Source organism: Brevibacterium sp. LAARM3_SD1, assembly GCF_057364765.1.
Genome location: NZ_JBNFOL010000007.1, coordinates 1 through 164,542, shown reverse-complemented (window position 1 = coordinate 164,542; position 164,542 = coordinate 1). Strand labels below are relative to the sequence as shown.

The following is a 164,542-nucleotide window of genomic DNA, read 5'->3' as shown; positions in this document are numbered from 1 at the left end:
GGACCCCAACGGCACACCTGCTCGCACGTGTGTGCGTCGTCACGTAGTAATAAAGGGCGAGTAGAGTGACAGACACCGACGAGAGAAGACAGCGCATGACTACGCAGACCATGGCAGGCAAGACCACCTCGACCGAGACATCAGCAGCCACCGGAACTGCGGTCTCCGGCGCCGACCACACCGAACACGTCGACCTCCTCGTCATCGGCTGGGGCAAAGGCGGCAAGACTCTGGCCGGGACCATGGCCCGCGCCGGCAAGAAGGTCGCCGTCGTCGAACAGTCGGAGATGATGATCGGCGGCTCCTGCATCAACATCGCCTGCATCCCCACGAAGATCCTCGTCCACGACGCCGAGAACAAACGCGCCGATGACGACGTCGACGAATACTTCGCGAAAGCCGTCAAACGTCGCGACACCCTGACCGGGGCGATGCGGAAGAAGAACCACTCGATGCTCGCCGACCTCGATTCAGTGCTGCTGGTGAGCGGCCGCGCCGAGTTCACCGGCGAACGCGAGGTCCGCGTCACCGGCGGCGCCGACACCATGACGATCACCGCCGACACCGTCATCGTCAACACCGGATCCGTCGCGAACATCCCACCCATCGACGGTGCCCAGCTCGGCGGCCGCATCCACGACTCCGAATCGCTGCAGCACGTCGACCCGTTCCCGAAACGCCTCGTCATCGTCGGCGGCGGGTACATCGGACTCGAGTTCGGATCGATGTTCGCCCACTTCGGCTCGCAGGTCACCGTCCTCGACCGCGGACCCCGCCCGCTAGCGAACGAAGACGACGACGTCGCTGAGGTGGTCGCCCAAGCCCTCGCCGACGACGGAGTCACCATCGTCAACGACGCCTCCGTCACTGCAGTCAACGACGGCGCCGACGCCGCGACCGTGACCTATGAGGTCGGCGGAGAAACGAAGGCCATCGACGCCGAGGCGGTCCTCCTGGCCGTCGGACGCAAACCCGCGACCGCGGACCTCGGCCTCGAGAAGGCCGGCATCGACACCGACGACCGCGGGTTCATCGTCACCGACGAGCACCTGCGCACCTCCGCCGAAGGCGTCTACGCGTTCGGTGATGTCAACGGCGGACCGATGTTCACCTACATCTCGCTCGACGACAATCGGATCCTCGCCGACCAGCTGCTTGGTGAGGGCAAACGGTCGACGAAGGACCGCGGATCCGTGCCGTACACGATGTTCCTCACCCCGCCCGTCGCCCGCGTCGGCTTGACCGAGAAAGCCGCTCACGACGAAGGCTATGAGATCAAGGTCGAGCGAAGCTCCAGGCCGATATCGCCGCGGCACCGCGGGCGAAGATCGAAGGCGACCCGCGAGGAATCGTCAAGTTCGTCGTCGACGCGAAGACCGATCTCATCCTCGGCGCGGCCCTCGTCCACGTGCACTCGCAGGAGGTCATCAACACCGTGGCGCTCGCGATGCGTCACGACGTCACCGCAACCGAGCTGCGCGACACGATATACACCCACCCCTCCGCCACCGAGGCGCTCAACGAGGTGCTCGGCGCACTCAAGTGAAGCCCGCGATAGGCTCGCCATCATGAGCCGTCGCATCGTCATCACCACCGATTACCTGGGTCCCGGCGACAGTGAGTGAACCGATCACCCGTGACATGCTCTCTGAGGCGGCCCTCGTCGACGCCCTCGACCACGAACAAATCGCCGGCGCCGCTCTCGACGTCCTCGAAGCCGAACCGATGACCGCAGACGACCCGCTGCGCAGCTTCGACAACGTCTGGATCACCTCCCACCTGGCCGGTCAGACCGTCGAGGTGCGCGAACGCGCCGGGTTGGGCGCGGCCCAAGCCGTCATCGATGTTCTCGCGGGGAAGGATCCCGTGGGGCTCATCGTCTGAAGCAGTGTCTCATCGGTTCGACGGGTCAGGCTGGAATCGACAACCCGCTCCAAACCCATCCCATCCCCACCCGCCGGGGCGTACCGTTGACTCATGGCGCATTCGCAGATGTTCGACGACGACGATCCGATGCTCGAGCGAGTCCGCGCGATCGCGCTCAGCCTGCCGGAAGCGCAGGAAAAGATCTCGCACGGCAGACCGGCCTTCTTCACGAAGAAGATCTTCGCCCACTACGGCGGCACAGAGAAGCTCGCATCGGGGGAGATGGTGCAGCACCCGCGGGCACTGCTCGTCCTGCTCGACCCCATGGACGCCGAGGTGGTGCTCGAACGTTCGGATTCCTTCGTCCCGATGTACCTGGGCCCCTCGGGCTGGGTCGGTCTCGAGATTGCCGATCTCGATGACAAGGAGATGCGAGAACTGATCATCGATTCGTACCGCGGCACCGCCTCGGCGAGGTTGATCAAAACGCTCGGGATCGAGGAGTGACCACCCTGGCCAGCGCCGCCTCGGTGGTCATAGGCTGAGCTCATGACGACCTCTGCGAATACCCCGGCACAGAATTCACCGATCCCCACCCTCGACCTCAACGACGGACGTGCGATCCCGCAGCTCGGGCTCGGCATCTACGCGATGAAGGGCGACGAGGGGGTCGACGCCATCGTGGGTGCCGTCGACAATGTCGGCTACCGCCTGCTCGACACCGCGGTGAATTACGAGAACGAACGCGAGGTCGGTCAGGCCATCGCCAACGTCTCCGTACCGCGCGAGGAACTGTTCGTCACCTCGAAGATCCCCGGCCGTCACCACGGCTTCGACGAGGCGATCGCGAGCACCGAGGATCCCTGGCCCGGCTCGGGCTCGACTATCTCGACCTCCACCTCATCCACTGGCCCAATCCCAGCGTCGGCAAGTACGTCGACACCTGGCGCGGGCTCATCGAACTGCGCGAACGCGGGCTCGTGAAGTCCATCGGCGTCTCGAACTTCACCGAGGAGATGCTCACGGAGCTCGTCGAGAAGACCGGGGTCACCCCGGCCGTCAACCAGGTCGAGCTTCATCCGTATTTCCCGCAGACCGAGCTTGTGGCCTTCCACCGCTCCATCGGTGTGCAGACCGAGAGCTGGTCCCCGCTCTACCGTGACCAGGGACTGTTCGACGAAGCCCCCATCGCCGAGGCGGCCGCCGCCCATGGCGTGACCCCGGCCCAGGTCGTTCTGCGCTGGCATATCGAGATCGGCAGCATCCCGATCCCGAAATCCGCGAACCCGGAGCGTCAGCGCCTCAACGCCGATGTCTTCGAGCTCGAACTCACCCCCGCCGAGGTGGCGGCGATCTCCGGACTCGAGCGCGGTCGCATGAAGGACCGGGATCCGCTCACTCACGAAGAGATGTGAGGCAGCACGGCGGTTGTTGACGCCGACCGCGAGGACACGTGGAATTCCGACGGACTACCAGGGCTGACTTTCCGCTGCTCGCGCGATGGCTAGGCTCGCCCCACGTTGCCCGCTTTTGGAATCACGAGACGACTCCGGAAGCGATCGAACGGGACTTCGGTGGCAGCGTCGATGGGACGGAAGCTTCGGATGACTTCATCGTCGAGGACGCGGGGGTGCCGGTCGGCTTCATCCATCGGAGCGCAATCTGGGACTACGCGGACGAGCAACGCGAACTCATGGCTGACGCCCCTCGGGATGCGTTGACGATCGACTATTTCATCGGCGAGGTCGCTGCGACAGGCAAGGGCTTCGGCACACGGATGATCCGGGAGTTCACCGAGCTCTGCTTCGCTGACTGCCCGGCCGCCTCGGCGATCATTGTGCCGGTGATCGCTGGGAATCCGGCGTCGTGGAGGGCGCTGTTCGCTGCAGGATATGAGCGCATCGCAGAGGGCCACATCCCGCCTGACAACTCGATCGACGACGGGTGGCACGTCGTTTATCGTCGGGACCGTCTCTAAAGGCTTGGTCGGTCAGGGCCCCGGTGCCGTCGTTGCCACCCGGTGGCGGCGGTGACCGCCTCGGTGACTGTCGAGATCTCGGCGGTGGTTGTCCGCGCTGCTATTGCGTTCAGTGTTCCATTGCCGTTGGTGGCCACCAGTCTCGTTATCTTTGTCGACTTTGAAATGGCGTGTAGGTGGCTTCCGAAGATGCGCCGTTGGGTTCACGTCTGAATATAGGACGGCGAGCCTGTGGAACCGTCGCATGGGCCGACGATTCCACAGATATTGAAGAGCTGATGTGACTACTGCGCGACCTTCTCCTTGCTCGCAGCGTCTGCCTTTCGCGTCTTGAGATTGCGCACAACGGCGCCGACCAGCGGATATGCCAATGCGATGAGTGCTGCAACGGTAAGGACGAGCGATAGCGGTCGTTGGAACATGATCAGTAGATTGCCGTCTCCCATCGCCGAGGTCTGGACTAAGTACTTTTCGAGCAGAGGGCCTAGGACCAGGCCGAGGACGAACGGAGCGGCTGGGAAATCGAACCGCTTCATGAAGTACCCAAGTAATCCAGCGAAAAACACGACCCACAGTGTGAATGTGTTATTTCCCAAGGCGAACGCACCGACGAAGCTCATCATCAGCACGATCGGGTAGAGGAAGACGTATGGGATCCGCAGGATCTGAGCGAAGACAGGAGCCATCGGGAGATTGAGTACGAGCAGAATGAGATTGCCGAAGAAGAAGCTGACAAGCAGCCCCCACACGAGGTCGGGTTCCTGCTGGAACAGCAGTGGGCCGGGCTGGAGCCCGAAGATGACAAAAGCGCCCAGGAGGACCGCGGTTGTCCCGCTTCCGGGAATACCGAGAGCCAGGGTAGGAATGAAGCTCGCGTTGGTAGCGGAGTTATTCGCGGCTTCCGGGGACGCGACTGCCTCAGGCGCACCTTTTCCGATGAGATGTCGGAACCGGCTCACCTGCTTCTCAACTCCGTAGGCCAGGAACGTAGCCAAGGTGGCACCTGCACCGGGGAGAACCCCGACGGAGAAGCCGAGAGCTGTCCCGCGTGCTGTTGCGGGAGCGGCTCGAGCGAGTTCGTCCTTGGTGACCAGCAGGTCCTTGAAACCTGCACGAATGGGTTTCTCACCGCCTCGGCGGATCTGGTGAAGAACTTCACCAACGGCGAAGATTCCGATCATCACGGCAACGAAATCAAGTCCCGAAAGGAGGTTGACGCTGCCGAAGGTGAACCGCGCTGTGGAGAACCCGGAAGCCACCCCGACCATTGATACGAGTAGGCCGGCAGCGGCCATAGTGATGCCCCGCAGTATGTTCTCTCCGGCGAAGGACACGATTGTCGCCATTCCCAGCAGGATGATCGCCAGATTCTCTGCTGGCCCGAAGTTGAGCGCGAATTTCGCGATCGGCTGTGCCAAGGCGATGAGTCCGATAAGAGAGACTATTGCGGCGAAGAACGAAGCCAGAGCGGAGATTGCCAACGCGGCACCCGCTCGTCCTTTTCTCGCCATCTGATACCCATCGAGGGTGAGAACGACGCTGGATGAGTCGCCCGGGGTAGAGATGAGAATCGAACTGATTGAGGAACCGTACTGTGATCCGTAGTAGATTCCGGCCAACATGATGAGGGCTGTGACAGGTTCGAACGCCAGCGTCACCGGCAACAGAATCGCCACGCCAGTAGTCGAACCGAGCCCTGGGAGCAACCCGATGACGGTGCCGAGGAGGACTCCGACAAAACACCACAGGAGGTTTTCGGGGCTGACTGCGGTTTCCAGCCCGAGCATGAGATTGTCGATCATGGGAATTCCTCAGATCAGTCCGAGCATTCCTGTCGGCAGTGGAACCGACAGCACGAGCCCGAAAACGACATCGACGAATACAGCTGCGCCGATCGTTGTGGCAGCAGAGGTCCACCATTCTGCTTCTCGACGACGAGGAGGAGAAAGAGGATCGCTGCAGCCAGAGAGATGATGAGACCGGCGACAGGGATGAGCGCTAGCGCGACTCCGAACGTGATGAATATGTAGAAAGGGGCGCGATTGCGCTGCTTCTCAGTTCGGCCGAAGGTATCGAGGTCGTCACCGTCGCTTTGAACGGAACGGGAGTCGCTGACGGCATCAATTGACTCCGCGGCTTGAGCCTCAATGTCCTCGACCGCAGACATTATGCGACCGCCGGAAGTTCCCACCCGGGCAAAGAAGAGGCGGAAGATCTCGGCAGTTGATGCGAGGAAGATGAACACTCCGGTGAGGAACGGCAACATCCCTGGTCCGACTTGGCCACCTTCGGCTGTGAGGCCGTACCCGAAGCCCATTATGGCGGCACCGGCGCCGACAAGGCCGAGAATCGACGTTCCAACAACGTCAGCGACGTCGGGGGAGTTCCGAGGAGGGTTCTTAACTGTGCCTATTGTCGCGCTCATCCGATTCCCACCCCTGCAGTGGTGGCCGAATCTGCTGCGCCGCTGCCGCTTTCGGAGCTCGGCACATTCCGACCGTTCGCGGCCATCAGCACTGCGAGATCAAAAGCGTGGGAGCTGGGCCCGAGCTCCACTCTGCCTGTGCCGACGATGTTGTGAGCGGTGCCGTGGGCGGGAGTGGCGATAGGAATCGGTATTCCGCCGTGGACAGTGACTCCCTGGTCGAAGCCGAGCAGCTTCATCGCGATCTGCCCCTGGTCGTGGTACATAGTCACCACGCCGTCGTAATCACCGCCGACTGCCCGGGCGAACAGCGTATCGCAGGGGAAGGGTCCTTCGACGTCGATTCCGCGGGAGCGAGCTAACTCGATCGCCGGGGCGATGTCGTCGATCTCCTCTCTGCCGAACTTTCCACCCTCTCCGGCGTGTGGATTGAGTGCGCAGACTGCCAGTCGCGGTTTGGGCGTGCGAGTTTGAGACAGAACGCGATTGAGCAGCTCGATCGTCTCGAGCACCTTGCCAGCACTGATGCCGTCTGCGATCTCCGCTACGGGAACATGAGAGGTGACTCGTGCCGTGACAAGCGATTCGATGAAGTTGAGTTCGGAGGTGAACCCGCCGTAGTTGAGCCGCTTGGCGAACCAGCGCAGTTCGTCTTCCTCAGTCATTCCGGCTTGGCCCATCGCCCCTTTGTTCAGCGGTAGGAAGAGCACCCCGTCCGCGTCGCCGCCGGCACACAGGTCGACCGCGGTGGAGAGGTCGGCAAGAGCGCGTTGCCCGGCGGCCACGCTGACCTCACCGACAGGGATGGCCGGTCCCTGGTAGGTGGTGCCGAGAAATTCTATGCCGTCGCGGTCCGGAACCGTCGTTCCCGCCATGTGAGCGAAAGATTCCAACTCGGCCTCCGTCGCTGTGACGAGCAGGCGCGCACGGTCACGATTGGCAGGGGAGGCGAGAAGTCGGGCCATGAGTTCGGGCCCGACACCGGAGAGATCACCAGGGACGAGAACGATTCGTGGCTGAGCTGAGATCATTGTCATTTTCCGATCGCTTCTCGCAGCTCTTTGTCGTTCTCAGAAAGGTATGTAGCGAAGTCGTCGCCGTAGGCGGCATTTGGCTGCATCATGTTGTCTTCGATGTAGGTCTTATACGCGTCGGACTTCTCGAACTCCTTCGCTTTCTTGATCCAGTACTCCTTTGCCTCCTCGGGGATGTCTCCTGGAGCGATAACGCCGCGGAACTGAGCGAATGCAACGTCGATTCCCTGTTCTTTTGCAGTCGGAATGTCTTTCAGCTCGGGATACTCGTAGCGCTTGTCAGCCGCAGCACATAGTGGTTTGAGATCGCCAGACTCCAGTTGGCCTGAGACTTCACCGGGATTCACCGAGATTGCTTCGACCTGACCGCCGAGAGCGGCAGTGATTGCCTCAGCTCCGGATTCGAAGGGCACGCGATCGAACTTCGCCTTAGTTGCCTTCTCCATAAGGGTGAACGTGATGTTGTCGAGCCCCGTTGCGCCAGATATCGCGACAACGGTCCGCTCCTTTTCTCCCTTGTCTGTGAGGTCAGAACAGGTTTTGAGCTTCGAGTCTGCCTTCGTGACGATGAGAGTGTAGTCATCGCCGAGTTTCATGATCGGGGTGAAGCTCTCATATGTGAACTCCACGTCCTGGACCGCGGGAAGGGCGAGCATCGCCGTCTCTGTGGCGAGTAGGTAGTTCGGGTCACCGGAACGACCAAGGAACTCCGAATAACCGACGGCACCCGAACCGCCGTCGATGTTCTGCACCGTAATGGTTTTGCCTGTAACCTCTTCCAACCCCGAGGCTGTGGCGCGGCCAGCGATGTCACTTCCACCACCTGCTGCGAACGGCACGATCATCGTGACGTTGCCCTTAGGCTCAAAGCTCCCGCCGGCGGCTGTCCCCGACGCTTGCCCACATGCGCTGAGTGACAATGTCAGCGCCCCGGTGACGGCTGCGGCAGTGAGCAGTTTCTTCGAATACATTTCTATCTCCCTTGACAGAATCTTGCGTGGTGTTCGAACTATTTGATTGGTGCACAATTTGGACATGCCCGAATCGGCAGGACTCGAAAACAGGTACTAAGCGGTCGCAGACAGTGCTGCGCGCACCTCCTCTAGCCACCGATCGGATTCAGGCGACGCTCCCTCGAGCTGATCAACAGTGTCGACGAGGAACGACAGGTTGCCGTGATCGTCGAATTCGTTCTCGATCTCTTCAGGGTCACGCCGGAGGATGACATCGAGCATGCGTGCATGTCTGGCTACATTGCCGTCGAGGTCCTCTATTTCACGGCGTGCCTGGTTATTCAGCGCCATGCACATCTGAAGCTGCATTGCCATCGCGCGATATGTGGTTTCAATCCGTGCATGGCCTGCCAAACCGACGACGGCGAAGTGAAATTCGAAGCCGGCAGCGACCATCTCTCCTTCTGTTCCGGAATCAGCAATCCGCTCCATCGTGCGGAGAGCTTCGCGGCAGCGCTCCACCCTGTTGGGGTCGAGCTCCGGCAACGTCAGCGCCATAGCCATTCGTTCGAGCTCGCGTCGAAGAGTGGCGATCTCAAAGACGTCGTGTTGTGAGATCGACATGATCCGTACGCCTTTGCGGGGGACGTGTTCAACAAGTCCAGTGTGTGCGAGTTCCTTAAGCGCCTCACGCAGCGGAGGTCGAGAAATCCCGAGCTCTGCGCACAGATGTTCTTCGACGAGGCGTTCCCCTGGCATGTAGTTCCCTGCCAGGATCGTCTGCTCGAGTGCTCGCCGGGCCAGAGTCGACAGACTTGGTTGCGATGGAATCGGAGATGCCACTTTCGGATCTATCCTCTTTTGTATACAGTAGTGTGAAGACTGTAACGTGGATCACACGACAAAATCAATGGCTTATCCCGAATCGGGACTAGTGATTCCTAGAGGATCGACGAAGATCAGAGGAGAGAATCATGAGTGGAAGCGGAAACCATTCGACTGTTGACGGGGCAGGACCTCTTGCGGGAGTGACGGTCCTTGAACTTGGAGTTTTTATGGCGGGCCCGTTCGCCACTATGCAGTTGGCCGACCTCGGCGCGCGGGTGATCAAGATAGAGAACCCAGTGGGCGGCGATCAGACTCGGAGCACTGGGCCCTTCGTAAACGGGGAGAGCGCCCCTTACATGCTCATCAACCGAAATAAGGAATCGATCACCCTTGACTTGAAGACTGAAGTCGGGAGAGAAGCATTCATGAGGCTGGCTGAGACAGCCGATGTCGTCGTGGAGAACATGCGACCGGGTGTTATGGGGCGACTCGGCGTCGACTATGAAAATGTGCGAGAACGAAACCCCGGAATCATCTACGCCTCAGCCTCCGGTTGGGGGCAGGATGGGCCGTTGGCGAAATTGGCCGGCCTGGACATCATGGCGCAAGCGCGCAGCGGTCTGATGAGTATCACTGGGCAACCCGATTCGCCGCCGGCCAAAGTTGGGGTGCCGATTTGTGACCTCACTTCTGCTATGTACGTGGCGCTTGCACTCACCTCGGCGCTCTACGAACGGAACCGATCGGGGAAAGGGCAATACATCGATGTCTCCCTTTTCGAAAGCGGGGTCTCTTACGCGGTTTGGGAGGCAGCAGGGTATTTCGTCGAGGGGAAGGTAGGCCGTCCGAACGGCTCGGCCCACCAAAATCAGGCACCTTACCAGGCGGTCCACTCGTCAGATGGATTCGTGACGATTGGCGCGAACACCGCGCGCAATTGGGAGAGGTTCTGTCAAGCTCTCGGTCTCGAAGAACTGCTCGCCGATGATCGGTTCCAGGAATCTTATGACAGGCTCACTCACAGAGAATCGCTGATCACGCTCATCGAAGAGAAGACCGTAATGATGACGACGGATGAGGTGGTGGAAGTTCTCAACGAAGCGGGCGTGCCCTGTGCTCCGATCAGCGACTATGCACAGGTGTTCACAGACGAGCATCTTGCCAGTCGTGATTTCTTCTGGGACTCCGAGCATCCGGTTGCCGGAACAGTGCGGCAGATCGGCTCGCCCATGCGCTTGTCGCGGACACCAGCAAGACGGGGACCGGCAGGTCCCTCGCTCGGTGCGGACAATGCGCTGCTGGACGAACTCGGGTTCACTGCGGATGAACTCGCCGAACTCAAGTCGCACTGAAGCGCCCGAACTTTTTATCAAGGTCACGCCACATCACACTGAGAGCCGCATTGGGAAGGCAATTAGATGACGCACACACCAGACCGTGAGAAGACGACTGATGCTCTTCTCGTCGACAGAGCCGACGGTGTCCTCACAGTCACGTTCAACCGTCCTGAGGCGCGCAATGCCATGACGTGGGACATGTACATGGGACTTGCCGAGGCATGTGAGAGAGCAGATGCCGACGATGCCATCCGCGTGATGGTCATGCAGGGTGCGGGAGATAAGGCGTTCGTTGCGGGAACTGACATTGCACAGTTCATTGAATTCGACGGTGCTGCAGGTGTCGCATATGAGGAGCGGATTTCTGAGGTGCTTACCCGGCTCCGTGCCGTCAATGTCCCGGTTATCGCCGCAATCGACGGCTACTGCGTTGGAGGAGGGCTCGGAATCGCGGCCTGTGCTGACGTGCGCATCGCCTCACCACGAGCACGCTTCGGAGTGCCTATTGCGCGGACGCTTGGCAACTGTTTGTCCGCGGACACGCTTGGCCTGCTCATCGAGTTGCTCGGACGTGCCCGCGTAGTCGACATGCTGCTTCGCGCTCGCTTCATCGACGCCGACGAAGCTCTGGGCGCCGGTTTCGTCGGCCTCGTTACCGATGACATCGCCGAGGCGACAGCTGAATGGGCGAACTCACTCAAGGGGCATGCGCCGTTGACGATGTGGTCAGTCAAGGAAGTTGTGCGCAGACTTTCCGAATCCGGCGGTTCCGTTGATGACGAGGACATCGTCCAGCGGATCTACGGTTCCGAGGACTTCCATAATGCGGTGCATGCCTTCGTCAGCAAAACCCCCTATGAGTGGCGCGGTCGCTGACTCTGGTATCCGACACGAGGGCGGCCCGAAGGCATCGCATGACTGAATTCGCGGGCTTCCGAGGCTCCTCAACGGACGTGACCGGGCGAAGTCAGGGATCGTAGGTTCGGATCACTTGTGAGTCGTCGCGGCGGAGAAGACCGAGCTCGGCGGCCTCGGCGAACTTCTGAGCCGCCACAGGGAGCATCACCAGGTCGATGTCGAGGCCGTCGGCTACCTCGGCGACGAGGGCGGTGTCCTTGACGAAGATGCTCACCGCGCTTGCCACTTGGGCATCGATGCCATCCAGCATTCGTGGTCCCCGATCGCCGAGCATCCACGAATCGGCGGCCCCTGCCGTCATCGCGCCGAGAACGTTCTCCTGGTCAAGGCCTAATCTCTTCGCCAACGACAGCGCCTCCGCTGCGGCGACGATGTGGACGGAGCACAGAAGCTGATTCACCGCCTTGAAAGATTGTCCGTCGCCGATGCGATCACCGCACCCGATGACCGTTCCGAGAGACTCGAGCACGTCCCTCCGTGACTCGAGGACATGGCTGGGGCCGGATGCGAGCATCCGCAGGGTTCCGGCCAATACTCCGGCGATGCCTCCAGTGACAGGAACATCGAGGACGTCGATGCCGAACTCCGCTGCCCGCACGGAGGCGCGGCGGACAGCATCGGGCCCCACCGTTGACATGATGACGAGCACAGCATCTGGTGACATGAGGGCGAGCAGCCCCGGCGATCCAGTCCGTGTGTCGCCCTCGAGAGCCTGTTCGAGCTGAGTGCTGTCGGCGACCATGACGATCACCGTTGCCGCCGTCTTTGCCGACAGCGGAGACTCCGCATTCGACAGACCCTCTGCACTAGCGCGATCCCTGGGTTCGGGAAACGGATCGACACCGGTGACGTGGAATCCAGCACGTTGCAACCGCAATGCCATGGGCAGGCCGATGGCTCCGAGACCGAGAAATGTGACGTGGTCCGCGATGACTGACATGGATCCTCCATTGGATCGGTTAGTTGGTGCATTCGGCTGAGCGGAGTCGGACAAGCGACACGTACTGTTGAAGATCTCAGTGGAAGTAGAGGCCGCCGTTGATGCTCAAGGTCTGCCCTGTGATGTGCCCAGCACCTTCGCTGAAAAGGAACTCAACAGTGGCGGAGACGTCGTCTGGCACTGAGATGCGACCCAACGCGGTCACCGCTCCCATCGCCTCACGGCGTTCGTCGTCGAGTGGTCCGCCCATAATGTCGGTGTCGACCGGACCGGGAGATACGGAATTCGCCGTCACCCCGTGCGGACCGAGCTCTAGGGCGACGCCGCGCATGAGTCCGACAATCCCCGCTTTGGCTGCGGCATAAGCCGTCTTGGAAAATGTTCCTCCACCCTTCTGCGCTGTGACAGAAGACAGCCCGACGATCCGACCCAGACCGTTCTTTGCCATGATGCGTCCGAATGTCTGTGTGACCAAGTGAGTCGATGTGAGATTGTTCGTCATCACCCGTGCCCACTCCTCCTCTGTGATCTCGAAGTAGGTCACCGACGACGAGACGCCGGCGAAGTTCGCCAAGGCTACGATTTGGGGCAGATTCGATTCGAAGGCGGCGGCCGCCTCGGCGATGTCCTCGGATTTGGTGACATCGGCACCCATGCCGACTGCTGCGACGCCGTACGTTTTCGCTATCTCACCGGCAAGGTCACGAGCTTGATCGTCGCGGCGGGCGATGAGTCCGAGGTTCCAACCGGATTGGGCAAGGCGGTGAGCGGTGTGTCGGCCGATTCCGTTGGTACTGCCAACGCCGGTGAGGACTGCCGTGCGCTCAGTGGGGAAGGGCGCGCCCAGTGAGAGCGGAGATCGTGATTCAGGAGATGTGGATGTCATGAAGTGGTCAGGCCTTTCGTCGGTTGGGCGCGGGTGAGTAGTCCGCTGAGATAGGTTCTGTTCTCGGCGCAGACGCCGAGGCTGTCGCCTCCGTACTGTTCCATGAGGAAAGGGCCGCCGAAGCCGAGCTCCAGGGCCCGGGCGACCATTGCCCGGTAGTCGATGAGTCCGTTCTGCAGAGTGGTCGGGTGAGACGTGAACCAGGAGGCGTCAGCCGCTTCATCGCGCTGATAGTTCTTCATGTGCCAGTAGTTCGCATAGGGCAGAGCGATTTCGTGCATCTCTCGCCAGTCGTCGATGGGACGGTGCAGGCGGATGAGATTGCCGATGTCGGGGTTGAGGCCGACATTGTCGAGTCCGATCTCCTCGATGAGACGGACCGCGGATTCAGCTGTTCCCAGGTAGGTGTCTTCGTACATCTCCAATGACATCGGCAATCCCACCTCGGCGGCGTGCCTGCCCAGCTCCCGCAGGCGGTGCACAGCAAGTGCCCGGACGTCAGGGTCGGCGGGGTCTTCCCAGCCTCTTGCCGTCCAGAACCACAAAGCCTTGCGTTGGGCCGAGGAGAAGGGCTGGTGGAGTCCAGTGGAGAAGACCTGACACCCGAGCTCCGCTGCGGCATCGATCGTACGGTGGGCGTATTCGAGGTTCGCCTCTCCGCGGTCGGGTTCGATGATCGACTGGCGTTGGACATGGACGGCGGTGAGTTCGACTCCCGCCGATGCGGCGAGATGCTTGAGGACGTCGCGCCTCTCGGGAGTGAGGTCGGCCGGACGGATATGGCTGTCGGCGATTTCAAGCGCTGTGAATTCGAGACTGGCCAGTGTGGAGAAGATTGTGGCCCAGGCCTCGGGCTCGGCTGCAGTCAGTGACCGTCCGTTGCGGTCAGTTGGGGAGAAGCCGTGCATGCAGCAGGCAATAGTGTGCTCGGTTGGAGTCATGGGTCCTCATGGTTGTCGGGAGAGGGCAGCGGAGGGTCTTCGACGAGCGCTCGGTGGGCGACCATTCTGACGTGGTGGCGCATAGCCGCTTCCGGCGCTGTGGGGTCCGGCGACGCGAAGGCCTCGATGATCGCTCGATGTTCGGACAGGGCTTCGTCGACATCGGTGATACCGTGTGGCAAAGCCTGTCGGAGGCGATGCACCTGAGCACCGAGGTCCTGCGACATCTTGACCAGGTAGCGGTTACCGCAGCGTTCGAGGATTCTGTCGTGAAAGTCTCGGTCCCGGGCGAAGTATTCCTGTGCCGCACCCACCCGGATCCGCTGCGCCTCTTCGGGACTTTCGGAGGACTGGGGGCCGTGCTCTGCGGTCTCGCGTACTTTCGCCCCTGCCGCTTCGTGAGCGGTGTGGGCTTCTTCTAGAGAGCGGAGCAGCTCGTCGTCGGCTGGTGTCGCCAATTTCGTTGCGGCGGTCTCCACTGTCTCGCGGGCGATGAAGAGCTCCTCCAGCTGTTCGCGATCCAACGGAGGTGAGACGCGGTATCCGCGCAGGGCTTCGCGAACGACGAGGCCGGTTCGTTCGAGGTCGACCAGGGCTTCTCTCACGGGGGTTGGAGAGACGTTGAGTTGCCTGGCCAACCCGTCGATGGACACCCTTTCGCCCGGTGAGATCTCACCCGTGAGGAGGATCTCGAGGATGCGCTCGTAGACGAGGTCGCGGAGCCCTCGACGTTCGATGTCAGCGTGCGGGGTTGAAGGCTGTGCATTCATGATTTCAGCATAATGACATCGGCGAGTTCATCGAGGATTCTCGACAGTGAATCGGGATCGTGAGCGAAGCGGCCTAGGAAGAGTCCGTCGACTGCCGAGCCGAGTTCGCTGAGGATGCCCGGTCCTGCACTGCCGCCATAGATAATACGGAAGTCGAGAGCCGGGAAGTCGGTGTGGATGTGGGAGCGGACGGCTCTGCATACTGCGGTGATGTGATCAGGGGAGGCGGGTTGCCGTGCACCGATCGCCCATATCGGCTCATAGGCGATGACGGCGGCGGCATGAGGCGGGGAGTCGCTGGAGGAGGTCAGCGCCGAGCGGATCTGGGCGACTACCTCCGTGGCGGCAGATTCAGGGGAACCTTCGGACTCCTCTCCTACACACAGGATCGGAAACAATCCGTGCCGCAATGCCGCGGCGGTCTTCGCTCGGACGATGTCCTCGGTCTCGTGGAAGTGGCGGCGGCGTTCTGCATGGCCGACCTCGACGTATCGGCAGCCCAATTCGGCGAGTACGGCCCCGGAGACCTCTCCCGTCCATGCGCCGGCGTCTTCGGCTGAGAGGTTCTGGGCGCCGATCTGGAGGGGCCCGACAAGGTCGAGACAGGCTGGAATCGATGGAAACTGAGGGAGGAGGACGAGCCCTGCTGCCCCCGAGGCAACCGCCGGGTGGGCGTGAGTGAGCTTGTTGACCGTGGTGGCCCAGCCCATTGTCTGGGCGTGCGTCATGTACATCTTGAGGCTGGTTCCGATGAGCCAGTCGGGGAGGGGAGACAGTGGCGGAGTCTCAGTCGTGTCGACCATGGGTCAGCGGGACTCGTAGGCGCTGATCTGTGCCACTTTGTCGTTCGATGCGCTCGCCGGATCAAACGTGTAACCGATCCACTCCCGAGCTAGTCGACGGGCGAGTTCGAGACCTATGACGCGTTGGCCCATGCAGAGGATCTGCGCATCATTGGACAGGACGGAGCGTTCGGCGCTGAACGAATCGTGTGCCGTGGCCGCTCGAATGCCTTTGACTTTGTTAGCTGCGATCGCCACGCCGAGCCCAGTCCCGCAGATGAGGATTGCGCGATCGGCGTCTCCCCGGGCGACCATCTCTGCTGCGGTCGTCGCGATGGACGGATAGAAGGTATGCGACTGAGAGTCCACCCCGACGTCAATCACAGATGTGACGCGTTGGTCATCTCCCAGGTCGGATTTGATGACTTCCTTGTAATCGAATCCAGCATCGTCGGATCCGACGACTACTCGCAGAGTCATGATCGGGCCGCCTTTCGGTCAGTGCTATCGGAAGTGGTGAAGTTGTCAGTGGTGGGCGTTGAATTGGAAGTCGTGTGAGAGGTCAGTTGGTCCGCAACGCACTCGGCGATCATCGCCAAGGAGATCGCCCCAGGGTCCGGTGTGCCGACGCTTCGATCTCCATGTGCGCGGGCCCGACCGCGTTTGGGGACGAGTTCCGCGGTGGCCTGGGCCGCTCGAGTGGCAGCATGTGCGGCGCTAGAGGTTGCTTGAATGAACGCCGAACTCGGAGGCTCGTTATTGCCGGATCCGATGATTCGTGAGAACTCAGTCGCCAATGGCGCGAGGGCATCCAGCAGCGTTTTGTCTCCGACATCGACTCCTCCGAATGAGCGGACTTCACTGACCGCTGACGTGAGAGCGGCAGAGATCTCTGTGGGGTCAGGGCAACCGTTTCCTGCGAACCCCTCGGCGAGTGCGGAGATGATCCGTCCCCAAATGGCTCCGGAAGTGCCGCCGCCGACATCGGCCCAGGCATCGCCGGCTGCGCGGATCACTCCAACTGAGCCGGAGCCGCTGTTCGCGGCCTCGGTTGCGGCGCGTGCTGCGGCTTTCGACCCGCGTTGCATGCCGATCCCGTGGTCACCATCGCCGGCGACGCTATCGAGGCGGCCGAGTTCGCCAGCCGCACGGTCGAGGACAGCCGCGATCTGAGCGATCATGGCGGAGATCTCTCTGCCGAGCCGCTTAGATGCCGTCGACGCAGGTGTCGGTGCAGACATCGATGTGAAATTTGAATCGCTGTCGCTTGGAATCTCTTGCTTTGCGAATTCCGGTGGGTGATGGAGACCTCCGAGTTCGCCGCGAGTGAAGGCGGCCGAAGAACAGGGTGCCTCCCACAACTGTTCGAGTTCATCATCGAGCCAGAGGAGAGTCAGCGAAAGTCCCGCCATGTCGAAGCTAGTACAGAACTCACCGACTTCTGGATCGACGAGTTCGTAGCCGGCGTCCCTCAGCAAGGGGTCGATGAGGCCGTAGAGAAGGTAGAGCTCCTCGTACTTGACGGTGCCCAAACCGTTGAGGATGGGGACGACCCTTCGAGATGAGTCGGGTGCCTCGTCGAGGAGGCGTGACACGAGGAGCTCGGCTAGCTGTATCGCTGAGGGGAGTGGAACTTCGTCGATGCCGGGTTCTCCGTGGATGCCGAGTCCGACGGCCATGCTTCCTTCGGGAACGGTGAAGAGCGGCTCATCGGCGCCGGGGAGAGTGCACCCGGAGAATGCGACTCCGATCGACCGAGTACGGTCATTGGCGGCTCGGGCAAGTCGTTCGACCTCGCTCAGCTCGAGACCGGCTTCCGCAGAGGCGCCAGCAATTTTGAATACGACGAGATCTCCGGCGATGCCTCGGCGTTTGTCGATCTCGTCTCGGGACGCGCTGAAGATGTCATCGGTGACCACAACCGTGCGAGTGTCGATGCCTTCGGCGCGCAATTGCTGCTGAGCCTGGTCGAAGTTGAGGACGTCGCCCGCATAATTGCCGTAACTGAAAAGGACGCCGCGTCCCTGGTCGCAACTCCGGGCCACCGACATGATCTGTTTCGTTGACGGGGACGCAAATACGTTGCCCATGGCGGTCCCGTGCGCCAATCCAGGGCCGACGAGGCCCGAGAAGGCAGGGAAGTGGCCACTTCCGCCGCCGATGACGAGAGAGACCGTCGGGTTACGGCTCTTCGTTGAACGTACGACGCCGCCGTTGACTGCACGCACCCACCGGGATGAGGCGAGTGCGAAGCCGCGCGACATATCAGAGACGAAGTCATCCGGGTCATTGAATAATCGGGTCACGAGTTCCCCCTCGAACTGATTCCTCTTTCATAGATCCTATAGGATTTGAAATCAAACGCAAAGGGACATTCAGAGGGCAAAGTAGGTCGGCGCGCGAAAGAGCGCCCCGCGATTCTATATCGAATCGCGGGGCGCTCTTTCAGTAGGGGGCATCAGCTCCAGAACGAAGCGGACCGAGCCCGCATGCTGTCGCGGAACTGTCCCGTTGACTTCTCGAGCAGTTCACCGGTGCCCCAGTCGAGGACGACACCGTACTGGCGGATGACGTCGTGGACGGTGATCTCGCCGTCGCGGTAACGGCGGGCCACCTCGGCGGGGTCGGCCTCAAGCCAGGACTTACGTTCGGCGCGGATCCGTTCCCGTTCCTTCGCTGTCGCGGCCTCGTCGATCTCGTATTCATCGAGTTCGGCATCGATCTCACGGACGACCACGCCATAGTCCTTGGTCGCACGGTCGATGGAGACATAACCGTCGATGACGTCCTCGAGCACCTCGGCGGTGGTCCGCTCGAGCGGGTCCCCGAAGCCGCCGCCTCCGGCGCTGGGGCGTTCGAACGTGTCACCGGGGCTGATGGCTACATTTGAGAACGTGGCACCCAAGTAGCGCGGGTTCTCTGACGAAGGATTGAGCCAGACTCCATGGGGGATCGACGGCAGTCCGCCATTGATGCCCCACGTCGTCGACCGCCCGCGGTCGCAGCAGTAGCTCATCACTGCACCGGTCGCATCGGTGAGGATGCCGCCCTTATTCACGCCGCAACCACCGCGGAACCTGCCGGGACCTCCGGAATCGATGTTGATCGAGTGCTGAGTGGTGACAACGGGAGTCAGTCGCTCTTGACCTTCAACTGGTTGGACCGCAAGCCCAGTACCGAAGACCGGAGACGTCGCGGAGGAGCCGTCCTTCGTCGACCGGCCGCCCCAGCCGCCTGCCATCCAGTCGTACCACATGAAGTACGGGCTCGATTCGGTCCTGGCATCATGCCCACCGACGAGCAGATACTCGAGGTTGAATGCACACGCCATCGCGCGTTCGGGCATGATGTGGGACCACAATTCGAAGATCGCGTTCATGACCTTCTCGTACGGCCCCGAGCAGAACCCAGTCACCGCATGGGGCCAGCCCGCATTGACGACAGTTCCCTCTTCCCCGATTTCCGCGGTCACCGCCTGATAGAAGCCAGAGTTGAGAGGTACCTCCGGGAAGAACGTCTTCGTCCCTGCGTAGATCGCCGAGAACGTCGTCCCATAGCCGGAGTTGAGGAAGGTTGAGACCGCCTCGGCGGAGCCGGTCAGGTCGTAGTGGATGCCTGTTCCGTCGAGGGTGAGCTTCACCCGGATCGGAGCCAGACCCTCACCCTTGGCGGGGTCGCCGTCGAGGAAGTCGACGGTCTCCCACTCGCCCTTCGGCAGGTCGCCGAGGCCGGCGAGGACCGTGCGGCAGACATAGTCCTGCGTCTCCTGCATCGCGTCGAGGACCGTGTCCTTCGAATATTTGTCGACGAGGCGGAGCACTTCACGTTCGCATACGGCAGTGGCTTCGGCCTGGGCGTTGAGATCACCGAGCGCCTGGTCCGGAGCGCGAGTGTTCGATACGAGCAGCTGCGCGACATCGTGGAGGAACCGGCCCTTGTGCCACACTCGCAACGGGGTGATGCGCAGTCCCTCACCGAAGTGCTCACTGGCCGAGACATCGAACGAGCCGGGTACGGATCCACCGATATCGGCCCAATGCCCCTTGTTCTGCGCGAAGCCGATGATCTCGTCGTCCGCGAAGATCGGACGGATGAAGCTGACATCGTTGAAGTGCGTGCCGCCGCGGTAGGGGTCGTTGATGAGGAAGACGTCGCCGGGGTTGATGTCGTCACCGAACTCCTTCATGACGGCCTTGCACTGGAAATGCAGGGTGCCGACGTGAACGGCGATGTCAGCACTGCCCTGCATGACGGTGTTTCCGTAGCGGTCGCAGAGAGCTGACGAGAAGTCGCGGGAATAGATGACAAACGAATAGCAGGTCCGCAGGATCTGCTCGCTCATGAGGTCGACGCTGGTGGCGAAGGCGTTCTTCAGCACTTCGAAGGTCACCGGGTCGAGAGTGGACGTCGACTGTTCCGTAGTTGTGGTCATGGGTTTCTCCTCACAGGCCGTTCTGTGTCGTTTTCTCGGAGGCGGAAGCCAGCGCCGGCTCGCCTGCCTCGGAGTTCAGTGCGATGCGGATGTTGAACCATTCGTCGATCACAGCCGAGGAATTCGGCGGGATGACAGTCGTCGAATCGATCTGGTTGAGAATCGCCGGTCCGATGAACGCCGCGCCCGACGGCAGGTTCTCGCGCTGGTAGACCGGCGTCGCATGCCACTGACCGTCGAAGTAGACATCGCGGACCTCGATCGGCTCTCCGGGCTCCTTGCTGCTGACCGGAGTCGGTTTGAAGGTCGGTTTCGGCGTTCTGCCGAGCGCTTTGAGATGCAGCTGATAGATCTCGACGGGGGTGTCGTCCTGCCGGAAGGCGTACTGTTTCTCGTGTTCCTCGTGGAAGAGCTGGACGGCCTCGCGCAGAGCGTTCGGTCCCGATCCCATCTTCACCTGCAAAGACCTCCACTGGCCGTGATAGCGCATCGAGATCCCGCGTTCGAAGACCGCGTCTTCGTCAGGGACCTTCTCATGTCGCAGCCGATCTCGACCTTCGAGCTCGAGCTCACGGAAGTGCTGTTCGACGGATTCGGCATCAGCGGAGTCCGCGACGCCGGTGAACATCTGCGACAGGTCGTGCTGAATGTCGACGAGGAGGCATCCCAGCGCCGAGGTGACTCCCGGGCTGGGCGGGACGATGACCGAGGGGATGTTGAGTTCGCGAGCCACATCCGCTCCGTGCAGGGCGCCCGCTCCGCCGAAGGCGATGAGCGCGAAATCTCGCGGATCGAGGCCTCGGCGGATGGACACGAGACGGACCGCATCGGCCATGTTTGCATTAGCGACCTTGACGATGGATTCGGCTGCGGTGTCGATGTCGAGCCCGAGCGGGTCGGCGATCTTCTCCTTGATTGCCGCCTGAGAGCTGTCGCGGTCCAGAGTCATCTCGCCGTCAGCGAGATCGGTGCCCAGCCGGTTGAGCCAGAGGTTCGCATCTGTGTTCGTCGGTTCCTCCCCGCCTCGTCGATAGCAGACAGGACCCGGGTCGGCACCCGCTGACTGAGGGCCGTTTCGCAGTGAGCCGGCAATGTCGATGTGTGCCAGCGATCCTCCGCCTGCTCCGATTGTGAGCACCTCGATGCTGGGGAAGACGATGGGGTGACCGTATTCGACTTCCCACTCGTTCGTCTCCCGCAGCTCACCATCTGCGATGAGCGAGATGTCTGTCGAGGTGCCGCCCATGTCCAGTCCGACAGCATTGTCGTACCCACACTGCTCGGCGACGTGCTGGGCGGCTATGGCTCCTGCGGCGATCCCCGAAGCCGCCAGTCTGACAGGAAATTTCTTGACCATTTCCGATGTCATCGAACCGCCTCCGGAGTGGAGCAGCAGCAGTTCTCCGGCATAGCCGTCGTCGGTCAGGCTGCTGTCGAGCTGCTCGACGTAGCCGGACACCAGCGGTCCGAGCACGGCATTGGCAACCGTCGTGTTGAATCGGTTGTGCTCAAAGATCTCCGGCAGCACTTCCGCCGACGTCGAGATGCTGGCCTCGGGCAGCTCCTCGGCGAGGATCTCTCGCATCCGGATCTCATTTGCGGAGTTCGCATAAGAATTGACGAAGCAGACGGCGATGGTCGTCGCTCCGCGCTTCTTCAGCAGCCGCCCGAGCTTCCGGGCCTCATCTTCATCGAGTTCGGTGACGATATTGCCGGCGTAGTCGACGCGTTCTGTGACTTCGAATCGATCGCGGCGACGAATGTATGGACCGGAGACGTCTGAGTACGCGTCCCACAGGTCGTCCTTCGTGCCATCACGGATCTCGATGACATCGCGGAATCCTTTGGTCGTCACCATCGCCGATTTGGGAAATCTACGAGTGATGAGCGCGTTGGTCGCCACGGTCGTTCCGTGCGAGAAGAGTTCAACCTGACTGAGGTCGATGTTCGCTCGCTTCACTCCGTTGAGAACGGCCTCCATCGGGTTGTCCGGAGTCGAAGGTACTTTCGTCACCCTCATCTTCTGGGTGGATTCGTCGAAAACGCAGATGTCGGTGAACGTTCCGCCGACGTCGACTGCGACGCGTAGATCTGCCACGGTCATCTCCTTTGATTGAGGTGTTCTCCATAGACTGGCTTTCGGCGCACTGGCAGGTCAATGGAGCAGACGAAGGAAGAATCAGTAGGATTTGTGAAAATCACAAAAGCTCATCATCGTTGCTGGAAGCCGGCCCGCCGGTGTGTCGGCAATGGCGACGCCAAGGAGAGACGCAGATGTGTTCGAACCGAAATTCGCTGACCCGAGAGCAGATCTTCGACGAGCTGATGAGCGGTCTCAACTCCGCAGATCCCCTCGAGTCGACCCTTCTGCGTGCCGCGAGAATCTGCAGAGGTGCGGGACTCGTCGTCAACGAGCTCGGAGAGGTCGTCCGATCGGTCGGTTCGGCGCCGACTCATCTCATCTCTCAGTGGATACACGATGAAGTCGTCACGGACGCTGACAGTGCACGGTGGGGCGAACCGAAGGCAGCAACAATCGGACGCTGGCACGTTCACGCTCAGGCCGTTCGTCTTCGCAGTCGTAACCACATCATTGTCGTCGCAGTGCACGATGATGAGTTGGTGGAAAGAGAGGACGGCGCAGCCGGTGGGCGGATCCTCGACGTCTTGTCCAAGTTATTGCGGGCTTTCGAGGGCTTCGAATCGTTCTCGATCAGCAATCGGCGGGAGGAATCGGTCCGAGTTCTGCGGGATCTGGAAGCTGGAGTCTCACCGGGACGTGAACCGGCGCTGTGGCGGCTCCTCGAGAGCTTCGGATTCGTCGCCTACGAGCCGATTCGAGCCGTGCGGATTCGTCTCGACACTGCGGACTCCGAGTCAGCGCGACCGGCTCTGCCTCCTGGAGGCGGACTCGTCATCAGGGAATCTGGGTATGGAGCATCGGCGATCGACCAGACCGTGGTGTGCTCGGGGGACTTCGATATCGAGGGCCGCCTGGATACTCCAGGTCTTCTCGGCGTCGGAGTATCTGGTCTCTTCACTGCACTGAGCCAGGTGCCGGAGATGCTGCAGACGGCGAATGTGGCACTCGGCTCAGTGCGAGGTACGAAGTTCGCGTTCGTCGACCGAATGCGCCCGATCGAATGGGCCGCGGCGCGCATGAGCTCGCGTTTCGACCGTCGGCTCGTCGCTGCTTTCCTCAACCCGATAGTGACCAAGCCCGAAACTTCCACCACACTGCGCACATACGTGGACAGCGGCGGAAACATTTCTGAGGCTGCCGCTCGGCTGCATGTGCACGAGAACACTGTGCGTTATCGAATCGGGCAGATCGAGAAGGTATTGGGCGCACGCCTCACCGATCCACGGGCCGCGGCGGAGATCGTCCTCGCTCTGCAATGCCTCGATACGGCCGAACACGCGTAACCTGAGACCATGCCCCGTCACCTTCTGACCTCGACGCCGCCGAACCCCGACCCTCGCCGAGGGGGTCCCGCCGGTGACGACGTAAACGGCGCCGACACAGCTGCCGCGCCCAAACCGCACCCCACAGGTCCCGTCCGCGGACGTGGGGCACTGCTGGCTCTCTGTGCCGTCCTCCTCATCGCGTGGGTCGGCATCTCCGGTGTCGGGGGCCCGTATTTCGGCAAGATCTCCGAGGTCGCCACGAACGACCGCTCGTCCTTCCTTCCCGAATCCGCGGAGTCCACGCGCGCTCAGGAGCAGATCGAGAAGTTCAGCGACCTCGACTACGTTCCGGCCATCGTCGTTCTCGAGAACACGGACGGCCTCACCGACGACGACTCCGTGGCCCTCGACGATATGGCGAAGGAACTCGACGACGACGGTCTGCTTGCCGCCGACGCCTCACCGGTCATCCCCTCGGACGACGGCGACGCCCTCCAACTCATCCTCCCCGTCTCCTCCGACACCACCGCCGATGACGTCGAGAAGATCAGAGACGTCATCGCCAACACCTTCCCGACCGCGAATGCCGCCGATGCGACGCCGGATGAGTCCGGCAACGTCGCCACCCCCACCACGGTCGCGGACGTCTATGTCACCGGACCGGCCGGGTTCGCCGCCGACCTCACCGAAGCCTTCGCCGGCATCGACGGGATCCTGCTGCTCGTCGCGCTCATCGCCGTCTTCGTCATCCTCGTCATCGTCTACCGCTCGCCGCTGCTGCCGATCATCGTCCTCTTCACCTCCCTGGCCGCTCTGTCCGCCTCGATCTTCGTCATCTGGCACCTCGCCGATGCCGGCATCCTCCTCATCAACGGGCAGGTCCAGGGGATCCTCTTCATCCTCGTCGTCGGTGCCACCACCGACTACTCCCTCCTCGTCGTCGCGCGCTTCCGCGACGCCCTGCGTACCGAACCCGACCGTGTCCGTGCGGGACTGAGCGCCCTCAAGGGTGTGCTCGAACCGATCGCGGCCTCCGGAGGCACCGTCATCGCCGGCCTCCTGGTCCTCCTGCTCACCGACCTCGCGTCGACGCGCGCACTCGGCCCGGTCGCGGCGATCGGCATCGTTGTGGCGATGCTCGCGGCACTGACGTTCCTGCCCGCCGCACTCATGACCATCGGCCGCGCCGTCTTCTGGCCCTTCCCGCCGCGTCCGTCGAATCCGACCAAACGCGGGCTGTGGGCGAGAATCGCCGAGGCGGTCGCGAAGCGTCCGCGCACGATCTGGATCGGACTCGTCATCGTCCTCGCGCTGCCGCTGCTCGCCGCCCCGCAGTTCAAGGCCTCCGGAGTCGCCCAGTCCGAATTCGTCCTCGGCCAGTCCGAGGCCCGCGACGGTCAGGACGTGCTCGCCGAGCACTTCCCCGGAGGCTCCGGCTCACCGACGCAGATCGTCGTCGCCGCCGACGACCTCGAAGACGCCGCACGGGCCATCGGCGACCTCGACGGGGTCGAATCCCTGTCGGTCACCGCCGTGGACTCCCCGAGCGGAACCCTGGCCATCAACGCCGACGGCGAACTCGAAGCCCCCCGCGGCGGCCAGCCGCAGGCCTCCTCGGGGTCTCAGGCCACCCCCGCACCCACCGAGGTCGACGGTGCCGTCCTCCTCGAGGCCACGCTCACCGACGCTGCCGACTCCCTGGCCGCCGAGACCACCGTGACCGACATCCGCGAGGCCGTCCACGACATCGACGCCGGGGCCCTCGTCGGCGGCGAGACCGCCGTCGACCTCGACACGAACACCACCGCCGAGGCGGACCGGACCCTGGCGATCCCGCTCATCCTCCTCGTCATCACCGTCATCCTCATCCTCCTGCTGCGCTCGCTGCTGGCCCCGCTCCTGCTCGTGGCGCTGACGGTGCTGTCCTTCGGTACGGCGCTCGGGGTCTCGGCGCTGGTCTTCAACCACCTCATCGGCTTCGACGGCGCCGACCCCTCGGTGCCGCTGTACGCGTTCGTCTTCCTCGTGGCGCTGGGCATCGACTACAACATCTTCCTCATGTCCCGGGTGCGCGAGGAGTCTCTGCACCTGGGCACCCGGCGGGGAGTGCTCTCCGGGCTCGTCGCCACGGGCGGGGTGATCACCTCGGCGGGGATCGTGCTCGCGGCGACCTTCGCCGCTCTCGCCGTCATCCCGGTGATGTTCCTCGTCCAGCTCGCCTTCATCGTCACCTTCGGCGTCCTCCTCGACGCGATCCTCGTGCGTTCTCTCGTCGTCCCGGCCCTCGTCCACGACATCGGACGAGCCGTGTGGTGGCCGTGGCGGAAACGGATCCCGCGGGACTGAGCGTCGGACCGCCTCGGCGGGGGACGGCATCCGTCGCGGCCGGCGGGATCCCTGCGGTCTGGCAGCGAACGTCGGACCGCCTCGGCGGTGGAAAACGGATTGATCACAATCCGTCCTGCGCAGTGGTCGGCTGTGGCGATGGTCACGGTGTTCCTCTAGGGTGCAGTACGTAGGTATTGCTCACGCAACACTCACCTGATCATCAGGTTTCGAAGGAGAACACAATGACGCGCACTCTTCGCCGACCCCGCACCCTCGCCGCAGCCGCCGGAATCGCGGCCCTGACACTGCTCGCCACCGCCTGCGGAGGCGGCGGAGGTGGAGGCGGTGAGGAAGGCGAACAGAGCGCCGACTTCATCACGATCGCCACCGGCGGCTCCTCGGGCGTGTACTACCAGGTCGGAGCCACGATGTCGGAGATCCTCGCCGACGAACTCGGCGCCGACACCTCCGTGCAGTCGACGGGCGCCTCGGTGGAGAACCTCACCCTCATCCAGGACGGTGGAGCGGAACTCGCCTTCACCCAGGGCGACGCGGTCGACCAGGCCCTGGCAGGGGAAGGTGCGTTCGAGGGCAAACAGATCGACTCCCTGCCCGTCGTCGCCAACCTCTACGACCAGTACGTCCAGCTTGTGACCATCGAAGGCTCGGGCATCGACTCGATCGAGGACATCAAGGGCAAGTCGGTCTCCGTCGGCGATCAGAACTCCGGCGTCGAACTCAACGCCCGCACCGTCGTCGACGCCTACGGGCTCAGCTACGACGACTTCAGCGCCGACTACCTGCCCTACGCCGAGGCGATCGACCAGATGCGCAACGGTCAGCTCGACGCCGCATTCGTCACCAGCGGTCTGCCGAACTCTGCGGTCACCGACCTCGCGACCAGCGACGACGTCAAGGTTGTCCCATTCACCGGCGACGGACGGGAGAAGCTGCTGTCCGAATACGACTACTTCGGCGAAGGCGAGGTCCCAGCCGGGACCTACGGCGACAGCGAAGCCGCGCAGACCCTGACGATCCCCAACCTCCTTGTGGTCAGCCCCTCGCTCAGCGAGGACGCCGTCTATGACATCACGAAGACCCTGTTCGACAACATCGACAAGGTCCAGAGCTCGCACAGCGCGGCGAAGGACATCACCGTGGACAACGCGCAGGACGTGCCCGTGAGCGAACTCGCCCCCGGCGCGAAGAAGTACTTCGACGAACAGGGCTGAGCCATTTCGAGCCTGACCCGCCGGGCGGCTCTTACGCTCGCCACCACGGTGGGGCTGGGCATCGCCGTTCCGACGTCGATGTCCGGTCCCGCACCGAGGCGGCTGGTCATCCGACAGCAGGAACCGGGTGACCAGGTGTATCGGTCGGTGCCCATCGACGGCGACGACGAGGTGGCGATGACGTGGATGCACTCGGTCGACAAGACCCCCTGGTGGGAGTACTACCGGGCCGACGGCGACGAGCTCGTCCTCGACTGCACCGAACTGTCGCTGATGGGTGCGGGTACCCCGTTCGAGGCCCCGCAGACCGAGCTCGACGGCGACATGGTCCGGCTCTGCGGCCTCGATGAGCGCTTCCCCGCAGTGCGCTGGATCCACTCACACCGCGTCCACCACCGGATCTACTTCAACGGCGAACTCCTGCTGCCGACTCGGGAGATCGGCCACCATGTCCGCGCCGAGATGATCCTGATCGGAGACTGAATACTATGACGAACTCATTGCCCACCGATGCTCCGCCCCCGGAGTCGATCGAAACGGTGGAGAAGTACGATCGCGAATCGCGCACACGCGACATCTGGTCAACGAAGTGGGCGCTGCCGCTGACCGTATTCGCTGTCGGCCTCTCCCTCTACCAGATCTACTACGCCCTCTTCGGAGGGCCGCCGACCCTGGTTCATCGCGGCATCCACGTCGGCGCGATCCTCGTCCTCTGCTTTGCCGTTCAGCGCTTCCGCCTCCGCGAGACGCGATCGACCCCGCCGTGGTTCGATTGGCTGTGCATCGCCGGCTCCATCGCCATCGCCGTCTACCTCGCCGTGGTCTTCGATCGCCTGACCGTCAGCGGCGGCCGATTCGAGACCATCGACGTCGTCTTCTCCGTCATCTGTCTCGTCCTCGTCCTCGAGGCCGCTCGACGGGTCACCGGTCTGATCCTGCCGATCCTCGCCGTGCTCTTCATCGTCTACGACTATTACGGCCGGTCGATGCCCGGACTCTTCCGACACCGCGGCTATGACCTCGACCGGATCGTGACCTTCATGTACGAGTCCACCGAAGGCATCTTCTCCACGGCCATCGGCGTGTCCTCGACCTACATCTTCCTGTTCATCCTCTTCGGCGCCATCCTGCAGAAGTCGGGGATGGGGCAGTTCTTCAATGACATCGCCATGGCCCTGGCCGGACAGGCGCGCGGCGGTCCGGCGAAGGTCGCGGTGCTTGCCTCCGGATTCCTCGGGTCGATCAACGGCTCGGCGATCGCCAATGTCGTCACCACCGGCGCCTTCACGATCCCGATGATGAAACGGGTGGGGTACCAGCGCAACTTCGCCGGTGCTGTCGAATCGGCCGCCTCGGTGGGTGGTCAGATCATGCCGCCGATCATGGGCGCTGCGGCTTTCATCATGGCCGAGACTCTCGGAATTCCGTACACGCAGATCGTCCTCGTCGCCATCATCCCGGCCGTGCTCTACTACCTCGGCATCCTCATCCAGGTCCACCTGCGTGCCACGAGTCAGGGGCTGCGCGGCATCAGCAGAGAGAACCTGCCGGCAGTGATGGACGTGATCAAGGAACGGGGGCACCTGCTGCTGCCGCTGCTGTTCCTGCTCTACATGCTCTTCTTCTCCGGGACGACGATCCTCTTCGCCGCAGTGACGACGATCTTCGTCACGATCGCGGCGGCGATGGTGCGCAAGAGCACCCGGATGTCGCTGCTCGACATCGTCCACGCCCTGCGCGACGGGGCGCTGACCGCGGTGTCCGTGGCGGTGGCCTGTGCCTGTGTGGGCATCATTGTCGGCGTCGCCACGCAGACCGGCTTCGGCGTCAAGCTGGCCGGGACCATCGTCACCATCGGCGGTGGTCTCCTCCTGCCGACCCTCCTGATGACCGCCGTCGCCTGCATCATCCTCGGAATGGGCTTGCCGTCGATTCCGGCATACATCATCGTCGCCACGATGGCAGCACCCGCACTTGTCCAGCTCGACGTTGCGCCCCTGGCTGCGCATCTCTTCGTCTTCTACTTCGGGCTCTTCGCCAATATCACCCCGCCAGTGGCACTGGCAGCCTTCGCGGCGGCCGGCCTCTCGGGCGGCAGTCCGATGCGGACAGGTTTCCTCGCGATGCGTCTGGCGCTCGGCGGGATCATCGTGCCCTTCGTCTTCGTCTATCAACCCGAGCTGCTCATGCTTGACGGCACCGCGGCGGACACGGTGAGGGCCGCAGTCATTCTGCTCATCGGGGTCGCGCTGCTCGCGGTCGCTGCCGAAGGGCACCTGTTCGTTCCGCTGCCGATCTGGCTGCGCATCGTACTGGCGCTCGGAGCGATCGGTCTGGTCACTCCCGACTATGTGCTCGACCTCATCGGCGCAGTCGCGGCACTCGCCGCAATCGGCGTGGCGATGTTCATGGCCAGACGTCAGGGGAGGCTGCATCTGCGGGAGATCTGAACCGACCGCTGGGCCGAGCGCCGCTTCGCCGTTCGGTGCAGGCGTTTCGCCTGCGAGGTCAGCTTCAGGCGCAGGTGGCAATACGATACCCCCGGCGCGTGATGAAGGGTCGTGGGGAGACCGTTTTCATCCGTGCTCACCGGGGGTTCGTGGGGGATGCTCCGGTACTTCGACGAGGGGATCGTCGACGTGGCCTGTTAACTCAAGGCCAGGTACAACATTGAACTACGATTTTGTTGACGGTGCAACAAAAGTGCCGGCCGACACATCGGATGGCAGTTCGTGAGGGAGAGACAGGCAGATGGAAGAGACGACTCCCGTCAGCAGCATGATCAGGCAGAACGGCCCGATCAAGATCGCGGCCTGGCGCCTGATGATGGAGAAGTATCAGGACTTCATGACGCGGTTCGAATACGAGTTCCGGACCCGACATGGGCTCAGCGCCAACGAATTCGATGTGCTCATCAACGCGTCGACTTCGGCGCAGGTCAGGCAGCGCGACCTGCTGCGCAGTCTGGTGATCAGCCGCAGTGCGCTCAGCCGCCTGCTCGGCAAACTCGAGGGGCGCGGGCTCGTGACCCAGGAGCCCGACCCGGAAGACCACCGCGGGGTACTCGTCGCCCTCACCGAGGCGGGGCAGAAGCTCTGCGCCGAGGCGGCCGAGACGAATGCGGAGATCATCTTCTCCGGATTCTCCGATGTCACCGACGCCGAGGCGGATGACATCTTCGAGCTCGTGTCCAGGATCTGCCCGGTGGGGTAGCTGACTCACAAAGCTCAGCCAGCGGTCGAGGGGGCCTGCCGCCGCCCCTCCCCGCACCTGTCGAAGAAGGCTAGGCTGAGGCCATGAGCAACGTTGAGACCCGTCCCGAACAGGTCGTCTGCAAGGCCGGGGGACTGCCCGGGTCCGCCTGCGACCAGCAGGGACGTTCCCCAGTCGAGATCATCACCTCCCGCGACGTGCCGCTGGGTGGACCCCGAGCGATGACCGTGCGGCGGACCCTGCCGCAGCGTCAACGTTCCCTCATCGGCCCGTGGTGCTTCGTCGACCACTACGGCCCGGCGGACGTTTCCGTCACCGGCGGAATGGACGTCGCACCTCACCCGCACACGGGTCTGCAGACCGTGAGTTGGCTGTTCGAAGGCGCCATCCAGCACATCGATTCCGGCGGCAATGCGGGCCTCGTCCTGCCCGGCGAGGTCAACCTTATGACCGCAGGCCGAGGCATCTGCCATTCCGAAGTCTCGACCGAGGGCACGACGACCCTGCACGGCGTCCAACTGTGGCTGGCTCTGCCCGATGCCACCCGACACCAGCCCGAACGCGAATTCGAGCATTTCGAACCCGAGCCGGTGTCGCTAGACGGCGGGGAGATGCTCGTCTTCCTCGGCCGCCTCGGCGAAGTATCCTCACCGGTGCACACGCACACCCCGCTGCTCGGCGCCGAGATCCGCCTCGATCCGGGCGCAACCATCGACCTGCCCGTCGATCCGCGGTTCGAGCACGGCGTCCTCGTCGATTCGGGGGATATCGTGCTGGAGAACGTCGATCTGCCGGTCGCGTCGATCGGCTACACGGGCATCGGCGTCGACGAACTGCGCATCGCTAATCGCGGCGACGAACCCGGCCGGCTCATCCTCATCGGCGGTGAACCGTTCACCGAAGAGATCGTCATGTGGTGGAATTTCCTCGGCCGCACCCACGAGGAGGTCGCCAGGTACCGTGAGGAATGGCAGGCCGAAGGCGATCGCTTCGGCGCCGTCGAGGGATACGTCGGCAAGGGCGGGCCCGGTCAGAACGCCGATGGCATGGGCAGGCTCCCCGCACCGAGGATGCCCGACGTCACGATCAAAGCGCGGAGGAATCCGCCCCCGCAGGTCCAGGGCGGACCCAAAGGGTGAGGTCCGGCGAGCCCTACCGGTGAGGTGTGGGGAATAACTCCGCGTCAGTTTTCGTCCTACCAGATGACCGGACCATCCGTCCTGAGCGAAAGGGCAATACCCATGTCGAAGACATTCGAAGACAAAACCGGCGCCGAGGTGACCGTGACCTTCAACGAGGACGGTCAGTCCTATGACATCGCCGTTGCCGACGGGACAGTCGCCGGGCACGCGTTCTTCCTGCCCGGTCCCGACCCGGAGACCGAACGCATCTTCCATCACACGGTCGTCGACGAGCAGTTCGGCGGCCGCGGGCTGTCGAAGTTCCTCGTCGCCGAGGCGCTCGATGACTCCCGTGAGCGTGGTGTGACCGTCGTGCCCGTCTGCCCGCTCTTCGTCAAGAAGCTGCAGGAGTCCGGCGGTGATTATGCGGCTCAAGGTGGTAAGTTCCGCAATGCGACGGGCGCCGATTTCGACATCGTCAAGCGACGGGCGTGAGTGCGGGTATGAGCAACGCAAGTCGACCATTCATCGACAAGATCCACCCCGAGAACTACAAGGCGATGGCCCAGGCGGCCGCGGCCTCGCGGAAGGCGTCACGCGCTGCGGGCCTGGATGACGGGCTCATCGAGCTCGTGAATACGCGGGTCTCGCAGATCAACGGCTGCCGCACCTGCCTGAGCATCCATGCCCCGGCGGCAAGGAAGGCCGGTGTCTCCCAGCTCAAGCTCGATGTGCTGCCGAGCTGGCACGAGGCCGAGATCTTCACTGATCAGGAGTTCGCGGCGCTGACCCTGGCCGAGTCGTTGACCGTGCTGGACAAAACGGAGGATCGGGACGCGATCGCCGCTGAGGTGGCGCAGTACCTGACGACCGAACAGATCTCTGCGATCGAATGGTCGACGATCCTCATCAACGCGTTCAACCGCATCTCGATCGCCAGCGACCACCCCGTGTTCGCAGCGAAGCAGGACTGAGTTTTTGCGGGCTCTCAGAAGGAAGCATCATGTCGTTGCAGCCGGACGCTTTGTGTTTTTGGCAGCCGCGACTCAGTTGATGATCTCGGCGCTGTCGTCGTCGAGAAGGGCCGCGAGTTTGTCCCGCCATGTCTGCAGCTCCTCAGGGGTCATACGCGGCCAGCCGTCGACCTCGCGAATCACCCTGAGCGGTTCGGTGCTTCTGTAGGACCGGGTGGGATTGCCCGGGAACTTCTTGTCGGTGACGTTGGGATCGTCCTCGAAGTCACCGGTGGGCTCGACCTCGTAGACATGCGGCGTTCCGTCGAGGGCGGCGACCTGGGCGGCGAGCCCTGCCCCGTCGATGATCGCCGTGAAATAGATGTGGTTCATGACCACCTCGGGGCGGTAATTCGATGCATACCCCGCGGTGAGCAGATCGCCCGGACTCAGTTTCGCTTTGGTGCCGTGGAAGAACGGCCCGTCATCAAGCAGCTCAGACATGCCTCGAATATACGCGCGCAAGCTGCGGATCGGTCCCAGAACTGGCGACTAGAATGGACTACAACGAGCACAGAAGCGTGGACCAACAGTATTCCACGAGCTGAGACTTCCGTCCCGGAATGTGACGACCTCGGCGATACTCTCCTGAGCGAACGATGCCCCGAGACAACGGTTCCGGCGGCGCCGTCGACGTACCCACGTGAAGGAGCCCATCCCGCCTATGTCCGCCGAAACGACGACGCAGACGAAGAACGCCGCCTCGGCGCCGACCTCACTGACCGGACGGCTCCGCCTCATCGGTCCGGGGATCGTTCTGGCGTTGGCCAGCGTCGGGGCCTCGGACATGATCACGACGATGAACTCCGGTGCCGAGTACGGGCTCGCGCTCATCTGGGTGTTCACGGTCGGCATCATCCTCAAATTCGTTCTCTCCGAAGCGGTTTCCCGGCTGCAGATGAGTGGTGACCGGTCTTTGATCTCCCACCTCACCCGGTTCGGCGGACGGACGTTCCCGGTGCTGTTCCTCATCGCAGAGCTGCTTGTCGGACTGTTCTTCGGGGCCGGTGTCATCGCGGTGACGACGACGATTCTGCAGGCGATCTTCCCTGTCCTGCCGTTCTGGCCGACCGCGATCGTCGTGCTCCTCTCCGCCGCGGCGCTTGTCGGCATCGGCCGGTACGGAATCGTGGAAAAGGCCATGATGGGCTTCGGAATCATCATGTTCTTCGGCATCCTCGCCTTGGCGATCTCCGTGTTCCAGGGTCAGGACGCGCAGGAGGTCGCCGCGGTGACGATCGTGCCGACGTTCCCGAACACCTCGATCATCACGGTGATGTCGCTCATCGGCGGAGTCGGGGGAGCGACCGGCATCCTCGCTTACTCGTTCTGGATCCGCGAGAAGGCGTGGCGCACACCTGATTGGAAGCCGGTCGTCCGACTCGACCTGTTCATCAGCTACGGACTCGTCTTCGTCTTCGCCGTGGCGATGAGTGCCGTGGGTGCCTTCATCCTCTACGGGCAGGGCTTCACGATTTCGGACAATGATGCGCTGTTCGCCATCGCCGATGACCTCGTGGGGCGGATCGGACAGACCGGCAGGTTGGTGTTCCTCATCAGCTTCCTCGCCGTGGTGTATACGAGCGTGCTCGGCGGGTTCTCCGGCATCGCCTACGTCACCGCCGACTGCCTGCGCGTGCTGCGCCGCTACCCGCATCAGGACGAGCCAGCCAATGAGATGTCGGCGAAGTCGATCGAGTTCCGCGGCGTCCTCGTCTACCTCTCGATCGCAACGTTGGTCATCATGAGCCTCGGCAAACCCGTCACCCTCGTGCTCGTCTACGCAGCGATCAGCGCGTTCATTCTGCCGGTGCTCGCCCTGGCGCTGCTCGTCATCCTCAATCGCTCATCCGTGCCGGCTCAGCTGCGCAACACGAAGTGGTCGAACGTGCTGCTCGCCGTGTGCCTGGCACTGTTCGGATTCTTGGCGATCCTCCAGGTCAAGGAGTCGGTGATGGGGTTCATCGGGTGAAGTGAGGTGCACCCGACAACTGTCGGGTGTGTGCGCGAAAAGCACGATGGTCTGGCGGTAGTGCCACGGTGCCGGGGTCGGCATACTTGGTGATATGACACAACGACGGTCACGATTCGACGCGGAGCTCGCCGCGAGTCTGTCCGTCATCGGCGGAGTATTCCCGCCGACCATCACTCCTTCGCTCATCGACTTCATGCGAGTCTCGTACGCCTCGGAGCCGCTCGCGGAGACCCTCAGCGGCCGAAGGGTCGAACATTCCGAATATCAGGTGCCGGGCCACCTCGGCGAGGACATCACCGTCTCCGTCTTCAGACGATCCGGGGACACCGGACGACGACCGACGATCGTCTACGCCCACTCCGGCGGATTGATGTTCGGCGATCGCTTCAGCGCGCTCGGACTCAACCTCGACTGGGTCGAGAGAATCGGTGCGATCCTCATCTGCCCCGAATACCGCCTGGCGCCCGAGTTCCAAGACCCTTATGCGCGTGAGGACATGTACGCCGCGCTCCTGTGGGCGGCAGAGAACGCCGACACCCTCGGCGTCGACCGCGCCCGACTCATCGTCGCCGGAGCCAGCTCCGGAGGGGGACTGGCCGCCGGAATGGCGCTGGCGGCCCGGGACCGGCGCGGACCGAAGCTCAAGGGCCAACTGCTCATCTACCCGATGCTCGACGACCGAGGCATCACACCGTCGACCCATCAGTTCGACGGCATCGGCGTCTGGGATCGGGTGAGCAACGAAACCGGATGGCAGGCGATGCTCGGCGATGACTACCGCACCGAGGCGGTCTCGCCCTACATCGCACCATCGCGTGCCAACGACCTCACCGATCTGCCGCCCGCGTACATCGACGTGGGCTCGGCCGAGATCTTCCGGGACGAAGCCGTCGCCTACGCCTCGGCCCTCTGGAACGACGGCAGCGAAGCGGAGCTGCACGTGTGGCCCGGAGGCTTCCACGCCTTCGACATCTTCGCCGCCCATACACACCTTGCGCAAGGAATGATCAGCACCCGAATGGCCTGGATCGAGAAGCTCCTGGCCGACTGAAAGGAACATCATGTCTGAGAACACAGCTGTCAACGACGCAGTTGTCCGCGTGGCCACGAAGACTGTCGACAGCGGCGGCGTCCCAGGCGTCGTCGCCGGAGTGACCACCGACAAGGAGACCATCAGTCTCACTGCTGCAGGAGTCCGCTCCCTCGACGATCCGCAGCCGATGACCACGGACTCCGTGTTCATGATCTTCTCCACGACGAAGGCCCTGACCGGCACCGTGGCACTGCAGCTGGTGGAGTCGGGAGAGCTCGACCTCGACGCCCCGGCGAAGGACTATGCCCCAGGATTGGCCGACGTACAGGTCATCGACGGCTTCGTCGACAGTGGAGAACCGATCCTTCGGGCACCCGCCAGCGAACCCACCACCAAACAGCTGCTGCTGCACACCGCCGGCTTCGGCTACGACTTCTTCAACGAGAAGTACGAACGACTCGCCCGCGAACACGGCCAGCCGAGCATCGTCACCGCGACCAGGAAGGCGTTGGAGACTCCGCTGCTGTTCGATCCCGGCACCCAGTGGGAGTACGGGTCGAACATGGATTGGGTCGGCCAGGTCATCGAAGGCATCACCGGAAAGACTCTGGGTGAGGCGATGCGCACCCGAGTCCTCGAACCGCTGGGCATGGACGACAGCACCTTCCGTCCGACCGCGTCGATGCAGGAGCGGCAGGCCACGATGCACCAGCGCACCGACGGCGAACTCGCGGCGACCGACTTCATGCTGCCCGAACCGGAGGTGGAGATGGGCGGCCACGGACTCTTCTCAACCGTCGATGACTACCTGAAGTTCATCAGGATGTGGCTCAACGACGGAGCAGCCGACGACGGAACCGTCGTCCTCCGCCCCGAAACGGTGGACATGGCCACGCAGAACCACCTCGGCGATCTTCGGGTGAAACTGCTGCCCGGAGTCATCCCGAGCTTGTCCAACGATGCGGAATTCTTCCCCGGCATGCCGAAAACCTGGGGATACACGTTTATGATCAACGAGGAGGACGCCCCGACCGGACGCCCGGCCGGCGCCGCCGCATGGGCGGGTCTTGCCAACCTCTACTACTGGTTCGACCGACAGAACAAGATCGGCGGGTACTGGGCCACACAGATCTTCCCCTTCGCAGACCCCGAATCCGTCGGGGGGTATCTCGAGATGGAGACGGCAGTCTACGATGCTCTGAAAGGCTGATTCGCGACTGAGGCGAATCGCGACCGTCGGTCGACAGTCGTGGACTACCAATCGTCGACCGACGGACGAACGAGGAGGTGGTGACGTGCAGGAGCTGCTCGGCAGGATTGCCAAGCTCGATCCCGAGGCGAGCCTGGGTCTGCGCGTCATCGCCTGCTTCGACGAACTCATGGCCGGCGAGGTCAATTCCCATGCCCTCGCCTCCGCGGCCGCGGCTCTGGCCGGTTGCCCGGCCGGCTTTCGCAGTGGGGACGGGAGCAGGCAACTGAGGGTCGACTCGGGCGGAGTCTCGATTCCGGGAGACCGACCCGCCGAGGTGGCCGCCCTGTCCCTGCCGAACGATTCCGAGGTCTGGCTCGAGCGGGAGGACGGTGCCTTGCCCAACGATGAACTCATCCTTGAGAGATTCGGCCTGGCCATCGGCGTGAGATTCGGTCTCGAACGGCAGCAGCTGGAGACCCCGCGGGACGTGGCGCTCGCCCTCGATCCTGCCGCGACGCCCGAAGACCGGAGTGCTGCCGCGGTTCGCCTCGGGTTGACGCCTGGTTCGCGATATCGAGTCCTCGCGGCCCCGCTGTTCGCCGTCTTCGAGAAACGACCCGCCGGTCCCACCGATGTCATCACCAGCGAACATGGCACTCTGCAGGTGGTCATCGTGACCGACGACACCGAGGACATCGCCGTGACACCGGCCGGACTGGGGCCGTCCGGGTCGATCGGAGAACTGCCGCGGTCACTGCGGGCAGCCGTGGTGGCACTGCGGCTCAGCCGCCCGCCCGAGGAAGGGCTCGTGCGGGCGGAAAACTTCGGTGGACTCGTCGAACTGCTCGCCGAATCATCTGACACAACCGATCCGGACGCTCCGCTGATCGACGAGATCATGGACTCGCCATGGGCGGAGTCCACGGTGCGCGTGCTCCTCGAAGCACCGACGATCAGACAGGCGGCCCGCGACCTCGGTCTGCACCACAGCACGGTGCAGAGCCGGGCCGAGCAGATCGAACGCTGCCTCGGCTACGACCCGCTGTCGGGCTACAACCGCACCAGGTTGGGCATCAGCGTGCTCCGGTGGCGGCTTCGCAATTCCCGAGTGCTTGAACTTCCGGGGCCCGTGGGGTGAGGGGTTCTTGGCCGCCACTTGCCCGCGGTACTCGCATCGTGCTCACTTCTGACCGGAGCTGATCCACTGAAGGTTGTCCACGATGTTCCGAGTCCCCTCGACGAGGATGCGGATCGCATCGAGGCTGCCCATGTCCTCGGCATCCAGTCTCAGATCGAGTGCGCCGAGACGCATCGGCGGTTTCGTGTGGCGAATGTAATAGTGCCTTGACTCTCCACTTGGGGGGTCAAGGCACTATTGCCGAATCCGGCCGTGCGTCTTACACGAAGGCAGTCGCGAGGAAAGGAACGAACGTGACCAGCGCGAGTGCCGCCAGCAGCACCAGCGCACTCGGCAATGCGGCCTTCGCCACTCCGACGACGCTCATACCGGACATGCCAGAGGCGACGAACAGGTTGAGGCCGAGCGGCGGTGTGATCATGCCGATCTCGAGGTTCATCACCACGATGATGCCGAAGTGGATCGGGTCGATGCCCAGCTCCATCGCGATCGGCAGCAGGATCGGGGCGAGGATGAGGATCGCCGAGGATGTCTCCATCACACAGCCGACGAACAGCAGCAGGATGTTGACGAGGATGAGGAACTGCCACGGCTGCAGGTCCCATTCGGTGATCGTCGTCGAGATCTGACCCGGGATCCGCTCGCTGGCGAGTACGAAGGTGAAGAGGATGCCGTTGGCGATGATGAACATGACCATCGCCGAGGTCTTCACCGACGCGAGAGTGACCTCCCACAGCTGCGAGATCTTGATCTCGCGGTAGATGAGAAGTGATACGATCAGCGAATACGCGACGGCGACGGCGGCCGCCTCGGTGGGGGTGAACCATCCGGAGTAGATTCCGCCGAGGACGAGGAACGGCAGGGCGAGGGCGAGGATCGCATCCCGGAACGCCTTGAGCTTGTCCTTGTTCGACATCCGGAAGCCGACCCCGGCGTGACCGTAGCCTTTCTTCCAGGCGACGAAGACGGCCATGCCCAGCAGCATCACCCCGGCGACGATGCCTGGCAGGACCCCAGCGATGAAGAGGTCGCCGATGTTCTGCTCGGTGGCGATGCCGAAGACGATGAGCGGAATCGACGGCGGGATGAGGATGCCCAACGACCCCGAGGTGGCCACGAGTCCCGTGGAGAATTCCTTCGGGTACCCGTTCTTCACCATCGCCGGAATCATCAGCGCACCGACCGCGACGACCGTGGCCGGTGAGGAGCCGGAGACCGCAGCGAAGAATACGCAGGCAAGAACGGTGGTGATGGCCATGCCACCGCGCAGGTGCCCGACCATGGCCGCACCGAAGTCGGTCAGTCGCCGGGAGATCCCACCACGAGACATGATGTTCGCCGCCAGGATGAAGAACGGGATCGCCATAAGCGGGAACGAGTTCAAGGCGTTGAACAGCCGTTCTGAGACCTGGGTCATCGGAATGAGCGTGAAATAGTAGAAGTAGACGAGGCTCGTCAGGCCCAAAGCGACCGCGATCGGCGCCGAGGTGACGAGCAGCGCAATGAGGACGACGACGAGGACGATCGTGGCTTCGAACATCAGCGATCGCCTCCCTTCTCGTCGGTCTCACCATCGCCGAGGCGGTCGCCTCCGTTGTCCCCGTGCGCGCGGTCAGCGCGGTCGCTTCCGTCATCGACGATCGCGATGTCTTCGACGTCGATGCCGACGGCGGCGGCCTCCTCGGCGAGGACATCCTTGTCGAGTTCCGTCGCAGGAGTGCGCAGGGCGCGGATGGTCATCTCCACCGCCCGGATGAAGAACAGAGTCATGCCCACGGCCAGCGAGAGTTCGACGACCCACAGCGGCAGCTTGAGCGCCGGGGTGATAGTCGTCCGCGAGAACGGTTCGGTGATGAGCGCCCACGACAGGTAGGCGATGAAGCCGGCGTAGACCAGAGTGGCCAGTCCGCCGAGGACGACGAAGAACTTCTTCGCCTTGCCCTTGAGCAGAGCCGGCATGATGTCGACGGCCACGTGATCGTTGTGGCGCAGGGTGACCACCGCACCGAAGAACGTCGAGAAGATGATGAGGTAGATGACGGCTTCTTCGGACCAGAAGAGTACGTCACCGGTGATATTGCGCAGAAGTACGGCGAAGACTGCCAGGGCGGTGGCCGCGATGAGACAGCCGCCGGCGAGGACGTTTTCGACCTTGCTGAGGTACTTGTCGATGATGTTCATCCTCAGCCCTTCTTCTCGTTGCGTTCGAGGAGTTCGTCGACGACCTCAGGGCCGATGACATCGCGGTACTTCTCGTATTCGGACGGCACGACCATGTCCTTGAAGGCTTGGCGCTCTTCCTTGCTCGGGATGACGATCTCTGTGCCGCCGGATTCCTCGATGGCCTTCTTCGCCTCGGCGTTGACCTTCTGTGCCTCTTTGCGATTGAACTTGCTGGCCTCATCTGCGGCTTCGTCGACTGCGGCCTGCAGATCGTCGGGCAGTTCGTCGTACCAGCGCTTGTTCACTGTGAGGATGTAGCCGATGTAACCGTGGTTGAGTTCGGTCACGTATTTCTGGACGGTGTGCATGTTCTGCGACTCGATGTTCGAGTAGGTGTTCTCACCTCCGTCGATGAGTCCCTGCTGCAGTCCGCTGTAGACCTCGGCGAATGCGAGCGGAGTCGGAACCCCACCCCAGGTCTCGAATTGAGTGCGCAGTACGTCGGAGGGCTGGATACGGTACTTCTTGCCCTTCATATCCTCAGGCTTCAGCGTCTTGTTGTTCGAGTGGATCTGCTTCATTCCCGAGTCCCACAGACCGAGGACTTTGAGCCCGTTGGCCTCGAGGTCGGGGTTCGCGTAGATGGCTTTGCCGATCTCCGTGTCGGGACTGGCGACCTCGGGGATCTCGTCCGGGTCGTCGAAGATGAAGGGGAGATCGAGGACCTGCAGGCTCGGCGCGATCGTTGTGAACTTCGCGCTTGCCGGGGCCAGCATCTGGACGGCATTGGACTGGATGGCCTGCATCTCGTCCTTGTCGCCGTAGAGTTCCGAGTTCGGGAATACCTCGACCTCGATGCGGCCACCGGACTTCTCCTCGACCTGTTCGGCGAAGAAGTCAGCGGCCAGTCCCTTCGGTGTGCCCACCGAAGTGACATGGGCGAAGCGCAGTTCGAACTTCTGTTGATCTCCGCTGCGCGCAGGATTGCATCCGCTCAGCAGCAGGAGGCTTATCGAGAGGCCCGCGATGAGCGGCTTCCACCTCGGTCGTCTCATTGACGTCATCGTCAGCTCCAGTCAGGTTGGCCAGGGGCGATGCCGATCGGGAGCCTGTGTGCGGACGAGTCTGCCCTCAACGACGGCTGGTCATTGCCGGGTGGAGAGTTCGTGCCGAGTCAGGTTCTCGATCGACCGTTTACGAGCCTAGAGGACTTTTCGCTGATTTCCAATATGATCTGTCAAATAATGCATTATTTGTCGGGAGGGGCTTCCCGGGCGTGGATCCCGGAGGAGTGGCGCCCACGGTCCGTGCTGAGGCAGTCAGTCCGTGTCGAAGTCGAAGGGGTCGGAGACTGCCTGACCGGTCGTCGACTCGGCCAGGCGGAGGAAGCCGTTCGTGATGTGGTCGCCGAGGTGGCGCGCCGCCGCGTCCGGATCGACGTCGCGCACGGCGTCGACGATCGACTGATGTTCGGCGTGCACCTGGTCGAGTCGCTCGGGGCTGTCGAGGGTGAGGTCCCACGGGAACGCTCGCCAGCGCGCAGCGATGTCGTCGCGGAGCGCGGGCATTCCACAGCGGTCGTAGAAGAAGAAGTGGAACTCCTCGTTGCGAGTGTTGCGTCCCAGAGAATCACCGTCGGCGCTCGCCTCGTCAAGAGCTTGGAGTAGGCGCTCGGCCTGGCGCAGCTCGTGTCGAGAGATCCGTGTGGTCGCGCGGGCGATGGCGAAGGTCTCGGTGAGCTTTCGGGTGACGAAGAGAGACTTGAGGCGGTCGACGTCGACGCCGGCGACGCGGACGCCGCGGTGAGCTTCGGAGGTGACGAGACCCTCGGCTTCGAGGATTCGCAGGGCCTCGCGGACAGGGGTGATGGAGGCATTGAACCATTCGGCGACCTGATCCTGTCGCAGTCGCTCGCCGCGATCGAGCTTGCGGGAGAGGATCTTGCGTCGCAGGCCGAGGACGATGACGTCCCGCTTGGTCGATGCCGACTCCTGATCCACCCGATGCCTTTCGTTCATACGTCACCCGCTGTCGGGGTGTCGGTTCATGTCTCGATGGTCTCAGTCTACAGGCTCAGGCATCAGCTGGGACTAAAGAATGCATTATCTGTGAAGATATGTATGATGTGGGTGTCAACGATTCACACCTCGTCGTGGAGGGCCGATGGCCACTGCTGCACCGACGTCCGTACCGAGCCCCGCGGGCCAGGACGACGCAACCGCCTCACATTTGCCGCTGACCGGCATCACTGTCATCAGCTGCGAGCAGGCAGTCGCCGCCCCGTTCGCCTCACGCCAGCTGGCGGACCTCGGAGCCCGGGTCATCAAGATCGAACGCCCAGGCGTCGGCGACTTCGCCCGCGGATACGACACGACGGTCAATGGACTCTCGAGCCATTTCGTGTGGATCAACCGGAATAAGGAGAGCCTGGCGCTCGACCTCAAGAGCCCCGACGGACTTAAGATCCTCCACGATCTCATCGCCTCGGCGGATGTCTTCATCCAGAATTTCGCCCCCGGCGCGGCAGAGAGACTCGGCCTTGGCGCCGACGAGCTCCGGTCGATCAACCCTCGGCTGATCCACGCGTCGATCACCGGATACGGCACGGACGGGCCATACAAAGATGCCAAGGCCTACGATGCACTTGTGCAGGCCGAGGCAGGACTGGTCTCCGTGACCGGAACAGAGGAGTTCCCCGCGAAGACGGGAATCTCGACGGCAGATATCGCCGCGGGAATGTACACCTATTCCGGCATCCTCACCGCTCTGTACAACCGCGAGCGCACCGGTGTTGGAGCCACCCTGTCGACGAGCCTCTTCGACTCCCTCGTCGAATGGATGGGCTACCCCCTCTACTTCACCCGCTACGGCGGCACCCGCCCCACCCGCGCCGGCACCTCCCATGCCGCCATCGCCCCCTACGGTGCGTTCACCTGCGGCGACGGTACTCAGATCATGCTCGCGATCCAGAACGAACGCGAATGGGAACGCTTCGCCACCCAGGTCCTCGACCGCCCCGACATGGTCACCGACGAACGCTTCGACCGCGCCGCCCACCGCTACGCCCACCGACACGAACTCCAAGAGATCATTGAGCGGGCTTTCTCCGCGCTCACCGGCGAAGCCTGCGACGAACTGCTCGAGACAGCCGGCGTCGCCCACTCGAGGCAGCGCGATATGAGCGAGATCGCCGACCATCCGCAGCTGACCGAACGCCATCGCTGGCACGAGGTCGAGACCCCCGCCGGGCCGATCTCCATGCTCGCACCCCCGGTCGAGATGTCCGGGGTGGGCAATCGCATGGACCCGATCCCAGCGGTGGGGCAGAATTCGGAGTCCATCCTCGGCGAGCTGGGGATGAATGCCGAGACGATCGGCGAACTGCGCAACAACGGGGTGATCTGACGATGAATGACGAACCCGCACACACGACCGACGGCGGGGCCGCCTCGGCGAGGGCCGACGACTTCGCCTACTCGCCTCTGCTGCCCACCGAGGGCGAAGGCCCGCGGATGCGCAGGCTCGACATCGGGGGAGTGGAGACGACCACCGCCGAGGTGGCCGGGACGTCGCGCACGTTCCTCACGGTGGCACCAGAGACCCTGTCCGACCTCGCCGAGGTGGCTTTCAAGGAGATCTCGCACTATCTGCGCACCGACCACCTGGCCAGCCTGCGCGCGATCATCGAGGATCCGGAAGCCAGTGACAACGACGTCTTCGTCGCTCTTGACCTGCTGCAGAACGCGGCGGTCTCGGCCGGGGAGATCCTGCCGATGTGTCAGGACACGGGCACCGCAATCGTCTCCGCCAAGCGAGGCCCGAACGTGCTCACCGATGGCGATGATGCGCGGCATCTGTCGCGCGGAATCGGGCGTGCCTACGAAGAACTCAACCTTCGGTACTCGCAGTTGGCACCGACGAGCCTGTTCGAAGAGACGAACACCGGCACCAACCTGCCCGCCCAGATCGAGGTGGCACTGAGCCCCGCCGACGACTATGAGCTCCTGTTCATGGCCAAAGGCGGAGGCAGTGCGAACAAGTCCTTCCTCTATCAGGAGACGAAGGCCGTGCTCAACGAATCGGCAATGCTCGACTTCCTCGCCGAGAAGATCTCCACCCTCGGCACCGCAGCCTGCCCTCCCTATCATCTGGCCGTCGTCATCGGCGGGCCGTCGGCCGAATTCACGCTCAAGACCGCGAAGCTCGCCAGTGCCCACTACCTCGATGATCTGCCGGAGACCGGCGACGCCGAGTTGGGCCACGGATTCCGGGACCGGGAATTCGAGCAGACCGTCTTCGAACTCACCCAGAACCTCGGATTCGGTGCCCAGTTCGGCGGCAAGTACTTCTGCCACGACGTCCGCGTCGTCCGGCTGCCCCGACACAACGGATCCCTGCCGATCGCGATCGCCGTAAGCTGTTCGGCCGACCGGCAGATCATCGCCCGCATCAACGCAGACGGCGTGTTCATCGAAGAGCTCGAACACGATCCGGCGAGGTTCCTGCCCGCGATGGGCCGGGTCGAGGAGATCGAATCCGGCAATGTCACCGCCATCGACCTCGACCGACCGATGCCGAGCCTGCAGGCACAGCTGTCCGGGCTCTCCGTCGGTGACCGTGTGTCGCTGACGGGAACGGTCATCGTCGCCCGCGACATCGTGCACGCGAACCTGCGCGACCGCCTCAATGCCGGTGGGGAACTTCCCGAGTATTTCAAAGACCATCCGATCTACTATGCGGGGCCGGCGAAGACACCCGAGGGGATGCCCTCGGGATCGTTCGGTCCGACCACCTCGTCGCGGATGGACACCTATGTGCGGCAGTTCCAGGAGGCCGGCGGGTCGATGATCATGCTCGGCAAAGGCAATCGGTCAACACAGGTGAAGAGCTCCTGCGCCGAATTCGGCGGCTTCTACCTCGGATCGATCGGCGGCCCTGCCGCCCGGCTGGCGCAGGACTGCATCACCTCGGTCGAGGTCCTCGATATGGAGGAGCTCGGGATGGAGGCAGTGTGGAAGATCCACGTCGAAGACTTCCCGGCGTTCATCATCACCGACGACAAGGGCAATGACTTCTTCGACAGCACCGGCCCACCGACGCTCGGCCTCGGCCGGACCCGCACGGTCCGCGACGGCACCCGACTGGACTGAACTTTCCAAATGACGACCACAGCGCATCAAGGAATTGAGGATTTCACCATGGCAGTGAGCAATGAAGAGCAGATGATGATCGACCTGGTCGCCGAATTCATCGACGAGCAGGTCAAACCCAGCGTCAACAAGGTCGAGCACGCCAATGAGTACCCCGAAGCGTGGATCCAGACGATGAAGGACATGGGCATCTACGGGCTCGCCATCGACGAGCCGTGGGGGATGGGCAAGGTCTCGACCGAGGCGTATGCGCTCATCACTCAGGAGCTCGCGCGCGGGTGGATGTCCCTGGCGGGTGCCATGGGCGGGCACACCGTCGTCGCGAAGCTCCTCCAGGAATATGGCACTGCCGAGCAGAAGGATACGTACCTGCCGCGGATGGCCACCGGTGAGCTGCGCGCGACGATGGCGCTGACCGAACCCGGCGGCGGGTCCGATCTGCAGGCGATGCGCACGACGGCGACGAAGGATGGTGACGATTACGTCATCAATGGGTCGAAGACGTGGATCACGAATGCCCGGAAGTCCGATCTCATTGCGCTGCTGTGCAAGACCGACCCCGAGGCGGAACCCCGTCACAAGGGCATCTCGATCATCCTTGTGGAGAAGGGGGAGGGCTTCACGGTCTCCCAGGATCTCTCGAAGCTCGGGTACAAGGGCGTCGAGACCTGCGAATTGTCCTTCGATGGGCTCCGGCAGCCGCAGTCGCAGCTGCTCGGTGAGGTTGAGGGTGTCGGGTTCAAGCAGATGATGAAGGGCCTCGAGATCGGCCGCATCCAGGTCGCGTCCCGGTCGCTTGGTGTCGCGCAGGCGGCGCTTGATGATGCGGTGAAATATTCGCAGGAGCGTGAGTCGATGGGCAAGCCGATCTGGAAGCATCAGTCGGTGGGCAACAAGCTCGCCACGATGGCGACGAAGCTCGAAGCTGCTCGGCAGCTCGTCCTCCACGCCGCTCGTACCTATGATTCGGGGGCGCGTGTGGACATGGAGGCGGGAATGGCGAAGCTCTACGCCTCGGAGATGGCCGCCGAGGTGGCTCTCGACGCCATCCGCGTCCATGGCGGTTACGGATACTCCACCGAATACGACGTCGAACGCTATTACCGGGATGCTCCGCTGATGATCGTCGGCGAGGGTACGAACGAGATCCAGATGAACGTCATCGCCAAGCAGCTCATCGGTCGGAACAGGGCCTGAGCAGCGTGGGCAGGCCCCCACAGTTGCGCAACCAGCCCACCCGCGTCTGACGAATCCGCACGATTAGCCTCTGGCCATCTGGCCAGGCACTCCACCCGAGGGAAGAACATGACTCATAAGCCGCGTCCGCGTCCGGATACTCCGCACATGATGACCGAGGAGCGCCTCGAAATTCAGGCGCTCGCCCGCGAGTTCGCCCGTGATGTCGTCCTGCCGATCGCCAATGAGCTTGATCCGGTTGAGGGGCAGTTCCCGGATTCGATGGTCAAGCAGATGGCGGAGATGGGGTTCTTCGGCATCCTCATCCCCGAGGAATACGGCGGGCTGGGGCTCGGTGTGTTCGAGTACTGCCTCGTGGCTGAGGAACTCTCCCGTGCCTGGATGTCCGTGGCCGGCCTGTTGGCTCGTGGCAACGGCATGGGTGGCGGATTCTCGCCCGAGCAGGAAGCGAGGCTGTTGCCGAAGGTTGCCAGTGGTGAGTACCTCGGCGCCTTCGCCCTGTCTGAGGCCGAGGCCGGGTCGGATGTGGCGAACCTGCGGTGCAAGGCCGAGCGCAATGCCGATGGTGATTGGGTCATCAACGGCACGAAGATGTGGTGTACGTATGCCGATCAGGCCGACTACATCGTCCTCTTCGCCCGCACTTCGGCGGAGGAGAAGCGGCATCGGGGGATCTCGGTGTTCCTCGTCGAGAAGGAACGCGGCACCTTCCCCGAAGGGCTCTCCGGGGCACCGGCGAAGAAGATCGGGTACCACGGGTGGAAGACATGGGAGCTGTCGTTCGATAACTTCGTTCTGCCTGCCGATTCCCTCCTCGGAGAGGAAGGCCGTGGGTTCTACCAGGCAGTGTCCGGGCTTGAGGTTGGGCGTGCGCACACTGCGGCGCGGTCGATCGGTCTGGCACAGGCGGCTCTCGAGGATTCGGTGAAGTACCTCAAGGAACGTGAGCAGTTCGGTCATCCTTTGGCTGATTTCCAGCATCTGCGGTTCAAAGTCGCGGATATGGCCGCTCAGATCGAGGCGTGCCGGCAGCTGATGTACCACGTGTGCACGGAGATCGATTCGGGTCGCCGGTGTGACAAGGAAGCGGCGATGGTGAAGTACCTGGCCGGAGAGATGAGCGAGAAGGTCACGTCCGAGGCGCTGCAGATCCATGGCGGTGCCGGGTACACGAAGGACTTCGCCGTCGAGCGCCACTGGAGGGATGCGCGGTTGACGAAGATCTTCGAGGGCTCGTCGGAGATTCAGATGCGCATCATCTCGACGAACTCCTCGGCCGCTGAATTACTACCTGACGGCGGCCCAGCAACCTGGCGCCAGGTATCTGCGCCGCGTCGGGTAGCAATTAGCAGGTTGTGGGTGCACTTTTCGAACTAACGAATGGAAGATGACTGCGATGAGTGAGACGAATCTCCAGGACTGGGTCGGCCGAACCGCCACTGCCACTGAGATCGCCGATGGGGAACGGGCCGCACGCCTGGCGACACTGCTCGGCCATGACGGTGACCCGGCGTCGCCGCTGTTCCCAATGGGGCACTGGCTGCACTTCTCTGAAGATGATGTGCCGATGAGTGACCTCGGGACTGATGGGCATGCCGCGCTCGGTGGGTTCATGCCCCCGGTGCCCCTGCCCAGGCGGATGTGGGCCGGCAGCGACCTGACCTTCCACGCTTCGATTCTGCCCGGGCAGACGATTGAGCGGACGACGACGATCGACTCGATTACGGAGAAGACCGGCAGCACCGGCCCGTTGTGTTTCGTCGTGCTTCGTCACGAGCTCACTGCTGACGGGAAGCCTGCCACGACGGATCGGCACACGATTGTCTACCGGGAAGCCACAGAGGTGCCCGAGGGATCGGCGGCAAAACCACCCCGTGAAGACTCGCCGGCACCAGACGGTTGGGACTGGGTGAAGAGCGTGCGTCCGAACGAGGTCATGCTTTTCCGCTACTCGGCGTTGACGTTCAACTCCCATCGCATCCACTACGACCACCCGTACGTCACCGAGGTCGAAGGCTACCCCGGCCTGGTCACGCACGGCCCCTTGACCGCGACGTTGTTGTTGGATGCGTTCATGTCCACCCACACCGAGGCGGTCGTGTCTGAATATCGTTTTACTGCGAAGTCCCCGTTGTTCGCGAACGAGCAGATCCACCTCGTCGGCCGAGAGACCGAACCCGGTATCCACGAACTCCAGGCCATCGCCCCGGGTGGGAAGACCGCGATTGCCGCCACTGTGACGACGAAGAACTGAGGAGCACCAGCATGACCGACACCCGTCCCGCACCACTGACTGGTCTTAAGATCGTTGAGATCTCTGCCTTCGTCGCAGCCCCGCTAGGGTCGATGACGCTCGCGCAGCTTGGCGCCGATGTGATCCGTATCGATCCGATCGGCGGGAACATCGATGCGAATCGGTGGCCGATCAGCGATGACGGTACGAGCATCTACTGGGCGTCTCTGAATAAGGGGAAGCGGTCGGTCACGCTGGATCTGAAGTCCGAGGAGGGGCAGAAGATCGCCACCCAGCTGATTGCTGAGGCGGGGACGCTCATTACGAATCTGCCGGCCCGAGGGTGGTTGAGCTATGAGAATCTCAAGCAGCATCGCGAGGATCTCGTCATGTTGCGCCTGGGCGGGTGGCACGACGGTTCCCCGGCAGTGGATTACACGGTGAATGCGGCCAGTGGTTTCCCGATCATCACCGGTGACGACGAGCGTCCGGTGAACAATGCCGTGCCAGCGTGGGATGTCGCGGCGGGGCTCTATATTTCCAACGGGATCATCGCTGCTGAGCTGGATCGTCGCTCGTCGGGCAAGGGCCAAGAGATCACCCTGGCTTTGTCGGATGTCATGCTCGCGACCGTCGGCAACCTCGGCTACATCGCCGAAGTGCAGGCAACGGGGAAGACCCGTGGTGCCTTGGGCAACGGGTTGTATGGAGCGTATGGTCAGTCGTTCGAGTGCGCGGATGGCCGTCAGGTGATGGTCGTGGTCATTTCGAACAAGCACTGGCGTGGTTTGGGCAAGGCGACGGGGTTGAGCGAGAAGCTCGAGATGATCGGTCCACTGCTCGAGGTGGACCTGAATACCGAAGGCGGCAGGTTCGAGGCGAGGGAGGCCATCGACGCGGTGGTGCATCCGTGGTTCGCTTCGCACAGTTCCGAGGACGCGACGAGACTGCTCGCCGAGGCGGGGGTGCTCGTCGGCGGGTTCCAGACGTTCGAGGAACTCGTGAACTCCGACCCGCGGTGTTCGACGGAGAATCCGATGCTCACCGAAATCGACCAACAGGGTGTCGGACGGGTGTTGGCTCCTCGGGTGCCGTTGCAGTTCGGAGGGACTCCGGTAGCGGATGCTGTCCCTGCGCCCCAGCTTGGTGGGGACACTGAGGCTGTCATTGCGAGTCTGGTAGGTCGGTAAATTCGCGAAGCGCCGGAACTGAGAATTCGGAATTTGGAAACGTGGTCGGTTTGGTAATCAAAGAGATCAACTGATTCTGCGAAGCAGAGGGCCATAGGGGCCCCGGTAGCGACCTCTTAGATGTGGCGTAGAGATTCTCATCGAACCGTGACGCAGAACTGCCCGACCGAGCGTACCTTTCTGGATACGTCGACCAGGTACCCCAGAAAAACGTGGCTGCCCATGTCAGTGCCGAGTCATATGCTCGCAGTTATAAGAAGCTGAGCTGCACGCAAGACGCGACACAGCTAAGATGAGCCTGTGTTGAGAAGCGCAGTGCGGGGTGCAGGAATACTTCGTGAAGTGCAGTCCGCGGTAGCGCGACGACATGGTCTAAGGCAGGAAGAGGGGCGTTCGAGATGACAATGCAGATGGAAGAAGAGAGGGCGGCACATCCGCACGACGCCTCTGTGAAGACCTTCAGAATGGGTGAGCTGTTTTCAGGCCCTGGAGGACTTGGTGTAGGCGCGCATCTGGCCTCGAACCAGCACGGCAAGATCGTTCATCAATGGGCCACCGATTATGACGAAGATACCTGCCGAACCTACGCATCGAACATCGTCGGAGACGAAGAATCGAGGTCGGTCGTTCACGCGGATATTCGCAAGCTGGATTACGAAGAGCTAGCGGAGCTCGGAGATATTGACGGTCTATCCTTCGGCTTTCCCTGCAACGATTTCAGCCTCGTTGGAGAGCGGAAAGGGTTCGAGGGTGAATTCGGGCCGCTTTACACATACGGAGTCAAGGCGCTTGAACGATTCCAACCGGACTGGTTCTTGGCTGAAAACGTGGGTGGAATTCGTGCTGATGGTGGAGCCACGCTTCGCAAGATCTTCCGAGACATGATCGACGCTGGTTACCGGATCTACCCGCATTACTATAAGTTCGAAAAGTACGGGGTTCCTCAGGCTCGGCACCGTATGATCGTTGTCGGAATCCGCAATGACATCGACGTTGAGTACAAAGTACCCAGCCCTGAGGTATTTGCCGATTCAGATGTATCAGCGAGCACAGCACTCGCAGGTATCCCGGAGTGGGCTGCCAATCAGGAACCGACTCGCCAGTCGGACAGAGTGATTGAACGGCTCAACCACATCCCGGCCGGAGGCAACGCCTGGGTTGCTGACATGCCCGAACACCTGAGGATCAATACACGGACCAAGCTTTCATCGATCTATCGTCGATTGAGCTCGGATAAGCCTTCCTACACTGTTACAGGTTCAGGCGGCGGCGGCACCCACATTTACCACTGGTCAGAGCCCCGAGCTCTCACGAATCGTGAGCGCGCGCGACTCCAAACGTTCCCCGATTCCTTTGTGTTCAAGGGAAATAAGGAGTCGGTACGCAAGCAGATCGGAATGGCCGTGCCGCCTAAGGGTGCGAAGGTGATCTTCGAAGCCATCCTCAACAGCTTTGCTGGAATCGAGTACCCCCATGTTGAGCCGTCTTTGACGAAGTACATTCCGAACTGAGCGGGGGCAGTAGGCCGCGATAGGCTTCGAGTATGGTGACCAAAGACTATTGGATGCTCTCGCGGCCGCAACGGAAGCTCTATCGTCTGCCTCTGACGGTTGCCGCGTTGCATGAAGCTGCCGGTGGGTCGGGATGGGGCGGAAACCGTGAGAGCCACATCGCTTTCGAAGAGATCCTCGAGCGAGAAGGAATCAAACGGCCGGGCGCGCGAAGGGACCAAACGGGCTCAGGCGGACGGACGCATGCGGCGCTGGTGCGCAGCCTTGGCTTGGCGTTCAACTCTGCCGAAACCGAAAGACTCGAACTGACTCAAGCTGGGATTGCTCTGGCTGAGGGAGGAAACCCGTCCGCGGTCCTCAAACATCAGGTAATGAAGTTCCAGTACCCGTCTGTGTACTCGACCTCGCGCGGTGTTGATATTTCACCAGCCTTCAAACTTCGACCATTTGTGCTGTTGCTCCGTCTTCTTCTTCAGCCTGAACTAGGCGGCTATCTTACGAATGATGAAGTCGCCAGAGTGGTGATCTTGTATGGCACCGGCGACACCGAAGCCGACGCTGATCGAGTAGCGGCGGAGGTTAGGAAGTATCGTTCGACAGAAATCAACGAGATCGAGTTTGTAGAGAGATTCGGTAAACGGGGCGATACCTTCGAAAAGCTTGTGGCTCGGTTCGGTGACATCGCAAACACGGTATTCAATTGGCTTGAGGTCACAGGCGTGATTGACCGTAGGCCGGGCGAGGTCGAGCTAGCCCCGAGTGGTGGGGATGAAGCTGCCAACCTGATTGAAGAATATGGGCGAATCAAACTGATTCCCAACCCCGAGGACGAGGACAGGTTCCAGCGGGCGTATGGACTCCCTCCAGGAAAGTCAAAGGACACAAGAAATCTGAGCGGCGCTAAGGGCGTCACGCGTAACGAGTTTGTGCGCCGACAGGTGACCACGAAATTGACGAGAATGTCAGAGCAGGAACTGCTTGTCGACGGCGCGACTTCGGACATTGTCGCGCGACTTGTCGAAGAAACCGGATTTGATCACTCTGAGGTTGAAAAGGTCGCAGCGAAGGTTCTCGGGACAGATAGGACACTGGACAACTTCCTATACAGCTACCAGTCGTTGCCTCATTCCTCGGCGAAAGATGCCCCCCGGAAGTTCGAACAGGCTACTGCCGATATTTTTCGGCGCGTTTTCAAGCTGGATGCGGAGTGCGTCGGGCAAGCTGGGCGAGAGCCAGATGTCGTAGTGACTAAGAAAAACGTTTGGCGAGGAATCGTCGATACAAAGGCCTATAGCGGCGACTACTCGCTTCCTTCCGGGCATGATCGAGCTATGCATGAGTATGTGGAAACTTACCGTGCAAGGCCGGGCGCTCCGCTGAGGTTCTGGGTCTTCATTGCTGGTTCTGTTTCGAAAGGCGCAAAACACCGGGTTCGGCAGTTGGCCGATCGCGTCGACAGTCCCGGTGCAGTAATTGGAATGTTGGCTTGGACCGAGATGATTCGGCTTGCTCAAAAGGGCAAGATCGACGATGAGCGCATGGCGGAGTTGTTCGCGTCAAACAGTGAACTGACAGTGGAAGATGTGCGCTGATCGCACCGTTCCGTTTCTCGTAGCTTGGATAGCGTTGGGCACGTTGTCGAGATGCTTTGGCCATTGCACCTGGCGGCGGTCTCTATGAATACACCAAACTTAATTGGTGCAAAGCTGGCTGACGGAGTACTTCGCGATCCGTGGTGACGTGAACCCGCGAACTCGACTTTCTTGCATAATTTCGGCGTCGCATATCGAAGGACTCCCCAGCTGCGGAATTTCTGCGGATCTGCGATTTCTTGCTGTCGTGAGGTACTAATGTGCACTTCGCAACAATGTCTGTGGTTCGCGATAGTGTTGGAAGAAGCATGTATTCACCACAGTTGCCGGCCTGAACCGACTTCTGCGGTCGATTGCACCTCATGTTCCGTCGTTCCCCGGGAGTATCGATGAGCCAAGAGCCTTCGCCGATTGAAATCGTATTCAACAAGTATCTTCAGACGATGTCTCGCGATGATGCGAGAAAGAAGACGAAGGTAGCGATGGAAGCGTTTCCCGGGATCGATGAAGAGCTAGAGGCGATTGAGCGAGAACATAAAGAGAAAATCCTGACTCGCACGAAGCTGACAGAGGTCGGCACGGCAAGACGAAAAGATCTTCGTGAGTTGGGCTGGTACTCGGGAGCGCCCGAGGGCGGCGTGTGGGCTAAGCTGCGGAGTCGAATGGCGGCTGGCGGTCTTGCTGACGCGGTTGAATCGATTGACCGGTCTACCGAGGAAATCGTCGCGTCCCTGGCGGAACCACGAGTCGATGAAGACAACAGACTCGGATTGGTGATCGGAAATGTGCAGTCCGGAAAGACTGCGAACTATTCATCGGTCATTGCAAAGGCTCTGGATAGCGGATACAAGTTCGTCCTCGTCTTGTCAGGCGTGCACAACAATCTGCGTAGGCAGACGCAAGTCCGCCTTGACAACGACCTCGGTATTTTCGAAGATCGGCAAGCTTGGTATCGACTCACTGACTCTGAAGGCGATTTTGGTGATGCGCACACTGGCAACGCCAGTTCCATTGTGGCGAACCACGGGCAAATCCTAGCTGTGGTGAAGAAGAACAGCCATCGGCTCAAAAAGGTACTGGAATTTCTTCGCAGCCTTGACTCCGCAACCAAACGCGACACACCGTTCCTCATCATCGACGACGAGTCGGATCAGGCGACCCCTGATGCATCTGCGAAGATCGGTGACGAACCGACCGCCATCAATCTCCTGATGCGGCAGATCTGGGCTGAAGTTCGAAATGGTACCTATGTTGGGTACACGGCCACTCCATTTGCGAACGTATTTATGGACCCCAATGTCCCCGAAGGCGCGTTGCCGGAACTCTATCCGCGGGACTTCATTCACGTTATGCCGACTCCTGCGAATTACTTCGGCGCGGAGAAAATCTTCGGTCTGCACGACGTCGAGGACGAAGCACGTGACGTCGAGCTTCCAGATGTGATTCGGTCGATCACCAAAGAAGAGGTCCGAGAACTTGTGCCCAGCGGCAAGACAGTTGCAAGCTTCCAACCTAATATCACCAAGTCGTTGAGCGAGGCGATTCGGTGGTTCATAGTCGCATGCGCAGTCCGCCGTATCCGAGGACAGCAGAAGAAGCATTCGACGATGCTGATCCACACGACTCCCCGTACGGATCCCCACTTTGCCACCCGCGACGCCGTGGAAGCGTATCTCGAACCACTTCGAAAAGCATCCCTCAACGGCGATGTGGATCGGTTCAAAGATGTGTTTGAGGCCGAGATCAACAGAGCTGCATCACTTTACGACGGTGACGGGCTGGCTCCAACTTGGCCTCGTATTAGTGACGAAATTCCAAATGTGCTGCGGTACCTGCGCACTGTTGTCGACAACGGTCGTGAAGATGACAACGAACGCCTTTCCTATTCGCACGAGCCTCAGACTGTGATCGTCATTGGTGGCAGCACCTTATCGCGGGGATTGACGTTGGAGGGCCTTTTCGTGTCATATTTCACACGGACCTCCAACACCTACGACACATTGCTTCAGATGGGACGCTGGTTCGGCTACCGCGGGGGGTACGAGGACCTACAACGCATCTGGGTCAGTCCGCGTCTCGATGAGGACTACAGATTCTTGGCGACTGTCGAGTCGGATCTGCGCAGTGAAATCGCGCGAATGACGCAGGCAGGAATGACGCCAGCAGAAATCGGCGTGCGTGTGCGGTTGCACCCGGGGCGTCTGCAAGTGACGAGTTCGGCCAAACAGAAGCATGCCTTGGAAGCAGAAGTCGATTTTGAGGGCTACCGATTGCAGACTACGGAGTTCGATTTCTCGAACCCGGAGCAATCACTGAAGAATGCGCAATCGGCGGAAGACCTTCTGCAACGGCTTCAGCCGTTCAGATCCTCGTCGGTGCCGACCTTGTTTGAAGAAGTTCCGATCGAAGAGCTAGAAGCGTTCTTCTCGGAGTTTGAAGTCCATGAGAAGAATCAGGCTGTCTTCTCCAATGCCATCAAATGGTCAAGCGAGAAGCTTCCTGAGAAGCGTTGGAACGTAGTCGTGCCCAGTGAGGGCAAAGGTGCTGATGGGCTGAACGTTGCGGGGACGAAGGTCGGGTCTATCCGGCGTTCCCCAATCAACAAGAAAAGTGATGAGCTGCAGGAATCAGAGTCGATCAATATACGTGCGTTGATGTCCGGCAAAGATGTCATCCTTGATCTGCGCCTTCAGAATAAGTTGCCGCAAAACGCGACGCTTGCGCAACTCAACAACGCGGCCCAGTACAACTGGCGAAAAAACAGAGAGGGCGGCGACGGACGTGGTCTGCTGATTCTGTATCCGATCAGTCGGTTCTCGGCTTCGACCTCGAAAGACAGAATGCCGATGAATTCGGCATTGCAAGCCATAAACCCGTCTCTTGTGGAGGATGGTCTTCCTCCAGTAGTAGGCATGGCTGTCGTGGCACCATTCGATTCTAGGAATAAGCTCGAATCTAAAGGCAGCACGATAGCGGTTCGCCCTATCTTCGATGATGCCGAGGATCTTGACGAACCTCTTGTGGAAGACACCGAACGAGACTTCAAAGGCGATGTATGAACTCGACGAAAGAGATCTTCCACGCAGCGATGCGTGACGGAGCAGCACTGGTAGCCGGTGAGGCGTCGGTCTTGGTCGCAGATTCGGATGGCCCGCGTCGTACCTGGCTCGGCTATCAGGATGGAGAGTTCGCGGCTGCGTATTTCACTACGGACAGTGAACGCGACATCAGCTACTCGGTCAGTCAGGTGATCAGTGTCCAAAGCGTCGAAATTCGCGACGAGGTGACAGGCCGCACCGCCCGAGCACTGAAAGTCGTATGCCATGAGCCGCGTCTGGATGACGTCTTCTTCGTATTCATCGATGAAGTGCGTTCTGCAGTCGGTGGAGAATCTGAAGTGATCGATGTGGTCAACGAGGCCGCTTCAGACTGGCGCCGTCTGTTGCACTTGGCAATGACAGAACTGTCAGAGGCTGCCGCCATGGGCATCTACGGTGAGCTTCGCTTTCTCGAAGGTGCCATTGAGAGTCTCGGTTCACCGGCGATCGAAATGTGGCAACGAAGTGCGCAGGATATCCACGACTTTACCGGCGACTCGGCACGAGTCGAAGTGAAGACATCCGCGTTTCAAGATCGATCTGCGGTAACGGTACACGGACTGCGCCAGCTGGAACCACCTTTGACCGGAACATTGACACTGGCAGTGGCCGAGATCCAAAGGCATGGGACTGACTCGATTGATCTTGTAATCGAACGACTCAGACGCTTAGGCGCAGACCATCAAATTCTGACCGACAAGCTGCATGACGCGGGGTATGTAGAAGGCATGCCCGGCTCAGACAAGTTCACTTTCAGCCTGCTGTCATGGAGGTTCTGGGAGATCGACCACCGTTCTTCGGTGTTGAACCGGTCAGCGTTGCACGAACAGGTCGCCGACGCGGTCTCCTCACTGTCCTATTCGCTGAATCTTGGGTCTTTGGGAGATGCGGATTCCTCTTTCGATTTCACCCGATTTGCCCCGAAAGGATCGGCGTCAAGATGAAGTTCACTGCGTTGAAACGATACTCAAAGCCAAGAGGTGCGGGGGACCAGACGAGCGGCGGGCGTGGCAAGCTGCTTCGGCCTACCAGCGCACTTTCCAGGTTGGAGCTTCTTGTTCGGGAGACCCTTCAGAACTCATGGGACGCGCGAGACGACGACTGGACTCCAGCATACGGAGTGCGAGTCTACCGACTAGATGACAAGGTCAAACAGACTCTCCGAGAGAATATATTCACAGACCTTCCTGATTCGCTCTCTGATCTTTCAGCCTGTCTGCGGTCTCCTGACGTTCATGCGATCGAGATCTTCGACCGGGGGACCGTCGGGCTGAATGGGCCGTATCGTGCTTCCGAAGTTGCTCAAGACGGCGAAAAGAACAACTTCAATTCGTTCGTCTTCGACATCGGTTCGACAAAGTCGTCGGGGCGTTCTGGAGGAACATTCGGATTCGGTAAAACTGCAAGCTTTGAAGTCTCAAGCGCGCACAGCGTCGTCTACTGGTCACGTTGCCTAACGCAAGCGAATGAGGCAGAGCATCGACTCATCGCATGCGCGTTGCACGACGAATATGAAGAAGGCAACGCAAGATACACGGGTGCCCATTGGTGGGGCGATCCAGACGACGACGACATCATCCCGCTCCGTGGAGATGCCGCGGCAGCAATCGGGGAGCGGATATTTCGAACCCACTTCGGCGATACAGACGAAGGCGAACCGGAAACAGGGACATCAATTCTGATTCTTGACCCGGTGATCACTGTCGACATGGATGATGACCTAGATGCTCGGGTGCCCGTTCGCACCGATGAACACTCGGAGGCATTGATCCAGCAAGTGTCTGACGCCGTGGCGCATAGTGCCTGGCCGAAAGTGGTTCCGAACGGCGAAGAATCGCGGCCGATGATCGTTGAACTATTTGAGAATCGTGCCGAGAAGCCTGTTGTTGACTTGGCGTTGTCTCAGTATGGACACTTCGCATCTGCGCTCAATTCGATTCGACAAGTTCAGGGCCAGTTGGAGGAAAACTTCGAGGTCTCCCTCCCGATCGGCACTGTGCGGTCAAAATGCTTTCCAATCACACTGAGCCCGCGAGGGCCGATGCGATCGAAGAGGCAGGAACTGTTCGGCAATCAGACCGACAATACGATCGGTCACTTATTCTTGGTCGAGAGCGCCGAACTGGATACACAAGGCGAGAGCCGAACGCCGAGGAACGTGCTTTGTGTGATGCGATCCGAGGCCGAGCTTGTCGTGAACTATGACCCCATTGTTGAGACCGAGAACGGAGTTCTCCAATGGCATGGGGTGTTCAAACCGACTCCGGAGTGCGACCGCCATTTCCGCGCTGCCGAACCGCCGACTCACGATAGATGGACACCTGACGCCGCAGACAGCGAAGCGTCACGCTATGTAGTTCGACGTGCTCTGGATTTGATTCGCACGAAGACGAAAGGGTTTCTAAGTGAGAACCAAGCCCGGCCCAAGGAGCAAGAGCAGTCCGTTAGGAAGGTTGCCTTGGGTCTTCGTAGTTTCGTTCCGCTAGGTTTGCCGCCGGAAGATGAAACAGTCCGTGATTCGCCGCGCCGGAGAGCTCGACAATCTGGGGGTACCAAGAAGGTTCGGGGAACTGAAGCCTCGATCGTCCGTTCGGTACCGCTGCCGAACGGAGGCGGCCAGATCATTGATGTACTTCCCACGGACAAGCAGGGCCGGTCGGTAGCTCTAAGTGCCGAGATATTCGCGATCACGTCTGATGGACGACTGGGACTCGGCGACGATGATTTGACGATCACCTGGCGCTCCGGCGGCAAGCTTTTGGAGGTTGGAACAGTCTGCGTTGCGCCCCCAGGGGAAGAGGTGCAACTGCGCTTGGACACACGGACACCAGCGGCCCTTGAAATTGCGATCAAGGCTGAGGCGGAAGCATGACCAAACAGCGACTGTTCCCTTATCCTCGGTTGGGTGCGAGTGACCTCGATTGGGGTGCCTGGACTCTGCGACTAAACGGAAGCCAGACAGCGGAGTCGACAATCTCTGACGACTGGGACTCTAACGCGGAGCTCTCCCTGGGTATTTCAGTTCGCGTTAGAACCAGCCAGTTGGGTCACCTCGCAGTACGCAACCCGAAGCTGGTACTGACTGTCAATTGTTCCAGCACGGCATACTCAGCGTCAGTAGACGCTCAACTCCAGTTCGGACAGTCGTCGATGACGGCAGAGGCCGAGTTGCAGATAGACGGAAAGGTCGTTTCCCAAGTTCTCAATGTGAGTACTCAGGTAATCGGAGAAGACCAGACTCACCCTTGGCTCCGCCGGCGAATAATTGCAGAAGGGCCGATCTTGAGGTTGCCGCTCGACACGGAGCTGGATGGGTTCCCAACCTCGAGCTATTCTTTTGACAGAGAAGGAATGCCTGCGGCGCCTTGGCGTTTGGTCGTATCAGCCGATGAGTTGGAAGCCCCATTTGCTCATTCGATTCGGCTCGAGTTGAACGAAGACTTTGCCCCGGTGCGCAAGTTGATCGGAGGAAACCCTGACCCGCATGTGGTCCGTGAACTCGATGCCACGATTGTGCGAGTTCTGATTTCGACGGCCGCGCGTTTGTCTTCGACAATTTCGGATCAGAGAACTCTCGAAGAAGTGGCCGCAGAGTATCCGGAATCCATCGTTGCCGCAGCACAGCGTGCGTCGGAACAATACCTGCAGATGTCGCTGCCCGCCGCAATCAAATCGTATCGGCTGACGCCTGAGAAGCACGATTACGAAGTCATTGCCGGAACCAATCTGCTGAAGGACTGACCATGAAGAGCAACGTGCTCTACCCTCGAATTGAAGCCAAAGAAGCGCACCGTATTCAACGCAAGTTCGTCGAGAACTTCGACAGCGGAGTCGAGTTCAAAGACGCCGATTTTGAATCGGTGCTGAACGGGCCGCGAGCATTTCCACCGACTGGAGGAGTCCGAATTGGTGAGGCAGAACTTCGAGACCTCCGCCAAGCATGCATTGAATCTTTGGACCAGCCCACCAGTAGTTCCGGACTGTCTGCAACTTCATCTTTTGACATTGCCATCGGCAAAGTTCTGTTTCAAGCTGGCAAGGATTCTATAGGAGAGTTCGGGGATCCATACGTATGGGACTTCTTGACGCTGATACTGCTGCCTGATCTCGCAGCTAGAAGAATGTCGATGGGAAGTGCTTCGACAGCCAGAGGGCGATCGTTCTTGGAGAGAGTTACTGGTGGGGCACGACGGCACGTATTTCAACGTCTCTGGAAGCGATGGCTCATATTCGGCCCTGAGATCGTTGAGGGAGGAAATCTCACAGAGGACGACTATGGCGTGACAATTGAGCGCCTAATTACTAATCGCCCTCGGCTGGCTCGTGCGGTTGCTGAGGCGATCATCGGATCGAAGTATGTGGGGACCGAACGTCGAACATATTCCCGCAACTTTATGTTGAAGCTTCAGTTGATATCAGGGTTGGTGCAGATACCAGAAGATGACGAGGCACATCTGCGAGACGTCATCGACGCGATACATCAGCAAACAGTCGAATCTATCGACCGAAGCAGGTGAAGGGATTCTCGACTCGTCTCAGCTAGGAGGCAGACTGCATGGAGGATTCATGGGCCTCGTCCGAGCATGCCCGACTCACGATGCGGGCGAACAAGCGGCGAGATACGGAGCCAGAGCTGAAGTTGCGGTCGATTTTGCACTCACGCGGACTGCGATTCCGAGTGGATTGTTCTCCGCTGAAAGGCGTTCGGTCGCGCGCCGACATTGTCTTTTCCAAGGCGAAGATTGCCGTGTTCGTCGACGGCTGCTTCTGGCACGGATGTCCAGAGCACTTCATCATGCCCAAGACCAATGTCGAATATTGGTCAGCCAAGATCGCAAAGAACAAGGACCGTGACATAAGGGTTGATCGCGTTATGGCGCAAGCGGATTGGACCGTGATCCATGTTTGGGAGCACGACGATCCTGCTGCAGCAGCGGACCTAGTCGAGCGTGCGTGGAGGAGCCGGACCAGCAGGCTATATTCGAGTTGACTGTCACCATGAACAGCAAGGAAGCTAGCGGCGATAATCGGTGCATCTTCCAATTTGGGTCATAGTTTTGTAAGAGTGAACTACGCGACATCAGACTTCGAGGTTTCCTGCGACTTGGTTCGATTTCAAGTAGCGAGTCACCATAGTGGCTCAGCTTCTGGCTACTTGTTGCGGCCAGTTCGGTAGCCTCTTACTGCCACAACATTTCCGTGACGTATTTGGAAATAGCTGCGAGTGTCGTGTGCCTGGCGTGAGCTCATTTTGTGCAGTTCGGATTGAATTTTGACTGCTCGCTTCACTTCGTTGACTGACACTGATTCGGTACATAGGTATGTGACAGACCACCGACTGCTCTTGAACCGCATAGCTGCCACTTCGGCGTCGATTCGAGCTGTGGTTGTCCGCAAGCGATCAGTCCGCACGAACAAGTATCCGAACAATGCGGATGCTGCAGCTTCCCAGGTTTTGGATTCAATCTGCTGAGAATGGCGAAGGGGTATAGACACGTCGGACGCGCCTGGTACTGACTCCACCGTTCGGAAAGAAGTCAACAGGGCATCTTCGCAGACGGTTACTCTTGCACCCAGCACCGTAGCCGTTGAAGTGCCAATCCTGAACTTTACTCCCCAGCCGAGGGCGATGTACCACTCCTCGTGGATCGATAGTCCTGCGGCGAGAAACTTTGCGTCCACAGTAAGTCGACCGTGACCTGATTCGGCGATGAACTTCTGGAGAGCTGATATCCCTGATCGCCGTACGACAACCATTGCAGACGGCCTAGTTGGGGTGAAAATAGCTGGTAGAGCTGGTTCGGTCTTTTCAACGGAAACTTTAGACGGCAGTTGGTTCGGGCTCGGTTTAGATTCCTGCCGCAACTCTTCTGGTTGCCCAGATCTTGGCAGGGCATCTAACTTTTCAACAACATCGACAACGGTTTTTGACCGGACTGGCTGTTCATCTTTGCATTCAGATCGAGAACCGTTAGTTTTCGGAAATGCGGTGCGGCAAACTTGCCCTGGGTGCATTCGTCTGAATGACTCGACGATTTCTGGTGCTAGTTGCCCAGAAGCATTACTCAGAAGACGACTACCTGCGGATACTAGTAAACTGGCCGTGTCGAGAGGCACAACTATCCCCAGCAGATCAAGTACGCGGAGCCTGTGCTGGAATAGCCGAAGCTCGGATTGACTATCGCCAAATGGTTCAGCAATTAAGCATTGGTGGATGATGCGGCGGACGTCGCTTCTTTGCCAGTTATTCTTAGACAATCGGGCCAAGAGAAACTCACCGTCGACTTGCAGCGATGAGAACAGCGTGGGGTACCTAGATTCTTCTGCCAGGCCCCAATAGGTGCTTCGGAGTCTGCGAGTAACTGGAAGCGGGACTCGTGACGCGCTGGATTTCGCGATCGAATTGACCCACTTCCCGACTGACCAATCATGACACGTTGCGGCAAAATGCAGATCAATTGCCTCTTCAACGTTCAGCTCGGGGTATCGGAACCACAAGTAGTTCCATGAGTCTATTTCTCGAGAGCCGGGGGAGGCCTCCATTAAGAAGTTCCGATAGCTTTCGGCCGTGGCATTACTGCTAAGCCAGTACGGAACCGATGTGTTCACGTCGCTCCATTCATCGACTCTCAAGTTGGATGCTGATCTGTTTGGATAATATTTGCACCCGGCACTGACATAACTTGCTTCTTACTTAGAATTCGCAGACTGGTGTAGTCATGTTTATCGAGCATTGCCGGTGAGCAGTGATGGTGTTAATCGTCGTTGCAAATTGCGGCGAGACAGTCGATAGCAATGGCGGTCTGTTTGTGTGGATCTAAGTGGCAAGTGTAGTCGAACGAAAGTGGAGGAGCAGATCCGCAAGGGGGGTGGGCTTCGCTGCCCTGCAACTCTTCTCAGGGGCGCACGACATTGTTTAGGCAGGCTGCTTCCCACGCAAAGGTCGCGATCCAGTGCGAAGAGACGTATTCGTCAGACACCGCAGCTTCGAGACCGGGCGCCATCAGCGAATCGACTCGGGTGAGCATGCCCTTGGCCTGAGCCATGAGTTCTTCATGGCTAGTCTTCTCCGCGATCGCTTCCAGCTTAGGGGCCAATCGCATCACCGATGCCGCGACCGACAAGCCCAGACCAAAGAGGTGGCTCTGGTGTCCGTCGGTCGGGTCGAGGACCTTGACCGGAGTGAGTGCCGGCGACTCGGGGGACAACTCCGAAAGGAAGCTCGGTAACCATGACGCGAACTCATCCTCGGTGAGGATCTCAGCCATGAGGTCGGCCTCGCACAAGCCGGGGGAGAGGAAGTCGTGACCGCTGCGCTCCTGAGTGAAGTTCCACGCGACATCCTCGGCGAAGAACCGTCGTGCCGCTCCCGCAACGACGTCGACAACATCGTGCCTGTCCGCAGCGCGAGCCCCGAGGAGGATTCGGCGCAGTCCGAACGCCGTATTCGAGTGCACCCCATGCCGAACCGGCTCGGCAACTTTTGGCAGCCAAGTAACGGCGAGATCGAAGACCGTATCCGCGAGCACCTGAGTGTTCGCGCCCAGTACCCGCAACTCCGAAACCGCACTGGCATTGAGCAAGCGGTTGAGTTCGACCGCCCAGGCCCAGCCATACGGCCGCTCCCACGAAGGATTCTCACGGAGGAAGGCCGCCTCGGCGAGCATATTCTCCTCGCTCAGGTGTGAAGCCAGAACCTCAATCGCGCGTTCGCGCCAACTAGCTCCTTGAGCTGCCTCCGTCTCTAGCAGTGACGCCAGCAGGTAATGCATGTGCACGCTCGAATGCCAGTCATAGGAATTCGCGAACGCCGGATTCTTCTCGGCCGCGGGAACGACGTCAGCCAGGCTCCGCGCCAGATGATGGGAGGCGAACGGATACTCACGGGTGATGTTGTTCAGCGCCACCTCGGCGAAGGGGTGAACGTAATCGTCAATCTGCGGCATGGATCCTCTTCGGTTCGGGGTCTTCCACTCTACTGGGATGATCACCGGACCAGGTGGCGAACCGCAACGGTTAGGCTGGATCGGACAAGGACTAGCCCCGGTCGTGACCTGCAGGAAGGAAGGGTGAGCAATGACGCGGACCCCCGCAGTATTCGGCCCGACGGTCGATCAGCACACTCGGTGCGTTCACTACGCGACCGAACTCGACATCATCGCCATCCGTTTCGCCTGCTGCGACCGCTACTATCCCTGCCACCTGTGCCATTCCGAGACTGCGGACCATCCCGCTCAGCAATGGCCACGCGAGAAGTTCGACCAGCCCGCGATCCTGTGCGGGAACTGCTGGACCGAACTGACGATCACTGCCTATAAAGCAGCCGACAACTGCCCCGAATGCCACGCACTCTTCAACCCCCGATGTGCCGCCCACTCGGACTACTACTTCGGTTCCTGATCTCACACCGATCACCCCTTCGGTGGGCGGCCGAAATGTGAGACTCTGAAGCCACTATGACTGAGTCGAACGCCTCCGCAGACCCCAACACCGCCTCTCTTCCCCTTACCTCGCCGACTTCGACGAACCAGATCCCCACCAGCCAGAACCTCCCCACCCGCATCGAGACCGACTCGATCGGCAGCCTCGAGATCCCCGACACCGCCTACTGGGGAGTGCACACGGCCCGGGCGAACGAGAATTTCCCCATCGCCCGCCGTCCCATCTCCGTCTACCCCGACTTCGTCCGCGCCTTCGCCTGCGTCAAACAGGCCGCAGCCCGGGCCAACGCCGAGATCGGGGCGCTCGACGACCAGCGCGCGAACCTCATCGACGCAGCCTGCGAAGAGATCAAGGCCGGCAAACTCCACGAACAGTTCGCCGTCGGCGTCGTCCAGGGCGGAGCAGGCACCTCGACGAACATGAACGCCAACGAGGTCATCACAAACCGCGCCCTCGAGATCGCCGGCCGATCCAAGGGCGACTACGCGTTCATCCACCCCAACGACCACACGAACCACAGTCAGTCGACGAACGACACCTACCCGACCGCGATCAAGATCGCGCTGGCGTTCTCACTGCAGAACCTCCTCGGCGAACTCACGCTCCTCGCCGATGCCTTTGCCGCGAAGGGCCGCGAGTTCTCTCATATCGTCAAGGTGGGGCGCACCCAGCTGCAGGATGCCGTTCCGATGACGCTCGGTCAGGAGTTCAACGCCTTCGCCACGACCCTGCGCGAGGACGTCGAACGTCTCGAGGAAGCCGTCGCCCTCCTCGGCGAAGTGAACATGGGTGCCACCGCGATCGGCACCTCGATCAACGCCCCGGCCGGGTACAAGGAAGCGGTCATCAAACACCTGCGGCAGATCACCGGGCTCGATCTGAAGACGGCCGGCGACCTCGTCGAATCGACCTCCGACACGGGTGTCTTCATCACCTTCTCGGGTGCGCTCAAGCGCAGCGCGCTGAAGATGTCGAAGATCGCCAACGACCTGCGTCTGCTGTCCTCGGGGCCGCAGGCCGGCATCGGTGAGATCAACCTGCCCGCCCGCCAGGCGGGATCGTCGATCATGCCCGGCAAGGTCAATCCCGTCATCGCCGAGGCGGTATCCCAGGTCGCGTACTCCGTGGCCGGTGCCGATGTCACCGTGTCGATGGCCGTCGAAGGCGGACAGCTGCAGCTCAACGCTTTCGAACCGATCATCGCCCACTCGCTGTTCCAGTCGATCACGTGGCTCGAACGCGCGGCCCAGACCTTCCGCATCAACTGCGTCAACGGCATCACCGCCAACGAGGCGCACATCGAGGACACCGTCGACCGCTCGGTGACCGTCATCACCGCGCTCGCCCCGGTCATCGGCTACGTTGCCGCGGCGAAGCTCGCGAAGGAAGCACTGGCGAAGAACGAACCCATCGCCGATCTCGTCGTCGAGCACGGGCTGCTCGAACGGGATGAACTCGGCGAGATCCTCCGCCCCGAACGGCTGACCGGCATGTCCGCCGATGATTCCGTGGACAGCACCGCCACCAGCACCGAGGCGGTTCCCCGGGATGAGGTGACCACCGAGCTTCCGATCATCCCCGGTCCGGAGGGGTGACAAGCGGCAAGCGGCTGTGCCAGGTGCCTTAGAGGGGTTCCCGGCACAGGCCATAATTGTTTGTTGTCTCAAGGTGTCCCGTGGCGAAAGACCTCAAGAATTTCATCGACCCCGGCCCCCGTGAGCCCGAGAGAGTCGACGGTACGACCGGTTTCCTTGAAATCGACTCCACACAACACGCTGCTGATGGCGATGAATCCGTCGGTGAGCGGCATTTTCACACCCACCTCGTTCCCAATCGAGCTCCAGACGACCAACCCGAAGGGGATGTCTTCCGTGAAGTAGCGATGGGTGAGCGAATCCGGTTCCGGAAACGCCTGCCGACCATAGCCTTGGACGACGCGGTCGACGAACGATCCTTCGGTCACTCCATAGGCATCGGCGAGGAACTGCCAGAATCCGGTCGTGTCCGTGTGCAGAGTCGAAGACAGTGACAGTCTCTCCTGATCCAGAGCTTCGATGGCCTCTGCGATCCGCGGTGTCACCAGTGTGTGCTGGGGCAGACGATCAGCATCCTCGACCGTTTTGAAGTTGAGGACTGCCGGCGGGACATGATAGATCGGATTCGAATTGCTCAGCCCGACCGCAAGACTGTCGACGGCCGCGGAGTAGTGCTCCCCGAAGAAGGGCGTCAAGCGGTCGATCACCTCCTGCGTCCGACTGTTCGGCAGGCTCGAGATACGTATCGAGTCTTTGATCGCGCCGACGAATACCCGGGCCGGCTCCTTGAGCCGGCATGTGTAGAGGCTCGTCGCACTTTCTGCGATGAGGCTCGGTCGACGATTCTCCAGGGCGAACTGCCGAGACAGTTCGACACCGCTGCCGAGTACGGTGGGCTGGAAGACGACGAGCTGCTCGGGCGTCAGAACCTGTGCCAACGATGCCGAAAGCCCGGGATGCGCGAAGGCGGGTGCCGCCACCACGATGACTTCGGCACCGGTCACGGCGGCCTCGATGTCTGTCGTGAGCAGCCTCGGCATCGCCTTGCCCTCGATATCTCCGAAGAGTTCGATGCCTCCCCGATCGCGGATCGGATCGAACTCTCGGTCCCATACGGAGTACATTCGAACCGAATGTCCTTCCAATGTCATGTGTCCGGCAATTGTTTGTCCGACGTTGCCTGCACCGATGACGGCGATCGTTCCCATTATTTGTTCCTTTCGTTGTTACAGCAGTTGTTCGGTCGGCGCCGCAAGCGATGAAGTCAACGCACAGGTACACCTGGTCCGAGCGGAATCCCGATGAGATACCAGAGGACGAAGAACGTCGTCCAGACGATGAGCACCGCGACGGCCAGCGGAAGGGTGAACGACAACATCGTTCCGACACCGGCCCCTTTGCGGAAATGCTGGACATATCCGAGGGCGAGAACGAAGTAGCCATTGAGTGGTGTCAGGCAGTTGGTCACTGAGTCGCCGATCATGAACGCGACCATTGCCGATTCGGGACGCATGCCGATGTACATGACCAGCGGGACGAGGACGGGTGCGAGAATCGACCACATCGCTGAACCGCTGGTGATGAGCATGTTGAGTATGCAGATGGCGACAACGATGAGCAGCAGCAGCACGAGGTGCGGTGCACTGAGCTGCTTGAATAGCTCAGCACCATTGACGCTGATGACCGACCCGATATTGGTCCACTCGAAGTAGGCGAGGAACTGCGCGACGACGAAGAACAGTACGAGCACCGGTGCCAGCGTTCGGATGCCCTCGGCCATCGCAGGCGGCACATCGCCTAGGGTGGGAATCGACTTCGTGATCCGACCATAGACGATTCCGAGCAGACCGAACACGACGGCGATGAAGATCGCGATGTTCTTGAGGACGGGGGACTGGACGATGCTGCCGCCCTCACCGCGGAACGGTGAGCCGGGCATGAGCATGAGTGCGATGCCGACTGCCGCGATTACGAAGACGACGGCTGACAAGATGAGTCCTCGACGCTCTTCTGCACACAGGGTCACCGAGCCGCCTGCTTGCATCGTCGAATCCGTGTTGAATAGTTTGTCGGAGACAGCGAAGTCGGCGTCCAAGCGATTCGGAGAGAATTCCGGGCGGCGGGCGAGCAACTTGTCGACGACGACGGCGATCGTGATCGAGAGGATCACCGATGAGGCCGCCGTGAAGAAGTAGGTCGCGAAGGGGGTGACGACGTAGTCCTTGTCGACGATGTGCGAGGCGGCCATCGATAGGGACGCGCGGATCGCATCAGAAGGTGTGACGAGCGGGCTGGCGTTGAAGCCGACAGCAGTGGCCGCATAGGCGACCATGAGGCCTAGCAGCGGGCTGCGGCCTGCGGCTCTGAACGCCAGTGCACCGAGCGGAATCATCACGAGGTAGGCGGAATCCGACATCACATGCGCGATCATCGAAGCGAAGGCGATGGAGAAGGTCAGCCATGCTCTCGGCAGGCGTCCGACCGTGACTCGGAGCAGCGCGGTGAGCATTCCGCTGCGCTCGGCGATACTCACCCCGAGTAGGACGACGACGATCATCGCCAGCGGCGGGAACGTCGCATAGTTCGTCAGGGCGTTCTCGATGGCGAAGAGGGCGCCGTCGATCGAGAACAGATTTTTGACCTGCGCTGTCGATCCGTCGGCCGGCAGGACTACGGAGACTCCGAGCCCAGACATGATTGCGCTTGTGATTCCGAGCAGGATGCAGAGGATGGCGAAGAGCCAGAACGGGTGAGGCAGTCGGTTTCCTGCGCGTTCGATCGCACTGAGTGCTCGGTAGAAGCGGTTGTCAGGGTTGATTCCCGGATCAGCGTCGACGGTTCGGGGTGTCATGAAGGCCCTCCTGCGGGTCGTGGACTCGTGGCACGTCGTTGTGGTGAGGTCCTCGTCGAGGACTGGCAGCCAAGTTGTTTAATCCAACTTACGTACATGAAATATATAACAGGAATGCTAGAATTCGAAAGCAGATGAAGTCAACCCGCAGCGAACACTCGGGTTGGGACTCGAGAGCGGAAGTGGGTGTTCGATGGCTTCGAAGGAGTCAATGGCCGATCGGGCCTATGCCCGGTTGAAGAGGGATATCATCGAAGCACGACTGCGCCCGGGGACGGTTCTGTCGGATTCGGCCCTCGCTGAACAGTACGAGATGAGTCGTACGCCGGTGCGAGAGGCGATCAACAACCTCCGCCGAGAAGGGCTCGTCGTCGTACTTCCGAAGCGGGGAACCTTCGTCAAACCACTTGACTTCGGCGAAATCCACGATCTCTACACTCTGCGGACCCTTGTCGAGCCCGAGGCGGCGGTGCTCGCCTCTCAGAGAAGCACAGAGGGGGAGCTCACCGAGCTCGAGGAGCTCAGCGCACTGAGCACGGACCCTGACGTCGAGAAGCTCGTGCTCAATGAGCGCAACAGCAGGCTCCATGTGCGCATTGCCGAACTTTCCGGCATCTCCCTGCTGGCGACGACGGTGCGGGCGATCCATGAAGAGATCGAACGCTGTCTCAACCTCCGCCGAGAACTCGGTCGTCCCTACAAGGCGGTCAACCACGGCCGTCTGGTCGACGCGATCATGACTCGTGATGAGGTCGTCATCCGCAGCACTGCGCTGAGCGGGATCGAGCGGGCGCGCGACCATATGATGAGTGTGCTCACACGGCACTCCGGCGTTGCCGGAGAGAGCGACTCATAGCTCTCCCGGAGACGGCTGCAGTTCTGCACCGGTGGGCCACACGCCGAACGACCCGACACGCACAGGGATGACTGCAATCTAGGTGATGTCCCATCGAGCGACGAGCCGCCCGACGGCTTACTCGCCCTCCCACTCCACCGGGGTCTTGGTGAGGAATCCTTCGACGACGTTCGCGAAGTCCTGGCTGCCGTAGACCTTTGAGACGACATCCGCATCGTCGACGGGTCCGCCGGCGGCCAGCCGGCGGAGGTTCTCCTTGATCGCCCACTGCGTCAGCGGCGCCCCGGAGACGACCCGCTCGATGAGTGCTTCGGCCTCGCCGTCTAGATCTTCGGCGACCGCGGTGAGGGATCAGGAGGCCAGCGCCTCCTGCGCGTCGACCTTCCGAGCGGTGATGAGCATCGACGCGGTCCGCGATTCACCGAACGCCCGGACCAACCTGCGCAGGGTGTTCGCGGACAGGGTGTTTTCCAAGGTGCGGGCTATGGGGACGGAAAAGCCGCGGCGGCCGATCCGATCCGCACATCCGCGCAGCACGCGATCCCCAGACCTCTGCCCACGCAGTGGCCGTCGATGACGGCGATGACCGGATTGTCGACCGCGGCCAGAGTCCCGAGCACTTCGTCGATGCGCTGCTCGTACGCGACTCCGTCCTCACCGGTAACCCCCGGAACTGCGCGATGTCAGTGCCGGCCACGAAGGCTCGGCCTCCGGCTCCACAGCATCGCCGTGATCATCTCGTTCTTCTCTTCCCGCATCAGCAAGGGCGCGGTGAGAAAGATCACGTGGCCGACAGTCCTCCTCATCTGCGGCATCGTCACCTATGTCGAGCTCATGGAGCGTTTGGGCACGATCGATTGGCTCGGCGGTCAGGTCGTCGGCATGGGATCTCCGCTCTTCGCGGCACTGATCATCTGCTTCATCGGCGCAGTCGTCTCTGCATTCGAGCCGACGACGGGCATCCTCGGCGCTCTCATTCCTCTGGCTGTGCCGTTCCTGCTCACGGGCAGCGTCGGCGAGATCGGGCTGATCATTGCTCTGGCGATCTCGTCTTCGGTGGTCGATTCCTCGCCGTTCTTCACCTCAGGGGCGTTTGTCGTCGCGAACTCGCCAGAAGATCAGCGGGACAGGGTGTTCAAGCAGCTCATGGTGTGGGGCATCTCGATGGTCGTCATTGCACCGATCTTCACCTGGTTGATCTTTGTGGTTCCGGGTTGGGGGTAAGTGGAACTCCCCGCTGGAGCTGGCAGCTGATGTCCTCGCGAATCACCTGCGAGTCTCGGCGAGCTCCACATAGGTGAGGTTCTGATCGGCTGAGTAGCAGCCGATTTTGCCTTTGTGATTTTTGGTCTTCCTCAGAATGCGGCCTCGGCGAGTTCCACCAAGGCTCGGTGGGCCGCGGCGTGTGTCACGCAGTGCTCGCTGGCAACCGAATCGATGGTGATGACTGGTTCGCGGGCCAGGAGGTCGAGGATCTTGAGGATGACGGACCCGGATCTGGGCTGCACCGGAGATTTGCCGATGGACCGGCGGTGATCCACGAGGTCGGTGCGGATGGTCTGTTCCAAGGCGCTGATGTCCTCGTCGAGGTGAACTGCGCTGTCTGCGGAACGCTCGGCCGCCTCGGCGAATGAGGTCACCCAGTCGTTCAGATCTGCGGGATCGCGGCGTAATGCGGTCAACCCGCCGAAGTAGGCATTTGTGTCTGCCGCGAAGACCGTGCTGATCGGAACGAGGATGCTGCGGAGAGCGTCGGATCGTTTGAGTACGGCGTGCACGAGTGCTCGTCCGGTGCGACCGTTGCCGTCGATGAACGGGTGAATCGTTTTGAACTGCGCGTGGGCGATCGCAACCCTGACGACGGGGTTGCCACCTGTGCAGGAGATGAAGTCTGCCAGGTTTGCGATGAGTCTCGGCACCTCCGACGGGGGCGGTGGGATGAAGTCGGCACGCAGCGGACTGCTGCCCGGCCCTCCGACCCAGTTCTGCTCGGTTCGCAGGCCCGGCTCCAAGCGTGGCTCGATCGTGTGCTGCAGATTGACGATGTCTGCGACAGTGAGATGCTGAGCAGGATCGGAAAGGGCGTCGATGGCGTGCTCGGTAGCTCGAACATTGGCAATGTCGTCGAGTGCAACGCGATCACAGTGTTGGAGGAATTCAGCGATCGCCAGTTTCTTCGGAGAGAGCCGGTTTCCCTCGAGCCAAGACGACGAGATGCTCTCCGAGCGGATGAGCAGGTGGTTGAGATAGCAGCTGCCCGATGACCTGATCCGTTCGTCGAGTCCGGCGAGAACGAGTGTGGCCTCGTTGGCCGCTGCTGTCGCTTCAGGGGTGAGAGGCGGAAGTTTGAGAAGGCTCATCCGGCACATATGGGTAGTAGGTGCCGGAAGCCCGATCTTTCCTGCTCAATTCGGCGGAGTCCAGTGGAGCTCGACGGCGTAAGGCATGGCGCTGACCGCCTTTCTTGGGCAGTCCTAAGATCAACACGAGCGGATGAATATTTACTTTAGTATACCTAAAGTAAATATTCATCCGCGATTCGTGAGGTTAGGCGGAGTCCCTTACCCCTCGAGCAAGCCTGTGCCGGATCAGGACTCGGGGGACCGCCAGGCATCGTAGGAGCCGGCGAGCTCGGCGACCCGGTATCCGGCACGGCGCAGGGCGCTGGCGGTGATGCTGCTGCGGGTGCCGCTCTGGCAGTAGGTGACGATCCGGCCGTCGCTGGGCAGGCGGTCGAGTTCCCACAGGGCGCGGCCGCCGCTGAGTTGGGTCGCACCGGGGATGTGGCCGCCGGCGTGCTCGTTCTTCGAGCGGACATCGACGAGGCGGATGTCGGCTGCGTCTGCGAGATCCGCCGGGTCGACCAGGTCGACCGGATGCAGCTCCATCCCGGCCAGCGAGGTCACGTAGCCGGTGACCGTGTCGATGCCGACCCTGATGAGATGATTGCGGAACTCTGCCGCCTGCTCGGCGTCGTCGGCGAGGACGATGATCGGCGTTGACTCTGAGGCCGGGTCGAAGACCCAGGCTCCGAAGCTCGCGGCCTTTCCGGACCCCGGGATGTGCAGGGCCCGGCCGGGGTCCCGGCATGGACGTCTGCGGTCGGACGGGTGTCGATGAAAGCCGCCGAGCCGTCCTCGATCCTCTCCTGCACGCGACCGGCGTCGAATTCCTCGAGCTCGCCGAGTGCGCCGAGGAGTGACGGGCCCTCCCGGTTCTCGGTCTTCATCCTGGCGAAGTAGGCGTGGGCGTCGGGCTGCCCGGACAGCAGTTCGTCGACGAAGCCCTGCTCATCGCCGCTCTCGAGGAACGGCGACCACCAGGCGAAGGCGCGCTCGTAGCCGACGGTGGTCGTCGGAATGGCCCCCAGGGCTTTGCCGCAGGCGCTTCCGGCGCCGTGGGCGGGCAGGATCTGCACGTAGTCGGGGAGGGTGAGCAGGCGGTCGCGGAGGCTGGCGAAGAGGTCGCGGGCACCGGCGAAGCGGGTGTCGGAGCCGCCGGCCGCCTCGTCGAGGAGGTCTGGGCGTCCGATGTCTCCGACGAAGACGAAGTCGCCGGTGAGCATGAACCCCGGTGCGTCGGCCTGGGCACCGTCGGTGACGAGGAACGACAGGTGCTCGGGAGTGTGGCCGGGGGTGTGCGAGGCGCGCAGGGTGATGTTGCCGAGGGCGATCTCGTCGCCGTCGTGCAGGCGCACCGCGTCGTCGAAGCCCGCCCCGTATGACCAGTCGGGTCCGCCTTCGTCGGAGACGTACATCGTCGCGCCGGTGGCGGCGGCGAGTGCGCGGGTGCCGGAGAGGTAGTCGGCGTGGATGTGGGTCTCGGTGACGGCGGTGAGCGTCAGTCCGTGGCGGTCGGCGAAGTCGCGGTAGACCGCGATGTCCCGGCGGGGATCGACGACGATCGCCTCCCCGCTGGCCTGGCAGGCGATGACGTAGCTGGCATGGGCGAGGTCGGTGTCGAAGATGCGTTCGAGGAGCATGGGAGTCTTCTTTCCGTGGTCGACGGGTGTTTGGTCTGCCGCCGGGTCAGCGGCCGAAGAGGCGGGAGAAGAAGCCGGGCTTGGCCGCTCGGGCCGCATCCTCTTCGGCCTGGGTGTGCTTGCCGTTGCACCACTGGCCGGCCGGGACCGTGCTCTTCACCGACTGGATGTGTTGCCCGCATCCTGCCCACGTGGTCTTTCCGCACACTCGGCACGTCGCTGCTCGACACATAGCTGTCTCCTTCTTCGGCCATAGCGGGCCGGTTCGTCATCAATTCCATATACCCCAGGGGGTATGCAGTAAATATACCCTTAGGGGTATAGTTGATGTCAACATCGAGAACGTGAAAGGACGACGATGAGCGAACGCGACACGTCCCCGGCTGAGCCGGCGAACGCAGAGGGAGACCCGGGGGAGCGGATGCTCGCCGACCCTGCCGCGCAGAAGAAGATCCTCAATCGACTGCGTCGGGCGCAGGGACAGCTCGGCGCGGTGATCACCGCGGTCGAGGACGGAAGTCACTGCCGCGACGTCATCCATCAGCTCTCAGCGGTGTCGAAGGCCCTCGACCGGGCCGGATTCCTTATCATCTCGACGGCGCTGCGAGAATGCCTCGAGGACGACGAGGACGATGTGCGCACCGACGAGCTCGAGAAGCTCTTCCTTTCGATGGCCTGACGCAATTCCTGACGGGGCATTTGCCTACGGCCCTTACCCCTCGAGCAGCCCCTTGATGTCCGCGGCCGTCACGGTCTGGCTGAAGGCCTGACCGGACGGTCCGCGGCCCTCGAAGGTTCCGGCATCGGACATGAGGTCGTCGAAGAGTTCGGCCTTGCGCTTCTGCAGGGCGAGCACCTTCTCCTCGATCGTGCCCTCGGCGACATAGCGGTAGACCATGACATTCTTCGTCTGCCCGATCCGGTGCGCCCGGTCGATCGCCTGATTCTCCGAGGCGGGATTCCACCACGGATCCATGAGGAAGACATAGTCCGCCTCGGTGAGGTTGAGCCCGAACCCGCCGGCCTTGAGGCTGATGAGGAACACCGGCGCCTCACCGGACCGAAATGCGTCGACGACCGCCCCGCGGTTGCCTGTCGACCCGTCGAGGACGACATAGGGAATCCCGCGAGCGTCGAGGTCCGCGGCGACATTGGCCAGGAACGACGTGAACTGGCTGAACACGATCGACCGGTGGCCCTCGGCGATGACATCGTCGAGCCGTTCCAGGAGCGCCGCCAACTTCGACGACGGCACCTCAGTATGTTCGGCATCGACGATCGACGGATCGAGAGCGAGCATCCGCAGCAGCGTGAGTGACCGGAAGACGATGAACCGCTGTTTGTCGTATTCGCTGTCGATGAAGCCGAGGATCTTCTTCCGCTCCTTCTGCAGAATCCGATCGTAGAGTCTCCGGTGCGCCGAATTGAGCTCGACGGAGATGACCTGCTCCTGCTTCTCCGGCAGATCCGCGGCGACGAGGTCCTTCGTCCGACGCATCATGAATGGGCGGATCCTCCGCTGCAGCCTCTGCATCCGACCCGGGTTCTCACCCGATTCGATCGGTCGGACGTATTCCTCCTCGAACCGATGCGGTGACGGGAACAGTCCGGGTGCCGTGATCGAAAACAGCGACCACACGTCTTTGAGCGAGTTCTCCAACGGAGTCCCGGTCAGCGCGAGCCGGAACGGTGTGCGCACTTCCTTCGCCGCTAGGTGCGTCTGTGCGGTGGAGTTCTTCACGAACTGCGCCTCGTCGAGGATGAGGCCCGCCCACTCCATCCGCGAGATCGGGTCTTCCTCCAACCTCAACATGGCATACGACATGACGATGACATCGGCACCGCGAGCCACCTCGGCGAGGTCGACCCCGCGCGCCCGCGTCGACTCGGCCACGACGCGAACGTCGAGGTCAGGGGTGAACGCGGCGGCCTCCTTCACCCAGTTCGGGACCACTGAGGTGGGAGCGACGATGAGGAAGGGGGTGCTCGCTTTCGCGTGCTTGATGAGTGCGAGCGTCTGCAGGGTCTTACCCAAGCCCATGTCGTCGGCGAGGATCCCGCCGAGGCGGCACCGGTAGAGCAGTGCCAACCACCGGAACCCCTGTACCTGATACGGGCGCAGGGTGGCACCGCCCAGGTCGGGCACCTCGGTGGCGGGCAGGTGCTCGAGGTCGGCCAATGCGCGGACCGATTCCTGCCAGGTTACGGCGGGGTCTGACTCGTCGGCGAGGTCCTCGAAATCCGACCACAGGCCCACGTGCATCCGGGAGATCTTCGGTGCTCCGGGTTCCCATTCGGGAATGAGGTCCGCCTCGGCGAGGAGGGCTTTGAGCTTGTCGAAGATGGGCTTGTTCAGCGACAGGAACGAATCGTCGGAGAGCTTGATCTTCTTCGTCCCGGCCGCCAGCGCCTTGTACAGCTTGACGAAGGGGACGGGGCGGCCGTCGATGCTGATCTGGAAGCCGAGGTCGAACCAGTCGTTCTTCTCCGACTCGACCGAGGTGATCTTCACGTTCGGCTCCCCGCCGAGCTCCCGGTAGGGCTGCTTCTTCCCGCGCGTGATGACCTTGACGTGCTCGATCTCCTCGAGCCCGGGCATCACGTTGACGACGAAGTCGGCGGTGTCCGCGTCGTCGAGTTCGACGTCCTTGATGCCCGGCAGAGCGGAGCCGGTTTCGTGGGTGTCGGCAAGGAGTTTTTCGACCTCGGCGACGACGACATCTTCGAAGTCGAGTTCGCGTTGCTCCGCATATTCCCTCGCCGAGGCGGCGCTGAGCCTCAATCGGTCGATGACGGGGAAGGTGCGGCGGGGTCCCTGGTATTCCCAGTACCAGCGCAAGGAGAGTTTGTCGCCGGCGCCGAAGGCTGCGAAGACGACGAGGCGGGGGCGGCCATACTGCGGGAAGGCGACGGTGGCGTCGCTGCTGATGACCTCGGCGCTGGAGCGCAGCTGCGGGTAGTACTCCTCGAAGAACTCTTCGGCCTCGGCCGCGGGGATCGTGATCGGCCCGGGGGACTGGAGCACGGGCAGCGCGGATTCCTTCGTTGGGGTCTCCGTAGGGGCGAGGGTGACGGTGAAACCGCTGGTGACGTCGATGCCGAAGAAGCCGTGCGTCCAGATGGGTTTGATCAGTCCGGGGGCATATTCGCGTTCGTCGATGGTTGCCCGCGTCTGTACGTGGAGCCGGTTCTGGCTGCGGCGGATGTCGATGGCAGCTTTGGCGTTGTGACCGATGCGGATGGTCATGCCCTGATTGATGCCGACGAATTCGATTCCGAGCTTCGTGCCCTGCGTGAAGTGATCCCACAGCAGGGGAGTGCGGAAATCGCCGAGGTGGTACGGCGCCCCGTCGGGCGTGAAGTCTGTCTTCCCGCGGGTGCGCAGTCCCGCGAGTTGGGTGAACCATTCCTGGTGGGCCGGGTCGATGTCGAACTGCCGGGCCATGCGGTCGATGGTGCGCCAGGTCAGGGACTTCTTCACCCAGTTGCCGGACTCGCTGAGCATGAGCGGACGGATCGCCAGGCTGGGGTTCGCGCCCGGGGTGACGTCGTCCTTGTCGAGGAGGACGGAGTGCTGAGCTTCGAACCAAGTGCGGGGGATGACCTGAACGAGCTCGAATCCCAGCGCCACGGGCGTGTGCGAGTGCGGAGCCGCCTCGGCGAGTGGGGCGAAGGCATCACGCCAATCGGCGGGGAGTGCGGTGGGGGTCGGTCGATTTTCGGGCACGGAGACATCCTCTCACCGCTCACCGTCGTCAGTCGTCGTCCGGTCGTCCTCGTCTTGGGCATCTCCGTCTGGGGCGTCCGCTCGTGAGCTGCGGTCGAAGAGGACGATGAAGGTCGCGATCGCGAGCACGAGTCCGGAGGCGACGACGGCGATCGGTCCGAAGCGGAAGGGCAGCACCTCGTGGAGGAGGCCGCGCGCCGTCGACGTCGGATCCGCCAGCGTCGCAGCGGTGAAGATCGCGACGAGGACGGAGACGCCGAGAGCCGCGAGGCGATTCCACAGGCCGTCGACGTGGTGGGACAGGAGCCGGCCGGCCTTGATGATCCGTCCGGTGCGCAGAATCCGCAGGGCACCGATGAGGCGGATGAGGCGGAAGAGCTGCACGGGACCGAGGGCGAAGAGCACGCCGAGGATGATGAGGACGGTGAGTACGATGAGCCACAGGTGGCGGCGCAGCCACGCGACACGGTCCTCGGAGACGATGAAGAGGATGAGCGTCTCGCCCACGAGCACGAGCCCCGAGAGGAGATTGACGATGCGGCCGGCGGCGCTCCACGGCTCCGAGAGGAAGGAGATGAACACGGCGGGAATCGACACGAGTGCGGCGATGAGCACCGGCATGGCCAAACGGCTGCGCCAGCGGTCTTCGCGGGACGCAGGCGTCGGATGATCAGTCATGGCATTCCCAGGATACGGGCCTCGGTCGGAGTCAGGGGCGCGGAGTAGCCTGTGCCCTATGAATGAGAACAATGAGGTTCACACACAGTTCTTCGACTCCTACACCCGTGCCCTGATCGATCGGGAGGCGGCGGCGATCGCCGAGCACTACGCGATGCCGGCGCTCATCGAGTTCCCGGGACAGCGAATCCTGGTCACCGATGCGGGACAGACCCATGACTTCTTCGCACAAGCCGTCGGGCAGTACGACGGGGGATACCGCTGTCGAGGTGGCTGCATCGACCGCACACAGCATCTGGGCCGACGTCACTTGAACCTACCATGGAGGAGCCCCCGACGAGCGGAATATGTACCAGCTCGTGCGGACCGACGAGGGCTGGAAGATCGCCGTGCTCACCCCGCTGGAGTACTGATGAACCCTGCGAGACGGCCGAGGAGGACGCTGCATGCCTGAGTATCCGCAGCTGCTGCACACCGTCATCGACACGACAGAGCCGAGACGATCAGCCGAGTTCTACCGACTCCTGCTCGGCTACATCTATCGCCCTGGTGACGAGCCGTCGACAAGCGAGGTCGACGAAACAGACTGGTTGGTGCTCACCGACGCCCAGGGGCATCGGAAGCTGGCTTTTCAGCAGGTCGACCACTTCGAACACACCACTTGGCCGCGGCCCGATGTGCCGATGCAGATGCACCTTGACTTCACGGTGTCGGACCGGGATGCCCTCGAGCGCCAGCGTGAGCGTGCGGAGGACGTGGGTGCACGACTGCTGCTCGACCGCACCACCGATGACGACGAGCCGCTGTACGTCTTCGCCGATCCCTCCGGCCATCCGTTCTGCGTCTTCGTCGGATGAGCGTGGACGACTACACCGATGAGGAGAAGTGGCTGATCGTCACAGGGCGGAGGTGGCGACGAACCGATCCGGGCCTGGAACCGCGCGTGGTCGAGGAGCTCAAGAGCCACCTCGGTGCGGCACGAAACGCTGTCGGGAAAGCGAAGAAGGCGGGTGCGGAGGACGATCTGGCCGAAGCCCGGCGGCGGGTGAACGCCGCGAAGATCGGGCTCGGCGAACGTGGCGACTACTGGTGGGAGATGGCGATAGAGGATCGGCGTGCGCGCGCGGAAGCGGCCCTGAGCGAACTGCGGTGAGTTCGCTCAGGGCCGCCGGAAGCGAGCGGGCGCTCCGCAGGGTTGTCCAGCGGATGCCCTGCAACGTTCAGTCCTGCGAGACCGCTGCGGCGAGATTGCCGAGTGAGGACTCGAGGTCCTGTTCGCTGACGACGGGGAAGCTGATCTTCTTGAGCAGCTCCTTGTCGGTCACCGCACTCCAGTCGTAGGTGACAGAGACCTCGGTCGAGTGCCGACCCAGCGGCGTGAGTTCCCAGACCCACTCCCAGCCCGGAGGTTCTTCGCCTGCCGGCGCGGTCTTCCAGGCCAGCAGCTTGTTCTCCTCATAGCCGATGACGTGGTTGTCGGTCTTGTAGTCGCCGCCCATCTGATCCCACTGCATGTTCATGGTGAACTTCTGACCGGTCCTGGTGATGCGATCGCTCGTGTCATCGGAGACCACCATGCCCGAACCGTCGAGCTGCGCGTGACGCTCCGGATTGTTGAGGACGTCGAAGATGTCCTCGGGTGCCGCATCGATCGTTCTCGAAGCGCTGACTTTCGTATCGGTCATTGACTTCGCCTTTCGTTGACGGTCATCAGATCTCAGGGCTCCGGCACGGGAGACCGGTGCCCGGTCGCCACGCTATACCCTCTCCGGTGCGGCGGCTAGAGGGGTCGGCCGTGACGGATGCGCGGCCGGCAGGTCTCAATCCGGTGACGCCGAGGCGGAATTGACGGAGAGCTTCGAGCGCGCTGATAAAGTGCTGGGAAGAACTGCAGTGACGATGCGCAGAAGCATCGTTCGACTCCGAAGGGAGGGTCCTCATGGGCTCCCTGTTGATCATGATCATCGGGCTGGCGATGCTCATCGCCGGCTATCTCCTCTACTCGAAGTTCCTCGGGCGCAAGATCTTCAAGCTCGACGACTCCTTCACCACTCCGTCGCACGAACTCCACGACGGGGTCGACTACGTGCCCACGAACAAATACATCCTGTGGGGCCACCATTTCACCTCGGTGGCCGGAGCCGCGCCCATCGTCGGCCCGGCGATCGCCGTCATCTGGGGCTGGCTGCCCGCCCTGCTGTGGGTGACATTGGGTACCGTCTTCTTCGCAGGCATGCACGACTTCGGGACGCTCTGGGCCTCCGAACGCAATAAGGGACGGTCGATCGGAGCCCTGTCGGCGCGCTATATCGGCAAGCGCGGGGCGAACCTCTTCCTCATCGTCATCTTCCTGCTGCTGCTCATGGTCATCGCGGCCTTCGCCGTGGTCATCAAGGACCTGCTCATCAGCACCCCGTCTGCCGTGATCCCGGCCTGGGGTGCGATCGGCGTGGCGCTCATCGTCGGTGTCTGCGTCTACCGTCTGCGGGTGCCGCTCATCCCCGTCACCATCGTCGGCGTCATCCTGCTCTACGGCCTCATCGTGCTCGGCAACTATGTTCCGGTCGCCCTGCCCGATGACTTCCTCGGCGTGGGACCGGCGACCTTCTGGATCGTCGTGCTCTTCGTCTACGGAGCGATCGCCTCGCTGCTTCCGGTGTGGGTCCTGCTGCAGCCGCGCGACTACATCAACGGCGTGCAGCTGTTCATCGGACTCATCCTCCTCTTCGGCTCCGTGCTCACGGCGACTCTGTTCTCGGCGACGAAGCCCGAGATCGTCGCCCCCGCCATCAACACCGCAGTGCCGGAGGGCACCCCAAGCATGGTGCCGCTGCTGTTCGTCACGATCGCCTGCGGTGCGATCTCGGGGTTCCACGGCATGGTCGCCTCGGGGACGAGTTCGAAGCAGCTGGACAAGGAGACCGACGCCCGTTTCGTCGGCTACTTCGGGGCTGTCGGCGAAGGGCTGCTCGCCCTCGGCACCGTGCTGGCCATCATCGGCGGCATCAAGTCCACCGCAGCGTGGCACGAGATCTACTCGGCCTTCGGCGAAGGCGGAGTCGGGGCCTTCGTCCAGGGCGGCGGCGCCCTCATGGAGCACGGCCTCGGCCTGCCGGCATCGCTGTCGGCGACGGTGCTCGCGACCATGGCGGTGCTTTTCGCCGCGACGACGATGGACACAGGCATGCGTCTGCTGCGCTTCGTCATCCAAGAGGTCGGCGATGCCGTGAAGATCAAGATCACGAACGTCCCGGCCACGCTCCTCGTCGTCGTCATCGGCCTCGGCCTCACCTTCTCCCAGGGGCTCGGCGGAGAAGGCGGACTGCGGATCTGGCCGCTGTTCGGCACGACGAACCAGCTCATGGCATCCCTGTCGCTGTCGATCATCGCCGTCATCCTCATCCGCAAGCGGCGCAACCCGGCACCGGCCCTCGTGCCGCTCGTGTTCGTGTTCGTCATGTCGTTCTGGGCGGCCATCGAGCAGCTCGTCAGCTTCACCACGCCGGGAAATCAGGACTGGCTGCTCTTCGCCATCGACGTCGTCATCATCATCGCCAGCATCTGGGTGGCGATCGAAACGATCCAGGCGATGCGGCGAGCATGGGCGGAACCGCCCGAGGACCCGGACGCCGACGAGCGGCTCGTCGCGACCCGAGAGAACGTCTGAGCCGATGTCCCAGTCGCATTCCGGGAGCTCGGGTGGTCTCGGGCAGTGGTGGTCGTCGTTCCGGGACGGACTCGTCGAGTTCTATGTCGGCCCCTACCGGCAGACCCTCAAGCGCGAACAGCAGGCCGAGGACGACTTCTTCACCGTCGTCGTCCTCGGTGAGGCCCTCGGGGTGCCCGACCCGGCGGCCTACTACACGGCCGAGCTCATGCCCGCCCTGTGGGAGAACTTCCATGCCTGGCATCGCCGCATGGGGCTGCCCCGTTCGCCCCTGGACCACATCGCATGCTGCTAGACATCGCGCGCGACCACCGGTGCCTGTTCGTCGGCGGCAAGGGCGGGACAGGCAAGACGACCGTCTCCTCGGGGCTGGCCATGGCCCGGGCCGACGACGGCGGACGCGTCCTGCTCGTGTCCACGGATCCGGCGCACAACCTCGGCGACATCTGGGGACAGGAGCTCGCGGACGAACCTCGGCGGGTCCATACGGGTGAGCGTGGATTCGTCGATGCCCTCGAGGTCGACCCCGAAGCGACGATCGACGTGCACTTCGCCTCCGTCGAACGGATGATGACGCGGATGCTGCCCGAGAGCACTCACCGCGCGGCTCGGGCGCATCTGGCCTCGGCCAGGTCGGCTCCCGGCAGCCACGAGTCGGCGGTGCTCGAGCGGATCGCGACGATCCTCGCCGAGGCGGCCGACTACGACCTCGTCGTCGTCGACACGGCGCCGACCGGCCATACCCTGCACCTGCTGGCGCTGCCGGAGCGTCTGACCGATTGGGCGGAGACGCTGCTGTCCAACCGCGACCGGTCCGAGCGTTTCGCCGCCGCGGCCCGCCACCTGGTCAGCCCCAAGGAGGAGACGCCGACGCCGGATGCCGAACTCCGGCAGAGGCTGCAGGCTCGTCGCGATCGCTTCGCCGCGCTGAGACGGTCCATCTCCGACTCACGGCAGACCGGGTTCCTCATCGTCACGATCGCCGAACAGCTGCCGGTCGCCGAGACGCTCGGTCTCGTCACCGACCTCGGCGGAATCGGCATCGAACTGTCCGGGATCGTCGTCAATCGACGCTCACCGGCCGACGCCGGAGAGTTCCTCGCGGACCGACGACAGCGAGAAGATGAGCATGTGTCACGGCTGAGGTCCGCGGTGCCGACGGTTCCGATGACACAGTTGCCGCTGACCGCGACCGAACCCACCGGGGTCGGTGGGATCACCGGTCTCGCGGCTCTGCTCGCCGAGCGCTGAGCCCGGCGGGATCTGGACGCGGCGGTGGCCGTTCGCCCGTGTACCGAACGTGGCTGTTCCGATCCGGCTCCACCTGTGCGTCCGTTCCAACTAGACTGGAGCGCATCCGCGATCGACACGGCATCGGCGGAAGGACCTGACCGTGGGATGGAGCACGAGCGAATTGGCGCGTCTGACCGGAACCACGGTCAATACGATTCGGCATTATCACAAGCTCGGGCTGCTCACCGAGCCCGAACGGATGAGCAACGGATACAAACAGTACGGGGCTTCCCACCTGCTGCGACTCCATCAGATCCGGCGGATGCGCGAGCTCGGGATCCCGTTGGCTGATATCGGTGCGGTCGAAGACGATCACGAACAGCAGCAGCTCGCCCTCAAACAGCTCGAGTCCGACCTCGGTGAGCAGATCGCGGCCCTGGAAAAGGCACGCACCGAGGTGTCCCAGCTCCTCGAACACGGAGCGCCGATCGATACTGCTTCAGGCTTCATCGACATCGCCGCCCGGATGTCGAACTCCGACCGCGCACTGATGAACATCTATTCGACCCTGTACGAGGAATCGGCGCTCGCGGAGATGCGGTCCATCATGTCCGAGACCACACCGTACGACCAGGAAGTCGATGAGCTCGCCGAGGATGCCGACGACGCCACCCGCGCACGCTTGGCAGAGCAGATCGCTCCGAGTATGAAGCGACAGCTCGAAGCGAAACCCTGGCTCCTCGCGCCGACCGAGCGGATGACCGGGGACGTGAAGATGGGGCAGGCTGCGATCATCGGCTCGCTCAGAGAGCTCTACAACGACGCGCAGATCGACGTTATCCAGCGTGCCTTCATCTCTGTCTTCCCGACTCTCGAGATTCCGGACGAAGATCGCGAGCGGTTCATCGCTTTCATCAAGCACGTGGCCGCAGAGGAAGAGGGCTGAGAAAGAGGGCTGAAGAAGGCCGACGAGAAGAAGAGCTGAAGACAGTGACTGGGGAAGAGAGCTGAGGATTCGCTGGGTTCGACGATAAGGGCTTGACCCTGTTCTGAGAACACAGTCTGTACTGAACGTATCAACCATCAGACCCGGTTCATCCGAGCCGGGATCTGCCGATCACGTTCAGGAGGACACTATGAACCCCATCATCGAATTCTTCCAAGGTCTCGCCGCTCAGGTTCCGGATCTGCTTCAGCCGTTCATCATCGCCGCGGCAGGGGCGATCCCCTTCATCGAGGGTGAGATCTCCTCGATCATCGGCGTCTGGGCCGGAATGAACCCCGTGCTCGCCGGAATCGCCGGAGCAATCGGCAACTTCATCTGCGTCACCGTCATCGTGCTCCTCGGAGCCCGCGCCCGCCGCGCCGTCGTGAATCGTCAGAGCGAAAAGCGAGAGCTCGCGGCCGTGGGAGTCGGCGCAGGTGTCGGCTCCGGAGCGGTTGATGGTGCTGTGCCCGAGGCCGCTGCCACGCGGAATGGATCCGCCGACGTTCTCTCTCCGGATTCAGCGGCCGACGGCAATGCCGGTGACGCGGCGACGGAGGACCACCTCGGTGAAGGTGGGAAGCCTGAGTCCAAGGGCCGGGTCAAGTTCAAGAAGTTCCTCACTCGCTTCGGTGTTCCCGGTGCGAGCCTGCTCGGACCGCTGGCGATTCCCACCCAGATCACGTCGACGATCCTCGTCGGCGCTGGTGTGAAGACCTCGTGGATCCTGCTGTGGCAGGGCATCGCGATCATCGCCTGGACGACCCTGACCACGCTCATCGCCACCGGATCGCTCGCCCTGTTGGCCGGCTGAAGTCGCTGGATCGCGGCTCACAGGGCTCAGACTCAACATCGCAAGAAGAAAGGACGAATCATGCGCTCGCTGTATCGCCACCGGCTGGTCCTCACCCTCACTGGCCCGATTCTCATCGCTCTGGGACTGCCGCTGATCGTCCCGTTCGCCGCGACCCTGCTGGGCGAGACGATGCATCTGCAGATGCGATTGAGTCTGCCCGAATCGCTGCTCGCGACCTTGGGCATTCTCGTCGCGTGGTTCGTCATCTCACGGACGATCGACGTCGTCCTCAGCGGAAGCGACATCGGCGGCAAGATGACCGGGCGTCTGGTGTCGGCGGGTGCGTCGGTGCTCGTGCTCGGCGGAGGCTACCTGCTGATCACCGGTTCGATCCCATTGGCCGCGATCACTGCGGTCGTGATCAGCGGTCTGTTCTTCGCGTTGAATACGATGCTCGATGTTCGGGCGATGAAACCGACAGGATTCCGACGATCCAGCTGACCCAGCCCCGGTGCTGATCTCCACGGTGGCGGTGATCCTGAGCAGGGAACCATCTGAAACGTACAATGGACTGGATGTCTGATACCGGGAGAACCCACACCTCGTCGCTGGCCGTGCTCGGTGCGTTGCTGTTCATCACCGCCCGCAGCCTCGATTCCACCGGTACGCCGGGGATCCCCGCGAGTGCCGACCCGGCCAAGCTCAGCCCCACCGACCGAGAGACCCTCGCCGAGGTGGAGTCCGCGCTGACCGTCCAACTCGAGAATTCAGGGGCGTCTGTGACGTCCACTCTCGCCGAGGTGGCTGCGGCGGTTGCGTACGTCCGTGGCCGGGCGGAGGTCCCTAGTCTGACCGCGAGCCGGTACGACAAACTGCGCAAGTCGGTGCTCGACAGCCTCGGTGCGACCTCGGTGCAGGGGGCGACGATTTGGCCGCCGACCAGTCAAACCGCGGTGCAGAGGTTCGGGTCCTGGAACGAAGCGCTCAAGGCGGCGGGTCTGGCGACGAACAAGATCGGCCGAGCCAAGGGGCAGCTGCGCTTTGACTCGGATGCCTACGACAAGGCGATCGCCGAATTTCTCGCCGACTGCGAATCACGCGGGACCGCCGCGACCTACAAGGCTTACACCGAATACGCCGCCGAACATAAGGGCGAAGTGCCCTCTGCTGCAGCGGTGCGGAAGTTCTACGGAAGCTGGAATTCAGCGCTCGCCGCGGTGGAGTGAGGTGCGGATCAGCGACCGTGGATCTTCCCGTCGACTGCTCACGCTACGCGATGCGCGTTCGACGGTAACTTGAGCGGTCGGTGGCCCAACACTCCCGGCATCACCGCCCGGCGGCGAATGCCTCCAACCGGTCGCACGCCGTGCTGATGGTCTCGTCCGAGACCGCGAAGGTCAGACGCAGGTAGCCTTCGCCGGCCGGGCCGAAGGCCGAACCGGGGATCGTCGCGAGATTGTGCTGCTCGAGCAGCTGGGTCGCCAGTTCCCAAGAGTCCAATCCCCACTCGGACACATTCACCCAGGCATAGAATGTCGCCGCCGGCCGCAGCAGGCTCAAGCCCGCGATGGCGTTGACGCGCTCGACCATGAGCTCACGCCGCCTGGCATACGAAGCGACCATCTCATCGACCGCGATCTGCGGTCCCTCGATTGCGGCGACCGCTGCCTCCTGGACGAACCCGGGCAGACTCGAGGTCAGCCCCTCCTGCAGCAGTGCCATCGGCGCGATGAAATCTTGCGAGCCGATGACGAAACCGCACCGCCAGCCGGTCATGGCATAGGTCTTCGAGAAGCTGCCGATGGCCAGGAACCGATCGAACTCAGCCCCCACCTCGGCGGTGGATGGTTTCACCTCGGCGATAGAGGTGAAGACGGCATCGTCGAAGACCATCTCGTCATAGACCTCATCGGAGATGACGGTGAACCCATGCTCATCGGCCAGCGCAGCGATCTGCTCGAGGTCGGCCCGATCCATGACCGAACCCAAAGGGTTCGACGGACTGTTGATGATCACGGCCGCGGTCTTGTCCGTGATCGCAGTGCGGACATCCTCGGCGCGGAGTTTGAAATCGTTGTCCTCGGTGACGGGAACGGACACGGCAACGCCGCCGAGGCGGTGCACCTGACCCATGTAGTTGGGGAAGCTCGGGTCGGGGATGATGACCTCGTCACCCGGGCTGACGGTGACGTCGAGGGCGAAGGTGAGCGCCTCCATCGCGCCGAAGGAGACCATGACGTTCTCGGGCGTGATGCTGCGATTCCACCGATTCGAGTACTTCCGGGCGATCGCAGCCCGCAGTTCGGGGATGCCAGCGTTCGCGACGTAGCGGGTGTTGTCGTTCTCGATCGCGCGGATGCCGGCGGCCTTGATGTGCTCCGGAGTGGTGAAGTCCGGTTCGCCGACGGTGAGCTTCACAGCATCGGGGAAGTCAAGGGCGAGGTTGAACATCTTGCGGATGCTCGACGCCGGGTAGGAAGCGGCCATGGGGGAGATGCGGCTGTGCGAACTCGTCATGGATTCAGTCTGCCTCCTTCGCGTGGGCTGCGGCAGTGGTCGATCACTGCGTAAGACCATTACTCGTGCAACCCCGCCAGCCGGGATCCGAGTCGGGCGAGCAGGCTCGTCTTCTTCGCCCCTATCGCTGACTCCCACGCATCGGCAATGCCGAAGGTCTTGTACATCGACCGGATGCCCAACCACCGAATCGGTTCGGGCTCCCACTGCCCGGAGAAGTGGTCGTTCCACGGCAGCCCGGTCAAGGGCGTCGATGCCCCGGCAGCCCGATCGAGCAGGGTCTTCGCCGCCAGATGAGTCGCCGTCACCCCGTGCCCGGCGTAGCCGCGGGCCACTCCGATGCGCTGTGTCGGGTCGAAGAAGACACCGGCGCACCAGTCTCTGGTCACCCCGAGCGCACCGCGCCAGGCATGAGCAACCTCGAACTCGAGGTCGGGGAAGAGCGAGGTCAGGCGCCCGGAAAGGAGGTCGACCACCTCGGCGGGGACCTCACCGTCACCGGGCAGGCCCGACCGGAAAGCATAGGGCGCCCCACGGCCGCCGAGCGCGATCCGGCCATCAGCCGTGCGCTGGGCATAGATGAACGTGTGCGCCGTATCGCCGAGGCATTCGCGCCCCTCCCAGCCGATCGACGCCCACGCGTCGTCCGGCAGCGGCTCGGTCACGATCATCGACGAGAACACCGGGATGACCTGCCGTCCCTGCAGGCCCGGCAGGTCGCCGCCGACCGTGTCCGAATACCCCTCAAGACACACGAAGATCGTGTCCGCGCGCACCGGCCCGCGGTCCGTGGCGACCGAATTCTTTCGGATATGCCTCGCCGAGGTGGCCTCACAGATGGTTACGCCCTGTTCCCTGAGCACGTGGCCGAGTCCCCGGGTGAGCAGTGCGGGATCGATGGCGGCGGTACCGGGGAAGTAGAGGCTGCCGAGCGCTCCGTCGACGTTGATGCGGGCACGAGTCGCCTCGGCGTCGAGGAACTGCATGTCCTCGGGCCCATATCCGAATTGCTCATTGCCGGCCTCAAGGTCGCGCAGCCGGGACAGGCCGGCCTCCGTTTGAGCAATGTCGATATGGCCGCCGCGGATTTGGTGGGCATCGATGCTTTCAGCTTTGCAGACGGCGAGGACCTCGTCGATGGAGTCGAAGAGCGCGGACTGGAAGGCGCTGACGCTGGCCACGCCGTCGAGCCCGGCCGAGCCGACCGGCCCGGTGGGATCGTCCTTCCGGGCACGGTCGACCGCCTCGGCGAACTTGGTGCGGTTGCCCGGCAGCAGGGTTGAGAGCCATCCGCCGTTGCGGCCGGATGCACCGTAGCCGATGTGGCGGGCCTCGATGATCGTGATCGCCCACTCGGGGTGAGCCTGCCTGGCGTAATAGGCCGACCACAGGCCGGTCAGTCCGCCGCCGACGATGACGAGATCTTGTTTCTCGCGCGGCAGCGGTGCGGGGTCGACGTCGTCGGCGGGGGAGGCCGCCAGCCAGTGTGAGGCTTCACCATTGAAGTAGGACACGGATCATCTCCTGAACTCGAGGCGGACCATGTGGTCGCCTACGAAAACAGTTCTATCTCACGCTCAAGGTGAAGTAAATAGTTGCAACGGTTTGTATTGAGTGCTGAAACGAGCTCGGCTCTCTACTGATTTCTTCGTCATAGCGGGACGCAGATAGCTGTACTGATTACACTGTTCGCATGAGCGCAATGGAGCCGATCAACACCCGCGAATTTCCTCTCAGCCACGAGCCGATCGAGGAGTGGCAGACTATTCCGGCAGACTCGGCGGGGGAAGCCGGCACGGTTGGGTCGGTGGGGCAGGATAGGTCGGCCGCCTCGGCGGTGGAGCTGGTGACGACGGGATTCGCCGAACTCGGCACCATCGGGGGAGCCGACTTCGGCCTGTGGGAGATGAGCGCGGGATCGATGCGCGATATCGAAGGTCACGAGGTCTTCCTCGTCATCTCCGGGACCGGACGCGTCGAATTCGACGAACCCCTTCGTGACCCCATCGAACTGGTGCCGGGGTCGCTGGTCCGCCTCGATGCCGGGATGAAGACCCGCTGGCACATCGATGGGGCGCCGCTGCGGAAGCTGTACGTCGCGCCCAGCGAGGGGTGAGGGTTGCCGCAGGTCGTCAGTTCGCGTGCGTTTCGCAGGACGTCCACGATTCTTCGCAATCGCACGCTCGTCGGTGACTGACAATATGGCCTCCGGCACGGACATCGCTGACAACCCCTGGTCAGGTGCTCTATCGTGAGTGAACCGGTGCGCACCGTGCCCTGGGACGGTTTCGTCCCACGGTGAGCAGCACCGACACCTCAGCACTGCCCCGAAGAGATGGACCCCGAAGAAGGAGCCGACGATGAAGACTGCTCGCCGCTTGGACAACCTCGGCACCGAGACCGCTTTCCGCGTGGCCCAGGCCGCCGCCGACTGGAAGGCGAAGGGCAACGAGGTCTTCCCGTTCCACCTCGGCGATCTCAATTTTCCGCTCGCTCCTCACATCGTCGAGGCGATGGAGCAGGCGATCCGCGACGGCAAGACCGGCTACTGCCCCGGGCCGGGGATCCCCGAACTGCGGGAGGCGCTCGCCGATGACATCGGCTCGCGGCGCGGAATGACGATCGACCCCGCCGAGGTGGTTGTGACCACCGGTGGCAAACCCGTGATCACGAAATTCCTCCAAGCGGTGATGAACCCCGGCGAAGGTGTGCTCTACCCGAACCCGGGATTCCCGATCTACGAATCCCAGATCGAATACTTCGGCGGTACAGCTCTGCCCTATCGCTATGTTCCGACCTCCGACGGTTTCGCGATCGACCTCGATCACCTGCGGGCGTCGATCGATGAGAACACCACGGCGATCATCTACAACGACCTGCAGAACCCGATCTCTGCGGAATCCACCCCGGGGGAGCGGGAGGCCATCGCTGCGATCGCGCAGGAATTCGACCTGTGGGTGCTCTCCGACGAGGCGTATTTCGAGATGCGCTATCGCGGGAAGTCCCAGTCGATCGCCGCGCTGCCGGGCATGCGCGAGCGCACCGTCATCCTCTACACGTTCTCGAAGAAGTACGCGATGACCGGTTCGCGTCTCGGGTGCGCGGTAGCGCCGAAGGAGGTCGCCGAGGCGATCTCGCTGATGAATACCAACGACGAATCCTGCACAAACCAGTACGTGCAGTGGGCGGGGATCGCAGCCCTGCGTGGGCCGCAGGGGCCGGTCGGGCAGATGTTGGAGGTGCTGCGCAAACGACGTGATGCCACCTGTCGGCTCATCAATGAGATCCCCGGCATGTCCGCGGCGACCCCGGGGTCGACGTTCTACGTCTTCCCCGATGTCACCGAGGCGATGGAGGCGAAGGGAATCGCGACTCTGGCCGACTTCTCCACAGAGGCGCTGCATGCCACGGGAGTGTCATTCTGCACTCGCGAGCATTTCGGCTCACCACAGCCCGGAGAGGATCGTTCCTATATCCGGCTGGCATATTCAGGCATCGACGAAACCGCGATCACAACCGGTCTCGGCCGCCTCAAGGAGTGGATCGAGGCGGGGCGGTAGTCCGTGCGGCGGGGTTGCTCGCAGTGGTGTCGAGCTGCGGCGCCGTCCCGGCCACGGCTCTGTTCGGACCACGGTCCAGTGCCGGCCGCAACCCAACGCGGACCACGGCTCTGTCCGGACCGCTGCTCGGTCCGGACGAGGGCTCAGTCATGTCCAGCTGCTCCAGGCAGGCCGGCGGGTGCTGGGCAGCGCGTTGTCACGGCGCCAATCGTGGATCCACTCCGGCAGCACAGGTTCGTTCTCCGGCATCCCGAAGGCCTCGATGAGGTCGTCCCTGGTGAGCGGCCGGTCATCGGAGATCAGGCGAGTGGCGACATAGGCTCGGGCGAAGATCTCGCCGTCGACGACCATGCGCTGTTCGAAGAACACGGTGCGCTCGTCGATTCCGCAGACCTTGGTCTCGAGGTTGTAGCGCTGCCAGAGTTTGAGTGATTTGCGGAAGCTGATGGTCTCGCCGCTGACGACTCCGGACCACCCGCGCTCGCGCATTGCCTGCCAGGCTCCGCTGCGCATCATCATGTCGAGTCGGCCGAGGTCCATGATCGACAGGTACTTGCCGTTGTTGAGATGCATGAAGATGTCGATCTCGCCGAGGTGGACGCGCATGGGGAGGAAATACGTGTCCCAAATGTCGCGGGCAGAGCGCTGCTTGGACCTGAAGAGGTGCAGGAGCATACGGAAGAAGTGCATGACGACTACGTTACTTTGCAGTAGATAGTCGGCGGGTGCCGCCCCTCCTGCCTCGGCTGGGACAGCATTTCAGCTTGAGTGAACCTCAGCCCTGGTCGCCTGTGATCGGTGACCGGTCGTTTCCGGAGAAAGAGTGGATCGTCCGGTCAAGGAAGGGAACCGCGCGAGACGACGGGGCAGGGGAGCCGCCTCGGCGAGGGGTGCCGTCAGTCCTTCGCAGGTTCGGGTTCTTGTCCGGGGAGGAAGGGCGATTCCTCGGGTTCGGGATGGCGTTTCCACTGCACGATCATGATCAGCGCACCGAGCGCGACGGCGCCGATTGCACCCCAGACGTTCGTACGCAGGCCGAGGATGACGAAGCTCGGGTCGAGGCGGATCGATTCCCAGACGATGCGGCCGGCGCCGTACCACATCAGGTAGACGGCGAAGAGGCGTCCCCACTGGAAGAAGACGTGGCGGCCGAGATAGAGCAGGACGAATGCGCCGAGGCTGTTCCAGACGACCTCGTAGAGGAACGTCGGGTGGAAGAGCGTGTCAGCCGGGGTGCCTGGTGGGATGGCGGGATTGCGGGGGTCGATCTCGAGGCCCCAGGGCAGGGTGGTCGGCAGTCCGAAGAGCTCTTGGTTGAACCAGTTGCCGAAGCGTCCGCAGGCTTGGGCAAGGATGAGACCAGGGGCCAGGGCGTCGAGCAGAGTGGTCAGCTTGAGGCCGAGGCGGCGGCACATGATCCATGCACCCAGCGTGCCGCCGATGAGCGATCCGAAGATCGCGATTCCGCCCTCCCAGATGGCCCACACCGAGCCTGGTTCGAAGGGGTTCCACGGGTTGCGACCGGGACCGAAGTAGTCGGTGTAGTGCGTGATCACGTGGTAGATGCGAGCGAAGACGATGGCCATCGGCACGGCCAGGGTCGCAATGTCGAGGACCTGCCACTCTTCGACTCCGCGCTTGGTCAGGCGGTGGTTCGTGAGCACGATCGCGATGATGATGCCCACGAGGATGCACAGCGCATAGAAGTGGATCGTCAGCGGTCCGAGTTGGAAGCTAGAGATGGAAGGACTGGGGATTGCCGCCGAGATGTCGTGCGGAATCGCGGTCGCGCTGGAAGTGACTGGGCCGAGGTGCATGGGGCCAGTCTATTTGCACCCGTCTGAGAATCTCTTATGCAGCGTCTGGTCTCTGACCGGCGAGGACCGTTTTCGGGCCGATTGCTGTGCCGCCTGCGCTCCGACTAGCGCGTAAACCCGAGTCCTGTGGGGTGAAGGCAGCCGCGACAAGGCCATTCGCGCTCACATCAGAATGGAGGCACAGCGGTGCCATTGAATGGCCGTGCCCCGCTACGTGCCGAAGAGGCCCTCGATGATGTCGTCTGTGATGAATCGTGAGTGCAGGATTGGAATGCGAGCAGGGTCGGTGCTTTCGGGCGGTCGCCATGCCGGCCGTCCGTCGCCGAGCATGAAGACTTCCCAGTCGGAGCGGTCCATAAGGTGGTGGTGGAAGGAACACAGCAGGCACATGTTGTTGATGTCGGTCTTGCCGCCCAGGGCGTGCGGCACAACATGGTTCACGTCGCACCACCCCGCCGGTGCATCGCAACCGGGGAACACGCATCCGCGATCCCTGGCGGTGACGATTGCGGTCTGCTTCTTGTTTGCGAAGCGCTGTTCCGTGCAGACTTCCACCGTGCGAGCCTTTTCGTCCATCAGGTGGAAGAAGACGGTGCCATCGAGGCCGCGCCGAGCGACGTCGCCCATCGGGAAGCGGTCGCCGGAGCCTGTGGTGGCTTCGCCGATGCCGTTGGCAATGTCGGACGCTTTTGCTGTGACGACCAGGGCGTAAGGCGAACCTTTGGCGGCTTCCTTCATGCTGATGCGCGAAATGAGAGTGGCGAAACGTTCGTAGATCCAGGCCTTCGCATTGGGCTGCTCGCTCATGAGATCGACGGCCGAACCATTGGCGCGGACCCCGTGACCGGCAGGAACGGGACGGTTGGCACCGGGACCCGCGGATTCGGCTTCGTTGTCTCCGGTGGCCTCGATGACAGTCCATGGAGGTGCATCGAAACGATCTCCGGTAAGGACGGCATCGAGAGGTTCGAACCGGTGCTCATCGAAGGTCTGGCCGAGGCTGCCACTACCGGGAGTCTGTTCTGGCTCGGCGTTCGGGACGAGTGGGGGAGCGTCTTCGCGCTCGCCTTCGTCCGCCTCGGAGTCGGTGGGTTCTGCGGTTGTCGATGTGGTGCCTTTCACGGATTGAATCCTGGAGGTCAGCAGTCCGTGCAGTTCGGATCCCGCCACGGGATCGAGGACGCCTTCCAGCCTCCAGTCTCCATTGCGCTTGGGCCGGGCAGTGATGAAGTAGGCGGAACGATCGCTGGGGTCGAGCGGCTCGGCACCGTCGGGGTCGATGAGAGCGAGCATCCGACGGAAGATGTCGCGGAGCTCGCTCACAGTCACCGATTTCGCGTACTTCACGAGGTCGGTCTCCACACGGGACTTCGTCTCGTGGTCCACCCACGCGGGCAGTGCCTTGAGGCAGTCTTCGATGACGGTGAGGTGCTCCGCGGGCAGAGTGCCGAGGTGGAGCTGCTCGGCGACGAGCGGATGTTCGGGCTCAAGGGGTTGTCCGTCGAGTGCGACTCGTCCGCCGAGATTCTCTGCGAGCCTTGCCCGGCGGTTCGCTTCTCGTCCCGAGAGGTTGAGGCGTTCCTGGATGAGCGCCTTGGTCGACTTGGCGCCACTGTCCTTAGGCGTGCCGACACGTTCGTAGACGGCCAGCGCCAGAGTGGACAGAGATTCACTGAGCCGACGCAGAGCCTCGGCCCCATCGATAACCTGCAGGGCCTCGTTCGGTCCCATCGGCCGGTCGAATGCACGAAGACCTCCGACCAGTCCGGTCAGGGAGGCGATCGAGTCGGTGATTTCGGGAGCGCTCGCAACCAGGTCGTTCCAGGCGGCGTCGGTGAGGATCGGGTGCAGTGAGGTCGGTCGTTGAGAATCAGTTCCAGCCTCAGGCTGAGCGGCGACAGAGTCGCTTGTGTTGGCCGGGCTGGCAGGATCAGCGGAGGCGGGCTGCGTGGTTGAGCTGATCTGCTCGTTTGTTTCGAACAATGAGGTCGGGTCTGCATGTGCGGTCGAGTCAGTCTTGGCGTTCGGATCGAGCCCTGTGGATTTCGCCGGATCGGCGGTAGCTCTCGAATTATCTCTGCTGGCGGTCGTGACGGTTTTGCTTGGTTGTCCGGCATCGAGAGCCGACGTGTCTTCGCTCATTTGTTCGTCGCCGGCTATCGGCGCATTGTCAATGGCTGCGTCATCGTCGGTCGAAACCGGGGCAAGGGCCTCGAACACCTCGGCGAAGTGGTGGCCGCTGAGGTCGAGCCCGGCCGCCTTGAGCTGTTCGGCCAGTGTTGCGGGGTCCGATGTTTCTTCGGGTTGTGCTTGCTCGTTGTCCTCGGGTGCGTGGACATTCTGAGAAGTGGTGCCCACGAGATCTGCCGGTGTGGTGTTCGTTGGCGGTCTTCTGCTCGCCCCACCGCGCGAGTCAGCGGCAGTGCGGCGGTCGCGCTTTCCTGACTTGCGTCGCTTGCGGTCGGGGGTGAAGGTCATCGCTGTTGAGTTCCGTTCGTCATTGAAGGTCTCTTAGCTCAATTGTAGGCAGTCAGAGAATAGAAGACAATAGAATCTTCGAAAAAGATTCGACTGGAAATGACATGTTGAATTTGATGGACGCTTTTGAGTGGTTTATTGGGAGTTCGATCAGTTTCAGGGCACTTTACTCGTCGGCATTGACTCGGGATCGGTGACGACTGAAGTGTCGGGAGAATTCTCGGAACTGGATCCGACCCGGTAGAAGTGGATGGTCTGTGCGATGCCTGCCGTCTGGGGAGGGTTGCAGCCTGCCGTCTGGGAACGGTCGGTCGGTAGTGCTCGAACAGAACCGCCCCGGCGCGGTTGGATCTGCACGCGGATCGCTGCGAGTGAGATGATGAGAAGCTATGGCCCTTGATTTCACCCTGGTGCAGCTGCGCTACTTCCAGGAAGTCGCGCGGCGAGAGCATATGACAGAGGCGGCGAAGCAGCTCAACGTCACTCAGTCGGCGATCTCGACGGCGATGGCCCAGCTCGAGCGGGCCATCGGCCTCGACCTTTTCATCCGACAGCGCAACCGTTCGGTGGTGCTCTCGCCTGCCGGGAAGCGATTCCTCTCAGAGGTCACACCTTTCCTCGAAGCCTCCGACAACCTCGGCGAGACTGCGTTGGGCCTCTCACGTCGTCTCAGTGGAGACCTCACTGTCGGAGTCTTCTCGCCGATCGCGCCCACCCGCCTGCCGCTCATCCACAGCGAATTCGAGAAGCGCTACCCGGATGTTCGGATCAACTACCTCGAGGCGAACCTTCAGGAGCTGCAAGCTGCTGTCATCGCCGGCGACTGCGATCTCGCACTGACTTACACGCTGGGAATGACCGATCGCTTCGATCGCTTCCTCATCGACGTCGTGAAGCCGCACGTCCTCGTCTCACTCGATCACCACCTCGGCGGGGGTGGGAAACGGCCGCGACCAATCCACCTGCGAGAGCTCGCAGATGAAAACTACATCCAACTGGATCTGCCGTTCAGCACTCAATACTATGACGAGCTCTTCCGGATCGCCGGCGTCGAGCCGATCGTGCGGCACACCTTTGCTGGCTACGAAACCGTGCGGTCGTTCGTGGCGATGGGGCACGGGTACTCGCTGCTGAGCCAGAGCGTGTCCTCGGGAACGTACATCGGATCGAAGACGGTGGACGTTCCGCTGCTCGACGACTTCCCGAGCATCGACCTTGCCATCGTCTGGCCGAAAGAGCTGAGGCTGAGCAAGCGTGCGCGAGCCTTCTGCGAGCTGACCTTGGAGATCCTCGGGGCCTAGGCGGCTGAAGCGGACAGAAGGACCCGAACCGCGGGCCGAGGACTGCGCTGTTGCTGGGGAAAGCGGTCGGTGGGTAAGCGGTCCGCCGCCGAGGTAAGGGGCTTACGCGGAGAGGTGCCACCTCGGCTTCTCATCGATTTTCCTCATGACCAGTTTCAAAAGTATCTGTTGGACTAATGTGTTGTGGATCGCAATGATGGTGGAAATCATCCCCGCGCCCTAAGGAGATCCCGGATGTCCATCACAGCCCCGACCGAGCAGCGAACCACGTCGACGAAGATGCAGCGGAAGGTGCTCCTGGGCGGCAGCATCGGCCAGTTCGTCGAGTTCTACGACTTCACGTTGTACGGTCTATCGGCAGTGATCCTGTCCGAGTACTTCTTCCCCGACGGCGACCGGATCACCGGTCTGCTGGTCATCTTCGCGACCTTCGGAGTCGCGTTCGTCATGCGCCCCCTCGGCGGACTGTTCTTCGGAGCTCTCGGCGACAAGGTGGGCAGGCGGCAGACCCTGACGATCACGATCTTCCTCGTCGGAGCCTGCACCGCACTCATCGGCATCCTCCCCGGGTTCGACACGATCGGCTGGTTCGCGCCGATCTTGCTCATCCTCGCCCGCCTCGGTCAGGGCTTCTCCGCCGGAGGCGAATCTGTCGGCGGACCCTCGTTCGTCTACGAGCACGCTCCGATTGCCAAACGCGGACTGTGGATCAACATCACCTTGGCCGCGACCGCTCTGCCCTCGGTGTTCGCCGGCGGCCTCATCCTCCTGCTGTCGACGTGATGAGCGACGCCTCATTCGACTCATGGGGCTGGCGCGTTCCGTTCCTCCTGGCGCTGCCGTTGTCGGCCGTCGGACTGTGGATCCGGTCGAAGACCGACGAATCCGAGCTGTTCAAGAAGACCGCCGCAGAACGGCCCAAGGAGTTCAGCCCGATCCGCGAATCCTTCCGCGAGAACTGGGTCGGGATGCTCCAGGTCTTCTTCGTCCTCGGCGTCACCGCGCTCGGCTTCTACATGCTCTCGGCCTACTTCGTCACCTACATCCAGACCACCGGCGACCTCAGCCGCGAACAGTCGCTGCTGACAAACGCGATCGCGATGGCCAGCTACACGATCTTCCTGCCCATCGCCGGCCACCTCGGCGACCGCTTCGGACGTCGGCCCATGCTCATCGCGGGTGCGATCCTGCTCGCAGTCACCTCTGTGCCGGCATTCGGACTGGTGACCAGCGGGCACATGGGGTTGGCATTTCTCGGGCAGACGATCTTCGTCCTCGCGCTGTGCTGCTACGGCGGCGGCTGCTACACATTCTTCTGCGAGCGCTTCTCGACGAAGACGCGGTTCACCTCGGCAGCCATCAGCTACAACATCTCCTACGCAGCGCTCGGCGGAACCGCTCCGTTCGTCGGCACGTGGCTCGTCGACATCACCGGCGTCAACACCGCACCCGGCTACTACATGGCGACTGTCGCGGCCGTGTGCCTTGTGCTCATCTTCGTCACCCGACTGCCCGAGACCCGCGGACGACTCGGATGAGCGCACCCTGACATCAGGTTTCGTCCACTTTCACATCAGATTCTGTACAGATCATCGGGATGAAAAGCGATGAACTGAACGAAAAGCGATGTGCGAGCCCCACCCGCGCCCCAGACCCATGCAAACCACTACCCACCCTCATGAGAGAAGCGATCAGCAATGAACCAACAGGCACCCCCGTCGCCCGACGCCGCCCCGTCGTCCGCACCCCCGTCATCCGACGCGGCCTTCCTCACCGATTTCCACTTCGTCGCCACCATCGGCGCGACCGACAACAACGGCGTCGACCGGCAGGCGCTGACACAGGAGGACAAGCAGACGCGTGACTGGATGCGCGGCTGGGCGACGGACAAGGGCTTCGAGGTGCGCGTGGATGCGATCGGCAACATGTTCGCCTGCCTCGAGTTCGTTCCCGATGCCCCGTATGTCCTCATCGGCTCGCACCTCGATTCGCAGCCGCTCGGCGGACGCTTCGACGGAGCCTACGGTGTCATCGCCGCCCTCTTCGCCGCCCTGCGGGTCAAAGAGGAACTCGTCGAATCCGGTCTGCAGCCCACCTTCAACCTCGCCGTCGTCAACTGGTTCAACGAGGAAGGCGGCCGCTTCGCCCCGTCGATCATGGGCAGCTCCGTCTATGCGGGGCTCTTCGACCTCGACGAGATGCTCGCCGTCAGAGACCTCGAGGGCACCACCGTCGCTGAGGCCCTGAGCGCCATCGGCTATGCCGGCACCGATACACCGCCCGAGGCGATCTCCTATGCCGAGATCCACATCGAACAGGGCCGCATCCTCGAACGCGAAGCCACGGACATCGGCGTCGTCGAATCCAGCTGGTACACGCAGAAGCTCGACATCGACGTCCTCGGCGAACAGTCCCACACCGGCGCGACCGCCATGGCGGACCGCCACGATGCACTCGTCGCAGCGGCCAAGGTCGTCCTCGCCGTCGCCGAGGTCGTCGATGAGTTCGAGGACGAGGCTCTCGTGTCCTCGGTCGGTCAGCACGTCGTCGAACCGAACTCGCCGATCGTCGTTCCCCGCCGCGTCCACATGGTCGCCGACCTCCGCTCATCCGACCCCGCCATCGTCCAAGCCGCCCGCGAGTCCCTCAAGTCGCAGATCGCCGAGATCGCCCGCGCCCACGACATCACCATCAACGTCGAGGATTTCGACATCCGCGATAAGCGCCATTTCCCGACCGAAGGAGTCGAACTCGCCGAGAAGGCCGTCGCCAACGAAGGCCTGAGCATCCGTCGGCTGGAAACCATGGCAGGCCACGATTCCGTGGCGATGAACCACCGCGTGCCCGCCGTGATGATGTTCGTGCCCAGCGTCGACGGCGTCTCCCACTGCGAACGCGAATTCACCCATGATGAGGACATGGTCCGCGGAGTCCGCGTCCTCACCTCGGTGGCCGGAGAGCTCGTCCGAGGCGAGCTCGCCGCCGTCCGCGACGGTGCCGTCTGGGTCGGTTCGTCCGTCGCCGAGGCGCGCGCATGAGCCGCGCTGTCCCGCGCTCCGGCGCTGACGCCACGACCACCAACACAGCCTCTGAACCCTGGACCCTGTCCGCCACCGAGGCGCTCGCTGCCTTCCGGTCCAAGGATCTGTCCCCAATCGACTACCTGACCTCCTTCATCGGCCGCATCACCGCCGAGGATGAGCGCATCAATGCGGTCACGGAAGTCGTGGAGGAGGCGGTCACCTCGGCGCGGGAAGCCGAGACGTTCTACGCGAAAGCCACCGACGATGACCTCGCCGATGCGGCCGCCACCCGCCCGCTGCTCGGACTTCCCGTGATCGCCAAGGAGAAGCACGCGCTCGCCGGCCGAGGCCTCACCCAAGGACTGCTTCACGAACTCGACACCATCGCCGACAACGATGCCGCGATCATCGCCCGCATCCGCGCCGCCGGCGGATTCGTCCACGCCCGAGCCACCTCCCCGGAGTTCAGCTGCGCGACGATCACGCACTCGCCGATGTGGGGCGTGACCCGCAACCCCTGGAACCTCGACCTCTCGCCGGGAGGGTCCTCGGGTGGGTCCGGTGCCGCGCTCGCCGCCGGATTCGCGCCTCTGGCCACGGCCTCGGACATCGCCGGATCGACGCGGCTGCCCGCCGCCTTCACCGGCACCGTCGGCTACAAAGCTCCGTACGGTCGGATCCCCGGCGCCCAACCCCTGGCCGCCGACTGGTATCGCGGAGACGGGCCGATGACGCGCACCGTCGCCGATGCCGCCCTGCTCGCCAAAGTCATGGTCGGCGTCGATCCGAGCGATCACGCGACGATCGCCTCACCTGGGTTCCTCGATGACTTCGACCCCGCCGAGGCGGCTGATCGACTCCGCGGCCGCAAGGTTGCGCTGTGCGTGCGTTTGGGGGACTTCCCCGTCGGGAAGGACATCGAAGCGAATACCCGCGCGGTCGCCTCGGCGCTGGAATCGGCGGGTACGCAAGTCGAGGAGATCGAACTGCCGTGGACGGCGGAACGGATCTTCGAGACCGCGTTCACGCACTTCGGGAACCTGTTGGCGCCCGCGATGCGCGCGGCCACCCGCGGCCACGAGGACACGTTGGCCGACTACACGCTGCGGTTCATGGCCGACTCCGAGGCGGTCGCCGGCCGCCGATCCTTCTTTGACGGACTCGCCATGGAATCACAGATCCAGGCCGAGCTGGCGTCCGCGATGGACGGTTTCGATGTGCTCTTGGCGCCCACCTCGGCGGTGGCGGGGTTGGAAGCTGGAGCCAGCTACCTCGACGGGATCACGGTCGGTGCCGACGGCGTCGGACGCGAAGGAGCTGGTGACGGAGTGCGCCTCGACCACTACTGGCAGGCGCATATGACGATGCCGTTCAACATCTGCAACCGGGTGCCGATCGTCAACGTGCCCTCCGGAACGGCCGACTGCGGCATCCCCACCGGCGTCCAGGTCATCGCTCACCCGTACGATGACACCCGCGCCTTCGACATCGCCGCGGCGATCGAAGCGCTGCGTCCGTGGTCCGGTCTCGCGCCGACGGTTCAGATAGGCTCATCGGATGGATGAGCACACCATCGCCGAGGTGGAGCGAGCCGGAACGCAGTTCAACGCCGTCACAGCGATGGCCGTCGACCGCGCGAATGCCCTCACCGCGGAATCGATCGACCGCCGCGATTCCGGGCAGCCGCCGCGGCGATTGGAGGGGGTTCCCTTCGCCATCAAAGACGTCATCGACCTCGTCGGCTATCCGACGACGATGGGATCGAATGTGCGCAGCGATGCCCCGGCTGCTACCTCGGCGCCGGTCGTCGACCGACTCGAAGCGGCGGGCGCGATCCCTGTGGCGAAGACGAACTGCCAGGAGTACTCCTACGGAATCCTCGGCGACGAATCCGCCTTCGGCCGCGTCGTCAATCCCGTCGATGCGGCACTGTGCACCGCCGGGTCGAGCTCCGGATCGGCCGCGCTCGTTGCCGCCGGGGTGGTGCCGTTGGCGTTGGGCACCGACACGGCCGGATCTGTGCGCGTGCCGGCGGCCTGCCAAGGCGTGCTCGGGTTCAAGCCGACCTTCGGCATCGTGCCCGTCGACGGAGTCTTCCCACTCTCGCAGAGCTTCGATACCGTCGGGCTGTTCGCTGCCGACCTCGGCGTACTGACCACGGCTTTCGACGTGATTGCGGGAGCCGGTTCGGGTGATGACCGAGGTGACAGCGCACACACCATCGATGTCAGTCTCTTCGCGGATGACGGCGACCGGGTGCGGGACCTGCTCAAGTCGGTCCCGGAACTCACGATCACCTCGGCGAATGGGCCAGCCCTGGCCGAACTCCTCGAGGACCTTGCACCGATCTACGATTACATCCGCCTCTATGAGGCATCCGAGGTCCACAAAGACCTCTACGCCGAGCACTCCGCGGACTACCAGCCGGGTGTGGCCAAGAAGATCGAATCCGGCCGAGGCCTCTGCGAGGCCGAATACCGAAAGCAGCTGGACGCGCTCGCCGAACTGCGGGAACGGTCGCTCGCGGTCTTCGGTGGCACTGACTTCCTGCTCACTCCGGCCATCGACGGACCCGTGGTCCGCTGGGATGAGATCGACTCCGGCACGGCGGCGAAGTTCATGCGCTATTCGATGCCATTCAACGTGCTCGGCTGGCCGGCCTTGACGATCCCGCTGCCCAGGGCCGGAGGCGGCGAAGGACCGCAGGCGGTGCAGCTGGTCGGCCGCCCCGGCGGCGACCGCGACCTGCTCGCCTTCGCCTCTCAGCTGGTCTGACTAGACCCGTGGCAGGTCTGACTTGGGGATCAGTCCGATTGCATCGGGGATCGCCTGATCTGACTCGGTGCCACCGGTCCGATTCGGAGATCGGCCGAGTCGGGCCCACCCTCGACTAGGCTGAACTCGAACAGCCGCCGCGTCGAACGAACCGGAGCCGGGCCGATGAGACCCACGCACAGTCAGATGCTCACCCTCTCCGACGACTCGCGCGCAAATATCGCGGGAGTCCCGGCGCTCATCGTCAGCGGAATCCTCGTGTTCGGATTCGACTTCGATCCACTGGGTTCTGGCCCGAGCATGGCTGCATCGCTGGCCCTGCCGCACGAGGTCATCAACCTCTTCCTCGTCTTCTGGCCGCTCTTCGCGCTGACCTATCTGCTGTGGACCCACGCGGGACTGAGAGACCTCGACGAGACCGAACTCATCGTCCATTCCCGCTGGTCAGTGGCGAACCGCCGACGATGGTGGTCGCGGTGGTTCGGGATGGGCGGAGCAGTGTCCTGGGCGACCATGGCTGCCTACCTCGCATTCATCTTCAACATCTTCCTCGTCACCTCTGGCTCGAGCGCCAGCATCGGTATCTCTGCGGCGCTCGGCATCGCGAATGTCATCGCCTCGTGGGCGGTGCTCGTGTATTCGTTCGCACTCGAGTTCATGCGTCTCGACCTCAGCGGCGGCGGCAGCCCGGGGGAGCGGCAACTCGAATTCGAGATGGAAGGCCCACGCGAGTTCGGCGACTACCTGACCTTCTCCGTGCTGTCATCGACGATGACGGCCGCGCTCCCCGGCCGAGGGGTGTCGCGGAAAGCCTGGCGACTGGTGCGCACGAACGTCATCGTCGCCTTCGCCTTCAACTCCGTCGTCGTCGCGACCCTCGTCTCGATGATCCTTTCCTACGTCATGTGACCGTCGCCGGCACAGCCCAAACCCGTGAATATCGCCGAGGCGGCCCTCCCGTTTCGGGAGGGCCGCCTCGTGTGCATGGGCTTCCCAATGGTGTGGGCCGCCTCGGCGAGGACGGACCACGTCGTTCGGATGGTTGATCCGATCACGGTGGGCTGCCTCGGTGAGATAAGAGGTCAGAGTCTCCAGCAGCTGTCGAGCGGAGCCTTGCCCGCGAAGGTGCGGGTGGTGAAGGTTTCGATGCGCGGCAGCGCGGCGACGTAGCCGCCGACATGTGTGGGCCCGAGGTTGTCCTCGAACGCCACCTTGTGGCCGGCTCGGCACCACGTCGAGGCGAGTTCCTTGCCCTGATCGAACGAGATGACGTCGTCGAGGCGGCTGTGGTTGACCAACAGCGGAACATCCGGCACCGCGGCCTTGCCCAACCGCTGCCGGTCAACGATGTCGGTGAAGTGCTCGTCGATGATGTCGGTGAACGACTCGCCGTTCTTCGTCAGCGACTTTCCATCCGTGAAGGCTGTCGAGAGCAGGGCCTCGACGGTGCACTTGTCCGCTGTGTCGGCCACCATCTTCTGCCCTTTCTCGTTGAGGAAGTCGCTTGTATCGATGTCGGCCTGCTCGGCGAACCCGACGACACCGTAGAGCGCGAATGCCGTGTAGACGCTCGAGAGCCCGGACACGGTCTTGTGCAGATCGACCGGCACAGCGCCGGCCGAAGCCGAGGCGATGTTGAGCTCGGGCGCCCACTCCTTCTGGAGTTCCAGGGCAGCCGTCGTGGCGTGACCGCCCTGCGAGTACCCGCGCAGCTGGAGTTTGGTGTCCTCGTCGATCTCGCTGCCCTCGACCTGCTGGACGGCACGTGCCGCATCCAGGACCGACCGGCCCTCTTCGACACGGTTGACGTAGTGGTGGGTGCCCTCGGTGCCGAGGCCCATGTAGTCGACGACGACGACAGGATGCTTCGCGGCCAGGGCCGAGGCGACGGAGATCCCCTCGTACTCGGTTCCCATGCCCAGCTGACGGCTGGGAGCGCACTTGTCGGCGATGCCCTGAGTGCCCGGCGAGATGACGACGGCATCGTCGGCATGGCTGCTCGCGCCGTTCGGAGTGAGCAGGGTGGCGGTCGCGGCTCGGGCCTTGCCCTCCTCATCAGTGGTCTTGTACATGAAGACCGTCGACTTCGCGTCATGTTTGATGAGTTTCACCGGGTCGAGGTAGAACTCCGAGTCGGCCTGCTTGAGGACTGTGCCGTCCTCGCTCGGCAGCGAGTCCGGGGTCTGATAGAAATCTCCGGGGACTCCTGATGCCGGAAGGTCTTCCTGCGCAGCTGCGTATTCGACGTCGGCGGGCGTGAGCTCGTCGGTCTTCGCGACGGCTTTCTTCGCCTGTTCGACGCTGATGCCCTCGGGGACGGATTCGCGGTCGAGCGTGCTCGGATCCTCTGCGGCACGGTCGTCGAGGAACTGTTCGGCCTCGGCATCGGTCTGCGGAACGAGTTCGGCGGCGTGGGCCGGCGCGGTGGTCGTGCACAACGTGAGTGCGAGGCCGACGACGGCTGCGGCGCTCAGGGCCTGGAGGCGACGACGAGGCCCGTGTGAGGAGGTGGTCGGCAGTGCTGTGGTTGGCGTGCTCATAGGCGGTGGTCCTGTTCTGCCTTGTCTCTCGGCATTGAGAAGGTGCGGGACAGTAGTGCCGGTGCAGATCGCGGTGGAATGCACCGTGACGGTGAGGCCAGTGTGGTGACGGGGTGCCGTCCGCCAGAGTGTTCACCGCTGGACGTCCTGATTGTGACGGGCACCACACACATTACTTGATAGTAGAACTGAGCGGTAGTTAAGTGACGAATATGGTCCGCGGCGTTTGTTTCCGGACCTCGGCGTGCTGAGAGAGCGGTCGATGTCTCCTGCGGGTGGATCCGCCCTGAAGTCAGCGCGGAATTCGAGGTGGATCCACCGCAGGAGACACGACGACGGCCGCCGGCCGGGATGCCGTCTCGTCAGATCGCGACTAGGGGTCGCCGGTTCAGGCGAGCTGCGAACGAACGACTTCGACGATGACAAGGAGCGCCCCGGCGATCGAGGAGCCGACGGCGAGGCGGTAGAGGAGTCGACGGTCTGCACGTCGGATGACGAAGTTCGACAGCCACAGCCCGATGAGCATGAACGGCAGCAGGAACGCTGCTGCGATGAGATGTCTGGTGCCGACTTCGCCGCCGATGGTCAGTCCCGTCAGAGACAGGATGCTGCCGAGGGTGAAGTAGGCGCTCATCGTCGAGCGCATCGACGACGGATCGAGCGAGCGCATGATGAGACTGATCGGCGGTCCGCCGATGCTCGTGGCCGTGCCGAAGATCCCCGAGACCGATGACGCGATGAACATATTGCGGTGCGAGGCCGCCGGGGACCAGCCGACAAGGCTGAATGCGGCGCCGGCGAGGACGGTGATCGCGAGCATCAGAGACAGCCCGGAATCCGGCAGCATCACCACGGCGGCGGTGCCGATGGCGATGCCGGGCAGTCGTCCGAGGGCGCCCCAGCCGACGAGCTTCCAGTCGACGTCCTGACGTTCGCGGGCGAACGCCGTGAATGAGGTGAGGGTAGCCAGCAGCAGCAGGGCGGACGGCAGCAGGTCGGGGCGCAGGAGCGCGAGCACTGGTGCGGTGATCATGCCGAGGCCGAATCCGATGGAGCCCTGCAAGCAGGCTGAACCCAGCACCACGATCCCGATGATCAGGTACTGGACGATCTCCATCGATTCCTCATTCCTCTGCTGTGGGCGCCGCGGTCGGACATCTGCGGGCCGCTGGTCAGGCGACTTCTTCCGCTTGCGACACTGCAGCCGTACGGCGCAGATTGCGCGTTCTGATCACCTATTCTATGCGCAGAACGAACAATCAAGCATCTTTCTTGCGAAATTGCTTGCGCACAACACGCATGTATGGGCTAGTCTTTACGAAGATTGCGCACGGTGATGACGCGGATCAATCCTTGCATCATTCTTCGGGCAATCGCTCAGATGTCCATCTACACATGGGAGTGCAGCCATGGCCGCCGATGTCCATAGCGTGAAACGCAGCTCTGTCTCTTCGATGCCCGCGCAGAATCCGCTGCCGCGCGGTCTCGGTCTCGTCACTTCGGTCGGCCGCCTCGTGCTGGCCATGTCCTTCCTGGGCACCGGCGACCTCGTCAGCTCCTCCGTCTCCGGCGCCTCCTACGGGTATGCGCTGCTGTGGACGCTCATCCTCTCTCTCGTCGCCCGCACGTTCATCATCTCGTCCATCGCGAAGTACACGCTGATGAACAAGCACGGGGACACACAGATCCTCGACGGATTCGCCCGCCTGTCGCCGGTGCTGCCGGGGATCATGGCCGCGGTCGTCCTCATCGCCGGCTTCATCACTCAGGCCACCTTCCTCCTCGCCGCGGCCGTCGGACTCCACGAACTCACCGGCGGTGAGTGGGGAGGCAGCTGGGGCCGTTTCTTCTGCGCGATCATCATCGTCGCGCTCACTCTGTCGCTGGTCATGCTGCGCAAGCAGTTCGTCGTCCTCGAATACTTCGCCCGTTTCGCCTCTGTCGCGATGATCATCGCCTTCGTCTACGCGCTCATCAAGATCGGGACCTTCGACATCGCCGGCTTCGTCCAGGGCATGGCCTTCGAGATCCCGAAGGAGCAGAACACCTCGGCGTTCGCCCCCATCGTCATCGCCTCGGCGACCATCGGCACGATCGCCGGCAACATGCCCAACCTTCTCTATTCGGGCTTCATGCGCGACAAGGGCTGGGTCGGACCGAAGTATCGGAAGATCCAGCAGTTCGACCTCATCGCCGGCATGGCCCCGCTGCTCATCATCAACCTGCTGTTCTGGATCGTCGCCGCCGAATTCAGCGCCGCCCACCCCGGCTTCTCCATCGCCGACGAATTCGACCTCTCCCACATGCTCTCGGTCGCCGTCGGCCCGGTCGGTCCGTATCTGCTATGGATGTGCATCTTCTTCGCCGCGATGACGAGCTTCCCGCCGCAGTCGCGCGGTTTCTCGCAGCTGGCCATCAACGGCATCAACCACACCGTGCCGTCGATGCGGAAGTTCCTCGGCCGCGACGAGGAGAACCCCGCCTTCCGGTGGATCCAGGCGATCGTCTTCATCGTCCTGCCCCTGGCCTCGACGATCCCCGGCGCCCCGGATCTCATCTCGCTCAACATCGTCGGCACCGCGATCTCCACCGTGCTCAGCCTCCCGATCATCGTCGTCTGCATCCTGCTGCTGACCTCCCGGAAGAAGCACATGCACTCCTACGCGGTCAATCGGAAATGGCAGATCGGACTGCTGCTTCTCCTCGGCATCATCGCCATCGTCGTCGGCGTCCAGATCGCCATGCAGATCCCCGCGATGTTCCAGACCGCGTTCGGATGATGAGTCGGACCGTCGGTCCGGGGATTCCCTCGCCGAGGCGGCCCACCCCTGCCGTGCGAGCGATCCCGCCGAGTTAAGTACCCTGATTCCGTTGCCAAGACATGGAGGAGACACCCATGACACTGCTGTCCCAGCCCGCACTCGAACGAGTTCCCGCACCGTCGTCTGACGGCAGGCTCCGGTTCTTCGAGGACGATGGTTCCGCGGCCGCGGTGATCCCGACTGATCGGCGCTCGAATCACGCGCCGTCGATCCTGTCCCTGCCCGGCGGTGGTCTGCTGGCCGCCTGGTTCGGCGGCAGCGATGAGGGCAACAAGGACATCGACATCCTCGTCTCCCGGTTCGACGTCGATACGGGACGATGGACCGCCTCGGCGGCGGTGACCCACGATGAGATCCGATCGGATCAGAACCCCGGTCTCTTCGCAGCCCCCGACGGGACGATCTGGCTCGTCTATACCTCTCAGCTGTCGCGGCAGTCCGGGGTCCCCGAGACCTTCAACCTCCAGCACACCTCCGTGGTCAAGGTGATCCGTTCGACCGACGACGGAGCGAGCTGGAGCGAACCGGAGACGCTCTTCGACCGCGAAGGAACGTTCTGCCGACAGCCCATCCAGGTGCTTGAGGGTGGGACCTGGGCGCACACTCAGTGGCTGTGCTTCGACGATGATTCGAAGAACGGCTCCGACCAACCGGTCGTCCAGATCTCCGCGGATCAGGGATCGACCTGGAGACAGGTCGAATTCCCCGAGGCAGCCGGTCGGGTCCACCCGAACATCGTCGAGCTCGAGCCGGGACGACTCGTCAGCCTCTTCCGCTCACGCTTCGCCGACTGGGTCTACCTCAGCCGATCCGAGGACGGCGGAGAGACCTGGTCGGTGCCCGAAGCCACCGAGGTGCCGAACAACAATGCCGGGCTCAGCGCATTCCGTCTGCCCTCGGGCATGCTCGCTCTCGTCTCGAACGAGCACCAGGTCGCCACGGAACCCGGCGAGGTGGTCTGGCCGTACGAACGGATGCGGATCGTCATCGCGGTGTCGAACGATGAGGGCCGCACCTGGCCCGTGCGTCGAGTCATCGAGCCCGGTGACGGATTCTCCGGTGAGGGCAATCTGCGCAGCAATCGCCGTCAGGAGTACCCGCACGGCATCGTCGACGCCGACGGGCTCATCCACGTCGTCTACGCCTTCAGCTCCCGCCGGGCGATCCGGCATGTCGTCTTCGACGAGGAGTGGATCTCCGGAGTCGAGGATCAGGTCCACACTGACTGCAAGCTCTGGGGCTGAGTCCCGGGGCCTCTTCACGTCCTCGTGCCGTCAGCTCTGCACGGCGTTGCCCATCTGGTCGACACGGACGACGGTGATACCGCGGTCTTCGAACGGTGTGATCTGCGCCGGATCGGCCGAATCGTCGGTGACGAGAGTCCAGCCGTTGCCGAGGTCGGCCCAGGCGTGGAAGGGCCGCTGGCCGAGCTTCTCGGCATGGGCGAGAACGAAGACGTGGGTGGCGCGGCGGCTCATCAGCTCTTTGAGGCGAACCTGTTCGGGCAGAGCCTCGCACACTCCGTCCTCGGCGGTGACGGCATCGGCGCCGAGGAAGGCGAAGTCGAACGTGAATTTCTCCAGCCCCGCCTCGGTGATGGGGCCGATGAAGCCCTGGCTGACGGGGCGGTAACGACCGCCGAGGAGCGTGAACTCCACGTCCTCTAGGTCGGCCATCTGCTGCAGGGAAGTCAGGCCGGAGGACACCACGGACAGAGGGGCGGTATCCCGGAGCGCACGGGCGACCTGCGCGGTCGTCGTGCCGGCGTCGAGGAGCACATGCGAACCGGCAGGGACCTGCCGGGCGCACCAGGAGCCGATGGCCCGTTTCACCTCGGGGGCTTCGTGGGAGCGTTCGGCCAGCGTGGTCTCGGACTCTGAGGGGACGGCGATCACGCCGCCGTAGGTGCGTGCCAACTCTCCCGAGTCGGTGAGCTTTGCGAGGTCGCGACGGATCGTCGACGCGGTGACCCCGAGCATCTCCGACAGGGACTCGACACTCATCTCGCCCTGCGTCCGGACGAGCTGAAGGATCTCCTCGCGACGTTCGCCTGCGTTCATCACACTCCTGATCGGTAGTCGTTGATCGCCACTGTATCGCGGATTCTCGCGCGGATTGCGCAGAGCCGCCTCGGTGATGGGGCGGTTCGCGAACTCAGACTCGCGCGAACTGCGCAGAACATCCTCGGCGCAGGGGCTGGTCAGGGGCGGTCCTGACCGCGCATCGAGGCTGAGAACGGGCCGACGGCAGAGGCGGCTCAGACGACGGCGAGAGCCGCGGCCTGACGCATCGCCTCACTCATCGACTCGGTGTCGACCTTGCCGGTGCCGGCGATGTCGAAGGCGGTGCCGTGATCGACCGAGGTGCGGATGACCGGCAGGCCGACGGTGATGTTGACGCCGGCATCGATGCCGAGGACCTTGATGGGTCCGTGCCCCTGGTCGTGGTACATCGCGACGATGAGGTCGTAGTCACCGCGGCCGGCGAGGAAGAAGGCGGTGTCGGCGGACAGCGGCCCGACGGCGTCGATGCCGTCGGCCTGCAGCTTCGTGATCGCCGGAGTGATCTTCTCCTCCTCTTCGCCGTAGCCGAAGAGCCCGTTCTCACCGGCGTGCGGGTTGATCGCGCAGACGCCGATATGCGGCCGTTCCAGTCCGGCCCGGATGAGTGCGTCGTGGCCGCGGCGGACGGTGCGTTCGACGAGGCCGGGCTCGATCTTCGCCACGGCATCGATGAGTCCGATGTGGGTGGTCACGTGGATGACGCGCAGCTTGGGGGAGGAGAGCATCATCGAGACCTCCTCGGTGTCGGTGAGCGAGGCGAGCATCTCGGTGTGCCCGGGGTACTTGTGCCCGGCGGAGTGGAGGGCCTCCTTGTTGAGCGGCGCCGTGCAGATCGCCTGCACCTCACCGGACATGGCCAGCTGCGAGGCGCGTTCGATGTAGCGGAACGCGGCATCTCCCGCGACGGGGGAGAGTTCGCCCCAGGGCAGATCGCCCGGAAGGAGGGCGAGGTCGATGACGTTGATGACGCCGGGCACGTGCTCGGCATCGGCAGGGGAGTCGACGCGGCGGATCTCGACCGCGGTGCCGAGCACCTGCGCGGCCTGCTCGAGCCGTGCGGCATCCCCGATGACGACGGGGGCTGCGACCGCGAGCACCGACGGGTCGAGGCAGGCGGCGATGCAGATCTCGGGGCCGACGCCGGCCCCGTCGCCCATGGTCACTGCGACTGTGGGAAGCGCGTTCATTGACTCTCCTTCGTGGTTCGCGACGGTGGCCGCGGTGGTCGTGGTGGGCTCACCGGTGGTCAGAGCCGCGTGGATGAGGGTGAGGGAATCGGGTCCGCCCTGGCCGCCGGGCCGAGTGACGACGGCGGCGAGGTCGACATCGTCGGCAATGTTCGCCGAGGCGGTGCTGACCGTGGACAGCACCGCACCCGGGTGGATCTCGCGGATCGTTTCGATCCTGTGCACGCCGAGGCGGTCGAACACGGCGCTTGCCGTCTCTCCGCCGGCGGCAGCAAGGGCGACGGGCCCGAATCCGGACAGTGCACGGGTGGCGAGTTCGGCGAGGAAGCCCGGCAGCGGCCGAGGGTCGACGGAGGCTCCCGTGTCGGTGAGTCGGACGACGAGGTGGGACTCGGTCAGGGCCTCGCGTACGCGTGCGGCGGAATCGTCAAGACGGTAGGGGTCGTCGGCCCAAGCGGTTACCTCGGTGGCGGGGAAGTCGAGCACTCGAGTGTCCGAGTGGTCACGCAGGTGAGCGATCTGCGTCTCGATCCTCTCCGCAGCGGTGCCGAGGAGAGTGAGGACCCGTGTGGGCGTGCGCGGCAACGATGACGGGGCGGGCCGTTCAGCTGCTGTGTCACCCGCATCGGCCAGGGCAGATGCGTCGCTTGGTGCAGTGAGTCCGCCTCTTCGACGCTCGGCCAAGGCGCGCGCGAGTGCGGAAGTGCCGACGAGGACGGCCGAGGTCGCCTCGGCGAGAGCGACGATACGGGTGAGATCCTCCATCGTCTCGGCATCGGCGGTGATGAGGCGCTCGCCACCGACGCCGGCATTCGCGGCGTCGATACTGGCGTCCGCGCTGTCAACGGCGTCGCGGCTGTCAGCGGCGTCCGAACTGCGGCTGTCAACGACGTCGGCGAAGACGTCGGCAGCATCGGTGCCGGGCAGTGACCGCAGTTCGCCGAGGCCCAAATGACGGGCGGGGACGGGGCACAGATCCGATAGTGCCTCCGGTGCGCTGCCGTCCTCGAGGCTCCAGGCGCGGGTGCTGCTGAGCCGAATTCCGTTGTCGAAGGGCACTCCGCCGACGACCGTGCGGGCCTGCTGCGGAAGCGCCGGAGCGAAGATCACGAGGCCGCCCGCGTGGTCGAGGGCCGCAGTGAGCGCGGCGCGGATATTGCCGCGGAGCAGGGAATCGACCTTGATGAGTGTGGTGCGGGGCGAACCGAAGTCACGAAGTGCAGCTGCAGTGCGGGCGCCGGCCGACTCGGCCGGCAGATAACGGCAGTCGAGATCGACGACGAGGTCCCGGGGATCTGTGTCGGCCGCCTCGGCGAAAGATCGATCGGATTCTGAGCCGGCGTTCGCCTCGATGATGGTGTCATCCGCGCCGGCGTTCTCCTCGGCGATGGTGTCATCTGTGCCGGGGTTCGCCTCGGTGATGGTGTCATCTGTGCCGGTCGCGGACTCTGCACTCGACGAGGTGAGCACGATCGGGGTGCCCGGATCGAGTGTGGCGGCGACCTCGGCAGCGCCGCTGAGATCGTCGGCAATGACCAGGACACCGGATTCGCCTGCTGACATGGCACTCCTTTGCGTCCGGTCCGGCTGAACACCCTCTACACTGACATGTGTGCGCGAAATGCGCAAATTGTTGCACGATCCACGCACAAATGGGAAGATCGGTGTATCGACGATCTGCCCCACTCAACGAGGAGACTCCCTTGACCACAGACTCGACCATCACGCTCGACGGAGTCTCCGTCCCCCTGTCCCGGCTGGTGCTCGGCACGATGACATTCGGCGACACCGTGACCGAAGCGGCAGCGCACGAGGTCTTCGAAGCCGCCGTAGCGGCCGGGATCACCGGCATCGACACCGCCAACGGATATGCGAAGTCGAAGACGGAGAGCCTCATCTCGCCGCTGGTGAAGAAGCACCGGGACCGGATCGTGCTCGCGACGAAGGCAGGCATGCCCCACGCCGATGCCGGCGAGCATTCGCCGCTGTCCGCAGCGGGACTGCGCGCGAGCGTCGAAGGGTCCCTGCGCCGCCTCGACGTCGAGTCGATCGACCTCTTCTATCTCCACCAGCCCGACCGTGCGGCCTCGCTCGACGAGACGCTCGAGACCATCGCCGCCCTGCGCGCCGAAGGCAAGATCACCGCGCTGGGCTTCTCGAACTTCGCCGCCTGGCAGGCCGTCGACGTCATCGCCGCCGCCGAGCGCGCGGGCGCCCCGCGCCCCGTCGTAGCGCAGAACGTCTACAGCGTCCTGGCCCGCCGGATCGAGGACGAATGGCTCGAATGTGGACAGTCCCACGGCATCGCAACGATGGCCTACAACCCGCTGGCCGGGGGCCTGCTGGCCCGCCGCCCGTCGACCGATGGAACGGGGGATCGTTTCTCGGGATCCGTGCTGGCAGAGATGTACTCGCAGCGCTACCTCTCCGACTCCGTCCTCGCCGCGGTCGAGGCCTTTGCCGCCGTGGCCGACGATTCCGGGATCCCGCAGGCCGAGCTCGCCCTGCGCTGGGTTGCCGAGGCGCCCGGAATCTCCGCCCTGCTGCTCGGAGCCAGCCGAGTCTCCCAGCTTGAGGGCAATATCGCCGCGATCGCCAAAGGCCCGCTGCCGGCCGATGTGCTCACCGCCGTCGATGACGCCACCGCCGAAGTCCGCGGCTCCCAGCCGAAGTACAACCGCTGACCCGTCGCCGATCAACCACTCCACCACCTGAGAGGGAACCACCATGACAGCCACCCGAGGCATCCTCGCCGCCACCGCCACTCCGTTCGACGAAGACGAGAACATCGCCGAGGCGGCCCTGCGCGCCCATGTCCGCCGTCAGCTCACCGCCGGAGTCCACGGCATCTTCGCCCTCGGCACGAACGGTGAGTTCTACGCCCAGTCCGCGGCCGAGCGTGCCGAAGCCGCGCGGATCGTCATCGACGAGGTGGCCGGCGCCGTCCCCGTCGTCATCGGTGCCGGTGCCGCAACGACCCGGGAGACCATCGCGATCGCCGCCGATGCCGCTGCGGCCGGTGCCGACGCGCTGTCGATCATCACCCCGTACTTCGCGGTCGCCTCGCAGGTCGAGATCGAGAATCACTTCCGGGCCGTGGCCGACTCCGTCGACGTTCCGGTCATCGTCTACAACATTCCTGCGCGGACCGGCAATGCCGTGGCACCGGCGACGCTCGAAAAGCTCGCAGCCGTGGACAACATCACCGCGGTCAAGGACTCGAGCGGGAACTTCGACACGATTCTGCAGTACCTCGAGCGCACCGATCGCGAGACCTTTGACGTCATTTCCGGCAATGACTCCCTCATCCTCTGGACCCTGCTGGCCGGCGGTGCCGGAGGGATCAGCGGCATCGCGAACATCTATCCGGAGACCATGGCCTCGATCTATGACCTGTTCGTCGCCGGGGACATCGATGCTGCGCGCTCCGCACAGGACAGCATCCGCCCGATCCGCAACTGCCTGGCACTCGGCAACCCGAACACAGTGGTCAAGGCTGCCGCGAACGAGCGCGGATTCGGCCTCGGTCCGGCGCGGGCGCCGTTCAATGCGCTCTCGGACGAGGCGAAGAAGCAGGTCGCCGCGACGGTCGCCGCCGATGTGGAGCGCGGCCTGGCCTGATCTGACCGGGCAGGCAGTTTCCATCCGGCCCGAGACCCGAACTGTCGAAATGATCAGAGGGGCTGCACCGATCGGTGCAGCCCCTCTTGTCTACGATGCCGCTCTGTCTATGGCGACGGTGGTGCTTGGCGAATCAGACCACCGAGAAGCGCGGTTCCTCGCCCTGCAGCACCCGGACGACGTCTTCGACGGCCCACGTGCCCATGTTCTCGTTCGCAATATCGGAGTACGCGCCGATGTGCGGGGTGGCGACGAGATTCGGCGCGGAGAGCAGAGGGTCGTCCGCCGCCAGCGGTTCCGTGGCGAAGGCGTCCAGTGCGGCGAATGACAGCCGCCCGGATTCGAGGGCCCCGGCCAGAGCCGCCTCGTCGACGAGCCCGCCGCGGGCCGCGTTGATGAGCCCGGCACCCTTGGGCATCGTGGCGAGAAGCTCGGCATCGAGCAGCGGCTCGTCGCCACCGGGCAGGTGGAGGGTGAGGAAGTCGGACCTTGCGACCACCTCGGCGAGGTTCTGGGGCTCGGCCCCCGCCTCGGCGATGGCCTCATCCGGGACGTACGGATCGTACGCAGCGATGCTCAGGCCGAATCCTGCGGCACGCTTTGCGACCTCCCGTCCGATGCGGCCGAAGCCGAGGATGCCGAGGCGTTTGCCGCTCAGCTGCGAACCGAAGAACACGCCCCACTCACCGGCGCGCAGAGAATCCTCGGCCGCGCGGATCCGGCGGGCGCCCATGATGAGGAGTCCGAGCGTGAGGTCGGCGACGGACTCGGCATTCGCTCCGGGAGTGTTGACGACCCTGACTCCGGCAGCAGCGGCGGCGTCCAAGTCGATATTGTCGACCCCGGCTCCGTGCTTCGCGACGACCTTGAGGTCGGGGCAGGCGGCGAGCACCTCGGAGTCGATCCGATCGAGACCGACGATGACCGCCTCGGCGCCGGAGATCGCCTCGATGAGGTCCTGACCGGTCTTGGGATGATTCTCGGTCCGGTAGTCGAGGTCGAGGCCGAGTTGCGCGGATCGCGCACTCGGTCGCTGCGAATACTTGCCGAAGGACGGGGTGAGGACGGTGAGGCGCATCAGGCTCCGATCTCGATTCCGAAGGTCTCGAACACGGTGTAGATGCCCAGCAGACCGATCGCCAGGGAGGCGAAGACGAGCATCACCGTGAAGAAGTGGTTGGACTTGAACTCGGCCGGCACCTCTCGGGAGCGAAGGTACCAGACGGCGATGACGACGGCGACGAGGAAGACGCCGCTGGCCACCCCGCCGATCTGGACCATGATCACCGGGGACTGGATGATGAGGTAACTCAGCGCCCAGATGATCGGGAAGACCACGGTGAGCACACGGATGATGCGGCCACGGGTGAGGGTGTTCTCCCAATCGAAGACGCCGAGGATGGACACCGTGTTCGTCCACAGCCGGGGCACGCTCGCGGTCGACGCGATGAAGGTCGAGAAGAGGACGGCGAACGCGCCGATGAGGAAGATCCAATAGCCGGCTTCGCCCATCGTCGAGGAGTACATCGACGACAGCGTGGTGATCATGTCGTTGCCCTCGGGCACGAGGTTCTGCGGGTGGAGGATAGCCGCGCCGATGACGTAGAAGGACATCGTGCACACGGTCGAGACGATCCAGGAGACGAGCACATCCGTGCGCATCACCGAGATCCAGCCGCGGGCGCGGCGGGCGCGTTCCTCGGTGCCGTCGTTCGGGCCGGAGTAGCGGGCATAGCCCTTTTCGAGGCACCAGTAGGTGTAGGTCGTCATCTCGTCGCGCCGACGCCGGTGATGCCGAACATCGCGACCGCGAAGCCCAGCGTGCCGGCGGGAATGGCGAAGGTCAGTCCGCTCATGACGTCCGCCGAGGTGTAGGCGAAGTCGGTGAAGGGCAGCGATACTGCGAGTCCGACAGTGGAGACCGTGAAGATGATGACCGCACCGACGGAGAACTTCTCGACGATGCTGTACTTGTTCGTCACGAGCAGGGCGATGACGACCGCGAGCGAGACGACCGTCCAGAAGACGAGAGACGGAGTCGAGAGCGGCTCGCCGAAGACAGGCAGCATGATGCTCAGTGCAGCGACGGCACCGCCGATGATGCCGCCGCGCTGGAGGACCTTCGCGAAGTCCATGAGGATCCACAGCAGGTTGATCCAGCCGGCACGCCCGATGAGGCGGGGACCGACGTGGCCGTAGCCTTCGAGCGCGGGCTTGCCGGAGAGGATGGTCCACTGCGCGAGCTCGAGCTGGACCCAGACCTTGACCGCGGTGGAGATGATGACGAGCCAGAGGAGGACGAAGCCGGCCTTGGCACCGAGAGCCGTGGTGGTGATGAGTTCGCCGGAGCCGATGACTGCGGCCGAGATGACAAGACCGGGACCGAGGTACTTGAGCTTGCCCGCAAAGGTTGTGGGCGGTTCGAGCACGTCCTTGGGGTCGAGGTGGTAGGGGTCGACGGCGGCTTCGGCGCCTGTGCGATCGTCCCGGTCGATGTTCTGCGCGGTCATACTCGGCTTCCTTGCACGGAGGTGGATCTGTCCATTGATCGTGCCGGTGCCTCGGGGCGAATCAGAGCACGACGGCCCCGTCGGCACGGCTCATGCAAGTGTGCCACCGATTGCGTGATGTGCGCAACATGAATGCATGAACTGCGCATTCAGGGTTGGTTTGGCGCTGATGAAGTGCTCGTTGTGAGCGAGACGTGGCCTTTCGGCTGGAGTGAGCTTGCGGTGACCGATTCCCTGCACGGTGTGAGCCGTTGATGTCTCCTGCGGGTGGATCCGCCTCGATCGCAATGCAAATCTCGAGGAGGATCCATCCGCAGGGAACATGACGACCGCGGGTCGGCAGCGAAACACGCTGCCGACCGACGGCCGTTGGAGGAGTGGAACCACCCGCCGAGGTCAGCTGCCCGGATAGGGCGGGGCCGCCTCGGTGAGGGTGGGGCTCACGTGCGCTCGAGTTCCTCGAGGCTGGGGTAGATCGTCTCCTTCGGGGCGACTCCGTGGTTGCGGATGAGCACGAAGTAGAGGACGAAGGTGACGACGATGCCCACGAGCCACGAGATGTCCGCGCCGCCGAGCTTCGCGACCAGCGGCCCGGTGTAGAAAGACTGCGCGAGGAACGGGATCTGAACGATGACGCCGATGCCGTAGGCGACCAGTGCACGCCAGTTCCAGTTGCCGTAGCGACCGTGACGGTCGTAGAAGGCGGGGATGTCGAAGCGGTCCTTCGAGATCAGGTAGTAGTCGGTGAGGTTGATGACCGACCATGGGGTGAACACCATCAACAGCGCGAGCACGAAGTTCTTGAAGTTCGCGAGGAAGTCCGCCGAGGCCAGCAGCGCCACGAGCACGGTCAGGGTGACGATGCCGATGACGAATACCGCGCGGTCCACCGACGGATGGTCGCCCTGTTGCCAAAGGAGGTGAGGATCGTCAGCGTGCACATGAACGCGCCGTAGGCGTTGAGAGTGTTGACGGTGAGCTTGCCCAGGAGGATGACGATGAAGATGAGGAATGCGAACACGCCCCCGCCGACGATGTCACCGACATAGGCGACCTGGTTCTCGACGAACAGATTGCCCGACTCCGTCATGGCGGCGGCGCCGATGAGCGCGCCCAGGGTCATCGACCACTGCGAACCGATGACCGATCCGCCGAAGGTGAACCAGAAGGTCTTCGAGGATGGGGTCGAGCGCGGCAGGTAGCGCGAGTAGTCGGCGACATACGGACCATAGGTCAGCTGCCAGCCCACGGACAGTGCGATTGCGGAGAGGAAGGAAGGGAAGGCGAAGGACGAACCCGAGATCAGCCCGGGAACGTCGACCTGGGTGAGCACGCAGTAGGTGATGAAGAGGAACCCGAGCAGACCCGTCACCGAGGAGATCCGTCCGAGGACGTGGATGTACTTGTATCCCAGCAGGGCCACCAGGGCGGTGAGCGCGCCGAAGATGACGATGCCGATCCAGGGGGTCTGTGCGCCGATGATGAGGTTGACGGCCTGGCCGGACAGCACCGCACCCGTTGAGGCGAAGCCGATGTACATGAGAACGACGAGCACGAGCGGAATGATCGCGCCGATGATGCCGAACTGCGCCCGCGAGGAGATCATCTGCGGAAGACCCAGCTGCGGCCCCTGTGCCGAATGCAGCGCCATGACGATGCCGCCGATGACATTGCCGATGAGCAGGCCGATGATGGCCCAGAGCGCATCGGCGCCGAAGACGACGGCCAGAGCTCCATCGACGATCGCGGTGATCTGAGTGTTGGCGCCGAACCACAGAGTGAACTGGGACCGTGGCGTTCCGTGACGCTCGGCGTCAGGCACCATCTCGATGGACCGCTTCTCGATCCCCGAATTGGTCGTACTAGCCAAGATTGCCTCCTTTGAGTGATGAATCAGACTCAGTCAACACCCAAAGACGATGAGAGACGAGACCCGAATCACATATTCCGTCCGATATTTCGGAACATCTGCAGGGTGGAATGAACAGAGGGACTCAACGGCGAACGAATCGCCCCTCAAACTCGCCTCGATCGTATTCTCGGGCGGATTTCTGTGCTGTTTCGATCGATTCTCCGGCTTGTTTCAGCCGATTCGTCAGGACAGAGAGCGGGCGATGATCGTGCGCTGGATCTCCGAGGAGCCTTCGTAGATGCGGTAGATCCTCGCATCGCGGACATAGCGTTCGAGCGGAAAGTCCCGGGTGAAACCGTAGCCGCCGTGGATCTGCAGAGCCTCGTCGGCGATGAAGGCGGCCGCCTCGGAGGCGGCGAGCTTCGCGGTCGCCGAAGACCGAGTGAAATCGACTCCCGTATCGCGCTGTTCGGCGGCGTCCATCGTCAGCAGCCATGCCGACCGGTACTTCGTGTACATGTCCGCGAGCTTGAACGCGATGCCTTGGAGCCTGTTCAGCGGTTTCCCGCTGATCTTGCGCTCGCCCGCCCACGCCACGGCGGCGTCGAGGGCGGCCTTGCCGATTCCCAGGCTCATCGCCGCGACCTCGATGCGACCACGGTCGAGCACGCGCATTGCCGTGGTGAAGCCCTCGCCTGCGTTCCCGAGGAGGGCCTCCTCGGGGACGACCGTGTCGATGACGAACTCGTAGACCGGACTTCCCCGCAGACCCATCGTCTTCTCCGGGGGATTGAAGTCCAACCCCGCCGAGGCGGCCGCGGTGTCGACGATGAATGCGCTGATTCCCTTGTGGCCGGCATCGACGTCGGTCTTCGCGTAGACGATGATGAAGTCCGCGAAGCCGGCGTTCGTGATGAAGCACTTCGTGCCCTTGAGATGCCATCCGCCGTCGACCCGTGTGGCCTTCGTCGACATCTCCGCCGGGTTGGACCCGGCCCCCGGCTCGGTCAGCCCGAAGGAACCGATGACTTCGCCGGCTGCGGCCCGCGGCAGCCACGCTTCGCGTTGGGCGTCGGTGCCGCCGAGGAGGATCGAATCGGTGGCGAGGAACTGCGCGGTGACGATCGACGCTGTCGACGCGCACGCCTCAGTGATGGCGGCGACCATCTGGCTCATCGCCACCGAACCGACGCCGGGTCCGCCGAATTCCTCGGGCAGGTTGAGCCCCATGACCCCCACCTCGGCGAGGGTCTTCAGCGTCTCATCCGAGACGCGTTCGTTCGCGTCTGCGGAGGCCGCCTGCGGGGCGAGGACGTCCTTGCTGATCTGGGCGACGGCGTCGACGAGTTCCTGTTCATCGGCGGTGATGTCGAAGGCCATAAGAGTGCTCCTTTGCAGTGGGGGTCGGTTCGATGGAATTGGACGGGGCCCGGATCGGGAAGATCAGGGAATCCCGGCGGAGAGGCCAGGGGATTCGTGCGGAGTGCGCCGCCTCGGCGAGGTTGGCGCCAGCCGGTCAGGTCAGGGTGCGTCGGTGGGTGCGGAGAAGTCGGCATTGTGTTCGCCGAGGCGGGGCGCCGGAAGCACGGACGCGGGCCGCGCTCCGTTGACGAGGAGCGGGTGGCCGAGGAAGGCGTGCCCGGACCGGGGATCGGTGGCAGTGAGATCGCGATCTGAGCCGATGGGGCCGGTGACCGCCTCGGCGAAATCGAGGACGGGAGAGTTTGGGATTCCGGCTGCATCGAAGATCTCGCACAGCTCGGTCACGGTGCGCCCGGTGGTGAACTCTTCGATCTCGATGCGCAGGGCCTCGTCGTTGTCCGAGCGGTGAGCGTCGGTGGTGAAGCGCGGATCCGTTGCCAGCTCCGGCTTGCCGAGGGTGGCGGCCAGGGTGCCGAAGAGACGGTCGTTGGCCACAGCGATGACGAGCAGCCCATCGGCTGCGCGGTAGGTGTCGAAGGGCGCCGAGACCGGGTGGCGGTTGCCGACCCGGGTGGGAGCGGATCCGGCGGAGTGGATGGAGGCGTTCGTCGGCTGCATGGCGAGCATGACGTCGAGCATCGGGATGTCGATATGGGCGCCTTCGCCGGTCGTCTGCCGGTGGAAGAGCGCCGACGAGATGCCAAAGGCGGCGAAGACTCCGGCGGAGACGTCGGCGATCGATTCGCCCACGCGGGTGGGCGAGCCGTCGGGGAAGCCGGTCGAGGCCATGAGGCCGCTCAGGGCCTGGATGACCGTGTCATAGGCGGACGTCCCGCCTGGCTGCCGTGCTGCCCGAAGCCGGAGATCGACGCGTAGACGATATCGGGCTTCACAGCCTTGAGGTCCTCATAGGACAGACCGAGCTTTGCGGCGACGCCCGGGCGGAAGTTTTCGACGACGACATCGCAGGTCTTGATGAGGTCGAGCAGGCGAGCGTGGTCTTCCGGGTCTTTGAGATCGGCCTCGATCGAGCGCTTTCCGCGGTTGAGTCCGGTGAAGTACGTCGACCCGGAATCGGTGAAGGGTCCGAGATGTCGGGAATCGTCCCCGTGGCCGGGCATCTCGATCTTGATGACCTCGGCGCCCTGATCGGCGAGCATGGCGGTGGCGTAGGGACCGGCGAGAACTCGGGAGAAATCGGCGACCCGAACCCCGGTCAGCAGCTGCTTCGTTGCGTTCATGATTTTCATCCTCGGCGCTGACCAGGGCGAAGACAACGGGGTGTGAGACGTTTTCGTCCGAAGTGTCGGACGGAGGTGTCGGACGTCCCGAAGCTCCGACGGGCCGTCTGCCCCCGGGGCGGAGTTCCGGCACCCAATGCACGTTGCCCTGGCCGGAAGAGCTTCCGGCCAGGGCAGTGCACTGAGTTCTTCTCGTCGTGAGACGAGCGGGCCTCAGGCCACGCGTTCGAAGACCGCGGCCATTCCCTGACCGCCGCCGATGCACATCGTCTCAACGCCGTAGCGCGAACCGCGGCGATCCATCTCCCGCAGCAGGGTGGCGAGGATGCGCCCACCGGTCGCGCCGACCGGGTGGCCCAGTGAGATGCCCGAACCGTTGACATTGAGTCGTTCGGCGAAGTCGGATTCGGACAGTTTCCATTCGGTCGTGCAGGCGAGCACCTGCGCCGCGAATGCCTCGTTGAGTTCGATGAGGTCGATATCGCCGAGTTCGAGACCCGCGCGCTGCAGTGCCTTCGCGGTCGCCGGGACCGGGCCGATGCCCATGGTTTTCGGCGGCACACCGGCCACGGCCCAGCTGCGCATGCGGGCGAAGACCCGCAGACCCAGCTCGGCGGCCTTGGCCGCGGTGGTGACGATGCACAGAGCAGCGCCGTCGTTCTGGCCTGAGGCATTGCCGGCGGTCACCGTGGCCTCATCGTCGGACTTCCCGAGCATCGGCTTGAGCTTCGCGAGCTTCTCGACCGTCGACCCGGGACGGATGTGCTCATCGGTCGTGATGACCTGTTCGGGGGTCTTCCGGGTGGCCGGCAGCGTGATCGGCACGATCTCGTCGGCGAACTTCCCTTCTTCCGTCGCCGAGGCGGCCCGACGATGCGATTCGACCGCGTAGGCGTCCTGGTCCTCGCGTGAGATCTTGTATTCCCGACGCAGGTTCTCCGCGGTTTCGATCATTCCGCCGGGCACCGGGTAGTCGTTGCCGCCTGCGGTGAGGCGGCCGCGGACGAGACCGTCCTTGAGCTCGATGTTGCCGCCCCTGACGCCCCAGCGGATCTCCTCATTGAAGAACGGTGCGCGGCTCATCGACTCGACGCCGCCGGCAACGACGAGGTCGGCGAAGCCGGCTGAGATCATTGCGTGAGCGTCGGCGATCGCCTGCAGGCCGGAGCCGCAGCGACGGTCGACCTGGCGGCCGGGAACGGTGATCGGCAGTCCCGCATTGAGGGCGACGACGCGGCCGATCGCCGGAGTCTCCATGTGCGGATAGCAGTTGCCGAGGACGACATCCTCAATGGCTTCGCCTGGCAGGTTGGTCTTCTCCAGCAGAGCTGTGAGGACCTGTCGGCCGAGCTCCTCATGCGGCACGTCCTTGAACTGTCCGCCGAATCCGCCCACGGGGGAGCGGAGAGGTTCGCAGATGACGATGTCTTCGGACACAGGGTCTCCCTCTGGTTGCGGTCGCACCGTCCCGCTTGTGGGGCCGGAACGTCGACACGATCGGCATCACTGCCGAATTTGGTATTAATACTTTCCCATTTATGAACATATCCGAATGGATTGCGCCCGACAAGGGTGCGTCTCAATGAATGGGCTTCATCGTGACGGCGCGGCACTGGTGGGTGGGTCGCCTCGGTGACGGTATGCGGGGTCGCTGGATTCGATTCGCAAGATTCGCCAGCCTGGCCGGCTTGCGGCGGCCAGGCCGCTCAGCGGACGGTCGGCAGTACCGCCTCGGCGACATCGAGCACCGTGTTCAGGGCTGCGTCCTGCTGATCGAGTCGGTAGGCGAGGTGGAGCTGGGTGGCTTCGTTCGGGAGATCGAGCGGAACCGCGGTGATCCGCGAGTCGTAGCCGGCGGCGACGGAATCGAACGTAATCGTCACGCCCATCCCGGCGGCCACGAGCGCGGAGATCGACTGCGAGTCGGGGGCCTCCTGGACGGTGCGCGGGCTGAACCCGGCGTCGAGGCACAGGCGCATGGCGGTCTCGCGCAGGTTCGAATTCGGTCGTGCGGGCAGGAGGACAAAGGGTTCGTCGGCGAGTTCCTTGACGCCGATCTTCTTCCGCTTCGCCAGGCGGTGAGAGCTCGGCATGGCGACGCATGGACGCTCGATCGCCACGGGGCGGCCGGCGATGAGCGGGGGCCGACGGCGCCAGCGGACCAGCGCGAGGTCGAGGGTGCCGTCCATGATCCGCTCGAGGCCTTCGTCGGCGTAGACCGTCGACTCGAGGTGGAAGGTGATGCCCGGATTGCGTTCGTGTGAGGCCGCCACGAGGGTGGCGGCCAGGTCGCGGGAGGACGGGTGCGAGTAGCCGAAGCGGACGCGGCCGACCTCACCGCTGGAGGAGCGGTGGACGGATTCGACGGCGGCCTGCTGGGTGGCGAGCATGTGCTTGGCCGGCTCGAGCAGGGCTTCGCCGGCGGGGGAGAGGCTGACTGAGCGGGTCGTGCGTTGGAACAGAGAGGCGCCGAGCTCGGTCTCCAGGGACCTGATGGTGCGGCTTAGCGGGGGTTGGGCCATGCCGAGGCGTTCGGCGGCGCGGCCGAAGTGGAGTTCTTCGGCGACGGCGACGAAGGCGCGGATCTGCTGCAGCTCCAACGTTTCTCCGTTCGGTTCGCTCTGGTCGGTTCTCGGTGTGGGTGGATCATTATCATTGCACGATTCGGCAATAATGCCAGGTGTGTTTACCGAAGCGCGGGTTCCTCTTCGTGGGGTGGATTGGATCTGTTCCCGGGCTGCGAGTTTCTGCCGTCAATTTCAGTCTGTCCGAAATGTCGGACGGAACTTGAAGCGGGCCACTTCCGCATTCTGCTCCAGTCGTCAGAATGGATGGTGTAGTCAGAGCCGACAGCGCAGGGGAGCCCACGCCTCGGCGCGACGGCGAAGCGGCAGCCAAGCATCCGCCTCGTCGGACACAGCGACAAGGAGAACCCATGACCACCAAGCCGTCGTTCACCCAGCACGACCCGTCCCGCGTCATTCGCGCCGACCGCGGAACCGAGATCACCGCGAAGTCCTGGCAGACCGAAGCCCCCAAGCGCATGCTCATGAACAACCTCGACCCCGAGGTCGCCGAACGCCCCGAAGACCTCGTCGTCTACGGCGGCACCGGTCGCGCCGCCCGCTCCTGGGAAGCCTACGATGCGATCGTGCGCACCCTCGACGACCTCGAGGACGACGAGACCCTGCTCATCCAGTCGGGCAAGCCCGTCGGCGTCATGCGCACCCACGAATGGGCCCCGCGCGTGCTCATCGCCAACTCCAACCTCGTCGGAGACTGGGCCAACTGGGAGCACTTCCGCGAGCTCGAAGCCGAAGGCCTCATGATGTACGGCCAGATGACCGCCGGGTCCTGGATCTACATCGCCACCCAAGGCATCCTCCAGGGCACCTACGAGACCTTCGGCGCCATCGCCCGCAAGCGCTTCGACGGCACCCTCGCCGGAACCCTGACCATCACCGCCGGCTGCGGCGGAATGGGCGGAGCCCAGCCGCTGTCCGTGACCCTCAACGGCGGCGCCTGCCTCATCATCGACGTCGACAAGACCCGCCTCGACCGTCGCAAGGGCAAGCGCTACCTCGACGAGGTCGAAACCGACCTCGACACCGCACTGGCCAAGGTCATCGAGGCGAAGAAGAACAAGCAAGCCCTGTCCGTCGGGCTCGTCGGCAACGCCGCCGAGATCCTCCCGCTCATCCTCGACCGCCCTGAGGCAGCCGAAGTCGACATCGTCACCGACCAGACCTCGGCCCACGACCCGCTGTCCTACCTGCCGGTGGGCGTGAGCGTCGACGACTGGCACGAAGAGGCCGAGCAGGATGCGGAGAAGTTCACCATCCGCGCCGAAGAATCCATGGCCAAGCACGTGAAGGCCATGGTCGAATTCCAGGACCGCGGCGCCGAGGTCTTCGACTACGGCAACTCGATCCGCGACGAAGCTCGCAAAGCCGGCTATGACCGTGCGTTCGAATTCCCGGGCTTCGTCCCCGCCTATATCCGCCCCCTCTTCTGCGAAGGCCTCGGACCCTTCCGCTGGGTCGCGCTGTCCGGCGACCCGAAGGACATCGAGGTCACCGACCAGGCTCTCAAGGAGCTCTTCCCCGAGAACGAACACCTCCACACCTGGCTCGACGCCGCCAACGAATACGTCGAGTTCGAAGGCCTGCCGGCACGCATCTGCTGGCTCGGATACAAGGAACGCCACCAGGCCGGCCTGCTGTTCAACAAGCTCGTCGCCGAAGGCAAGATCTCGGCCCCGATCGTCATCGGCCGTGACCACCTCGACTCCGGGTCCGTCGCCAGCCCCTACCGCGAGACCGAATCCATGCTCGACGGCACAGACGCCGTGGCCGACTGGCCGCTGCTCAACGCCCTGGTCAACACCTCCTCGGGTGCTACCTGGGTGTCGATCCACCATGGAGGCGGCGTCGGCATCGGCCGCTCCATCCACGCCGGTCAGGTCTCCGTGGCCGACGGCACCGAACTGGCCGCGAAGAAGCTCGCCCGCCTGCTCACCAATGACCCGGGCATGGGCGTCATCCGCCACGTCGACGCCGGCTACGACCGCGCCTCCGAGGTCGCTGAAGAGCGTGGCCAGCGCGTGCCGATGATCCCCGAGCTCGACAAGCGCGACGAGGAATCTGCCGCACAGTAAGCAGTAAGCGAAGTTGCGTCGACGGCGCGGTCGCTGAATAGCTCGAAAAAAGTCGGGCAGCACAGTTTTGAAACAGTGCTGCTCGACTTTTTGTGTGCCGCGGGGAATTGTCGACCGCGAGTAATCGGCTGCGCTGCGAACCCTACTCGTCGAGGAAGAGGTCGAGCTCGAGGTCGTTGGGCCCGTGACCGACGGAGCCGGGCTTCGACGCATCATGGGCGTAAGCCGAGAGGTCTGTGACACCTTGAGCCGCCAACACCTCGTCGTCGATGAAGAAATTGCCGGTGACCTCGCGGGGGCCGCTGGTAAGGATCACCCATGCCGCCTCGGCCATGATCTCGGGCTTGCGGCTGCGCGCCATGAGCTGTTCGCCGCCGAGGAGGTTGTTCACAGCGGCCGTTGCGATCGTCGTCCGTGGCCACAGGCTGTTCGCCGCGACTCCGGCCTCGCGCTGCTCCTCGGCCAGCCCGAGCGTGACCAGCGACATCCCGTACTTCGCCATCGTGTAACCCAGGTGTCTGCCCGCCCATGCCGGATTGAGGTTGAGCGGCGGGGAGAGCGTGAGCACATGCGCGGCGTCCGAGGCTCGGAGGTGCGGCAGGGCCGTTTTGGCCAGAAGGTAGGAGCCACGTGCGTTGATCGAGTTCATGAGATCGAACTTCTTCATCGGCAGGTCCTCGACTGGGGAGAGGTCGATAGCGCTGGCATTGTTGACGACGATGTCGATCCCCCCGAAGGCCTCAACGGTCTTCGCGACCGCCTCGGCGACGGATTCGTCGCTGCGGACGTCACCGATGATCGGCAGGGCCTTGCCGCCGGCCGCCTCGATCTGCTCGGCCGCAGTGTAGACCGTGCCCTCGAGCTTCGGATGGGGTTCCGCGGTCTTCGCCAGCAGCGCGATATTCGCCCCGTCCTGGGCTGCGCGCAGAGCGATCGCCAGTCCGATTCCACGGCTGCCGCCGCTCATGATGATCGTCCGTCCGGCCAGCGATCGGGTGGAATATCCCTCGCCGAGGTGGCTGTCAGTGGTCATCGTTCGTCTCCTTTGTCCATGGTCCGAATGGGTATCTGTGATGCAGGCTACTCGGTAAGAGCGTTCTGCGGGGTACTAAGGCCGATGGAAGTCCCGACGCTGTCGGCGGAAGCCACAAGGCCGTCGATGCGGTCGAGGTCGGTAGTGGCACGCTGACCACGGAGGTCGGCGATGGCGCGTTTTGCAGCGAGGAAGCCGCACATGCCGTGGGCACCCGGGCCCGGCGGCACCGCAGCCGAGCAGAGGTAGATCCCCTGCTCCTGTCTGTGCGAACCGCCTTTGCGCGGACTCAACCGATAGGGGTCCAGGCCGGGAGCGGGACCAAGGACGAGCTGCAGCGGGTCCTTCCGTCCGGTGAGGATGTCCCCGCCGACGAAGTTCGTGTTCATCGTCTCGATCTCGGAGGTTCCTCGCGGAGTCACTGCCAGGATCCGATCCCGGGCCCCCGGGGCGAAGCGCTCGATCTGAGCGAGTATTGCCTCGGTGGCATCGCCATCGAACCCCTGCGGCACATGCGCATAGGCATCGATGGGTACGACGGAACTCTGGCCTCTGTCGGGATCGGCCAGGTGCTGTTGCGCGAGAAGGGCGTAGGGGTGGTCGGGCATTCGACCCTGCGCGACGTCCTTCTCCGCTGCGGCCACCTCGGCATAAGAACCTCCCAGATGGACCGTGCCCGCCCGGCGGGACGGCTCGTGTGTCCACGGGATACCGCCCTCGACGGCCAAGGCCACCTTGAATGCGGCCGGGCCGGGCTTCCACCGGCGCAGGCCCGCTCGGGCGGCACGGGATAGACGCTCGCCGGCGATCCGGTTCGCTTCCTCGGGACCGGTGTCGAGCATGAGGATGTCGGGGGTTCCGAGGTCCCGGACATTGTCGATGCGACGTCCGGCCTCGATTCGCCCACCGAGGCTGCTCAGTAGGGAAGCCATCGCCTCGGTGATCTTTCCTGACCCGCCGATCGCCACAGGCCAACCGAAATAGTGAGCGGCCGAGGCCAGTGAGGTGCCGATCGCCGCAGACAGCGGTATGTCGAAGGGGCCGAACGTGTGGGCGGCGACTCCGGCCCACAGAGCTTTGGCCTCCTCAGTTCGGAAGAAACGGGCAACGGCGGCCGCAGGCAGGGCCGCGCGCATGCCGAGCGTCGCGAGATGGAATGGGTGGCGAGGAATGTGGATGAGAGATTGGAGGAACTCGTCGGCCACGGTGGGCATCCGTGAGGCGACGGGGGAGAAGAAGCGGCGGTATGAGTCCGCATCGGCACCTAGGCCACGCGAGGTCTCGACGACCGAGCGCACGGCGGCGGCACCTCGGCCGCCATCGAGGGGGTGGGAGAACTCGACCTCGGTGAACGCCCATTCCAAGCCGTGGGCAGTGAGGTCGAAGGTGCGGGAGAATTCCGCGGCGAGGCCGAAAGGATGGTGGCTCGAGCACTCGTCGTGGATGAGACCGGGCAGAGTGAGCTCGGCGCTGCGGGCGCCCCCACCCAACCGGTCCGCGGCCTCATAGACGGTGACCGAGACGCCTGCAGCAGCCATTGTGATGGCTGCTGCCAGTCCGTTCGGGCCACTGCCAATCACAGCAGCGGTCGTCATTGTTCACTCCTCGGTCGGAATCCGGACCGGCGGGCGCCGGTCTCTGCAGATGATGGTCTCTGCGCATCAATGGTGTCTGTATCGGGTGCAGTCGGCGGACCAAGTGTCCGCCGACCGCACCCTGTGTGTGTCGTCAGTCGGCATCAGCCGTTGTGGTCGACAATCCGGGACTTACCGGCCGCCTCGGCGGTGGAGGCCACGCTTCCACGGTCCTGACTCGGTTGCTCGGCCAACCGCTCGGAAGCGGGGGTGTAGTGCGGATCGCGCCAGGCGACATTGACAGGGATTGGGCCGTTGGGCAGCCAGGGCTGCTCGGCGACTGCATCGGCGACCTTCCAAGTGCCGCGCTCTACGATACCCACGGCCGCGTCGATGACCATGTACTCCTGTGTATTCTTGTGGATCGGCTGCGACTCGACCCAGGCGACGATGAATTCGCCGGGCTTAAAGTGGCAGCGACGCTGAAGTTCGGCGATCATGTGGTGGTTGTGCAGATGGCCGTCGCCGAAGTTGAACCCGACGAGTGAGTTGCAGGCGAATTCAGCCTCACGCACGGTGGCCCGGTCGATGTCAGTGACGTGGGTGTAGAGCAGAGACAGTAAGCCGCGTCCCTGGCTGTGCATCGACCTCCAACCGAGCGTCTGTTGGACGGTGAGCTCAGCGGCTTCCTGGGGAAAGCCCATCTGCTGCAGCTGGTTGACTTGGTTCCTCGTCGGACGGGTGACGACTTCGAGCTTCTCCTCGGCGCCGGGTTGGAAGGCCCATAGGGCCGACGCCCAGTTTCCTGCGTATTGACGCATCGACGGAGTAAACGCGACGAGGTCGGGGCGCAGGTTGCCAAGCACGGGGAAGAAGAACAGGCCGGCCAAGGACACGACGACCAGCCACGGTGAGGAGGCGTCGTAGATGCTGTAGCCGTCGGCGTTGGGGAATCCGATGAAGAGGAATCCGGCAGTGTAGGCAAATAGCAGGTTCCATTCCAGCGGCACCGCGAGCGGGAAGGTCGCGGTGATGAAGAGATGGAAGCAGACCATCAGGCCAGCGGCGACGAGCGCGACAGTGAAGTTCGTGGTGAACAGCAGAATGATCGGCGTTGCAATCTCGACGAGCGTGCCCAGACCGTGACCGACGCTCACACCCAGTTTTCCGGGACGGACGTCCTCAGGGAAGTTACGGTAGTGCATGCGCTTGATCAGTTTGGATGGGACGATCGGTGCATTTGAGAGCATCGGAGGGATGACGAATGCGAAGTGCTTTCCAAACTTCGAGATACCGGCACCGATCCAGACGGAGACGATGAGCAGCTTGAGCATGATGATCATGTCGACGAAGCCTCCGGGCAGCAGCGGCACGAGTGCGAATATGAGCACTGCGGGGCCGTACTGTTCGGCACGGGCAGCGATGAAGATGACTTTGTCGCGCAGGCCGACGAGGGCCAGCAGAACCAGCGGCGCGATCATCATTACAGGTGAGACGAGGTTGCCGAAGCCCTCGGGGTAGTTCGATGCCACCGTGGCACCGGGTGAACCGGGCATGACGATCGGTACGAAAGTCGCCACGAGCAACAGAGCATAGAGCACGACATCGACGATGGTGCGGTTGAAGCCGTTGGTACCCGGGACTTTGCCTGGCCACGGCGGCATTCGGATGGTGCCCGGACGCAGCCAGAACAGATACCCCCCGGTCATCGGCTTGAATTTACCGGCTAGCGGTCCCCACGATCCGGCGAGGCCGATGGTCTCGAGCAGCAGTGTCCACAGCACGAGCTTCTGATAGACGATCGGTTCGTTCCACCAGTCGGCCACATGCCAGGGAGCGCCGAGGCCGGAGGTCAGCGTCGCGAGGGTGACGCCGAGTCCGATGTAGAGTACGGCGAGCTTCATAATGTAGATACAGTGAAAGAGGAGTGGGGAGCCGAAGCCGTAGTCGACCCAGTGGAGGACGACGGCGCGGATCCGATCAGACAGCGGTTGCGACTGGAATGTCTCCATGTCGACCGGAGGGGCGACGGGAGTTGAGAACCCCATGGCGCTTCCTTTCTCGGCAGGTGCCCGACTCCTATGTCGGACAGTGGACCTAAGCCCAGACTAGGAATCGCGTGACCCGGATCCCATGGATTCTCAGCCGAATGTGCGTGAAGGATTTGTACTCCCGGTACAACTCGCGCCTCACCCCAAGATCCGAGCACCGAATGTTGCTTGAGCAGGAGCCAGCGTGCAGGGGCAGCGCTTCTATTTTGCCTCCCGTGATGTCCGGCTCGGTGAGCCGAGTACCTAGACCGTCACCCGTCGGCTCCATAGAGATAATGGTGCGCGTGCAGAGCGGCCTCGATATTGAAGCGGTTCTCTGCCAACCTCGTTCCGAGGGCTGCTTCGGCAATTTCGACTCGATACCGGATCGAGTTCTTGTGCATGGTCATTGCGGCCGCCGTTGCCGTGTAGCTGAGCTCATGACTCAGAAAAGCTGAGAGTGTATCCCGGTGTCGGGCATTTGCCTCGGTGTCGTCGGTCAGTGGGCCGAGCACCGATCTCACCCATGCTCGGGCGCCTCGATATCGTGGGCCAGCAGTGACGTTACGGCCATTCCCGGGTCATCGTGCGATCTCAGTTCGGCTGGAGCGCGTCCGGCGATGCAGACGCGCTGCACGCGTTCAGCCTCCTGATGAGAGAGGCGGAAGCCGTCAGACAAGGCGTGCGCTGAGCCGATTGCCAAGTGGATCGAATCCGAAGGCGGAACGCATCGGCGAAGTGAGTCGTCATAATTCCAGTCGGTTGGCACCGGCAGCCATCCCCAGGCCGTGTCCTGGTCCCGGCCGATGATGAGACACGTGCGGTGTGATCCGAGGGCAGCAGCGAGGTCTCTGATCGCAGTCGTGAACCGACCCAACTGGCCGTTTGAATCGGGAGTCGAGTGATGGGTCCATGCGATGACCGCGACATGGCGACCACCGAGGCTGTAGCCGAGAATTCGCTCGGCCGCAGCGACGTCGATGTTCTCACCGGCGATGATTCGCCTTACCTGGGTCGCCCTGGCCGTTGTGCGATTAGCCAGCCACGATTCTCGTTCCTGTTCGTAGAGTTCCGCGACTCGCTGCGAAATCCAATCGATGTATTCGGATACCTCGTCGACGAGGTGCTGGAAGACCGCTGAGACGAGTTGGGTCGGCAGGTCCTCGTCCTCGATGACGAAGTCGTAGGCGCTCTGGAGCAATCTCTGCTGCCCCAAACGATAGGCTCTGACCAATGCATTGACGGAGATTCCGCGCTGGGCCAGCCGTCTGGCGTATTCGAATGCGGCGGTCGGCGGTTCGAGGTTGTCCGAGGAGATACCGTGCTGAAGCGCGTGGAGGATCGTCTCGATATTTCCCGCGATGCTTGCACTGAGGAGATCGAGGAGAGCCGGTTCGGCGCCGAGCTCGGTGATCTTCGTTGCCAGATAGTCGTAGACCCGTCGCGTGAGCTCGGGACTGTGCGGGGTCATTCCCGCTGCGATCCGCGAAACGTAGGTTCGCACCTCAACGGTTGAGCTGTCGGCCTTCGACCCGTCATTGGGAGGCCAGAGCAGATGATCGACCATGTGTGCACAGTACCGCCGATTGCAGACAGTGAGGACGGCTGGGCCGACGAAAGCGCAGGCTACGTTTGTATCATTGACCGAAACGTCGATCGTGGTTTGGTCACCGCGCCTAGTGAACGGGCAGAGACGCGTGGCTAGAGTGACGCCATGATCACTTCGAATTCTGTCACTGTCGACAAGGACGTCACTGAGAGCGCGGATCGCCGTGGCCGTGCTCGGCTAGGGGCTCCGGAATCCTTCACTTATCCCGTCACTGAGGTGGTTGGGCTGCCCAAAGCCCGCGCCGGATCCAACCCCCACGGACCCTCCCTCAGTTGGCCTGGAGGCAGCTTCGACAATGCGGAGTTCGCCGCGGCCGTCGCTGGCACTGCCCACGTTCTGCGTTCGCGATTCGGAGTCGCTCGCGGTTCGGTCGTAGGCGTCCTGCTGCGCAATGTCCCCGAAATCATCACCACAATGTTCGCCACCTGGTCTCTCGGTGCCGGGCTCACCCCGATCAACCCTGCGCTCACTGACGACGAGGTGGTCTTTCAGCTTGATGACTCCGGCTGTTCCCTGCTGGTAGGGGACTCTCGCGCCGAAGGGCTTGCTGAGGGACGCGGGATCGGTTTCCTCCCAGCGACCGACGAGTGCTTCCGCGGTGACATCGGTACCCGGCGAGACGTGGGGTCCCGTGAAAGTAACTCTTCGGACAGTTCTTGTGACGTCCGTGATGATGACGTTGCGCTAATCGTCTACACCTCTGGGACGACAGGCAAGCCTAAGGGTTGTGTTTTGGAGCAGTCGAACATCGCAGCAATGGTGTGGTCGATTCTCAACGCTCTCGACTTCGGTGAGAACGCTCGCAGCCTGCTGGTCCTTCCGCTCTTCCACTGCAATGGTCTGCTTGCGGGAACGGTCTCACCTCTGATGCTCGGCGGCAGCGTCCATATCATCCCGAAATTCGATCCTGAGTCCTTCTGGGACGTCGTAGAGGAGGAACGTCCCAGCTACTTCTCCGCTGTGCCGACGATCTTCTCGATCCTCGAAGCGACAACGACTCGAGAAGTCGATGCGAGCTCTCTGCGCTTCGCTATCTGCGGTGCTGCCCCGATGTCCCCAGACGCCATCACCCGGTTCGAGACCCGATTCGACGTCGACATGGTCGAAGGATATGGCCTGTCGGAATGCTCAGTATGCGCCACGATCAATCGGAACGACGGCACGAGCAAGCCAGGAACCGTCGGACCGGCACTGCCAGGACTGGAGGTAGGGGTCATCGACCCCGGAGGCCAACTGCTCGACCCCGGAAGCGTCGGAGAGGTCGTGATTGCCGGGAAGACGGTGATGCGCGGATACCTCAACCGGCCGGAGGCCACTGCAGAGGTGATTAAGGACGGGTGGCTGCACACCGGGGATGTCGGGTATCTCGATGAGGACGGCTTCCTCGTCCTCGTCGATCGGATCAAAGACCTCATCATCCGTGGTGGAGAGAACATCTACCCCAAAGAAATCGAGGACGCCCTTCTCAGCCATGATCAGGTCGTCGAAGCGGCCGTGGTCGGGGAACCTGATGAGAAGTACGGTGAGATCGTCATCGCCCATGTCGCTTTGCGTGGCGAGGCGACCACCGCCGAGGAAGAGCTGCTGTCCTTCCTCAGTTCATGCCTGGCCCGCTACAAACTGCCCGCGTCGATCCACCTGCGTGAGAGTCTGCCGAAGAACTCGGTGGGGAAGATCGTCAAAGGCGAACTCCGAATGGGTTGATAGGTCGATGCCCTGAGAGCCGCGAGCGGTCCCACTGTGCCCGCCGTCGACGGCGCGGGCACGCGAGGACCCAGTCCGCTGTTGTCCGAAATATCGGACGATTATTTGCCGAGGCGGTTCTGCCCTGCCATGGGGCGGTCCATACTGGGACTGAACAACTCTCGATCGGAAAGGGCCGACCGTCATGCAGCTCCTCACCGGGATCAGCGAATTGGTCGTCAACGACCTCGACCGCCTCGGCGAACTCGAGGTCATCACCGATGCCGCACTGCTCATCGACAACGGCCGAGTCGTCTGGTCCGGACCGTCCGCTGAGGCGGACACCGCGCTGGAGAACCACCGCGGTGAGGAACTGTCACAGGCCGTCAACGACGACGACATCGTCAACGGGGAAGTCACCTCGGCGAATGATCTCGCCGGCCTCGAGACGATCGACCTCGGCGGGAAAGCCGTCATCCCCGGCTTCGTCGACAGCCACAACCACCTCATCTTCGCCGGCGACCGGTCCGAGGAGTTCGCCGCCCGCATGGCCGGGCAGAAGTACTCGGCTGGAGGCATCGCCACCACCGTCGCCGCCACCCGCGCAGCCACCGAGGCCGAGCTCGAAGCCAACCTCGTCCACCTTCTCGACCAGGCGAAACGACAGGGAACGACGACCTTCGAGGTCAAGTCCGGCTACGGACTGACCGTGCCCGATGAGATCCAGGCGCTCGACATCATCAACCGGCACACCGAGGAATCGACGCTCATCGCCGCGCACGTCGTCCCGCCCGAGTTCAAGGACGAACCGGAACGCTACGTCGACCTCGTCATCGACGAGATCATCCCGGCCGCCGAAGGCAAGGCGAAGTGGATCGACGTGTTCTGCGAAACCGGGGCCTTCACCGAGGACCAGACCCGGCGGATCATCGAGGCAGGCAAGGCCGCCGGCATGAAACCGCGGCTGCACGCGAACCAGCTCACCGAAGGCGGGGCGCTCAAGCTCGGCGCCGAACTCGGCTGCGTCTCCGTCGACCATGCGACCTTCGCCTCCGATGAGGACTTGAAGATCCTCGCCGAGGCGGGCACCGTGGTGACCCTGCTGCCGAGCATAGAATTCTCCACCCGCCAGCCCTACCCCGACGCCCGCCGCTACGTCGACGCCGGAGTCTCGCTGGCCATCGCCACCGATTGCAACCCGGGCTCCGGATTCTCCAACAGCGTGCCCTTCGCCATCGCCATCGGCGTGCGCGATATGCACTTCACCGTGGAACAGGCAGTGTGGGCAGCGACCGCGGGAGGGGCCAACGCCCTGCAGCGCACCGACGTCGGACACCTCGGAGTCGGAGCCCGCGCCGACCTCGCCATCCTCGACGCACCCAGCTACCGGCACCTGGCCTACCGGCCCGGCGTCCAACTGGTCGAACGCGTCTACTCCGCCGGCGAACTCATCGTCGACAACCGCCCCAGCAACTGACCCACCGCGCTCCGGTGCCCTCGCGCGCCGGCATCCGCGAACACGACCGAAGACGACATCTTTATCCAAGACGCACTCACAGAAAGGCACCCGATGACTGACTTCATCGACCTCGACCCCGATACGCTGACCTTCGCCGAGGTGGTCGACGTCGCCCGCAACGACGCGAAGGTCTCCCTGTCCGAAGCCACCCTGGCCCGGGTGAACAAGTACCGGGAGGCCATTGACGCCCTCGCTCAGGCGGAGAAGCCCGTCTACGGAGTCTCGACCGGATTCGGCGCGCTCGCGCAGCGCCACATCCCCGCCGAACTGCGCACCCAGCTGCAGAAGTCCCTCATCCGCTCCCACGCCGCCGGAGTCGGCGAACCCGTCGAACGCGAGGTCGTGCGCGCCCTCATGCTGCTGCGCGCCCGCACCCTGGCCACCGGTCGGGCCGGCGTCCGCGCCGAAGTCCTCCAGACCTATGTCGACCTGCTCAACGCCGGAATCACCCCGGTCGTCCACGAGTACGGATCACTCGGCTGCTCCGGTGACCTCGCACCACTGTCGGCATGCGCACTCGTCGTCATGGGCGAAGGCGTGGCCGAGGGGCCCGACGGAGTGGCCGGGCCCGCCGATGAGATCCTCGCGAAGGCCGGAATCACCCCGGTCACCCTGGCCGAGAAGGAAGGCCTCGCGCTCGTCAACGGCACCGACGGCATGCTGGGCATGCTCATCATGGCCCTGACCGACTTGGAGAACCTGCTCACCGCCGTCGACGTGTCCGCGGCCATGAGCATCGAAGGACTCTTCGGCACCGACGCCGTCTTCGCCCCCGAACTCCACTACGCGCTGCGCCCCCACGACGGTCAGGCCGCCTCGGCTGCGAACATGCTCGCCTCGCTCAAGGACTCGGGCATCACCGCCAGCCACCGCGACTCCACCCACCTCGTCCAGGACGCGTACTCGATGCGCTGTGCCCCGCAGGTCAACGGCGCCGCGCGTGACGCCGTCGCCTTCGCCACCCAGGTCGCCGAACGCGAGCTGCGCGCCGCCATCGACAACCCGGTCGTGCTCACGAACGGAATGGTGTCCTCGAACGGCAACTTCCACGGAGCGCCCCTGGCCCATGCCCTGGACTTCCTCGCCATCGTCGCCGCGGACGTCGCCTCGATGTCCGAGCGCCGCACCGACCGGATGATGGATGTTGCCCGCAATCAGAACCTCACCCCGTTCCTCGCCGATGATGCCGGCGTCGACTCGGGCCTGATGATCGCCCACTACACGCAGGCGGCCATGGTCTCCGAGGCCAAGCGGGGCGCGACACCGGCCTCGGTCGACTCGATCCCGTCCTCGGCCATGCAGGAAGACCACGTGTCCATGGGGTGGTCGGCCGCTCGCAAACTGCGCAAGGTCGTCGACAACCTCGCCTCCGTCGTCGGCATCGAACTCTACGCAGCTTCCCGTGCCTGCGATATGCGCGACGCCGCACCGGCACCGGTGACCGGAGCCGTGATCGCGAAGATCCGTGAGACCGTTCCCGGACCAGGCCCTGACCGGTTCCTCTCGCCCGAACTCGCCGAGACCATCGCGAAGGTCAAGGACGGAACGCTGGTCGCAACCGCCGAGTCGGTCGCACCGCTGACCCACACCGTCACCTCCGCCGCCGGAACCTGGCAGCCGGAAGACGGCGGACCGGCCGTCAACGATCCCGAGTTCACTGCGCTGGGCAACCTCGAAGCCGCCGCCGAGGCTTCGGGCACCTCAGCAGCCACCACCCACCAGGACTGACACCGGGCAGGGGCCGGTCTCGCACAGTCGTCTGCCCCGCCCCGCGGCTCGTCCGCACCGGAGCCGGCCATCGACCGGCCCCGACCGATTTCGAACGGAGTGAACTGACAATGAGCGATGTCGTCTCGCTGCTGAGCCAGATCGAGGACACCGGCCGCGACACCCGCGGTCCGGGCTACCAGCGGCCCGGATTCTCGGACACCGAACGGGACCTGCGTGAGTGGTTCCTCGCCGAGGCGGCCCGCCGCGGTCTCGATACCGAGATCGATGCCAACGGCATCACCTGGGCATGGGGCACCCCGCCTGGTGACAATGCCGTGGTCACCGGTTCCCACCTCGACTCCGTGCCCGGCGGCGGCGAGTTCGACGGCCCCCTCGGCGTCGCCTCGGCGCTGGCGGCCTTCGACGTTCTCAAGGACTCCGGCGCACTCCAACAGTCCACCCGGCCCTTCGGGCTGGCCGTGTTCCCCGAGGAAGAAGGTTCACGCTTCGGCGTCGCCTGCCTCGGTTCGCGGCTGCTCACCGGTGCCATCGACGCTGACCGTGCACTCGGTCTCAAGGACGCCGCCGGTGAATCCTTCGCCGACGTCGCCCGTGGCTATGGCCTCGATCCGGATCGGATCGGGCGTGACCAGTCTCGGCTGGCCGGAATCGGTTCCTTCATCGAACTCCATGTCGAACAGGGCATCGGTCTGGCAGGCACCGATCAGGCCGTCGCCATCGGCTCCTCGATCATCGGCCACGGTCGCTGGCACTTCGCCTTCTCCGGCCAGGGCAACCATGCCGGGACGACGCCGATGAGCCATCGCGCCGACCCGGTGGTCGCAGCTTCCCGCGTGATCGGGGATATCCCGACCCTAGCGGCCGCCACTGACGCGACTGCCGTGGCGACCGTGGGGCGCACTCTCATCCACCCGGGCGGGACGAACGTCATTGCCTCGTCCATGAGCTTCTGGGTCGACATCCGCCACCCTGACGACGCGGTCGTCAAGCAGGTGCTCGAGGCGATCAGCCACCGCGCCCAGGACCATGGCTCCGATTCAGGTGTCGAGGTGACGATCTCGCAGGAGTCCTACTCGCCGACGACTCACTTCACCGCCGATCTCAACTCCCGCTTGACCTCGGTGCTGCCGGACGCACCGCTGCTGCCCTCGGGCGCCGGCCACGATGCGGGCATCCTCGCACCCCATGTGCCTTCGGCGATGCTCTACGTCCGCAACCCGACCGGCGTCTCCCACGCTCCCGAAGAGGCCTGCGAGGTCGACGACCAGAGGGCCGGAGTCGATGCGCTCGTCAAGGTGCTCGCCCGCGAACTCGGCATCGAAAATGCCCTTGCCGACGACAGGACCGGGGGCCCGACGACAGGAGGTGCGCAATGAGCACCCGCTACTGGTGCGAATCCGCCTGGATCGACGGAGCTGTCGCCTGCGGAGTCCTGCTGAGCGCCGACGACACCGGAACACTCACCGCCGTCGAGACGGGGATCGATCCCGCGCCGCCCGACGCCGAAGCCGTGCACGGATTCGCCCTGCCCGGCGCAGTCAATGCGCACTCCCACGCCTTCCACCGGATGCTGCGTGGACGCACTCATGGTGACGGCGGCACGTTCTGGACCTGGCGCGAAGTCATGTACTCCGTCGCCGCGAAACTCGACCCTCAGTCCTATGAGACCGTGGCGCGCGCAGTGTTCGCCGAGATGCTCGCCGGCGGCTACACCTCGGTGGGCGAATTCCACTACGTCCACCACGCGCAGGACGGAACGCCGTACGGCACCGAGCGTCCCGCGGGACGCGAGCGACGATGCCGGACTCCGCGCCCACGCGATGGAACGAGCGCTGGCACGGGCGGCCGCCTCGGCGGGGATCCGGCCATCCGACTGCTCGACACCTGCTATCTCACCGGCGGCATCGACGCCGAACTCTCGGCCGAACAGTCCCGATTCGGCGACGGCACGATCGACGGATACATGGACCGGCACGCCGGCCTGATCGACACCTTTGCCGACGAATTTCCGGTCAACGCTCCAGGCGAGAGCTTCGTCCACGTCGGTGCCGCGATCCATTCGATTCGCGCGGTCCCGGCGGCGAATCTCCAGCGGTTCACCGAACTGTCCGGACCTGTGCACGTGCATCTATCCGAACAGACAGCCGAAAATGACGCCTCACAGGCAGCGTACGGGGCCAGCCCCACCGAGGTGCTCGCCCGCTCGGGCGTCGTCGACGACCGGCTCTCGGCCGTCCACGCCACTCACCTGAGCGAGGAGGACATCGCGATCCTCGCAGGCGCCCGGTCGACGATCGTCATGTGCCCGTGCACCGAGGCGGACCTCGCCGACGGCATCGGACCGGCCCGGGAGCTCGCCGACGCCGGAGCCGTGATCTCGCTCGGCTCTGACCAGCACGTCGTCCTCGACGCTCTGCGCGAGACCCAGGGACTCGACGCGGGGGAGCGGCTGCGCTCCGGCCAGCGCGGACGGTTCTCACCGGCCGAACTCATCACCGCGCTCACCGAAGGCGGGGCACGCAGCCTCGACCTCTCGGTCGGTTCCCTCGAGGTCGGGAAGGCGTGTGACTTCGTGGCTCTGCGCACCGACAGCATGCGAACCATGGGGTCGCTGGACGAGCAGATCATCCTCACGGCCAGCGCGAGCGATGTGCATCTGACCGTCAGCGGCGGGAAGGTCCGCGTGCGCGACGGAGTGCACACCGAGCTCGGCGATATCGCCGAACTCTACGCGAAGGCTTTCGCCGCGTTGGAGATGGAGGGCTGAGTCGTGGCTGAGGTCGTCGGAGCGTGCGCACCCGAGGGTGCCGGGATCGGAGGTGCAGAGCGTGGCTGAGGTTCCCGCACTGCGGCGGGCGATTGCGATCCTGCGGCATATGGCCTCGTCGAACCGATCGATCACGGCCGGCGCCCTGGTCCGGTCGCTCGAGATCCCGCGGTCGAGTGCGTATGACATCCTCGCCGTGTTGGAGGAGCTCGGGCTCGTGGCGCGCACCGAATCCGGGTATGTGCTCGGAGCCGGCGTGCACGAGCTCGGGGCGTCCTACCTGCGGACGAACCCCCTGCAGCGGTTGGCGCAGCCGATCGTCCGGCAGCTCGCCGAGGATACTGCGACGACTGCGCAGTTGGCCGTGATCCGCGGCTGGGAGACGGAGTACGTGCTCAAGGAGCAGTCCCTGAAATCCGTCGCGGTCATCACCGCCACCGGTGTGCGCATGCCCAGCTACCTCACGGCGACTGGGCGGGCGATCCTCGCTCAGCTGCCGAAATCTGAGGTGCTCGCGATGCTGCAGTCAGAGACCGAGTTCGTTACGCGCACGGGCAAGGGCCCGACCTCGGTGAAAGCGCTCAACGCGGTGCTCGCTCAGGAGCGACGGACCGGCACCGCGATCGAACACGGCGAAGTCACGCCCGGGATCTCGACGCTCGCGGCACCGGTGTTCGACGTGTTGGGTCGCCCGATCGCGGCCATCGGCCTCTCGTTCGTCACCGAGACCCTGCCCGAGGACACCGATCCGATCGTCGACCAGGTCAAGGCCGCCGCCGCCGAGGTGACCGCCAAGCTGCGGTGAATGTGTCCGGTCCGCTTGCGCCGACTTTTCGGCGCGGTCGGGCCGAGCGTCAGAGCCCGAGGACTCGTCGCTCGCGCGCGACCTCCTCGACGATCTGGTGATCGCTGCGCAGCTCCTTGATCAGCGCGATGCCGAGGACGACCACGATGACGGTGAACGGAACCGCTGAGAGCATCGCCGCCTGCTGCAGGGCCTGCAGTCCACCGACGAGGAGTAGGACGACCGCGCAGCCTCCGGTGAGGAAGCCCCAGGTCGCGATCACGGGACGTCGGGGAGCGAACGTCCCGTGTGAGGACAGCGAGCTGAGCACGAAGGTATTCGAGTCTGCGGAGGAGACGAAGAACAGGGTGACCATGATGATCGTGAAGACCGAGGCGAGCATGGACAGCGGCAGCTGATCGAGGAGGCTGAAGAACGCGGTGTCGAGGTTGTCCTGAGTGGCGTCACCGATTCGGGCCCCGTCCATGTCGAACTTGATCGCCGAACCGCCCATGACGGTGAACCAGATGAAGAACACGGCGCTGGGAACGAGAAGGACTCCGGAGACGAATTCCCGGATGGTCCGGCCCTTCGAGATCTTGGCCAGGAAGATGCCGACGAAGGCGCTCCAGGACAGCCACCACGCCATCATGAAGTAGGTCCAGCCGAGCATCCATTCGCTGTCTTCGGCATTCGTGGGTGTCATGAAGCTGAGTTCGATGAAGTCTCCGGCGAAGGCTCCGACGGACCGGACGAACAGGTTGGAGACGAAGCCGCTGGGTCCGGTGATGAAGACGAAGAGCCCCAGCAGAGTCGCCATGGTCAGCGTGATCTGCGAGATGTACTTGATGCCTCGGCTCACTCCGGTCAGTGCCGAACCGGTGAAGAGGAGGGTGAGCACAGTGATGACGATGATCTGCATGACGATGGTGGATTCCACGCCGAGGACGGTGTTGAGTCCCTCTCCGATCTGCGAGGCGCCGAGCCCCAGGGACGTCGTCGTCCCGAAGAGTGTGGCGATGATGGTGAGGATGTCGATGACGTTGCCGACCCAGCCGTCGACGAAGCGGCCGAGGACGGGGCGCAGCATCGTGGATACGAGTGCCGGTCGGCCCTTTCTGTGGGTGGAGTAGCCGATCGCCAGTCCGAAGACGCCGAAGATCGCCCAGGCTTGGAAGCCCCAGTCGAGATAGGAGAACTGCATCGCGCGAATCGCCGCGTCCATGGTCTCCGGCTCGGCCAGTTCGTGGGGTGGGGTCATGAAGTGCGACATCGGTTCGGCCACTCCGTAGCTGACCAGGCCGATTCCCATCACAGCTGCGAGGATCATCGCGAGCCAGGTGATCGTGCGGTATTCGGGACGCGAGTCCTGCGAGCCGAGGCGGAGGCGACCGAATCGACTGGCGGCGAACCACACGAGCATCGCGATCGCGGCGAACGGAACGACGAGGTAGATCCAGCCGAATCCGGTGGACACCGTCGTCATGGCTCGCGTCATGAGGTCAGAGAGCGCATCGGGTGCGATTGTCGCCCACACCATGAAGGCGATGACGACGGCGACCGAGCATACAAAGACTTTCCCCACTCGGTTGGAGTGTGGGGCTGCATCGGGTGCCGTAGGGGAGTCGGCCGCATCAAGTGCGGATCCGGCCCCGCCGGCAGGGGGAGGGTCGTCTGACCCGCTCGAGGAAGCGGACGCGGTTGAGCGGTCGGAACCGCCTGCAGTGCCGCTTGCGGGTTCGGGGGTGGGTGAGTTCAGCATCGTCATCGTGGTCTCCGGACTCGTAGCCGCCTCGGTGGCGGGCATGAGCAATCGCCGGTTCAGCGGGTGGGATCGGGCAGATTACACAACAGGCCCCGCGAACTGGGTCGTTCGTGGGGCCGTGCGACTGACGAGTCTATGCGCTCGCCGCCGAATCGCCACATGTATGAGCGCGGAAACAGCAGAGTGTGAGTCTTCTCGCGGTGGAGTACTGGCGCTGCCGGGCCCCGCCGACCGCTCGAATTGTCGTCGCTGTGCCGAGTTATGCGGCGAGCGGTGGACGCTGGCTCGATCGGTCGGCGAGGGGCAGCCGCTGCTCAGAGGTATGGACGAGTGATGAGCTCGAGATACATTCCCGACGGGTCGAGGAAGTAGACACCGCGACCCCCGTGCTCGGTGTTCGTCTCCTGCGGGCGAGTGCGCTGTGGGTCCGCCCAGTAGTCAAGCTCGCGCTGTTTCAGCAGGTCAAGGGCTCGACCGAAGTGGTCGTCCGAGCAGAGGAAGGCCATGTGCACGGGCAGGATGTCGTACTCAGGCGGGGGAGAGGCGAACTGGAGCATGACCCCGCCGGAGAGCATGATGTTGGCGAACGGTCCCCAGGACTGGGTGTGCTCGGCTTCGAGAATATCGACATAGAACTGCGCCGAGGCGGCTGGATCGGCTGCGGCGACGATGGTGTGGTTGAAGGTTGCTGACATGATGAAGTCCCTTTTCGGATGGAGGGTGGTTCGCTGATAGCCCGAGATGTTTTCGGGCATGGTGAACTGAGAATTGAGAAATGACTTCATCATGAGGAGGACCGCGAGCAGAACGCTCGTGACCTCTGCGGCTCAACCGTCGACCGGGTTACCGATCCGTGAGCGGCTATATGCCTGTCCGGTCATCGGCAACGAGCCTACAACCTGCGGGCTCGAAGCGATACCGTTTTTGCAGAATCCAGCGACGAGCAGGCGCGCTCACCGCCTCTGGAGCAGGACCGCGACCTCGAGATGCTTCGTGTGCGGGAACATGTCGAAGATCCGTGCCTGAGCCACTTCATATGCGGGCATCCGCGCGAGATCCTTCGCCAGAGAGACGGGATTGCAGCTCGAATAGACGATGTGCTCGACGCCGGAATTCTCCAGGGCCGCCGACAGACGTGCACCGATCCCTCGCCGAGGCGGGTTGACGATCACGCAGTCCGGTCGTTCGACGCCGGTTGATGCCGCCAAGTTCTCCTCAGCGAACTCCGTGGCATCGCCGGCGAGGAAGCGAGCGTCGATGCCGAGCTCGGCCGCGCTGACCTTCGCGGACTCGATCGCCTGCTCACTGACCTCTACTCCGGTGCCCCGACGGGACGGGCCCGCACAGTAGAGCGCGAACCCGCCGACACCGCAGTAGAGATCCCACAGGTTCGACGCTTCCACCGCATCCACCCACTCAGACACTTGGTTGTAGAGACCGACGGCGACAGCGGTATTGGTCTGGAAGAAACTCTGCGGCCGCAGATGCAGATCGACCCGATCAAGGTTCATCCGCAGCGATTCCCCGCGGAGCATTTCCTCGCGGCTGCCTTCGAGCACGGCCTTGTGCTCGGGCAGCAGATTCACCGACACCACGGACGCATCGGGGACGAGTTCAAAGAATGATTCCTTCCGCGACCGCAGCACATCGAGACCGTGCTGAGTGCGGACGACGAACCGGATCATCAGCTCACCCGACGGCGCCGCCGTGACATGGACGAACTTCAGCTCCCCACGGCGAGCAGAGACATCGTAGGGCTCGAGCCGGTGCCATCGAGGAAGTCCGCAAGCACCGGAATCACCGCACGGATCGCCGGGGCCTGAATTCCACAATCACGCAGATCGACCCCGTGGAACTCCTGATCGAGGATGCCCAAGGTGACGTGCCTGGCCGACCCGCCGACGGCGAGCTTCGCCCGATTTCTGAAATCCCGTGCCCCGCCGGCGAAGGTCGGCAGCCAAATCCGGGGCGCTGCCTCGGCGAGGGTCTCCCGGCACCAGGACTCCTTATCCGTGATCTGCTGCCCATAAGGCGTCTCGATGAGCGCGCAGGAACGGCATTCCCCGCGCTCGAAATACCCGCAGTGCAGGCGCCCATGATCCGCCGAGGCGGGGGTCAGCGGCAAGGTCGTCATCCCCTCATTCTATTCCGCGATCGGCTCCGGAATATCGTTGACCCGGATCGTCTGGCACCGTAGAAGAAGTCGGACAGATCGCCGAAAAACGGGATGGGCGTCGAGAAACGCACGCGCACACCCGTGCCTCGACGCTCAGCCCGTTTTTCGGCGGAGCCGGGAGATCAGGCGGCGATGAAGGCGAGGGCGACGAATGTGCCGAACGAGACGAACGGGGCGATCGCTGCAATCGCGATGGCGATGATGCCGGGTGTTCGGCCCCGCCCGGTGACCGCGGCCGTGATGCCGAGGATGATGCCTGTGAGACCTAAGCAAGTGCACAGGCCCTGAACTCCGACGAGAACGGTCGCCAGGGTCTGATACCAATCCGGTGTGTCCGTGAAGTAGTAGCCGGACGCGGCCTCGGACGGCCCGACGGTCACGCCCAGGATCACCGAGGCGGCCAGGCTCAGGGCCATGGCGACGATCGAGAGCGCCACGGCCACCTTGCCCAGCGTCGGCGACTTCACCGAGGCGGCGCCATCCATTCGAGTGTTGACGCCGTTGTGCGCATCAGCCAGATCGTCGGGCCGCGGCGAGGCATAGACGGGATGGACGGGAGGGGCTGGGACTCGGGGCTGCTGTGCCGCGAGCTCATCGTCGGTGGGCTGGGGGTACGAGAAGTCCGTCGAAGTCATGCTTCGACGCTATCGACGCAGAAAGGCGGCGCCCCACCCTGCTATCCCAAGAGTGGGGTCGGGAAAACCACCCTGCAGGCAGCGCGAGTCAGGGCTTGTGGGCGACGATGAGGAATCTCTTCTGGGTGACGGTGATCGGCTCACTCGATTCGGCCAGGCGTCTGAGGACATCGAGGTTGGACCTGACGGCGAACCCGGGAACGTCCCACGGAATATAGGCGAGGTACTCGATGACCGCCTCGACGTCGGTGAAGCGCATCGTGCCCTGCCATTTGCGAGCCGCCTCGATCGACAGACCCTGATTCTCGGCGTCGCTGACGCACGGCTCGAGCTGCTGGTGCAGATCGCCCATCCCGCCGCCGAAGAGGTCGCGGAACTCCTGCGCCTCCGTGCCGTCGACCTGCTGGGTGAGGAACAGCCCGCCCGGGGAGAGGACACGGGCCACTTCGGCAAGGTCATAGCTTTCGTGTCGATTCATCACGAGGTCGAACTCACCGTCGCCCCACGGCATCTCCGGATGATGATCACTGTCGTACCGGGTGACCTCGACGCCATAGTCCTGCAGCGTCGAGGCGGCCAGGGGAACATTGGGCTCCCACCCTTCGGCCGCGGAGATCGTCGGCGACGGTTCGCCGGGAGGCCTGGCCTCGTCGAGCCGATCGATGAGTTCGCTGAGGCGCTCGCCGCCTCCCGTGCCCATGTCGAGGCATCTGCTCGACTCGGCCATCGCATCGAGGCAGATCTGATCGAAGTTCCACGGCGGATCATCGGCGACGAGGCGGCCGGCCAGTGGGGAGAAATCCCACCCGGTCATCGCCGCCGTCTCATGGATCCAGGCCCATCGCTCGTGGCGTTCATGGGGAGTCTCGTCGCGCGTGCGACTGCTGTCGGCATATTCGGGCATGTCCACACTCCTCTGCCGGGTGGCTCGGCACCATCACCGAGCAGGTCAGCAATTCTGCCGGACGGCTCAGCGCCGAAGGAGGCACCGGTGCCGTACTTCGACTCTAGGCCAAAACGGGATCGAGGTGCGGGATGTGGGAGAAGAATTCTCCGGACTGAGACATGGGATATTCAGAGGAAGCAGAACACGAGCACCGCGATGCAGACGACGAGCATTCCCAGACAATTGAGCCAGAAATCCCGACCGACATACCTCGCTCGCAGGTGAGCGGCAGCGGCGCAGAGGAAGTAGACGACGAGGCCCGCCGCGGCCGCCGCGCCGAGCCCGGGAATCCAGATCCCCGTCACCAGTCCTGCCGCGGCGAGGAACTTCACGACGGCGAGTACCCACCACCACTCCCGCGGGAAGCCGACGCCGTCGAGGCAGGCGGCGATCGCCCGCGGGGGACGGAAGGTGAGCAGGCCGTCACCGAAGACGATGACCGCGAGGACGACGACCGGCCAGACCGGTTCGGGCAGGAGCGTCACAGCGAGCTCCTCACCCGCGTGTGGAAGACGATGCTCGCGAGCATCGCCTCGACTGCGTCGTCAAGACTCATCGTCGTCGCCGCCCACCGGAACAGGATGCCCAGGTAGGAGTCGTAGAGTGCCGCGGCACTGGCCCGCGCGTGGTCCTCATTGATCCCGATCGAGACCAGTGACTCGCTCAGGCGGCTCTGCAGGTCCACGGCGAGAGCGTTGAACACCTCCGGCTCGCCCTTGACTCGCATCATCGCCGCCGCATAGTCGCGGGACAGGTCCTCGTGTTCGGCGAAGAATTCGAGGAAGGGCAGGAAGAGTTCGAGCAGGTGACGTTGCACCGCCGAGGATGGTCGGGGCGGTCCCGTTGTCGCGCCGGTGTCCGTTCCCCGACGGGACAGGCTCGCTCGTCGCGTTGGTGGTGTGTACGTCCCGTTCTGCAGCTGGCCGATCCACCTGTCGAAGCAGCGGACGAGGATGACGTCCTTGTCGCCGACCGACATCACTCGGCCCACTGACACCTCGGCGGCCTTGGCGATCGCCCGGATGGTCGTGGCCTTGAAGCCATGCTTGAGGAACAGTTCGGCGGCGGCACCGATGATCCGATCCTCGGTCTTCTGGCGCTTTCCCGACCTCGATTGAACGTGTTCACTGACCATGCTCGAACCCTAAGCCCTTCCGTGTTCACTTTCCAGACCCGGTGTCGTGTTGCCCCCAACGGGAAAGTTAATGTACCTTAACTTTATGAACATCGATTCCTCATCGGTGCGCACCCGCGAACGTGGGCGGAAGAAGATCTCCACGGCAGTGCTCCTCGGCCCAGCCTTCGTCGCGGCCATCGCGTATGTTGATCCGGGCAACGTCGCGGCCAATCTCACCGCGGGTGCGGAGTACGGATATCTCCTCGTCTGGGTGCTCGTGGCTGCGAACCTCATCGCCGTTCTCGTCCAGTACCTGTCCTCGAAGCTCGGACTCGTCTCCGGGCAGTCGCTGCCGAGTCTGCTCGGTGATCGCCTCCGCAAGCGAAGCCGACTCGCGTACTGGGGGCAGGCCGAGGTCGTCGCCATCGCCACCGACCTCGCCGAAGTCATCGGCGGCGCGATCGCACTGAAGATCCTCTTCGACTTACCGCTCCTCCTCGGGGGTGTCATCGTCGGCGTGGTGTCGCTGTTCCTGCTCTCGATCCAATCCACCCGCGGTCAGCGTCCCTTCGAGTTCGTCATCATCGGCTTCCTGGTCATCATCGCCATCGGCTTTCTAGCAGGCCTGTTCGTCGGGGATGTGAATTGGGGGCAAGCCGCAGGTGGAATCGTGCCTCGGCTCGAGGGCACGAACTCCGTGGTCCTAGCCGCGAGCATGCTCGGCGCCACCGTCATGCCCCATGCGATCTACCTCCACTCAGCGCTGTCGGTCGACCGGCATCGCGACAATGCGACCGCTACGACTGGGCAGCTGCTGCGCGCCAGCCGCTGGGACGTCGTCCTCTCCCTCGTCGTCGCCGGTTCCGTGAATATCGCGATGCTGCTGCTGGCTGCCGCGGCACTGCGCGGCCAGACCGGCACCGACACCATCGAAGGTGCGCACGCGGTCGTCACGGCCAACCTCGGCGAGGTCGTCGGCCTCTTCTTCGGCATCGGACTCCTCGCCTCGGGGCTGGCTTCGAGCGCCGTCGGATCCTATGCGGGCGCGTCGATCATGCAGGGCCTGCTGCGCGTGAACTTTCCGATCGTGTGGCAGCGCGCGTTCACGATGATCCCGGCACTCGTCGTCCTCGCCATCGGAGTCGACCCCACCTGGGCGCTCGTGCTCAGCCAGGTCGTGCTCAGCCTCGGCATCCCGTTCGCGATGATTCCCCTGGTCAGGCTCACGAACAGTCGCCGGGTGATGGGCGAATTCGCGAACGCGCGATGGATCACGATCATCGCGGCGGCCGCCTCGGCGCTCATCATCGCACTCAACGTCGTCCTCATCGTTCTGTTGGCTCTCGGGGTGGAGTGACCCTCGCCGAGGCGGCCGTGCACTGCCGCTCAGCCCTGACGCAGGTCAATCGGACGGATGAGGATCCGCGGGTCCGAGCGCACCCACCACGGCTTCGGTTCTCCTGCAGCTTTCGCGGCGCGGCGCTCGGCGCGGGTGGCATAGCGAAAGGTGAAGACGCGGACGCGGACGAGGTCCGGCGTTCGCCCGTCGAAGGGGTCGGGACCCATGAGGCGGCGGATCTGCGGGTCTCCGGAGCCGATCTTGCGCACGAGCTCGGTGAACCAGGTCTGCCGGTAGTCGCCGAGACCGGCGAACCACATGAGCCAGTCGAGCCGCAGGTGATAAGGCGCGATGATAGGACCGCGCCGGTGCACGTCACCGGGTTTGCCCTTGAACGCATACTCCCGCCAACCGGCGTCCGGGTCACCAGCGTCGGAGTCGGTGCTGTCGTCGCCGGAGCCAGAGCCGGCACCGGAGTCATCGATCCACCCCTCGATGATGATCTCGTTGCGGGTCTCGGTCATCGACCCGAATGCACCATAGGCGTTGCCGAGCCCGAGTCGATTGAAGCTCGCGTTCATCAGCTGATTAGGTGAGAACAGGTTCCGCACAGCCGGCACATTCAGCCACACCTGCCACGCGACGAACACGAGGACGACGATCAGCCACCAGAGCGGCAGGGCCTCGACCGGTGCAGCGGCAGCGGCGGGGTCGATCACCTCGGTGCCGGTGTGATCGGTGAAGAATGCGGTCACGGAGTTCCAACCCCAGCTGGGGAAGGGGCCGCCGACGATCCACCGGAAGAACGTGTCGCTGATTCCGGAGCATGCGAGCAGGATCGTCGCCCAGTTCAGCCACGCATAGTTGCCGCTGACCACGAGCGCGAGCTGGGTGATGATGATGGCAACGGCGGCGAACGACGCGATCGGCTGAGGCAGGAACAGCAGCCATGGAGCGGCGAGCTGGACGATGTGGCTGCCCAGGGTCTCACCCTTGTGCCACCAGCCGGGCATGAGGTGGGCGCGGCGGCTCAGCGGGTTCGGCATCGGCTGCGTCTGATGGTGATAGTCCATGGCGGTGAGGTCACGCCAGGAAGAGTCCCCGCGCATCTTGATCATTCCGGCACCGAATTCGATGCGGATGACGAACCAGCGCAGCAGCAGGATCATCGCCCACGTCGGGGCCACCTCGTGAGAGCCGAGGAATCCGATGAGGAACCCTGCCTCGAGCAGCAGCGATTCCCAGCCGAAGCCGTAGAAGCGCTGCCCGATCGACACGATCGAGAAGTACAGCGCCCACACGCCTAAGAACACCGGGATCGGCATCCATGCCGGTCCGGCCTGAGGCAGACCGATGATCGCCGAGGCGGCCAGGACCATTCCGATCACGCAGACGAGGCGCAGCCGTCGGTCCGAATACGAGAACCGCTTCCACCGGAAGAGACTCGGTGCCTGCCGGGCCGAGGTCAGAGCGATGAAGCGCGGGGCGGGGGTGAGTCCCCGCTCGCCGAGGAGTGCAGGGAACTGGTTGAACGTGGAGGCGAAGGCGATGAGGAAGAGCACGCCGAAGCCGCGTTGGATGATCTCACGGGAGATCGTGTAGTCGCCGGCGGTGAGCAGAGCGACCACCTGGCTGAGTTCCATGGCTTAAGTCTCCTCCTCCTGCGGCAGACGTCCCGTCGTGGCCAGAGCGGTCAGTGCTTCGGCGAACGTGTCTGCCTCGCTCGGGTCCCCGCCGACGAGTTCCATGTCCGGACGGTCCCGGAAGTGCACCGAGGTGGTGTGTCCGGCTGGGCGGAACTTGGTGCTGGCTCCGCGCAGCTGTCCGGGATGTGCCTGGTCGAGGATGCGGACCGGGCCCGGTCGGGCGGACCCGGTTCCGGTGCCGGTGGGTGCGGCCAGGAGGAGTCGCTGGTTCGTGGCGGCGCGAATCTGCCCGGTCGGGTTCTCCCTATCGGCGAAGTGGAGCATGAGGTTCTCACTTGGGGCGAGAGTCATCAGCAGAGACTGCAGTCGAGCCTCGTGGGCCGCATCGATCCTGTTGGTGACGCGTGCTCGGGCGACGGCGAACAGGCGGGCCGGGATCAGTGCGACCGTTGTGATGATGAGGCAGATGGCGGCCACTGCCAGCCCTGCCGGCGGTGACATCGTGAGGATGTTCGATGCCACGACGCCGATGGTGATGGCCAGGATGGCGATGAGCACAGAGACGATGAGGAAGACCGCCCAGAGCGTGCGGTGGAAGGCATCGGCGATCGCTCCGAGTGCGAGGCTGAAGTTGGCGGTGGCCCACAGTCCGAAGAGCAGGGCGAAGGCCGGCAGAGGCGATGCGGTGAGGTCGCCCCAGACGGTGCCCGGAGCTCCGGAGTCCTTCGCGAAGGCGTGCCAGATGAAGGTGGCGATGACTCCGCAGACGGCCCACACCGGTCCGACGGCGAACACCCGAGGCCAGGGGTTCCGGACGAAGGCAGTGGGCGGCTGTCTGCGTTTCGCCCCATGGGGATCCTCGGCTTGCTGCGCACGGGCGGCACTGCTGCCGGCAGGCGGTCTGTCCTCGTAGAAGGCGAAAGCGGCGATGGCGGAGAAGAAGAACAGGACCAGTATCCCGATGCTCGGCGCCTGTTCCGGGTTGATGCCTCTGAGTACGTGATTGCGGAGCGGGTTGATGCCGGCATTGGCGAGGAAGAAGGCAATCGAGGCGAAGACTGCGAACCCGATCCCGAACACGAGCGTCGTGCTCCTGGAGCGTCTGTCCCTATTCATACCTCCATCCTCGCAGGAACTCTGCGAGTCCGCGGCGCTGCGATGTTGCGGATCCGTTGCGTCGGGGTCAGCGTTATGTCTGAACGTGCCCCTCTGGTCAGCGGGGAAGACGACCCGTCCGAGCAAGGACGGTGATCGCCTCGGCGAAGCGACCGGATGCCTCCGCAGTTCCGCCTGGAACGCTCATCGGCTGCCGGTCGTTGAACAGCACCGTAGTGATCACATGGTTGCTACGCAGCTCCGATGCGCCGCCGCTCAGTTGGCCGGGCTCGGCCTGTTCGAGGACGAACGTGCGCCCCGGCGTAATGATCGAGGCACGGAAGATCCGCCGGTCGGTCAACACGAGCATCTGCGGGTCGGTGGTGTTGCCGTTCGAATGGGCGTCCAACGCCTTTCCGAGGTAGCTGGTCAGAACCCGCTCGCCGGGCTGGAGGGCGTCTGCGGGCGGTTGGGTGGACCGGCCGGGACCTCGCCGACTGCCGGCAGATGGCTGTTCGCCGGAGTCGTAACGGTCGACTCGTCTGATCGCCCACCATCTGAGCGGGATGAGCAGAGCAGTCGAGACGATCAGACAGACCACACCCAGCGGAAACGCAATGATCGTCGGAAGTGTGGCGAGTCCGAAGTAGCCGAAGAGACCGGCCGTCAGACACCCCAGGCCGAGCCCGCAGATGAGAACCGTGAGCGAGGCCGAGCGGCGATCCCGGCTGAACGCTTCGGCCAGTGACGACCAGGCGAAGGCCATGTTCGCCGTCGCCCAGCAGAGGAACACGATCGACAGGGCGGACAGCGGGTTGCCGGTGAGGTCTCCCCAGACAGATCCCGGAACACCTGGATCCGCGGAATACGTATGCCCGATGAACAGTGCCACCAAAGAGCAGACCGCCCAGATAGGTCCGACGAGGAGAACCCGCGACAGCGGAGCACGGACGAACTGGGTGACCGACTTCGGCTGCCGTGGAGTGTGCGGATTCGCCTCGGCGCTGTCGGAATGATCGTCCCCGCTGAGGATGGCCATCGCCGCGATTGCGACAGAATGTACGGCGAGGAGGATTCCGAAGATCACGGACGGCGCCAAGTACGGGTCGCCGCCGAATTCGTCGGGACTGTGCTTCGATGCGACTCCCGCATTCGTCGAGGTGAAGGCGGCAAGTGAGATTCCGGCGATGAGCAGTCCGAAGAGGACGATCATGCCGATGGTCGGGCCCCTGAACTTCATGATTCGATTGTGTCACCACCGCGGTCGGCACCGATGGTGTGCTGGTAGCGGTCCTGACACATTCGAGCGGTCCCCGCTCAGATTCCCCGTCACGACACAGAAGGAGCGGTGACCGTATCGGTCACCGCTCCTTCGATCGCTGTGCTCACCCCGTCACCGAGGCTGCTGTGCACGGGTGGGCACGGCCGCTCGGCGAGGGGCTCAGTTCAGTGCTTCGGTTCTTCGAGCTCCTCGACGTCGTCGGCAGCTGTGGGCACCGCCGGAATCGAATCCGTGGTCGGCGGCGTGGGAGGGGTGACGACCGACTGGTAGGAGTGCTCGTGCGAATAGGCGAGGAACGACAGGTGGTTCTCGTACCGGTCGAGCACGTCGTCGATGATCTGCTGCGAACTCAGACCCATGAGGTCGTAGCCTTCCGAACCGGTCTGGGTGAAGACCTCGATGCGGAGGTACTTGTCGTCTCCGCGGGGAGCGTTGCGGGCACCGAACGACGGCACATTCGCTTCGACGGCCGCGGCTCGTAGTGGAAGTCGCGTTGCTCGCCCATGTCGACATTGAGCGTGTTCGTCGTGATGCCGGTGTCCTCGTCCATGGTCTGGAGGTGCTCGACGGTGTAGCCGAGTTCGCGGAACTCCTTGGCCACGGCGTCCAGGGACGGCCCGACCACCTCGGCGACGAAGCGTTCGACGGATTTCTTCGTGGGGTAGGACCGCAGGGTCGCCAGACGCTGACGCCAGGTCTTCTCCGGGGCGCGCCCACCATGAGCGGCAGTGGTGCGGCGACGACGGATCCGCCCCTCACGCTCGGCGCGCTCCATGCGCAGCACTTTCGAGAACGAGGCCATGACGAGGTAGGCGATGATCGTCACCGGCAGGGCGAAGATCAGGGTCGCGTACTCCATCGTCGTCACGCCGCCGGCGACGAGCATGGCGATCGTGAGCACTGCGGTCACCAGCGCCCAGAAGATGCGCAGCCACTTCTTGCCGTCCTCTTCCGGATTCGGAATGGAGGAGGAGAAGTTCGACATCACCATGGCACCGGAGTTCGCGCTCGTGAGGTAGAACAGCAGACCCGACAGCGTGGCCAGGCCGATGAGGAAAGTCGCTCCCGGGAACATCTCGAGCAGGTCGTACCAGCCCTGTTCCGGAGAGGCGATGGCCGTCTTCGCGAACTCATCGTTGCCGTTGAACACCTCGGACAGAGCCGAGTTGCCGAAGATCGTGACGATGATGAAGTCACAGAGCACGGGAGCAGTGATCGCTGCGATGACGAACTCACGCAGGGTGCGGCCGCGGGAGATGCGGGCGAGGAACAGTCCGACGAAGGGACCCCAAGCGAGCCAGAAGGCCCAGAAGAAGAGGGTCCAGCCGCCCATCCATTCGGAGCCGCCGTCGACATAGGCGAAGGTCTGCAGGGTGCGTTCGGGCAGGGTGAAGATGAAGCGGCCGATGTTCTCGACCATGGCGTTGAGCAGGAACGCGGTCTTGCCGGTGACGAGGATGTAGAGCATCATCGCCGCGCACGACCAGAGGTTGAGCTCGGAGACGAGACGGATGCCCTTGTCCACGCCCGACGTGCATGCGGCGACGGTCATGACGACTGCCACGATGACGAGCGCGATCTGCAGAGCCAGTCCGGTTTCGAGACCGAAGAGAGTGGCGAACCCGACGTTGAGCAGGACGACGCCGATGCCCATCGAGGTGGCCACGCCGAAGACGGTGCCGACGAGGGCGAAGATGTCGATGACATCACCGGTGGCACCGCGCACGCGCTTGCCCAGCAGCGGGTAAAGGACCGCGCGGATCGACAGGGGCATACCCCAGCGATAGGCGAAGTAGCCCATGGCCATGCCCAGCAGCGAGTACATCGACCAGCCGGCGATGCCGTAGTGGAACATCGTCCACACGACGGCGTCCTGAGCGGCCGCCGCCGATTCGGGGGAGGCATTGACCGGGTGGAGATACTGGGTGATCGGTCCGGTCACCGAGTAGAAGAGCATGTCGATGCCGACGCCTGCGGCGAAGAGCATCGCGACCCAAGTGAAGAGGTTGTACTGCGGACGGGAGTGGTCCGGGCCGAGCCTGACGCCGCCTTCCTTGGACAGCGCCACCCAGAGGACGAAGCCGATGACGACGGTGACGGTGACGACATAGAACCAACCGAGGTTCTCTGCGATCCAGTCCACGACAGTCTTCATGGTCGACTGAGCCGAGTCGGGCATCATCATCGCCCACACGGAGAATGCGAGGATGATGAGAGAGGCGACGATGAAGACTCGCCAGTTGACCCGGGAGCCGCGTTGGTCGGAGAGCTCCTCAGGGCCTTTGCTCATCTCCGTGCTGTCGATCGGAGCGCGCTTCTCGGGGTCGATGTCCCTGCTGATTCGCGTCGCACGGTCGGTGCCGCCGAATCGCTCACGTTCGACGACTGGGCGCTTCAACTTCTCTTCGTTCGGATCCTGCACGCATCGACCTCCGGTAGACAAAAAGGGACAGGGCCCGAAATGGGCCCGATCCATTCTATGAGTGGAGGTTTCTCACAAATTCATCACCCCCTCTTCTGAGGTAGCAGACTAAGGGGCAGGGCCGACCAAATTAAGGCTCCGATCAGGCGGGGAACGGGGCTGTTCAGGTTCGGGAGACGGCGCTCAAGTCCGTGAGCGGGAAACCACCTCGGTGAAGGTGTCGACGAAGTGCTGCGCCTCGGCGGGGGTGGTCTCCTCCAACCGCATCGACGATCCGACGTGCAGCTCCACGGTCACCGTGGCCCGTCCACGGGATTCCTCGGCGCGGACATCAGCTGCCTGCCGAAGCGTCGCTTCCGAGAGCTGGGCGATGGAACCCTGAGCGTCGGTGCGCACCGCATGATCCGCGCGTTGGTGAGGATGAGCAGATCGGTGTCGAACGGCGGCAGGCTCCGCAGCCGCGCGTATTCGATCTCGCCGGGACGGAACAGGCCGCGTGCAGTGAGCCGCTCTGCTCGCGGACGCGGGCTGTCCGGGGCGGTGGGTCCCCGCTGGGCTGCTGAGCGAGAGTCCGTTCTGCGGGTCCTCGCCCAGCGGCGGAACGCACGGAACGGCAACCAGCCGTCCTCGGCAGGAGAAGGGCCGTCGGGGACGGCGGGCCGCACTGACTCCGGTCGGTCGGCGTCCTCGGCTGGGCGAACCGGGTCGGAGGGGAGGGAATGGGAGGTCATGAATGTGATTCTGGCAGGGCCGCCTCGGCGATGGGATGGGTCGATCGTAATCGTTTGGGAACATCTGTGCCCGATCGCTCACTTCGGGTGAAGTTTCGGGTGGGCCGATGCGTCCATGGGATACTGGGGGCATGCGTGCAGGTGAAGTCTCCGAGGTCAGTCAGGACTACCTCAAGGCCATCTGGTCGGCTCAGGAATGGGGCGGGGAACCGATGACGGCCACCGAGCTCGCGAAGCGGTTCGGAACGACGAAGGCCAATGTCACCGAGGTGCTCAAACGACTCGACGAACTCGGTCTCATCACACGCGTGCCCTACCGTCCGCCCGTGCTCACCGAGCAGGGCAAGGCGATCGCCCTGTCGATGGTGCGCAGGCACAGGCTCATCGAAACGTTCCTCGTGAAGTCGCTCGGGTACGGCTGGGACGAGGTCCACGATGAGGCCGAGATCCTCGAGCACGCCGCCTCGGATCGGCTTATCGACCGCATCGACGCGTTCCTCGGCCACCCGGCGTCCGACCCGCACGGCGATCCCATCCCGGGTGCCGATGGTGCCGTCGATTCCCATACTCCGACCCTCCTCGCCGAGGCGGCCGTCGGGTCCTATGCGGTGCTGAGGGTTTCCGACGCCGATCCTGTTGTTCTGGGCAAGCTCGCCGCGGCGGGTGTGCTTCCCGATGTCGCGCTCGACGTCGTCGATCGCACCGATGACGCGGTGACCGTGGACATCGGCGGGAGGCGGGAGACGATCGCTGCCGCGCTCGCCGCGGCCGTGTATCTGGATGCGGCCGCAGCGAGGTGACGGGGCGAACCGGAATCTCGCCTTCGTCGCGCGGGGTCAGGCACTCTCGCCTTCGCCGCGTGTGCGCGGGCGGGGGAACTTCGGTTCGGCACGCAGCAGGGTCAGTGCTGTGGCCGCGTGGGCGTCGAAGCCTTCGGCGAGGAAGAGCTTCGGCCAGTCGCCCCAGAGTTCTGATTCATAGGGGGTGCCGGGCAGGTAGGTTCCGTACGTGTTCCGTCGATGCCACGGGTGGGACCGGAATGCCGTCTTCGGAATGGTTCGCAGGGTTTCGAACAGGGTCTGATAGAGCACCGGTGTGAAGCCATCACTGCGCGCGGCATCGGCCGTGCTCACCCAACCCGGTCCGGTAATCGGGATGCCCCGTTTGATCGCCGAGCTCATCTGGGCTTTGATGCCGGCACGCTGCGGGTCGGGGGAGTGGTGGAGGAGCACTTTCGACCAGTGCAGGGCCTCGTCGGGGTCGAATCCCGGCCACTGTTCAGCGGCCCTGCGACGGTTCTCGGCGTCGTTGTGGGAGTCGGCGGAGTCGTTGTCGAAGTCTGCGGACATGGCACACCGTCCTTCTCGGGCGCGCTTCGGCAGCGCTGACCCGGATCGAAGCTTGCCCGGGCTGGCTGCCCGGGCCCGTTCTTCCCCTGGGGCACCCGGTCGATGACGGGTTGCCGTGTGGCCGGCCAGGTACCGATGGCCACAACTCGCGAACGTGTTATCAGTGTAGCGAGAGGGTCTGACATGACCTGTGTGGTGGCGATTTCTGCGGGTGCGCCGCGGAGGAATCTAGACGAGTCCTTCCTCGTCGGCGTCGGCGGCCGATGCCCAGAATCGGGGGTCGTGGTCCTCGACTGTTTCTCCGCAGTCGACACAGGTGCGGAATTCGATGGTTCCGTCGGCGTTGAGTCGACCCGGTGTCAGGCTGCTGCTCTCTTCGCAGCCGGGACACCATCCGTTGATGAAGCGTCTGATATGAGTGCCGTGGTTCTTGTCCATTCCGGCTGACCTCTCGACCGAATGAGCGCTCGCTGTTTTCAGTCTACGAGCGCCGGCACCCGGCGAAGATGAACTTCCGGAGGAGATGGCCGCGCCCCGGTCCGACGGGGAAACGTCGGACCGGGGCGCTGGAGACTCACCTGCGTGGCAGGTTCCACCTCGGCTGGGGCTGCTGCGGTTTCTGATGCTGATTCATGAAACCACGCTCGGCCTGCAGATGACCCTTGTCATGGCTCTTCGCCTTGGGGTCGGCGCCCGGGATGGAGGCCTGGAGCTTCTCGGTCGCCTTCTGGGCGCCGACGATGGGCATCTCCCCGGTGATCAACGGTGTCTGCGGGGCCGCCTCGGTGATGGGGTTCTGTTTGGGTGCTTTGCTGTTTCGCATGGTCTTTCCGTTCTTCGCATCCTTGTGATCTGTTTCGGCGGCCAGTTCGGTGAACAGTCCGGTCCACTGGTCGGGGGTGAGGTCTTTGGGCAAGATGTCTCCTCTGATGTCGTTGCGGTCCATGGTCGATTGCAGAGTGCGATGATCGGTGATGCTCATCTTCGAGAGGATTCCTTTCATTCCTCGCCCGCGACCGGTGAAGACCGAACGGACGAACTGTTGATAATCGGATCGAGCCTTGGTCGGGATCGATCCGGTGGGACAGCGATCGATGGTGAGGATGCCGCCATCGACGCTGGGCTTCGGGGTGAACGCATCGGCGGGGACGCGTGTGACGAGGCGGAAGTCGAACCACGGGGCCCATTGCGCGGTCATCATGGTCGACCCGCCGATTCCTGCGCGTTTGCGGGCCACCTCCCATTGAGTGAGCAGGATCGCCCGCTGCCAGCGTCCGGAACGCAGCAGCTTGCGGAGGATGGGGGTGGTGAGATGGAACGGCAGATTGCCGACGATGACCGGCCGGTTGAGCCGGGTGGTCAGAATGTCGGCGTGCCGGACCTCGGCCCGCGGGTACGTGTCTTCAAGGTGATCCAACCTCGTTTCGTCGATCTCGACGAGAGTGAGCTCTCGTCCGAGCCGGTAGAGCTCGTCGGTGACTGCTCCATCGCCGGGACCGATCTCCATGATCGGTCCGGAGGTGGAACGAGCCAGGCTCGCAATCGTGTCGATAGCGGTGGGTGAGCGCAGAAAGTTCTGGCCGAGTTCATGCCGCCCGCCGTGCATCGACCGTGAGGTCGAACGCGGATGTGTCGAACGGTTTCGTGAGTTCTGGGGTCGCAATGGGATGTGCTCCAAAAAGATGATGGAGGCACCCGAGGCAGCGCAATGGTGGTGAGTCAGATCGATTCGCGATGACCTGCACGATCGCAGTGATCGACGTGGTCAGTGAACCGGAATGGGATCAGCCGATTGCCGCATCGCCCGGATGCCGAGGGCTCTCCGGGAGGACAACGCGCTTGCGGAGGAGATCAGGGTGACCGTAGTCGGTCAGCCGATCGCAGAAGAATTCGTCCGGCGCGCTGTCAGGCGCTGCGGAGACGAATGTAGAAGCAAGACGCAGTCACTGCGCTGCTGTTCAATGTTCCCATGCCGATCAAGATAGCACAGGGAGCTTTGCCGAGACCAGAGTTCGGACGAAAATCGCCCCACCGACTTCGCGTGGAAGTCGGCGGGGGCGGAAGGTCGGATCCGTTCGGAATGATGTCTCGAACTGATGTCTCGAACGTGATCCGGTGAACACCTGTGGGCGTTCGTGTCAGCGGGTCAGCCCATCAGGGTGCGCAGAGCGATGACGCCGACCGAACCGATGACAGCGGCGGCCGGAAGGGTGATGATCCACGCCAGCGCGATCGGCTTCATGAGCTTCCAGTTCGCCGAGCGGTTGACCAGTCCGACACCGATGATCGCACCGATGAGGATGTGCGTCGACGACACCGGCAGGCCACTCACCGAGGCGGCCATGACGATTCCCGCAGCCGCGAGCTCGGCGGCGAAGCCGGAAGCCGGGTGGATTTCGGTGAGGTTCGTGCCGACGGTCGCGATGACCTTGCGGCCGATGAACCAGAGACCGACGATGAGAGCGATGCCGCAGGTGAGCATGGCCGCGAACGGCACGGTCGCCTCGCCGCTGATGCTGCCGGTGCGGAGCACATCGAGGACGGCGGCGAAGGGGCCGACGGCGTTGGCGATGTCGTTCGAGCCGTGGCTGAAGGCGAACGCGGAGGCCGTGAACACCTGCATCCAGGAGAACAGGATGTAGGTTGCGCGGGGAACCGTCTGCTTGCGCAGGGTCTTGGCGAAGACGAACACAGCCAGCCACACGGTCGCGCCGATCATCGCCATGATGAGCAGACCGCCGACGGTGGACACGCTCATGTCGAGGTTCTTCAGACCCTTGAACAGCAGCATCGCGGTGATGATGACCGCACCGACGGCGGCGATGACGGGAACCCACCGCTGCAGAGCGGAATGGGTGCCGATCGATCCTCCGTCGGTGGGGGCATCCTCGGTGGCGGCGTCGATCTGTGCGTCGACGGATCCCTCAGCAGCGGAGACCGGAGCGAGCATGTGCGGCTTGAGTGTGTGCGACAGCGTCTTGCCGAGTACGTACTTCTTGATCACGCCGTAGATGACGAAAGCCGCGAGTCCGCCGAGGGCGGGGGACAGCACCCAGGAGATCGCGATCTGACCGACCTCGGACCACTGCACCATGGCGAGTCCGCCGCTGCCGGTGACGAAGCCGATCGTCAGAGACGCGCCGATGATGCCGCCGATGATCGAGTGCGTTGTCGACACCGGCCAGCCCATCCGAGTCGCCACGAGCAGCCACACGGCCGCGCCGAGGAGGGCCGCCATCATGATGAACGCGAAGTCCATCGGATTGATCGCCACTCCGCTGAGGTCGACGATGCCGCTCTTGACCGTATCGGTGACGTCACCGCCGGCCAGCAGGGCGCCGCTGACCTCGAAGATCGCGGCCACCAGCAGCGCCTGCTTCATCGTCAGGGTGCCGGCGCCGACCGAAGTGCCGAAGGCGTTGGCGACGTCGTTGCCGCCGATGTTGAAGGCCATGAAGGCACCGAAGATGACCGTGGTGATGAGCACCATGCGGGGTGCGTCCCGGCCCACGAAGTCGAAGGACCACAGGGTGAAGGCGATGAGGGTGATCGCCAGCAGTCCACCGAAGGCCAGATGCCAGAGGCGGTCGTTGCTGCGGCCGACGGCAGGCGGCGGAGTGTGGCGCTCCGGGGCCAGAACCTGGGTCATTCGTTCTCCTAGCGGGATTCAGTCGATGAGGCGGTGTCTGTCTGCCTCCATGATTCGCAGGTCGAATGACCGCCAGGTTACGGCGAAAGTGAATAGACGGTTAACTCCGATCCCGAGCCTCACGAAATGCTCATGCACAATCGGTAGGTTTTGCCGTGTGTTCACGCGATGTTCCAGGTCAAGTGCTATATCGGCGGGCCCATCCGGAAGGTGGCACAAGGGTGTGCTGGGGACCAAGATTCGCTGTGTGACAATGACCACTGCAGCCCGAAACGTGGGTAAGACTGAGCCCGGATCCGCATCTGCGCGGAACCGGGCTCAAATGAAGTGGGAGAAGCTCGCCGAGGCGGCTGGAATCAGTCGATGATCTCCCCGCGGATGACATCGCCGCCGCCATCGTCGGGACCATTGCGATGCGGATCGGCCCTCATCTGCCGGTCGACCTTGCGCAGGCGACGGCCGAGGGTGATGAGGGCGATGCCGACGAGGATGATGAAACCGGCGAGGGTGAAGATCAGCGCGGTCACTCCGGCGCCCGGTGCGAAGAGGAAGAAGCCGCCGAGGATGATGCCGAGGACGCCGATGACGGTGAGCGCCCACCAGGTCCTGACGCCCAACCGACGGATGAAGAAGGACATGGTGAGCGCGAGGAAGCTGAAGAAGATGATTGCGAATCCAGTCAGCACCGTGACCATGGAGGCGAACAGCATCGGGGTGAAGAAGATGAGCGCGCCGAGGAGGATGAGCAGAACCGCGCGGGTGACCATGCTGCCGGTGCGGCCTCCCCGCGGTGCGAACACGAGGGAGGAGACGGCGATGACGGCGAGCCAGCAGGCGAAGATCCGCACCACTACCTCGGCGGAGGTGCCTGGCCAGACCATCATCAGCGCACCCATCACGAGGGCGATGACGCCGTTGACGATGACTGTTCTTCCCGTGCGCTTGAGGTCCATGCGCACAGCCTAGTCCTCGGGTTTGGGCAGACGCTGAAGACGTCAGGCGTGCCCGAGGCGCGCCTCCTGATCGGCGGAGGCGGACCGTGCGGTCGAATCCGAGGTGGTCCGCTCTCCGAGTGCCACAAGTGCGGCGAGGATACTGAGCGCCAACATGTCGAATCGCCTCCTTTGACGATTGACTGTCTGGTCCATTTTACGCCTGCGCGGCGCGGAAAGACCCGGCTCGGAGGGAATGTGGAGGGTGCGTACTCAGGCCTCGCGGGCGAGCAGTCGTTTGCCTGCCGGATAGGCGTCCAGGGCCTGGGGGAGGCTGACGCGTCGGCCCGACGCGAAGGTTGCGAGCACGCGTCCGGTGCCGTGCTGATCCTCGCCGACTCCGGCGGGTTCGAGGCCGATGCGGCGCAGGGTCTGTTTGGCCACCGGCATGGGGGAGTCGAAGACGGTGAGGGCTCCGGCTCGGGCGGCCATGATTCGGTCGGCGACGAGTCCGTAGTGGGTGCAGCCGAGCACCACGGTCTCCATTCCCGGTCCCATCTGGGTGAAGGCATCCTCGATGGCGGTGTCGATCTTGTTCAGATCGGCGACGTTGATGGCCTCGGCCAGTCCCGGGCAGGCGATCTTGGCCACGTGCAGGTCGGCGGCGAAGGAGTCGATGAGGTTCTGCTGATACTCGCTGCCCGTGGTCGCCGGCGTCGCCCAGATTGCGAAGTCCTGGCCGGTGCCGGCGGCCATCTTCACCGCAGGGACGGTGCCGATGATGGGGATGGTCGGTTCGTAGCGGGCGCGAACGGCTTCAAGGGCCTGCACCGAGGCGGTGTTGCAGGCGATGACGATGGCGTCGGGTTCCCATTCGGCGAGCACCCCGGCCGACTGCAGGGCCCGCTGTTCGAGGGTGTCGGTGCTCAGGCTGCCGTAGGGGGTGAAGTCCGGATCCATCGCGAGGACGAGGTCGGCGTCGGGGGCGAGGTTGAACAGTGCGTCGGCGGTGCCGAGGAGTCCGAGTCCGGAATCGAGCAGGCCGATGCGCGTCATGAAGTTCCCTTCGGGTCGGATGTCGTCGAGTGGTTGGTTTTCGACTTGGTGGTCGTCGGGTCGCCTGATGCCATGTGGCCGGTTTTCGAGTCGCCAGACTTTGCAACGCCGGTCTTCGGGTAGGCGAACTCCCGGATCTCCTTGAGATGGGCCTTCGTCAGGCCGTGGGAGAAGTCCGGGGCGATGAGTTTGAGGCGGTTAGACGAGTAGTTCTCGAGGAAGTACTCGCGGGTGGCAGGCCACGCCAGGTCGTCATCGATCCAGATCGCGCGCCCGTGTTCGTGCGTGGCCAGCCAGTCCTCCATGGCACGGGCCTTCCACCACTGCTGCGGATCGTGAGCGAAGCGATTGTGGGTCTCATCGGGCATTTCGATGACGTCGAAGGAATTGCGCAGACCGAACTTCGGTTCGAGTTCGGACTTGCACCGCTGCGACCAGGTCGAGAGCCACACGACATCGACCTCGTGGGTCTCGACGATGCGGTCGAAGAATTCGACGACGGACGGCCGGTAATGGAGTTCGTAGTGCCACGCGTGCAGCTTCTTCCGCCCCTCGGCCATGCCGCGCAGCTTTGGCACAGGGTAGGAATTGAGGACGCCATCGACATCGAGGAAGACAGTGACATGGCGAGCCTGCCTGCGCGCCGATACCGGCACCGAGGATGCTGCAGCCATCATTCCTTCCCGTGAGCTTGGGCGTTCGACCCTCTATCGGGCCATTCGCGCGTTATTCTGGGGGCAGATCGCGCCGCTCGCACCAGATGAACACAGACGAGTTTACCGCCGAGAGCGTCAGGAGGCCGAGTCCGTGTACCGCGAAACCCGGATCCCACGCCTGCGGGCGAGCCTGTGGGTTTCGGTTCCCGAAAAGGTGCCTTCCCTCGCCGAGGCGGCAGACCCTGATCGTGGGAACACTGCCGCCGGTCTGGCTTCCGGGCCGACTGTCGCACCTGCCGCGGCTCCCTCGCTCATCGTTCCCGACGGGTGCATGGACCTCATCGTCATCGACAACCGGATCCTTATCGCCGGCGCCGATTCCACGGCCCGGATGTTCCACGGTTCGGCTGCACCGACGGTGGGCCTGCGATTCGACTCCGGCGTGCTTGCGCAGCTGTTGACCACCTCGGCGGGGGAGCTTGCCGATCGGGTGACGCCCCTCGACGCTGTCATCGGCGGCAGCCATGCCGGTGGCGGGAAAGTCGGTGAGGGCGGGGTCGCCTTGGTGACGGGATCTGCCCGGGTGCTGCTTGATACGGCTGGCGGTCTGATGGATCGGGCGGTGCTGGACCTGCGGCCGATGGCTCTGGCAGGCGCCTTGGGCGTGCGCGCGAATTCGCCGGCGCAGACCGTCACCGAGGCGGCCGCACAGTTCGCGTATTCACCGCGGCAGCTGCGCCGGCTGAGCGCGGAGTGGTTCGGCTACGGACCCAAGCACTTGGCGAAGATCCTGCGCTGGCAGGCCGCACGAGACCTCATCGATTCGGGACGCTCGCGCACCGCGGCAGCGGCCGAAGTCGGGTACGCCGATGCCGCACACCTGCGGCGGGATGAGCGCTCGCTCATCGGATGAGGGCGCACCCGGCGTTCGTTCCGCAAGTTGGTCCCCACCCAGAACTACCCGACGGCGGCTCAGCAACCTGGCGCCAGGTTGCTGAGCC

Annotated in this window: 142 protein-coding genes, 4 pseudogenes and 1 riboswitch; of the genes and pseudogenes, 71 read left to right on the top strand and 75 right to left on the bottom strand. The window is 63.5% G+C overall.

What is annotated here, in order from left to right; genetic code table 11:
• Positions 1–95: 95 nt before the first annotated feature.
• The 5 genes and pseudogenes from AC2W7L_RS06385 (at position 96) to AC2W7L_RS06365 (ending at position 3,844) form a co-directional block, all read left to right on the top strand.
• A complete protein-coding gene (locus tag AC2W7L_RS06385; protein WP_486003758.1) occupies positions 96–1,625 on the top strand; it encodes a dihydrolipoyl dehydrogenase family protein in 1,530 nt (509 codons plus the stop codon).
• Positions 1,618–1,884 carry an NAD(P)-dependent oxidoreductase gene (locus AC2W7L_RS06380; RefSeq protein ID WP_486003757.1) on the top strand — a complete coding sequence of 89 codons (267 nt, stop codon included), beginning with the start codon at positions 1,618–1,620 and terminating at the stop codon, positions 1,882–1,884. The genes AC2W7L_RS06385 and AC2W7L_RS06380 overlap by 8 nt, the downstream gene beginning before the upstream one ends.
• A gap of 93 nt (positions 1,885–1,977) precedes the next feature.
• A complete protein-coding gene (locus AC2W7L_RS06375; RefSeq protein ID WP_486003756.1) occupies positions 1,978–2,373 on the top strand; it encodes an MmcQ/YjbR family DNA-binding protein in 396 nt (131 codons plus the stop codon).
• Between the two features lie 42 nt (positions 2,374–2,415).
• Positions 2,416–3,281: pseudogene (locus tag AC2W7L_RS06370) on the top strand (aldo/keto reductase).
• 38 nt (positions 3,282–3,319) lie between these two features.
• Positions 3,320–3,844: a GNAT family N-acetyltransferase gene (locus tag AC2W7L_RS06365; RefSeq protein WP_486003755.1), complete on the top strand. Its 525-nt coding sequence runs from the start codon at positions 3,320–3,322 to the stop codon at positions 3,842–3,844.
• A gap of 284 nt (positions 3,845–4,128) precedes the next feature.
• Here AC2W7L_RS06365 and AC2W7L_RS06360 read toward each other — a convergent pair whose 3' ends face one another.
• The 5 genes from AC2W7L_RS06360 to AC2W7L_RS06340 form a co-directional block, all read right to left on the bottom strand.
• Positions 4,129–5,646 (bottom strand): tripartite tricarboxylate transporter permease, encoded by a 1,518-nt coding sequence (locus AC2W7L_RS06360; protein WP_486003754.1) that lies wholly within the window; start codon positions 5,644–5,646, stop codon positions 4,129–4,131.
• A 14-nt stretch (positions 5,647–5,660) separates the two neighbouring features.
• Positions 5,661–6,269: a tripartite tricarboxylate transporter TctB family protein gene (locus tag AC2W7L_RS06355; protein ID WP_486003753.1), complete on the bottom strand. Its 609-nt coding sequence runs from the start codon at positions 6,267–6,269 to the stop codon at positions 5,661–5,663.
• Entirely contained in the window at positions 6,266–7,306 is a 1,041-nt protein-coding gene (locus AC2W7L_RS06350) for a 4-hydroxythreonine-4-phosphate dehydrogenase PdxA (RefSeq protein WP_486003752.1), read from the bottom strand. The genes AC2W7L_RS06355 and AC2W7L_RS06350 overlap by 4 nt, the downstream gene beginning before the upstream one ends.
• A complete protein-coding gene (locus AC2W7L_RS06345) occupies positions 7,303–8,274 on the bottom strand; it encodes a tripartite tricarboxylate transporter substrate binding protein (protein WP_486003751.1) in 972 nt (323 codons plus the stop codon). The genes AC2W7L_RS06350 and AC2W7L_RS06345 overlap by 4 nt, the downstream gene beginning before the upstream one ends.
• 96 nt (positions 8,275–8,370) lie before the next feature.
• Entirely contained in the window at positions 8,371–9,099 is a 729-nt protein-coding gene (locus AC2W7L_RS06340) for a GntR family transcriptional regulator (RefSeq protein WP_486003750.1), read from the bottom strand.
• 131 nt (positions 9,100–9,230) lie between these two features.
• Between AC2W7L_RS06340 and AC2W7L_RS06335 the strand changes: the two genes are divergently transcribed.
• Together AC2W7L_RS06335 and AC2W7L_RS06330 are read left to right on the top strand one after the other, a co-directional pair.
• Complete coding sequence (locus tag AC2W7L_RS06335; protein ID WP_486003749.1) at positions 9,231–10,436, top strand: CaiB/BaiF CoA transferase family protein; 1,206 nt, start codon at positions 9,231–9,233, stop codon at positions 10,434–10,436.
• A 66-nt stretch (positions 10,437–10,502) separates the two neighbouring features.
• On the top strand, positions 10,503–11,297 hold the full coding sequence (locus AC2W7L_RS06330; RefSeq protein ID WP_486003748.1) for an enoyl-CoA hydratase: 795 nt from the start codon (positions 10,503–10,505) through the stop codon (positions 11,295–11,297).
• Between the two features lie 91 nt (positions 11,298–11,388).
• Here the strand turns inward: AC2W7L_RS06330 and AC2W7L_RS06325 are convergent, their stop codons facing one another.
• The 9 genes from AC2W7L_RS06325 to AC2W7L_RS06285 form a co-directional block, all read right to left on the bottom strand.
• A complete protein-coding gene (locus AC2W7L_RS06325; protein WP_486003747.1) occupies positions 11,389–12,279 on the bottom strand; it encodes an NAD(P)-dependent oxidoreductase in 891 nt (296 codons plus the stop codon).
• Positions 12,280–12,355: 76 nt separating this feature from the next.
• On the bottom strand, positions 12,356–13,165 hold the full coding sequence (locus tag AC2W7L_RS06320; protein ID WP_486003746.1) for an SDR family NAD(P)-dependent oxidoreductase: 810 nt from the start codon (positions 13,163–13,165) through the stop codon (positions 12,356–12,358).
• Entirely contained in the window at positions 13,162–14,106 is a 945-nt protein-coding gene (locus AC2W7L_RS06315) for a sugar phosphate isomerase/epimerase family protein (protein WP_486003745.1), read from the bottom strand. The genes AC2W7L_RS06320 and AC2W7L_RS06315 overlap by 4 nt, the downstream gene beginning before the upstream one ends.
• Positions 14,103–14,876 (bottom strand): GntR family transcriptional regulator, encoded by a 774-nt coding sequence (locus AC2W7L_RS06310; RefSeq protein ID WP_486003744.1) that lies wholly within the window; start codon positions 14,874–14,876, stop codon positions 14,103–14,105. The genes AC2W7L_RS06315 and AC2W7L_RS06310 overlap by 4 nt, the downstream gene beginning before the upstream one ends.
• Complete coding sequence (locus tag AC2W7L_RS06305; protein WP_486003743.1) at positions 14,873–15,679, bottom strand: triose-phosphate isomerase family protein; 807 nt, start codon at positions 15,677–15,679, stop codon at positions 14,873–14,875. Before AC2W7L_RS06305 ends, AC2W7L_RS06310 begins: the two co-directional genes overlap by 4 nt.
• Before the next feature lie 3 nt (positions 15,680–15,682).
• Positions 15,683–16,138 carry a ribose-5-phosphate isomerase gene (locus tag AC2W7L_RS06300; protein ID WP_486003742.1) on the bottom strand — a complete coding sequence of 152 codons (456 nt, stop codon included), beginning with the start codon at positions 16,136–16,138 and terminating at the stop codon, positions 15,683–15,685.
• Positions 16,135–17,964: a dihydroxyacetone kinase family protein gene (locus tag AC2W7L_RS06295; protein WP_486003741.1), complete on the bottom strand. Its 1,830-nt coding sequence runs from the start codon at positions 17,962–17,964 to the stop codon at positions 16,135–16,137. The genes AC2W7L_RS06300 and AC2W7L_RS06295 overlap by 4 nt, the downstream gene beginning before the upstream one ends.
• A gap of 152 nt (positions 17,965–18,116) precedes the next feature.
• Complete coding sequence (locus AC2W7L_RS06290) at positions 18,117–20,090, bottom strand: hydantoinase B/oxoprolinase family protein (RefSeq protein ID WP_486003740.1); 1,974 nt, start codon at positions 20,088–20,090, stop codon at positions 18,117–18,119.
• A gap of 10 nt (positions 20,091–20,100) precedes the next feature.
• Positions 20,101–22,188 carry a hydantoinase/oxoprolinase family protein gene (locus AC2W7L_RS06285; RefSeq protein ID WP_486003739.1) on the bottom strand — a complete coding sequence of 696 codons (2,088 nt, stop codon included), beginning with the start codon at positions 22,186–22,188 and terminating at the stop codon, positions 20,101–20,103.
• A gap of 176 nt (positions 22,189–22,364) precedes the next feature.
• On the opposite strand from AC2W7L_RS06285, the gene AC2W7L_RS06280 reads away from it, so the two are divergent.
• The 9 genes from AC2W7L_RS06280 to AC2W7L_RS06240 all read left to right on the top strand — a co-directional run bounded on the left by AC2W7L_RS06280 (position 22,365) and on the right by AC2W7L_RS06240 (position 32,366).
• Positions 22,365–23,516, top strand: coding sequence for a PucR family transcriptional regulator (locus AC2W7L_RS06280; RefSeq protein ID WP_486003738.1), 1,152 nt, complete (start codon positions 22,365–22,367; stop codon positions 23,514–23,516).
• Between the two features lie 9 nt (positions 23,517–23,525).
• The gene (locus AC2W7L_RS06275; protein WP_486003737.1) at positions 23,526–25,844 is read left to right on the top strand and encodes an MMPL family transporter; all 2,319 of its coding nucleotides are present in this window, start codon (positions 23,526–23,528) and stop codon (positions 25,842–25,844) included.
• A 224-nt stretch (positions 25,845–26,068) separates the two neighbouring features.
• Positions 26,069–27,058, top strand: a complete 990-nt coding sequence (locus AC2W7L_RS06270) for a TAXI family TRAP transporter solute-binding subunit (protein ID WP_486003736.1) — start codon at positions 26,069–26,071, stop codon at positions 27,056–27,058.
• Positions 27,059–27,106: 48 nt separating this feature from the next.
• Positions 27,107–27,541 carry a DUF1850 domain-containing protein gene (locus AC2W7L_RS06265; protein ID WP_486003735.1) on the top strand — a complete coding sequence of 145 codons (435 nt, stop codon included), beginning with the start codon at positions 27,107–27,109 and terminating at the stop codon, positions 27,539–27,541.
• A 5-nt stretch (positions 27,542–27,546) separates the two neighbouring features.
• Positions 27,547–29,508 (top strand): TRAP transporter permease, encoded by a 1,962-nt coding sequence (locus AC2W7L_RS06260; protein WP_486003734.1) that lies wholly within the window; start codon positions 27,547–27,549, stop codon positions 29,506–29,508.
• A gap of 301 nt (positions 29,509–29,809) precedes the next feature.
• Positions 29,810–30,271: a MarR family winged helix-turn-helix transcriptional regulator gene (locus AC2W7L_RS06255; RefSeq protein ID WP_486003733.1), complete on the top strand. Its 462-nt coding sequence runs from the start codon at positions 29,810–29,812 to the stop codon at positions 30,269–30,271.
• An 83-nt stretch (positions 30,272–30,354) separates the two neighbouring features.
• Entirely contained in the window at positions 30,355–31,410 is a 1,056-nt protein-coding gene (locus tag AC2W7L_RS06250) for a pirin family protein (protein ID WP_486003732.1), read from the top strand.
• Positions 31,411–31,512: 102 nt separating this feature from the next.
• A complete protein-coding gene (locus tag AC2W7L_RS06245; RefSeq protein WP_486003731.1) occupies positions 31,513–31,887 on the top strand; it encodes a GNAT family N-acetyltransferase in 375 nt (124 codons plus the stop codon).
• A gap of 8 nt (positions 31,888–31,895) precedes the next feature.
• Positions 31,896–32,366, top strand: a complete 471-nt coding sequence (locus tag AC2W7L_RS06240) for a carboxymuconolactone decarboxylase family protein (RefSeq protein ID WP_486003730.1) — start codon at positions 31,896–31,898, stop codon at positions 32,364–32,366.
• Positions 32,367–32,438: 72 nt separating this feature from the next.
• Here the strand turns inward: AC2W7L_RS06240 and arr are convergent, their stop codons facing one another.
• Positions 32,439–32,849 carry an NAD(+)--rifampin ADP-ribosyltransferase gene (arr, locus tag AC2W7L_RS06235; protein ID WP_369865699.1) on the bottom strand — a complete coding sequence of 137 codons (411 nt, stop codon included), beginning with the start codon at positions 32,847–32,849 and terminating at the stop codon, positions 32,439–32,441.
• 220 nt (positions 32,850–33,069) lie between these two features.
• On the opposite strand from arr, the gene AC2W7L_RS06230 reads away from it, so the two are divergent.
• The 4 genes from AC2W7L_RS06230 to AC2W7L_RS06215 all read left to right on the top strand — a co-directional run bounded on the left by AC2W7L_RS06230 (position 33,070) and on the right by AC2W7L_RS06215 (position 37,743).
• A complete protein-coding gene (locus AC2W7L_RS06230; protein ID WP_486003729.1) occupies positions 33,070–34,377 on the top strand; it encodes an Nramp family divalent metal transporter in 1,308 nt (435 codons plus the stop codon).
• Between the two features lie 94 nt (positions 34,378–34,471).
• Entirely contained in the window at positions 34,472–35,431 is a 960-nt protein-coding gene (locus tag AC2W7L_RS06225) for an alpha/beta hydrolase (protein ID WP_486003728.1), read from the top strand.
• Positions 35,432–35,441: 10 nt separating this feature from the next.
• On the top strand, positions 35,442–36,623 hold the full coding sequence (gene acmB / locus AC2W7L_RS06220) for a methyl acetate hydrolase AcmB (protein WP_486003727.1): 1,182 nt from the start codon (positions 35,442–35,444) through the stop codon (positions 36,621–36,623).
• A gap of 85 nt (positions 36,624–36,708) precedes the next feature.
• Positions 36,709–37,743: a helix-turn-helix domain-containing protein gene (locus tag AC2W7L_RS06215; RefSeq protein WP_486003726.1), complete on the top strand. Its 1,035-nt coding sequence runs from the start codon at positions 36,709–36,711 to the stop codon at positions 37,741–37,743.
• Positions 37,744–37,785: 42 nt separating this feature from the next.
• On the opposite strand, the gene AC2W7L_RS06210 is transcribed toward AC2W7L_RS06215, so the two are convergent.
• The 5 genes from AC2W7L_RS06210 to AC2W7L_RS06190 form a co-directional block, all read right to left on the bottom strand.
• Positions 37,786–37,917 (bottom strand): hypothetical protein, encoded by a 132-nt coding sequence (locus AC2W7L_RS06210; protein ID WP_263053679.1) that lies wholly within the window; start codon positions 37,915–37,917, stop codon positions 37,786–37,788.
• 85 nt (positions 37,918–38,002) lie between these two features.
• Positions 38,003–39,283 carry a TRAP transporter large permease gene (locus AC2W7L_RS06205; RefSeq protein ID WP_486003725.1) on the bottom strand — a complete coding sequence of 427 codons (1,281 nt, stop codon included), beginning with the start codon at positions 39,281–39,283 and terminating at the stop codon, positions 38,003–38,005.
• The gene (locus AC2W7L_RS06200; protein WP_139906626.1) at positions 39,283–39,924 is read right to left on the bottom strand and encodes a TRAP transporter small permease; all 642 of its coding nucleotides are present in this window, start codon (positions 39,922–39,924) and stop codon (positions 39,283–39,285) included. The genes AC2W7L_RS06205 and AC2W7L_RS06200 overlap by 1 nt, the downstream gene beginning before the upstream one ends.
• A gap of 2 nt (positions 39,925–39,926) precedes the next feature.
• Complete coding sequence (locus tag AC2W7L_RS06195) at positions 39,927–40,961, bottom strand: DctP family TRAP transporter solute-binding subunit (RefSeq protein WP_180987773.1); 1,035 nt, start codon at positions 40,959–40,961, stop codon at positions 39,927–39,929.
• Between the two features lie 264 nt (positions 40,962–41,225).
• The gene (locus tag AC2W7L_RS06190) at positions 41,226–41,906 is read right to left on the bottom strand and encodes a GntR family transcriptional regulator (RefSeq protein WP_223289814.1); all 681 of its coding nucleotides are present in this window, start codon (positions 41,904–41,906) and stop codon (positions 41,226–41,228) included.
• Between the two features lie 163 nt (positions 41,907–42,069).
• Here AC2W7L_RS06190 and AC2W7L_RS06185 point away from each other — a divergent pair, with 163 nt between their 5' ends.
• The 14 genes from AC2W7L_RS06185 to AC2W7L_RS06120 all read left to right on the top strand — a co-directional run bounded on the left by AC2W7L_RS06185 (position 42,070) and on the right by AC2W7L_RS06120 (position 60,867).
• Positions 42,070–43,311: a CaiB/BaiF CoA transferase family protein gene (locus AC2W7L_RS06185; RefSeq protein ID WP_486003724.1), complete on the top strand. Its 1,242-nt coding sequence runs from the start codon at positions 42,070–42,072 to the stop codon at positions 43,309–43,311.
• A 2-nt stretch (positions 43,312–43,313) separates the two neighbouring features.
• Positions 43,314–45,056, top strand: coding sequence for a FumA C-terminus/TtdB family hydratase beta subunit (locus AC2W7L_RS06180; protein ID WP_486003723.1), 1,743 nt, complete (start codon positions 43,314–43,316; stop codon positions 45,054–45,056).
• 48 nt (positions 45,057–45,104) lie between these two features.
• On the top strand, positions 45,105–46,253 hold the full coding sequence (locus AC2W7L_RS06175) for an acyl-CoA dehydrogenase family protein (RefSeq protein WP_486003722.1): 1,149 nt from the start codon (positions 45,105–45,107) through the stop codon (positions 46,251–46,253).
• Positions 46,254–46,361: 108 nt separating this feature from the next.
• A complete protein-coding gene (locus tag AC2W7L_RS06170; protein WP_486003721.1) occupies positions 46,362–47,630 on the top strand; it encodes an acyl-CoA dehydrogenase family protein in 1,269 nt (422 codons plus the stop codon).
• Between the two features lie 19 nt (positions 47,631–47,649).
• Positions 47,650–48,507 (top strand): HTD2 family dehydratase, encoded by an 858-nt coding sequence (locus tag AC2W7L_RS06165; protein ID WP_486003720.1) that lies wholly within the window; start codon positions 47,650–47,652, stop codon positions 48,505–48,507.
• 11 nt (positions 48,508–48,518) lie between these two features.
• Positions 48,519–49,676 carry a CoA transferase gene (locus tag AC2W7L_RS06160; RefSeq protein ID WP_486003719.1) on the top strand — a complete coding sequence of 386 codons (1,158 nt, stop codon included), beginning with the start codon at positions 48,519–48,521 and terminating at the stop codon, positions 49,674–49,676.
• A gap of 398 nt (positions 49,677–50,074) precedes the next feature.
• A complete protein-coding gene (locus AC2W7L_RS06155) occupies positions 50,075–51,187 on the top strand; it encodes a DNA cytosine methyltransferase (protein WP_369865705.1) in 1,113 nt (370 codons plus the stop codon).
• A 32-nt stretch (positions 51,188–51,219) separates the two neighbouring features.
• On the top strand, positions 51,220–52,779 hold the full coding sequence (locus AC2W7L_RS06150) for a PDDEXK family nuclease (RefSeq protein ID WP_486003718.1): 1,560 nt from the start codon (positions 51,220–51,222) through the stop codon (positions 52,777–52,779).
• 389 nt (positions 52,780–53,168) lie between these two features.
• Positions 53,169–55,838, top strand: a complete 2,670-nt coding sequence (locus AC2W7L_RS06145; protein ID WP_486003717.1) for a Z1 domain-containing protein — start codon at positions 53,169–53,171, stop codon at positions 55,836–55,838.
• Positions 55,835–56,821 (top strand): PD-(D/E)XK motif protein, encoded by a 987-nt coding sequence (locus tag AC2W7L_RS06140; RefSeq protein WP_486003716.1) that lies wholly within the window; start codon positions 55,835–55,837, stop codon positions 56,819–56,821. Before AC2W7L_RS06145 ends, AC2W7L_RS06140 begins: the two co-directional genes overlap by 4 nt.
• A complete protein-coding gene (locus AC2W7L_RS06135) occupies positions 56,818–58,749 on the top strand; it encodes a hypothetical protein (RefSeq protein WP_486003715.1) in 1,932 nt (643 codons plus the stop codon). The genes AC2W7L_RS06140 and AC2W7L_RS06135 overlap by 4 nt, the downstream gene beginning before the upstream one ends.
• Before the next feature lie 278 nt (positions 58,750–59,027).
• Positions 59,028–59,618 carry a hypothetical protein gene (locus AC2W7L_RS06130; protein ID WP_369865711.1) on the top strand — a complete coding sequence of 197 codons (591 nt, stop codon included), beginning with the start codon at positions 59,028–59,030 and terminating at the stop codon, positions 59,616–59,618.
• Positions 59,619–59,620: 2 nt separating this feature from the next.
• Positions 59,621–60,394, top strand: coding sequence for a DUF6339 family protein (locus AC2W7L_RS06125; RefSeq protein ID WP_369865712.1), 774 nt, complete (start codon positions 59,621–59,623; stop codon positions 60,392–60,394).
• Between the two features lie 38 nt (positions 60,395–60,432).
• Entirely contained in the window at positions 60,433–60,867 is a 435-nt protein-coding gene (locus AC2W7L_RS06120) for a very short patch repair endonuclease (protein ID WP_486003714.1), read from the top strand.
• A gap of 1,906 nt (positions 60,868–62,773) precedes the next feature.
• On the opposite strand, the gene AC2W7L_RS06115 is transcribed toward AC2W7L_RS06120, so the two are convergent.
• Positions 62,774–63,823 (bottom strand): DUF2891 family protein, encoded by a 1,050-nt coding sequence (locus AC2W7L_RS06115; protein ID WP_486003713.1) that lies wholly within the window; start codon positions 63,821–63,823, stop codon positions 62,774–62,776.
• A 130-nt stretch (positions 63,824–63,953) separates the two neighbouring features.
• Here AC2W7L_RS06115 and AC2W7L_RS06110 point away from each other — a divergent pair, with 130 nt between their 5' ends.
• Entirely contained in the window at positions 63,954–64,277 is a 324-nt protein-coding gene (locus AC2W7L_RS06110; RefSeq protein ID WP_486003712.1) for a CHY zinc finger protein, read from the top strand.
• A gap of 56 nt (positions 64,278–64,333) precedes the next feature.
• Positions 64,334–65,914, top strand: coding sequence for an aspartate ammonia-lyase (locus AC2W7L_RS06105; protein WP_486003711.1), 1,581 nt, complete (start codon positions 64,334–64,336; stop codon positions 65,912–65,914).
• 68 nt (positions 65,915–65,982) lie between these two features.
• Here AC2W7L_RS06105 and AC2W7L_RS06100 read toward each other — a convergent pair whose 3' ends face one another.
• Together AC2W7L_RS06100 and AC2W7L_RS06095 are read right to left on the bottom strand one after the other, a co-directional pair.
• Positions 65,983–67,062, bottom strand: a complete 1,080-nt coding sequence (locus tag AC2W7L_RS06100; protein ID WP_486003710.1) for an NAD/NADP octopine/nopaline dehydrogenase family protein — start codon at positions 67,060–67,062, stop codon at positions 65,983–65,985.
• 56 nt (positions 67,063–67,118) lie between these two features.
• The gene (locus AC2W7L_RS06095; RefSeq protein WP_139906648.1) at positions 67,119–68,705 is read right to left on the bottom strand and encodes an AbgT family transporter; all 1,587 of its coding nucleotides are present in this window, start codon (positions 68,703–68,705) and stop codon (positions 67,119–67,121) included.
• Positions 68,706–68,916: 211 nt separating this feature from the next.
• Here AC2W7L_RS06095 and AC2W7L_RS06090 point away from each other — a divergent pair, with 211 nt between their 5' ends.
• Positions 68,917–69,561: a GntR family transcriptional regulator gene (locus AC2W7L_RS06090; protein WP_370036561.1), complete on the top strand. Its 645-nt coding sequence runs from the start codon at positions 68,917–68,919 to the stop codon at positions 69,559–69,561.
• A gap of 351 nt (positions 69,562–69,912) precedes the next feature.
• Here the strand turns inward: AC2W7L_RS06090 and AC2W7L_RS06085 are convergent, their stop codons facing one another.
• Entirely contained in the window at positions 69,913–70,035 is a 123-nt protein-coding gene (locus tag AC2W7L_RS06085; RefSeq protein WP_486003709.1) for a hypothetical protein, read from the bottom strand.
• An 8-nt stretch (positions 70,036–70,043) separates the two neighbouring features.
• Positions 70,044–70,181: a hypothetical protein gene (locus tag AC2W7L_RS06080; protein ID WP_486003708.1), complete on the bottom strand. Its 138-nt coding sequence runs from the start codon at positions 70,179–70,181 to the stop codon at positions 70,044–70,046.
• 109 nt (positions 70,182–70,290) lie between these two features.
• Here AC2W7L_RS06080 and AC2W7L_RS06075 point away from each other — a divergent pair, with 109 nt between their 5' ends.
• Entirely contained in the window at positions 70,291–70,785 is a 495-nt protein-coding gene (locus AC2W7L_RS06075; RefSeq protein WP_486003707.1) for an SLC13 family permease, read from the top strand.
• 131 nt (positions 70,786–70,916) lie between these two features.
• On the opposite strand, the gene AC2W7L_RS06070 is transcribed toward AC2W7L_RS06075, so the two are convergent.
• The 3 genes and pseudogenes from AC2W7L_RS06070 to AC2W7L_RS06060 all read right to left on the bottom strand — a co-directional run bounded on the left by AC2W7L_RS06070 (position 70,917) and on the right by AC2W7L_RS06060 (position 73,775).
• Positions 70,917–71,921, bottom strand: coding sequence for a Fic family protein (locus tag AC2W7L_RS06070; protein WP_486003706.1), 1,005 nt, complete (start codon positions 71,919–71,921; stop codon positions 70,917–70,919).
• 228 nt (positions 71,922–72,149) lie between these two features.
• A pseudogene (locus AC2W7L_RS06065) lies at positions 72,150–73,543 on the bottom strand (MBL fold metallo-hydrolase).
• Positions 73,544–73,589: 46 nt separating this feature from the next.
• Entirely contained in the window at positions 73,590–73,775 is a 186-nt protein-coding gene (locus AC2W7L_RS06060; protein WP_025777490.1) for a hypothetical protein, read from the bottom strand.
• Positions 73,776–73,964: 189 nt separating this feature from the next.
• Here AC2W7L_RS06060 and AC2W7L_RS06055 point away from each other — a divergent pair, with 189 nt between their 5' ends.
• On the top strand, positions 73,965–74,222 hold the full coding sequence (locus tag AC2W7L_RS06055; protein WP_051505072.1) for a metal-sensitive transcriptional regulator: 258 nt from the start codon (positions 73,965–73,967) through the stop codon (positions 74,220–74,222).
• Positions 74,223–74,255: 33 nt separating this feature from the next.
• Here the strand turns inward: AC2W7L_RS06055 and AC2W7L_RS06050 are convergent, their stop codons facing one another.
• Both AC2W7L_RS06050 and AC2W7L_RS06045 read right to left on the bottom strand, forming a co-directional pair.
• Positions 74,256–77,270, bottom strand: a complete 3,015-nt coding sequence (locus AC2W7L_RS06050; protein WP_486003705.1) for a DEAD/DEAH box helicase — start codon at positions 77,268–77,270, stop codon at positions 74,256–74,258.
• Between the two features lie 12 nt (positions 77,271–77,282).
• Positions 77,283–77,948, bottom strand: a complete 666-nt coding sequence (locus AC2W7L_RS06045; RefSeq protein ID WP_486003704.1) for a hypothetical protein — start codon at positions 77,946–77,948, stop codon at positions 77,283–77,285.
• Positions 77,949–78,394: 446 nt separating this feature from the next.
• Between AC2W7L_RS06045 and AC2W7L_RS06040 the strand changes: the two genes are divergently transcribed.
• Both AC2W7L_RS06040 and AC2W7L_RS06035 read left to right on the top strand, forming a co-directional pair.
• Complete coding sequence (locus AC2W7L_RS06040) at positions 78,395–78,805, top strand: VOC family protein (RefSeq protein ID WP_486003703.1); 411 nt, start codon at positions 78,395–78,397, stop codon at positions 78,803–78,805.
• On the top strand, positions 78,802–79,101 hold the full coding sequence (locus tag AC2W7L_RS06035) for a biopolymer transporter Tol (RefSeq protein ID WP_486003702.1): 300 nt from the start codon (positions 78,802–78,804) through the stop codon (positions 79,099–79,101). Before AC2W7L_RS06040 ends, AC2W7L_RS06035 begins: the two co-directional genes overlap by 4 nt.
• Before the next feature lie 67 nt (positions 79,102–79,168).
• On the opposite strand, the gene AC2W7L_RS06030 is transcribed toward AC2W7L_RS06035, so the two are convergent.
• Positions 79,169–79,633: an SRPBCC family protein gene (locus AC2W7L_RS06030; protein WP_101555809.1), complete on the bottom strand. Its 465-nt coding sequence runs from the start codon at positions 79,631–79,633 to the stop codon at positions 79,169–79,171.
• Between the two features lie 254 nt (positions 79,634–79,887).
• On the opposite strand from AC2W7L_RS06030, the gene AC2W7L_RS06025 reads away from it, so the two are divergent.
• From AC2W7L_RS06025 to AC2W7L_RS05995, 7 genes are all read left to right on the top strand, one after another.
• A complete protein-coding gene (locus AC2W7L_RS06025) occupies positions 79,888–81,615 on the top strand; it encodes a carbon starvation CstA family protein (RefSeq protein ID WP_190246529.1) in 1,728 nt (575 codons plus the stop codon).
• Positions 81,616–81,619: 4 nt separating this feature from the next.
• Positions 81,620–81,910, top strand: a complete 291-nt coding sequence (locus AC2W7L_RS06020; protein ID WP_025777499.1) for a cory-CC-star protein — start codon at positions 81,620–81,622, stop codon at positions 81,908–81,910.
• Complete coding sequence (locus AC2W7L_RS06015) at positions 81,901–82,866, top strand: ArsA family ATPase (RefSeq protein ID WP_486003701.1); 966 nt, start codon at positions 81,901–81,903, stop codon at positions 82,864–82,866. The genes AC2W7L_RS06020 and AC2W7L_RS06015 overlap by 10 nt, the downstream gene beginning before the upstream one ends.
• A gap of 142 nt (positions 82,867–83,008) precedes the next feature.
• Entirely contained in the window at positions 83,009–83,794 is a 786-nt protein-coding gene (locus AC2W7L_RS06010; RefSeq protein WP_370036548.1) for a helix-turn-helix domain-containing protein, read from the top strand.
• Between the two features lie 190 nt (positions 83,795–83,984).
• Positions 83,985–84,647 (top strand): small multidrug efflux protein, encoded by a 663-nt coding sequence (locus AC2W7L_RS06005; protein ID WP_486003700.1) that lies wholly within the window; start codon positions 83,985–83,987, stop codon positions 84,645–84,647.
• 60 nt (positions 84,648–84,707) lie between these two features.
• Entirely contained in the window at positions 84,708–85,130 is a 423-nt protein-coding gene (locus AC2W7L_RS06000) for a hypothetical protein (RefSeq protein ID WP_181271353.1), read from the top strand.
• 74 nt (positions 85,131–85,204) lie between these two features.
• Positions 85,205–85,855: a homing endonuclease associated repeat-containing protein gene (locus tag AC2W7L_RS05995; RefSeq protein ID WP_486003699.1), complete on the top strand. Its 651-nt coding sequence runs from the start codon at positions 85,205–85,207 to the stop codon at positions 85,853–85,855.
• A gap of 100 nt (positions 85,856–85,955) precedes the next feature.
• Here the strand turns inward: AC2W7L_RS05995 and AC2W7L_RS05990 are convergent, their stop codons facing one another.
• The gene (locus AC2W7L_RS05990; RefSeq protein ID WP_486003698.1) at positions 85,956–87,146 is read right to left on the bottom strand and encodes a pyridoxal phosphate-dependent aminotransferase; all 1,191 of its coding nucleotides are present in this window, start codon (positions 87,144–87,146) and stop codon (positions 85,956–85,958) included.
• 59 nt (positions 87,147–87,205) lie between these two features.
• On the bottom strand, positions 87,206–88,660 hold the full coding sequence (locus AC2W7L_RS05985) for an NAD(P)/FAD-dependent oxidoreductase (RefSeq protein ID WP_486003697.1): 1,455 nt from the start codon (positions 88,658–88,660) through the stop codon (positions 87,206–87,208).
• 179 nt (positions 88,661–88,839) lie between these two features.
• Here AC2W7L_RS05985 and AC2W7L_RS05980 point away from each other — a divergent pair, with 179 nt between their 5' ends.
• Positions 88,840–89,262: a cupin domain-containing protein gene (locus AC2W7L_RS05980; RefSeq protein WP_486003696.1), complete on the top strand. Its 423-nt coding sequence runs from the start codon at positions 88,840–88,842 to the stop codon at positions 89,260–89,262.
• Between the two features lie 244 nt (positions 89,263–89,506).
• Positions 89,507–90,706 carry a pyridoxal phosphate-dependent aminotransferase gene (locus AC2W7L_RS05975; protein WP_486003695.1) on the top strand — a complete coding sequence of 400 codons (1,200 nt, stop codon included), beginning with the start codon at positions 89,507–89,509 and terminating at the stop codon, positions 90,704–90,706.
• Positions 90,707–90,853: 147 nt separating this feature from the next.
• On the opposite strand, the gene AC2W7L_RS05970 is transcribed toward AC2W7L_RS05975, so the two are convergent.
• From AC2W7L_RS05970 to AC2W7L_RS05960, 3 genes are all read right to left on the bottom strand, one after another.
• Positions 90,854–91,396: an acyl-CoA thioesterase gene (locus AC2W7L_RS05970; RefSeq protein WP_486003694.1), complete on the bottom strand. Its 543-nt coding sequence runs from the start codon at positions 91,394–91,396 to the stop codon at positions 90,854–90,856.
• A 206-nt stretch (positions 91,397–91,602) separates the two neighbouring features.
• Positions 91,603–92,523 (bottom strand): prolipoprotein diacylglyceryl transferase, encoded by a 921-nt coding sequence (gene lgt, locus AC2W7L_RS05965; RefSeq protein ID WP_486003693.1) that lies wholly within the window; start codon positions 92,521–92,523, stop codon positions 91,603–91,605.
• Between the two features lie 210 nt (positions 92,524–92,733).
• Positions 92,734–95,001 carry a DUF222 domain-containing protein gene (locus AC2W7L_RS05960; protein ID WP_486003692.1) on the bottom strand — a complete coding sequence of 756 codons (2,268 nt, stop codon included), beginning with the start codon at positions 94,999–95,001 and terminating at the stop codon, positions 92,734–92,736.
• A gap of 389 nt (positions 95,002–95,390) precedes the next feature.
• Here AC2W7L_RS05960 and AC2W7L_RS05955 point away from each other — a divergent pair, with 389 nt between their 5' ends.
• From AC2W7L_RS05955 to AC2W7L_RS05925, 7 genes are all read left to right on the top strand, one after another.
• Positions 95,391–96,302 (top strand): LysR family transcriptional regulator, encoded by a 912-nt coding sequence (locus tag AC2W7L_RS05955; protein ID WP_486003691.1) that lies wholly within the window; start codon positions 95,391–95,393, stop codon positions 96,300–96,302.
• 234 nt (positions 96,303–96,536) lie between these two features.
• Entirely contained in the window at positions 96,537–97,085 is a 549-nt protein-coding gene (locus AC2W7L_RS05950) for an MFS transporter (protein ID WP_486003690.1), read from the top strand.
• On the top strand, positions 97,085–97,840 hold the full coding sequence (locus AC2W7L_RS05945; protein WP_486003689.1) for an MFS transporter: 756 nt from the start codon (positions 97,085–97,087) through the stop codon (positions 97,838–97,840). The genes AC2W7L_RS05950 and AC2W7L_RS05945 overlap by 1 nt, the downstream gene beginning before the upstream one ends.
• A gap of 159 nt (positions 97,841–97,999) precedes the next feature.
• Positions 98,000–99,340, top strand: coding sequence for a M20 family metallo-hydrolase (locus AC2W7L_RS05940; protein ID WP_486003688.1), 1,341 nt, complete (start codon positions 98,000–98,002; stop codon positions 99,338–99,340).
• Entirely contained in the window at positions 99,337–100,890 is a 1,554-nt protein-coding gene (locus tag AC2W7L_RS05935; protein WP_486003687.1) for an amidase, read from the top strand. The genes AC2W7L_RS05940 and AC2W7L_RS05935 overlap by 4 nt, the downstream gene beginning before the upstream one ends.
• Positions 100,883–102,100 carry an amidase gene (locus AC2W7L_RS05930; RefSeq protein WP_486003686.1) on the top strand — a complete coding sequence of 406 codons (1,218 nt, stop codon included), beginning with the start codon at positions 100,883–100,885 and terminating at the stop codon, positions 102,098–102,100. Before AC2W7L_RS05935 ends, AC2W7L_RS05930 begins: the two co-directional genes overlap by 8 nt.
• Positions 102,101–102,265: 165 nt before the next feature.
• Positions 102,266–103,009 carry a DUF1345 domain-containing protein gene (locus tag AC2W7L_RS05925; protein WP_486003685.1) on the top strand — a complete coding sequence of 248 codons (744 nt, stop codon included), beginning with the start codon at positions 102,266–102,268 and terminating at the stop codon, positions 103,007–103,009.
• Positions 103,010–103,182: 173 nt separating this feature from the next.
• Here the strand turns inward: AC2W7L_RS05925 and AC2W7L_RS05920 are convergent, their stop codons facing one another.
• The gene (locus AC2W7L_RS05920; RefSeq protein WP_486003684.1) at positions 103,183–104,640 is read right to left on the bottom strand and encodes a lipase family protein; all 1,458 of its coding nucleotides are present in this window, start codon (positions 104,638–104,640) and stop codon (positions 103,183–103,185) included.
• 388 nt (positions 104,641–105,028) lie between these two features.
• Complete coding sequence (locus tag AC2W7L_RS05915) at positions 105,029–105,757, bottom strand: sulfite exporter TauE/SafE family protein (RefSeq protein WP_486003683.1); 729 nt, start codon at positions 105,755–105,757, stop codon at positions 105,029–105,031.
• Between the two features lie 313 nt (positions 105,758–106,070).
• Between AC2W7L_RS05915 and AC2W7L_RS05910 the strand changes: the two genes are divergently transcribed.
• A complete protein-coding gene (locus tag AC2W7L_RS05910) occupies positions 106,071–107,420 on the top strand; it encodes a divalent metal cation transporter (RefSeq protein ID WP_486003682.1) in 1,350 nt (449 codons plus the stop codon).
• Positions 107,421–107,536: 116 nt separating this feature from the next.
• On the top strand, positions 107,537–108,706 hold the full coding sequence (locus AC2W7L_RS05905; RefSeq protein ID WP_370036027.1) for a sialidase family protein: 1,170 nt from the start codon (positions 107,537–107,539) through the stop codon (positions 108,704–108,706).
• A 30-nt stretch (positions 108,707–108,736) separates the two neighbouring features.
• On the opposite strand, the gene AC2W7L_RS05900 is transcribed toward AC2W7L_RS05905, so the two are convergent.
• Together AC2W7L_RS05900 and pdxA are read right to left on the bottom strand one after the other, a co-directional pair.
• Positions 108,737–109,522 (bottom strand): DeoR/GlpR family DNA-binding transcription regulator, encoded by a 786-nt coding sequence (locus AC2W7L_RS05900; RefSeq protein ID WP_370036029.1) that lies wholly within the window; start codon positions 109,520–109,522, stop codon positions 108,737–108,739.
• A 197-nt stretch (positions 109,523–109,719) separates the two neighbouring features.
• Positions 109,720–112,275, bottom strand: coding sequence for a 4-hydroxythreonine-4-phosphate dehydrogenase PdxA (gene pdxA, locus AC2W7L_RS05895; protein WP_486003681.1), 2,556 nt, complete (start codon positions 112,273–112,275; stop codon positions 109,720–109,722).
• A 140-nt stretch (positions 112,276–112,415) separates the two neighbouring features.
• On the opposite strand from pdxA, the gene AC2W7L_RS05890 reads away from it, so the two are divergent.
• A complete protein-coding gene (locus AC2W7L_RS05890; protein WP_486003680.1) occupies positions 112,416–113,396 on the top strand; it encodes an aldo/keto reductase in 981 nt (326 codons plus the stop codon).
• Positions 113,397–113,439: 43 nt separating this feature from the next.
• Positions 113,440–114,333, top strand: coding sequence for a dihydrodipicolinate synthase family protein (locus AC2W7L_RS05885; RefSeq protein WP_486003679.1), 894 nt, complete (start codon positions 113,440–113,442; stop codon positions 114,331–114,333).
• A 133-nt stretch (positions 114,334–114,466) separates the two neighbouring features.
• Here the strand turns inward: AC2W7L_RS05885 and AC2W7L_RS05880 are convergent, their stop codons facing one another.
• The 9 genes and pseudogenes from AC2W7L_RS05880 to AC2W7L_RS05840 form a co-directional block, all read right to left on the bottom strand.
• On the bottom strand, positions 114,467–115,411 hold the full coding sequence (locus AC2W7L_RS05880) for a phosphoglycerate dehydrogenase (protein WP_486003678.1): 945 nt from the start codon (positions 115,409–115,411) through the stop codon (positions 114,467–114,469).
• Positions 115,411–116,103 carry a hypothetical protein gene (locus AC2W7L_RS05875; RefSeq protein WP_486003677.1) on the bottom strand — a complete coding sequence of 231 codons (693 nt, stop codon included), beginning with the start codon at positions 116,101–116,103 and terminating at the stop codon, positions 115,411–115,413. Before AC2W7L_RS05875 ends, AC2W7L_RS05880 begins: the two co-directional genes overlap by 1 nt.
• Complete coding sequence (locus AC2W7L_RS05870) at positions 116,100–116,843, bottom strand: hypothetical protein (protein WP_486003676.1); 744 nt, start codon at positions 116,841–116,843, stop codon at positions 116,100–116,102. Before AC2W7L_RS05870 ends, AC2W7L_RS05875 begins: the two co-directional genes overlap by 4 nt.
• Positions 116,844–117,283: 440 nt before the next feature.
• On the bottom strand, positions 117,284–117,733 hold the full coding sequence (locus AC2W7L_RS05865; protein WP_486003675.1) for a cytosine permease: 450 nt from the start codon (positions 117,731–117,733) through the stop codon (positions 117,284–117,286).
• Complete coding sequence (locus AC2W7L_RS05860; RefSeq protein WP_486003674.1) at positions 117,694–118,713, bottom strand: purine-cytosine permease family protein; 1,020 nt, start codon at positions 118,711–118,713, stop codon at positions 117,694–117,696. Before AC2W7L_RS05860 ends, AC2W7L_RS05865 begins: the two co-directional genes overlap by 40 nt.
• Positions 118,714–118,938: 225 nt before the next feature.
• Positions 118,939–120,075 (bottom strand): acyl-CoA dehydrogenase family protein, encoded by a 1,137-nt coding sequence (locus AC2W7L_RS05855; RefSeq protein WP_486003673.1) that lies wholly within the window; start codon positions 120,073–120,075, stop codon positions 118,939–118,941.
• Positions 120,076–120,216: 141 nt separating this feature from the next.
• Positions 120,217–121,277, bottom strand: a pseudogene (locus AC2W7L_RS05850) (CaiB/BaiF CoA transferase family protein).
• 294 nt (positions 121,278–121,571) lie between these two features.
• A complete protein-coding gene (locus AC2W7L_RS05845; RefSeq protein ID WP_486003672.1) occupies positions 121,572–122,795 on the bottom strand; it encodes an acetyl-CoA C-acetyltransferase in 1,224 nt (407 codons plus the stop codon).
• A 269-nt stretch (positions 122,796–123,064) separates the two neighbouring features.
• The gene (locus AC2W7L_RS05840) at positions 123,065–123,958 is read right to left on the bottom strand and encodes a LysR family transcriptional regulator (protein WP_486003671.1); all 894 of its coding nucleotides are present in this window, start codon (positions 123,956–123,958) and stop codon (positions 123,065–123,067) included.
• A 335-nt stretch (positions 123,959–124,293) separates the two neighbouring features.
• On the opposite strand from AC2W7L_RS05840, the gene hutU reads away from it, so the two are divergent.
• On the top strand, positions 124,294–126,015 hold the full coding sequence (gene hutU, locus AC2W7L_RS05835) for a urocanate hydratase (protein ID WP_486003670.1): 1,722 nt from the start codon (positions 124,294–124,296) through the stop codon (positions 126,013–126,015).
• Positions 126,016–126,157: 142 nt separating this feature from the next.
• On the opposite strand, the gene AC2W7L_RS05830 is transcribed toward hutU, so the two are convergent.
• The 5 genes from AC2W7L_RS05830 to AC2W7L_RS05810 form a co-directional block, all read right to left on the bottom strand.
• Positions 126,158–127,048 (bottom strand): SDR family oxidoreductase, encoded by an 891-nt coding sequence (locus tag AC2W7L_RS05830; RefSeq protein WP_039211450.1) that lies wholly within the window; start codon positions 127,046–127,048, stop codon positions 126,158–126,160.
• A 47-nt stretch (positions 127,049–127,095) separates the two neighbouring features.
• Positions 127,096–128,643: a phytoene desaturase family protein gene (locus AC2W7L_RS05825; RefSeq protein WP_486003669.1), complete on the bottom strand. Its 1,548-nt coding sequence runs from the start codon at positions 128,641–128,643 to the stop codon at positions 127,096–127,098.
• Between the two features lie 143 nt (positions 128,644–128,786).
• Positions 128,787–130,670: a DUF3556 domain-containing protein gene (locus AC2W7L_RS05820; protein WP_486003668.1), complete on the bottom strand. Its 1,884-nt coding sequence runs from the start codon at positions 130,668–130,670 to the stop codon at positions 128,787–128,789.
• Positions 130,671–130,924: 254 nt separating this feature from the next.
• Positions 130,925–131,167, bottom strand: coding sequence for a helix-turn-helix domain-containing protein (locus AC2W7L_RS05815; RefSeq protein WP_486003759.1), 243 nt, complete (start codon positions 131,165–131,167; stop codon positions 130,925–130,927).
• Positions 131,168–131,172: 5 nt separating this feature from the next.
• Positions 131,173–132,219 (bottom strand): RsbRD N-terminal domain-containing protein, encoded by a 1,047-nt coding sequence (locus AC2W7L_RS05810; protein WP_486003667.1) that lies wholly within the window; start codon positions 132,217–132,219, stop codon positions 131,173–131,175.
• 147 nt (positions 132,220–132,366) lie between these two features.
• Here AC2W7L_RS05810 and AC2W7L_RS05805 point away from each other — a divergent pair, with 147 nt between their 5' ends.
• From AC2W7L_RS05805 to AC2W7L_RS05780, 6 genes are all read left to right on the top strand, one after another.
• Positions 132,367–133,965, top strand: coding sequence for a class I adenylate-forming enzyme family protein (locus AC2W7L_RS05805; protein WP_486003666.1), 1,599 nt, complete (start codon positions 132,367–132,369; stop codon positions 133,963–133,965).
• A 184-nt stretch (positions 133,966–134,149) separates the two neighbouring features.
• Entirely contained in the window at positions 134,150–135,421 is a 1,272-nt protein-coding gene (gene hutI / locus AC2W7L_RS05800; RefSeq protein WP_486003665.1) for an imidazolonepropionase, read from the top strand.
• A gap of 93 nt (positions 135,422–135,514) precedes the next feature.
• On the top strand, positions 135,515–137,191 hold the full coding sequence (gene hutH / locus AC2W7L_RS05795; protein ID WP_486003664.1) for a histidine ammonia-lyase: 1,677 nt from the start codon (positions 135,515–135,517) through the stop codon (positions 137,189–137,191).
• Between the two features lie 110 nt (positions 137,192–137,301).
• Positions 137,302–138,570, top strand: a complete 1,269-nt coding sequence (locus tag AC2W7L_RS05790; RefSeq protein WP_486003663.1) for an allantoate amidohydrolase — start codon at positions 137,302–137,304, stop codon at positions 138,568–138,570.
• Positions 138,567–139,961, top strand: coding sequence for a formimidoylglutamate deiminase (locus tag AC2W7L_RS05785; RefSeq protein ID WP_486003662.1), 1,395 nt, complete (start codon positions 138,567–138,569; stop codon positions 139,959–139,961). Before AC2W7L_RS05790 ends, AC2W7L_RS05785 begins: the two co-directional genes overlap by 4 nt.
• 61 nt (positions 139,962–140,022) lie before the next feature.
• Positions 140,023–140,766 carry an IclR family transcriptional regulator gene (locus tag AC2W7L_RS05780; RefSeq protein WP_039211444.1) on the top strand — a complete coding sequence of 248 codons (744 nt, stop codon included), beginning with the start codon at positions 140,023–140,025 and terminating at the stop codon, positions 140,764–140,766.
• Between the two features lie 49 nt (positions 140,767–140,815).
• Here AC2W7L_RS05780 and AC2W7L_RS05775 read toward each other — a convergent pair whose 3' ends face one another.
• The 8 genes from AC2W7L_RS05775 to AC2W7L_RS05740 all read right to left on the bottom strand — a co-directional run bounded on the left by AC2W7L_RS05775 (position 140,816) and on the right by AC2W7L_RS05740 (position 147,402).
• Positions 140,816–142,330, bottom strand: coding sequence for a BCCT family transporter (locus AC2W7L_RS05775; RefSeq protein ID WP_486003661.1), 1,515 nt, complete (start codon positions 142,328–142,330; stop codon positions 140,816–140,818).
• Between the two features lie 494 nt (positions 142,331–142,824).
• Positions 142,825–143,205, bottom strand: coding sequence for a VOC family protein (locus AC2W7L_RS05770; protein WP_486003660.1), 381 nt, complete (start codon positions 143,203–143,205; stop codon positions 142,825–142,827).
• Between the two features lie 258 nt (positions 143,206–143,463).
• Complete coding sequence (locus AC2W7L_RS05765) at positions 143,464–144,195, bottom strand: methyltransferase (protein ID WP_486003659.1); 732 nt, start codon at positions 144,193–144,195, stop codon at positions 143,464–143,466.
• A 38-nt stretch (positions 144,196–144,233) separates the two neighbouring features.
• The gene (locus tag AC2W7L_RS05760; RefSeq protein ID WP_486003658.1) at positions 144,234–144,644 is read right to left on the bottom strand and encodes a hypothetical protein; all 411 of its coding nucleotides are present in this window, start codon (positions 144,642–144,644) and stop codon (positions 144,234–144,236) included.
• A gap of 164 nt (positions 144,645–144,808) precedes the next feature.
• Positions 144,809–145,321, bottom strand: a complete 513-nt coding sequence (locus tag AC2W7L_RS05755) for a hypothetical protein (RefSeq protein ID WP_062239666.1) — start codon at positions 145,319–145,321, stop codon at positions 144,809–144,811.
• An 88-nt stretch (positions 145,322–145,409) separates the two neighbouring features.
• Positions 145,410–146,225 carry a class I SAM-dependent methyltransferase gene (locus AC2W7L_RS05750; protein ID WP_486003657.1) on the bottom strand — a complete coding sequence of 272 codons (816 nt, stop codon included), beginning with the start codon at positions 146,223–146,225 and terminating at the stop codon, positions 145,410–145,412.
• 170 nt (positions 146,226–146,395) lie between these two features.
• Positions 146,396–146,752, bottom strand: coding sequence for a DoxX family protein (locus AC2W7L_RS05745; protein WP_062239661.1), 357 nt, complete (start codon positions 146,750–146,752; stop codon positions 146,396–146,398).
• A complete protein-coding gene (locus tag AC2W7L_RS05740; RefSeq protein WP_062239658.1) occupies positions 146,749–147,402 on the bottom strand; it encodes a TetR/AcrR family transcriptional regulator in 654 nt (217 codons plus the stop codon). Before AC2W7L_RS05740 ends, AC2W7L_RS05745 begins: the two co-directional genes overlap by 4 nt.
• Positions 147,403–147,487: 85 nt before the next feature.
• Here AC2W7L_RS05740 and AC2W7L_RS05735 point away from each other — a divergent pair, with 85 nt between their 5' ends.
• On the top strand, positions 147,488–148,741 hold the full coding sequence (locus AC2W7L_RS05735) for an Nramp family divalent metal transporter (RefSeq protein ID WP_062860638.1): 1,254 nt from the start codon (positions 147,488–147,490) through the stop codon (positions 148,739–148,741).
• Between the two features lie 29 nt (positions 148,742–148,770).
• On the opposite strand, the gene AC2W7L_RS05730 is transcribed toward AC2W7L_RS05735, so the two are convergent.
• From AC2W7L_RS05730 to AC2W7L_RS05705, 6 genes are all read right to left on the bottom strand, one after another.
• Entirely contained in the window at positions 148,771–150,366 is a 1,596-nt protein-coding gene (locus tag AC2W7L_RS05730) for a lipase maturation factor family protein (protein ID WP_486003656.1), read from the bottom strand.
• 3 nt (positions 150,367–150,369) lie between these two features.
• Entirely contained in the window at positions 150,370–151,485 is a 1,116-nt protein-coding gene (locus AC2W7L_RS05725) for a hypothetical protein (RefSeq protein WP_486003655.1), read from the bottom strand.
• 97 nt (positions 151,486–151,582) lie between these two features.
• Complete coding sequence (locus AC2W7L_RS05720) at positions 151,583–152,704, bottom strand: hypothetical protein (RefSeq protein ID WP_486003654.1); 1,122 nt, start codon at positions 152,702–152,704, stop codon at positions 151,583–151,585.
• A 206-nt stretch (positions 152,705–152,910) separates the two neighbouring features.
• Positions 152,911–153,105, bottom strand: coding sequence for a hypothetical protein (locus AC2W7L_RS05715; protein WP_486003653.1), 195 nt, complete (start codon positions 153,103–153,105; stop codon positions 152,911–152,913).
• Positions 153,096–155,168 (bottom strand): BCCT family transporter, encoded by a 2,073-nt coding sequence (locus AC2W7L_RS05710; protein WP_486003652.1) that lies wholly within the window; start codon positions 155,166–155,168, stop codon positions 153,096–153,098. The genes AC2W7L_RS05715 and AC2W7L_RS05710 overlap by 10 nt, the downstream gene beginning before the upstream one ends.
• A gap of 183 nt (positions 155,169–155,351) precedes the next feature.
• Entirely contained in the window at positions 155,352–155,564 is a 213-nt protein-coding gene (locus AC2W7L_RS05705) for a hypothetical protein (protein WP_486003651.1), read from the bottom strand.
• Between the two features lie 466 nt (positions 155,565–156,030).
• On the opposite strand from AC2W7L_RS05705, the gene AC2W7L_RS05700 reads away from it, so the two are divergent.
• Complete coding sequence (locus AC2W7L_RS05700; protein WP_486003650.1) at positions 156,031–156,699, top strand: metal-dependent transcriptional regulator; 669 nt, start codon at positions 156,031–156,033, stop codon at positions 156,697–156,699.
• A 36-nt stretch (positions 156,700–156,735) separates the two neighbouring features.
• Here AC2W7L_RS05700 and AC2W7L_RS05695 read toward each other — a convergent pair whose 3' ends face one another.
• The 7 genes and pseudogenes from AC2W7L_RS05695 to AC2W7L_RS05665 all read right to left on the bottom strand — a co-directional run bounded on the left by AC2W7L_RS05695 (position 156,736) and on the right by AC2W7L_RS05665 (position 163,559).
• Positions 156,736–157,248 carry a hypothetical protein gene (locus AC2W7L_RS05695; RefSeq protein ID WP_486003649.1) on the bottom strand — a complete coding sequence of 171 codons (513 nt, stop codon included), beginning with the start codon at positions 157,246–157,248 and terminating at the stop codon, positions 156,736–156,738.
• 43 nt (positions 157,249–157,291) lie between these two features.
• Positions 157,292–157,402, bottom strand: a riboswitch (SAM riboswitch).
• 74 nt (positions 157,403–157,476) lie between these two features.
• On the bottom strand, positions 157,477–157,686 hold the full coding sequence (locus tag AC2W7L_RS05690; RefSeq protein WP_486003648.1) for a hypothetical protein: 210 nt from the start codon (positions 157,684–157,686) through the stop codon (positions 157,477–157,479).
• A 436-nt stretch (positions 157,687–158,122) separates the two neighbouring features.
• Positions 158,123–158,854 (bottom strand): annotated as a pseudogene (gene erm / locus AC2W7L_RS05685) (23S ribosomal RNA methyltransferase Erm); the annotation flags it as partial.
• A 540-nt stretch (positions 158,855–159,394) separates the two neighbouring features.
• Positions 159,395–160,897, bottom strand: coding sequence for an inorganic phosphate transporter (locus tag AC2W7L_RS05680; RefSeq protein WP_486003647.1), 1,503 nt, complete (start codon positions 160,895–160,897; stop codon positions 159,395–159,397).
• Positions 160,898–161,253: 356 nt separating this feature from the next.
• Positions 161,254–161,850: an HdeD family acid-resistance protein gene (locus AC2W7L_RS05675; protein ID WP_486003646.1), complete on the bottom strand. Its 597-nt coding sequence runs from the start codon at positions 161,848–161,850 to the stop codon at positions 161,254–161,256.
• A 252-nt stretch (positions 161,851–162,102) separates the two neighbouring features.
• Positions 162,103–162,885 carry a glutamate racemase gene (locus AC2W7L_RS05670; RefSeq protein WP_486003645.1) on the bottom strand — a complete coding sequence of 261 codons (783 nt, stop codon included), beginning with the start codon at positions 162,883–162,885 and terminating at the stop codon, positions 162,103–162,105.
• A complete protein-coding gene (locus tag AC2W7L_RS05665) occupies positions 162,882–163,559 on the bottom strand; it encodes an HAD domain-containing protein (RefSeq protein WP_486003644.1) in 678 nt (225 codons plus the stop codon). The genes AC2W7L_RS05670 and AC2W7L_RS05665 overlap by 4 nt, the downstream gene beginning before the upstream one ends.
• Before the next feature lie 133 nt (positions 163,560–163,692).
• Here AC2W7L_RS05665 and AC2W7L_RS05660 point away from each other — a divergent pair, with 133 nt between their 5' ends.
• On the top strand, positions 163,693–164,454 hold the full coding sequence (locus AC2W7L_RS05660; RefSeq protein WP_486003643.1) for an AraC family transcriptional regulator: 762 nt from the start codon (positions 163,693–163,695) through the stop codon (positions 164,452–164,454).
• Positions 164,455–164,542 lie beyond the last annotated feature (88 nt).

Bases quoted from the DNA above. Each gene is read 5' to 3' on its own strand.
- AC2W7L_RS06105 (WP_486003711.1), top strand. From the start codon at position 64,334: ATGACTGAGTCGAACGCCTCCGCAGACCCCAACACCGCCTCTCTTCCC.
- AC2W7L_RS05750 (WP_486003657.1), bottom strand. From the start codon at position 146,225: ATGCCCGAATATGCCGACAGCAGTCGCACGCGCGACGAGACTCCCCAT.
- AC2W7L_RS06270 (WP_486003736.1), top strand. From the start codon at position 26,069: ATGACGCGCACTCTTCGCCGACCCCGCACCCTCGCCGCAGCCGCCGGA.
- AC2W7L_RS06155 (WP_369865705.1), top strand. From the start codon at position 50,075: ATGACAATGCAGATGGAAGAAGAGAGGGCGGCACATCCGCACGACGCC.
- AC2W7L_RS05950 (WP_486003690.1), top strand. From the start codon at position 96,537: ATGTCCATCACAGCCCCGACCGAGCAGCGAACCACGTCGACGAAGATG.
- AC2W7L_RS06055 (WP_051505072.1), top strand. From the start codon at position 73,965: ATGCTCGCCGACCCTGCCGCGCAGAAGAAGATCCTCAATCGACTGCGT.
- AC2W7L_RS05925 (WP_486003685.1), top strand. From the start codon at position 102,266: ATGAGACCCACGCACAGTCAGATGCTCACCCTCTCCGACGACTCGCGC.
- AC2W7L_RS06290 (WP_486003740.1), bottom strand. From the start codon at position 20,090: ATGACCACAACTACGGAACAGTCGACGTCCACTCTCGACCCGGTGACC.
- acmB (WP_486003727.1), top strand. From the start codon at position 35,442: ATGTCTGAGAACACAGCTGTCAACGACGCAGTTGTCCGCGTGGCCACG.
- AC2W7L_RS06115 (WP_486003713.1), bottom strand. From the start codon at position 63,823: ATGCCGCAGATTGACGATTACGTTCACCCCTTCGCCGAGGTGGCGCTG.
- AC2W7L_RS06045 (WP_486003704.1), bottom strand. From the start codon at position 77,948: ATGACTGATCATCCGACGCCTGCGTCCCGCGAAGACCGCTGGCGCAGC.
- AC2W7L_RS05765 (WP_486003659.1), bottom strand. From the start codon at position 144,195: ATGATCCGGTTCGTCGTCCGCACTCAGCACGGTCTCGATGTGCTGCGG.
- AC2W7L_RS06210 (WP_263053679.1), bottom strand. From the start codon at position 37,917: ATGCGTCTCGGCGCACTCGATCTGAGACTGGATGCCGAGGACATGGGC.
- AC2W7L_RS05940 (WP_486003688.1), top strand. From the start codon at position 98,000: ATGAACCAACAGGCACCCCCGTCGCCCGACGCCGCCCCGTCGTCCGCA.
- AC2W7L_RS05670 (WP_486003645.1), bottom strand. From the start codon at position 162,885: ATGACGCGCATCGGCCTGCTCGATTCCGGACTCGGACTCCTCGGCACC.
- AC2W7L_RS06040 (WP_486003703.1), top strand. From the start codon at position 78,395: ATGCCTGAGTATCCGCAGCTGCTGCACACCGTCATCGACACGACAGAG.
- lgt (WP_486003693.1), bottom strand. From the start codon at position 92,523: ATGCACCTCGGCCCAGTCACTTCCAGCGCGACCGCGATTCCGCACGAC.
- AC2W7L_RS06130 (WP_369865711.1), top strand. From the start codon at position 59,028: ATGACGGCAGAGGCCGAGTTGCAGATAGACGGAAAGGTCGTTTCCCAA.
- AC2W7L_RS05680 (WP_486003647.1), bottom strand. From the start codon at position 160,897: ATGACCCAGGTTCTGGCCCCGGAGCGCCACACTCCGCCGCCTGCCGTC.
- AC2W7L_RS06000 (WP_181271353.1), top strand. From the start codon at position 84,708: ATGCGCTCGCTGTATCGCCACCGGCTGGTCCTCACCCTCACTGGCCCG.
- AC2W7L_RS05760 (WP_486003658.1), bottom strand. From the start codon at position 144,644: ATGACGACCTTGCCGCTGACCCCCGCCTCGGCGGATCATGGGCGCCTG.
- AC2W7L_RS06325 (WP_486003747.1), bottom strand. From the start codon at position 12,279: ATGTCAGTCATCGCGGACCACGTCACATTTCTCGGTCTCGGAGCCATC.
- AC2W7L_RS05875 (WP_486003677.1), bottom strand. From the start codon at position 116,103: ATGACGACCTACACCTACTGGTGCCTCGAAAAGGGCTATGCCCGCTAC.
- AC2W7L_RS05695 (WP_486003649.1), bottom strand. From the start codon at position 157,248: ATGTCCGCAGACTTCGACAACGACTCCGCCGACTCCCACAACGACGCC.
- AC2W7L_RS06225 (WP_486003728.1), top strand. From the start codon at position 34,472: ATGACACAACGACGGTCACGATTCGACGCGGAGCTCGCCGCGAGTCTG.
- AC2W7L_RS06300 (WP_486003742.1), bottom strand. From the start codon at position 16,138: ATGACTCTGCGAGTAGTCGTCGGATCCGACGATGCTGGATTCGATTAC.
- AC2W7L_RS06330 (WP_486003748.1), top strand. From the start codon at position 10,503: ATGACGCACACACCAGACCGTGAGAAGACGACTGATGCTCTTCTCGTC.
- AC2W7L_RS06005 (WP_486003700.1), top strand. From the start codon at position 83,985: ATGAACCCCATCATCGAATTCTTCCAAGGTCTCGCCGCTCAGGTTCCG.
- AC2W7L_RS06305 (WP_486003743.1), bottom strand. From the start codon at position 15,679: ATGGTCGACACGACTGAGACTCCGCCACTGTCTCCCCTCCCCGACTGG.
- AC2W7L_RS05945 (WP_486003689.1), top strand. From the start codon at position 97,085: ATGAGCGACGCCTCATTCGACTCATGGGGCTGGCGCGTTCCGTTCCTC.
- AC2W7L_RS06275 (WP_486003737.1), top strand. From the start codon at position 23,526: ATGCCCCGTCACCTTCTGACCTCGACGCCGCCGAACCCCGACCCTCGC.
- AC2W7L_RS05735 (WP_062860638.1), top strand. From the start codon at position 147,488: ATGAACATCGATTCCTCATCGGTGCGCACCCGCGAACGTGGGCGGAAG.
- AC2W7L_RS05830 (WP_039211450.1), bottom strand. From the start codon at position 127,048: ATGACCACTGACAGCCACCTCGGCGAGGGATATTCCACCCGATCGCTG.
- AC2W7L_RS06165 (WP_486003720.1), top strand. From the start codon at position 47,650: ATGAGTGAGACGAATCTCCAGGACTGGGTCGGCCGAACCGCCACTGCC.
- AC2W7L_RS05715 (WP_486003653.1), bottom strand. From the start codon at position 153,105: ATGGGTCTGAGTTCGCAGCAGATCATCGACGACGTGCTCGACCGGTAC.
- AC2W7L_RS06090 (WP_370036561.1), top strand. From the start codon at position 68,917: ATGGCCGATCGGGCCTATGCCCGGTTGAAGAGGGATATCATCGAAGCA.
- AC2W7L_RS06335 (WP_486003749.1), top strand. From the start codon at position 9,231: ATGAGTGGAAGCGGAAACCATTCGACTGTTGACGGGGCAGGACCTCTT.
- AC2W7L_RS06320 (WP_486003746.1), bottom strand. From the start codon at position 13,165: ATGACATCCACATCTCCTGAATCACGATCTCCGCTCTCACTGGGCGCG.
- AC2W7L_RS06110 (WP_486003712.1), top strand. From the start codon at position 63,954: ATGACGCGGACCCCCGCAGTATTCGGCCCGACGGTCGATCAGCACACT.
- AC2W7L_RS06070 (WP_486003706.1), bottom strand. From the start codon at position 71,921: ATGAGCCTTCTCAAACTTCCGCCTCTCACCCCTGAAGCGACAGCAGCG.
- AC2W7L_RS06310 (WP_486003744.1), bottom strand. From the start codon at position 14,876: ATGAATGCACAGCCTTCAACCCCGCACGCTGACATCGAACGTCGAGGG.
- pdxA (WP_486003681.1), bottom strand. From the start codon at position 112,275: ATGTCAGCAGGCGAATCCGGTGTCCTGGTCATTGCCGACGATCTCAGC.
- AC2W7L_RS05720 (WP_486003654.1), bottom strand. From the start codon at position 152,704: ATGAAGTTCAGGGGCCCGACCATCGGCATGATCGTCCTCTTCGGACTG.
- AC2W7L_RS05980 (WP_486003696.1), top strand. From the start codon at position 88,840: ATGAGCGCAATGGAGCCGATCAACACCCGCGAATTTCCTCTCAGCCAC.
- AC2W7L_RS06375 (WP_486003756.1), top strand. From the start codon at position 1,978: ATGGCGCATTCGCAGATGTTCGACGACGACGATCCGATGCTCGAGCGA.
- AC2W7L_RS05825 (WP_486003669.1), bottom strand. From the start codon at position 128,643: ATGACGACCGCTGCTGTGATTGGCAGTGGCCCGAACGGACTGGCAGCA.
- AC2W7L_RS06260 (WP_486003734.1), top strand. From the start codon at position 27,547: ATGACGAACTCATTGCCCACCGATGCTCCGCCCCCGGAGTCGATCGAA.
- AC2W7L_RS05690 (WP_486003648.1), bottom strand. From the start codon at position 157,686: ATGGACAAGAACCACGGCACTCATATCAGACGCTTCATCAACGGATGG.
- AC2W7L_RS06035 (WP_486003702.1), top strand. From the start codon at position 78,802: ATGAGCGTGGACGACTACACCGATGAGGAGAAGTGGCTGATCGTCACA.
- AC2W7L_RS06195 (WP_180987773.1), bottom strand. From the start codon at position 40,961: ATGAGACGACCGAGGTGGAAGCCGCTCATCGCGGGCCTCTCGATAAGC.
- AC2W7L_RS05880 (WP_486003678.1), bottom strand. From the start codon at position 115,411: ATGCGCCTCACCGTCCTCACCCCGTCCTTCGGCAAGTATTCGCAGCGA.
- AC2W7L_RS05975 (WP_486003695.1), top strand. From the start codon at position 89,507: ATGAAGACTGCTCGCCGCTTGGACAACCTCGGCACCGAGACCGCTTTC.
- AC2W7L_RS06140 (WP_486003716.1), top strand. From the start codon at position 55,835: ATGAACTCGACGAAAGAGATCTTCCACGCAGCGATGCGTGACGGAGCA.
- AC2W7L_RS05820 (WP_486003668.1), bottom strand. From the start codon at position 130,670: ATGGGGTTCTCAACTCCCGTCGCCCCTCCGGTCGACATGGAGACATTC.
- AC2W7L_RS05960 (WP_486003692.1), bottom strand. From the start codon at position 95,001: ATGACCTTCACCCCCGACCGCAAGCGACGCAAGTCAGGAAAGCGCGAC.
- AC2W7L_RS06060 (WP_025777490.1), bottom strand. From the start codon at position 73,775: ATGTGTCGAGCAGCGACGTGCCGAGTGTGCGGAAAGACCACGTGGGCA.
- AC2W7L_RS06100 (WP_486003710.1), bottom strand. From the start codon at position 67,062: ATGGGAACGATCGCCGTCATCGGTGCAGGCAACGTCGGACAAACAATT.
- AC2W7L_RS06180 (WP_486003723.1), top strand. From the start codon at position 43,314: ATGAATGACGAACCCGCACACACGACCGACGGCGGGGCCGCCTCGGCG.
- AC2W7L_RS06120 (WP_486003714.1), top strand. From the start codon at position 60,433: ATGGAGGATTCATGGGCCTCGTCCGAGCATGCCCGACTCACGATGCGG.
- AC2W7L_RS06355 (WP_486003753.1), bottom strand. From the start codon at position 6,269: ATGAGCGCGACAATAGGCACAGTTAAGAACCCTCCTCGGAACTCCCCC.
- AC2W7L_RS06230 (WP_486003729.1), top strand. From the start codon at position 33,070: ATGTCCGCCGAAACGACGACGCAGACGAAGAACGCCGCCTCGGCGCCG.
- AC2W7L_RS05770 (WP_486003660.1), bottom strand. From the start codon at position 143,205: ATGTCAGCAACCTTCAACCACACCATCGTCGCCGCAGCCGATCCAGCC.
- AC2W7L_RS05920 (WP_486003684.1), bottom strand. From the start codon at position 104,640: ATGAGCACGCCAACCACAGCACTGCCGACCACCTCCTCACACGGGCCT.
- AC2W7L_RS05970 (WP_486003694.1), bottom strand. From the start codon at position 91,396: ATGCACTTCTTCCGTATGCTCCTGCACCTCTTCAGGTCCAAGCAGCGC.
- AC2W7L_RS06385 (WP_486003758.1), top strand. From the start codon at position 96: ATGACTACGCAGACCATGGCAGGCAAGACCACCTCGACCGAGACATCA.
- AC2W7L_RS06030 (WP_101555809.1), bottom strand. From the start codon at position 79,633: ATGACCGATACGAAAGTCAGCGCTTCGAGAACGATCGATGCGGCACCC.
- AC2W7L_RS06125 (WP_369865712.1), top strand. From the start codon at position 59,621: ATGAAGAGCAACGTGCTCTACCCTCGAATTGAAGCCAAAGAAGCGCAC.
- AC2W7L_RS05785 (WP_486003662.1), top strand. From the start codon at position 138,567: ATGAGCACCCGCTACTGGTGCGAATCCGCCTGGATCGACGGAGCTGTC.
- AC2W7L_RS05700 (WP_486003650.1), top strand. From the start codon at position 156,031: ATGCGTGCAGGTGAAGTCTCCGAGGTCAGTCAGGACTACCTCAAGGCC.
- AC2W7L_RS06150 (WP_486003718.1), top strand. From the start codon at position 51,220: ATGGTGACCAAAGACTATTGGATGCTCTCGCGGCCGCAACGGAAGCTC.
- AC2W7L_RS06245 (WP_486003731.1), top strand. From the start codon at position 31,513: ATGTCGAAGACATTCGAAGACAAAACCGGCGCCGAGGTGACCGTGACC.
- AC2W7L_RS06095 (WP_139906648.1), bottom strand. From the start codon at position 68,705: ATGACACCCCGAACCGTCGACGCTGATCCGGGAATCAACCCTGACAAC.
- AC2W7L_RS05790 (WP_486003663.1), top strand. From the start codon at position 137,302: ATGAGCGATGTCGTCTCGCTGCTGAGCCAGATCGAGGACACCGGCCGC.
- AC2W7L_RS05755 (WP_062239666.1), bottom strand. From the start codon at position 145,321: ATGACTTCGACGGACTTCTCGTACCCCCAGCCCACCGACGATGAGCTC.
- AC2W7L_RS05855 (WP_486003673.1), bottom strand. From the start codon at position 120,075: ATGGCCTTCGACATCACCGCCGATGAACAGGAACTCGTCGACGCCGTC.
- AC2W7L_RS06020 (WP_025777499.1), top strand. From the start codon at position 81,620: ATGTCCCAGTCGCATTCCGGGAGCTCGGGTGGTCTCGGGCAGTGGTGG.
- AC2W7L_RS06360 (WP_486003754.1), bottom strand. From the start codon at position 5,646: ATGATCGACAATCTCATGCTCGGGCTGGAAACCGCAGTCAGCCCCGAA.
- AC2W7L_RS05935 (WP_486003687.1), top strand. From the start codon at position 99,337: ATGAGCCGCGCTGTCCCGCGCTCCGGCGCTGACGCCACGACCACCAAC.
- AC2W7L_RS05805 (WP_486003666.1), top strand. From the start codon at position 132,367: ATGATCACTTCGAATTCTGTCACTGTCGACAAGGACGTCACTGAGAGC.
- AC2W7L_RS05740 (WP_062239658.1), bottom strand. From the start codon at position 147,402: ATGGTCAGTGAACACGTTCAATCGAGGTCGGGAAAGCGCCAGAAGACC.
- AC2W7L_RS06025 (WP_190246529.1), top strand. From the start codon at position 79,888: ATGGGCTCCCTGTTGATCATGATCATCGGGCTGGCGATGCTCATCGCC.
- arr (WP_369865699.1), bottom strand. From the start codon at position 32,849: ATGTCTGAGCTGCTTGATGACGGGCCGTTCTTCCACGGCACCAAAGCG.
- AC2W7L_RS06135 (WP_486003715.1), top strand. From the start codon at position 56,818: ATGAAGTTCACTGCGTTGAAACGATACTCAAAGCCAAGAGGTGCGGGG.
- AC2W7L_RS06175 (WP_486003722.1), top strand. From the start codon at position 45,105: ATGGCAGTGAGCAATGAAGAGCAGATGATGATCGACCTGGTCGCCGAA.
- hutH (WP_486003664.1), top strand. From the start codon at position 135,515: ATGACTGACTTCATCGACCTCGACCCCGATACGCTGACCTTCGCCGAG.
- hutU (WP_486003670.1), top strand. From the start codon at position 124,294: ATGACCACCAAGCCGTCGTTCACCCAGCACGACCCGTCCCGCGTCATT.
- AC2W7L_RS06350 (WP_486003752.1), bottom strand. From the start codon at position 7,306: ATGACAATGATCTCAGCTCAGCCACGAATCGTTCTCGTCCCTGGTGAT.
- AC2W7L_RS06345 (WP_486003751.1), bottom strand. From the start codon at position 8,274: ATGTATTCGAAGAAACTGCTCACTGCCGCAGCCGTCACCGGGGCGCTG.
- AC2W7L_RS05900 (WP_370036029.1), bottom strand. From the start codon at position 109,522: ATGAACGCAGGCGAACGTCGCGAGGAGATCCTTCAGCTCGTCCGGACG.
- AC2W7L_RS06170 (WP_486003721.1), top strand. From the start codon at position 46,362: ATGACTCATAAGCCGCGTCCGCGTCCGGATACTCCGCACATGATGACC.
- AC2W7L_RS06200 (WP_139906626.1), bottom strand. From the start codon at position 39,924: ATGAACATCATCGACAAGTACCTCAGCAAGGTCGAAAACGTCCTCGCC.
- AC2W7L_RS05730 (WP_486003656.1), bottom strand. From the start codon at position 150,366: ATGGAACTCAGCCAGGTGGTCGCTCTGCTCACCGCCGGCGACTACACG.
- AC2W7L_RS05915 (WP_486003683.1), bottom strand. From the start codon at position 105,757: ATGGAGATCGTCCAGTACCTGATCATCGGGATCGTGGTGCTGGGTTCA.
- AC2W7L_RS05665 (WP_486003644.1), bottom strand. From the start codon at position 163,559: ATGGCTGCAGCATCCTCGGTGCCGGTATCGGCGCGCAGGCAGGCTCGC.
- AC2W7L_RS06240 (WP_486003730.1), top strand. From the start codon at position 31,896: ATGAGCAACGCAAGTCGACCATTCATCGACAAGATCCACCCCGAGAAC.
- AC2W7L_RS05995 (WP_486003699.1), top strand. From the start codon at position 85,205: ATGTCTGATACCGGGAGAACCCACACCTCGTCGCTGGCCGTGCTCGGT.
- AC2W7L_RS06280 (WP_486003738.1), top strand. From the start codon at position 22,365: ATGTGTTCGAACCGAAATTCGCTGACCCGAGAGCAGATCTTCGACGAG.
- AC2W7L_RS06250 (WP_486003732.1), top strand. From the start codon at position 30,355: ATGAGCAACGTTGAGACCCGTCCCGAACAGGTCGTCTGCAAGGCCGGG.
- AC2W7L_RS06255 (WP_486003733.1), top strand. From the start codon at position 29,810: ATGGAAGAGACGACTCCCGTCAGCAGCATGATCAGGCAGAACGGCCCG.
- AC2W7L_RS06160 (WP_486003719.1), top strand. From the start codon at position 48,519: ATGACCGACACCCGTCCCGCACCACTGACTGGTCTTAAGATCGTTGAG.
- AC2W7L_RS05990 (WP_486003698.1), bottom strand. From the start codon at position 87,146: ATGACGAGTTCGCACAGCCGCATCTCCCCCATGGCCGCTTCCTACCCG.
- AC2W7L_RS05675 (WP_486003646.1), bottom strand. From the start codon at position 161,850: ATGGACCTCAAGCGCACGGGAAGAACAGTCATCGTCAACGGCGTCATC.
- AC2W7L_RS06315 (WP_486003745.1), bottom strand. From the start codon at position 14,106: ATGACTCCAACCGAGCACACTATTGCCTGCTGCATGCACGGCTTCTCC.
- AC2W7L_RS06015 (WP_486003701.1), top strand. From the start codon at position 81,901: ATGCTGCTAGACATCGCGCGCGACCACCGGTGCCTGTTCGTCGGCGGC.
- AC2W7L_RS06185 (WP_486003724.1), top strand. From the start codon at position 42,070: ATGGCCACTGCTGCACCGACGTCCGTACCGAGCCCCGCGGGCCAGGAC.
- AC2W7L_RS05870 (WP_486003676.1), bottom strand. From the start codon at position 116,843: ATGACCGCGCAGAACATCGACCGGGACGATCGCACAGGCGCCGAAGCC.
- AC2W7L_RS05905 (WP_370036027.1), top strand. From the start codon at position 107,537: ATGACACTGCTGTCCCAGCCCGCACTCGAACGAGTTCCCGCACCGTCG.
- AC2W7L_RS05885 (WP_486003679.1), top strand. From the start codon at position 113,440: ATGACAGCCACCCGAGGCATCCTCGCCGCCACCGCCACTCCGTTCGAC.
- AC2W7L_RS06205 (WP_486003725.1), bottom strand. From the start codon at position 39,283: ATGTTCGAAGCCACGATCGTCCTCGTCGTCGTCCTCATTGCGCTGCTC.
- hutI (WP_486003665.1), top strand. From the start codon at position 134,150: ATGCAGCTCCTCACCGGGATCAGCGAATTGGTCGTCAACGACCTCGAC.
- AC2W7L_RS05955 (WP_486003691.1), top strand. From the start codon at position 95,391: ATGGCCCTTGATTTCACCCTGGTGCAGCTGCGCTACTTCCAGGAAGTC.
- AC2W7L_RS05725 (WP_486003655.1), bottom strand. From the start codon at position 151,485: ATGAATAGGGACAGACGCTCCAGGAGCACGACGCTCGTGTTCGGGATC.
- AC2W7L_RS05810 (WP_486003667.1), bottom strand. From the start codon at position 132,219: ATGGTCGATCATCTGCTCTGGCCTCCCAATGACGGGTCGAAGGCCGAC.
- AC2W7L_RS06145 (WP_486003717.1), top strand. From the start codon at position 53,169: ATGAGCCAAGAGCCTTCGCCGATTGAAATCGTATTCAACAAGTATCTT.
- AC2W7L_RS05930 (WP_486003686.1), top strand. From the start codon at position 100,883: ATGGATGAGCACACCATCGCCGAGGTGGAGCGAGCCGGAACGCAGTTC.